207 protein-coding genes, 8 tRNA genes, 1 other RNA gene and 1 pseudogene (2 of these 217 running past the window's edge) are annotated in these 230686 nt (G+C 30.2%); 141 read left to right on the plus strand and 76 right to left on the minus strand.

The genetic code is table 11. The features are described from left to right. On the plus strand, window positions 1–536 hold the 3' portion of the coding sequence (gene trpA / locus H9I45_RS14105) for a tryptophan synthase subunit alpha (protein WP_088354487.1). It extends 232 nt beyond the left edge of the window; 536 of the gene's 768 nt are visible here — the last part of the coding sequence; the start codon falls outside the window, past its left edge; its stop codon occupies window positions 534–536. Window positions 537–588: 52 nt separating this feature from the next. On the opposite strand, the gene H9I45_RS14110 is transcribed toward trpA, so the two are convergent. From H9I45_RS14110 to H9I45_RS14135, 6 genes are all read right to left on the minus strand, one after another. Next, window positions 589–1035, minus strand: a complete 447-nt coding sequence (locus tag H9I45_RS14110) for an FKBP-type peptidyl-prolyl cis-trans isomerase (RefSeq protein ID WP_088354486.1) — start codon at window positions 1033–1035, stop codon at window positions 589–591. A 46-nt stretch (window positions 1036–1081) separates the two neighbouring features. After that, window positions 1082–2695, minus strand: a complete 1614-nt coding sequence (locus H9I45_RS14115; protein ID WP_088354485.1) for an amidohydrolase — start codon at window positions 2693–2695, stop codon at window positions 1082–1084. Continuing rightward, on the minus strand, window positions 2692–3054 hold the full coding sequence (locus tag H9I45_RS14120) for a DoxX family protein (protein WP_088354484.1): 363 nt from the start codon (window positions 3052–3054) through the stop codon (window positions 2692–2694). The genes H9I45_RS14115 and H9I45_RS14120 overlap by 4 nt, the downstream gene beginning before the upstream one ends. Window positions 3055–3059: 5 nt before the next feature. Continuing rightward, window positions 3060–4493, minus strand: coding sequence for a M20/M25/M40 family metallo-hydrolase (locus H9I45_RS14125; protein ID WP_088354483.1), 1434 nt, complete (start codon window positions 4491–4493; stop codon window positions 3060–3062). Between the two features lie 617 nt (window positions 4494–5110). Continuing rightward, the gene (locus H9I45_RS14130; RefSeq protein ID WP_088354482.1) at window positions 5111–6868 is read right to left on the minus strand and encodes a porin family protein; all 1758 of its coding nucleotides are present in this window, start codon (window positions 6866–6868) and stop codon (window positions 5111–5113) included. A gap of 2 nt (window positions 6869–6870) precedes the next feature. Beyond that, the gene (locus H9I45_RS14135) at window positions 6871–9903 is read right to left on the minus strand and encodes a tetratricopeptide repeat protein (protein ID WP_176397574.1); all 3033 of its coding nucleotides are present in this window, start codon (window positions 9901–9903) and stop codon (window positions 6871–6873) included. 162 nt (window positions 9904–10065) lie between these two features. Between H9I45_RS14135 and H9I45_RS14140 the strand changes: the two genes are divergently transcribed. Genes H9I45_RS14140 through H9I45_RS14150 form a run of 3 tightly spaced genes read left to right on the plus strand, consistent with a single transcriptional unit; the run spans window position 10066 to window position 12447 of the window. Then, on the plus strand, window positions 10066–10752 hold the full coding sequence (locus H9I45_RS14140; protein ID WP_088354480.1) for a cell division ATP-binding protein FtsE: 687 nt from the start codon (window positions 10066–10068) through the stop codon (window positions 10750–10752). Beyond that, a complete protein-coding gene (locus H9I45_RS14145; protein ID WP_088354479.1) occupies window positions 10752–11642 on the plus strand; it encodes a glycosyltransferase family 2 protein in 891 nt (296 codons plus the stop codon). Before H9I45_RS14140 ends, H9I45_RS14145 begins: the two co-directional genes overlap by 1 nt. After that, complete coding sequence (locus H9I45_RS14150; protein ID WP_088354478.1) at window positions 11629–12447, plus strand: 2OG-Fe(II) oxygenase; 819 nt, start codon at window positions 11629–11631, stop codon at window positions 12445–12447. Before H9I45_RS14145 ends, H9I45_RS14150 begins: the two co-directional genes overlap by 14 nt. On the opposite strand, the gene H9I45_RS14155 is transcribed toward H9I45_RS14150, so the two are convergent. From H9I45_RS14155 to H9I45_RS14165, 3 genes are all read right to left on the minus strand, one after another. Then, window positions 12448–13533, minus strand: a complete 1086-nt coding sequence (locus H9I45_RS14155) for a glycosyltransferase (protein WP_088354477.1) — start codon at window positions 13531–13533, stop codon at window positions 12448–12450. Between the two features lie 166 nt (window positions 13534–13699). Continuing rightward, on the minus strand, window positions 13700–14413 hold the full coding sequence (locus tag H9I45_RS14160) for a LytR/AlgR family response regulator transcription factor (RefSeq protein WP_088354476.1): 714 nt from the start codon (window positions 14411–14413) through the stop codon (window positions 13700–13702). Between the two features lie 2 nt (window positions 14414–14415). Next, on the minus strand, window positions 14416–15471 hold the full coding sequence (locus tag H9I45_RS14165) for a sensor histidine kinase (protein WP_088354475.1): 1056 nt from the start codon (window positions 15469–15471) through the stop codon (window positions 14416–14418). Between the two features lie 104 nt (window positions 15472–15575). Between H9I45_RS14165 and H9I45_RS14170 the strand changes: the two genes are divergently transcribed. The 22 genes and pseudogenes from H9I45_RS14170 (at window position 15576) to H9I45_RS14270 (ending at window position 52756) form a co-directional block, all read left to right on the plus strand. Beyond that, a complete protein-coding gene (locus H9I45_RS14170; RefSeq protein WP_088354474.1) occupies window positions 15576–17834 on the plus strand; it encodes a GH92 family glycosyl hydrolase in 2259 nt (752 codons plus the stop codon). A gap of 44 nt (window positions 17835–17878) precedes the next feature. Continuing rightward, window positions 17879–19756: a sodium:solute symporter family protein gene (locus H9I45_RS14175; RefSeq protein ID WP_088354473.1), complete on the plus strand. Its 1878-nt coding sequence runs from the start codon at window positions 17879–17881 to the stop codon at window positions 19754–19756. Between the two features lie 6 nt (window positions 19757–19762). Continuing rightward, entirely contained in the window at window positions 19763–20728 is a 966-nt protein-coding gene (locus tag H9I45_RS14180; protein ID WP_088354472.1) for a glycoside hydrolase family 130 protein, read from the plus strand. 1 nt (window position 20729) lies between these two features. Next, window positions 20730–21806, plus strand: coding sequence for a carbohydrate-binding family 9-like protein (locus tag H9I45_RS14185; RefSeq protein ID WP_317043384.1), 1077 nt, complete (start codon window positions 20730–20732; stop codon window positions 21804–21806). A gap of 6 nt (window positions 21807–21812) precedes the next feature. Continuing rightward, window positions 21813–22934 (plus strand): putative glycoside hydrolase, encoded by a 1122-nt coding sequence (locus H9I45_RS14190; protein ID WP_088354471.1) that lies wholly within the window; start codon window positions 21813–21815, stop codon window positions 22932–22934. A 2-nt stretch (window positions 22935–22936) separates the two neighbouring features. Continuing rightward, window positions 22937–25174, plus strand: coding sequence for a GH92 family glycosyl hydrolase (locus H9I45_RS14195; protein WP_088354470.1), 2238 nt, complete (start codon window positions 22937–22939; stop codon window positions 25172–25174). A gap of 22 nt (window positions 25175–25196) precedes the next feature. Next, complete coding sequence (locus tag H9I45_RS14200; RefSeq protein ID WP_088354469.1) at window positions 25197–28343, plus strand: glycoside hydrolase family 2 TIM barrel-domain containing protein; 3147 nt, start codon at window positions 25197–25199, stop codon at window positions 28341–28343. A gap of 17 nt (window positions 28344–28360) precedes the next feature. Next, entirely contained in the window at window positions 28361–30682 is a 2322-nt protein-coding gene (locus H9I45_RS14205; RefSeq protein ID WP_088354468.1) for a glycoside hydrolase family 20 protein, read from the plus strand. 229 nt (window positions 30683–30911) lie between these two features. Continuing rightward, complete coding sequence (locus H9I45_RS14210) at window positions 30912–33233, plus strand: PSD1 and planctomycete cytochrome C domain-containing protein (protein WP_088354467.1); 2322 nt, start codon at window positions 30912–30914, stop codon at window positions 33231–33233. Between the two features lie 4 nt (window positions 33234–33237). After that, window positions 33238–34695, plus strand: a complete 1458-nt coding sequence (locus tag H9I45_RS14215) for a DUF1501 domain-containing protein (RefSeq protein ID WP_088354466.1) — start codon at window positions 33238–33240, stop codon at window positions 34693–34695. Between the two features lie 3 nt (window positions 34696–34698). Beyond that, window positions 34699–35742, plus strand: a complete 1044-nt coding sequence (locus H9I45_RS14220) for an NHL repeat-containing protein (protein WP_088354465.1) — start codon at window positions 34699–34701, stop codon at window positions 35740–35742. Next, window positions 35739–36539, plus strand: coding sequence for a chitobiase/beta-hexosaminidase C-terminal domain-containing protein (locus H9I45_RS14225; protein ID WP_176397573.1), 801 nt, complete (start codon window positions 35739–35741; stop codon window positions 36537–36539). The genes H9I45_RS14220 and H9I45_RS14225 overlap by 4 nt, the downstream gene beginning before the upstream one ends. A 40-nt stretch (window positions 36540–36579) precedes the next feature. Further along, window positions 36580–38667 carry a c-type cytochrome domain-containing protein gene (locus H9I45_RS14230; protein WP_191141232.1) on the plus strand — a complete coding sequence of 696 codons (2088 nt, stop codon included), beginning with the start codon at window positions 36580–36582 and terminating at the stop codon, window positions 38665–38667. 9 nt (window positions 38668–38676) lie between these two features. Continuing rightward, window positions 38677–40002 carry an alpha-L-fucosidase gene (locus tag H9I45_RS14235; RefSeq protein ID WP_088354462.1) on the plus strand — a complete coding sequence of 442 codons (1326 nt, stop codon included), beginning with the start codon at window positions 38677–38679 and terminating at the stop codon, window positions 40000–40002. 12 nt (window positions 40003–40014) lie between these two features. Further along, window positions 40015–42339, plus strand: a complete 2325-nt coding sequence (locus H9I45_RS14240; RefSeq protein ID WP_217896862.1) for a GH92 family glycosyl hydrolase — start codon at window positions 40015–40017, stop codon at window positions 42337–42339. Between the two features lie 25 nt (window positions 42340–42364). After that, on the plus strand, window positions 42365–43867 hold the full coding sequence (locus H9I45_RS14245; protein ID WP_088354460.1) for an alpha-L-fucosidase: 1503 nt from the start codon (window positions 42365–42367) through the stop codon (window positions 43865–43867). A gap of 92 nt (window positions 43868–43959) precedes the next feature. Next, on the plus strand, window positions 43960–46164 hold the full coding sequence (locus H9I45_RS14250; RefSeq protein WP_254712597.1) for a GH92 family glycosyl hydrolase: 2205 nt from the start codon (window positions 43960–43962) through the stop codon (window positions 46162–46164). A gap of 30 nt (window positions 46165–46194) precedes the next feature. Continuing rightward, window positions 46195–47622 (plus strand): glycoside hydrolase family 125 protein, encoded by a 1428-nt coding sequence (locus H9I45_RS14255; protein ID WP_088354458.1) that lies wholly within the window; start codon window positions 46195–46197, stop codon window positions 47620–47622. Between the two features lie 683 nt (window positions 47623–48305). Further along, window positions 48306–48670 (plus strand): annotated as a pseudogene (locus H9I45_RS16355) (glycoside hydrolase family 20 zincin-like fold domain-containing protein); the annotation flags it as partial. 99 nt (window positions 48671–48769) lie between these two features. Continuing rightward, complete coding sequence (locus H9I45_RS14260) at window positions 48770–49906, plus strand: beta-N-acetylhexosaminidase (protein ID WP_254712598.1); 1137 nt, start codon at window positions 48770–48772, stop codon at window positions 49904–49906. A 64-nt stretch (window positions 49907–49970) separates the two neighbouring features. Beyond that, entirely contained in the window at window positions 49971–51728 is a 1758-nt protein-coding gene (locus H9I45_RS14265; RefSeq protein WP_088354456.1) for a DUF4091 domain-containing protein, read from the plus strand. 86 nt (window positions 51729–51814) lie between these two features. Next, window positions 51815–52756: an endonuclease/exonuclease/phosphatase family protein gene (locus H9I45_RS14270; protein WP_088354455.1), complete on the plus strand. Its 942-nt coding sequence runs from the start codon at window positions 51815–51817 to the stop codon at window positions 52754–52756. Window positions 52757–52862: 106 nt separating this feature from the next. Here the strand turns inward: H9I45_RS14270 and ssrA are convergent. Beyond that, window positions 52863–53257, minus strand: a transfer-messenger RNA (tmRNA) gene (ssrA, locus tag H9I45_RS14275). A gap of 353 nt (window positions 53258–53610) precedes the next feature. Here ssrA and H9I45_RS14280 point away from each other — a divergent pair. The 4 genes from H9I45_RS14280 to H9I45_RS14295 all read left to right on the plus strand — a co-directional run bounded on the left by H9I45_RS14280 (window position 53611) and on the right by H9I45_RS14295 (window position 56245). Next, complete coding sequence (locus H9I45_RS14280; RefSeq protein WP_088354454.1) at window positions 53611–53826, plus strand: hypervirulence associated TUDOR domain-containing protein; 216 nt, start codon at window positions 53611–53613, stop codon at window positions 53824–53826. A 58-nt stretch (window positions 53827–53884) separates the two neighbouring features. Then, a complete protein-coding gene (locus H9I45_RS14285) occupies window positions 53885–55090 on the plus strand; it encodes an NAD(P)-dependent oxidoreductase (RefSeq protein WP_088354453.1) in 1206 nt (401 codons plus the stop codon). Continuing rightward, window positions 55077–55301, plus strand: coding sequence for a DUF3820 family protein (locus tag H9I45_RS14290; protein ID WP_088354452.1), 225 nt, complete (start codon window positions 55077–55079; stop codon window positions 55299–55301). The genes H9I45_RS14285 and H9I45_RS14290 overlap by 14 nt, the downstream gene beginning before the upstream one ends. A 77-nt stretch (window positions 55302–55378) precedes the next feature. Beyond that, a complete protein-coding gene (locus tag H9I45_RS14295) occupies window positions 55379–56245 on the plus strand; it encodes a mechanosensitive ion channel family protein (RefSeq protein ID WP_088354451.1) in 867 nt (288 codons plus the stop codon). Window positions 56246–56262: 17 nt separating this feature from the next. Here H9I45_RS14295 and H9I45_RS14300 read toward each other — a convergent pair whose 3' ends face one another. After that, complete coding sequence (locus tag H9I45_RS14300; protein WP_088354547.1) at window positions 56263–56820, minus strand: hypothetical protein; 558 nt, start codon at window positions 56818–56820, stop codon at window positions 56263–56265. Window positions 56821–56888: 68 nt separating this feature from the next. On the opposite strand from H9I45_RS14300, the gene H9I45_RS14305 reads away from it, so the two are divergent. Beyond that, window positions 56889–57260 (plus strand): DUF1801 domain-containing protein, encoded by a 372-nt coding sequence (locus H9I45_RS14305; RefSeq protein WP_088354450.1) that lies wholly within the window; start codon window positions 56889–56891, stop codon window positions 57258–57260. On the opposite strand, the gene H9I45_RS14310 is transcribed toward H9I45_RS14305, so the two are convergent. Both H9I45_RS14310 and kdsA read right to left on the minus strand, forming a co-directional pair. Next, window positions 57261–58214 carry a transglutaminase domain-containing protein gene (locus tag H9I45_RS14310; RefSeq protein ID WP_088354449.1) on the minus strand — a complete coding sequence of 318 codons (954 nt, stop codon included), beginning with the start codon at window positions 58212–58214 and terminating at the stop codon, window positions 57261–57263. It abuts the gene before it with no gap. Window positions 58215–58449: 235 nt separating this feature from the next. Further along, window positions 58450–59268 (minus strand): 3-deoxy-8-phosphooctulonate synthase, encoded by an 819-nt coding sequence (gene kdsA / locus H9I45_RS14315; protein ID WP_088354448.1) that lies wholly within the window; start codon window positions 59266–59268, stop codon window positions 58450–58452. A 132-nt stretch (window positions 59269–59400) separates the two neighbouring features. Here kdsA and H9I45_RS14320 point away from each other — a divergent pair, with 132 nt between their 5' ends. The 3 genes from H9I45_RS14320 to H9I45_RS14330 are packed head-to-tail and all read left to right on the plus strand — an operon-like array spanning window position 59401 to window position 61292. After that, window positions 59401–60399, plus strand: a complete 999-nt coding sequence (locus tag H9I45_RS14320; RefSeq protein WP_088354447.1) for a M28 family peptidase — start codon at window positions 59401–59403, stop codon at window positions 60397–60399. Between the two features lie 12 nt (window positions 60400–60411). After that, entirely contained in the window at window positions 60412–60933 is a 522-nt protein-coding gene (locus tag H9I45_RS14325; RefSeq protein WP_088354446.1) for a DUF4136 domain-containing protein, read from the plus strand. A gap of 2 nt (window positions 60934–60935) precedes the next feature. Further along, on the plus strand, window positions 60936–61292 hold the full coding sequence (locus H9I45_RS14330; RefSeq protein ID WP_088354445.1) for a TfoX/Sxy family protein: 357 nt from the start codon (window positions 60936–60938) through the stop codon (window positions 61290–61292). Window positions 61293–61385: 93 nt separating this feature from the next. On the opposite strand, the gene H9I45_RS14335 is transcribed toward H9I45_RS14330, so the two are convergent. Both H9I45_RS14335 and H9I45_RS14340 read right to left on the minus strand, forming a co-directional pair. Further along, window positions 61386–61868 (minus strand): hypothetical protein, encoded by a 483-nt coding sequence (locus H9I45_RS14335; protein WP_088354444.1) that lies wholly within the window; start codon window positions 61866–61868, stop codon window positions 61386–61388. A 93-nt stretch (window positions 61869–61961) separates the two neighbouring features. Beyond that, window positions 61962–68585 carry an alpha-2-macroglobulin family protein gene (locus H9I45_RS14340; RefSeq protein WP_088354443.1) on the minus strand — a complete coding sequence of 2208 codons (6624 nt, stop codon included), beginning with the start codon at window positions 68583–68585 and terminating at the stop codon, window positions 61962–61964. Window positions 68586–68754: 169 nt separating this feature from the next. Here H9I45_RS14340 and H9I45_RS14345 point away from each other — a divergent pair, with 169 nt between their 5' ends. After that, window positions 68755–70116, plus strand: coding sequence for a UDP-N-acetylmuramate--L-alanine ligase (locus H9I45_RS14345; protein ID WP_088354442.1), 1362 nt, complete (start codon window positions 68755–68757; stop codon window positions 70114–70116). Here the strand turns inward: H9I45_RS14345 and H9I45_RS14350 are convergent. The 9 genes from H9I45_RS14350 to H9I45_RS14390 form a co-directional block, all read right to left on the minus strand. After that, window positions 70091–71203: a nucleotidyltransferase domain-containing protein gene (locus H9I45_RS14350; protein WP_088354441.1), complete on the minus strand. Its 1113-nt coding sequence runs from the start codon at window positions 71201–71203 to the stop codon at window positions 70091–70093. The two genes, H9I45_RS14345 and H9I45_RS14350, sit on opposite strands and share 26 nt — an antisense overlap. Beyond that, window positions 71193–72332 carry a phosphoenolpyruvate carboxykinase (ATP) gene (locus H9I45_RS14355; protein WP_088354440.1) on the minus strand — a complete coding sequence of 380 codons (1140 nt, stop codon included), beginning with the start codon at window positions 72330–72332 and terminating at the stop codon, window positions 71193–71195. The genes H9I45_RS14350 and H9I45_RS14355 overlap by 11 nt, the downstream gene beginning before the upstream one ends. 174 nt (window positions 72333–72506) lie before the next feature. Next, the gene (locus tag H9I45_RS14360) at window positions 72507–73037 is read right to left on the minus strand and encodes an OmpH/Skp family outer membrane protein (protein ID WP_088354439.1); all 531 of its coding nucleotides are present in this window, start codon (window positions 73035–73037) and stop codon (window positions 72507–72509) included. Between the two features lie 12 nt (window positions 73038–73049). Beyond that, entirely contained in the window at window positions 73050–73847 is a 798-nt protein-coding gene (locus tag H9I45_RS14365; RefSeq protein ID WP_088354438.1) for an OmpH/Skp family outer membrane protein, read from the minus strand. A gap of 64 nt (window positions 73848–73911) precedes the next feature. Continuing rightward, window positions 73912–76437: an outer membrane protein assembly factor BamA gene (gene bamA / locus H9I45_RS14370; protein WP_088354437.1), complete on the minus strand. Its 2526-nt coding sequence runs from the start codon at window positions 76435–76437 to the stop codon at window positions 73912–73914. Window positions 76438–76444: 7 nt separating this feature from the next. Further along, complete coding sequence (uppS, locus tag H9I45_RS14375; RefSeq protein ID WP_088354436.1) at window positions 76445–77188, minus strand: undecaprenyl pyrophosphate synthase; 744 nt, start codon at window positions 77186–77188, stop codon at window positions 76445–76447. Between the two features lie 2 nt (window positions 77189–77190). Further along, window positions 77191–77868, minus strand: coding sequence for a type IX secretion system protein PorG (gene porG / locus H9I45_RS14380; protein ID WP_176397572.1), 678 nt, complete (start codon window positions 77866–77868; stop codon window positions 77191–77193). Between the two features lie 106 nt (window positions 77869–77974). Continuing rightward, a complete protein-coding gene (locus H9I45_RS14385; protein ID WP_176397571.1) occupies window positions 77975–78874 on the minus strand; it encodes an NAD kinase in 900 nt (299 codons plus the stop codon). 58 nt (window positions 78875–78932) lie between these two features. Beyond that, complete coding sequence (locus tag H9I45_RS14390; RefSeq protein ID WP_088354434.1) at window positions 78933–79592, minus strand: CBS domain-containing protein; 660 nt, start codon at window positions 79590–79592, stop codon at window positions 78933–78935. Window positions 79593–79652: 60 nt separating this feature from the next. Here H9I45_RS14390 and H9I45_RS14395 point away from each other — a divergent pair, with 60 nt between their 5' ends. Then, window positions 79653–80366, plus strand: a complete 714-nt coding sequence (locus H9I45_RS14395; protein WP_088354433.1) for a pyridoxine 5'-phosphate synthase — start codon at window positions 79653–79655, stop codon at window positions 80364–80366. Window positions 80367–80579: 213 nt separating this feature from the next. Then, window positions 80580–81353, plus strand: a complete 774-nt coding sequence (locus H9I45_RS14400) for an alpha/beta fold hydrolase (protein WP_088354432.1) — start codon at window positions 80580–80582, stop codon at window positions 81351–81353. Between the two features lie 53 nt (window positions 81354–81406). On the opposite strand, the gene H9I45_RS14405 is transcribed toward H9I45_RS14400, so the two are convergent. The 4 genes from H9I45_RS14405 to H9I45_RS14420 form a co-directional block, all read right to left on the minus strand. Then, window positions 81407–81643, minus strand: coding sequence for a hypothetical protein (locus H9I45_RS14405; protein WP_088354431.1), 237 nt, complete (start codon window positions 81641–81643; stop codon window positions 81407–81409). Between the two features lie 9 nt (window positions 81644–81652). Further along, on the minus strand, window positions 81653–82255 hold the full coding sequence (locus tag H9I45_RS14410) for a thiamine diphosphokinase (protein ID WP_088354430.1): 603 nt from the start codon (window positions 82253–82255) through the stop codon (window positions 81653–81655). A gap of 74 nt (window positions 82256–82329) precedes the next feature. Next, window positions 82330–83376, minus strand: a complete 1047-nt coding sequence (locus tag H9I45_RS14415) for a serine hydrolase domain-containing protein (protein ID WP_088354429.1) — start codon at window positions 83374–83376, stop codon at window positions 82330–82332. 2 nt (window positions 83377–83378) lie between these two features. Continuing rightward, window positions 83379–83720, minus strand: coding sequence for a MotA/TolQ/ExbB proton channel family protein (locus tag H9I45_RS14420; protein WP_088354428.1), 342 nt, complete (start codon window positions 83718–83720; stop codon window positions 83379–83381). A 214-nt stretch (window positions 83721–83934) separates the two neighbouring features. Between H9I45_RS14420 and H9I45_RS14425 the strand changes: the two genes are divergently transcribed. The 7 genes from H9I45_RS14425 to H9I45_RS14455 all read left to right on the plus strand — a co-directional run bounded on the left by H9I45_RS14425 (window position 83935) and on the right by H9I45_RS14455 (window position 90127). Next, window positions 83935–84984, plus strand: coding sequence for a sensor histidine kinase (locus H9I45_RS14425; RefSeq protein WP_088354427.1), 1050 nt, complete (start codon window positions 83935–83937; stop codon window positions 84982–84984). A gap of 1 nt (window position 84985) precedes the next feature. Continuing rightward, window positions 84986–85702: a LytR/AlgR family response regulator transcription factor gene (locus H9I45_RS14430; protein WP_088354426.1), complete on the plus strand. Its 717-nt coding sequence runs from the start codon at window positions 84986–84988 to the stop codon at window positions 85700–85702. 33 nt (window positions 85703–85735) lie between these two features. Further along, on the plus strand, window positions 85736–86815 hold the full coding sequence (locus H9I45_RS14435) for a diphosphomevalonate decarboxylase (protein WP_088354425.1): 1080 nt from the start codon (window positions 85736–85738) through the stop codon (window positions 86813–86815). A 21-nt stretch (window positions 86816–86836) separates the two neighbouring features. Next, window positions 86837–87241: a toxin-antitoxin system YwqK family antitoxin gene (locus H9I45_RS14440; protein WP_088354424.1), complete on the plus strand. Its 405-nt coding sequence runs from the start codon at window positions 86837–86839 to the stop codon at window positions 87239–87241. A 54-nt stretch (window positions 87242–87295) separates the two neighbouring features. Continuing rightward, entirely contained in the window at window positions 87296–88222 is a 927-nt protein-coding gene (locus H9I45_RS14445; RefSeq protein WP_088354423.1) for a mevalonate kinase family protein, read from the plus strand. A gap of 11 nt (window positions 88223–88233) precedes the next feature. Then, window positions 88234–89151 (plus strand): geranylgeranylglycerol-phosphate geranylgeranyltransferase, encoded by a 918-nt coding sequence (locus tag H9I45_RS14450; protein WP_088354422.1) that lies wholly within the window; start codon window positions 88234–88236, stop codon window positions 89149–89151. A 106-nt stretch (window positions 89152–89257) separates the two neighbouring features. Beyond that, window positions 89258–90127 carry a pseudouridine synthase gene (locus H9I45_RS14455; protein ID WP_088354421.1) on the plus strand — a complete coding sequence of 290 codons (870 nt, stop codon included), beginning with the start codon at window positions 89258–89260 and terminating at the stop codon, window positions 90125–90127. Between the two features lie 55 nt (window positions 90128–90182). Here the strand turns inward: H9I45_RS14455 and hutG are convergent, their stop codons facing one another. The 4 genes from hutG to hutH are packed head-to-tail and all read right to left on the minus strand — an operon-like array spanning window position 90183 to window position 95887. Beyond that, on the minus strand, window positions 90183–91148 hold the full coding sequence (hutG, locus tag H9I45_RS14460) for a formimidoylglutamase (protein WP_088354420.1): 966 nt from the start codon (window positions 91146–91148) through the stop codon (window positions 90183–90185). 11 nt (window positions 91149–91159) lie between these two features. After that, window positions 91160–92392, minus strand: coding sequence for an imidazolonepropionase (gene hutI / locus H9I45_RS14465; RefSeq protein WP_088354419.1), 1233 nt, complete (start codon window positions 92390–92392; stop codon window positions 91160–91162). Continuing rightward, window positions 92392–94389 (minus strand): urocanate hydratase, encoded by a 1998-nt coding sequence (gene hutU, locus H9I45_RS14470; RefSeq protein ID WP_088354418.1) that lies wholly within the window; start codon window positions 94387–94389, stop codon window positions 92392–92394. Before hutU ends, hutI begins: the two co-directional genes overlap by 1 nt. A gap of 7 nt (window positions 94390–94396) precedes the next feature. Further along, window positions 94397–95887: a histidine ammonia-lyase gene (gene hutH / locus H9I45_RS14475; RefSeq protein WP_217896860.1), complete on the minus strand. Its 1491-nt coding sequence runs from the start codon at window positions 95885–95887 to the stop codon at window positions 94397–94399. Between the two features lie 81 nt (window positions 95888–95968). On the opposite strand from hutH, the gene H9I45_RS14480 reads away from it, so the two are divergent. Next, a complete protein-coding gene (locus tag H9I45_RS14480; protein ID WP_088354416.1) occupies window positions 95969–96847 on the plus strand; it encodes a LysR family transcriptional regulator in 879 nt (292 codons plus the stop codon). A gap of 52 nt (window positions 96848–96899) precedes the next feature. On the opposite strand, the gene H9I45_RS14485 is transcribed toward H9I45_RS14480, so the two are convergent. Next, window positions 96900–96972, minus strand: a tRNA-Phe gene (locus H9I45_RS14485). 100 nt (window positions 96973–97072) lie between these two features. Between H9I45_RS14485 and H9I45_RS14490 the strand changes: the two genes are divergently transcribed. From H9I45_RS14490 to H9I45_RS14515, 6 genes are all read left to right on the plus strand, one after another. After that, window positions 97073–97801 carry a type III pantothenate kinase gene (locus H9I45_RS14490; RefSeq protein ID WP_088354415.1) on the plus strand — a complete coding sequence of 243 codons (729 nt, stop codon included), beginning with the start codon at window positions 97073–97075 and terminating at the stop codon, window positions 97799–97801. Next, window positions 97798–99084, plus strand: a complete 1287-nt coding sequence (gene bamG, locus H9I45_RS14495; protein ID WP_088354414.1) for a BamG family beta-barrel-assembly machinery protein — start codon at window positions 97798–97800, stop codon at window positions 99082–99084. Before H9I45_RS14490 ends, bamG begins: the two co-directional genes overlap by 4 nt. Before the next feature lie 18 nt (window positions 99085–99102). Continuing rightward, a complete protein-coding gene (locus H9I45_RS14500; RefSeq protein WP_088354413.1) occupies window positions 99103–100422 on the plus strand; it encodes a tetratricopeptide repeat protein in 1320 nt (439 codons plus the stop codon). A gap of 4 nt (window positions 100423–100426) precedes the next feature. Then, window positions 100427–100993 (plus strand): LPS export ABC transporter periplasmic protein LptC, encoded by a 567-nt coding sequence (gene lptC, locus H9I45_RS14505; RefSeq protein ID WP_088354545.1) that lies wholly within the window; start codon window positions 100427–100429, stop codon window positions 100991–100993. Between the two features lie 224 nt (window positions 100994–101217). Next, window positions 101218–102483 carry a hemolysin family protein gene (locus H9I45_RS14510; RefSeq protein WP_088354411.1) on the plus strand — a complete coding sequence of 422 codons (1266 nt, stop codon included), beginning with the start codon at window positions 101218–101220 and terminating at the stop codon, window positions 102481–102483. A gap of 123 nt (window positions 102484–102606) precedes the next feature. Next, window positions 102607–104697: a peptidylprolyl isomerase gene (locus H9I45_RS14515; RefSeq protein ID WP_088354410.1), complete on the plus strand. Its 2091-nt coding sequence runs from the start codon at window positions 102607–102609 to the stop codon at window positions 104695–104697. 437 nt (window positions 104698–105134) lie between these two features. Here the strand turns inward: H9I45_RS14515 and rho are convergent, their stop codons facing one another. Further along, window positions 105135–106841: a transcription termination factor Rho gene (gene rho / locus H9I45_RS14520; RefSeq protein WP_088354409.1), complete on the minus strand. Its 1707-nt coding sequence runs from the start codon at window positions 106839–106841 to the stop codon at window positions 105135–105137. A gap of 203 nt (window positions 106842–107044) precedes the next feature. Here rho and H9I45_RS14525 point away from each other — a divergent pair, with 203 nt between their 5' ends. From H9I45_RS14525 to H9I45_RS14540, 4 genes are all read left to right on the plus strand, one after another. After that, window positions 107045–107476 carry a DUF4293 domain-containing protein gene (locus tag H9I45_RS14525; protein WP_088354408.1) on the plus strand — a complete coding sequence of 144 codons (432 nt, stop codon included), beginning with the start codon at window positions 107045–107047 and terminating at the stop codon, window positions 107474–107476. A gap of 291 nt (window positions 107477–107767) precedes the next feature. Beyond that, the gene (locus H9I45_RS14530; protein ID WP_088354407.1) at window positions 107768–108433 is read left to right on the plus strand and encodes a response regulator; all 666 of its coding nucleotides are present in this window, start codon (window positions 107768–107770) and stop codon (window positions 108431–108433) included. Between the two features lie 165 nt (window positions 108434–108598). Beyond that, window positions 108599–109312 carry a hypothetical protein gene (locus tag H9I45_RS14535; protein WP_088354406.1) on the plus strand — a complete coding sequence of 238 codons (714 nt, stop codon included), beginning with the start codon at window positions 108599–108601 and terminating at the stop codon, window positions 109310–109312. A gap of 29 nt (window positions 109313–109341) precedes the next feature. Beyond that, window positions 109342–111138, plus strand: coding sequence for a tetratricopeptide repeat-containing sensor histidine kinase (locus H9I45_RS14540; RefSeq protein WP_088354405.1), 1797 nt, complete (start codon window positions 109342–109344; stop codon window positions 111136–111138). Here H9I45_RS14540 and H9I45_RS14545 read toward each other — a convergent pair. Further along, the gene (locus H9I45_RS14545) at window positions 111125–111622 is read right to left on the minus strand and encodes a metallophosphoesterase family protein (protein WP_088354404.1); all 498 of its coding nucleotides are present in this window, start codon (window positions 111620–111622) and stop codon (window positions 111125–111127) included. The genes H9I45_RS14540 and H9I45_RS14545 overlap by 14 nt on opposite strands. A 162-nt stretch (window positions 111623–111784) precedes the next feature. Here H9I45_RS14545 and truA point away from each other — a divergent pair, with 162 nt between their 5' ends. Both truA and H9I45_RS14555 read left to right on the plus strand, forming a co-directional pair. After that, window positions 111785–112510, plus strand: a complete 726-nt coding sequence (gene truA, locus H9I45_RS14550) for a tRNA pseudouridine(38-40) synthase TruA (RefSeq protein ID WP_088354403.1) — start codon at window positions 111785–111787, stop codon at window positions 112508–112510. Between the two features lie 3 nt (window positions 112511–112513). Beyond that, complete coding sequence (locus H9I45_RS14555) at window positions 112514–114280, plus strand: ABC transporter ATP-binding protein (RefSeq protein ID WP_088354402.1); 1767 nt, start codon at window positions 112514–112516, stop codon at window positions 114278–114280. Between the two features lie 35 nt (window positions 114281–114315). Here the strand turns inward: H9I45_RS14555 and H9I45_RS14560 are convergent, their stop codons facing one another. From H9I45_RS14560 to htpG, 5 genes are all read right to left on the minus strand, one after another. Beyond that, a complete protein-coding gene (locus H9I45_RS14560) occupies window positions 114316–115101 on the minus strand; it encodes an SDR family NAD(P)-dependent oxidoreductase (RefSeq protein WP_088354401.1) in 786 nt (261 codons plus the stop codon). A gap of 76 nt (window positions 115102–115177) precedes the next feature. Next, a complete protein-coding gene (locus H9I45_RS14565; protein WP_088354400.1) occupies window positions 115178–115693 on the minus strand; it encodes a GNAT family N-acetyltransferase in 516 nt (171 codons plus the stop codon). A 15-nt stretch (window positions 115694–115708) separates the two neighbouring features. Then, window positions 115709–116605: a KPN_02809 family neutral zinc metallopeptidase gene (gene ypfJ, locus H9I45_RS14570; protein ID WP_088354399.1), complete on the minus strand. Its 897-nt coding sequence runs from the start codon at window positions 116603–116605 to the stop codon at window positions 115709–115711. 321 nt (window positions 116606–116926) lie between these two features. After that, on the minus strand, window positions 116927–117820 hold the full coding sequence (locus H9I45_RS14575; protein WP_088354398.1) for a hypothetical protein: 894 nt from the start codon (window positions 117818–117820) through the stop codon (window positions 116927–116929). A 151-nt stretch (window positions 117821–117971) separates the two neighbouring features. Then, window positions 117972–119876, minus strand: a complete 1905-nt coding sequence (gene htpG / locus H9I45_RS14580) for a molecular chaperone HtpG (RefSeq protein WP_088354397.1) — start codon at window positions 119874–119876, stop codon at window positions 117972–117974. A 267-nt stretch (window positions 119877–120143) separates the two neighbouring features. Here htpG and H9I45_RS14585 point away from each other — a divergent pair, with 267 nt between their 5' ends. Continuing rightward, window positions 120144–121151: a 3-oxoacyl-ACP synthase III family protein gene (locus H9I45_RS14585; RefSeq protein ID WP_088354396.1), complete on the plus strand. Its 1008-nt coding sequence runs from the start codon at window positions 120144–120146 to the stop codon at window positions 121149–121151. 59 nt (window positions 121152–121210) lie between these two features. On the opposite strand, the gene H9I45_RS14590 is transcribed toward H9I45_RS14585, so the two are convergent. Further along, complete coding sequence (locus H9I45_RS14590; RefSeq protein WP_088354395.1) at window positions 121211–122899, minus strand: S41 family peptidase; 1689 nt, start codon at window positions 122897–122899, stop codon at window positions 121211–121213. A gap of 210 nt (window positions 122900–123109) precedes the next feature. On the opposite strand from H9I45_RS14590, the gene H9I45_RS14595 reads away from it, so the two are divergent. Continuing rightward, window positions 123110–123934: a GLPGLI family protein gene (locus H9I45_RS14595; RefSeq protein ID WP_088354394.1), complete on the plus strand. Its 825-nt coding sequence runs from the start codon at window positions 123110–123112 to the stop codon at window positions 123932–123934. A gap of 271 nt (window positions 123935–124205) precedes the next feature. Here the strand turns inward: H9I45_RS14595 and H9I45_RS14600 are convergent, their stop codons facing one another. The 3 genes from H9I45_RS14600 to H9I45_RS14610 form a co-directional block, all read right to left on the minus strand. Then, entirely contained in the window at window positions 124206–125744 is a 1539-nt protein-coding gene (locus H9I45_RS14600) for a sulfatase (RefSeq protein ID WP_088354392.1), read from the minus strand. 45 nt (window positions 125745–125789) lie between these two features. Continuing rightward, window positions 125790–128201 (minus strand): TonB-dependent receptor, encoded by a 2412-nt coding sequence (locus H9I45_RS14605; protein ID WP_088354391.1) that lies wholly within the window; start codon window positions 128199–128201, stop codon window positions 125790–125792. Between the two features lie 125 nt (window positions 128202–128326). Continuing rightward, window positions 128327–130780, minus strand: a complete 2454-nt coding sequence (locus H9I45_RS14610) for a TonB-dependent receptor (protein WP_088354390.1) — start codon at window positions 130778–130780, stop codon at window positions 128327–128329. 94 nt (window positions 130781–130874) lie between these two features. Between H9I45_RS14610 and H9I45_RS14615 the strand changes: the two genes are divergently transcribed. After that, entirely contained in the window at window positions 130875–131237 is a 363-nt protein-coding gene (locus H9I45_RS14615; RefSeq protein ID WP_088354389.1) for a CoA-binding protein, read from the plus strand. 6 nt (window positions 131238–131243) lie between these two features. Here the strand turns inward: H9I45_RS14615 and H9I45_RS14620 are convergent, their stop codons facing one another. The 5 genes from H9I45_RS14620 to pyrR are packed head-to-tail and all read right to left on the minus strand — an operon-like array spanning window position 131244 to window position 134336. After that, window positions 131244–132161, minus strand: a complete 918-nt coding sequence (locus H9I45_RS14620; protein ID WP_088354388.1) for a ribonuclease Z — start codon at window positions 132159–132161, stop codon at window positions 131244–131246. After that, the gene (locus tag H9I45_RS14625) at window positions 132158–132478 is read right to left on the minus strand and encodes a T9SS type A sorting domain-containing protein (RefSeq protein WP_088354387.1); all 321 of its coding nucleotides are present in this window, start codon (window positions 132476–132478) and stop codon (window positions 132158–132160) included. Before H9I45_RS14625 ends, H9I45_RS14620 begins: the two co-directional genes overlap by 4 nt. Before the next feature lie 10 nt (window positions 132479–132488). Then, on the minus strand, window positions 132489–132821 hold the full coding sequence (locus tag H9I45_RS14630; protein WP_088354386.1) for a hypothetical protein: 333 nt from the start codon (window positions 132819–132821) through the stop codon (window positions 132489–132491). A 1-nt stretch (window position 132822) separates the two neighbouring features. Continuing rightward, window positions 132823–133752, minus strand: coding sequence for an aspartate carbamoyltransferase catalytic subunit (locus tag H9I45_RS14635; protein WP_088354385.1), 930 nt, complete (start codon window positions 133750–133752; stop codon window positions 132823–132825). 41 nt (window positions 133753–133793) lie between these two features. Then, window positions 133794–134336: a bifunctional pyr operon transcriptional regulator/uracil phosphoribosyltransferase PyrR gene (gene pyrR / locus H9I45_RS14640; protein WP_088354384.1), complete on the minus strand. Its 543-nt coding sequence runs from the start codon at window positions 134334–134336 to the stop codon at window positions 133794–133796. Between the two features lie 192 nt (window positions 134337–134528). Between pyrR and H9I45_RS14645 the strand changes: the two genes are divergently transcribed. Next, complete coding sequence (locus H9I45_RS14645; RefSeq protein ID WP_088354383.1) at window positions 134529–135899, plus strand: tetratricopeptide repeat protein; 1371 nt, start codon at window positions 134529–134531, stop codon at window positions 135897–135899. Between the two features lie 74 nt (window positions 135900–135973). Here the strand turns inward: H9I45_RS14645 and H9I45_RS14650 are convergent, their stop codons facing one another. Together H9I45_RS14650 and H9I45_RS14655 are read right to left on the minus strand one after the other, a co-directional pair. Further along, window positions 135974–136495: a superoxide dismutase family protein gene (locus H9I45_RS14650; protein ID WP_088354382.1), complete on the minus strand. Its 522-nt coding sequence runs from the start codon at window positions 136493–136495 to the stop codon at window positions 135974–135976. 15 nt (window positions 136496–136510) lie between these two features. Next, window positions 136511–137299 carry an MBL fold metallo-hydrolase gene (locus tag H9I45_RS14655; protein WP_088354381.1) on the minus strand — a complete coding sequence of 263 codons (789 nt, stop codon included), beginning with the start codon at window positions 137297–137299 and terminating at the stop codon, window positions 136511–136513. 170 nt (window positions 137300–137469) lie between these two features. On the opposite strand from H9I45_RS14655, the gene H9I45_RS14660 reads away from it, so the two are divergent. The 4 genes from H9I45_RS14660 to H9I45_RS14675 all read left to right on the plus strand — a co-directional run bounded on the left by H9I45_RS14660 (window position 137470) and on the right by H9I45_RS14675 (window position 142899). Beyond that, a complete protein-coding gene (locus H9I45_RS14660) occupies window positions 137470–138324 on the plus strand; it encodes a PPK2 family polyphosphate kinase (RefSeq protein WP_088354380.1) in 855 nt (284 codons plus the stop codon). Between the two features lie 64 nt (window positions 138325–138388). Beyond that, window positions 138389–139216, plus strand: coding sequence for a 3'-5' exonuclease (locus tag H9I45_RS14665; RefSeq protein WP_088354379.1), 828 nt, complete (start codon window positions 138389–138391; stop codon window positions 139214–139216). Between the two features lie 76 nt (window positions 139217–139292). Beyond that, the gene (locus H9I45_RS14670) at window positions 139293–139778 is read left to right on the plus strand and encodes an ABC transporter ATPase (protein ID WP_088354378.1); all 486 of its coding nucleotides are present in this window, start codon (window positions 139293–139295) and stop codon (window positions 139776–139778) included. 202 nt (window positions 139779–139980) lie between these two features. Further along, the gene (locus H9I45_RS14675) at window positions 139981–142899 is read left to right on the plus strand and encodes a serine hydrolase domain-containing protein (RefSeq protein ID WP_088354377.1); all 2919 of its coding nucleotides are present in this window, start codon (window positions 139981–139983) and stop codon (window positions 142897–142899) included. Window positions 142900–143023: 124 nt separating this feature from the next. On the opposite strand, the gene H9I45_RS14680 is transcribed toward H9I45_RS14675, so the two are convergent. The 6 genes from H9I45_RS14680 to H9I45_RS14705 form a co-directional block, all read right to left on the minus strand. Continuing rightward, entirely contained in the window at window positions 143024–144106 is a 1083-nt protein-coding gene (locus H9I45_RS14680) for a lysophospholipid acyltransferase family protein (RefSeq protein WP_088354376.1), read from the minus strand. Then, window positions 144103–145041: a bile acid:sodium symporter family protein gene (locus tag H9I45_RS14685; RefSeq protein ID WP_088354375.1), complete on the minus strand. Its 939-nt coding sequence runs from the start codon at window positions 145039–145041 to the stop codon at window positions 144103–144105. The genes H9I45_RS14680 and H9I45_RS14685 overlap by 4 nt, the downstream gene beginning before the upstream one ends. 174 nt (window positions 145042–145215) lie before the next feature. Continuing rightward, window positions 145216–145857, minus strand: coding sequence for a DUF4159 domain-containing protein (locus tag H9I45_RS14690; RefSeq protein ID WP_088354374.1), 642 nt, complete (start codon window positions 145855–145857; stop codon window positions 145216–145218). A 71-nt stretch (window positions 145858–145928) separates the two neighbouring features. Continuing rightward, window positions 145929–146636, minus strand: a complete 708-nt coding sequence (locus H9I45_RS14695) for a 16S rRNA (uracil(1498)-N(3))-methyltransferase (protein WP_088354373.1) — start codon at window positions 146634–146636, stop codon at window positions 145929–145931. A 205-nt stretch (window positions 146637–146841) separates the two neighbouring features. After that, window positions 146842–147960, minus strand: a complete 1119-nt coding sequence (locus H9I45_RS14700) for a GTP cyclohydrolase (protein WP_088354372.1) — start codon at window positions 147958–147960, stop codon at window positions 146842–146844. 13 nt (window positions 147961–147973) lie between these two features. Next, complete coding sequence (locus H9I45_RS14705) at window positions 147974–149143, minus strand: transporter (RefSeq protein ID WP_088354544.1); 1170 nt, start codon at window positions 149141–149143, stop codon at window positions 147974–147976. A gap of 177 nt (window positions 149144–149320) precedes the next feature. On the opposite strand from H9I45_RS14705, the gene H9I45_RS14710 reads away from it, so the two are divergent. Genes H9I45_RS14710 through H9I45_RS14730 form a run of 5 tightly spaced genes read left to right on the plus strand, consistent with a single transcriptional unit; the run spans window position 149321 to window position 155949 of the window. Next, complete coding sequence (locus tag H9I45_RS14710) at window positions 149321–149575, plus strand: DUF4834 family protein (protein WP_088354371.1); 255 nt, start codon at window positions 149321–149323, stop codon at window positions 149573–149575. 1 nt (window position 149576) lies between these two features. Beyond that, the gene (locus tag H9I45_RS14715) at window positions 149577–151997 is read left to right on the plus strand and encodes a YfhO family protein (RefSeq protein ID WP_088354370.1); all 2421 of its coding nucleotides are present in this window, start codon (window positions 149577–149579) and stop codon (window positions 151995–151997) included. Continuing rightward, window positions 151994–153184: a glycosyltransferase family 4 protein gene (locus H9I45_RS14720; protein ID WP_088354369.1), complete on the plus strand. Its 1191-nt coding sequence runs from the start codon at window positions 151994–151996 to the stop codon at window positions 153182–153184. The genes H9I45_RS14715 and H9I45_RS14720 overlap by 4 nt, the downstream gene beginning before the upstream one ends. Further along, window positions 153181–154446, plus strand: a complete 1266-nt coding sequence (locus tag H9I45_RS14725; RefSeq protein WP_088354368.1) for a glycosyltransferase family 4 protein — start codon at window positions 153181–153183, stop codon at window positions 154444–154446. Before H9I45_RS14720 ends, H9I45_RS14725 begins: the two co-directional genes overlap by 4 nt. Next, window positions 154447–155949 carry a lipopolysaccharide biosynthesis protein gene (locus H9I45_RS14730; protein WP_088354367.1) on the plus strand — a complete coding sequence of 501 codons (1503 nt, stop codon included), beginning with the start codon at window positions 154447–154449 and terminating at the stop codon, window positions 155947–155949. It begins immediately after the preceding gene. On the opposite strand, the gene H9I45_RS16360 is transcribed toward H9I45_RS14730, so the two are convergent. From H9I45_RS16360 to H9I45_RS14775, 10 genes are all read right to left on the minus strand, one after another. Then, window positions 155928–156236, minus strand: a complete 309-nt coding sequence (locus tag H9I45_RS16360; RefSeq protein ID WP_088354366.1) for a DUF6122 family protein — start codon at window positions 156234–156236, stop codon at window positions 155928–155930. The genes H9I45_RS14730 and H9I45_RS16360 overlap by 22 nt on opposite strands. Window positions 156237–156377: 141 nt before the next feature. Further along, on the minus strand, window positions 156378–156953 hold the full coding sequence (locus H9I45_RS14735; RefSeq protein WP_088354365.1) for a Crp/Fnr family transcriptional regulator: 576 nt from the start codon (window positions 156951–156953) through the stop codon (window positions 156378–156380). A gap of 67 nt (window positions 156954–157020) precedes the next feature. Next, the gene (locus tag H9I45_RS14740; protein ID WP_088354364.1) at window positions 157021–157617 is read right to left on the minus strand and encodes a WbqC family protein; all 597 of its coding nucleotides are present in this window, start codon (window positions 157615–157617) and stop codon (window positions 157021–157023) included. Between the two features lie 79 nt (window positions 157618–157696). After that, complete coding sequence (lepB, locus tag H9I45_RS14745) at window positions 157697–159394, minus strand: signal peptidase I (RefSeq protein ID WP_088354363.1); 1698 nt, start codon at window positions 159392–159394, stop codon at window positions 157697–157699. A 90-nt stretch (window positions 159395–159484) separates the two neighbouring features. Continuing rightward, a complete protein-coding gene (dapB, locus tag H9I45_RS14750) occupies window positions 159485–160186 on the minus strand; it encodes a 4-hydroxy-tetrahydrodipicolinate reductase (protein ID WP_088354362.1) in 702 nt (233 codons plus the stop codon). Window position 160187: 1 nt separating this feature from the next. Continuing rightward, entirely contained in the window at window positions 160188–160778 is a 591-nt protein-coding gene (locus tag H9I45_RS14755) for a DUF5683 domain-containing protein (protein WP_088354361.1), read from the minus strand. Continuing rightward, entirely contained in the window at window positions 160779–161663 is an 885-nt protein-coding gene (locus H9I45_RS14760; RefSeq protein ID WP_088354360.1) for a ParB/RepB/Spo0J family partition protein, read from the minus strand. Continuing rightward, a complete protein-coding gene (locus H9I45_RS14765; RefSeq protein WP_088354359.1) occupies window positions 161664–162428 on the minus strand; it encodes a ParA family protein in 765 nt (254 codons plus the stop codon). Window positions 162429–162621: 193 nt separating this feature from the next. Then, window positions 162622–164082: an aminoacyl-histidine dipeptidase gene (locus H9I45_RS14770; protein WP_088354358.1), complete on the minus strand. Its 1461-nt coding sequence runs from the start codon at window positions 164080–164082 to the stop codon at window positions 162622–162624. 27 nt (window positions 164083–164109) lie between these two features. Further along, entirely contained in the window at window positions 164110–164742 is a 633-nt protein-coding gene (locus tag H9I45_RS14775; RefSeq protein WP_088354357.1) for an NAD(P)H-dependent oxidoreductase, read from the minus strand. Between the two features lie 115 nt (window positions 164743–164857). On the opposite strand from H9I45_RS14775, the gene H9I45_RS14780 reads away from it, so the two are divergent. Continuing rightward, the gene (locus tag H9I45_RS14780; protein ID WP_088354356.1) at window positions 164858–166129 is read left to right on the plus strand and encodes a DUF2851 family protein; all 1272 of its coding nucleotides are present in this window, start codon (window positions 164858–164860) and stop codon (window positions 166127–166129) included. Window positions 166130–166133: 4 nt separating this feature from the next. On the opposite strand, the gene H9I45_RS14785 is transcribed toward H9I45_RS14780, so the two are convergent. From H9I45_RS14785 to uvrA, 6 genes are all read right to left on the minus strand, one after another. After that, on the minus strand, window positions 166134–168554 hold the full coding sequence (locus H9I45_RS14785) for a zinc-dependent metalloprotease (RefSeq protein WP_088354543.1): 2421 nt from the start codon (window positions 168552–168554) through the stop codon (window positions 166134–166136). 128 nt (window positions 168555–168682) lie between these two features. Further along, on the minus strand, window positions 168683–171136 hold the full coding sequence (locus H9I45_RS14790; RefSeq protein ID WP_088354355.1) for an alpha-ketoacid dehydrogenase subunit alpha/beta: 2454 nt from the start codon (window positions 171134–171136) through the stop codon (window positions 168683–168685). A gap of 199 nt (window positions 171137–171335) precedes the next feature. Beyond that, the gene (locus H9I45_RS14795) at window positions 171336–174146 is read right to left on the minus strand and encodes a gluzincin family metallopeptidase (protein ID WP_088354354.1); all 2811 of its coding nucleotides are present in this window, start codon (window positions 174144–174146) and stop codon (window positions 171336–171338) included. Next, window positions 174147–175346, minus strand: coding sequence for a T9SS type A sorting domain-containing protein (locus tag H9I45_RS14800; RefSeq protein ID WP_176397570.1), 1200 nt, complete (start codon window positions 175344–175346; stop codon window positions 174147–174149). A 79-nt stretch (window positions 175347–175425) separates the two neighbouring features. Beyond that, a complete protein-coding gene (locus tag H9I45_RS14805) occupies window positions 175426–176133 on the minus strand; it encodes an LOG family protein (RefSeq protein WP_088354352.1) in 708 nt (235 codons plus the stop codon). 41 nt (window positions 176134–176174) lie between these two features. Continuing rightward, window positions 176175–178997: an excinuclease ABC subunit UvrA gene (gene uvrA / locus H9I45_RS14810; protein ID WP_088354351.1), complete on the minus strand. Its 2823-nt coding sequence runs from the start codon at window positions 178995–178997 to the stop codon at window positions 176175–176177. 170 nt (window positions 178998–179167) lie between these two features. Here uvrA and H9I45_RS14815 point away from each other — a divergent pair, with 170 nt between their 5' ends. The 24 genes from H9I45_RS14815 to H9I45_RS14930 all read left to right on the plus strand — a co-directional run bounded on the left by H9I45_RS14815 (window position 179168) and on the right by H9I45_RS14930 (window position 200757). Continuing rightward, a complete protein-coding gene (locus tag H9I45_RS14815) occupies window positions 179168–179386 on the plus strand; it encodes a PspC domain-containing protein (protein WP_088354350.1) in 219 nt (72 codons plus the stop codon). Between the two features lie 2 nt (window positions 179387–179388). Next, entirely contained in the window at window positions 179389–180387 is a 999-nt protein-coding gene (locus H9I45_RS14820) for a potassium channel family protein (protein ID WP_088354349.1), read from the plus strand. Window position 180388: 1 nt separating this feature from the next. Next, the gene (locus H9I45_RS14825; RefSeq protein ID WP_088354348.1) at window positions 180389–181288 is read left to right on the plus strand and encodes an SDR family oxidoreductase; all 900 of its coding nucleotides are present in this window, start codon (window positions 180389–180391) and stop codon (window positions 181286–181288) included. 94 nt (window positions 181289–181382) lie between these two features. After that, window positions 181383–182984 carry an alanine/glycine:cation symporter family protein gene (locus H9I45_RS14830; protein ID WP_088354347.1) on the plus strand — a complete coding sequence of 534 codons (1602 nt, stop codon included), beginning with the start codon at window positions 181383–181385 and terminating at the stop codon, window positions 182982–182984. A gap of 9 nt (window positions 182985–182993) precedes the next feature. Then, window positions 182994–183887 (plus strand): helix-hairpin-helix domain-containing protein, encoded by an 894-nt coding sequence (locus tag H9I45_RS14835; RefSeq protein WP_088354346.1) that lies wholly within the window; start codon window positions 182994–182996, stop codon window positions 183885–183887. 20 nt (window positions 183888–183907) lie between these two features. Then, window positions 183908–185074, plus strand: coding sequence for an acyl-CoA dehydrogenase family protein (locus tag H9I45_RS14840; protein ID WP_088354345.1), 1167 nt, complete (start codon window positions 183908–183910; stop codon window positions 185072–185074). 404 nt (window positions 185075–185478) lie between these two features. Continuing rightward, window positions 185479–185676 (plus strand): 30S ribosomal protein S21, encoded by a 198-nt coding sequence (gene rpsU, locus H9I45_RS14845; RefSeq protein ID WP_036822200.1) that lies wholly within the window; start codon window positions 185479–185481, stop codon window positions 185674–185676. A 203-nt stretch (window positions 185677–185879) separates the two neighbouring features. Next, window positions 185880–186776 carry a tyrosine-type recombinase/integrase gene (locus H9I45_RS14850; protein ID WP_088354344.1) on the plus strand — a complete coding sequence of 299 codons (897 nt, stop codon included), beginning with the start codon at window positions 185880–185882 and terminating at the stop codon, window positions 186774–186776. Between the two features lie 3 nt (window positions 186777–186779). Further along, the gene (gene hpf / locus H9I45_RS14855) at window positions 186780–187088 is read left to right on the plus strand and encodes a ribosome hibernation-promoting factor, HPF/YfiA family (protein WP_088354343.1); all 309 of its coding nucleotides are present in this window, start codon (window positions 186780–186782) and stop codon (window positions 187086–187088) included. Window positions 187089–187195: 107 nt separating this feature from the next. Continuing rightward, window positions 187196–187269: transfer RNA gene (locus H9I45_RS14860), tRNA-Thr, on the plus strand. Between the two features lie 65 nt (window positions 187270–187334). Next, a tRNA-Tyr gene (locus tag H9I45_RS14865) sits at window positions 187335–187416 on the plus strand. A 13-nt stretch (window positions 187417–187429) separates the two neighbouring features. After that, a tRNA-Gly gene (locus H9I45_RS14870) sits at window positions 187430–187502 on the plus strand. A 17-nt stretch (window positions 187503–187519) separates the two neighbouring features. Next, window positions 187520–187592: transfer RNA gene (locus H9I45_RS14875), tRNA-Thr, on the plus strand. A 60-nt stretch (window positions 187593–187652) separates the two neighbouring features. Next, on the plus strand, window positions 187653–188840 hold the full coding sequence (gene tuf, locus H9I45_RS14880; RefSeq protein ID WP_088354342.1) for an elongation factor Tu: 1188 nt from the start codon (window positions 187653–187655) through the stop codon (window positions 188838–188840). A 79-nt stretch (window positions 188841–188919) separates the two neighbouring features. After that, window positions 188920–188991, plus strand: a tRNA-Trp gene (locus H9I45_RS14885). 74 nt (window positions 188992–189065) lie between these two features. Continuing rightward, on the plus strand, window positions 189066–189254 hold the full coding sequence (gene secE / locus H9I45_RS14890) for a preprotein translocase subunit SecE (RefSeq protein ID WP_088354341.1): 189 nt from the start codon (window positions 189066–189068) through the stop codon (window positions 189252–189254). Window positions 189255–189265: 11 nt separating this feature from the next. Continuing rightward, window positions 189266–189814 (plus strand): transcription termination/antitermination protein NusG, encoded by a 549-nt coding sequence (nusG, locus tag H9I45_RS14895; protein ID WP_088354340.1) that lies wholly within the window; start codon window positions 189266–189268, stop codon window positions 189812–189814. 75 nt (window positions 189815–189889) lie between these two features. Next, complete coding sequence (gene rplK / locus H9I45_RS14900) at window positions 189890–190327, plus strand: 50S ribosomal protein L11 (RefSeq protein WP_088354339.1); 438 nt, start codon at window positions 189890–189892, stop codon at window positions 190325–190327. Between the two features lie 20 nt (window positions 190328–190347). Then, the gene (gene rplA, locus H9I45_RS14905) at window positions 190348–191037 is read left to right on the plus strand and encodes a 50S ribosomal protein L1 (protein ID WP_088354338.1); all 690 of its coding nucleotides are present in this window, start codon (window positions 190348–190350) and stop codon (window positions 191035–191037) included. Between the two features lie 19 nt (window positions 191038–191056). Continuing rightward, complete coding sequence (gene rplJ / locus H9I45_RS14910) at window positions 191057–191572, plus strand: 50S ribosomal protein L10 (RefSeq protein WP_088354337.1); 516 nt, start codon at window positions 191057–191059, stop codon at window positions 191570–191572. A 47-nt stretch (window positions 191573–191619) separates the two neighbouring features. After that, the gene (gene rplL, locus H9I45_RS14915; protein WP_088354336.1) at window positions 191620–191994 is read left to right on the plus strand and encodes a 50S ribosomal protein L7/L12; all 375 of its coding nucleotides are present in this window, start codon (window positions 191620–191622) and stop codon (window positions 191992–191994) included. Between the two features lie 181 nt (window positions 191995–192175). After that, on the plus strand, window positions 192176–195937 hold the full coding sequence (gene rpoB, locus H9I45_RS14920) for a DNA-directed RNA polymerase subunit beta (protein ID WP_254712599.1): 3762 nt from the start codon (window positions 192176–192178) through the stop codon (window positions 195935–195937). Between the two features lie 78 nt (window positions 195938–196015). Then, a complete protein-coding gene (gene rpoC / locus H9I45_RS14925) occupies window positions 196016–200290 on the plus strand; it encodes a DNA-directed RNA polymerase subunit beta' (protein ID WP_088354334.1) in 4275 nt (1424 codons plus the stop codon). A gap of 155 nt (window positions 200291–200445) precedes the next feature. Further along, the gene (locus H9I45_RS14930; RefSeq protein ID WP_088354333.1) at window positions 200446–200757 is read left to right on the plus strand and encodes a DUF3467 domain-containing protein; all 312 of its coding nucleotides are present in this window, start codon (window positions 200446–200448) and stop codon (window positions 200755–200757) included. Window positions 200758–200804: 47 nt separating this feature from the next. Here H9I45_RS14930 and aroC read toward each other — a convergent pair whose 3' ends face one another. Further along, window positions 200805–201869: a chorismate synthase gene (gene aroC, locus H9I45_RS14935; protein WP_088354332.1), complete on the minus strand. Its 1065-nt coding sequence runs from the start codon at window positions 201867–201869 to the stop codon at window positions 200805–200807. A gap of 240 nt (window positions 201870–202109) precedes the next feature. Here aroC and H9I45_RS14940 point away from each other — a divergent pair. The 3 genes from H9I45_RS14940 (at window position 202110) to H9I45_RS14950 (ending at window position 203676) form a co-directional block, all read left to right on the plus strand. After that, window positions 202110–202194 (plus strand) — tRNA-Ser (locus H9I45_RS14940). Between the two features lie 57 nt (window positions 202195–202251). Next, a tRNA-Arg gene (locus H9I45_RS14945) sits at window positions 202252–202325 on the plus strand. Window positions 202326–202446: 121 nt separating this feature from the next. Then, complete coding sequence (locus tag H9I45_RS14950; protein ID WP_088354331.1) at window positions 202447–203676, plus strand: tyrosine-type recombinase/integrase; 1230 nt, start codon at window positions 202447–202449, stop codon at window positions 203674–203676. On the opposite strand, the gene H9I45_RS14955 is transcribed toward H9I45_RS14950, so the two are convergent. Together H9I45_RS14955 and H9I45_RS14960 are read right to left on the minus strand one after the other, a co-directional pair. Continuing rightward, window positions 203677–204204, minus strand: coding sequence for a hypothetical protein (locus H9I45_RS14955; RefSeq protein WP_088354330.1), 528 nt, complete (start codon window positions 204202–204204; stop codon window positions 203677–203679). It lies immediately after the preceding gene. 62 nt (window positions 204205–204266) lie between these two features. Beyond that, window positions 204267–204941, minus strand: a complete 675-nt coding sequence (locus tag H9I45_RS14960) for a S24 family peptidase (protein ID WP_088354329.1) — start codon at window positions 204939–204941, stop codon at window positions 204267–204269. A gap of 164 nt (window positions 204942–205105) precedes the next feature. Here H9I45_RS14960 and H9I45_RS14965 point away from each other — a divergent pair, with 164 nt between their 5' ends. From H9I45_RS14965 to H9I45_RS15170, 43 genes are all read left to right on the plus strand, one after another. Next, complete coding sequence (locus tag H9I45_RS14965; protein ID WP_088354328.1) at window positions 205106–205348, plus strand: hypothetical protein; 243 nt, start codon at window positions 205106–205108, stop codon at window positions 205346–205348. Then, window positions 205332–205664: a response regulator transcription factor gene (locus H9I45_RS14970; RefSeq protein WP_088354327.1), complete on the plus strand. Its 333-nt coding sequence runs from the start codon at window positions 205332–205334 to the stop codon at window positions 205662–205664. The genes H9I45_RS14965 and H9I45_RS14970 overlap by 17 nt, the downstream gene beginning before the upstream one ends. A gap of 197 nt (window positions 205665–205861) precedes the next feature. Further along, window positions 205862–206017 carry a hypothetical protein gene (locus H9I45_RS14975; RefSeq protein ID WP_176397569.1) on the plus strand — a complete coding sequence of 52 codons (156 nt, stop codon included), beginning with the start codon at window positions 205862–205864 and terminating at the stop codon, window positions 206015–206017. Next, window positions 206014–206313 (plus strand): hypothetical protein, encoded by a 300-nt coding sequence (locus H9I45_RS14980; protein WP_088354325.1) that lies wholly within the window; start codon window positions 206014–206016, stop codon window positions 206311–206313. Before H9I45_RS14975 ends, H9I45_RS14980 begins: the two co-directional genes overlap by 4 nt. Beyond that, window positions 206304–206459, plus strand: a complete 156-nt coding sequence (locus H9I45_RS14985) for a hypothetical protein (protein WP_176397568.1) — start codon at window positions 206304–206306, stop codon at window positions 206457–206459. Before H9I45_RS14980 ends, H9I45_RS14985 begins: the two co-directional genes overlap by 10 nt. A 3-nt stretch (window positions 206460–206462) precedes the next feature. After that, window positions 206463–206618 (plus strand): hypothetical protein, encoded by a 156-nt coding sequence (locus H9I45_RS14990; RefSeq protein WP_176397567.1) that lies wholly within the window; start codon window positions 206463–206465, stop codon window positions 206616–206618. Between the two features lie 2 nt (window positions 206619–206620). Further along, window positions 206621–206893, plus strand: a complete 273-nt coding sequence (locus H9I45_RS14995; protein ID WP_088354324.1) for a hypothetical protein — start codon at window positions 206621–206623, stop codon at window positions 206891–206893. Beyond that, window positions 206893–207381, plus strand: a complete 489-nt coding sequence (locus tag H9I45_RS15000) for a hypothetical protein (RefSeq protein WP_191141233.1) — start codon at window positions 206893–206895, stop codon at window positions 207379–207381. The genes H9I45_RS14995 and H9I45_RS15000 overlap by 1 nt, the downstream gene beginning before the upstream one ends. 11 nt (window positions 207382–207392) lie before the next feature. Next, window positions 207393–207809, plus strand: a complete 417-nt coding sequence (locus tag H9I45_RS15005) for a hypothetical protein (protein WP_191141234.1) — start codon at window positions 207393–207395, stop codon at window positions 207807–207809. After that, entirely contained in the window at window positions 207809–208321 is a 513-nt protein-coding gene (locus tag H9I45_RS15010; protein ID WP_088354322.1) for a hypothetical protein, read from the plus strand. The genes H9I45_RS15005 and H9I45_RS15010 overlap by 1 nt, the downstream gene beginning before the upstream one ends. 1 nt (window position 208322) lies before the next feature. Next, the gene (locus H9I45_RS15015; RefSeq protein WP_088354321.1) at window positions 208323–209138 is read left to right on the plus strand and encodes an AAA family ATPase; all 816 of its coding nucleotides are present in this window, start codon (window positions 208323–208325) and stop codon (window positions 209136–209138) included. After that, window positions 209129–209383 (plus strand): hypothetical protein, encoded by a 255-nt coding sequence (locus H9I45_RS15020; protein ID WP_088354320.1) that lies wholly within the window; start codon window positions 209129–209131, stop codon window positions 209381–209383. Before H9I45_RS15015 ends, H9I45_RS15020 begins: the two co-directional genes overlap by 10 nt. Beyond that, entirely contained in the window at window positions 209361–209693 is a 333-nt protein-coding gene (locus tag H9I45_RS15025; RefSeq protein ID WP_088354319.1) for an HNH endonuclease, read from the plus strand. Before H9I45_RS15020 ends, H9I45_RS15025 begins: the two co-directional genes overlap by 23 nt. Before the next feature lie 107 nt (window positions 209694–209800). After that, window positions 209801–210313, plus strand: a complete 513-nt coding sequence (locus H9I45_RS15030) for a P27 family phage terminase small subunit (protein WP_176397566.1) — start codon at window positions 209801–209803, stop codon at window positions 210311–210313. 1 nt (window position 210314) lies between these two features. After that, a complete protein-coding gene (locus H9I45_RS15035; protein WP_088354317.1) occupies window positions 210315–212054 on the plus strand; it encodes a terminase large subunit in 1740 nt (579 codons plus the stop codon). 167 nt (window positions 212055–212221) lie between these two features. Next, window positions 212222–212425: a hypothetical protein gene (locus H9I45_RS15040; protein ID WP_140422760.1), complete on the plus strand. Its 204-nt coding sequence runs from the start codon at window positions 212222–212224 to the stop codon at window positions 212423–212425. Window positions 212426–212561: 136 nt separating this feature from the next. Next, complete coding sequence (locus tag H9I45_RS15045) at window positions 212562–212780, plus strand: hypothetical protein (RefSeq protein ID WP_140422759.1); 219 nt, start codon at window positions 212562–212564, stop codon at window positions 212778–212780. Window positions 212781–212924: 144 nt separating this feature from the next. Beyond that, on the plus strand, window positions 212925–213395 hold the full coding sequence (locus H9I45_RS15050) for a hypothetical protein (protein WP_088354314.1): 471 nt from the start codon (window positions 212925–212927) through the stop codon (window positions 213393–213395). Between the two features lie 157 nt (window positions 213396–213552). After that, entirely contained in the window at window positions 213553–213792 is a 240-nt protein-coding gene (locus H9I45_RS15055) for a hypothetical protein (protein ID WP_088354313.1), read from the plus strand. A 229-nt stretch (window positions 213793–214021) separates the two neighbouring features. Next, the gene (locus H9I45_RS15060) at window positions 214022–214162 is read left to right on the plus strand and encodes a hypothetical protein (RefSeq protein WP_191141235.1); all 141 of its coding nucleotides are present in this window, start codon (window positions 214022–214024) and stop codon (window positions 214160–214162) included. Between the two features lie 170 nt (window positions 214163–214332). Next, window positions 214333–214581 carry a hypothetical protein gene (locus H9I45_RS15065; protein WP_088355502.1) on the plus strand — a complete coding sequence of 83 codons (249 nt, stop codon included), beginning with the start codon at window positions 214333–214335 and terminating at the stop codon, window positions 214579–214581. 61 nt (window positions 214582–214642) lie between these two features. Further along, entirely contained in the window at window positions 214643–214864 is a 222-nt protein-coding gene (locus H9I45_RS15070) for a hypothetical protein (protein ID WP_088355501.1), read from the plus strand. A gap of 66 nt (window positions 214865–214930) precedes the next feature. After that, window positions 214931–215182: a hypothetical protein gene (locus H9I45_RS15075; protein ID WP_088355500.1), complete on the plus strand. Its 252-nt coding sequence runs from the start codon at window positions 214931–214933 to the stop codon at window positions 215180–215182. A 227-nt stretch (window positions 215183–215409) separates the two neighbouring features. Beyond that, entirely contained in the window at window positions 215410–215550 is a 141-nt protein-coding gene (locus H9I45_RS15080; RefSeq protein WP_191141235.1) for a hypothetical protein, read from the plus strand. A 227-nt stretch (window positions 215551–215777) separates the two neighbouring features. Further along, window positions 215778–215918 (plus strand): hypothetical protein, encoded by a 141-nt coding sequence (locus H9I45_RS15085; protein ID WP_191141235.1) that lies wholly within the window; start codon window positions 215778–215780, stop codon window positions 215916–215918. A 61-nt stretch (window positions 215919–215979) separates the two neighbouring features. Beyond that, window positions 215980–216774: a tyrosine-type recombinase/integrase gene (locus H9I45_RS15090; protein ID WP_088354297.1), complete on the plus strand. Its 795-nt coding sequence runs from the start codon at window positions 215980–215982 to the stop codon at window positions 216772–216774. Continuing rightward, the gene (locus tag H9I45_RS15095; RefSeq protein WP_088354296.1) at window positions 216775–217023 is read left to right on the plus strand and encodes a hypothetical protein; all 249 of its coding nucleotides are present in this window, start codon (window positions 216775–216777) and stop codon (window positions 217021–217023) included. Further along, entirely contained in the window at window positions 217020–217196 is a 177-nt protein-coding gene (locus H9I45_RS15100; protein WP_176397564.1) for a hypothetical protein, read from the plus strand. Before H9I45_RS15095 ends, H9I45_RS15100 begins: the two co-directional genes overlap by 4 nt. A 174-nt stretch (window positions 217197–217370) precedes the next feature. Continuing rightward, window positions 217371–217526 (plus strand): hypothetical protein, encoded by a 156-nt coding sequence (locus tag H9I45_RS15105; RefSeq protein WP_176397563.1) that lies wholly within the window; start codon window positions 217371–217373, stop codon window positions 217524–217526. Between the two features lie 56 nt (window positions 217527–217582). After that, window positions 217583–218824, plus strand: coding sequence for a phage portal protein (locus H9I45_RS15110; protein ID WP_088354294.1), 1242 nt, complete (start codon window positions 217583–217585; stop codon window positions 218822–218824). Next, entirely contained in the window at window positions 218817–219413 is a 597-nt protein-coding gene (locus H9I45_RS15115; protein WP_088354293.1) for an HK97 family phage prohead protease, read from the plus strand. Before H9I45_RS15110 ends, H9I45_RS15115 begins: the two co-directional genes overlap by 8 nt. A 10-nt stretch (window positions 219414–219423) precedes the next feature. Continuing rightward, a complete protein-coding gene (locus H9I45_RS15120) occupies window positions 219424–220680 on the plus strand; it encodes a phage major capsid protein (RefSeq protein WP_088354292.1) in 1257 nt (418 codons plus the stop codon). Between the two features lie 78 nt (window positions 220681–220758). Next, entirely contained in the window at window positions 220759–220908 is a 150-nt protein-coding gene (locus H9I45_RS15125; RefSeq protein ID WP_176397562.1) for a hypothetical protein, read from the plus strand. Window positions 220909–220914: 6 nt separating this feature from the next. Then, window positions 220915–221487: a hypothetical protein gene (locus tag H9I45_RS15130; protein WP_088354291.1), complete on the plus strand. Its 573-nt coding sequence runs from the start codon at window positions 220915–220917 to the stop codon at window positions 221485–221487. Then, window positions 221488–221820: a phage head completion protein gene (locus tag H9I45_RS15135; protein WP_088354290.1), complete on the plus strand. Its 333-nt coding sequence runs from the start codon at window positions 221488–221490 to the stop codon at window positions 221818–221820. After that, window positions 221813–222283, plus strand: coding sequence for an HK97-gp10 family putative phage morphogenesis protein (locus H9I45_RS15140; protein WP_088354289.1), 471 nt, complete (start codon window positions 221813–221815; stop codon window positions 222281–222283). Before H9I45_RS15135 ends, H9I45_RS15140 begins: the two co-directional genes overlap by 8 nt. Continuing rightward, entirely contained in the window at window positions 222283–222648 is a 366-nt protein-coding gene (locus H9I45_RS15145) for a hypothetical protein (RefSeq protein ID WP_088354288.1), read from the plus strand. The genes H9I45_RS15140 and H9I45_RS15145 overlap by 1 nt, the downstream gene beginning before the upstream one ends. A 4-nt stretch (window positions 222649–222652) precedes the next feature. Beyond that, the gene (locus tag H9I45_RS15150; RefSeq protein WP_088354287.1) at window positions 222653–223060 is read left to right on the plus strand and encodes a phage tail tube protein; all 408 of its coding nucleotides are present in this window, start codon (window positions 222653–222655) and stop codon (window positions 223058–223060) included. Window positions 223061–223070: 10 nt separating this feature from the next. Then, window positions 223071–223427: a hypothetical protein gene (locus H9I45_RS15155; RefSeq protein ID WP_088354286.1), complete on the plus strand. Its 357-nt coding sequence runs from the start codon at window positions 223071–223073 to the stop codon at window positions 223425–223427. A gap of 360 nt (window positions 223428–223787) precedes the next feature. Then, the gene (locus tag H9I45_RS15160) at window positions 223788–226085 is read left to right on the plus strand and encodes a phage tail length tape measure family protein (protein WP_088354285.1); all 2298 of its coding nucleotides are present in this window, start codon (window positions 223788–223790) and stop codon (window positions 226083–226085) included. Further along, entirely contained in the window at window positions 226085–228553 is a 2469-nt protein-coding gene (locus H9I45_RS15165; RefSeq protein ID WP_088354284.1) for a hypothetical protein, read from the plus strand. The genes H9I45_RS15160 and H9I45_RS15165 overlap by 1 nt, the downstream gene beginning before the upstream one ends. Before the next feature lie 7 nt (window positions 228554–228560). Continuing rightward, window positions 228561–228692 (plus strand): hypothetical protein, encoded by a 132-nt coding sequence (locus H9I45_RS16445; RefSeq protein WP_254917207.1) that lies wholly within the window; start codon window positions 228561–228563, stop codon window positions 228690–228692. Between the two features lie 12 nt (window positions 228693–228704). After that, window positions 228705–230686, plus strand: the 5' portion of a protein-coding gene (locus H9I45_RS15170) for a beta strand repeat-containing protein (RefSeq protein ID WP_088354283.1). 1135 nt of this gene lie beyond the right edge of the window; 1982 of the gene's 3117 nt are visible here — the first part of the coding sequence; the start codon lies at window positions 228705–228707; its stop codon lies off the right edge, out of view.

The raw sequence follows: 230686 nt of genomic DNA on the forward strand, positions 1-230686 counted from the left end.
TTTTTGAGCAGTTATTAGCTCTAAAAAGTACAAATAAAACGCCATTAATTTTAATGGGATATTTAAACCAAATGCTAAAATTTGGTGAGGAAAAATTTTGTCAAAAAGTAGTAGATTGCGGAATTGATACATTAATTCTTCCAGATTTACCAATGATTGAATATGAAAATCATTACAAACAATTGTTTGAAAAATACGGTTTAACAAATGTGTTTTTAATAACGCCACATACTTCAGAAGAGAGAATTAGAAAGATAGATTCTTATTCTAAAGCATTTATTTATGTTGTTGCATCAGCATCTATTACTGGAGCAAAAGGAGAAATATCGAATCAGCAAATTGCGTATTTTGAAAGAATTAAAGCAATGAATTTACAAAGTAAATTGATTGTAGGTTTTGGAATTTCAGATAAATCAACCTTTAATACAGCTTGTAAATATGCAAACGGAACCATTATTGGTTCTGCATTTATAAAATATTTAGGTAAAAATGGTGTTGATAAAATTGATGGTTTTATAAAACCAATAATCTCTTAAAAAAAAAATGCGAAACTTATTAAGTTTCGCATTTTTTATGAGTTGTAGTATATTAATTTACACTAATTAATTCTATTTCAAAGACCAAAACTGCTCCTCCAGGAATTGTGCTTCGTCCATTTATTCCATAGCCTAATTGATAAGGAACAATTAAAATACCTTCTCCACCTTCACTAAAAAGTTGAATTCCCTCTGTCCAGCCAAGAATAACGCGGTTTAGGTCTGTTTTGTAACCGTCTTCATTTTTATCAAAAACTTTTCCGTCTAAAAAATAACCTTTGTAAGCAACAGTAACATTAGAACTACTGTTTTCTGGTTTTATTCCATTTCCTTCTTTGTTTATTACATAGTATAAACCAGAATTTGTTTTTTTAGCATCTAAATTATTTGCTTTTACATATTCAATAATATCTGCCTCTGTTTGTACCTCAAATGTTTCATTTTTTGAACAAGACATAAAAAGAAAAATACCTAAAAATAAAGCGATGTAAGATTTCATATTTTAAAATATTGATAAATTAGCTGCGAATATAATAGGATTATTTCTAATAAACCTTTTCGCCATTTAAAAAAGTGGCAACTACTTTGGTTTTAGGAATTTTACTTCCTTCTACTTTCATAATATCTTGGTCTAAGATTACAAAATCGGCAAATTTTCCAACTTCAATAGAACCTTTTTCCTCTTCTTCGAAATTAAAATATGCTGCCCAAAGAGTCATTCCTTTTAAGGTTTCTTCTCTTGTTAAAGCGTTTTCGATTTGAAAACCGTTTTCAGGATAATTATCTATATCTTTTCTAATAGTTGCCGCATAAAAAGTCAAAAAAGGATTTACCTGCTCTACAGGAAAATCAGTACCTAAAGCAATTTTACCATATTTATTTAACAAATCTTTAAAAGCATAAGCTCCTTTCATTCTTTCTGCCCCAATTCTGTCTTTTGCCCAATACATATCTGAAGTTGCATGTGTTGGTTGTACAGAAGGCAAAATATTATCGAAATGTGTAAAATCTTCTTCAGCAATTATTTGTGCATGTTCAATTCTCCAACGTCTGTTTTTAGTGTTTTTTAAAACATCTTTATAGGTTTTTAACATCCAAGTATTTGCAGAATCTCCAATTGCATGCGTATTCATTTGATAATCGGAAGCCGCAATTTGTTTTGCTAATTCTTTATACCTTTCTGGAGAATAAATTAAAGCACCAAAATGATTTTCTCTATCTGAATAAGGTTTTCGCATTGCTGCACCTCTAGAGCCTAATGCTCCATCTCCGTAAACTTTAAAAGAACGCACATTTAATTTGTCGGTTTTTATAATTCCTTTGTTGATAAAATAATCTATTTCTTTTTGATTATCGCCAGAAACCATCGCGTAAACACGCATTTTTAAATCATTAGACTGTTGCAAGCTGTCTATTAATTCAATTGTTTCTTTTGCAATTCCAGCATCATCTACAGTGGTTAAACCGTAAGAAAATGATATTTTTTGAGCATCTAATAATCCTTGAATTGCTTCTTTTTTTGAAGTAGATGGAAATTTGATAAAATCCATAGCTGCATCAATTAAAATACCAGTCATTTTTCCATTTTCAACAATAATTTCTCCACCAGAAACAGGAGTGTCTTTTGTAATTCCAGATAAATTAATTGCTGCTTGATTCACTAATAATGCATGCCCATCAACCCTACCAACTGCAACAGGAGTATTAGGGAATAGTTTATCTAATTTTTCTTTCGTTGGAAATTCTTTTACCTCCCAATCGTTTTGGTCCCAACCACGACCTGTAATAAAATTCGTGTTTTTTTCTTTTTGAAAATCGACTAGTTTCTGTAAAACTTCCTCGTAACTTTTTGTGCCTTCTAAAGATACTTTTTGTTGTTGTAAACCCATTCTGTAAAAATGACAATGTGCATCAATTAAACCAGGAACAATAGCTTTGTTTTCAGCATTAACAATGTTTTCTGAAGTAAAATTATCTTGAATTTCTTTTGAAGTTCCAACAGCGATAATTTTTCCGTCTTTTACTGCAAAAGCTTCAGCATTTTCAAAATTATTATTAACTGTGTAAGTGTTTGAATTGATAACAATTAAATCTGCTTCTTTCTTCGAACAAGAAACAAGAAATAAAGTTATGGATAGAATAGTAAATAGATTTTTCATGAGTTTGTATAAATTAAATAAGCGCAATACATTAATAAAAATTGAAGTGGAACTCTAAGAATAGCGATTTTTTTAGAGCCAATTGCAGGTCTAATTCTTGTAACATCCCAAATATGAATTGGTAGAAAAATAATCAACAATATAAAAATACCATAGGCAGCATACTTTGCTGTTTCAGAGAAAAAAAGTCCTGAACCCAATAAAAATTCAATAATTCCTACGATATAATTGACTAATCTTTTTGGAAGAAAATCAGGAATAAAATTTTTAAATATTCTCGGTTTTACAATGTGCATAATTCCTGCAAAGCAGAAAAAAACGCCGAAAACTATTTTTAAAATAAGAATTGGAGTTTCCAAAATTGTTACTGTTTAACTGGTGTATCGTTGTATAAATACTTATCCATTAAATAAACAATACTAGCCATGGAAGCACTTCCCAATTCCAATTCTCGTTTGTTTACTTTGTCGAAAGTATCTGTACTTGTATGATGGTAATCGAAATATCTCTGAGAATCTGGTCTGTAACCAACCAAAGTTACATTTTCGCCTTTTAAAGGTCCAATATCTGCACCACTTCCACCTTTTTCGATATCGTGTAAACCATAAGGAGCCAATAGTTTTTTCCAGCTTTTTAATAAATCTGTATTGGAATCATTTGCATCAATAGAAAAGCCTCTTGGAGTATGTCCTCCAGCATCCGATTCTAAACCTCCAATATGATTTTCTTTATTCAGTTTTGCCAATTCTGCATATTTTTTAGCACCTCTCGTACCATTTTCTTCATTCATAAAAAAGACAACTCTTATTGTGTTTTTAGGTTTAATATTGTTCTTTTTAAACAAATAAGCAACCTCTAAAGATTGTACAATTCCAGTTCCATCATCATGTGCACCATCACCTAAATCCCAAGAATCTAAATGTCCACCAACCACAAAAATATTTTCTGGAGTTTCTGTTCCTTTAATTTCTCCAACAACATTAAAAGAAGGTGCATCTGGTAAAGTTTCACAACTTTGTTTAAAGTAGAATTTCAATTCCGGATTTTTCTTTAAATCGTCACTTAAAATATTTGCAGCTCTACTACTAATTGCAGCAGTTGGTATGTGTTTTTCTTTAGGCAAATTTCCATAACTCATAGTTCCTGTGTGTGGATAATCGTCCACAGCATTGGTCATAGAACGAACAATTACACCTTTTGCACCAAATTTTCCACAGACAGTTGCTCCTTGTACTCTTTGGTCTACACAACCTCCATATGCTCTAAAAGTATTAATTAATGTATTATCGAAAGGACGATTGAAAAATACAATTTTGCCTTCCATTTTATTTCCCAAAGCTTCAGCCTCTTCTAAACTTTTAACTTCGATAACTTCTGCTAAAATTCCAGATTTTGGAGTTGCAACAGAAAAACCTAAAGCGCAAATTGGTACATTTTTTTGTGTTCCGTTTGTGGTATATGTTGCTATTTCTTTTTCTCCACGAACCCAATGTGGCACCATAACAGGTTGTAGCCAAACAGAATCTAAACCAACTTCGTTCATTAATTTTTCTCCCCAAATAACAGCTTGTGCAGCTTCAGGAGAACCAGACAATCTTCCACCAATGTTTGTTGTTAAATCACGCAACCATTCGTAAGATTTTCCGTCCATTAAAGCACTGTTAAATAGTGTTTTAATATTTGTAGAGTCTTTTTTTTCTTCGGTTGATAATTTGTTAGAATCAATAATTTTTTCTTTTTTTTGATTACAGGCAAGCATTAACAAAGAAATGGAAGTAAAGAGTAGTATTTTTTTCATTTGATAGTATCTATTTTGAAGTTATAAATCTACAAAAATGAAATTAGATATAATTAGAATGATCTTAAATTTGGCTTACTATTTTTTTAGCTACACTATAATCAACTCTACATCTTTTGGTATTCTGTTTAGATATTGATTTATTTTTATGAAGTAATTCTTCTATATCCTCTTTAGCTTCGGATTTTTATTTTTTCAAATTAAAAATTCGGAGATTTTTAAACTTTTGTTATAATTAAAATAACGAGTGTATAACTTTTTAAATTGAGTTGCTACTTCTATAAAACTTTCTTTTTGTTAGAGTGACAAATCATAAAAGTATATAAATTTTTGGAATTCCTTTTTTAAGTATTTAATTCCTTTTGAAGAATAAATTATTGTAATAATTTCTTCAGTAATAATTGAAACATCTCTTTTGTTAACAACCTGAGTTATCAGATAAATAATACAACCAACTAAAGGAATAAAAAAGATGATAAAGTACCAATAATACTCTTTTTCGTTTTTATAATAATGGTAAAGACAAAAGACTTGAAGCGCAATAATTATATAATAGTACATGAAAGTAAATATTCTAAAAAAGGTATTTTATTTTGATGTAAGGAAGACTATTTTTCTTAAAAATCGAACTTATAAGTAATACCTCCTAAAATTTGAAAACCTTGTGTGTCGAAATTTGCAAAACGTTGGTATTGAGTATTTAAAATGTTATTTGCTCTTATGAATGCAGAAAACTTATCGTTAAAGTGATAACCACCATTTAAATTTACATCTATAAAAGAATTAATGGTTTCTATACCTTTAAGACTCGATGGAAATTGTGCATTGTAAAGTGCATCTTTTCGCTCACTAACATAAAAAATGTTTGTAGTAGCGAACCATTTTTCTTCTTTGTATTTCCCTAAAAAGGAAGCTTGTAAAAAAGGCAAATTCCATTTTTCGATGGCATTTGTCATAGTGTAATTGTCTAACTGAACTTGTGTGCTAAAAGTTAGTTTTCTGGAAAAATTATATTCAATTTCTGCGAAAAAAGAAGTTGTTTCGACATCATCATAATAAATGGAAAAAGAATTACCATATTCATAACCATCTAATGTTTGTCCATTTACGGAAGCATTTGTACCATCTGACTTTGTGTTATTTCTTAAAAATAGAGGTTTATCTTCTTCTTTGATACTACTAGCTTTTAAATTGTAGCTAATATCGTTTGTTATTTTTCCTTGTAAACCTACAAATAAATTAGAGGTTTGTGCAGTTTGAGTTATAAATAACGTTGGTGAAACATATTGGTTTTCTTCTGTAAACTGCTTGTATGTGTTTGTGTGTAGGTTTCCTGAAATTCCTCCATACATACTTACGTATTCTTTTAAAATAGCCCTTTGTGCAAATACATTTGGGAATAGAAATACATTATTCGATTCGTTTTCTGTATCTATAGAACCATAAATTTTTAAACCTGCTTTTATGGCAAATCCAGCATAATTTATCTTGTATTCTGGAAATAATTTTACAGTTAATGTTGTGTAATTTATGTTGCTTGTGTTTTCGTAATTTCTTTCGAAACTTCCACTTAAATATTCTACCCCAGTTTCTACTGAAATATCGTTTAAATTGTTGCTAATGAACCTTAAAGGAAGGTTTAATTTTGCATCGAAATTTGCAAGTATTTCTTTACTCTCAAACGAATCTGTAAAGTAAGAAAAAGATACTTTTCCAAAATCTATATAAGAATCGTGAAATTTAAAATCTCCAGCTACTTTAAAATAATTATATTTTTGTTCCTCTTCAATGGTATTTAAAACAGGTGTGTCAAAAACTAAATCTGGTAAACCATACCAGTTATATTCATTTAGTTCCGCATTTAAGCTTACTTTCCAATCGAAATAACGATCTACTTGTTTGTAAAATACTGACCCATTAAAATTTGAAAAATTACTATTTAATTTAGAATTTCTTACATTTTCTTGTGAAGCAGCATATTTAGCAGATAACCCATATTCACTACTAAAACGAGTGTTTTTATATAAAAAAGCTTCCATATAAGGACTACCATAATTTCCATAACCAGCCGCTAGATAATTGTTGTAAATTCTTTCTTTTACTCCAATACTAATTCCTTTTATGGCTCCGGTTTTTGGAATAAATGTAGAAGCTACAGGTGCAGAATAAATACTGTAGTCTAATTTTTTCTTTTTACTTTTTCCTAGTAATTTAATTTTAGGATTTTTATTTATTTTTTTACCATCTGCAATTTCTGGGTTAAACTTTGTAACCACATTTACAACCTCTGTTTTAACAGTATCTTTTTTTTGTTCCTGACCATTTGTTGTCCAGAAACCAAATAAAATAAGTAATGTTAGAAAGCCTTTTTTCATTATTATTGTTTTTCTGGATTTACGGAGTTATTTGTTTTGGCTTCGTTTTCTCTAATGGTATTTAATTCTTCGTATGCTTCCTGAATAATATCGTCGAATTCTTCGAAATTTTTAATAACGTTTTCTAATACAAAAGTTGCTTGGTAAACATCTTTTAAACCGTAATAATTTTTACCCATTATTACATAACTCTTAACACCCCAATATTTATAGTTGGAATACCCAGCAATTAATTTCTGAACCATTTTATTAGATGCTTCATAATCTTTTTGTTGATTTTTAAAATATGCATTGTAGTATAGTGCCTCCGCTTTTAACTCTCCACTTGCAGTTTTTTCTATTTCGTTATAAAATTCTTCTGCAGTTCTAAAGTCTTCACTTTTAAAGGAAGATCTTGCAATTAATATACGTGCATCGTTTTCTAAATTGGTGTCTATTTTTTCTTGTTGCAGTACTTTTCTTGCATATTCTTCTGCAAAATCATAAGCTTCCGTTTCGAAATAAGCTTTCATTAAATTACTCTGTGCAAACAAAATATTTTCTGTATTATTTGCTTCTAATTCTAACCTATCTAATATTGGAAGTGCTTCACTATAATTAGCTTCTTGTAAATAAATTTGAGATAATTTACTTAAAGATTCTTCGCTAAAATCATTCCTATCTTCATTTATAACATTTTTAAAAGGAGTAATAGCACTTTGGTATTCTTTATTTTTAAAATATACATCTGCTAGATAATAATTAGCTTTTATTTTATGGATTCCTTCTGGAAATTTTCTAGTATAATCAATTAAACTTTTAATAATTTCGTTGTTGTTCTTAGAAGCTAAATATTTTTTTTCAGCAACTGCGAAAGAAGTATTATCAATATCGGAATTGCTAACATTTATAAACTTTAAGGTTCCCATCCAACTAATATAATCTTCCAGATTTCCTAAATCTATATACACATTTCGTGCATTTGCAACTGCTTCAAGTGCTTCTGGAGAATTCGAAAAACGTGCAGCAACTTCTTTGTATTTTTTTAAAGCTTGTTGGTTCATATTATCATTATAATACAACAAACCTTGCCTTAATAATGCTCGTGAAAGAAATGTACTATTTGGATATTTTTCCAACAAACGATCGTAAGCTACATGTGCATTTTTATGGTCTTTAACTTTTATGTAGGTGTTTGCAATTTGATACAATGCATCGTCTTTTAAGTTAGAGTTTTGGTAGTCGTTAATAACCTTTTTTAGCGCTGTTATTTTAGCTTCATCATTGTCTGTAAAACCATAACTCATTCCAATTTGATATTGAGCATAATCTGAGTTTGGCCCAAATTCATCCGCGACAATTTTGTAGGAATTTACAGCTTCAGTATAATTTCTAGAAGCAAAATAACCATCTCCCAAACGAATTATTGCATCGTATTTAGTATCTGTTTCTATAGAGTCTATTACTAAGAATTTTTTAAAAGCACCAATTGATTTTTCGTATTCTTTCAATTTGAAATAACCATACCCAATAGTGTAATTTGTTAGTTTAAACTCGCTATCAATAGAGGTTAATGTTTTGTTTAATATTTCTAATTTATTAATAGCATCTTGGTAGTTTTCTAGGCGATATTCTGTTTCTGCTTCCCAAAATTGTGCTCTTTCTTTAATTTCTATGGTTGAAGATTTTTTTGATTGAGAGAAAAAAGGTAACGCTTCTTTATATTTTCCTTCGTTAAATAATTGAATTCCTCTATATAAAGAAACTTCTATAATTAAAGCTGTGTTTTCGTCAGATTTTTTCTTTAAAAGAAAATCTACAGCACCTTGGTAGTTTTGTTCGTTTATAAATGAAGAAACTACTAATTTATTAATCTCTTGATAAGCTTTAGATTTGGGATATTTCTTTAAATAGTTCTGTAAAACCTGAGAAACTGGCTCGAAAGGATTACCAGCTTCGTAACTTAATTTCGCATAATTTAAAGCAGCGTCTTGCTGAATGTTTGCATCGAAACTCATTTCTGAAGCCGATTTAAAAGCATTTAAAGCTTCATTTTTTTTATCTACTTTTAGGTAACATTCTCCTAAGTGAGAATATGCATTTTGCGATACGTTATTTTTTTGGTCAATAATTTTATTGAAGTTGTTAATAGCATTTTCAAAATCGTTTTGTTTGTAATATGCATATCCAAGTTGATAATAATCTGTATTATTCCATTTTCCTTTTTTACCTCTGTAATCTTTTAAGTAAGGAATTGATTCTACATATTTTTCTAAATTGAAGTAACTTTCTCCTATAATTTTAGAGATTTCGGATTGTAAATCTCTTTTTGCATCTGGTAATAATTTCTTTCCAACTTCGATACAACGTTCAAATTTACCTGCTTTAAAACTAATATCTAATAAGTAATATGTTATTTCTGCTTTGTAAGTTGCATTATCTGCAATTTTTTTAAGAGTAGATTCTGCAATTCCATAATCTTCTAATTTGTAAGCGATATAACCATAATAATAACGAGAATCATTTCCGTATTTTGGGTCGTTTATCAATAATAAAAATCGATCTTTAGAAAGTTGTAAATTATTGGTGGTTAATAAACCATAGCCCATTTTAAAATCTAGTTCTTTTTTATCTTCTCGAGAAAGTATTTTTGTGTCTACTTTTTGATACCATTTTAATGCATAAGAAGCCTTTTTGTTAGCGAAATAGTAGTTTCCTACATTAAAAAAAGCAACATTTTTTTTATTACTATTAGGATATTCTTCTACAAATGAAAGTACTTTCTTATCTGCATCTATTTGGTTTAATTTTATGGCACACATCGCTTCGAAGTATGTAGCATCTGTTTTTAAATTAGAACCAATATTTGCCTCGTTAACAACACTGTTGAATGTCTTTTGTGCGGCTGCGTATGCTTTACTGTTGTATAGTTTTAATGCATCGTTATAGTTTTTTAAGATACTTGTATCTGCAATTGTTTGCTGTGAAAACATCACAAGAGACATTAAAAAAGCAAAAGTCGTAAGAAGATGTTTTTTGCTTATAAGATTTTTCATATACTTATTTTAGATACTCCAAATGGATAACGAACAATTTTTAAATTTGTTGGATAGGGGAAGAAAAAATATTGCAACAATTTTAGTCAAAAGTAAGAATTGTTTAGATTTCATAGTTAAAAAATCAATAGAAAATTTTAAGTTTGTAGAAACTACTTATCTATGGAAAATTCTGTTTTACAATTAGAAAATGCTGCTATTTATCAAAGAGATAATTTAGTGTTGTCTAAAGTTAATTTAACGATTAAAACTGGCGATTTTTACTATTTAATAGGAAAAACAGGAAGTGGAAAAAGTAGTTTAATGAAAACTTTATATGGAGATTTGCCACTTAGAGAAGGCTCAGGAGCAATTGTAGGATTCGATTTAAACACTTTAAAAGAAAAGCAAATTCCTTTTTTAAGGAGAAAAATCGGAATTGTTTTTCAAGATTTTAAACTTTTAAGCGATAGAAATGTTTTCGATAACTTAAAATTTGTTTTAAAAGCAACTGGTTGGAAAGACAAGAACTTAATGAAAGATAAAATTCACGAGGTTTTAGATAAAGTAGGTATGAAATCTCAATATTATAAAAAAACTTACGAACTTTCTGGAGGTGAACAACAAAGAGTGGCAATTGCAAGAGCTTTGTTAAATGATCCAGAACTTATTTTAGCAGATGAACCTACTGGAAATTTAGATCCAAAAACTTCTTTGGAAGTTATGGAGTTGTTAAATTCCATTCACAAAAGCGGAAAAACAATTTTAATGGCAACACACGATTACCAATTAATTGTTAAGTTTAAACAAAAAACCCTAAAATGCGAAGGTGGAGAATTGTTTGAGGTTGCCCAACAAGCCACAGTTTAATGCTTTCAGTTTTAATACCAACATATAATTATAACAGTTTTCCATTCGTAAAAGAGCTTCATAAGCAATTGATTGAAGAAAAAGTTGACTTTGAAATTATCTGTTTAGATGATGGTTCTAAATCAATTTTAAATATAAAAAATAAAAAAACAAATAGTTTATCGTTTGCTAATTTTGAAGAGCTTACAACAAATATTGGTAGAAGTGCTATTCGAAATTTATTAGCCAAAAAAGCAACTTATAAATGGTTATTATTTCTAGATGCAGACGGATTTCCAGTACATGATAATTTTATAAAATTATATGTAGAAAAGATTAAAGAACCAAATAATAAATTTTCTGGTTTTATTGGAGGAAGAGTTCACAAAGTAGAATCAGAAAAAAATCTTAGAATTAAATTCGGCATTGAAAGAGAAGAAGTATCTGAAGATTTAAGAAACGAGAATCCTTATAGATATTTTTTTACATCGAATATTTTATTTAAAAAAAGTGTTTTTAATGAGATTCAGTTTAACGAAAAATTAACTGGTTATGGTTATGAAGATCTTGTTTTTGGAAATGAAATGAGAGCATTAAACCATAAAGTTTTTCATATTAATAATCCTGTTTATCATTTACAAATAGAAGATAACACTGTGTTTATAAATAAAACAAAACAAGGGCTAAATAATTTATTGTTTTTAAAAAAGCAAAATTTACTGAAAGAAAACGACGTTAAATTATTATCTTATTTCAATAAAATAAATAGTTTTGGTTTCCAAAAAACCATGATAAAGCTAAAAGATTTCTTTATTAGGAAAGCAATAGAAACATCTTCTTTATTTTATTACGATTTGTTTAAGTTAAGTTACTTGTGTTATTTAAAGGAAAAACAAGATGAAACGAAATAGAGTAGAAATAGCAGATTTAATTTTCAATAATTTAAAAAGCAATCAAAAAGAATTAAAAAATCAATTCCATGCTAGTAAAAATGAAATTGGTTATTTTTATTTGGATAATCTATTGCCAAAAGAATTAGCTCTAGAAATTCATAAGAATTTCCCAGGTACAGAAGATGCTGTGCAAAGAAAAAGTCTTCGGGAATATAAGTTCACAGCTTTTCAAATGGATAAATACAATACTTTTTTAGAGGAAACCATTTTTGCTTTTCAAGATGAAAGAATAGTAAGTTTGGTTTCCGAAATATGTGGAATCGAAGAAGTGTTTCCAGACTCTAATTTGTATGCAGGAGGTTTGTCATTAATGAAAAAAGATAATTTTTTAAACCCGCATTTAGACAATTCTCACGATAAAGATAGAAATCGTTGGCGCGTTTTAAATCTTCTCTATTATGTTACCCCAAATTGGGAGTTAAAAAATGGGGGTAATTTAGAGCTATGGCCAAAAGGGTTAGAGGAAAAACAAACAATTGTAACTAGTAAATTTAATAGATTAGTGGTTATGGCTACACATCAAAAATCTTGGCATTCTGTAAATAAAGTTTTGGTAGAAGATGTTAGGTGTTGTGTTTCTAATTATTATTTTTCGGAAGAACCTTTATTAGTTTCAGATAACTTTCATGTTACTACTTTTAGAGCAAGACCCGAAGAAAAAGTAAAAGATTTTATATTACAAATAGATAATAAGTTAAGAAGTGCTGTTAGAAAATTGTTTAAAAAAGGTGTTCGAGAAAACCCACATCAATATAAAAAATAACTATTTGGCGTTTTTAAAAATGGCCAATAATTTTTCTTCTTGATTTTCCCAAATCAATGTTTTTTTTGCTTCTTTTAATTGGTTTGAATAATCTTTTTCTAAGATTCTTTTTATTTGATTAGCCAATGATTTTGGCTCTCTTTTTTCAATGATTTCGCCAATTTTATGTTCAGTTGCAATCTTTTTCATTTCTGGTAAATTAGAAACAATCACTGGGACTTCAGCTTGTATGTAATCGAAAATTTTATTGGGTAAAGCAAATCTGTAGTTAAGACCTAAATCTTCTTCTAAGCTAAAACCTAAATCAGCCAGAGGCGTTAATTTTTTAAGGTCTTCAGGGTTTTTTCTGCCCAAGAAAAATACTTTTTCATTCAATTTTAAAGTTGCAGTTTTTTCTTTTAAGTCCTCATAAATGTCCCCATTTCCAATAATTACAAGAAGATGGTTTTCTAGATATTCCATGGTTTCTATCATCAGTTCCAAACCACGACCAATGTTTAAAGCACCTTGATATAAGATAATTTTTTTCTGACTAGTTTTAAACGGAAAAACACCTTTTTCTACAATTTTTTTATTCGGAACATTTAAGATAGTTTCAAATTGAACATTGTATTTGTTTTTATAATAATTGGCAATACTATTACAAACAGTGTAGTTATTTTTAAGTTTTGGAATTGTCCAGTTTTCAATGGAAAGCCAAATTCTTTTAACTTTAGAACGGTTTGCCAATTCAGGAATTTCAGAAAAAAGTTCGTGACTATCAAAAACCAGTTTTTTAAGCTGTATTTTACTAATAATATAGTTGGGTAAAAGAGTGTCTACATCATTGCAAAGTAAAATATCTTTCTTTTTAAAAAGTAAAAAAAAGAACAAACGAATATTATATTCAGCATAAAAAAGAACCCCAGAATTAAATAATAATTTGAATCTTTTGATCGAATAATTTCTTTCAATTTTTTTAGAATTTTTAAGAAATCTTCCCACTAAATAAATATCATATCCATTTCTATGTAAAGAATTACACACTTTTTCTACTCTTTGGTCTGTAGTTAAGTCGTTTGTAACTGAAACAATTATTTTTCTCAATGATTATTTATTTATCGCAATATAAAACATAAAATTAAAAAGGTAGAATAGTACTGTGGAGTTAATAAATAAATGGAAAGCAATCTATTGTTTTAAGTTTAGAAGTAATATTGATTTTATCTGTAACAATTTAAATTTTTTAAAATCAAGGAAAAAAAAGCCAAAGTTAATTGTTGGGTGGGTTTAGTATTTTGCCTTTAACTTCGTCTAAGTAACTTCTACCAATAACATATCTCATGCCTCCAACTTCAACGCTATTGCCTTCTAAAACATCTATTTTGTCAAATGCTACAGTGTAAGATCTATGAATTCGAATAAAATTTTTAGAAGGTAACATTTCAATAAAACTATTATGTGTTTGGTGTATAATAAATCGATCTGTAGAAGTACTAATTTTTAAGTAATCCCTTAGGCTTTCTATTACCAAAATTTCATCTAAAAAAATTTTAATATTTTTCTTTTTATCTACTTTAACAAAGATAAATGGCCTTGTATTAATTTTTGTTTGAGATTGTTTATTATTATAGAAAATCTTCTGTGCCTTATTTATAGCCAACATAAAACGAGGAAATGGAATTGGTTTTATTAAATAATCGAGCACTTCCAATTCATAAGTTTCCACAGCATATTCTTTGTGGGCACTTGTAATAATAATAAGAGGTTTGTGTTCTAGGCTTTTAATAAAACTTAAACCATCTAAAAGAGGCATATTTATGTCTAAAAAAATTAGATCTACTACTTCTTTTTTTAAAAAGTTTAATGCATCAATGGCGTTACCAAATGTCGAAACAACATCTATATCGTTTATTTGCTCTAAGTAATTTTTAATCACATTAATAGCTAATGGCTCATCATCAATAATCAAACTTCTTATCCCCATTTTTATACTTTTATTTTTAAGTTTACAATAAATAAATTATTTATTGTTTCAATGGATAAATCGTAGTCTTCTTTACGATATCCAAGTTCTAATCTTTTTTTTACGTTTGTTAATCCAATACCTCCAAAATTAGGTATAATTTTATTCTTTTCATAAATTGAAACTGCAGGAGTAGGATTTGTTATTTTAAAATAAAGAAAGTTTTCTTTAATTTCAAAACTAATATCTAATTTCACTTCATAAATATTTTTGTCAATTCCATGTTTAAATGCATTTTCTACGAAAGATAACAGCAATATAGGAGCTATTTTTTTTCCCATAATATTTCCAGCCATATCCATATTTACTTCCAGTAATTCTCCATGTCTCATTCTTTCTAATTCAATATAATTTTGAATACACAGAATTTCTTTTTCTAGACTTTGTCTTTTGTTGCCTGTTTCATAAAGAATATATCGCATTAACTCCGAAAGCTTTAAAATTATTTTCGGCGTTTTTTCTGATTTTTCAATGGCTAAAGAATAAATGTTATTTAATGTGTTAAAAAAGAAGTGTGGAGACACCTGAGACCTCAAAAAAAGTAATTCTGTTTCTAATTGCACTTTTTCTAAATCTATTAATCTTTTGTGCTCCTTAATCCAATCCATTGTAATTTTAATGGCAGTTACAAAGGTTACAACGTATAATTCTCCAATCATCATATCTATGGCATAATCCATAGTAAATTGATTAATTTGTTGAGGTCCTTCTGGCCAAACATCGTTACTAATAAGGTAGTAAGTTAGGTTAAATTTAAGGAAAACCATTGCCAACAAAGCCAAAATAACAAAGAGTATATAAATGTTATATTTACGTTTGAAAACAAATTTGGGCATTAAATAATAAATATTAAGATAGGCTAAGAAAATATGTATTGGAAAACCTATAAGGTTGGTTTTAAAAGAATACATAAAATCGTTAAAATATCTACCCCATCGAAAAGTATTAAATAGGAAATAAATTAACCAAAAAATTACATGATGTCTTAGTGTTATTATAAATAGTTTTCTTGGTTCCATATTTCTACTTTTTGATGTCTGTCGACATTCTTAAGCTATTTGTCTAATATTATTCTTTATAATGCGCTACTTTTTTTAATTTACTTGACTTAAAACAGGAATAAATGATATATTTTAAAAATCCGAATATAAAGATATTTTACATTTTAGTAACCATTCTAACAGTTGTTTCATGTGATAAAACTAATTTAGAGCAAGAAACAAAATCATTAACAGAATTTGTGGATCCTTTTATAGGAACAGGTGGTCATGGACATACATATCCAGGAGCAACAGTTCCTTTTGGAATGTTGCAAGTAACTCCTGTAAATGGAATCTCTAAATGGGACTGGTGTTCAGGGTATCATTATTCAGATTCTGTGGCTGTTGGTTTTAGTCATTTGGCTTTAAGTGGAACAGGAATTGGAGATTTGGCAGATATTCTTTTTATGCCAATTAATAAAAAAGTCGATTTATCTATCAATCCAAAATCTAGAGATAGTATTGCTTATAGATCTTCTTATAGTCATGACAATGAAACAGCAAAACCTGGTTATTATCAAGTTTTTTTAGAAGACCATAATGTAAATGTAGAATTAACAACAACAAAAAGAACAGCATATCATAAATATACTTTTAAAAAGGAAGATAAACAATCTGTAGTTATTGATTTAGGATTCGCAATAAACTGGGATACACCTCTTAAAACATCTATAAATATTGAAGATGAATACACAATAAGTGGAACTCGTTTCAGTAAAGGTTGGGCAAGAAATCAAAAAGTATTTTTTGTGGCTAAATTTTCGAAGCCGATTACAAAACATCAACTATATTCGGATGGTAATTTTAGTAATAATAATTCATCAGAGGGAACAAAAACTGCAACACAATTATTTTTTGATACTAAGAATAAGGAAGAATTATTTGTAAAAGTAGCCTTATCATCTGTAAGTGTAGAAAATGCAAAAGATAATTTAAGAGAAGGAGGTTTCGATTTTAATATAATAAAAGATGAAGCAGAAGACAAATGGAGCAATGCTTTAACAAAAATTGAAGTTGAAACGCCTGTAGATTCTTTAAAAACAATTTTTTACACAGCAATGTATCATGCACAATTAGCGCCAGTTACTTACAGCGATAAAAACGGTCAATTTAGAAAAGAGAATGACGAAATTGTAACTGCAAAAAACTATACAGCATATTCTACATTATCACTTTGGGATACTTTTAGAGCAGAACATCCTTTATTAACTTTAACAGCGCCAGATAGAGTTTCCGATATTATAAATACAATGTTGGCATATTATGAAACCAAAGAAATATTACCAGTTTGGACTTTGTACGCAAACGAAACCAATACAATGACTGGTTATCATTCAATCCCAGTAATTGTAGAAGCATATATGAAAGGAATTCGTGGTTTCGATACCGAAAAAGCATTTGAAGCAATGAAAACAACAATGATGCAAGATGAAAGAGGATTGAATCATTATAAGAAATACGGATATATTCCTTATAGTTTATTGGACGAATCTGTAACAATTACTTTAGAGTACGCATATGACGATTGGTGTGTAGCTCAAATGGCAAAAGCCTTAGGGAAAGATGCTGATTACAAATTTTTCTTAGATCGTTCAAAGGCATATCAACATTTATTTGATAATAAAACTGGTTTTATGCGAGGAAGATCTGTAGATGGTAAGTCTTTCAACGAACCTTTTGATGCAAAACATTCCAACCACAGAGAGCAAACAGATTACACAGAAGGGAATGCTTGGCAACATAGTTGGTTTGTTCCTCAAGATCCAGAAGATTTTATTAAACTTCACGGAAGTAACGAAGTTTTTGCAAGTAGATTAGAGCAGTTATTTACAGAAAGCTCAGAAATTACTGGCGATAATATTTCTGCAGATATTTCTGGACTTATTGGACAATATGCGCATGGAAATGAACCAAGTCATCATATCGCTTACCTTTTTAACCATGCAAATCAACCTTGGCGAACGCAATATTGGGCACGTCATATCATGGATACGCAATATAATACAACTCCAAATGGTTTAAGTGGAAATGAAGATTGTGGTCAAATGAGTGCTTGGTATGCGTTAAGCTCTATTGGATTATATGCCATGAATCCTGCTTCTGGAAATTATGAAATTGGAAGCCCTATTTTCGAAAAAGCAACAATTAAAGTTTCTGAAGGAAAAACATTTATAATTGAAGGAGAAAACGTTTCAGATAAGAATATTTATATCCAATCTGCAACGCTTAATGGTAAAGAGTTCAATAGAACAAACATCTCTCATAAAGAGATATTAGAAGGTGGAACACTGCATTTTGTAATGGGTAGTCAGCCGAACAAAAATTGGGGGAGTTTAAAATAATTAATTCACAGCCAATAAAAACTAACCAATAACCCTAACCAACTATGGATATCATTGATGTTTCAATAATAATGCTCTATATCGTCTTAACTTTAGGCGTAGGAATTTGGATTTCTAAAAGAGCATCAAAAGGATTAGATTCTTATTTTCTCGGAGGAAAAAGTATAAAATGGTATTACTTAGGTTTAAGTAATGGTTCAGGAATGTTCGATGTTTCTGGAACAGCTTGGATGGTAGGAATTTTATTCTTGTATGGAGTTAAAAGTTTCATGTTCATGTGGATGTGGCCAATTTGGAACCAGATTTTTATAATGATTTTCTTAGCCGCTTGGATTCGACGTTCGAATATTATGACAGGTTCCGAATGGATTTTAACACGTTTTGGAGATGGTAAAGCAGGTAGAGCATCTCATTTAATTGTGGCAATTTTTGCGATTATTGCTTCCATAGGTTTTATTGCTTACTTTTTTGAAGGTGTAGGGAAGTTCATGTCAATCATTCTTCCTTGGGATTTAACTTTTATGATTGGGCAAAGCGAACTTTTAACATCCGACCAGAGTTATGCCTTAATAATTATTTTTTTAACTACCATTTATACGATAAAAGGTGGAATGTTTTCTGTAGTTGCAACCGAAGTTTTGCAATATGGAATTATGGTTTTAGCAGGGCTCTTAATTGCAGGTTATGCATTTATTACAGTTACAGATATCGAAATAAGCAACGTACTTTCAACAGAATGGAGCAACATAATGTTTGGTTGGGAAATTGAAGGTTCATGGACGGGCAAGTACGAAGCTTTTAATAATTTAATAGATACACAAGGCTATAAAATGTTTGGGGCGTTTATAGGAATGTCTCTTTTTAAAGGAATTTTCGCAAGTATTGCTGGGCCAACACCAAGTTACGATATGCAACGAATTTTATCTACAAGATCGGTAAAAGAGGCAGCATATATGTCAGGTTTTACAAATTTGGTGCTTTTTATTCCTCGTTATTTATTAATTGGAGGAATCGTTATTATTGCTTTGGTGTATATCGCTCCAGAAATGGCAGTTTCAAATACATTAAGTTTAAATGATTTAGAAATTATTCTTCCAAAAGTAATTAATAACCACGTTCCAGTTGGTATCAAAGGATTGTTATTAGCAGGACTTTTAGCAGCATTTATGTCTACTTTTTCTGCATTTGTAAATTCAGGACCAGCCTATATTGTAAACGATATTTATAAGAAGTATTTCAAGCCAACTGCACCAGATAAACATTATATAAAAGCGAGTCATATAGCTTCGTTTGCAATTGTAATTATTGGCGTAATTATGGGGTTCTTTGCAGATTCTATAAACTCACTAACCTTATGGATAACTAGCGCACTTTATGGTGGTTATGTCGCCGCAAATTTCTTAAAATGGATTTGGTGGCGTTTTAATGGTTGGGGATATTTTTGGGGAATGACAGCTGGTTTGTTTATTGCAACTCTTCAGTTTTTATTAGACCAAAATAAAGCGAATTTCGAAATTGGTACTTGGTTGTACGATTTAGCACAAATTCCTGCGATTTACATTTTTCCTATTATATTTATTGTCTCTTTATTAGGTTCTTTCTTAGGAACACTTTTTACACCAGCAACACCAATGGAAACTTTAAAAAAGTTTTATTCAAATGTACGTCCTTGGGGTTTGTGGGGTCCAGTTTATAGAGAGTTAAAAGGTGAAGACGAAACGTTTACTAAAAACGAAGACTTTGTAAGTGATATGTTAAATTGTGTCATTGGTGTTGTATGGCAATCCAGCATGATTTTACTACCAATATATTTTATGATTAGAGATTATCCTAAAACATTAATTGCATTATTGGTATTTGTAATAACATCAATTGTTTTAAAATTCACTTGGTTAGATAAAGTGAGAAAATATAAAAATTAAAAAGAAATGAGTTCAATTCCTTGGCAAGATAAACCAGAAAATTCGAATGATGTTGTTTGGCGTTATTCGGAAAATCCTATCATTAATAGATACGATATTCCATCTTCTAACAGTATTTTTAACAGTGCTGTAGTTCCTTTTAAAGATGGTTTTGCTGGTGTTTTTAGGTGTGATAACAAAGCAGTGCAAATGAATATTTTCGCTGGTTTTAGTAAAAACGGAATCGATTGGGAAATTAATCACGAACCAATTGAAATGATGGCAGGAAACACAGAAATGATCGAATCGGATTATAAATACGACCCACGTGTTGTTTTTATTGAAGACAGGTATTGGATTACTTGGTGTAATGGTTACAATGGACCCACAATTGGTATTGGTTATACATTCGATTTTAAAGAGTTTTTTCAATGTGAAAATGCTTTTTTACCTTTCAATAGAAATGGGGTTTTATTTCCACAGAAAATAAACGGAAAATACGCAATGCTAAGTCGTCCAAGTGATAATGGACACACTCCATTTGGCGATATTTATATCAGTTATAGTCCAGATATGAAATTTTGGGGAGAACATAGATGTGTTATGAAAGCAACGCCTTTCGAGGATAGTGCTTGGCAATGTACAAAAATAGGAGCAGGGCCAATTCCAATTCTTACAGATGAAGGTTGGTTAATGTTATATCATGGAGTTATAAATACGTGTAACGGATTTAGATACGCAATGGGTGCTGCAATTTTAGAAGAAAATGAACCAGATAAAGTAAAATACAGAACACAACCTTATTTATTAGGACCTGCAGAACAATACGAAATGGTGGGAGATGTACCAAATGTGGTTTTTCCTTGTGCAGCTTTACATGATACAAAAGAAGATAAATTGGCAATTTACTATGGTGCCGCAGATACAGTTGTAGCAATGGCTTTTGGTAAGTTGAGTGAAGTCGTACAATTTACAAAAGATAATAGTTTATAAGATGAAGATGTTATCAAAATTAAAATATGTAAGTATTATTTTTTGTGGTGTATCCATAATGAGTTGTGCGCAATCAAAAAAAGAAATTATTCCAGAAACATATGTCGCTCATAAAACTTCGGAAACCATAATTATAGATGGAAAAGCAAATGAGTCTGAGTGGAAAAAAGCAAAATGGACAAACAATTTTATTGATATTGAAGGGGTGAAAACACCAAAATATCAAACCAATGTAAAAATGCTTTGGGACGAAAACTACTATTATATTTTAGCAGAAATGAAAGAACCTCATATTTGGGCAGATATTACAAAACGAGATGAAGTTATTTTTTACAATAATGATTTCGAGGTTTTTATAGAGCCAGATGGAGACACACATAATTATTACGAATTAGAAATTAATGCATTAAATACTGCTTGGGATTTATTTATTTCGAAACCCTACAGAGAGTCAGATGGGGTTATTTTAAATGATTGGAATTTTACTGGCTTAAAGTCTGCAATTAGCATCAATGGAACATTAAATAATTCGGGTGATACTGATAAAAGTTGGACGTTAGAAATTGCAATTCCATTTAAAGATTTAAGAACACTTTACAAACAAGACAATGTGCCAAGAGATAAATTTTGGCGCGTTAATTTTTCGAGAGTAAATTGGGATCATGATATTAAAGATGGTAAATATTCTCGTAAAAAAGGAAAAGATGGTAAATATTTACATGAATATAATTGGGTTTGGTCGTCAACAGGAGTTATAAATATGCATTTGCCAGAAAATTGGGGATATGTTTATTTTTCAACAAAAAATGTGGAAAGCAACGATTCATTTACAATTCCGAAAGACGATAAAATCAAACGAGAATTGTATAATTTATACAGAAAACAAAAAAGCCATTTCAAAAAGAATAAGTTGTGGTTATCTATTGATAAATTATCATCAACAGAAATTAAAGTGGATGGAAAAACTATTATACCAGAATTAAAGTTCCATGAAACAGGTTGGAATTTAATGACGAAAAGTCCATTTACTCAAAAAGTACTAATTATAAAAGAAGACGGAAAATTCATTTCAAAATAAAATAATATGAAGCTATTAGGTAAACTTTCAATTTTATTATTAATGATTGCTTTTACAGCATGCAATCAAAAAGTAGAAAAAAAGCAAGATGATAAAGAACTTGTAAATAATACAAAATCAGCATTCGATTTTGGTGTTTGGATAACGTCCCAAAAAGATAAAAAAAATGCAGATTATGCTGCAGAGTTTAAAAAATACAAAGAAGGTGGTATTGACGAAATTTTAATCAATACAAATACAGACCCAAAAGAATTGGAACGTTTAGTGCCAATTGCAACGAAAGAAGGTTTAAAAGTTCATGCGTGGATTATGGCTGTAAATCGTCCTGGAGATACAGTTGCATTAAAACATCCAGAATGGTATCAAGTAAGTCGCGAAGGAAAATCTTGTTTCGATACACGACCTTATGTTGGCTATTATCAATGGTTGTGCCCAACCAGAGAAGCATCAAGAAACCATATTTTAGGTTTGGTTGAAGGTTTGGCTAAAGTAGAAGGAATTGAAAGTGTGCATTTAGATTATATACGTTTTCCAGACATTTTTTTACCAATTGGTTTATTGCCAAAATACAATTTAGTTCAAGATACAGAAATGGCAGAATACGATTTTTGTTATTGTGATGAATGTGTAAATGCTTTCGAGAAAATACATCATAAAAACCCAAGAGAAAGTAAAAATACTGCGATTGATATGGAATGGAAAAATTTCCGTTTAAACGCAATAAAAACACTGGTTGATGATGCTTATAAAATTGTACATAACAATAATAAAAAACTAACAGCTGCAGTATTTCCTTATCCAGAAATGGCAGATCATATGGTTCGTCAAAGATGGGATAAATGGAATATAGATGAGGTATATCCAATGATTTATCACGGGTTTTATAACGAAGAAATAGATTGGATAGGATATGCAACTAAACAAGGAGTTGATGATTTAAAAGGAAAAAAAGTAGGTGTTAATACAGGTGTTTATTTACCTCCTTTTACATCTAATGAAGAGTTAAAACAAGCTATTTTGCTAGCGAAAGAAAATGGAGCAAAAGGAGTAACATTTTTTGATGGTCCTCAATTAACAGACGAATATTTAAAAACAATTAGAGAAACAAAAGCGTCATTTTCTAAATAAGTATGCAAAAACAGGGCTTTTTTTTTATAATAATTTTAGTGCTTTTTTTTAATTGCACTAAAGAGAAAAACGATGCTATAAAACTAACAGGTTTTGTGAATCCGTTTATTGGTTCAGATGGTCCTGGAAATACATATCCAGGAGCAACAATGCCTTTTGGAATGGTACAGTTAAGTCCAGATATTGGTATTCCAGGTTGGGACAGAATTGCAGGATATTATTACCAAGACTCCATAATTTCTGGTTTTTCTCACATGCATTTAACAGGAACTGGAGCTGGAGATTTGTATGATATTTTGGTCATGCCCACCAATAGCAAATTTTCAAAAAGAATTAAAGAGAATAATTTTAAACCTTTTTCGAGTTTTTCTCACGATAAAGAAACTGCTTCTCCAGGATATTATGCTGTAGATTTATTAGACTATAATATCAAAGCCGAAGTCACAGCAACAAACCGAACAGGAATCCATAAATACACATTTCCAAAAGATTCGTTGTCGCAAATTCATGTCGATTTAGGCTATGCTTTAAATTGGGATAGTCCAACAGATACGCAAATAAAAGTGGTTAATAATACGACTATTAGAGGCTATAGAAAATCTACAGGTTGGGCAAAAGACCAAAGAGTTTATTTTCAAATTGAAGTTTCTAAACCTTTTAAGTCTTACGAATTGTATCAAAATGATAGTTTAGTTTCTGATGTTGCAAAAGGAAAAAACACCAAAATTATTTTAAATTATGCTACTGATAAAGGTGAAGAAATCATCTTAAAAACAGGGTTATCAACAGGAAATATCGAAGGTGCAAAATTATCATTAGAAAAAGAAGCACCTCATTTTAATTTTGAAGAATACAGAAAACAGGCAGATGAGATTTGGGAAAAACAACTTCAAAAAATTAAAATAGAATCAAAAGACAGCACCAAAAAGCATATTTTTTATACAATGTTATATCAAAGTATGTTGGCGCCAACTTTGTTAAGTGATTTAAACGGAAATTATAAAGGTGCAAACGATACCATTATGAATGCTGGTGATTTCAATAGATATGACACGTTTTCTTTATGGGACACTTACAGAGCTGCGCATCCACTTTATACAATTTTGCATCCAAATAAAGTGTCGGACATGATTAAATCGATGTTGGCACATTATAAAGAAACAGGTTTATTACCAGTTTGGTCCATGCAAGGAAATGAAACTAATATGATGATTGGTTATCACGCAGTTCCTGTAGTAGTTGATGCTTATTTTAAAGGAATTGATTTTAATACTGAATTAGCTTACGAAGCCTGCAAAGCAAGTGCAATGGATAATGCTCGTCAAATTGATACTTACAAAGAATTAGGCTTTGTTCCAATTGATGTAAAACATGAAAATTGGTCGGTTTCTAAAACGTTAGAATATGCTTACGACGATTGGTGTATTGCGAAGTTTGCTGAAAAATTAGGGAAAGAAGAAGATTATCAATATTTTTTAAAGCGTTCCGAAAACTGGCGAAATGTGTATGATGAGCAAAGTTCATTTATGCGCCCTAAATACAAGGAAGGCAATTTTATTGAAAAATTTATTCCTAAAGAATACACACCTTATTTCTGCGAAAGTAATGCTTGGCAATATGTTTGGAATGTTCCACAAAATCTGGAAGGTTTAATAAAAACCATTGGTGGAGAAGAACGTTTTGAGCAAAAGTTAGATTCTATGTTCAGCTTAAATCCTTTGCCTGAAGACAAATTACCTATTTTTAGTACAGGTATGATTGGGCAATATGCACATGGAAATGAACCAAGCCATCATGTAGGTTATTTGTATAATTACATAAATAAACCGTGGAAAGCACAAAGTATTATTAGAGAAATTTTAGAAACTCAATACAAAAATGAACCAAATGGACATTGTGGAAATGAGGATTGTGGACAAATGTCTTCTTGGTATGTTTTAAGTTCTTTAGGTTTCTACCCTGTAAATCCAGCACAAGGAATGTATAGTTTTGGTTCGCCAATTTTCGATAAAGCAACCATCAATTTAGAAAACGGAAATCAATTTACGGTGGAAGCGATTAACAATTCCACAGAAAATAAATATATCCAGTCTATTACTTTAAATGAGAAGGAAATAAATAGGAATTACATTCGTCATAGTGAGATTGCAAATGGAGGAAAACTCGTTTTTAAAATGGGAAATAAACCTGCTGTAAATAAAACTTATAACTTAGGAATATCATCAAAAATTTATCAATAGAAAGTATAAAAAAGTATTTAAAATGAATAAAAGAATTGCATTATTAGTTGTTGTTATCTGTCTTTCAATAAAAGGGTTTAGTCAAGACAAACCTTTCTGGCTAAACGAAAATAAAAATGAAGATAATAGAGAGCCTATGCATGCTTCTTATTATGTTTTCGAAAATGAAGCATTGGCGAAAAAAGGCGACTGGAAAGCATCAAAAAATTATTTAGACTTAAATGGAATCTGGAAATTCAAATGGATTGAAAATGCCACAGATTTACCAAACAATTTTGAAAAACCAACTTTTAATGATAGCAATTGGGACGATTTTAAAATTCCTGCAACCTGGGAAGTGAATGGATATGGATATCCAGTTTATGTAAATACGACTTACGAATTTGATAAAATTTTAAAGAAAAACCCACCAATTGTTCCAGCAAAAGAAAATCACGTTGGTATTTATAGAAGAGAAATTAATGTTGATGAAAACTGGAAAGGAAAAGATATTTTTCTTCATGTAGGTGCTGCAAAATCAAACTTAACAGTTTGGGTAAATGGCGAATATGTTGGTTATGGAGAAGATGGAAAATTACCACAAGAATTCAAGTTGAATCAATTTTTAAAATCAGGAAAAAACACCATTGTTTTTAAAGTGATGCGTTGGAATGATGGTTCGTATTTAGAATGTCAAGATTTTTGGAGAATGAGCGGAATTACCAGAGAAACGTTTTTATACGCTCGTAATAAAACACATGTAATAGATTTTGAAATTTTACCTAGTTTAGACGCTTCTTACAAAAACGGATCATTAAAAGTATCTACATCAATATCAAACTTAGATAAAAAAAATAAATACGCTTTAGAAGTTCAGCTAAAAGATGGCGATAAAATTATAGATAAAAAAGAACTAAATAAGAATCAGTTATCAGCAAAATCAACATTTAATTTTTCCGTAAAAAACACCAAAAATTGGAGTGCGGAAGTTCCGAATCTTTACACTGTAAACTTTATTTTGAAAGATAAAAGAGGAAAAACTGTTGAATTTATTAGTAAAAAAATAGGTTTTAGAACCTCAGAAATTAAAAACGGACAATTATTAGTAAATGGACAACCTGTTTATATAAAAGGTGTAAATCGACATGAAACAGACCCAACAACTGGGCAAACCATTTCTAAAGAGAGAATGGAGCAAGACATAAAAGTATTGAAAGAATTTAATATCAACGCAGTTAGAACATCACACTATCCAAACGATTCTTATTTTTATGAATTATGTGACAAATACGGAATTTATGTTGTAGATGAAGCCAATATAGAATCTCATGGAATGGGATATAATATTACTCAGACTTTGGGAAATAAACCAAATTGGGAATTGGCGCATTTGCAACGTGTGGAAAGAATGGTTATTCGTGATAAAAACCATCCTTCAATTATTATTTGGAGCATGGGTAATGAAGCAGGACATGGATATAATTTCTATAGATCGTATTTAAGAATTAAAGAATTAGACAGTTCAAGACCAGTTCAATACGAAAGAGCTTCTGTAGGAGGTTGGTCTGGAAAAGGATTAAAATTCGATTGGGATTCCGATCTTGTAGTGCCAATGTACAGTTCCCCAACTTCAATGATTGAGTATGCTGAAGCAAATCCAAATGGTGGTAAACCTTTAATTCAATGTGAATATTCACATGCAATGGGAAATTCCATGGGAAATTTTAAAGATTATTGGGATATTATTAGAAAATATAGAATATTACAAGGAGGTTTTATTTGGGATATGATAGACCAATCTGTGTATAAAAAACGAAAAGACGGAACTGTAATTTTTGCGTATGGTGGCGATTTTGGTCCTGAAGATGTACCAAGTGATAATAACTTTTTAAATAATGGTGTTTTTAATCCAGAAAGAGAACCAAATCCGCATGCTTTTGAAGTGCAGAATGTGTATCAAGATATTTTAACTTCTTGGGCAGATAAAAATACGGCTTCCATAAAAGTATTTAACGAATTCTTTTTTAAAGACTTAAGTAATGTATCTTTAAAATGGGAATTATTATTGGATGGTGTGGTTTCTAAAAAAGGAACTATTGAAAACTTAGAGGTAAATCCGCAAGAATCTAAAACGTATAAAATTCCAGTAAATTTATCAGGAAAACAATTCAGGGAAGCTTTGGTAAATGTTACGTATCACATAAAAAGTTCTGAACCTTTTTTACCAAATGGTTATAAAATAGCATCAGAACAATTGAGTTTAGATGGAAGTTGGAAAAACGATATTTCTGTAAAAGGAGTTAACAGAATGAGTGTTGAAAATGGCACTTCAGAAATTACTTTTAAAAGTAATAAAGCAAGTGTTACTTTCAATAAAAAGTCAGGTTTAATTTCGGGCTATATATTTAACAATCAAAATATATTAAAAGAAAATACGCAAATACACCCAAATTTTTGGAGAGCGCCTAATGACAATGACATGGGAGCAAGTTTTCAGAAGAAATTTATAGCTTGGAAAAACCCAATGAAAGAAGCAAAACTTACCAATTGGGATTATTTTACAACAGCAGATAATAAAGTGGTTGTAAAAGCGAATTATACCTTGCCAATAGTGTATTCTAAATTAGTATTAAATTACGAAATAAATAGTAATGGTGAGATTAATATAGAACAATCTATAAATATTGATGCTTCAGAAAAAGTGTCTATTTTACCAAGATTTGGAATGGAAATGGTGTTGCCTAAAAAGTTCAATTCAGTTTCTTATTATGGTAGAGGTCCTTTCGAAAATTATATCGATAGAAACTACAGTTCTAAAGTAGGGTTGTACAATCAAACTGTTTCAGAACAATATTACCCATACATTCGTCCGCAAGAAACTGGACACAAAACAGATGTTCGCTGGTGGAGTTTATCAGATGGAAAATCAACAAATATTAAAATACAATCAGATACACTTTTTGGAGCAACTGCGCTTCATTATTTAACTGAAGATTTAGATGACGGACTTGAAAAAGACCAAAGAAATGCAGCAGATATTAAAGAAAGAGATTTAACAAATTTACAGTTAGATTATAAGCAAATGGGTTTAGGAAGTATCGATAGTTGGGGAGCATGGCCAATGGAAAAATACAGGCTTTCTGAGAAAATATATACTTATAAATTCAAAATAACACCTTCAACAAAATAATTCAAAAAACAATACAAATGAAGTTTACCTATAAATACATTGTTTTAATTTTAGTAATTACAATATTTTCTTGTAAAAAAGACAGGGTTTTTACAATGGAAGATATTCAGTTAATTCCTAAACCAGCAGAATTAAATTTAGAAAAAGGAAGTTTTGAGTTCGATAAAAACACAAAATTTGTTATTAATAATGATGAGCAAATACAAGCTTCAGAAATTTTAGCAAGCAAGTTTAAAACCGTTGCAAATTGGGATTTAGAAGCCGTAAAAGAAGCGCCTTCTTCTAATTATATTCAATTTATATTAAATAACAATTTAGAAAAAGAAGCCTATAAACTAAATGTAAATAATGATGTAATTAAAATTGAAGCGAGTAATTTTTCAGGTTTTTTATATGGGGTTGAAACAATTCGTCAATTATTACCAGCAGAAATTGAAAGCGATACAACTGTTGATAATATCACTTGGGAAATTCCAAATATTACAATTACAGATGCTCCTCGTTTTAAATGGCGTGGATTAATGTTAGATGTTTCCAGACATTTTTTCGAAAAAGAATACGTTTTAAAAACAATAGATCGTTTGGCATATTTAAAAATGAACACACTCCATTTACATTTGGTAGACGACCAAGGATGGCGTATAGAAATTAAAAAGTATCCCAAATTAACAGAAGTTGGTGCTTGGAGAGTAGACCAAGAAAACAAACCTTGGGATGGTAGATATACACCGAAATTAGGCGAAAAAGCTACGTATGGCGGATTTTACACACAAGAAGATATTAAAGAAATTGTTGCATATGCGAAACGAAGAGGTATTAATGTGGTGCCAGAGATAGAAATGCCTGCACACGTTACCAGTGCAATTGCAGCGTATCCAGAGTTTTCTTGTTTAGAAAAACCAGTAACTGTTCCTTCTGGTGGATTGTGGCCAATTACAGATATTTATTGCGCAGGAAAAGATTCAACTTTTGAATTTTTACAAGATGTTTTAACGGAAGTTATGGATTTATTTCCATCAAAATATATTCATGTTGGTGGAGACGAAGCAACGAAAACCAACTGGAAAACTTGTAAAGATTGTCAAAAAAGAATGAAAACCGAAGGTTTGCATGATGTAGAGGAGTTACAAAGTTATTTTATAAAACGTATGGAACGTTTTATAAGTTCTAAAGGACGTGTATTAATTGGTTGGGACGAAATTCTAGAAGGAGGTTTAGCACCAGGAGCAACAGTTATGAGTTGGAGAGGTGTAAAAGGTGGTTTAGAAGCATCTGAACAAGGACATGATGTTGTTATGAGTCCAGGAACGCATTGTTATTTCGATCATTATCAAGGACCTATGGATACAGAACCTTTGGCTTGGGGCGGTTTTACTCCAATTAGTAAGGTTTATAAATTTGATCCTGTTGTAGAAACGATGACAGAAGAACAAGCGAAACATGTTTTAGGAGGGCAAGCCAATGTATGGGCAGAGCATATTCCAACAACTTCGCAATCGGAATATATGATTTTTCCAAGATTAACAGCATTGTCTGAAGTGCTTTGGAGTCCTAAGAAAGATAGAAGCTGGAACGAATTTACACCACGTTTAAAAGAAATGTTTAAGCGATACGATTTTCAAGGAATTAATTATGCTAAAAGTGCATATACCATTTCTACTGAAACTCAAGTGAATGATACTACAAACGTGATTTCTGTATCACTTAAAAATGAGTTTTCAGATTCAGATATTCGTTACGTGTTAAATAACGCATCATTAGATAACGAGGCTATTCCTTATAAAGAACCGATAGAATTAAAAGAAACTACTACCATAAAAACTTCTGTTTTTAAAGATGATAAACCAATAGGTAGAGTATTTGAAAAAACCTTTAATTATCATAAAGCAGTTGGTAAAAAAGTAACTTATTTATCAAAATACAGCAACAGTTATAAAGGTGCTGGTGCTAATAATATGACAAATATTATTAGAGGGTCTAAAAATTTTCATGATGGTCAATGGCAAGCTTGGATTGGTAATGATATGGAAGTTGTTATCGATTTAGAAATACCAACAGAAATTAGTAAAGTAAGCGTTGGTTCTACAGATAATCAGGGGCCAGGTATTTACTATCCAACAAAAGTAGAAGTTTTGCTTTCCAATGATGGGAAAAATTTTAAAAGAGCAGGTGTAATTAACAGAGCGTTAAAAGTAAACCCAAATATAGAACTTAAAGATTTTATTGTTAACTTTAAAAGTCAGAAAGCGACATTTGTAAAAGTGATTGCAAAGAGCGTTAAAAAAACACCAAATGGAGGTGGAGCTTGGTTATTTGTAGATGAGATTGTTGTAGAATAATTTAGTTATCTAACTGTGTAGGTTTGTTATTTGTCGAATTTATTCGATTATTTAAATAGGTTTATATATGTTGAAGTCTAAACTCGTAAAGAATTTGAAAAATTAGCGAATTCGTATCAATTTTACAAAGCGTGAATTTAACCTAAAATTAATATAACGAGTTTAACATGTTAATTAATAACCTGTAATAATGTCAAGGTCAAAAGGCTTAAAATCATTAAATTTAGCGATGTACTTTATAATACCGTTTATTTTGGTATTATTAATTAAGTACAAGCTAAGTAAAAATGATGGCGAATATTTATCTATAAATAGTCAAGCTAATAATACAACTCATGCCTCAAATTCAGTGAATAAAGACCTTAAGCTTCCGGAAACAATCGATTATATTTTTCATGTAAAACCCATTCTTTCAGATCGTTGTTATTTGTGTCATGGGCCAGATGAAGGAACTCGTGAAGCGGGTTTAAGATTAGATACAAAAGAAGGAGCTTATGCTGCAATTGGAGCAAATCTAGATAAGCATGCAATTGTTCCTGGAAATACAGAAGCAAGTAGATTGGTATTCAAAATTAATACTAAAGACCCGCAACAAATAATGCCTCCAATTCGCTCTAATCTTACCTTAACAGATTACGAAAAAGCAGTACTTTCTAAATGGATTGAACAAGGTGCTGTTTGGAAAGATCACTGGGCATTCACGCCACCTGTAAAAGCAGAAATTCCAAAAGTAGCGAATTCAGATTGGGCAAATAATAAGATAGATTTCTTCATTCTTAAAAAAATAGAAGAAAAAGGATTACAACCTTCAGAAAAAGCAACTAAAGAAAAACTCATCAGAAAAGTATATTTCGATCTTACAGGATTACCTCCAAGTATGAAAGATTTAGATAATTTTATAAATGATACTGCTGAAAATGCATTCGAAAAAGTAGTTGACAAATTATTAGCCTCAAAAGCATATGGAGAACGCATGACTTCCAGTTGGTTGGATGTTGCCAGATATGCAGATACACATGGATATCAAGACGATTTAGAACGTGTAATGTGGCCTTGGAGAGATTGGGTAATCAATGCATACAATAAAAATTTGCCCTATGATAAATTTATAAAATGGCAAATTGCAGGCGATTTATTACCAAACGCAACAATGGAGCAAATTGTAGCGACTGGTTTTAATAGAAATCACAAAATTACGCAAGAAGGTGGTGTAATTGACGAAGAATATAGAGTAGAATATGTAATGGACAGAACCAACACAACTTCTACAGCTTTGATGGGTTTAACGATGGAATGTGCAAGATGTCACGATCATAAATACGATCCTATTTCTCAAAAAGAATTTTATGGATTTTATAGTTTTTTCAATAAAGTAAACGAAAAAGGAAGAATAGAGTATGATGAAATTCCTGAACCAAACATTAAAATTACCAACAAAGAAATTGAAGAAACCTTAGCATTTATAAACAAACCAGATTCTATACCAGAATTGAATCTTATGGTAATGAAAGATGATGCTCCAAAGCGTAAAACATTCATTTTAAAAAGAGGTGAATACGATGCACCTACAGTAGAAGTAAATGCAGGAACTCCAGAAGCAGTTTTACCATTTACAGATGCTTTTCCAAAAAACAGATTAGGATTAACAGAATGGCTTTTTAATGATAATAACCCTTTAACAGCCAGAGTTGCTATCAATAGAATTTGGCAACAAATATTCGGAACAGGAATTGTTTCTACAGTAGACGATTTTGGAAACCAAGGTGCTTTGCCAACACATCCAGAATTATTAGATTGGTTAGCAGTTACTTTTAGAGAAGAAGGTTGGGATACTAAAAAAATGATTAAAATGATAGTGATGTCCAGCACTTACCAACAAAGTTCTAAAGTAACTCCAGAATTATTAGAATTAGATCCAAATAATTTATTGTTAGCACGAAGTTCTCGAAGTAAATTAACTGCAGAAATGATTAGAGATAACGCTTTAACTGTAAGTGGTTTATTAGTGGAGAAAATTGGTGGACCAAGTGTAAAACCATATCAACCAAAAGGATTGTGGGCAGAAACAACTTCAGGCCAAGGGCTTACAAAATACATTATGGATTCTGGAGAAGGCCAATACAGAAGAAGTTTATATACTTTTTGGAAACGCACAGTTCCACCACCATCTATGATAACTTTCGATGCTGCTTCAAGAGATTTATGCTCTGTAAAACGTCAAAAAACAAGCACGCCATTACAAGCTTTGGTAATGTTAAATGATCCTCAATTGATGGAAGCATCGAAACATTTATCAGAAAAAATATTGAAAAATAAAGATTGGAACGATACAGATAAAATAAAATATATTTTTAGAACGATAACATCTCGAACACCTAAAGAGGATGAGGTTGATAGTTTATTAGAATATTTAGAGTCCTCAAAAGAAGCATTTGAAACCACAAATAAGGCTACAAATGCTGAGGTAGATTCAACAAATAAAGAACATTATGCGTTTACAATATTAACAAGTTTATTATTTAATCTTGATGAAGCAATAGTTAAAGGATAATATTATGGAAGAACTAAACAAACATTTTATCAATAATAACAGAAGGCATTTTTTAAAAAAGCTTGGTTTTGGAATTGGTGGTTTAGCAACAGCTTCCTTATTAAATCCTTTTGGAACTTTTTCAGGAAAAGAGCAATTAGATTCTTTAGGTTTAAACTTGCCTCATTTTGCACCAAAAGCAAAACGTGTTATTTATCTTTTTCAAAGTGGTGGACCATCTCAGTTAGATCTTTTCGATTATAAGCCATTGCTTAATAAAATGAGAGGTCAAGATTTGCCAGATTCCGTTAGAAATGGACAACGTTTAACAGGAATGACTTCTGGGCAAGATAGTTTTCCTTTGGTGGGAAGTAATTTTAAATTCAAACAATATGGAGAATCTCGTGCTTGGGTTAGCGATTTAATGCCATACACTGCAAAAATTGTAGATGAACTTTGTTTTATCAAATCGATGCATACAGAAGCGATCAATCACGATCCAGCAATAACATTTTTTCAAACAGGTTCGCAACAAGCAGGAAGACCAAGTATGGGCTCGTGGATGAGTTACGGATTGGGAAGTTTAAATGAAAATTTACCAGCATTTACAGTTTTATTATCCAGAGGAACAGGTCGTCCTTTTTCTCAACCTTTATACTCACGTTTATGGGGAAATGGATTTTTAAGTTCGTTGCATCAAGGAGTACAATTTAGATCAGGGAAAGACCCAGTTTTGTATTTGAAAGATCCAGAAGGCATGACACGTGGTGAACGTAGAAAAATGTTAGATTATATAAGTGAATTGAACCACAAACAAGAACAAGAGTTTGGCGATCCAGAAATAAATAGTAGAATCGCGCAATATGAAATGGCATATCGCATGCAAACCTCTGTTCCATCAACTATGAATGTAGATGATGAGCCAGAACATATCATTAAAATGTATGGAGCAGATTCTAAAACACCAGGAACGTATGCTGCAAATTGTTTGTTGGCAAGACGTCTGGTAGAAAAAGACGTTCGTTTTGTGCAATTGTATCACATGGGATGGGATCAACATTTCGATTTACCTTCACAAATAGAAAAGCAAGCCAAAGATATAGATCAGGCAACTGCAGCTTTAATTTTAGATTTAAAACAAAGAGGTTTGTTAGAAGATACACTTGTAGTTTGGGGTGGCGAATTCGGACGAACAAATTACAGTCAAGGTACGCTTACAGATACCAATTATGGAAGAGATCATCATCCAAAATGCTTTACCATGTTTATGGCTGGTGGAGGTGTAAAACCAGGATTTACGTATGGAGAAACCGATGAATTTGGTTATAATATTGTAAAAGATCCAATGCACGTGCACGATTTACAAGCTACAATTATGAATCAAATGGGAATAGATCACACAAAATTTACACACAAACACCAAGGAAGACGTTTTAGATTAACAGATGTTTCTGGACACGTTATTAACGATATTTTAACCTAATTTATGAGTCGTAGAGCATTTTTAAAACAATCTTCTTGTGCTTCATTAGGCATTTTATTAGCGCCTATGTATCGCAATGCTTTTCATTTTAATAATGAAAAAGATGTAATTATTGGGCACAATTCTCATCAATATAAAGTGAACATGAATTGGGGGAATTTAGATCCTCTAAAAACACCTGTAAAAGATTGTCATGAAATTGTACAAGATTCTAAAGGACGCATTGTTTTATTAACCAATCACACGAAAAACAATATTATTATTTACGATAAATCAGGTAAACTAATTGAAACTTGGGGCACACAATATCCAGGAGGTCATGGTTTAACGTTGTGTAAAGAAAATGGAGAAGATTTTTTGTTGATTACAGATTATGAAAGACATCAAATCATAAAAACAACGATGGATGGCAAAGTCGTTTTTGAGGTCGATTATCCAGCAGATACAGGGAAGTACAACAGCAAAGAAGAATTTAAACCAACTGAAACTACGGTTTTAGAAAATGGCGATTTTTATGTGGCAGATGGTTATGGAAACCAATATATAACACATTATAATCACAAAGGAGAATTGCAAAATATCTTTGGAGGAAAAGGAACAGGCGATTCTCAATTTTTAAATGCACACGGAATTTGTTACGATAATAGAGATAAAAACAATCCTTCACTTTTAATTTCTGCAAGAGAAATGAATGTGCTAAAAAGGTTTAGTTTAGATGGTAAATATTTATCGTCCATAGAAGTTCCAGGTGCATTAATTTGCAGACCAGTAATTCATAAAAACGATATTTATTTTGCAGTTTTAAAATCGAAAAAAGCACCCAATAGCGATTCTGGTTTTTTATTGATTATGGACGAAAATAATAAAGTAGTTTCTTGTCCTGGAGCAACAGCACCAACTTATAACAACAGCAATTTAGAAGAATTATATCAAACGATACGATTGTTTCAATATCCACATGATGTGTGTATAGATGATGATGAAAATATCTATGTAGCACAATGGAATTCAGGACAAACCTATCCAATAAAACTAACAAGAGTATGAGGCTAAGAGCAATATTTTCTGTTTTAGCGTTACTACTTTTAAATTGTAAAAAGAATACTGAAATTTCCTTTTTACAAGAAAATCAGGTTCGTATTACGCAACCAAGATTAATAGCAACCAATCAATTAATAGATTCTGTAGCAATCCTTTCTGCAAATTTAAAATTAGAAGGCACTAAAATTTATTACACAGAAAATGGTGAAGATCCAACTGAAAAATCTACAGCATATACCCAGCCCATAAAAGTTTTTAAACCGGGCGTTTATAAATTTAAAGCCTATCATGCAGATTGGAAACCAAGTGAAATTGTAGAAAAAGTATTTTATAAAAGAGGACTTCCAATTGAAAAAATCGAGTGGGCTACAAAACCAAGTCAAACTTATAAAGGTGTTGGTTTATCAACCTTAAACAATAACCAAAAAGCAAGTATCGATTTTAAAGACGAACAATGGTTAGGATTTGATACCATTGCAAAAGCGAGCTTGACTTTAAAAAATGTAACGTTTGTAAAATCCTTAAATATTGGGTATTTAAAAGATCCTGGATCTTGGATTTTTCCACCTGAAAGTATTCAAGTTGAAACCTCAAAAGATGGTATTCATTTTAAAAGTAAAACGATTGAAATTCAGCCTTTGGAAAAAGTATCGTCAGTTTCTATTGAATATGTAGATGTTGAAATAAATGAGGACGTTAAATTTTTACGAGTTGGAGTGAGAAACACAGCTTCCATTCCAGATTGGCATGAAGGAAAAGGCACAAAAGGATGGCTTTTTATGGATGAATGGATTTTAAAATAATAGCATTTATTAGATGAGGTTTTTAAGTACAAAAAATATTTTGGTTTTCACATTAATACTAACGGTTGTTATCGTTAGTATTAGTGAGTCTTCAAGGTTGGTTTTGTTTTTAGGAAGATTCCATCCATTAATTTTACACTTGCCAATTGGCGCATTAATATTAACGTTATTTATTGATATTGTTGGAAGAATAAACAATAATTATCCAAAACAAACAGTACAATATGCACTTGGGTTTTCGGCCTTTTTTGCAGTTTTAGCTTGCTATTTGGGCTATTTTTTATCTTTTGAAGGTGGTTATGATAAAGATACTTTAGACACTCATTTATGGTTAGGAGTTGTTTCAGCAATTTTAATAATTGGTCTTTTTCTATTCAGTAAAGTTGAACATAAAAAAGCGTCAAGATTGTTTTTTCCTGCATTTATTATCACATTTATAGTAATAAGTTTTGCAGGACATTATGGAAGTGTATTAACGCACGGAAGCGATTTTTTGACTCAATATGCAAAAGTTCCACAGAAAGCGAAAGTTATTAAAAACATAGATAGTTTAGATATTTATAAAGATGTTGTTCATAAAATATTAGATGGAAAATGTATTCAATGTCATAATCCCACAAAAAGAAAAGGTGAATTGGCTTTAAATTCTTCAGAAAATATTTTAAAAGGAGGCGAAAACGGCGCTGTTATCGAAAAAGGAAATGCGAGTAATAGTTTAATTTATACGAGTTTGTTTTTACCAATTTCAGATAAAAAACACATGCCTCCAGAAGGGAAGCCTCAATTAACAAAAGAAGAAGTGAGGCTCGTAGAATATTGGATAAATAATCAGGCGCATTTTAATGAAAAAGTTGCCAACCTACCTAAAAATGATACTTTAAATAAAATGCTTGCAAAGTATCTTGTTTTTGAAGAAATTAAAATTGAAGAAGCTTCTATAAGTGCTATTAATGAAGCAAAAGAAGCTGGTTTTTCAGTTTTAAAATTAGTTCCAAATCAGCCAGAGCTTAGTGTGAAGTTTCAAAAAGGAGAAATCACAGACGATGGTTTAAAAACATTAAATAATCTTAACGAGCAAATTATTGAGTTAGATTTAAGTAATACTGCTTTAACGGATAATATGATTTCAGATTTAAAGGAGTTTAAAAATCTTCAGAAGTTATCTTTAAACAATACAAAAATTACAGACAAATCCTTGGCGAATTTCCACAATTCTAAAAGACTTAAAGTATTGAATTTATACAACACAGGAATCACAAATAAAGGATTAGATGCTTTTCTAAAACACGTAGTTCCAGAAGATATTTATATTTGGGAAACTGAGGTGGAAAAAGACTTTATCGCTAAATTAGAATCCGAATATAAAACAAATTTACATGCAGGTGTCGCAGACGGATTTGTGGAAATTACCAAATTAGAATCTCCAACTTTTCTTACTGATGAAAACCTTTTTGTGGATTCACTTACAGTTAAATTAGTTTCAAAAATTAAAAACGTAAAAACGTATTATACGATTGATGGTTCTGAACCAGATTCCACTTCTTTAAAATATAAGGATATAATTTTTTTGAAAAACTCTGCACATTTAAAATTAAGAGGATTCAAAAATGGGTGGTTGCCAAGTAATATCGTTGAAAAAGGATTTTTTAAGATAAAATACGAAGTTGAAAATTATAATTTAGTAAATCAGCCAGATGCCAGATATCCAGGAGGCTCGAAATTATTCGATTTAAAACAAGGAGGCGATTCTTTTAAAGATGGAAGTTGGGCAGGTTTTACAGGAGATAATATCGATGTTACTATTGATATGGAAACCATAAAGGAGATCGATAAAATTTCTGTAAATTGCTTAGAAAATACAGTCAATTGGATATTTTTCCCTAAAAAAGTAACTGTTTATTCTTCAACAAATAAAAATACTGGGTTCAAAAAAATAAGAGAATTAAAAATCAACAGAAAAGGGAAACATGGAGAGGGTACAATTATAAAATCCTACACAGTTGACATCCCAAAAACAAAAACACAATTTATAAGAGTCGTTGTAGAAAACTACAAAGCGCTTCCAAAATGGCATGAAGGTGCTGGTAAAGATGCATGGCTTTTTGTAGATGAAATTTTAATACATTAATTTATTAGCATGAAAAAAAGTATAATAGTACTATTTGTTTGTTGTTTCGTAAGCAGTTTAAGTATTGCTCAAAAAAAGGAATTAAGTAAAGAAAAACGTTTGGAATGGTTTAAAGATGCCAAGTTGGGTATTTTTATTCATTGGGGAATTTATAGCGTTAACGGAATCGACGAATCTTGGTCTTTTCATAATAATTATCTTTCGTATGAAGATTATATGAAACAGTTAGATGGTTTTACTGCAAAAAAATACGATCCAGAATTATGGGCGAAATTAATTAAAGAAAGTGGTGCAAAATATACTGTAATTACAGCAAAACATCATGATGGAGTTGCATTATGGGATTCAAAATATAGTGACTTAAATGTTGTAGATAAAACTCCAGCAAAAAAAGATGTGCTTACGCCATTTGTAAACGCAGTGCGTAAAGAAAATTTAAAATTAGGTATTTATTATTCTTTATTAGATTGGTCTAATCCAGATTATCCGAATTTCACAAGAAAAGAAAAACGTTATTTAGAAGACGCAAAAAAATGGAAAACTTTTACGAAGTTTAACTTCGGACAAATAGAAGAATTAACAAACTATAATCCAGATTTATATTGGTTTGATGGCGATTGGGAACAATCTGCAGAAAAATGGAAAGCCAAAGAAATTCGTGAGCTATTATTGGATAAAACACCAACAACAATTATCAATTCTCGATTGCAAGGTTATGGAGATTATGCAACGCCAGAGCAAGGAGTGCCAATTACAAAACCAGACAATCCTTATTGGGAATTATGTTTAACAATGAATAATTCTTGGGGGTTTCAACCCAATGATACAAATTATAAAACTTCAAATCAGTTGATTCGTATTTTGGTAGATTGTATAAGTATGGGTGGAAATTTATTGTTAGATATTGGGCCAAAACCAGATGGAACCATTCCAGAAGAACAAGTAGCTATTTTAAAAGATTTAGGAAGATGGACTAAAAAACACGAATCTGCCATTTACGGAACGAGAGCAGGAATTCCTTTTGGGCATTTTAATGGTTATACAGCCTTATCTAAAGACAGTACAATGTTATATTTATATGTTGATAATAAACCAAATGGTCCTTTATTAATTAAGGGTTTAAAAAATAAAGTAAGTAGAGCTTGGGTTGTTGGAAATGGAACTAAATTAAAAACAAAAGTTGTTGGAAAGCAATATTGGAGCCATGTTCCAGGATTGTTATATATCGATTTACCTGAGCATGTACAAGATAAAGATGTAACAGTAATTGCAGTTTTATTAGATGGAAAAGTAGATTTATATAGAGAAAAAGGTCAAGTTATTGAAAGCAACTAAATTAAATTTATGATGTATAACAAATTCTATATATTTTTTATTGTAATTATATTGGTGTCCTGCAGTCAAATACAAAAGGAAAATAAAGTCGCTTTTAATGCGATTCAAACTACTAATTTAGTGGATTTGGTAAATCCTTTAATGGGAACAGATTCCGATTTCAGTTTATCAAATGGAAATACATATCCTGCGATTGCAACTCCTTGGGCAATGAATTTTTGGACGCCACAAACTGCAAAAATGGGCGATGGTTGGGCTTATAAATATGATGATAAAACCATTAGAGGAATCAAACAAACGCATCAACCAAGTCCTTGGATTAACGATTATGCCGCGTTTTCCTTAATGGCAATTACTGGTAAATTAAAATATAAAGAAGAAGAAAGAGCTTCCTATTTTTCACATAAAGCGGAAACTGTAAAACCAAACCATTATAAAGTTTATTTAGCAGATTATGATGTAACTGCCGAAGTTTCACCAACAGAAAGAGCTGCTCATTTTAAGTTCACGTTTCCAGAAGCAGATTCTTCATACATCATGTTAGATGCTTTTTATAAAGGATCTATGGTTAAAATTCTTCCAAAAGAAAGAAAAATAATTGGGTATTGTAGAAATAATAGTGGAGGTGTACCAGATAATTTTTACAATTATTTTGTGGCTGAATTTGATAAAGATTTCGAAGTAAACCATACTTGGAAAGACGATTGGGTTTTAATGGAAAATTCAACAGATAGTGAAGGAAAACATGTTGGAGCAATTATTGGTTTTAAAACGAAGAAAGGAGAAGAAGTACATGTAAAAGTGGCTTCATCATTTATAAGTCACGAGCAAGCAGCTTTAAATTTAAAAAGAGAAATTGGCAACGATTCATTTGAAAATACCAAAGAAAAAGCAAGAACAGCTTGGGAAAAAGAATTAGGCAGAATTAAAATTGAAGATGATAATATAGATAATATAAGAACATTTTATTCTTGTTTATATCGTGTTTTACTATTTCCAAGAAAGTTTTATGAATATGATTTAGATAACAATATAGTGCATTATAGTCCATATAATGGAAAAGTTTTACCAGGTTATATGTTTACAGATAATGGATTTTGGGATACGTTTAGAGCGGTTTTTCCATTTTTCAATTTAATGTATCCAGAATTGAATAGCAACATTATGGAAGGTTTGGCAAATACCTACAAAGAATCAGGTTGGTTGCCAGAATGGGCAAGTCCAGGACATAGAGATTGTATGGTTGGTTCCAATTCTGCAACAATTATTGCAGATGCCTTTTTGAAAGGAAATATGAAAGAAAAAGATGTTGATGTACTGTTTGAAGCTGTTCTTAAAAATGCAACTGTTAATGAGGGAAGACCTGTAAATTCAGTCGGTAGAGCTGGTGTAGATTATTACAATAAATTGGGTTATGTACCTTATAATGTTGGAATTAATGAAAATGCTGCCAGAACTTTAGAATACGCTTTTGCCGATTTTACAATTGCTGAAATGGCAGAAAAAATGGGCAAAGAAACTGTTGCTAATAAATATTATAACCAATCAAATAATTATAAAAATCTTTTCGACAATTCTACCAATTTAATGCGTGGTAAAAATGAAGACGGAACTTTTCAAACACCATTCAATCCTTTAAAATGGGGAGATGCATTTACAGAAGGAAATAGTTTGCATTATACGTGGTCGGTTTTTCATGACATACAAGGTTTGATAAGTTTAATGGGCGGAAAAGAAAATTTTGAAGCCAAATTAGATGAGGTTTTTACAATGCCACCAGATTTTGATGCTTCTTATTACGGTTTTACAATCCATGAAATCCGTGAAATGCAAATTGCAAATATGGGGAATTATGCACATGGAAATCAACCAATACAGCATATGATTTATTTGTATAATTATGCAAATGCTCCATACAAAGCTCAAGAAAAAGTGCGTGATGTTTTAACCAAATTATACAGTGCAACTCCAGATGGTTATTGTGGAGACGAAGATAATGGACAAACATCTGCTTGGTATGTCTTTAGTTCTTTAGGATTTTACCCAGTAACTCCAGGTGTTAACGAATATGTTATAGGAAGTCCATTGTTTAAGAAAGCAACTCTAAAATTAGAAAATGGAAATGAATTTGAGATTTCAGCATCTAATAATTCGAAAGAAAATGTTTACATAGAATCGATGTTATTAAATGGGGCAAATTGGAATCATAATTACCTCAATTTTAAAGATATCCAGAATGGAGGAAAAATAGAGTTTGATATGAATCCCACACCAAATAAGAAACGAGGAATTAATAATGATGATGTTCCTTATTCATATAGTAATAAAAGCAACTAGGTAATAAAAAATAAATCAAGAACAGATGAAAAAAAGTAAACAAAGAGCTCTAAAATTAATTATAGCACTCGTTTTAATGCAAAATGGTTTAATGGCTCAGGCTATTTATGAAGATGAGCGATATGTTCCAGAAACAGACCCAGTTGTTTTAGAAAAATTAGATCAATGGCAAGATAAAAAGTTCGGTTTATTAATGCATTGGGGTACATATAGCCAATGGGGAATTGTAGAGTCTTGGTCTCTTTGCCCTGAAGATTATGGTTGGTGTGAGAGAAAGAAAGGAGAAAATCCTAAAAATTATTTCGAATATAAAAAAGAATATGAAGGCTTGAAAAAAACCTTCAATCCAGTAAAGTTTGATCCAGAAAAATGGGCAAAAGCGGCAAAATATGCAGGAATGAAATACATGGTTTTTACTACAAAACATCATGATGGATTTTCGATGTTCGATTCGAAATATACAGATTATAAAGTAACGGATCCAGAATGTGCTTTTAGTACAAATCCAAAAGCAAACATTGCAAAAGAAGTTTTTAGTGCTTTTAGAAACGAAGATATGTGGATTGGTGCGTATTTCTCTAAACCAGATTGGAATACCGACAGTTATTGGGATCCTTATTTTCCTCCTCATGATAGAAACGTAAACTATAATCCTGCTGTATATCCAGAAAAATGGCAAAAATTTGTTGACTTTACACACAATCAAATTTTAGAGTTGATGACTGATTATGGAAAAGTAGATATTTTATGGTTAGATGGTGGTTGGGTTGCTAAAGTGCCAAAAGATGAAATTAAAAATGCGTATGATGCTAAGTTTCTAGAAAATAAATCTGGAAACGGATTTATTAAACATCGTGTTGTAGACCAGGATATTAAAATGGACGAATTGGTGGCAAAAGCTAGAAAAAAGCAACCAGGTTTAATTGTTGTAGATAGAGCTGTTCATGGGAAAAATCAAAATTATTTAACACCAGAAAACAGAATTCCAGAAAAAACATTGCCTTACCCTTGGGAATCTTGTATTATTTCTGGTGGTGGATGGTCTTATACACCAGATGCAAAATATATGAGTGGTAGAAAAGGAATTCACACACTTGTAGATGTTGTTGCAAAAGGTGGTAATTTATTATTGAATGTGGCACCAAGTCCAGAAGGAGAATGGCAACAAGGAGCATACGATTTATTGCAAGAATTTGGAGATTGGATGGATGTAAACAGTGCTGCAATTTACGAAACAAAACCAATTGAGCCTTTCAAAGAGAACAATATTTGCATGACTCAAAACAAAAAAGAAAATGTGTTTTTGTTTTATTTAGCGGAAGAAGGAGAAGATAAAATGCCATCAGAAATTATAGTTAAATCTATCAATCCTAAAAAAGGAACTAAAATTAGCATGTTAGGTTCTAATAAAAGATTGAAATGGGTAAAACAAAACGAAGGATTCAAAATTATGATTCCAAGGTCTTTGAGAAAAAATCCAACATCAAAATATGCTTGGACATTTAAAATTGAAGAAATAAATCGATAGATTAAAAAATGAAAAAATTCTGTTTTCCAAAAGAAAATCATCTTAAAAATCAAGTAAACTACTGCTATTTTATCTTAATAGCAGTAGTTTTTATGGTGAATAAAAGTTACGCTCAGCAACCAGTAGATTACGTCAACCCGTTTATTGGAACTTCCAATTATGGCGCAACAAATCCTGGAGCCATTGCACCAAGAGGCATGGTTAGTGTGTCTCCTTTTAATGTTGCTGGTGCTCCAAATTTACCACATGAAAAAGATAGCAGATGGCTTTCGAACCCTTATGTTCACGAGAATACTTTTTTAACAGGATTTTCTCATGTGAATTTAAGTGGTGTTGGTTGTCCAGATTTAGGCATTATTTTAACGATGCCAACCACAGGAAAACTGGAAACAGATTATTTAAAATATGGATCAACATATTCAAACGAAGTTTCTAAAGCAGGTTATTACAGCAATACAATTGATAAATACAATGTAAAAGTTGAAACAACAGCTTCTACAAGAACTGGGATTTCTAAATATCATTTTCCAGCAGGCCAATCGAATATATTAATCAATTTGGGTGTGGGTTTAACTAATGAAGAAGGAGGAATGCTAAAAATTGTTTCAGATACAGAAGTTGAAGGCATTCGAAATGTAGGTTCTTTTTGTTATTATAAACCAGAAGAAGCATATCCAGTTTATTTTGTAGCGAAGTTTAGCAAACCTGCAGATGAAACTGGAGTTTGGAAAAAACCAAAAAAATACAATGGTTTGGAAGGCCAGTGGATGGGCTATAATGGAAAAACACGTTTGTATAAAAACTACAGAAGAGAAGTTCTTGGAGACAGTATTGGAAGTTATTTCACCTATAATTTCAAAAAACCGACAACTGTAGAGGTTAAAATTGGTGTGTCTTACATTAGTATTGAAAATGCCAGAGAAAACTTAGAAAAGGAAACTCAGAATTTGTCTTTCGATGAAATTAATAAAAACACAAATTCTCAATGGAACAAATTGTTATCAAAAATTGAAGTAGAAGGAGGAACCAAAGACGATAAAACTATTTTTTACACAGCTTTGTATCATACTTTAATTCACCCAAATACTTTAAACGATTACAATGGAGAATACCCAAGTATGGCAAAAAGGGAAACAAAAACCACCCAAGGCACACGATTTACGGTGTTTTCTCTTTGGGATACCTATAGAAGTTTACATTCTTTAATGTCTTTAATTTATCCGAAACAACAGTCGGATATGGTAAAAAGCATGCTAAATATTTATGACGAAAGTGGTTGGTTGCCAAAATGGGAATTAAACGCCACAGAAACCACAACTATGGTTGGAGATCCAGCAGGAATTATTTTAGCGGACACTTATTTACGCGGAATTAAAGATTTCGATATTGAAAAAGCATACGAAGCCATGCGAAAAAGTGCGATTCAATTAGAAAATAATCCTCTTCGTCCAGGAATTAAAGATTATTTAGAAAAAGGATATTTAACGACAACAACGACTAAAAGTGGTTCGGTTTCAACAACCCAAGAATATAATATTACTGATTTTGCAATTGCGCAGTTAGCCAAAGAATTAGGTAAAACAGAAGATTATAAGGAGTTTACAAAACGTTCTACATCTTACAGAGATTTATTTGATAGGGAGTTTAATTTATTAAGACCTAAAAATCATGACGGTTCTTGGTTTGCGCCATTCAACCCAAATACTGGAGCAAATTTTGAAAAGAATTTAGGATTTATTGAAGGGAATTCTTGGCAATATACTTTTATGGTTTCACACGATGTAAAAGCATTAATGAAACTTATGGGAGGTAAAAAACCATTTGTAAATCAATTAGATAAAGTTTTCGATAATAAACAATATGATATGGCGAATGAGCCAGATATCATTTATCCGTATTTATATAATTATGTCAAAGGATACGAATGGAAAACACAAGACCGAGTTTCATCATTAATTAAAGAATATTTTACGAACAAACCAGCTGGTTTGCCTGGAAATGACGATACAGGAACGATGTCTGCTTGGTTAATTTATAGTATGATGGGTATTTACCCAAGTTCGCCAGCAGAACCATTGTATGCGATTACGAGTCCTGTTTTCGATAAAGTAACCATTCATTTAGATAGCCGTTATTACAAGAATAATACGTTGGTAATTACTTCCAATGCTTCAGAAAATGAAAATAATAAGAAGCATATAAAAAGTATTTATATGAATGGAAGAAGACATAGAAGTTACTTTATTTCTCATGATAAATTAGTGAAAGGAAATACTTTAAAAATTATATTAAAATAATATGTTTTTCAATTTAAAAAGCCATAAAAGATGAAGCGTAGAAATTTTATATCCAATACTTCTTTGTTATTAGCAGGTACAACTTTGTTGCCTCAAAACATCTTCACCATTCAAAAAGAATTTATAAGTCTACGCCCAAAATTAGCAAACAGAAAATTTGTAAGTAAAGAAGTAGAAAGAGTAATTACAGAAGTAAAATCTGTGATAAAAGACAAAGAATTGGCTTGGCTTTTCGAGAACTGTTTTCCAAATACGTTAGATACAACCATAGATTTTGAATTTATAGATGGCAAGCCAGATACATTTGTAATCACAGGAGATATAGATGCCATGTGGTTGCGAGATTCTACAGCACAAGTTTGGCCCTATATGCCATTAATCAACAAAGATAAAAAGTTAAAAGAGCTAATTAAAGGTTTAATAAATAGACAAGTAAAATGTGTGTTGTTAGATTCTTATGCAAATGCTTTTTTCAAAGATAAAACCAGAATTTCTCATTGGGAATCTGACGTTACACAAATGCTTCCAGGAATTCACGAACGTAAATGGGAAATAGATTCTTTATGTTACGTGGTACGTTTGGCGAATGAATATTATCAAATTACAAAAGATGTAAGTATTTTTGATTCTGACTGGGATAAAGCAATAAAATTGATTGTAAAAACATTTAAAACCGAACAACGAAAAAATAACGAATCGGAATATGTATTTAGTAGAGAAACGACTTCTGTAATAGATTCTCCACCTTTCGATGGAACTGGAAGACCAGCAAAACCAAACGGATTAATCTGTTCTATGTTTCGTCCATCAGACGATTCTACAATGTATCCTTATTTAATACCTTCCAATATTTTTGCAGTTTTGTCTTTAAGACAATTACATAGTATTTATAGCAATGTTTTTAAGGATGAAAAGTTTGCAAATGAATGTAAAAATTTGGCAGATGAAGTAGATTCGGCTATTCAAAAATATGCAGTTACAGAACATTTAGTTTTTGGGGAAATATACGCATATGAAGTAGATGGTTTTGGAAATAAATTATTTATGGACGATGCAAATGTGCCATCATTAATGTCTTTGGCTTATTTAGGAGCGCATAAAAATACGGATGCTATTTACAAAAGAACAAGACAGTTTTTATTGAGTGATAATAATCCGTATTTCTTAAAAGGCGCTTTGGCAGAAGGACAAGCGAGCCCACATACAGGCAAAAATAAAATCTGGCCAATGGGTATTATTTTAAGAGCAATGACGAGTACAGACGATGCCGAAATAAAAAAATGCCTTAAAATGTTAAAAGCAACACATGCAGGAAAAGGATTTATGCATGAAGGTTTCGATAAAGATAATCCAGATAATTATTCTAGAGATTGGTTTGCCTGGGCAAATACTTTGTTTGGGGAACTCATTTTAAAAATTTATAACGAGAATAGGAGTTTGTTGGCTGTTAATTATTAGAAATAATGTTTTAAAAGGAAAAAAATATATAGATTTTTATAATTTTAAAAATAAATTTGAAAGAGAGCTAAGCAACTGAAAATGTGTTTAAAAAATAATGAAAAATGTATTTAAAGTGCTGTTTATTTAAACATATGTTAATTAAATATATGTTTTAATTGTAATTTAATAATAAAAATACTTTTTTTTATCAAATTTTTTTCTATATTTGAGAATTAACCCCTATATTTTAGTAAGAATTTTTGGAATAGTTCTAAATTTTTTACTGAAATAAATAACGCCCCTAACCAATGTCAAAATGCCCTACATGTAGTTCGAATTATCGAAAAAGAATCTCAAGAAACTTATTATTAAAAATTGTTCCAAAAGCGAAATTTTACAAATGTTATCATTGTAAAACGAAATTTTTAAGCGTTCCTTATTTGTTTAATGAGTTTATTGTAAAGAAAGGAAAACGAATAGAAATTCCATTAATAAATTAATTTTATAGAAAACCTTTTAATTGTAGAAAATTAAGAGGTTTTTTATTTTGTGGAGGTAGAAAATTTAGAAGTTTAATTTCCAAAACTTTTTTAAATTTAATCTAATTTTAATGACACTGTAAAAAATTTATTAAAACAATTTAATTTATTGGGATTTAATTATATAAAACATGTATTTTTAGAACAAATACTTGAAATAAAATGAATAAAAAAATAATCTTAATAATAGCATTTTTCTTTTCAATTTCAAATTACGCTCAAATAGAAATAGAAATAGTCCCAAAACCCAATAATATACAAGTAGGTAGTGGATTCTTCAAGATCAATAAAAAAACATATATTCATTCCGATGTTTCATCCACTGGTGTTGCAAAGATGTTTCAAACCTATATAAGTAAAGTAAGTAAACTCAATTTAAAAATAAAAAAAGAAGCATCAAAAAAGGGAGCTATTGTTTTTACTCTTGACGATTCACTTGGTAAAGAAGCGTACACGTTAGATATTACAAAAAAGGAATACAAATTAAGGGCGGATCTAGCACTGGTGTTTTTTATGGAGTACAATCTCTTCTACAAATAATCCCTTTAGTTAACAATGAAAAAAGACAATTAAAATTACCAATAGTATCGATTGAAGATACTCCAAGATTTAACTGGCGTGCTTATATGTTAGATGAATCGAGATATTTTCATGGAGAAGAATTTGTAAAAATGATACTAGATGAGATGGCACGTCTTAAAATGAATGTTTTTCATTGGCATTTAACAGATGATGCTGGTTGGCGTATAGAAATTAAAAAATACCCAAAATTAACTGAGATAGGATCTAAAAGAAAAGATACAGAAATTGGATCTTGGGGAAGCAATAAAACATCTGGAGAATCACATAGTGGTTTTTATACACAAGAGCAAATTAAAAACATTGTATCTTTTGCTACAGAAAGACACATTACCATTGTTCCAGAATTTGAAATGCCAGGACATTCAAGTGCGGCAATTGCTGCTTATACTTGGTTAGGAACTGCAGGTAAGGCTATTGAAGTTCCTGTTAAATTTGGGCGACATTTTGATAATTATGATGTAACAAAACCGAAAGTTGTTCAGTTTATAAAAGATGTTTTAAGTGAAATGTTTGCATTATTTCCATCAGACGTTATTCATATTGGTGGAGATGAGGTAGGTTATAAAGTTTGGGAAGAATCACCTCACGTACAAAAGTATATGAAAAAGAACGGACTTAAAACCCCAGCCGATTTACAAATTTCATTTACTAACGATATATCAAAATTTATAAAACAAAAAGGAAAAAGAATGATGGGGTGGAACGAAATAATGGGAGCCAACATTCATAAAGGTTTTGAAGAAAAACAAAACGATAAAGATGCTGAAACAGAATTAGCCAAAAACGTTATTGTTCATTTTTGGAAAGGCGATATAGATTTAGCAACAAAAGCAGCGGAAAAAGGTTATGGTATTGTTAATTCTTTACATAGTAACACCTATTTAGATTATAGTTATAAAAGTATTAATTTGGAAAAGGCTTATAATTTTAATCCGATTCCAAAAGGTTTAAATATAAAATATCACGAAAATGTTTATGGTTTAGGTTGCCAAATGTGGAGTGAATGGACTCCTAAAAATAGCGATGTCGAGTATCAAACATTTCCAAGAATAGCTGCTTATGCAGAAGTGGGTTGGACCAATTTGGAAAATAAAAATTTTACAGATTTTAAACAAAGGTTAAAAAAAATTAAGCAATATTGGGATGAGAAAAATATTAATTATGCTAAAGACATAGATTAAGAGAGGTCTAATTAAAAACAACCTAGATTCCTGGATTTTAGCACTCAAAAAATTACCTTAGTTTATGAAATACTTTTTATTATCATTAGTTTTATTATGTTTAACTAATTGCACTCAACAACAAGAAATAGTAGTTTCTACTACTTATGAAGAACCAATAGATCCATCTCCAGATAGCTTAACAAATTGGTCCACAATTTCTAAAGGTTTACAAGCATCAGTAACTTCTACCTTTAATCGTTTTGTAAAAAGTAAAATTCCAAAAAATATAAAAAAAACATCTTGGAGAGGAGAAGCATGGAAAGGCGAGCGAATTTCTGTACAATTAGTACTTTGGAGCAAAGATTCCATTACCAATGTTAAAGCAAATGTTTCAGACTTTATTTCCGATAAAGACGATAAGCTACCATCGAGTATTGCAAAATTGCGTTTTGTAAAATATGTTATTACAGATGAGTTTGCTGGTGGTTGTGGATATAGGAAGCCAGAAAATTTTGCGGCTTCATTAGCTGCAGACGCTTTGGATACTGTGAGTTCTTATGCTATTAAAGCAAAAGAAACAAGACCACTTTGGGTAACAATTGATGTTCCAGCTGATGCAAATCCAGGAACTTATAATAGTATCATTTCTTTAAATATTGAAGGACAGGAATCTCAAGACTTTAATTTAACTTTAAACATAATGTCTAAAACATTACCACCACCAACCGAGTGGAAGTTTCATTTAGATTTATGGCAGAACCCTTTTGCTGTTGCGCGTATACATAAGGTAGAACTTTGGTCGGAAGCCCATTGGAAATTATTAAAACCTTTAATGAAGAAGCTGGCAAATGCTGGTCAAAAAGTAATTACGGTATCTTTAAATAAAAGACCTTGGGGAGCACAAACATTCGATCAATTTGAATCGATGATTGAATGGAAAAAGAAATCTAATGGAACTTGGCAATACGATTATACTGTTTTTGATAATTGGGTGCAATTTATGATGGATTTAGGAGTTGAAAATCAAATAAGCTGTTTTTCTATGGTACCATGGGGTAATGAGTTTTATTATTTTGATGAAACTAAAAATGAAGAAGTGAAAATTGTAGCACCACCAGGAACCAAAAATTACGAAACTTTATGGGTTCCATTTTTAAAGGATTTTATAAAGCATTTAGAAATAAAAGGATGGAAATCTAAAACGCGAATAGCTATGGATGAACGTGGTCCTGAAGAAATGAAGGCAATGTTTAAGTTATTAGACAAGTACGCACCAGAATTAGGCGCATCATTTGCAGATAACCATAAAAGTTATAAATTATATCCAACGCAGTTAAAAGATTTATCGGTTGCATTTGGTGCTACTGTAGACGAAGAAGATTTAGCACTTAGAAAACAAAAAGGTTATATAAGTACACATTATGTTTGCTGTTCAGATGGTTTTCCAAATGTATTTACATTTTCTCCTCCAGCAGAAGGTGTATTTATAGGTTGGTATACAATAGCAGCAAATTTCGATGGATTCCTACGTTGGGCCTATAACAGTTGGGTAGAAAATCCTTTACAAGACTCACGTTTTAGAGCTTGGCCAGCTGGAGATACATATTTAGTATATCCAAACAATCGAAGTTCTATACGTTTTGAAACATTAAGAGAAGGCATTCAGGATGCAGAAAAAATAAGAATTCTTAGAAACGAATTTGCAACAAAAAAAATGGTTGTAAAACTAAATGCATTAAATAACATAGTTAGCCAATTCAATATAACAGAAAAACCGAATAATTTGGAAGGTTTAATTATTGCTGCTAAGCAAAAACTAAATAATTTGGCGAAAAAGTAACATCTGTTTTTTTAAATTTGAAAGATTCCAGTATAATTAATATATAGATTTTACAGATGAGATTAAAAAAAAATAAGTATTAAATTATGAAACATATATTATATTTTGTAGCATTATTGTTCTGTTTTTCTTCCTGTAATCAGCAAGTAAAAAAAGTATCGAATAAAGAAGAGTTATTTACGTTTAAAGTAATGGCTTGGAATATTCTACATGGGGGAAACGATATTGAAAATGGTGCAAAAAATGTTGTAAATATTATCAAAGAAATAGACCCAGATATTATTTTAATGGTAGAAACCTATGGCTCTGGTAAAATGATCGCAGCTTCCTTAGGCTATAACTTTCATTTAATTGCTCCTAATGGGACTGCTTTAGATAATAAAGGAACCAATTTATCTATTTTTTCAAAATTCCCTTTTGGAGAACGTATTGATACTGAAAATGATTTTTATTTAGGAGGAAGAGAAATAATAGTTAATGGTCAAAAAATAAATGTATTTTCCAATTGGTTTCATTATTTACCATGGGCAGATGAACCTGAAGAACTAGGAATGTCTGTAGAGGAACTTTTAGAGTGGGAAAAATCGGAAGCTAAATACAAAATGATTCAAAAAGTATTGCCCAATATTAAAAAGTATGCTTCACAAGCCGATTCTATTCCTATGATTTTTGGAGGAGATTTAAATACACCATCTCATTTAGATTGGGGAGCAGAAACTAAAGCCATTCATAACGGATTAATTGTGCCTTGGTACGCTACCAAAATATTAGAAGATATTGGGTTAATTGATACTTACAGAAAATTAAATCCTAACCCTGTTACCCATCCTGGAATTACTTGGCATACCAAAGGGATAAACGACAACCATCGTATAGATTACATTTTTTATAAAAATCATAAGTTAAAAGCTATTAAATCAGAATCATTTAAGGTATTCTTTAATGAGCCTTTTAAAATTAATAATAAAGAAATTCTTTATCCATCAGATCATGGTATTGTTGTCACTACATTTCAACTTGCCAACTAATAAATAAGACTTAAAAATAATTTTCTAAAATTTATTATTTAAACGGAACCAACTGATATGTATAAAAAACATAAAAACTCTGTAAATCAGTAATTTACAGAGTTAAAAGTGGAGACGCCGAGAATCGAACTCGGGTCCAAACAAGCAGCCAAAAAGCTTTCTACATATTTAGTTCTTATTTAATTTTCGATCTAAAGCTGATTAAGAACAATCCACTTTAAACTTATCTTCTTTAGTTTCAAAAACCCGCCAAAGCTACAGGTTTTCTATGTTTATTTTTACGATGCCCAAAAGTGAAACGCCATAAACCAAGGCTTTTCGTGGACATAAAGCTTGCACACCTTGTGTGCCGAGGCTAATCTTACTATTAATTCAGATTATGCAGCTAAAGCGTAGTTATCTTCGCCGTTTAAAAAGTTGAAATTAGGTTTAACGAGTGTTATTTCATAACTCGATATGCTTACAAATTCACTGTCCTTGCTGTCAAAACCAGTCGTCCCCTTAATGAAATAGCAAAACTTAATTTGCGTAATCGAATCAATGCTAAATTTATTTCAGCATCACATCAAACTTCATTTTATTTTTTCAAAGAACACTATTATTTAATCAAAAACAATACCAATAATTTGGGCGTTCCTTTGTTTTAAAAGCATTTAAAACTAAAGGCAGGCTTTCGCTACTCGTTTTTTGTTCCATTACCATTTCACAAAAGAACTCAAACAGGTCGCTCTATCCTTAACGCGGTCTGCAAAAGTACAAAAAGTTATAAGTTTAACAACGTTAGTTTTAAAGAATAATTAAGACAAAAAAACAGAATTAATTATTAACTTTAGACTTCAAAAAAAATAAAAAGTATGATTAAAAAAGGAACAAAAGTAACTTGGAAATGGGGTAGTGGAACAGCAGAAGGCAAAGTAGAAGAAACCTATATAAAAGAAACCACCAAAACAATTAAAGAAACAGAAGTTACCAGAAATGGAGAAGAAGGAAATAAAGCATTATACATCAAGCAAAAAGATGGCGATTATGTTTTAAAACTTGAGAGTGAAGTAAGTAGAGCAGATTCATAAAATATAGTTGCAAGAGCCTTAAAAAACGAATATCTTCGAACCAATTAAAAAAATATATATGAAGTTTGGTATTATTAAAGAACGCAAAAACCCACCAGATAGAAGAGTTGTATTTTCTCCACAGAAATTAAAAGAATTTCAAGAACAATTTCCAAAAGCAATTTTGAAAGTTGAAAGTTCAGATATTCGAGTTTTTTCAGATGATTCTTACAAAAGCGAAGGAATACAAGTATCTGAAAAAATGGATGATTGCGATGTTTTATTTGGTGTAAAAGAAGTGCCTGTAGATAATTTAATTCCGAATAAAAAATACTTTTTCTTTAGTCACACTATTAAAAAGCAACCTTATAATAGAGATTTGCTAAACGCAATTTTAGACAAGAAAATCGAATTATTCGACCACGAAACTATCGTAAAAGAAAATGGCGCACGTTTAATTGGTTTTGGACGTTATGCAGGAATTGTTGGTGCTTATAATGGTTTTAGAGCCATTGGTTTAAAAAGTGGCGCTTTTCAATTACCAAAAGCAGAAATTTTAGACAGTCAGCAAGAATTAATAGAACAACTTCAAAAAATAGAACTTTCTAACATTAAAATTCTTTTAACAGGAAATGGAAAAGTAGCTTATGGAGCCAAAGAAATGTTAGATGCTATGAATATTTTAGAAGTTACAACCGAAGAATATTTAAACAATACTTACCAAGAGCCAGTATATTGTTTAGCAGATGTTCTAGATTATAACAAACGCAAAGATGGTAAAGTTATAGATAATTCCGATTTTTATAACCATCCAGAAAAATATGAATCTAACTTTATGCGCTTTGCAAAAGTGACAGACTTTTTTATTGCTGGACATTTTTATGGAGATGGAGCACCTTATTTATTTACAAGAGAAGATGCAAAATCTGCAGATTTTAATATAAAGTTTGTTGCAGATATTTCTTGTGATATTGATGGGCCAGTAGCTTCAACCATTAGACCATCTACAATTGCAGAACCAATTTATGGTTACAATCCAAGAACAGAAACCGAAGTAAATTTTAAAGATGATAATGCTATTGTAGTTATGGCAGTAGATAATTTACCTTGTGAATTACCCAAAGATGCAAGTGAAGGTTTTGGAGAAATGTTTTTAGAAAATGTAATTCCGGCTTTTTTCAATAATGATAAAGATGGCGTTTTAGAACGTGCAAAAATGACAGAAAACGGAAAACTGACAGAACGTTTTTCTTACTTACAAGATTATGTAGATGGAAGAGAATAATCTTCAAAATAGACAATTTCTGATTGATTTATCAAAAATGAAAATGCCTTTTGGAAAATACAAAGGCAGGTTTTTAATTGATTTACCAGAACATTATATTGTTTGGTATAGAACTAAAGGTTTTCCTAAAGGAAAATTGGGTTTACAAATGCAATTGGTTTATGAGTTGCAATTGAATGGTTTGGAAGATATTATTCGAAAAATTAAATAGTTTTATTTTTGAAACAAATAAAGAGTATTTTTACTACAAGCAATCTACTATAAGATTATTATAAACTATATTTTAAAATGAATATTGACCAATTATTCGACAATCCTATTTTTGTAAACATAGCATCAGTATTTCTACTTTTTGTTGTTGTTTACATCGTTATAAAAATGGCTCAAAAAGGAGCTACAAAATTAGCAACAGACAATGCTTCTAAATATAAAATGAGAAAGTTTGTCAACTTTTTAGGCTACATCATTTTTGTTATTGGAATTATGCTAATTTTTAATGCAAAACTCTCCGGATTTGGAACAGCTTTAGGAGTTGCAGGAGCAGGAATTGCGTTTGCTTTGCAAGAAATAATTGTGAGTATTGCTGGTTACATAGCCATTTTTACAAGTAATTTTTATAAAGTTGGAGATCGTGTAAAACTAGGTGGAATTAAAGGAGACGTTATTGATATTGGTATTTTAAGAACCACGTTAATGGAAATTGGCGATTGGGTAAATGGCGATTTATACAATGGTAAAATGGTGCGAGTTGCCAACAGTTTTATATTTAAAGAACCTGTTTATAATTATTCTGGAGATTTTCCTTTTTTGTGGGATGAGATTACAATTCCAATTAAAACTGATGGCGATTATCAATATGCAAAAGAGAAATTCTACGATATTTTAAAAGAAGAAGTTGGTGATTTTTCTGAAACTTCTCAAGTTGCATGGAATAAAATGATTGGTACTTACAGCTTAGAAAACGCCAGAGTAAAACCAATGATAACGATGGTTTTTGATGAAAATTGGATAACGTTTACGTTAAGATATGTGGTAGATTATAAATCTAGAAGAGGAACAAAATCTATTTTATTTGATAAAATTCTAACTTCAATCAAAGGGTCTAATGGAAAAGTAGAGGTTGCATCTGCGGCTTACGAAGTTTTTAATAAATAAAAGAAAATTTAATAAAATCAATTGCGAACTACAACTCCGTAAGTAATATGTGCAATTCCAAGAATGGTAAGTGAAGAATACCAATAACTCGGAATTAAAAAACACAATCCACCTAAAACAAGGCATAGTGCAGGTAAAATAAGATAATTCTTGTTTTCTTTATTTCTGAATAAGAAAAGTAAAACTCCATATAAAAGTAAAAAAACAGGTGTAATAAAATCGATATACCCTTGTTCTTTTAGTAGATATAAAACTAAAAAAATAATACAAATAGATATAAAATATTTCCAGAAAGCAGTTTTTGTTTTATGATTCCACAATGCATATTGGAATCTTTTTGCCAATCTCTTCCCTCTAAAAAAGAATGCTAATGAAGAAAATAAGAATACAATAAATGCGATTCCTATAATTAAAAATTCGACTAATTGTGGCGATAACATCCCAAGAGCATTGCCTTCAATAAGAAAACCATCTAAAATATATTCAATTACATAAGCAGCTCCTAAAAGGTAAAAACCAATTAAAATACTTGTGATTCCTTTAAGAGAAAAGTTTACAGAGAAATTATCGTGCATAAGAGAATTATATTCAGAATTTTTATAACTTTCGTAAATATACAAAATGAATATTTACTTCCACGAATATGAAACCAGCAGAAGAATACATTTTAAAACAACCAGAACCTTTTAAATCGATTTTATTGCATTTGCAAATTTTAATTGAAACCAGTTTTCCAGAAGTCGATTTACAGTTTAAATGGAAAATGCCTTTTTATTATTTAGATGAAAAACCTTTTTGTTATTTGAATGTATCCAAAAAGAAAGGGTATGTAGATGTTGGTTTTTGGGCTTCTGCACATTTAACAAAATACAACGAACTTTTAATTACAGAAAATAGAAAAGTAATAAAATCTTTAAGATATTTTAGTGTGGAAGATGTAAATGAAGAAGTCTTGTTGTCTGTTTTAGAAGAAGCACATTTACTAAAAGATAAAGGGTTTTACAAAAGAAACTAATTACCTCGTCTTAAACTGAAGCGCAACTTCATTATTCAAGTACAAATATAATTCAGAATTTTTTTTGGGCTTAGGAATTGATAAAATTGTAATTCCATTTTCTATTTTTAAAACTGCTTTTTGTGCATATTTATACCCTCTAAAATTATAAATGATAGAAGAGCTTAAAGCTAAGTTCTTAAACTTTAAAACAATATTTTCAACTCTTTCAACTTTAATAATTCCATTTTTTGGAGAAAGTAGCTCAATATCCGAGTTTAAAAAATTGTGTCCATAAATAGGCTGGTTGTAAAATTCAGATAAAGACATTCTGCCAAAACGTAGAACCCATAAAGAATCATCAGGGAAATGAGTTTTAAAAATTTTATTTTTTGGAATGTTATAAAAGTAATCGTTAAATTTTCGGATCCATTTTCCATTATATTCGTAACCTGCAGCCCAAGTTGCGTCTAAAATAATCCATTTTCCATTTAGTTTTACGGCGTTCCAAGCATGGTTTGTAGCATTTGCTGGTTTCCCTATTTCATTGGGAATGTTTCTTACATATCCTTTTATAACTTCGGATTCTAGACCTAGTAAATCGCAGATTTTTTTAAAAGACTGTGCATATTCTTCGCAAACACCTTGTTTTGTTTTAAACATAGCAGCAACTAAATTGTCTTTTGCGGCTTGTAATTTTTGCTTTTTTTCTTCCTCGGAAAAATAGCTAAAACGAATACTTCTTTGTCTTGGATTGTAAAATTCTTTTAAATTATAACGAATATTTTTCGCCAACCAAAAAAAAGCAGCTCTTGCTTTTTCTTCTTTTTTTGAAAAATCTTTATCGATTTTATTTGCTAAATCTTCCACTTTAGAATAACGTGGATATTTTGTGACTTTAGCATCTACTTCTGCAAAATCTTGAGAGTTTGTAGCTATTGAAATTAATAAAAAGAAAGTAAGAAGATATTTCATAATTATAAAACGTAAACAACTTTATAGAAACAATTATTGTGCCCTTAATTTGTTTGTTTGAGGTTTCTTCAAAAAAGAAACCCTTTAGGTCTTGAAAACCTTAAGGGTCTAAATATTGTTTTTATTGGGATTGAGTAAGTGCGTTAGGGATTGAAATGGCATCCTTTTTGCTTTTTTTAGCAAAAAGATATAATGGAAAGCCCGTTAAAACGCCCAAAAATTTTTTAAAATTAATCTATAAATTATTTATTGTTTTACGAATGGCAACTAAATTGGTTAACAAGCTTTCTAAATTGTCTAAATGCAACATGTTTGCGCCATCAGATTTTGCGTTTGCAGGATCGAAATGTGTTTCGATAAATAAACCATCTACATTGTTAACAACTCCAGCTCTGGCAATGGTTTCAATCATTTCTGGTCTTCCACCTGTAACTCCAGCAGTTTGATTTGGTTGTTGTAATGAATGTGTAACATCTAAAATAGTAGGTGCGAATTCACGCATTTCTGGGATTCCACGAAAATCGACAATCATGTCTTGGTAGCCAAACATGGTTCCTCTATCTGTAATCCATGCTTTGTTTGAGCCTGCATCTTTTACTTTTTGAACGGCGTGTTTCATAGCAGCAGGACTCATAAATTGCCCTTTTTTTAAATTGACAACCTTACCTGTTTTTGCAGCAGCAACCACCAAATCTGTTTGACGTACCAAAAAGGCAGGAATCTGTAAAATATCTACATATGCTGCAGCTTTTATAGCATCTGAAACTTCGTGAATGTCTGTAACTGTTGGTACATTAAAGGTTTCCGAAACTTTTCTTAGGATTTTTAATGCTTTTTCATCTCCAATTCCTGTAAAACTATCGATTCTACTTCTGTTTGCTTTTTTAAAACTTCCTTTAAAAATATAAGGAATTTCTAGTTTATTAGTAATTGTAATTACTTTTTCTGCAATTCTTAAAGCCATTTCTTCACTTTCAATCGCACAAGGCCCAGCCAATAAAAAGAAGTTGTTAGAATTTGTGTGTTTTATGTTTGGTATAAGAGATAAGTCCATTTGTATAATTTTTGACAAAAATACACAAATTTTTAGCGTTTAAATAGTTGCTCTATTTAGTTTTTAAAATAAGTGTCCGAAGATTATTTATAATTTAAATAACTATATTTATAGTCTAAAAATAGATTTAAAATGAAAAAAATAATTGGTTGTTTTTTAATGCTAACAGTAATGTTTAGTTGTGTTATTTCAAAAAAAGGAAAAGATGGAGTTAGGGGAAAAGATGGTTTAAGTGCTAAAAGTGAGGTTTTTATAGACTCTAATTTGGTTCGAAAACATTTATACACTTTGGCTTCTGATGATATGGAAGGAAGAAAATCTGGAACTCCAGGAATAGAAAAAGCGGCTGTTTATATAGAAAATGAGTTTAAAAATTTGGGTTTATCTACTTTTGGAGAATTAGAAGATTATAGACAAACTTTTACTTTTAAAAATAGAAGAACTGGTGAAGATATTACTTCTAGTAATATTATTGGCGTTTTAGAAGGGAAGAGTAAAAAGGACGAATATGTAATTGTTTCTGCACATTACGATCATTTGGGAATGAAAAAGAGTGGAGAAGGAGACTTGATTTTTAATGGTGCAAACGACGATGCTTCTGGTGTAACTGGTGTTTTAGCATTGGCAAAATATTTTAAAAAAGTTGGTAACGAAAGAACGATAGTTTTTGCTGCTTTTACTGCAGAAGAAATGGGTTTAATTGGTTCTACACATTTTGGAAAGGGAATTGATGCCAGCAAATTTGTTGCAGGAATTAACTTAGAAATGATTGGAAAAACCCCAAGTTTCGGTCCAAATACTGCTTGGTTAACAGGTTTTGAGCGTTCTGATTTTGGAAAAATAATTCAGAAAAATTTAGTAGGAACTGGATACCAGTTATTTCCAGATCCTTATAAGAATTTTAATTTGTTTTTTAGATCCGACAATGCTTCTTTGGCACGTTTGGGAGTTCCATCTCACACTTTTTCTACAACACCAATTGATGTAGATAAAGATTATCACAAGGTTTCTGATGAAGCAGAAACCTTAAATATTACAGTAATTACACAAACGATTCAGGCAGTTGCGAAAGGAACTGAAAGTATTATTAATGGAAAAGATACGCCAACAAGAGTTGTAATTAAAAAATAGAAAAAAGTAATAATGAAGTCTATAAAATATTTCTTTTTGTTATTGTTGATGAGTTGTGGAACATCGAAGGTTGTCTACGATTATGATGATAAAACAGATTTTTCTCAATTTAAAACTTTTCATTTTTTTGAAGATGTTGGAAGTGGTTTTAATGAATTCGATGTAAAAAGAACGACTGCAATTTTAGAAAACGAATTATCGAAATCTGGTTTTGTGAAAGTGGAGAACCCAGACTTTTTCGTCAATATAACAGCAAAAGTAACTGAAGCACAAAACAGAAATACGATAGGTATTGGTATTGGAAGTGGAGGTAGAAATGGCGGATTCGGTATTTCTGGAGGCATTCCTATTGGAGGAAAAAAACTAAATGAAGAGCTTATTATTGAATTTGTAAATGCAAAAACAAACGAACTTTTTTGGGAAGGTTCTTTAATTTCAACAATTAAAGAAAAAAGAAAACCAGCAGAAAGAGAGTTGTATTTAACAGATGTAATTCAGAAAATTTTGGCAAAATATCCACCAAAAAGAAAATAATAATGGCATACAACGAATTTTTAGCAGACAGAGTTTCTCAGTTTTTGGTTGAAAAAAGTGTGCCTTTTGAAACTAAAAAAATGATGGGAGGTTTACTTTTTAAAGTAGATGATAAAATGCTTGTAGGTGTAAATAAAGACGAGATTATGGCAAGGATTAATCCAGATATTTATGAAGCTTCACTATTAAAAGAGGGCTGTAATAAAATGAATTTTACTGGTAGACCAATGAAAGGTTTCGTTTTTCTTTCTGATGAAGCCATCGATTTAGATGAAAATTTACATTACTGGTTGCAATTAGCATTGGATTTTAATCCGTTTGCAAAAGCAAGTAAGAAGAGAAAAACTACCAAAAAGTAATATAACAGAAAAACAATAGAGCATGCTCTATTGCAAAAAATAAATCCCTTTAAAAATTAATTTAAAGGGATTTAAAGTTTTTAATAGTTATTCTTAAAATTGATATCTGATACTAAAAGCAATATCATTATCGTAATCGTTAAAGTTGTTTCCAAAACCAAACTCTGGTCTTAAATCTAAAGAAAGTAAGATTGGGGCAGTTGGAAAGTTGTACTCGATTCCAACATCACCAGCAGCGAAAACAAAAGTTTCAGAAAAATTTCCATTATCACTTTTACTACTGTAGTTTCCTAAACCACCACCAACACCTGCGTACCAGTTAAAACCACCATCTATATTCCAAACCCATTGGTAAATAGCTGTAGCTTTAAAACCGTCGTAATTTTTGTTGTCTCTTAAACCTAAATCAATTTCTAATCTGTTATTATCTCCTAACGCTCTTTGGTAAGAAATTTCTCCTCCAAAACCATCATTATCTCCCAAACGCAAACCAATTGCATTTTTAGAAATATCTTGTGCGTTTGCCGAAAATGCTCCAGCTACTATAAGACCGATAATTAAAAGTGTTTTTTTCATAATTTATATTTCATTTTTGATTGAATGACAAAATTAGATGTATTATTCCATTGAAATGAACTCATTTAAAATATTAATTACTACAAATGGATTTTAATTATTCACATTTAAACGAACACCTTTAGAATGACTACTAAATTCAGGAGCATACATACTTTGTATAGTGGTTGTTCCATTGCTAAAATTACCAGCATTATTTACTCTTAAATCGTATTCGAACACATAAATTCCTTTTGGTAATCTGTCAAAAAAGAAATTGGTTGATGCATCTTTTGTGCTTTCATAATAGCCTAAATTATCTTGCCATTTGTATTTAGAAATTACATTAATTGGCTCTAAACCAGAAGCTCTCATGTCTTTCATGTGAATGAATTCCATATTTCTATCCGAACGTAATTCTATTCTTACAGTTACCAAATCACCGATTTTTAAACTAGTGTTTTTTGTGATTTCTTCTAATTTTTTACCAGAATCTGAGTTCACTTTTTTAAACAATCTCTTGTTCAATTTTAAAGGAGTTTCTGCTGAAGTAATTTTATCTAAATCTTCAAAATATTGCCAATACAAACCTCCCCAAGCAATTCCATTTCCTTTTTTGTTGATGGTAATTTCGCTCATTTCTGGAGTTATTTCTGCACCATTCCAAGAGGTTTTAAAATAGCCAGTTCCAGCTTCCACTTTTACATCTTCCATTTTCGATGGATCGATTGTTTTTTTGCCAACTTTAATGGTTGCCATTTCTGTTACAGACACCCAATCTTTTCCAGTTAATAATAAAGAATATACTGCTTCTGTAGTTGCTTTTGTTGTTTTCCAACGATTTGTTTGCTTGTTTTTTAGCAACCAGATTTTTAAATTATCAATTATTGAGACGTCATTTTCAATTTCAGAGAAAACTTCAATCATTAATGCTTGCGTTTCCACAGGCGCTTGGTAATAATAATAACCAGCTTTGTTTTCTTTCCAATACATTCCTAATTCATCAGAACTAATACTTGTCTCTTTTAAAGAAGCTACTATTTTGTTGGAAGCTGTTTTTTGATTGTCTCTAAAAAGGGATAAAGCAATTTGCCCTTTTGCATACAAATTATAGTCTTTCCAATATATTGCAGACTGATTCATATAATAGTCGTTTGCTTTTTTAGTTTCAGAATTCATAGAAATAGCGTCATAAAAACTTCTCATATACAAATACTGAATTGTAAAATAATTCAAATTATTCTTTGCTAAATAGGCGTTGTATTGTTTTTCTCCTTCTTTTTTCGTTTTTGCTTTTTGTTTGATAATCTCTGCTCTTTCCAACAATTTTTGATAATTTTCTAAAAGTTCTTTGTCTAAAAATTGAACGGCTTTTTCAATCATTTTTCTGGTGGAAGCATTAAAATTGGTAACTCCCAATTTTTGTAAATGGCCAAATCCTGAAGCAATATGTTGTGTCATATAAATATTTTCATATCTACTCCCTTTAAACCATGGAAATCCGCCAGAACTCATTTGAATATCTTGTAATTTATTAATGGCTTTTTCCTGCTCATTTTTCATTTTATTCAAATCGAATAATAATGCAATTCTTTTCTTTTGTTCAGTTTCCGATTGTGCATCTCTTAACCAAGGTGTTTCCTGAATTATTAGCGATTTCAATTCCTGATTTTTCTCCAAGTTAGACAATAAAGCATCCGAATTTTTCCAAGCATTAAAAACATCTTGAATTCTTGGATTTGAATTCGCCACAAAACTCGCTAAAGTATTTGCGTAATATCTCGAAAATGTTTGTTCTGCACATTCATGAGGATATTCCATTAAATATGGCAAAGATTGAATCGCATACCAAACAGGATTTGAAGTAAATTCTAAAGTTAATTTGTGGTTTTTTAATGTTGAAGAAGAAGAAGAAGAACTCTTTAGTTTATCTAACGTAAAAGTTTTCGTTTGGTTGGAACGAATCCACATTGGAAGCGTTTCTGTAACCAACATTCTGTTCGATAAAACAGGTAAAACATTTTGTTCTCCATCGGAAAAATCACCAGCTTTTGCCACAATTTTATATTGTACAGCTTGCACAGTTTCAGGAATTGATAAATTCCAAGAAACATTCGTATTTCCATCTTTGTCAACAGAGAAATTTTTGTTAGAATTTGTATTTTCTAATTCACTATTTATTTCTTTTCCTGTAATTACATCAGTTAAAATTAGTTTTGCAAAACCAGATAATTGATTATTTGTAAGATTTGTAACTTTTGCTGATAAAGTAATTTTATCTCCTTCTCTTAAAAAACGTGGCGCATTTGGCACAACCATCAATTCTTTTTGAGTAACTGTTTGCAATGTTTTTGTTGCCGATTTTAACCCTTTTGTATGTACCAATAATTGCAACTTCCATCTAGTTAAAGCTTCTGGCATTGTAAACGTAAAACTGACTTTACCATTCTTATCGGTTCTCAATTGAGGATAAAAGAAAGCAGTTTCATTAAAGTTTGTTCTTGCTTTTACTTGCGATAATTGATCGTCAATTCCGTTTTTAGTAGTTATTACAATAACTCCATTCGCACCTTTTGAACCATAAAGTGAAGTGGCTTCAGAGTCTTTTAAAACGTTTAGTTCTAAAATATCTGCTGGATTTAATTCCTGTGCTTTCTCCATTGTAATTTCCTTTCCATTAACAATGTATAATGGAATAGCTCCATCAGAACTATTAAACAAACCTCTTAACCTTATATTTTCGGTATTTTCATTATTTATACTCACTCCAGAAACTTTTCCATCTAACAATTCAGAATCCATAACAACACTTTCTGCTTCGACAATAGCAGAGCTAGTTACAGCTTTTCTCTTTTGCATTCCATAGCCAGTCACAACAACTTCATCTAAGTGGTTGGCATCTTCATTTAATTTTACATCTAAATCATTATAAGTTTTAATAATTTTTTCTTCACTTTTGTAACCTAAATAACTAAAAATTAAAACATCTCCTTTTTTTATTTTTAAAGAATAATTTCCATCGAAATCTGTTTCTGTGCCAAATACAGTGCCTTTTATAGAAATGGAAACGCCTGGTAAAGGCTCTCCATTTTCGTCACCAACAAAACCACTTACAGTTCCATCAAAATCTTTTCGAGTGTTATTTAGTTTTCGTTCTATTTGTCTTAAGTAAGTTCTATTTAACCAGCTGTTATTGTTCAAACTAAACCCAAACCAATTATAATTAGTGTAATTCGTACTTGGAAAACCATAATATCGCCTACTATTATTCTGAATATTAAAATTATTCGTCCCAAAACTATAATTTGCAAAACTCGTTTGATATGAATAATAAGTACGTTTTGGAGTAATTGGATTAAAAGACCAATTATGACTCTTAAATTGATCTAAAGAAGCATCGTACATAGAAGCCAAAACTTCGGATGCAATTGCGTCATTTTTATCGTCTTTAATCGTAAAACTCCAAGTTTGTTCTACTCCAGGTTGTAATTTGTCTCTAAAAATATTGGTTTCAATTTTTATATTTTCTATAATTTCTGGAATGTTAATAGGTAGGTTTCCACTTTCGAAATAATTGTAGTTTACAAAATGATATTTAATCGCAAAACCACCAAGGTCTTCTTTTTCAATAGGAATTTTTAACGTTTTTATTCTGTCGTTTAAATGAATAAAATGCGTTTTTACTATTTTATGATTCTTTTCAATTTGAACCACAATTGTAATATCTTTCGAAGCAGAACCTACTTGAAGCAAAATTTCGTCTCCGATTTTATATATTGTTTTATCGGTATTTATGATGAATAATTTATTATCAGGCACTTTTTTATCATTCGTAGAAAACAACGAAAATCGTTTTTCGTCTTTTACTGCTTGTCCGAATTTGTCTTCACTTTCTAAAACAACAATATATTTTCCAGAAACCCATTTGTCAATATTTTTTAGGCTGATTTCTTTCTCCTTTTCCGTATTAAAATTGGTGCTAAAAACAAGTTTTCCCTTTTTCCAGTTTTTCTCTTCCATTTCATTTTCTGAATAAGCTTCATTTGGGAAAAGTTTTCGAAACATATTCTCAGAGATATCTTGATAAAAAGGTACACTCCAAGGTCTTTTTCTTTGCGGGTTTTTGGGTGCTTGTAACTTATATATTTTAAGAATTCCTTTTGCAGGAGAAAATTCGCCGTTTAAATTATTTGTTTCTATTTTTAATTTATTTTCATTAGAATATTTATCAATATTTTCATCCATAGAAATGGTTGCTAATAAAGAATGGTATCCAACTTTTACAGTGCTTGTTGCACTTCGAGTCTCACCATTTACATCAGTAACATCAGCTGTAATTTCGTAAGTAAAAACGGGTAAATTTTCTTTGGAAACACTTTCGTCTGCCAAAGCTTTAAATTTTATAGAAAAATTTCCAGAAGCATCAGTAATGGTTTCTCCGTTTGTAATTTCTTGCGAAGAAGAAGTTGGTCTTGGTCTGTACCAATAATACCAACTTGGATATTGTACTTTTCTATGTACTCTGTACACCACTTTTGCATCTGTAATTGTAGCTCCAGAAAATGCTTTTGCGAATCCTTTAATAGTTACAGAATCGTTGATTTTAAAAGTTTCTGTAATGGGTTTAAAGTCGGTTTCAAATTTTGGTCTTTTGTATTCTTCAACAGAAATAGTAACAGAATTATTATAATCGAATCTGTAATATTCACTACTATCTTCTTCTAGACTTTCATCAACAGAAATGCTAAAATTGCCTGTTAATCCATTATTTGGTAAGATAAATTCGCCAGCAATAGAACCAAATTCATTCAATTTTAAATTTAATTCTTTTACCTCTTGATTATTTACGTCCTTAAGAACAATTTTCACAAATTCATTTTTGAAAATTTCAGAATTTTCTCCTTGTTTTTTTATTACAATTGCTTTAAAATAAACAGTTTGTCCTGGTCTGTAAATACTTCTATCTGTAAAAATAAACGGTTTTATAAATGTTTTTGCTTTTTGAGTGCTATTATTTCTGTTATTTTCTCGTAAATACTGGTTTCCAAAATTTGCAATATCATTTTTTGTTTTTACAGAAATTTCCACATTTTGATAATAGGTATTGCTTTTATAAGATGCAAAACCATTTTTATCCGTTATTAATTTTTTATTGATATAAGCACCTCTTTGTTTTCGTTCATTATGCAAATGAATTTCTGCATTTTTAATTGGTTCTCCATTATTACGATCTACAATTTGGTAATTATGAATGTTGTTAAACGTATTCTGAACTAAAGTTAAATCCGTAACTTGAATGGTAGTTGTTCCAAAAATAGCTTTTTCACTCAGTTCTTTTTCATCGGAAGTCACTATTAAATACAACCCGTTTTTTAATTTCGGAACAATAATTTCTGTGGTATGTTGTAAATAATCGTTTTCGTTTCTTAGGTTGTTATTCCAATTTTCTGAAGATTTTAATTTGCTGATATATTTTATTTTATCCTCACTTTTATAGGTTTTATTTAATGTAAGAATATCTTTTTTACTGATTTTATAAACGGAAAAATAAAGATTATCTATATTTTTATAATTGATTTCTAACCTTGAATTTTTATCAATAGGAATAAACTTTTCAACACGAATATTAATTGTTTTTTGCTCAATTTGAGATTTTAAAACCGTACATTTTTTCGCTCCTAAACTTTCTGGGAATTTTTTAATAACTTCATTACAAATAGCAATGGCATCTTTATTTTTGAATCTGTTTTCTTTTGATGAATTATAATTATTCGCCTGATTTTTATAAATATTCGCAATTTCAAAAGCGTACAATCCACTCGCTTCAAAATTTTTAAATTTTTCTTTTGAAGTTTTTAAGGTTGCTAATAAAATGGCTTCCTTATTATTAAAAGTGGCATTATTATTCACAAATTGAAGTCTTTGAACATCTATATCTGCCAAAGCATTTGTGTTGTTTTCAGTCAAATGAAAATAAATTAATTTTTGATAGACTTTTAACGCGTTCATTTGAAGTGATAAACTATCTTTTGAAACAATTTTTATATCGGAAAAAGTATCAAGATCACTTAAATAGGAGGGAGCATCAATTTTAAATTGATAGGCAGGTTTATTAATAGAATTTTCTGAAGTTTTATAAAATGTCATAGCATTATTTGCCAAGAAATCGAATAATGTTGGTCTAATCGTTTTGGCATCTTTCTGAATTTGAAGAATATCAGCAAACTCAGTCACTTTTATTTTTTGTAACTCTTTTTCATTTGAAAGTGAAGCTTTATAATAGGTATGAATTTCTTCGAAAAGCGTGTTTAAATCCCAAGTTCTAAAATCCGTGGAATCTACTTTAATTGCTGTTTGTGTTCGATTATAAAACTTGTATCTATTTTGAGTGTAATATTGCCAATACAAATTTGCTAAAACGTTTTGCAATACATTTTTTGTAGGAAAACTGCTTTCAGAAATATGTTCTTTAAAGTTGTTAATTACCTTTAATTGCGCGTCTTCTTCCAGCGTTAAAGCAAATTTACTTTTATAAAAAAGCGATTTTATAATTTGCGGAGAATTATTTTCTTTTGTAGCTGAATTGTAAATTTTTTCTACAATTTTTAATGCTGATTTTGGTAGGTTATCAACCTCAAATTTCTCAACTTCTGTCCAAAGTTTGTCAAAATTATTTTGAGAATTCGTGGTTAGAGAAAATAAGATCATTAATAGAAAAGTTATTGTTGTGTTTTTCATAATCAAAAGATTTTATGTAACAAAGCAAACATAAATCAGGTTTTAAAACTACCCTAAATTAGGGAACGTTACTTTTTAGTGTGTAAAACTATTTTTTAGTTGAGTTTACCTCTAAAATAATGATTTTTGTTGAAAGCTTTTGTATTTTTACTTTTTTAAATTTTGTTAGATGAACATTCATTTTATTGCGATTGGCGGAAGCGCAATGCACAATCTTGCTATAGCTTTACACCAAAAAGGATACCAAGTTTCAGGAAGTGACGATACAATTCACAATCCGTCTAAATCTCGTTTAGAAAAGTATGGTTTATTGCCAGAAGAATTTGGTTGGTTTCCAGAAAAAATAGCAACTAATTTAGATGTTATTATTTTAGGAATGCATGCTAAAAAGGACAATCCAGAATTGTTGAAAGCACAAGAATTAGGATTAAAAATCTATTCTTATCCTGAGTTTTTATATGAGCAATCCAAAAATAAAACAAGAGTTGTTATTGGTGGTTCTCATGGAAAAACAACGATTACTTCTATGATTTTACACGTGTTAAATTATCACGATAAAGAGGTAGATTATATGGTTGGTGCTCAATTAGAAGGTTTTGAAACGATGGTGCATTTAACAGAAGAAAACGATTTTATTGTTTTAGAAGGAGATGAGTATTTGAGTTCGCCAATAGATATGCGTCCTAAATTTCATTTATACAAACCGAATATTGCATTGTTAAGTGGAATTGCTTGGGATCATATTAATGTTTTTCCAACTTTTGAAAATTATGTGGAGCAGTTTAAAATCTTCACAGATTCCATGGTAAATGGAGGAAGTATGGTCTATAATGAAGAGGATATTGAAGTTAAAAACGTGGTAGAATCATCTACAAATCATATAAAAAAATACGCATATACAACTCCACAACATTTTATTGAAAACGGAATTACTTATTTAGAAACTTCAGAAGGAAATTTACCACTGGAAATTTTCGGAAAACACAATCTTCAGAATTTGGCAGGGGCAAAGTGGATTTGCCAACACATGGGAATTGATGAGGATGATTTTTATGAAGCAATTGCCAATTTTAAAGGAGCTAGCAAACGTTTAGAGAAAATAGCAGAAAATAATTCTACTGTTATTTTTAAAGATTTTGCACATTCTCCAAGCAAGGTTTCTGCGACTACAAATGCTGTTAAAAATCAATATTCTAATAGAACAGTTTTAGCTTGTTTAGAATTGCATACCTATTCTAGTTTAAATGCAGAATTTTTAGCGGAGTATAAAGGAGCTTTGGATAAAGCAGACGATGCTGTTGTTTTTTATTCGCCACACGCTGTAAAAATTAAGCAGTTAGAAGAAGTTACAAAAGAACAAATTGCTAAAGCTTTCGAACGAGAAGATTTAATTATTTATACAAATCCTCAAGAATTTAAAGAGTTTCTTTTTAATAGAGATTTAGAGAATTCTGCAGTTGTTTTAATGAGTTCTGGAAATTATGGTGGTTTAGATTTTGAGGAAGTTAAGAGTTTGGTTTCGGTTTCTTAACACCTAATTGAATTAATTTTTCTTGTTGCCAGTTTTTATCAGTAATTCTTTTTAGTAACCATTTTCTGTGCTCTTTGTTAAAAATAGATTTATAGATAATAGACATTCTACTCTTTAAGAAAAGTTCCGTTGATTTTTTTTTATGATCAGAATTTCTTTTAGATTCATTTATAAGATGTTCGTTATAAATCGCTAAATACTTTTTAGTTTCTGGAGTTTTAGTGTAGTTTAAAGAATTTACATTATTAAAAGTAGTGTAGCAAATGGATAAAAAACAATTTAAAGGATTTTGTAAAGTGTCAAATTTCTGAAATGCATCTATTGCAGTAGTCTTCTTAGAAAGTAAAAAAACATCATACGCATTTCTTAAAGCAATATTTTTATAATGAAAACCTGCATCATTAATCTGTTTTGCAATTATGGATAATGACAATTGATTTTCAAAACTCATTACAGTTATTCCATTTATATTTTGTGCAGTTTTTTTTACAAAATTGTAATTAAATTCTTTGGCATATTTTTCAAGTAATAACTCTTTATGAATTTCTACAGCAGCAATTCTATTTTCTTTTTGTAATCTTGGATAATGTTTAAATTGAGGGAAATCATAATCGCTTTTTATTACTTTAGCGTAATTATTTGCAGTTAAAACCTCAATTGCATAAAGATAATCTTCTTTTGAGAAAATAAAATCGATATCTCCCACCATTCTTTCTGCGATATCTTCATACAAACCTTCCAATAAATTTCCAGTTCCTTTTAAAAAAATAGGCGTAATGTTATGTGAAAGTAGAAGTTCGTTTATTTCCTTTGCTTGCGAAATTATTTGTTCGTTTCTTTCTCTGTTTAAATTGGTGATATGTTGCATGTATTCCACCAATTCTTCAGGTAAATACAATAGAAAATTAGCGCGTTTTAAATTGCAATACAAAGTAGGAAAAACATAATGGGCAGTGCTTATTTTTACAACTGCATCCCAAGCTATTTCTTGGGTTTTTAGTTGTTGTTCAACTTCGTGTTTATTTTTTTTTTCCAAAGAAATTGTTAAACATTTGGCTACAAAAAATAAGGTTTCTTTATAATTCATTATTAAATATTTTAGAAACTGTAGCAATCATTTTTTTGTTATCTGAGTACGTTATTTGATGACAATTTAATGCAGAAAACCAATTTAAAAAAGCTTCTGCATTTTGTTTAATGGGCGACAACCAAGAATCTGGAACAAGTTGTTGGAAAGCATCAATTTTAGATATTTTTTGATACTGTAAATCTGCTTTTTCTTCATATTTAATAAAGACCAAATCTTCACAAGTTTTATGAGCAGAAAAATTAGAATTATTTGGTTTTATATATCTTACAATTTTATTCAACCTTTTAAAATGGTATTCTGCTGATTTCTCCAATTCAGGATATATTGGGAGTAATGTTTCTACACTGTTTTTTTTAATTGATATGGAAGCAGGAAAACTATACACTTCTTTATTTTTAGCATCTAGAGGTACAAAATCGTCTGCTAAACAGGTAAAACCATTTGCTTGTAAAAGTGCTAAAGAGGTGCTTTTTCCATTACCAGAATCGCCACAAAATAAAATACTTTTATCGCCATTAGAAACTGCAGAAGCATGAAAAACACCTAGCCATTCTTTTTCTTCTTTTTGATGAATTTTCTGAATGAGTTCCATAGAAAATTTTCCTTGAAAGAAATGAATTTCTTTCTTAGACCAAGCTCCAATAAACTCTTTATCATTATAAAAGAAAACAAAGTTATTATTTATAAAAACGATAAAATTATAGTTGTAATCTAAGGTATGTTCGATTTCTAAATGCTCGAATTTTGGATGTACGAGATACAATTCGTATTCAGTGGAAAAATCAACCTTAAAAATAATGTTGTTTATTTTGTAGTACTTTGTGTATTCGAATTCTTTTGGCTTTCTAATATCTCTATAATCATTAATTAAGCTTGGGTCTACAACTGTTTTTGGTTCGTAAATTTTACTTTCTAAGTCTAAAACGAAATCAATTGCTTTTTCTAAAGGAACAGATAGTTTTTTACTTAATGCAGTAGCAATTTCATTTACAGGAATCCCTTTACTAATTCTTTTTAGAATATCTGCAGTGGTGTTTTCTAAAATTAAGTATTCGTTGCTTTTTTCAAACCAAACTATAGTTTTTCCTTCAACAGTTTTATATAAAAAATGTGGCTCTGTATTCATAAGGAATAAAGGTACTTATTTTCTAATCTTGTTCAAAATAAAAAGGTTCCGAAAAAAAGAGTCGCTTTTATTTTTTTTAATATATATAAAAGCAAAAGGCGATAATTTTAAATTATCGCCTTTTGCTTTTATAAGTTTTGCAGTATTTATATTATACCCAACAAAAACCTGTTATTATTTTGTTGCTTCCGTTTTCGGTTTATCTTTTAGTAAACCTAACTTCGCTTTTACTGCATCATAAATGTCTTCACCTTTTTTAACAATTAAAGATTTTGCATCAAAAACATATAAAATTCCTTTAGCAGCAGCAACCTCTTCAATTGCTTTTTCAGCTTTCTTTACGATAGGTTGTAATTCTTCTGCTTGCTTTTTTTGCATTTCTTGATATGCAGTTTGTTGAGCTTGCTCGTATCTAGCTCTATCTACTTGAACTTCTTCTGCTCTTTTTTTGTTAGTATCTGGAGTTTGAGTTCCTTGTTCTGCAGTATACTTTTGGTATTTTGCTTCCAATTTCTTCTTCATTCCTTCAATTTCACTTTGATAAGATTTTCCTAACTTTTCTAAAGTAACGCTTAAGGCTCTAGTTTGTGGCATATTATCAATTACTCTTTGGTAATCTACATGACCTATTTTTTGTGCATTTGCAACACCAGCTACTCCTAAAGTAAATACAGCAATTAATAGTAACGTTTTTAAATTTTTCATTCTTGTTTTAATTTAATTATTATTCTCGTCTTTTTTTTCTTGTTCTTTCTTTTGATCTTCTTTCTTTTTCTTTAGCGCTTCTTTTTTCTTACGTAATAGTTCTCTTTTTTCTTCTCTTTTTTTTAGTAACTCATTTCTACGATTTTCTAACGCTTTTTTCTTAGCTTCTTTTTCCGAAAGTTTTTTTGCAACAATTGCTTCTTTCTTCGCTATTGCCTCTTTTTGCTGAGTTGTTAGCTCATTTGGTGCATTCTTTCTTTCTTCCTTTTTTGCGTTTTTTTGATCTACTAACCTTGTTCTATCAATAGTTCCTAAAACGAGGTCGCTAATATCGTATTTTTTATTTGAATATAGCATTACTAAGTCACTAGATTTATCAAAAACAAAGTCATATTTTTTTCTAGCAGAAATACTTTGTATTGCATTGTAAACTTGATCTTGAATTGGTTTTACTAACTGCTTTCTTAATAAAAACATATCTCCTTTAGGACCAAAGTACAAAGATTCTAATCTCCTAAGCTCATCTTGTTTTAAAGCAATTTCTTCTTCTTTTTCTTCTATTAAGTCTTTAGTAAGAATTGCTTTTTCATTTGCTAAATCGCTTTTTAATACTTCTATGTGTCTCGCTTCTTTATCTAAAGTTTGTCTCCATTTTACAACTTTTTCATCTAAAGTGTTTTGTGCTTCTAAATATTCTGGAACATTTTCTAGAATGTATTCCATATCTATATAAGCAATTATTTGACTTCTCTGCGACCAAGAAATACTTACACTAAGTAAAAGAACGATTGATAAAAATATTTTTTTCATTTGTATAAAGTGTTAGAAAAAACCGTGCCAAAAAAACTTTCGACATTACAAATGTACAGTTTTCTTAGAATTGTCTTCCGATAATAAAATGTGTTTGCCAGCCAGATTTTTCAGATTGTCCTGGTAATGGATCGAATCCATGTGCAAAATCGATTCCTAATAAACCGAATGCAGGCATAAAGATTCTTACACCTAAACCAGCTGAACGTTTTACTTTAAACGGATTAAAATCTCTAAAATTGTCATAAGAATTACCTGCTTCTAAAAAACCTAATGTATAAATAGATGCAGATGGCGAATCTGTAATCGAGTATCTTAATTCTAACTGAAATTTGTTATAAATTGTACCACCTTCAATTGAAGACAGTCTGTTATTCTCATATCCTCTTAATCCAACAACTTCTCTACCATCTAATTGAAAAACGGCAATTCCATCTCCACCAACAAAATATCTTTCGAATGGAGATTGCCCTAATTCATTATTATAGAATCCTAAATATCCTAATTCTGCATTAGACATTAATACTAATTTATCTGTAAAAGAAGTGTACCATTTCCCTTTTGCATTTAATTTATAATATTCTAGCCACTTATATTTTTCTGCTGGTTCTAAACCAGAATAATCTTTATTATTTAAAAGAGAGTAAGGTAATGTTGCTTTTACTCCAAAAGAAAATTCAGAACCATATGTTGGGAAAATTAAACTTGGTCCAGCAGAATTTCTAGAAAGATTAGCGTTATAAGACAAATTATTTAATGTTCCATTACTTAATACATCTGCACCAACTCTAAAACCGTAATTATTTAATTTAAAACTTTGGTAAGAAATTGTTTGCGATAATTGGAAATAATCGTCAGGCCATTTTAAACGTTCTCCTAAACCTATAGAAGCTCCAATAATACCTAAACTTCTACTCTTATCAACATCAAAAGTTTGAGGGTTTAACTGAAACTGATTTGAGGAATAAATAGAGAAAGATAAAGATCTTGGTTTTTTACCACCTAACCATGGCTCTGTAAATGAAAAGCTATAGGTGTTAAATGTTCTACTTGATTGTAGTCTTAAAGAAAGTTTTTGACCATCTCCCATTGGTAATGGTTTATAGGCTTCTTTTTTGAAAATATTTCTGATAGAAAAATTATTAAAAGATAATCCTAGGGTTCCAATAAAAGAACCACCTCCATAACCACCTTGTAATTCAATTTGGCTACCACCTTTTTCAACAACATTAAAATTAATGTCTGTTGTTTTATTTTGATAATCTGGAACCACATCTGGAGTTACATTCTGGTCGAAGAAACCTAATTGACCAATTTCTCTAATAGATCTAATAATTTCCTTTCTACTAAATAAGCTTCCTGGTTTTACACGTAATTCTCTAAAAAGTACATGATCGTTCGTTTTATCGTTTCCGGTAACAGTAACTTTTTTAATACGAGCTTTTTCGTCTTCTCTAATTCTAATTTCTACAGTAATCGAGTCGTTTTCTACTTTTGTTTCAACAGCATTTACTTGCGAGAATAAGAAACCATTGTCTTGGTAAGTTGTAGATATATCAAAAGAAGTTGGAGTTCCATCGCCTTTTACACGTTCTTTTAAAACGGCTCCATTGTAAATATCTCCTTTGTCTATTCTTAAAACTTGATTTAATTGTTCGTCTGTATATTCTTTATTACCAACAAATAAGATTTCTGCAAAACGATATTGTCTACCTTCTTCTAAGTTAATATTTATGTTGATGGTGTTATCATCGTTCCATGTCATACTTTCACTTAGAACACGAGCATCTCTATAACCCAATCTACTATATTTATCTATAATACTTTCTAAATCTTCTTGGTAATCTTCTTCTATATATTTTGATGATTTCCAGAAACGTCCAAAGAATTTCTCCTTGGTATTCTTCATCGCTTTTCTTAAATTTCTTGCAGAAAGAGCTTTGTTTCCAGTGAAAATAATGTCTTTTATTTTAATTCTTTTTCCTTTATCAATAAAAACAGACATGTTTACTGTGTTAATATCGGAAGTATCTTTCCTAACATCTATAGAGACTTTGGTTTTTAAGAAACCTTTATCTGTATATTTTTTTGCGAAGTAGTTTTTAGTAGTTACAAGTAGGTTATCTGTAACCATTACTCCTAATTTTAATTCAGCTTCTTTAATAAGTTCTTTTGCTTTGGAACGTTTTATTCCATTTATATTTACCTGATTTAATTGTGGTAATTCTTGTACATCAAATTGAAGGTAAACTGTGTTTCCATCTACTTTGGCTAAATAAACATCTACGTCGCTAAATTGTTTACTTTCGTATAACTTTTTAATTGCACTTGTTAATTTATCTCCAGGAAGTTTAATAGGTTGCCCATATCTAAGACCAGTAAAAACCCGCACAGTTTCTTCACTAAATTTTTGAAGACCAGTAACAGAAACACCACCTAAAATGTATTCTTTGCCTTTTTCGAAACTAATATTACTGTTAGATATCGTATCTTTTTTGACTACGGATACACTATCGTTTTTAACTTGTGCAGTTGTGCTATAAGTAAAAAATAGTGCTGTAAACACTATTGTGGCAGAAAGTAATTTCATAAAAAATTTATTCTGTAATTTGTTCGCTTGTTTTTCCAAATCTTCGTTCTCTATTCTGATATTCTATGATAGCATCGTAAAAATGCTCTTGTCTAAAATCTGGCCAAAGTATATCTGTAAAATATAATTCGGCATAGGCCATTTGCCATAATAAGAAATTACTAATACGTTGTTCACCACTTGTACGTATCATTAAATCTACCTCAGGCAAATTAAACGTATATAAATGGTTATTAATAGTATTTTCGTCAATTTCTTCAATTAAAAGTTCTTTATTAACAACTTTTTTAGATATGTTTTTGATAGTATTAACAATTTCTTCTCTTGAACCATAGCTTAAAGCAAAGGTTAAGATAATTTTAGTGTTATTTCTGGTTTCAAAAATAACATCTTTTAATACTTTTTGTGCTTTTTTGGGAAGTGTTTCTATATTTCCAATGGCATTTACTTTTACTCCATTTTCTTGAAAATCTGGAAGCTCTTTTTTTAACGAGTTTATTAATAAACTCATTAAAGCATCTACTTCCATCTTTGGTCTTTTCCAATTCTCAGTAGAAAATGCATATAAAGTAATTGCATCTACACCAATTTGCGAAGCACCTTTTACGGATTCTCTTACTGCTGTTAGGGCATTTCTGTGGCCAAAAATCCTATTCATTCCTTGCCCTTTTGCCCAACGTCCATTTCCATCCATAATAATGGCAACGTGCTTTGGAACTCTTTGTAAGTTAATGCGTAGTTTTTTATCCATATTTATAAACCTTCTGTATAACAAGCGGGTCTCCCAAATGTATATATTAAAGAAAAACCAGTAAACATATACCAATCATTTCCATTTCCTCCAAAATCTAAAGACGGTATACTTGGTGTAGAATAATCTAAATCGTCTACAAAAGTGTATCTAAATTTTGCTTCAAGAGAAAAGGCTAAAGTACCATATAATTTAGACTTAAAACCAACTCCTATTGGAACTGCATAAGATGTTTTGTTTGTGAAAAAATATTCATTAGGCTGTGGTTCAGACTGAGCACTTTTATATTTAAAAGCTGCCAATTCTACTAAAATGTATGGTGTCCAAGTTTTATCTTTTGACGACATGTCAAATTCATAAAAATTATATTCCATTCCAATTGCCAATTCGTGAATCGTGTTTTTAAAATTTAATCCTCTGTTTTGTTTAAAATCTGTATCTGCATCTTCATCATCTCCTTGAATAGGTAAATAGCTATAAGTACCTCTCAAAGCAATTCTTGGGTTCCAATTGTACTTAAAAAAAGCAGCTCCAGCTGGTCTGTTAGGGTATATATAGTTTGTTCTACCAATGTCGCCTACATAATTAGAGCCTCCTAAAGAAACTCCAACCTCATACACTTGCCCCAATAAAATTGAAGAAAAGCTTACAAATGCGATAAATAATATACTGTTTTTCATTTTAAAAAATAGCGTGCAAATATAGTAAAATCAATTTGCTTTATAAAGTTAATATTCGGTCTTTTTTGAATAACAACTATTTTTAAAATTTATTGCTTTAAAACCGTTAAAGATTGGTTTCGTTTCTAGTATCTTCTCCCCATAATAATTTACTTCTTAAGGTTTGTAAAAAAGATTGATTTTTAGGAATAATACTCTGTATGGTAAATGTCGCTTTTTCGATAAAAACATTGGTGTTTTTTGGAACTGTGGTAATTCTGGAATCTAAAGAGATTAAAAACTCTTTTTCTCTAGAATCTACTTCTAATTGAATGGAAGTTTCATCTGAGATAACCATAGACCTTGCGTTTAAATTATGTGGTGCAATAGGAGTAATTACTAGATTTTTTGAATCTGGCGAAATCACTGGGCCATTACAACTTAGAGAGTAACCTGTAGAGCCAGTTGGAGTAGCTATTATTAAACCATCTGCCCAATAATTTGTTAAATACTCGTTGTTTAGATTGGTGGTAACACCAATCATAGAAGTAGTGTTTTTTCTGGCAATTGTAACTTCGTTTAAGGCAAAGTTTAATTCAGAAAACTCTTCGGTTTTTGGGTCTGTTCTTATGGATAAAAGTGTTCTTTCTTGGAGTGAATATTCTCCTTTTAGAATCAATTCTACACTTTCTTTAATTGTATTTTTGTTAATGGTTGCCAAGAATCCTAATCTACCAGTATTAATCCCTAAAAGAGGAATTCCTAAATCTCGAATATAAGTTACTGCTCTTAATATGGTTCCATCTCCTCCTAAGGTAAACATGGTTTCAAAAGAACTATTTAAATCAGAAAAGTGAGAAAAAGTAGGGTATTTTTTATCCAAAATATCTCCTTCAATTAATAAATCATAAAATTTTTTTTCAATAAAACAAACGATGTTATTTTCTTCGAGAACTTCCAGTAATATCTGAATTTCCTTTTCCGCCGAAATTGAATATGATTGTCCGTAAACTGCTACTTTCTTCAAATTTAATATTTATTTTATTTCTTGAATTCGTAAAATTTCTATTATTAAACTTCCAACACTACATTTCCAAATATTTCTGAAGATAATCTGACCTGTTTTTTAAGTCTTCCAAATAAATATCATTCTCGTGTGTAGAAACAATTTTATAATCATACCTTCTAAAAGTATGCATAATTTCATTAATATCTTCTGCAACTATTTTTAAGGTTACTTGTACAAAATCACCTTTTCTTTCAGAAATGTAAATGCCTAATAATTTACCTCCATTAGATTCTACAATCTGGCAAACTTTACTCATAGAATAATCGTTTTCAATTTTTTCTATAATTAAAGTTTCACTGTCCTCGACCATAAACGGACTAGTAGAAAAAACATCTAAAACATCACATAAATCATAGTAACCAATGTAGTCTTTTTCCTTGTTTAAAACAGGAATAATATTAGTGTCATTATCCGCAAAAATCTTCAAAAGCTCTAAAACAGTAGCTTTTTCATCTACATAAAATGAATTTAATAAATGACTATAAACAACTAACTCGTCTTTTTTATTTTCTATAGTATGGATATCGTCTTCTGCAAAAGACCCCAATAATTTACTGTTCTCAATTACAGGAAAATGTGTAATAGGAAAATTGTCAAATAGGTTTTTTGCTTCTTTTACGCTACTTTTTAAGCTCAACGCTTTTATCTCATTTAATATGTAATCTGTAATGTTCATTCGTTACGAATATAGGATAAAATGATTTAATGGTTTATCTTTGTAGCCTAATTTTAGACAATGACAAAGTTAAGCGTAAATATTAACAAAATTGCAACTTTAAGAAATTCTCGTGGTGGAAATGTACCAAATTTATTAAAAGTTGCTGCAGATATCGAAGGTTTTGGAGCGGAAGGAATAACAATTCACCCAAGACCAGATGAAAGACATATTCGATACCAAGATGCAAGAGATTTAAAAAAAATAGTAACCACAGAGTTTAATATCGAAGGAAATCCTATAAAAAGTTTTATGGATTTGGTAATGGAAACAAAACCAACACAAGTTACTTTGGTGCCAGATGCTGTAAGTGCAATTACCTCGAATGCTGGTTGGAATACTATAAAACACCAAAGTTTTTTGAAGGAAGTAATTAAAGAATTTAAACAAAATGGAATTAGAACTTCTATTTTTATTGATACTGATTTAAAACTGATTGAAGCCGCAGCAAAAACTGGAGCAGATAGAATTGAGTTATACACAGAAGAATTTGCTTCTCAATACGAATTAGGGAATAAAGACGCTGTAAAACCTTATACAGAAGCTGCGATTTTAGCTAATAAATTAGGTTTAGGTATTAATGCAGGCCATGATTTAAGTTTAGATAATATTAAGTTTTTCAAAGAAAACATACCACATTTGGCGGAAGTTTCCATTGGACATGCATTAATTGCAGAAAGCTTGTATTTAGGTTTAGAAAATGTGGTGAACATGTATTTGCACCGATTGAAATAAATTCTCAGTCGCAGTTAGAGGTTTTAGTAAAATTTCTTAACAAACTATGTTTCTTTGTGGTTAAAAATTGATAATATTTAGAAGTAGTAGCAGTAGCAGTAGCAGTAGCAGTAGCAGAAGCAGTAGCAGTAGCAGTAGCAGTAGCAGTAGCAGAAGCAGAAGCAGAAGCAGAAGCTGAAAAAAAAATGCGGTTTTACGAGAAAAATAAAAAAAATGAAAAACAATCCAATATTACATTCAACCATAAAAGGAGAAGGAAAACCATTATTAATATTACATGGTTATTTTGGAATGAGCGATAACTGGAAAACGTTAGGAAATCAGTTTTCGGAAAATTTTCAAGTGCATTTAATAGATCAAAGAAATCACGGACGAAGCTTTCATGAATACGAATTTAATTACGAAGTTTTAGTTGAAGATTTGTACGAATATATTCGACATAATAAATTAGAGAATGTCTATTTAATTGGTCATTCAATGGGTGGGAAAACAGCAATGTTATTTGCAGTTACATACCCAGATTTGGTTGATAAATTAGTAATTGTAGATATTTCGCCAAGAATGTACGAACCACATCATAATGCCATTTTAGCAGGTTTAAATTCTATTGATTTTTCTGTACAAAATTCTAGGAAATTAGTAGAAGAGAAGCTATCGGAATTGATTCCTGAATTTGGCGTGCGACAATTTTTAATCAAAAACATTTATTGGAAAGAAAAAGGACAATTGGCATATCGATTTAATTTACAATCGCTCACAGAAAATAACCCAGAAGTTGGCGAAGCGCTGCCACCTTTTACAGTTTTTGAAAAAGAAACGTTGTTTTTAAAAGGTGAAAAATCGAATTATATCACAGAAAACGAAGAGCCAATTATTGATGCTCATTTTCCTAAATCTAAAATAGTGGAATTAAAAAACGCAGGACATTGGGCACATGCAGAAAATCCAAAACAGTTTTATAGTGAGGTTTGTGCGTTTTTTGGGTAGAACATTAGTGAATTTTGTTTAAAATAAAAAACAAACCAGATTTTTCTAAAATATTACTCAGCAATTTCTCCACGATGTGGTTTTAAAGCGTCTCTGTAAATTTTCATATTACTTTCATCTACAATTATAAATGCTGAAGAAAACATTGGATTTTTTTCAATGATATCAATTTCAGAGAAAGGAAGTTTTTCTGCTTCCGCAAATTCTTTTAAATGAATGGTATGATGTTTTGCGGTTTCTTTGGCATCTTCTCCTCTAAAATCCCACAATAATTTTATTTTTCTATTCATTTTGTTGTTTTAATTATTGATAAAAATAAACAAATCGCCCGTTTTAAAAGTGATTTTTATATTACCTTTAATTGCTTTATTTCGTGTTCCAATTCTTTTACAAAAATCTAAATCTTCATTATTTAAAGGGTATTGAAGTCCTTTTGTAGTAATATTTGAGGCTTTTGGAAAAGGAAATAGCGAAACTGTTTTGTCTAAGCAATCTTTAACTTTAGTTTCTGTTTCAGCTAAAAAATAATATCCAAAATTATCAAAAAAAGTAAGCTTTAATTTTTCTTTCCATTGAAGTGCAGTGTGCAAGTTCCCTAAAAAGTGGTCTTGTTCTTTTCCACTAGCTCCAAAAACATCAATATTATAAAAACCTTTTTCAAAAAGAATTTGTAGTATTTTATCAAAATCTGTAAAATTTTGATTTGGAGTTGAGATTACTTCAACATCATTAGGAATGTCAAGAATAGAATCAAAATCTCCACTGATAAAATCGGGAGTTATGTTATTGTTTTTTAAATATTGATAAGCGCCATCTGTAGCACAAATAATATCATATTTAGACAAATTGGGTAATTTTGTTGGAGCTTCACCATTTAATAATAAAAAAACGTTCTTTCTCATCTATAATTTTACAAAAAAACAAAAATACCCATTTCAGAATTAATAAAATAGGTGTTTTTAGAAGTAAAAAAAAATTAAAACGCTGTTTCGTAAGTGTGTTTATAAGCTTCAAAAACTCGAATTAAACTTTCCTTCATAGAAACTTTAGATGCGTTAAAAGTTAAAACTATTGAAAAATTTTTCTCTGGAGCATACATCGCAATCGATCTAAAACCATCTATTCTTCCATCATGCCCATAAGTTTTTAGTCCTTCATATTCAGAGATTCCAAGTCCCATTCCAAGTTCATTTATAGGCGTTGTCATTTCCTTTAAAGCTTCTTTACTAAGTAGTTTTCCTGAAAATAAAGCGTTGTAAAAAATATTAATTTCTTTAGCTGTAGAAATAATTCCTCCAGCACCCATAGTTCCTAATAAATTGGTTTGATAGGTTATGGGAGACCATTTTCCGTTTTCAGGAAAATAATCCATCGCTTCATTTTTTGTGATGTTTAAAGTGTCTGCAAAAGCCGTTCTTTTTAAGTTTAGTTTTGTAAAAATACGTTCGTTTAATATTTCTTTAAACGGCTTTTTTTCAATTATTTCTGCGATATAGGAAAGCACAATAAAGTTAGAATTCGAGTAGGAAGTTTTTTCTCCAGGATTAAATTCGGATTCAAATTCATTTAATTTCGAAATCATTTCCAATCTACTTCTTGGCTCTGCAATCCAACTTTCAAAATTTGGGCTTTTTGTGATGTTGTAAAGTCCACTTCTGTGTTTTAAAAGCTGAGTAATTGTAATATTTTCTGAATTTTTAATGTCTGGAAAAAAATCGTTTAACTTTGTATCATAAGAAAGTTTTTTCTCGTCTACAAGATTAAGAATTACTGCAGCTGTGTAGGTTTTTGTAATGGATCCAATCCAATATTTAGTCTCGTCATTTGCTTTTTTGTTTTTTTCTAAATTCGCAAGACCAAAAGATTTATTAAAAACTTCTTTATCGTCTTTAAAAATAGAAATAGTACCCATTGCTTTGTTTTCTTTCTCAAAATCTATAAGTAATTCGTCTAAAGTTCTTGGAGTTGAACAACTAAAAAATAAGGATGAAATAAAGATAATTAATAAAGTATTTAGCTTCATAATTATTTCTTTTTTAAAATTAAACCTATAATTCCTAATCTAATTACTAAAAAAGCAAACATACCAAAAGAGGGAGCTAATAAACCTACTTTTAATCCGCTAGCTAAAACAGATTGAGAAACACCTGATGAGTCAGAAATGGCATCAAAAGCACCAATAAAACCAATCATCATTCCTAAAAAGCCCCAAACCAATGCAAATAAACCAAGAGATTTTATAAGCTCTAGGGTTTTGCCTTTTTCGTCTGGTTTAAAAAAATCTTTTACAATTAATGCAATTGAAATAATTAATACAATTAAAATCGTGTACATAAAAAGTGCACCACCTTCTTCAAATAAATTCATAATATTAGTTTTTAAGTTATTTGCATCAAAAGTAAATTAGAAATACTTTTCTAAGATTTTATATCGATAACAAGATCATTTAGCAATACAATCTACCAATTTAAAATGTTTTTCCACATAAAAGGGCTAAAATGGTCGAATATGGTATAAAATCGTAATTTTATCTCAATTTTTAATCAATTGTCAATTAAAATTAGATATTGCACAATTAAATATGAATACTAAACAGTTTATAAATAGTGTAATTTTAATAGTGCTTCACACTTTTTTTTGGGTGGGAGTGTATTTTTTCTATACTTATTTTTTAGGTTATGGAAGTAAGAATACAGCTTATGTAAATAATTTTGCACTTTATTTAATGCCGGTAACCATTATAATGAGTTATTTCTTTTTATATGTTTTAATCCCAAAGTATTTAATAGCTAAAAAACACGGACTTTTCGTTTTATACACTGTTTATACATTTATAGTTTCATTCTGTTTAATTATGCTTTCTATCTTATATGGAATTGTGTTTTCTACAGATCTAACAATTAACGATTCTAAGCCTTTAACAAAAACAATTCTATTTATAATTTTAGGAATTTACATGGTCGTTTTAGTAGTAATTGCTATTGGTTTGGTCTTAAGTAGTTACAAATCGACGTTAAAAAATGAAGATTTAAAAACGAAATTCTTAGAAACAAAACTCCAATTAAAAGAGCAAGAATTACGGTTTTTGAAGATGCAAATCCAGCCACATTTTTTGTTTAATACCTTAAATACAATTTACGGTTTGGCGATTCAGAAACACGAAAATGCACCTGAAATGATTTTAAAATTGTCTAACTTATTAGATTATATTTTATATCAAGTAGATAAGCCAAAAGTATTTTTAATGGATGAAATTGCGCATTTAGAGGATTATATTTCCTTAGAAAAAATGCGTTTTCATGATACTTTAAAAATAAATTTCATTAAAAATATTCAAGCTGAAAATGTTGATGTTTCACCAATGCTGTTAATTCCCTTTGTGGAAAATGCGTTTAAGCATGGCGTAATTGTAAACAATTTTTTTACAATTAATATCGATTTAAAAGTTACAGAAACTAAGTTGTATTTTACAATCGAAAATAATTATAATAAAGAAAAAGAAAATATTCAAGGAGGAATTGGATTAGAAAATAGTAGAAAAAGACTAGAAATGTTATATCCAGAAAAACATTCTTTAGAAATAATAGGAAAAGATAATATCTTTAAAATAATTTTAGAAATCAATTTTTAAAATGAATAATATTAATTGTCTTATTGTAGATGACGAACCTGTTGCAAGAGGGATTTTGGAATCTTATGTAGCAAAGATTCCTAATTTAAAATTGATAAAATCTTGTAAAAATGCCATGGAAGCTTTTGATGTTTTGCATCAAGAAAAAATAGATTTGGTTTTTTTAGATATTAATATGCCAGAAATTTCTGGATTGTCTTTGGCAAAATCTATTAATAAGAATTCTAAAATTATTTTTACAACTGCACACAGAGAATATGCATTGGAAGGTTTCGACTTACAAGCTATCGATTATTTATTGAAGCCAATTTCTTTCGAACGTTTTTTCCAAGCAGTAAATAAGTCTTTTGGTGTTTTTAAAAACGAGACTAAAAATCAGGAAATTATCCCAGAAACCACTAAAAATGAATTTATTTTTGTGCGTTCAGAAAGAAAAATGATTAAAATTGTTTTTGATGAAATTTTATATGTCGAAAGCCTTTCCGATTATATTAAAATTCATTTGAAAGATAAAATAATCGTAACAAGAGAAACGATTACAAATATTGAAAAGAAACTGCCAACACAACGTTTTTTAAGAATTCATCGTTCGTTTATTGTAAACATTAGTTGTATAGATTCGTACACTAATGAGTTTGTAGAAATTGGAAAAAACGCAATTTCCATCAGCAGAACTTATAAAGAAAATGTACTTACAAAGTTGACAGAAATTTCCTAGAAATAGTTTTATCTTTACAGCAAATTTTAGACTTTGAGTACAAAACAATTTATTCCAAAATCAGCTTTAAAAAATATCGAAAAAGCAATTTTTTCATGGCAAACACCAAGTAATATTGCTTTGGTAAAATATTGGGGAAAAAGCAATCCGCAATTACCAAAAAATGCTTCAATCAGTTTTACGTTAGATAATTGTCATACAATTACCACTATCGATTTTGAAAAGAAAGAAATATCTGAAAATGTAGATTTCAATCTTTTTTTCGAGGGAAAACAAAAAGACGAATTCAAGCCTAAAATTGCAGAATTTTTCAAAAGAGTAGCCGATTATTGTCCCTATATTTTTGAATATAAAATGACAATTAATTCAGAAAATTCTTTCCCTCATTCGAGTGGAATTGCATCTTCAGCAAGTGGTTTAAGTGCGATTGCAATGTGTTTAATGAGTTTAGAAAAAGAATTAAATTCAGATTTATCATTAGAATTTATCAATAAAAAAGCATCATTTTTAGCAAGATTAGGTTCAGGAAGCGCGAGTAGAAGTGTAGAAGGGCCTTTGGTTGTTTGGGGAAGTCATCCAGAAATCGAAGGAAGCTCAGATTTATTTGGGGTTAAATTCCCACACAAAGTACATTCGATTTTCGAAAACTATCAAGATGCAATTTTGTTGGTAGATAAAGGAGAAAAGCAAGTTTCAAGTACTGTTGGGCATAATTTAATGACCAATCATCCATATGCAGAAAATAGATTTGTACAAGCAAATGATAATTTAGGGAAATTATCAGAAATTCTTCAAAATGGAGATATAAAAGCATTTGTAAATTTAGTAGAAAGTGAAGCATTAACGTTGCATGCAATGATGATGACTAGTAATCCTTACTTCATTTTAATGAAACCAAATACACTGGAAATTATTAATAAAATTTGGAGTTATCGTCAAGAAAATAATAGCAATATTTGTTTCACATTAGATGCTGGAGCTAATGTACATGTTTTGTATCCGTTATCGGAAAAAGAAGCTGTTAATCAATTTATTGAGAATGAGTTGGCTAATTATTGTCAGAAAAAACAGTATATTTATGATTCCGTTGGTTTTGGAGCAAAACAGCTTTAACCAATTTTATTAAATCGGTTTATGAAAATTACGTCTATCTTATTTTTTCTATTATTCAGTTTTTTTGCAACTGATTTTGCTGCGCAAGAAAAAATTTGGTTTGATGTAAATAGTAATGTTACTACAAAAGAAAAAGCAGTTTATTATAGATTAGTTTCTTCTAATAAAAATGAAAAGCAACAAATTATAGACTATTATATTTCTGGTAAAAAAGCTAAAGAATTTTCTTTTGTTAAAGGGAAAGAAAATGGAAAATATTCTGAATTTTATAGTTCTGGAGAATTAAAAACTATTGGGAAATTTGATAACGGTCGAAGAGATGGTGTTTGGAAAACCTATTATAAAAACGGAAAAATAAAAGAAAAAGGGAAATATAATAAAGGTGAGAAAGTTGGTGTTTGGAAGATTTACTACAAAAACGACTAACTAATTTACTATTAAGTTTTTAATTCGTATTTTTGCAATACTATTTAAAGAAAAATGAAAGGACCATTATTTTATGCTAAAATTCTTCTTTTTGGAGAATATGGAATTATAAAAGATTCTAAAGGTTTAGCAATTCCATTTAACGCCTATAGAGGTGCACTAAAATCATCTAAAAACCTTACTGGAAAAGCACAAATTTCTAACGAAAACTTAAATCGTTTTTATAAACATTTGGCTTCTTTAAAATCAAATGAAGTTAGCTTTAATTTAAAGGCTTTTAAAGAAGATATTGATAATGGAATGTATTTCGATTCTTCAATTCCACAAGGTTATGGAGTTGGTAGTTCTGGTGCATTAGTTGCTTCGATTTACGATAAATACGCAGCAGATAAAATTACTGTTTTAGAAAATTTAACAAGAGACAAATTGTTAAAATTAAAACAGATATTTTCTTTAATGGAATCTTTTTTTCATGGAAAAAGCTCTGGCTTAGATCCTTTAAATAGTTATTTAAGTTTACCGATTTTAATAAATTCTAAAGAAAATATAGAACCTGCAGGAATTCCATCTCAAAAAGAAGGAAAAGGAGCCGTTTTCTTATTAGATTCAGAGCAAATTGGCGAAACAGAACCAATGGTAAACATCTTTATGAATAAGATGAAAAACGAAGGTTTTAGAAAAATGATTAGCGAAGATTTCGCAACTACTACAGATGCTTGTATTGAAGATTTCTTACAGGGAAATGTAAAATCTTTATTTGGAAATGTAAAATCATTATCTAAGTTAGTGCTTAAAAATTTCAAACCGATGATTCCTACTGCTTTTCATAAAGTTTGGGAAAATGGAATCGCAACAAACGATTACTACTTAAAACTTTGTGGTTCTGGTGGTGGAGGTTATATTTTAGGTTTTACGGAAGATTATGAAAAAGCTCAAAAAAGTTTAAAAGACTACAAATTAGAATTAGTTTATAGATTCTAAATAAAGTCTTTATGATTCCCTCAAAAGCAAAACAAATTACACTTAAATTCTTTAGTTTATTTTCGGCTGTAAGAGGTTATAATATTATAGTTCTTGTAGTTGCACAATATTTAGCTGCCATTTTTATTTTTTCTCCAACAAAATATTTAAGAGAAGTTATTTTCGATTTACACCTATTGTATTTAGTGTTGGCCTGCGTTTTTGTAATTGCTGGTGGCTATATTATCAATAATTTTTACGATGCAAAAGTCGATAAAATCAATAGGCCTCTAAAAGCAGGTTTAGATAGTTATGTAAAACAATCTACAAAACTGAGGCTTTATTTTTTATTAAATTTTATTGGTTTTGGTTTCGGAATTTTAATTTCTTGGAGGGCTGCATTGTTTTTTGCAGTTTATATTTTCGGAATTTGGTTATATTCTCATAAGTTGAAAAGATATCCATTTATTGGTGTAATTTCTGCAACTGTGTTAACAGTTTTACCATTTTTTGCGGTATTTGTTTATTATGGAAATTTTTCAAAAATAATTTTTGTGCATGCAAGTTTCTTGTTTTTGGTAATTATGGTACGCGAATTAATTAAAGATTTAGAGAACATGAAAGGAGCTTTAGCAAATAATTATGCTACTTTTCCAGTGGTTTATGGAGAAAAAAAGACAAAACAATTTTCTGTCTTATTATTAATTTTAACTGTGTTTCCAATTGCAATTTTATTAAATTATGCCTCATTAAGTTACATGCAATATTACTTTTATTTTGCTTTAATTATTTTGATTTTCGTTGGTTTCTATCTCTGGAAATCTATTTCCAAAAACCAATATAGAATGTTACATAACACCTTGAAACTACTTTTGTTTATTGGTGTTTTGTGTTTAATTTTTATTGATACTTCATTGCTTTTAGAGAAGGTGATTAATAGATTAAATTAAACAAAAAGCTAATCTTTATTCTTTGTTTTACAGACGAAGAAATCTTGATTCTCTTATAGAGTATTAATATTCAAGAAATAACTACCTTTGCAAAAATTTAATTATAATGAAATCAGATAGAAACTCGTCGAGAGGACGACAAGAAGGTAAGAAAAGTACACCTCTAAGTCGCAAAAGAAAAAAACCAACTGCAACTTCTAAGGAGTCAGGAGCTCCAAGAAAAGAATACAAAAAGATTAAGGAAGCTCCAAAAGCTGACGAATCTGCAGGAATTCGTTTAAACAAATACATTGCGAACTCAGGAATTTGCTCTAGAAGAGAAGCAGATACTTATATTGAACATGGAAGTGTAGAGGTAAATGGAAAGTTAGTAACTGAAATGGGTTACAAAGTACAAGCAAATGATATTGTAAAATTCGATGGAACTTCAATTACTCCAGAGCAAAAAAAGTACGTGCTGTTAAACAAGCCAAAGAATTATATTACAACAATGGATGATGATCGTGGAAGAAAAACGGTTATGGAGTTAATTGCAAATGCTTCAAAAGAAAGAATTTATCCAGTGGGGCGTTTAGATAGAAATACAACAGGTTTATTATTATTCACAAATGATGGAGATTTAGCTAAAAAACTAACGCATCCAAAGCATAATGTAAGAAAATTATACCATGCTTCTTTAGATAAAAAACTAGATTTAAGAGATTTAGAAAAGTTAAGAGGAGATGTTGTTATTGAGGGTAAAAAAGTATTTATCGATGCAATTTCATATGTAGATGGAGAACCAAAAAGTGAAGTTGGAATCGAAATACATTCAGGAAGAAACAGAATTGTTCGTAAAATTTTCGAACATGTTGGTTATAAGGTTAATAAATTAGACAGAGTAATTTTTGCTGAATTAACAAAGAAAAATTTACCAAGAGGAAGATGGAGAGAGTTAACGAATCAAGAAGTTAGCAACCTTCAAATGTTGAAATAATTTTTTCAACTTAAAAAATATAAGCCTTTTAGAAATCAAATTCTAAAAGGTTTTTTTATGCGTTTAAAACGATAAAATCAACCAATTTTGCAGCTAAACCTGCAGTATTATTATCTATGTCAAAATCTGGGTTTAATTCTGCAATATCACAGGAAACTACTTTTTTACTTTCGAATAAAAATTCCAAAGTTTTGTACACAAAATTTGGACTAAAACCAAGTGGAGAAGGAGCACTTACGCCAGTTGCAAATGCAGATGAAAAACCATCTAAATCAATTGTAATATATAAGTAGTCTGCTTTTTTAATAAAGGAAGTCAGTTTGTTTTTTAAACTTTCAGTAAACGTTTCACATTCTAAATTAGAAACATAGGAAACGTTATTTTTATCAGCAATTTCAAATAATTCTTTAGTGTTCGATTGTTGTTGAATTCCAATCGCAAAATAAGAAGCCTCTTTATATTCTGATAAAATTTGATTAAAAGGAGTGCCTGAATTTGGTAGCGTTTCAACAGTTCTTAAATCGAAATGCGCATCAAAATTGATAATTCCTATGTTGTTTTTTGTAGAATCTTTCAAAGCATCTTTAATTCCTGAAAAATTCGCATAGGCAATATCATGTCCACCTCCAATTGCAATTGGTAATACTTTATTTGAAATTAGTTTGCTAATGGATTTTGAAAGTGCTTTTTGGCAATCTTCTAAATGATCATCAAAACAAATTATATCTCCAAAATCAACAATATTTTTATTGTTGAAATGAATTGGAATTTTTCCTAATTTATTTCGAACACTTGCTGGACCTTTTCTTGCACCAATTCTTCCTTGATTTCTTCGAACACCTTCATCGCAAGAATAGCCAATCAATCCAATATTTATTTCTGCATCAAAATTTTCATTTTCAATATTAGAAACCGTTATATTTTGATACCAATATTGATTTTCAAGTACTGTTTTTCTACCAGTCCAATCTTTTTGATTTCCAGCAGTATAATCAACTTTTAAATGATTGAAAAAACTCATAATTACGATTTTTAAATTTCTTTTCCTTTTAAAAAGACTTTCTCAATTTTATGATTTCCAAAAGAATAGGGAATAAAATTATAAGAATTAATTTCTTTTGTCAAAATTAAATTTGCCAATTTCCCTTTTGTAATAGAACCCACTTTATTTTGAGAATTCATAGCATAAGCACCATTAATTGTCGCTGCATTTATGGCTTCTTCTGGTGTCATTTTCATTTTAACACAAGCAGTAGCAACAACAAAATTCATATTTCCAGAAGGTGAAGAACCAGGATTGTAATCTGTCGCCAATGCTAAAGGTAAACCAGCGTCAATCATTTTTCTTGCAGGCGTATAAGGAATGCTCAAAAAAAACGAACAAGCTGGCAAAGCTACTGGCATTGTTTTGGTGTTTTTCAAAACATTGATATCTTCTGTTCTCATCTCCTCTAAATGATCCACAGAAAGCGCTTGGTTTTTCACGCCAATTTGTATACCTCCAATAGCTGTAAACTGGTTGACATGAATTTTTCCAGTAAGCCCATATTTTTTTCCAGCTTCTAAAATTTGTTGGGCGTCTTCCACAGAAAAATAACTAGTTTCACAAAAAATATCTATAAAATCTGCCAAATTTTCTTTTTTAATGGTTGGTAGAATATCGTCAATTAACATTTGTAAATAACCACTTTTGTTGTTTTTATATTCGGCAGGAACAGCGTGTGCACCTAAAAAAGTAGCTTTTATTTCAATAGGATAACTCTCTTTTAATTTTTTGATGACTCTTAGCATTTTTAATTCGGCTTCTTTCGTTAAGCCATAACCCGATTTAATTTCGACAGCACCAGTTCCTAATTGAATAATTTCTTCCAAACGAACTTTACTTTGGTTGTATAATTCCTCTTCCGAAGTTAGTTGTAGTTTTTTTGCTGAATTTAAAATTCCACCACCATTATTAGCGATTTCTTCGTAGGAAAATCCGTTTATTCTATCGACAAACTCATCTTCTCTATTGCCAGCAAAAACCAAATGCGTATGAGAATCACACCAAGAAGGTAAAATCATTTTTCCTGTTGCATCAATCGTTTTTATATCATTTTTTGGGCAATCTTTCATGTTACCAAAATCTGAAATCAATCCATTTTCAACCAATAAAAAAGCGTTTTTTATGGTTGGTAAAATGCTCATTTCTTTTCCTGAGAGAAAATCGACATGTTTTTCTCTAACCTGAATTAATTCTTTGATATTTTTAAAAAGGAGCTTCATTAAAATAATTCTTTTAAAAGATTTTCTTCCACTAAGTTAGGTAAAGTAATTTTTAAATTTGGCGTTCTTTCCATTTCTCTTTTAATTGCAAAAATAGCTTCATCGTTTCTTGCCCAACTTCTTCTTGCGATTCCGTTGTTAACATCATAAAAAAGCATGTTTTTTAATTTTTCTTCTGCTTCTTTTGTGCCATCTAACAACATTCCAAAACCACCATTAATTACTTCTCCCCAGCCAACACCACCTCCATTATGGATGGAAACCCAAGTTGCGCCTCTAAAACTGTCTCCAATAACATTATGGATTGCCATATCTGCTGTGAATTTACTTCCATCATAAATATTAGAAGTTTCTCTAAAGGGAGAGTCTGTTCCACTCACATCATGATGGTCTCTTCCTAAAATTACAGCACCGATTTCGCCTTTTTCAATAGCATTATTAAAAGCTGTGGCTATTTTTACACGACCTTCTGCATCTGCATATAAAATTCTTGCTTGCGAACCCACCACCATTTTATTGTCTTTCGCATTTTTAATCCAAGTGATATTATCTTGCATTTGCAACTGAATTTCTTTAGGAGAATTCTCCATAATTTCTTGCAAAACATTGGCAGCGATTTCGTCTGTTTTGTCTAAATCTTCTGTTTTTCCAGACGCACAAACCCATCTAAAAGGCCCAAAACCATAATCGAAACACATTGGTCCTAAAATATCTTGAACGTAAGAAGGGTATTTAAAATCGATATTATTTTCTGCCATTACATTCGCACCAGCTCTGGAAGCTTCCAGTAAAAAAGCGTTTCCATAATCAAAAAAGTAGGTTCCTTTTTTAGTGTGATTATTTATAGACTTAGCATGTCTTCGTAAAGATACTTGCACTTTTTCTTTAAAAAGCTCGGGGTTTTCTCTTATTAAAACATTGGATTCCTCATAAGATAAATTTGCAGGATAATAACCTCCAGTCCAAGGAATGTGTAGAGATGTTTGGTCTGAGCCAATATGAATAAAAATATTTTCTTTGTCGAAACGTTCCCAAACATCAATAATATTTCCAATAAATGCGATGGAAACGACTTCGTTATTTTGTTGTGCTTTTAAAGTTCTTTCAACTAATACATCAATATCATCAATTAATACATCTACCCAGCCTTGTTCGTATCTTTTTGTAGCTGCTTTTGGGTTTACTTCCGCACAAATTGTAATACAACCAGCAATATTTCCTGCCTTTGGTTGTGCACCACTCATGCCACCTAAACCAGCAGTTAAGAAGATTTTTCCATTCGGATTTTCATCTTTTTTTAAGATTTTCCTGAAAGCATTCATCACAGTAATGGTAGTTCCATGTACAATTCCTTGTGGGCCAATGTACATAAAAGAACCAGCCGTCATTTGCCCATATTGAGAAACGCCCAACGCATTCATTTTCTCCCAATCATTTGGTTTCGAGTAATTTGGTATTACCATTCCGTTTGTAACTACAACTCTTGGCGCGTTTTTAGAAGATGGGAATAAACCCATTGGATGCCCAGAATACAAATGCAAGGTTTGTTCATCTGTCATTTCTGCTAAATATTGCATTACTAAAAGATATTGTGCCCAATTTTGAAAAACGGCGCCATTTCCTCCATAAGTAATCAATTCTTCTGGATGCTGTGCAACATCAGGATTCAAATTATTTTGAATCATTAGCATAATTGCTGCAGCTTGTTGGGTTTTTGCTGGATATTCAGAAATATCTCGTGCAAATATTTTATAATTTGGTTTGAATCTGTACATATAAATTCGTCCAAATTCATTTAATTCATTCGCAAATTCAATAGATAATTCTTTATGCCAATCTTTTGGGAAATAACGTAGCGCATTTTTTATTGCCAATTGTTTTTCTACTAACGATAAAATATCTTTCCTTTTTGGCGCTCTATTTGCGTCTTTTGGATAGCTTTTTTTAGATGGAAGTTTTGTTGGAATTCCTTGTAAAATTTGTTTTTTGAAAGTCATCTTAATTTTATTTTACAATTAATTTTTGAGTTTTTACTAACTGAATCATATTATTAATGTCGTCTTTTAAAAGTCTATCGTCTTCTAATTTATCCACTTTTTCTCTAATGATCGTATGATTTTTTTCAATAATTGTAGAAAATGTGTTTGGTCTTCTAAATTCTAAGGCTTGTGCAGCGTACATTAATTCAATAGCTAAAATTTTCTCTAAATTTTCTAAAATTTCATTGAATTGTCGCCCAGAAATACTTCCCATAGAAACATGGTCTTCTTGCCCTAAAGAAGTTGGAATGCTATCTGCAGAAGGAGGGAAGCATAAAGATTTATTTTCTGTAACCAATGCTGCAGTGGTGTATTGAGGAATCATAAAACCAGAATTTAAGCCACCACTTTTAGTTAATAATCTTGGCAAACCATATTTGCCTTCTAATAATAAATAACAACGCCTGTCTGCAATATTTCCTAATTCGGATGCTGCAATGGAACAATAATCTAAAGCCATTGCCAAAGGCTGACCGTGAAAGTTTCCACCAGAAATTGCTTCGGTTTCACTTAAAACAATTGGGTTGTCTGTCACAGAATTCATTTCTATTTCTGCTAATTCTTGTAAATGATAAAAAGCATTTCTACTTGCTCCATGAACTTGTGGAATACAACGCATAGAATATGGATCTTGCACACGTTCGCAGTCTTCATGAGAAGTAATGTTTTGAGAATTTTCAAACAACATTCTCATTCTTTCAGCCACTTTTAAACTGCCTTTAAAAGGGCGTATTTTATGTAATTCTTCTTTAAAGGGCGAAGCACTTCCTTTATATCCTTCTATGCTCATAGCTCCAGAAACATCTGATAAATCTAACAAATATTCCATTTTTTTAAGTCCGACTATGGTATGTGCTAAAATAAATTGCGTTCCGTTTATCAGCCCTAAACCTTCTTTTGCATGCAATTCTAAAGGTTCCATATCATGATTGCTCAAAACTTCTTTCGCAGGAACAATTTTTTTATCAATCCAAAATTCCCCTTCACCAATTAACGGTAAAAATAAATGAGAAAGTGGCGCTAAATCACCTGATGCACCTACAGAACCTTGTTTTGGAACGGTTGGCAACAAATCGTTTTCAATAAAATAAATAATGCGTTCAATCAGTTTCAATCGAACACCAGAAAAACCTTGGCACAAAGCGTGTACCTTGCAAATCATCATTATTTTAGAGATGTGTTTATTAATATTTTCGCCAACTCCAACTGCATGTGTAATTAATAAATTTGTTTGAAGTTGGTTCGTTTCCTCTGGGGAAATCTGTACATCACATAAAGGACCAAAACCAGTGTTTATACCATAAACAGCTTTATTATTTTTAGTGATGGTTTCTACTTTTTTTCTACAAGAAATTATTCTTTCTTTTGCTTCGTTATTAATAATGCCCTTTAATTTTCCATTAGAAATGGCAATTACTTTATCTGTGGTAAGGGTATCTACTCCGTATTTAAACATCATCATATTTAATTTGTGTTTTACAAAGTTATCGTTACTTTTGATAACTAATAATACTATTTATTAAGTTAATTAATAGCTATGAGTTATCAAATAGAATTAAGACACATTAAATATTTTTTAGCAGTTGCAGAAGAATTACATTTTAGAAGAGCGGCCGAAAAATTATTTATTTCGCAACCAGGCTTAAGTACACAAATAAAACATTTAGAAGAAGAATTGGGTGTCGTTTTATTTGAAAGAAATAATAGAAACGTAAGTTTAACCAATGCAGGAAAATACTTAAAGGAAGAATTATCGTTGCAATTAAAAGAGTTGTCCAATACATTTACGAACGCTAAATTATTGCATCAAGGTAAAAAAGGAGAATTAAGAATTGGGTATGTTGGTTCTGCAATGCAAGACGTTATTCCTAATTTATTGTTGAATTTCGAAAAAAATCACCCAGATATTTTATTCGATTTAAAGGAATTTGACAACCAAAAACAAATTGAAGATTTATTGTCTTTTTCAATAGATGTCGGTTTTGTTCGTTTAGAAAGAGTACCAAGAACTTTAGAAATAAAATCAATCTTAAAAGAATTTTTTTGTTTGGTTTTACCAGAAAATCATTCAATAAATAAAGAAAATTTTAAAAGTTTGGAACAATTTAAAGAAGAACAATTCATTCTTTTCGACTCTAAGTATAGTGCATCATATCACGAAAAAGTAATGCAAATTTTTGATGATTGTGGTTTTGCACCCATTATTTCTCATAATACGATTCATTCAGATTCTATTTACAAATTGGTTGAAAATAACTTTGGAATTTCTATTGTCCCAAAATCATTAGCTCAAAAAAGAGGTTATAAAATTAAATTTGTTGACTTGGATATGATTCCTCAGAAAACAACACTTTCGGTAATTTGGAATAAAAAGAATGGAAATTTAATATTGAATGATTTTTTGGAGTTGATTTAGAATGAGGAAAATAAAAGCACAAAAAAACCCGAACAAAAGTTCGGGTTTTAAGTGGTACCTCCAGGAATCGAACCAGGGACACAAGGATTTTCAGTCCTTTGCTCTACCAACTGAGCTAAGGTACCATTGCCTTAGCGGATGCAAATATAAAATGTTTTTTTACATCTACTAAAGAAAATTTAAAAAATTTCTGTTGTACTTTTGATTTTTATCTAAAATAACCAAATGAACCTAACAATCGATGTCGGAAATACAAGAGTTAAAATAGCTGTTTTTGAGCGAAATAACCTCGTGGAAACCATGTTTTTTGATAAGAAAAAAATAATTTCAGAAATTCAAAAAATTTTAAAAAAATATTTAATTTCTAATGGAATTATCTCAAATGTTGCGACAATTTCAGAAAACAAGATGGAAAAATTGCAGAAAATCGTCAATTTACAAGTTGTTTCCTCTAAGATAAAAGTCCCTTTTATTAATTTATACAAAACTCCACTTACTTTAGGAGTCGATAGAATTGCTTTAGTTTCTGGAGCAGTAAAACAATTTCCAAATAAAAACGTTTTAATTATAGATGCTGGAACCTGTATTACATTTGACTTTGTAAATGCTAAATCGGAATATTTAGGTGGTGCTATTTCTCCAGGAATTCATTTAAGATATAAAGCTTTAAACTATTTTACAGCCAATTTACCATTAATTGATGCACTTGAAATAGAAAATTTTGTTGGAAAAGACACTAAAGAAAGTATTATTTCTGGAGTTTTAAACGGAGTTGTAAAAGAGATAGATGGTGTTATTACAGACTATGATAATAAATATATGGATTTAACAGTACTTTTAACAGGTGGAGACACAAATTTCTTGTCAAAACAATTAAAAAGTAGCATATTTGCCAATCAAAATTTGCTCCTACAAGGACTAAATGAAATATTGATATTTAACGGATACAAATGATTAGAAAGATTTTAGTAGTATTTTTACTCATAACTTCTACAACTTTATTGGCACAGAAAACAAATTCTTCTCCATATTCTTTTTTTGGAATAGGTGAGGAGTTCAGCCCAAGAACTGTAGAGCAACATAGTATGGGAGGTATAGGAGTAGCTTATAACCATTACAAATATTTAAACTTTACAAACCCTGCTGCAAATGCGTATTTAAGATATACGACGTATGCTTTTGGTGGATTAAACAACGATTTAACAATAAAGAGTGGTGGAGAAAAGCAAAAATCTACATCTACAAGTTTAAGTTATATTGCTTTGGGGTTTCCTATAGGTAAAAATGCTGGTTTTTCTTTAGGGTTACAACCAATATCTTCTGTTGGATATTCTTTAGTAAATAATTCTTTCGATGTAAATGGAGATTTAAAAGCAGTAACTCTTTACGAAGGTGATGGTGGAATTAATAGAATTTATGGAAGCTTTGGGATGAAAGTTTTTAAGAATTTTTCTATCGGAATCGAAGCAGATTATAGTTTTGGTAGTATAGAAAATAGCATAACAAATCAAATAGATGAAGTAAGTTTAGCTACTAAATATAAGGAAGACAACATTATAAGAGGAGGTGCTATAACATTTGGTACTCAATATCAAAAACTACTTAAAAATAATTTATATTTGAATGCTGGTGCTACTTTTAAATTAGGAAATGATTTAAGAGTTACTGGAAACGAATACTTGTATTCTCTTACCTTAGGTTCTAATGGAGGAGACATTCCAAGAGATACATTATCAAATGGAGCAGTGAATGGGAAATATAGAATGCCATTAAAAAGTATTTTAGGAGTTGGTTTAGGTAAATTTGATAAATGGTATCTTTCATTAGAGTATGAAAACCAAGATGCAATACAGGTTTTAGGATCACTCTCAAATACAAATGCAGCCTATAGATACGAAGATTCTAATAGATTTTCTTTAGGTGGTTATTTTTTACCTAAAATAAATTCAATTTCTAGTTATTGGGATAGAGTTACATACAGAGCAGGAGTAAGGTTTGAAAAGACTGGTTTGTCTGTAGATGGTTCTGGTGCTGGTACGAATTTTACAACAATTAACGACTTTGGCATGTCTTTTGGTTTAGGTTTACCACTGAAGCAATTGTCTAATGTTAATTTAGGATTTGAATTTGGTAAAAGAGGAACTACGACTAATAATCTAATACAAGAGAATTATGTAAACTTTAGGTTGAGTTTATCCTTATCAGAAAGTTGGTTTCAGAAAAGAAAAATTGATTAATTATTTAAAACTATTAAAATGAAGAAAATTACGTTTTTATTAGCGGCTATGTTGTTCTTGAACACTGTAAAAACAAATGCTCAGGATGCGAAAATGGAATGTACAAAAAATTACAATCTATTTTTAGGTGACTTCAAATCTAAGAAATATGATGATGCATATGTAAATTGGATAAAATTAATGGACGAATGTAAAGACTTGTCTGTAAATATTTATAAGTATGGATCTATTTTAGCAGAGAAAGTTAAAAAAGATCCTGTATTAGCAAAAAGAGTTTACGAACAACGTTTACAATATTTTCCTAATAATAACCCTGCAAAAGTACATAGTGATTATGCAACTTATTTGTCAGCAAATAAATTAGCGTCAGAAGCAGAGGTTTTTGCAATTCTTGAAAAAGGATATGCAATAGATCCTACAAAAATGGGGATTAAAAATTTATACATGTATTTTCAAGGTATAACAGATAGAAATAAAGATACAAATCCTCAAAAAGTTTTTGATACTTATGATGATGTTTTGGAAAGTATGAGTAAGAAATTAGATGGTTATGCTGCTAAATTAAAAGAATTATCTGTAGATACTATTGCTAACAAAAAAATGATTGATGCTTATTCTAATAATTCTAGAGCTTTAGGTACAGTAGAGGGTGGTTTAGATAATATTATTTCTGAAATAGCAACGTGTGAGCGTTTAGTGCCATTATACGAAAGAGATTTCGAAGCAAACAAATCGAATGCTGTTTGGTTAAAAAGAGCGGTTTCTAGAATGTTTAATAAAGGGTGTCAAAAAGAGCCATTATACCAAAAATTAGTAAAAGCTTATGCAGAAGCTTCTCCTTCTCCAGAAGCATATGCTTTCTTAGCAAATGTATTGGAAGATAATGGAGACGAAGCTGGAGCAACAGCAATGAGAGAGAAATCTTTTAATTTAGAAACAGATCCATTAAAGAAGTCTAAGTATAAGTTAAAGTTTGCACAAGCAGCTAAAGATAGAGGTCAATATAGCAAAGCAAGAAGTTTGGCTAGAGAAGCGTTAAGCTTTAACCCGAATTCAGGAAGAGCTTATTTATTTATAGCGAGTCTATATGCAGCTAGTGTAAATAATTGTGGAGGTAATGAGTTTGAAAAAAGAATGGTATATGTTGCGGCTTTAAATAAAGCAAGAAGAGCTGCTGCTGTAGACCCTAGTATGTCTTCAACTGCAAGGAAGTATGCAAGAAATTATGCGGCAAACTCACCAAGTCAATCAGTAATTTTTACAGCTGGTGCAACACCTGGAGGTAAATACACTATAAAATGTTGGATTGGAGAAACTGTTACAATTCCAAAAAAATAGTTTTGTGAAAAACTATCAACAAATAATATTAAAAAGCATTACTGTACTATTTTTTACAGTAATGCTTTTTTCTTGTTCTAATTCTACTGAAGAAGTTCGTAATTTTTTAGAGGAAAAAAACCTTCCAATTGGTACAGCAAAAGATGCTTATCATATTTATAAAGATTCTGGTAGAATTACTTCAAAATTAATTACACCTTTGTTATTAGATTTCAGTAATCGTAAAGAACATCCTTACAACGAGTTCCCAGAAGGTTTAAAAATTATTAATTTCGAGAATAAAGGAAAAGATTCTGTTACTGTTTTAGGCGATTACGCATTAACATATTCAAAAACAGAAATTTCTGAAATTAAAGGAAATGTGGTGGTTATAAATCATACAGATAAATCGAGATTAGAAACAGATCAGCTTTTTTGGGATCAAAAAACGAAATATTTTGTTTCAGAAGAGCCTTTTACATTGTATCAAGATAGAGATACAATTATAGGGATTGGGTTTGAGTGTAAAGAAGATTTAACCAAACATTTAACTAAAAAAACTACAGGAAGATTAGAAACTAAAGAAGAATAAATTATGAACAGACTTTGGAAATTTTTTCAATATGGATATTTAATGGTAGCATTTATTTGCATAGTTGAAGGTATAGTTCGTTGGAATACAGAAAGAAATAGATCTTATTTGTTTTTAGGTTTTGCTATTTTTATTATTTTAGTATTCTTCTTTAAAAGACACTTTAGAAAAAAAGTAGAAAAAAGAAACAAACAAAACAACCAACAATAGTTTAACATTTCTTAATGGAAATTGAACTTATTATTATTTTTTTATCCATAATTCTTTCCGCTTTTTTTTCGGGAATGGAGATTGCATTTGTATCTGCGAATAAGTTACATATAGAATTAGAAAAGAAAAGGGAGGGTTTTATTCCTAAGATTTTAAATAGAATTACCCAAAAATCCTCAAAATTTATTACCACAATGCTGGTGGGTAATAATATTTCTTTGGTAGTTTATAGTTATTATATGGGGGCTTTTCTGGTAAGAATTCTTCCAATAGAAAGTTATAATGAATTTACAATTCTATTAATACAAACCATCATATCTACAATTGTAATTTTAATAACTGCAGAGTTTTTACCAAAAGCAATTTTTAGAATTTATGCAAACGAAGTTTTAAAAATTTTTGCAGTTCCTGCTTATGTGTTTTATATTTTATTCCATTATTTTTCAGAATTTATTACTGTAATTTCCGACTTTTTATTGCGTGTTTTCTTTAAAACAAATGCAGATGAGCAACAAACGGAATTCAGTAAAGAAGAATTAGGTAATTACATTACAGAGCAATTAGAAACCGGAAGTGAAGACGAAGAAATGGATTCCGAAATTCAAATTTTCCAGAATGCATTAGAATTTCATAACGTAAAAGCAAGAGAAGTTATGGTTCCAAGAACCGAAATTATTGCTGTAGAAATTCACGAAAAAGTATCGAATCTTAAAAGAATGTTTATAGAAACAGGTTTATCTAAAATACTAGTTTATAAAACTTCTATGGACGATGTAATTGGTTATGTTAACGCATTCGAACTTTTTAAAAAACCTAAAACCATAAAATCAATCTTACTTCCTGTAGAATTCGCTCCAGAATCTATGATGATTAATAACGTTTTAAATAATTTAATGAAAAAACGTAAAAGCGTTGCTATTGTGGTAGATGAATATGGGGGAACTTCTGGGATGATTACAGTTGAAGATATTGTAGAAGAATTGTTTGGCGAGATTGAAGACGAACACGATTCTCAAGAATTTTTAGAAGAAAGAGTAAATGAAACCACTTTTAATTTTTCTGCACGATTAGAAGTAGATTATTTAAATGAAGAATATGGTTTAAATATTCCTAAGTCAGAAGCTTATGAAACTTTAGGAGGTTTTATTATAAACCACACAGAAAACATCCCGCAAGAAAAAGATGTGGTTGATATTGAGGGTTTTGAGGTTCGTATTTTAAAAACAAGTAGTGCTAAAATAGACGAAGTATCACTTAAAATTCAATTAGAAGACGATTAAAAAAAACTTCATACAATCTTTCCTTTAAATTGCTAGCTATCTTACCACTAATATGTTTAAAATGGGTTGCAATATTAAAACCCAAATCGTATATTCGCCAACTGAAAATAAATTAAATTAAGTATGGCAATTTTATCAAAAATTAGAGAACGCTCAATGTTCTTAATAATTATTATTGGTTTAGCACTTTTTGCTTTTGTATTAGACCCTTCTACTTTAGGAGATTTTTTCAACTCTAGTAAAGTAAATGAGGTTGGAGAAGTTAATGGTGAGGCAATTTCTAGACAAGAATTTGCAACCGCTTTAGAAGCATATAAGCAACAAGCTGGTGGTAGAGTTTCTGAAATGCAAGCAGCGAAATCTGTTTGGGATAACATTGTTAGAAAAAAGATTTACAAAAACCAATTAGCAGAAGCAGGTATTACTGTAGGAGAACAAGATGTTTGGAACGAAGTAATTAATTCTCCTTCTGTAAATAATAGTCCTCAGTTTCAAAATGAAGCTGGTATGTTTGACGAAGGAAAATTCAAACAGTTTTTAGCAGACACTAAAGAAAATAATGAGCAATTATGGTCTGCCTGGTCTAATTACATGAATCAGATTAAAGATAATGCTGAAACAAATACATACAATAGACTAATTACAGCAGGTTTAGGAGCTTCTTTAAAAGAAGGAGAAAACGAGTATATGATTGAGAATACGAAAGTAAATGCTCAGTTCGTATATGTTCCTTACAGTACTGTTGCAGATAGTTTGGTTAAAATTACAAAATCTGATATTGAAGCGTATATTAAGAACAATAAAGCTCAGTTTCAAGTAGAAGCAGCTCGTGATATTTCTTATGTAAAGTTTGATATTGTTGCAACTCCAGAAGATGAGGTAGCTATAAAAGCAGATTTAGCTACTTTAATAGAAGACTTTAAAAAATCATCAGACAATAAAGATTTCTTAAATGAAAATGGTTCTGAAACTCCATTAGATTTAAATTATAAGTACAATGCAAATGTAAATCAAACTGTTGCAAATGACATTTTTGCAGGAGATAAAGGAGAAGTATTTGGGCCTTATAAAGATCAAGGGTATTTTAAAATATCTAAAATTGTTGAAGTTTCTAAAATGCCAGATTCAGTTAAAGCGAGTCATATTTTAATTCCTTTTGTTGGAGCTCAAAGAGCAACTCCAGATATTACAAGAACAGAGGAACAAGCTAACAAATTAGCAGATAGTATTCTTACAGTTGTAAAAAGAAGAAGTAGCAAATTTGCAGATTTGGCAAAAGAATTTTCTTCAGATAAATCGAATGCAGAAAAAGGTGGAGAGTTAGATTGGTTTAACTACAGTAGAATGACACCTGCTTTTAGAGATTTTTCTTTTACAAACAAGAAAGGAACAATAGATGTTGTTAAAACTCCTTTTGGTTTCCATATTGTAAAAATAGACGAGACTAAAAACGAGCAGAAAGTTTTAAAATTAGCGACATACAGTAGAAAAATTGTTGCTTCAGAAAAAACTGAAAACGATGTATTCCAAAAAGCAGAGCAATTTGCATTGGCTGTTTCTAACAATAAAGATTATGCACAAGTTGCAAAAGATAATAATTACAATTTAAGACCTGCAGTAGGTTTAAAAGTGTTAGATGAAAATGTACCAGGTATTGGAAACCAGAGACCAATTGTTTCTTGGGCATTTGGTAGAGATTTAGAAACAGGAGATTTTAAACGTTTCGATTTAGAAGGTAGCCATGTTGTTGCAATAGTAACAGGAAAAACTGAAAAAGGTTTAATGCCTGTAAGTAAAGCAACAAATAGAGTAAGGCCAATCTTATTAAATGAAAAGAAAGCAGCTTTACTTTCGGAAAAAGTAAAAGGAGCAGATTTACAAGAAATTGCTAAAGCAAACAATACAACAGTTAGAACTGCAAATGGTATAAACTTAAAGACACCAACTTTAAGTGGTGTTGGAGCAGAACCTAAGGTTGTAGGTGCAATGTATAATGCAGCAATAGATAAAGTTTATAGTAATGTTGTAGGAAGTAGAGGAGTTTATGCTTTTAAAGTTTCTCAAAGAAATTTACCAACAGCTTTACCAAATTACGATTCAAATAGAAAGAAAATTGCTGAAGCAAGAAAAGGACTTACATTTAAAATGTATGAAGCTTTAAAGGAAGCTTCAGATGTTGAAGATAATAGAGCTAATATGTATGTTTCTAACTAATAATTAGAATCAATACCTTTAGAAAATAAAAAATCCGTTCACATTGTGAACGGATTTTTTATTTTTGGTCTTTTCTATTTACTATGAACATAACTCAAAAAGGAGTTTTAACTACTTTAAAGGTTAGAGATTTCGAGTAGCTGAAGAACAGTTTTTCGGAGTTTGAATCGCTTAAAATAGTTTGTTAAATAATTAGAATATTATTTTAAATAACAATAAGTTAACAAGTTAGTTTAGCCCTGATTGAAGTGGCATCCTTTTTATACCTAAGTAGATTTAGTATTTGTTATAATTATTAAATTACTTATTTAAAAAAAAATAAGGCTGAAATATAATTCTCATAAAAAGATATAACGTAAAGCAGGAAATAGCTTCAAATAAAAAACCTTTTCGATTGCTCAAAAAGGTTTTGTTATATTTAAAAAAGTTGAAGAATATTATCCGTTCATAGAAATTAAAAACTCTTCATTATTTTTAGAGAACTTAATTCTTTCATTAATAAATTCCATTGCTTCAATTGGATTCATATCCGCCAAATATTTACGTAAAACCCACATTCTCTGTACGTTTTTCGCATCTAATAATAAATCGTCTCTTCTTGTAGAAGATTTAATTAAATCGATCGCAGGATAAATTCTACGGTTAGAAATATTTCTATCTAACTGAAGTTCCATATTACCAGTTCCTTTAAATTCTTCGAAGATAACTTCGTCCATTTTAGAACCGGTTTCTGTAAGTGCTGTTGCAATAATTGTTAAAGAACCACCATTTTCTATATTTCTAGCAGCTCCAAAGAAACGTTTTGGTTTGTGCAATGCATTTGCATCTATACCACCAGAAAGTATTTTTCCTGATGCTGGTGCAACAGTATTGTAAGCTCTTGCTAAACGTGTAATTGAGTCTAAAAGAATTACAACATCATGTCCACATTCTACCAAACGTTTTGCTTTTTCTAAAACAATATTTGCAACACGTACATGTTTATCTGCAGGTTCATCAAAAGTAGAAGCAACAACTTCTCCACGAACACTTCTTTGCATGTCTGTAACTTCTTCAGGACGCTCATCAATTAATAAAACAATTTGATAAACTTCTGGGTGGTTTGTAGCAATTGCTTTCGCGACATCCTTTAATAACATGGTTTTACCAGTTTTAGGTTGTGCTACAATCATTCCACGTTGTCCTTTTCCAATTGGAGAAAATAAATCGATAATTCTTGTAGATAAAGAGCTTCCTTTTTCTGCCAAATTGAATTTTTCTTGTGGAAATAATGGCGTTAAATGCTCAAAAGAAACACGATCTCTAACAATATTTGGATTTAAACCGTTAATTTTTGAAACTCTAATTAATGGAAAATATTTTTCACCTTCTTTTGGAGGACGAACATTTCCTTTTACAGTATCTCCAGTTTTTAAGCCAAATAATTTAATTTGAGATTGAGAAACATAAATATCATCAGGAGATGATAAATAATTATAATCAGAAGAACGCAAGAAACCATAACCATCTGGCATCATTTCTAAAACTCCTTCACTTTCTATAATTCCATCAAACTCGAAGTCTGGATCTCTGTATCTGTTTCCAGATTTGTTACCATTACTTCTATTAGAGTTGTTTTTATCTCTAGGTTGGTTGGTGTTTTTGTTTTTTTGATTCGGATTCTTCTGATTCGGGTTCTTCTGTTGTTTTGGAGGATGATTTGGAGTTTTTTTCTCTTGTGAATCATTCTTTTTTACAACATTCTCTTTTTTTACTTCAGAAGCATTTTCTTTTTTAATAGGGCTTTTAGCTCTTGGTCTAATTACCTGTTTAGGTCTTTCTTCAGTTTTTGCTTCAGAAATTTTAGGTTCAGGAGTCTTACTTTCTAAAGATTTTGTTTCTGGAGTTCTCTCTTCAGTATTGTTATTATCTGTTTGTGGTCTTTTAATAACTCTTTTTCTTTTAGGTTTTTCAGCTTTTACTGAATCGTTATTTGTTGGAGCAGCAACAGTTTTTGTAGAAGTAGGGTTTGCAGCTTGTGTATCTAGTATTTGATACACTAAATCTAATTTTTTAAGTTGACTCGTTTTTTTTAGTCCAATAGATTTTGCAATTATTTGCAAATCAGCAAGAGTTTTTGCTTTTAGTTCCGATATTTCGAACATTATGTATTTGTTAAGTTAAAATGAATCTTAATTAATTTTAATAAGATTGTATTGAATGTTTTTTTTGATTGTAGTTATTTATATAGTACTATAAATAGCTTTTGTGCGGTTTATTATAATAACAAATATATGCTTTTTTTTTTAGTTCTCAATTTTCTTTTTAAAAAAGAAAGTTCTACTTTTGTCAGACTAGATTTTACAATATGATTCAAAGAATACAAACCATATATTTATTATTAGCTTCTGCAATTTCTGGTGGACTAATATTTGTATTTGATTTGTGGGAAAACTTAAAAAGAGAAGTTTTTGCATTCGATTTATTGAGTTCGGATTCTTTTAATTTAAAAATTATTCCTATATTGTTTCTAGTTTCGGCGATCTTAACTTTTGTGGCTATTTTCTTATTTAATAATAGAAAACTTCAGTTTGTAATTGGTCGTTTAGCAATTTTGGTAAACCTTATTTTATTAGGATTATCGATTTATTTATCTCTAAATTTATCTGGAGAAACAGCTGTTTCAGAGAAAGGTATTGGGATGTTTATACCAATTTTAGCTATTTTGCTTATTGTTTTAGCAAATAAAGCGATTAAAAAGGATGAAGATCTCGTGAAATCTGTAGATAGATTACGATAAAACTAACATCTTAGTTATATTTAGTGCGAAAAAAAACCGAGAATAATTTCTCGGTTTTTTTATTTTAAAAGAAATTTTTACGCATTCTTTCAAAGATAAAATTTTAAAAATGTAAATTTAGGGTTGTAAAAAGTGTAAAAAACACCATTTTTAAGCACCTGAAAATCAGTTATTTAAAAGTTTCGTATCCCTGAGCTCAGGGATAAGCATCCCTGAGCTCAGGGATGCGAAAAATATACGGTATTCAGGGATTGTTTGATGTGTAATAGTAAGTTAAATTTGTAAGGTAAAATGAATAAAAAAATACGCGTCCATATTGCAGACGATCACAAAATATTAATTGAAGGTCTAATTGCAGTAATTAATACTGAAAAAAGCCTTTCTATTAAAGGATATTCTTTAACAGGAAAGCAAGTAGTAGATTGGTTCGATAAGAAAGGAAACTCTGCAGATGTTTTAGTTTTAGATATTACGATGCCAGAGTTGGATGGTTTTGAAGTTTTAAAACATTTTCGTGAACAAAAGATAAATCAAAAAGTAATTATTTTATCTAGTTACGACGATATTAAAATTGTAGACGAAGTATTAAAACTAGGTGCAAGCGGATATATTTCGAAAGGAAATGCAGGAGGCCATATTATTCAAGCGATAAAGAAAGTAGCAGCTGGAGAGCAATATTTTAGCGACGATATCCAAAGTTTACTTTTACAAAAGATAACTGGAGGTAAATTACCAATTGGAGATGCACCTGAAGATTTTCTTTTTGAAAAATTAACCGAAAGAGAAATAAAAGTATTACGATTAGTAACATTAGAATATAATACCAGTGAAATAGCAGATCAATTAAATGTAAGCCATCACACTGTAGAAACACATAGAAGAAAATTATTAAAAAAATTAAATGTAAAATCATCAGTAGGACTAGCAATGTATGCAGTGAAATTTAAAGTAGTATAAAAACTACCCCCATTTTTTAAGTTAAAGATAATATCTTACCCCTAAACGACTTATAAAGTAATCCCCCAATACGTACTCTAAAATGTATACGTTGTTGCCTACTTTATTATAAACGAGTTTAACCAAAAAGTAATTTAACCTTAATCTTTAATTAATCCCATTATTATGAAATCTCTAAAACTACTTACTTACGTATTAGCAACAGCATTTGTATTTACTTCATGTTCTAACAACGAAAGTTTATTACCAGAACCAGAATCTATAAGTCTTTTAAAATCATTTAAAATTAAAAGAGATGCTAAAGGTGACTATTCAGTAGACTATAATTTACCAGATAACGTAAGAACAGAAAAAATTGTAAACGACAAGAAAAATTCTAGCCAAGTTTATTTATATTCTTCAAATGAAGGAATAAGCAGAAAGGAGTCACAAAACTTAATAGTTGATGGAAATGAATTGAAAGTTGGTTTTGTAGATACTAACACAAATAACAATCCTTATATTTTAATTGAAGACGATAATATCTCTTATGCTAAAGGGAAAAATGAAGAAATGTTATCTGAATATAGTATTGCATCAAACGAAGATGGTACTTTTTCTTTAGATTTTAAAGTAAATAATAATGTTACTGTAGATTTTGTTTATAATGAGAGTAAAAATATTTACGAAATTCATTTAGAAGCAGGTAAAGCTTCAAGTAAATCTTACAGCAGAACGTTAACAAAACAAGAAAGTAAAGTGTTAAAAATTGATTTTGTAAATCATAAAGCGAATGCTAAATTTTCATCTAAAGCTGCTGGAGAAACAGCAATTAGAAGAAAACCTAGAGTTTCAGTTGGTAATGGAGAAAGTACTGAAAATACAGGTTCTGTTGGATAGTATAAATAACAGACAAAAGCACTAAATAATTGAATAAGAAAATAAAGCTAATAATTTACACGATTTGTATTTTATTTAGTTACAACCTACTAAAAGCTACCCCCAATAGTTTAGAATTTACTGAAGAAGTTTTAACACTTAAAACTTCTTCAGTATTTCTTGTTTTACAAGATTCTGTATTTCAAAAAGAATATGACAAAATATTCGATATATATAAAAAGGAAGATTATATAAATGCATTAAAACTTGCTTTAAGTCTTTATGAATCTGAAAAAGGAAACACAAATAAGCAAAACTCCATTTCTGTAGCAATATTATTAGCCGATATTTATGATAAAACAAATAATCATAATAGAGCTTTACAGTACTATCGAGAGTCTTTAAATCTATTAGAAAGAGGAAATTTTCAAGAGTTTAAAAAAAATAATTATTTAAGCGAAAATCTCGCAAAAATATATCTAAGATTAGGGAGCTCTTTTCAAAATAATGCTCAAAAAGATAGTGCAAAATATTTTTATAAAAAGTTAGAGAATTTGTCAAGTGTTAATAATGCTGTCAATAATTATAAATCGATGGCATATAGTAATTTGATAGGTATTTATGAGATAGATTCTTTATATGATACTGCAATTGAATATGCGAATAAGTCTATAGATATCAATATAAAGACTAATAATAAAATTGGGCAAGCAAAATCAACAAATAATTTAGGTAATATTTACTTAGCTTTAAATAATTTCGAAAAAGCTAAAGAAGTTTATTTAAAAGGAATTAATCTAATCAAGAATGATAATAGTCAAACATCTGTAAGACAAAAAGCAGATTTATATTACAATTTGGCCTGGGCAATGCGTAATTTAAAAGATTATAAAGCCTACGATTTTCAAGAACTTTCTTATGAAATAGAAGATGGTATAAGAGATAAGAATTATAGAAGAATGGTAGAAAAGGTCTCTATGCAATTCGATGTAAATAGAGTAAAAAGAGAAGAAGAAAGTAAGCGAGAAAAAGATTTAGTTACTTTTTGGTTGTATGGTTCAATTAGTTTCTTAATAATTTTATCACTCTTATATTGGTTAAATTTCTATAAGTTGAAACAGAAGAATTTGAGCCTAAAACTTTCCCAAACGCAACTTATACAAAATCAAAATATAGAAAAAATAAAGTCGGAATCTCAAGCAAGAATTTTAAATGCGACCATAGATGGTAAAGAAAGTGAGAGAAAAGAGATTGCAGAAACTTTACACGATAGTGTAAGTGCACTTTTGTCTTCTGCGAATTTACATTTAATGGCTACAAAATCTAATTTTAATGGAAAAGTACCTGTAGAAGTAGATAAAACACAGCAAATTATTAAAGAGGCTTCAGAAAAAATTAGAGATTTATCGCACACATTAGTTTCTTCTGTTTTACTTAAATTTGGTCTTAATTTCGCCTTAAACGATTTGGCAAGTAAATATTCTAACTCTCAATTAAATATAGAAACAGATATTAAAGATCTTCGAAGATATCATCAAAATTTTGAAATTAAAGTATATAATATCATTCAAGAATTTTTAAACAATATATTAAAACATAGTAAAGCCAAAAATGCTATGATTAAAATGCATGAGGAAAATAATAAAATTTGTTTTGAAATCTCAGATGATGGAGTTGGTTTCGATAAAAAAATAATTTCTACAAAAGACGGATTGGGTATTAATCAAATAGAAGCAAGAATTCTAATAATGAAAGGATATCTTGGTATTAATTCTAGTGCGAATAATGGAACAAAAATTAGAGTAGAATTGCCAATTTTAGAAAAAGAAACTGTTAACCACGTGTAGCTAATTCTATAATTTCTAAATTTTTTATTTCTCCCTTTTCAAGCTCGAAACGTAACATTGTTCTTACTTTATGAAACCCGTGGTTTCCTGCGGCACCAGGGTTTAAGTGTAATAAATTCAACTTTTTATCATATTGAACTTTTAAGATATGAGAATGTCCTGAAATAAAAATCTTTGGAGAATTTATTTTAATTTCCTCTCGAATTCGTTGGTTGTATCTATTAGGATAACCTCCAATATGCGTTATCCATACTGAAACATTTTCAACTGTAAATTTAGCATCTAAAGGAAATTCTGCTCTTGCTTCATTATTATCTATATTACCAAAAACAGCACGTAAAGGTTTTAATTTTTTTATAGTATCTGTAACTTCTAATTTACCAATATCTCCAGCATGCCAAACTTCATCTGCTTGTTTTACGAACTTTAAAATTTGATCGTCAATATAACTGTGTGTGTCAGATAATAATAGAATTTTTTTCATTAGAATATTTAAAAAGAAAATCTTTTTTTTATAAATTGATGGCTAAATAGAATCTCAAATTTTATTTTTTACAGTGCAAAAATACCTAAAACCACTTAGTTGTCAAATGTAAGGATTACGAAATAAATTTCGTAATTTTGGTGTCTTCTAAAAACAATTTTCTTGAGATATTTTATAGAACTTTCTTATAATGGAAAAAACTATCATGGTTGGCAAATTCAACCAGATGCAATTTCTGTACAAGAAAAATTAAATTATGCAGTAAGTACTGTTTTGCAAGAGAAAATTGAAGTTGTTGGAGCAGGCAGAACAGATACTGGAGTGCATGCATCACAAATGTTTGCACATTTAGATGTATCAAAAAAAATTGAAGGAGATATTGTACACAAACTAAATTCTATTTTACCAAGTGACATTGTGGTTTACGAGGTATCTTTGGTTGAAGATGAAAAGCATGCAAGATTCGATGCAAAAAGTAGAAGTTACGAATACCGAATTTGGCAAGGAAGAAATCCGTTTTTATTAGATTTTTCATGGCAAATTCATTCACAGAATTTAGACATTTCTTTAATGAATGAAGCTGCAGAAATTCTTTTAGAATATGAGGATTTTCAAACTTTTTCTAAAGTAAAAACAGAAGTTTATACCTTTAATTGCGATGTAACAGAAGCTTTTTGGAAGCAGGAAGATAATCTGTTAACTTTTTACATTTCAGCAAATCGATTTTTAAGAAATATGGTAAGAGCAATTGTTGGAACTTTGGTAGATGTTGGCTTAGGTAAAATTTCTGTGGCAGATTTTAGAGCAATTATAGAAAGTAAGAATAGAGGAAAAGCAGGATTGTCAGTTCCTGCAAAAGGATTATTTTTAACTCAAATAAAATATTAAATTTTGGCAGATAAAACAGGAAAAGCTTTTGATATGCAAATCTTTTTAAGATTAATGAGCTTTGCAAAAAGATACAAGCTTAATTTCTTTATAGCAACAATCTCTACCATTTTGTTGGCAGTAGTTGCTCTTCTAAATCCATATATTTTAAAGAAAACAGTAGATTTATATATTGTAGATAAAGATACGCAAGGCCTTATTAACAGCGTGTTATTAATGCTAGGTATTCTTTTAGTGGAAGTTTTGTTGCGATTTACCTTTATTTATTTTGCAAATTGGGTTGGCCAACATATTATTAGAGATATAAGAGCAAAAACTTTTCGTCATATATTACAATTTAGAATGTCTTATTTCGATACGAATTCTGTTGGGAAATTAGTAACAAGAGTCGTTTCGGATATAGAAACCATTGCTGCTTTTTTTAGTAGTGGTGTTTTTACAATTGTAAGTGATGTTTTACAAATGTTCGCAGTTGTTATTCTAATGTTTATTTTAGATTGGAGATTGGCATTAATTGCAATTGCAGTGTTACCTATTTTATTATATGCTACAAAAGTTTTTCAAGTAGCTATAAAAGCAACATTTCAAGAAGTTAGAAATCAAGTCGCTAATTTAAACGGATTTGTACAAGAGCGTGTTACAGGAATGAAAATTGTGCAGCTTTTTAATAGAGAGAATATAGAATACAAGAATTTTAAGGATATTAATAATAAACATAAAGAAGCATATATAAAGACGATTTGGTATTTCTCGATCTTTTTTCCTATTGCAGAAATTTTATCCTCTATAGGAATTGGATTAATTGTTTGGTTTGGTAGTAAACAAATTATTGGAGGCTCTGTTCCAGGTCCAGGAACTGTAATGGCTTTTGTACAAATGGCTCAAATGTTATTTAGGCCTTTAAGACAAATTGCAGATAAATTTAACCAACTTCAAATGGGAATTGTTTCTGGAGAAAGGGTTTTTAAAGTTTTAGATACAGATAGTTCAATAACCAAAAACGGAACCATAACTGCTGGCGATTTAGAAGGAAATATATCTTTTAAAGATGTGCGTTTTAGTTATATTAAAGACGAGGAAGTTTTAAAAGGAATTTCTTTTGAAGTAAAAAGCGGACAAACAATTGCAATTGTGGGTGCTACAGGAGCAGGAAAATCGACCATTATAAATTTAATAAATCGTTTTTATGAAATTGATAGTGGTGTAATTTCTGTAGATGGAACCTCTATAGACCAATATAAATTACAAAGTTTAAGAGACCAAGTTGCAGTTGTTTTACAAGACGTTTTTTTATTCTCAGATTCTATTTTAAATAATATTACTTTAAAAGATGATAGAATTACATTACAAGAAGTAGAAAAAGCCGCCAAACAAATAGGTATTCACGAATTTATTTTAACACTTCCAGGAGGTTATAATTACAATGTAAAAGAGCGTGGAGCAATGTTATCTTCAGGACAAAGGCAATTAATTGCTTTTTTAAGAGCATATGTTAGTAAGCCAAGTATTTTAATTTTAGATGAAGCTACTTCTTCTGTAGATACACATGCAGAACAAATGATACAATATGCAACAGAAACGATTACAAAAGATAGAACTTCTATTGTAATTGCACACAGATTGGCAACTATTAAGCAAGCAGATAAAATTATTGTAATGGATAAGGGTTTAATTGTTGAAGAAGGAACTCATCAAGAATTATTAGAAAAAGAAAAAGGTTATTATAAAAATCTTTATGATAAGCAGTTTAGTTTAGATGTCGCTTCTTAAAGTTTACACTTATCTATTTAAAGATCTCTTTAAAATTAACTGTTATTTGGATCCTGCATTTTCTTAACTTGTTTTAATAATACTTTCTTTGGAGTAAAAGGAATTGCTTTCATCATTACTTTTTGAGAAAATGTAACTCCAGAAATAACATCTAAATCGCCATTTAACATGGCATTGTAACCATCTTTTGCAACAGATTTTGCATCTGCAGTGTTTTTAAATAAAGAAGTTTTGTCCATTCCAGAAGTTTTACCGAAATCGGTCTCTGTAGCTCCAGGCATTAAAGTTGTTACAGTTACATTTGTATCTGCTAATTCTTCCGAAATTGCATTACTAAAAGATGTTACATAAGCTTTTGTAGCAAAATAAACAGCCTGCATTGGACCAGCCATTAAACTTGCTGTGGAAGAAACGTTTAAAATTTTCCCACTATTTCTCGATACAAAGTCAGGTAAAAAGACATGCGTTAATGCAGTTAATGCAACCACATTTAATTGAATCATGTTTATGTCTTTTTTCAATTCTCTTTCATGAAATTTTCCAATTCCTCCAAAACCTGCGTTATTTATTAGATAATCGATTTCAATTTTACTGTATTTTACAAAATTATAAATTTCTTGAGCAGCATTTTTTTCGGTTAGATCTTTTTCGATAACACTTACATGAATCCCGAATTCTTTTTCTAATTCTTCTTTTAAACGAAGCAGTTTATCTTTGCTTCTGGCTACAATAACCAAATTTCCGCCAGATTTTGCATGAATTTTTGCAAATTCTTTTCCAATTCCACTGCTTGCCCCTGTAATTAATGCTGTTTTTTTCATAATTCTTGTCTTCTACAACAAAAATAGAATATATGCGAAGCGAATATTAACTCAAACCAAATAAGGTTTAACGATATTAGAATTCTAGATACAAAACATCATTTGGTCTAGTTTCTGTTTCGGAAATAGGAAAATCGTACAATGCAATTTTTTTAAATCCAGCTTTTTTGTAGAATTCTAATGCTCTAAAGTTTTTAATCCAAACATATAACCAAATTCCTTTTTGTAGATTGGTTTTAGTTAAGTTTAAATTATGTTGAAATAATTTGTTTCCCAAACCTAAACCATAAAACTCCTCTAGTAAATACAAACGCTCCATTTTGGTAACATTTGTTTCTTTAATGTTTTTATTTTCTTGATTAAAAATTACTTTTGAAAATCCTGCTAAATTGTCATTAACAAAAATTAAATTAAATTGATTATTGGGATTCGTAATTTCTTCCAACAAATTTTTTTCGCTAAAACTATGGCTCAGGTAATTCGTCATAATTTCATTTGGAATAGCGTCTTTATGTGGAATAACAAATGCTTTTTTACCAACCAAAGCCAAAGCAGTTATGTCTTTAGAGGTTGCTTTTCTAATTGAAACCATAAATTATATTAACCTTTACAACGAAGGCGCATTAAAAGTATCTCCTTGATTAATATCTCCAGTATCGAAACCTTTTTTAAACCAACGCATTCTTTGTGCAGAAGTTCCATGTGTAAAAGAATCTGGCACAACTCTTCCTCTAGATTGTTTTTGCAAACGATCGTCTCCAATTGCAAAAGCGGCATTTAATGCTTCTTCTAAGTCTCCTTGTTCCAATATTACATTCATTTTTTGAGAATGATGTGCCCAAACACCCGCTAAAAAATCTGCTTGTAATTCTAACATTACAGAATACTTATTGTATTCAGTTTGGCTAACTTGACCTCTCATTCGTTGAACTTTTCCACTAATTCCTGTAAGATTCTGGATATGATGCCCAACTTCATGTGCGATTACATACGCTTGTGCAAAATCTCCTGGAGCATTCATTTTAACTTCCATTTCTTCAAAAAAGCTTAAATCGATATATAGTTTATTGTCTGCTGGGCAATAAAAAGGGCCTGTTGCACTAGAAGCATTTCCACAAGCAGAAGTAACAGATCTAGAAAAAAGAACTAAAATTGGTTCTCTATAATTGGGTAATATTTTGTTCCAAACATTTTCTGTGCTTTTTAAAACACGTTTGCTAAAATCTGCCAATTCATTTTCTTTTGGAGTTCCTTTATAGTTTCCAGAATTAGTAATTTGGTTATTCGAACTTCCACCTGTTAGAAGAGATAATGGATTGTTTCCAGTAAAATACATTACAGCCACCACAATTCCCACAATAATTAACCCTTTTTTGGAAGTAATTAACTTTAGTAATAAAGGAATAAGCATAGTAACTAAACCACCACCAATTCCACTGCCAGAAGAAGATTGCCCTCTTCTATCCTCTACATTAGAGCTTTTACTACTTTTTCTCCATTTCATACTATTACTTAATTAAGTTTAATGGCTAAATTTAATATTTTTTTTTAGACTGTAGATAAATTTTTTAGAGATTGCTTAAAAATTGTTATACAAATTGTTTGTTTAAAACCAATATTGGGTATAATGGTTTATGAGAAAACTAAAGTTGAGGTTTGGGAAGTTTGAGGGATTGGTTCGTTTAACGTTGTTGTATAAGCTTTGTTGCGTGTTTTAAGCAACTAATTTAGTAAATAAAACACAAACCAAGAAAGTCCGCGAGGACTTTCGCAAGTAAGTAAAAAGCCAGCAATAAAGTTTATACGGTGTTGGGTAACGTATTTTTTATTCAGGTTCTTTGTCATAAATTTCAAAAGAATATTCTTTCTCAATTTTTTCTTTTTCTCCTTTTGTTAAACTGTTAAATTCTTTATTAAAATATTCAATTGATATTTTGTTTCTTAATTTTGAAAAGACTAATTCTAATTTTTCATTAAGTTTTATGTATTTACCATATTGAGCATTTCTACTCGATTTTATACTTATTAATGATTCTTTTTTGTTTCTTAATAAATAATCTTCCAAAACCTTATTAAATTCCGTTTTTGAAGTCTTTTTTCCATTAACAGAGATAATATTTTCTTTAGACAAATAAATGTTCAAAGAGTTTTCAATTCTTTCTTTGGAATATTTAGGTGTTTCAATTTCAAATTCCGCTAATGATTTGTTCATTTCCAAAACTAACAAAACTCTCAATTTATAAAATTCAATTTCAAAATCTCGATAGTCAAAAATTTTCAAAAAAACTTCTGAAGCATTTTTTAAGTCAAATTCTTCTTTTATAGAATCCATTCTTTTTTCAAGTAAAAAAGTATTTGAATTCTTATACTTTTTTAAGGATTTAATTTTTTCTGTGCATTTTTCATTTGCGTGAACTAAACTCGAATAATTAAGTGTATTAATTGAGTCAATTAATGAAAAGTTCGTTTCAGTATCAACAAATTTTTCAGTCATTACTTTTTCAAACAATTCATAGTAACTTTTTCCAGAATTATCTTTTAAAAAGCCTTTAGAAATTAATAAATTCTCATAGATTTTATAATATCTTTTTACTTCTTTTCCATTTTCAGGCATTGCATTAAAATAGCAATCACTGTAAATTTTTTCAATTTCTCTTTCTTGAGAATTACTGACAAAAAAAGAAAAAAATATAATTATTATAGACAGTGTTTCTTTCATTCGTTATATGTTACCCAACTCTAATGATATGGAACGTTTCAATGTTTTATATCAGAAGTTAAACGAAGTTAGCTGATTTTTTTTAGAAAGTCAAATAAAAAACCTCCCAGTTTTCACAAGGAGGCTTTAATACTTAATGCAACTGTGTTGCTTATTTAATCAACTCGTAACTTCTTTTAATAAACTTCGTTAACTCTTCACCATGTAAAAGGTTTTGAGATAATTTTGCTAAATCGAAAGCTTGAGAAATTAAGTGTTTCTGTGCAGCTTCATCTTTATTATTTAAAATATCAGAAACTAAAGGACTGTTGGTGTTTACAACCAAGTTGTACATATCTGGAAAATTACCCATTCCCATCATTCCTCCACCACCAGAAGCTTGCATTTCTTTCATTCTACGCATAAATTCTGGCACAGTAATCATAAAAGGAGAAGATGCAGAATCCATTGCTTCTAATTGAACTGTATACGTTTCTTTAGGAACAGCAGCTTCAATAATTGGCTTTAATTTGTCTTTTTCTTCATCCGATAATTTAGAAATTACGTTTTCGTCTTTCTTAATTAAATTATCTACGTGATCAGAATCTACTCTTGTAAATTTCACTTTAGCATCTCCACCTTCTAATTTCTGCATTAAATGAGAAATAATTGGCGAATCTAATACTAAAACTTCATATCCTTTTGCAGTTACATCTTGTATATAACTGTGTTGTGCGTCTTTGTTAGAAGCATATAAAATAACATGATTTCCATCTTTATCAACTTGCGAATCTTTTGTTTTTTCGATTAATTCATCAAACGTAAAGTACGTATCTGCTACTGTTGGGTATAAAGCAAATTTCTTTGCTTTGTCAAAGAATTTATCTTCAGACAACATTCCGTATTCGATAATTACTTTAATATCGTTCCATTTTTTCTCGAAATCTGCTCTGTCTTTTTTGAATAAAGAAACTAATTTATCAGCAACCTTTTTAGTAATATAACCAGAGATTTTCTTTACTGCTCCATCTGCTTGTAAATAAGAACGAGAAACATTTAAAGGAATGTCTGGAGAATCGATAACACCTTTTAACATCTGTAAAAAGTCTGGTACAATTCCTTCTACATTATCCGTTACAAAAACCTGATTTTGGTACAATTGAATCTTATCTTTTTGCATATCCATAGATTGCGTTAACTTTGGGAAAAATAAAATTCCTGTTAAGTTAAACGGATAATCTACATTTAAATGAATATGAAATAAAGACTCTTCAAACTGCATTGGATACAATTCTCTGTAGAAATTTGCATAATCTTCATCTTCTAAATCCGCAGGTTTTTTATTCCAAGCAGGATCTGTATTATTGATGATTTTATCTACAGTAATTTGTTTGTGAGGTTCTGTAGTTTCTTTTCCTTCTGCGTCTTTTGTAGTTTTAGGCGTAAACTCTGGATCGTTAATTTGTTTTGTTCCAAATTTAATTGGCACTTGGTTAAAACGATTGTATTTGTTTAATAAACCTTCAATTTTACTTTCTTCTAAAAATTCTAAAGAATCTTCTGCAACATGTAAAATAATTTCTGTTCCTCTGTCTTTTTTGTCGTGTTCAACTAATGTGTATTCTGGAGAACCATCACAAGTCCAATGTGCTGCAGGTTCGTCTTTAAAAGACTTTGTAATTAAGTCTACTTTATCTGCAACCATAAAAGCAGAGTAAAAACCAAGACCAAAATGCCCAATAATTCCTGCTTCGTTGTCTTTATATTTGTCTAAAAACTCTTCAGCTCCAGAAAATGCAATTTGGTTGATGTATTTTTCAACCTCATCTGCAGTCATTCCTAAACCTTGGTCTTTAATTGTAATTGTTTTTGCATCTTTATCAATGCTTACTTCAATTTTAGCATCACCTAATTCCGTTTTTGCTTCACCAATAGAAATAAGGTGTTTTAGTTTAGAAGTTGCGTCTGTTCCGTTAGAAATAAGTTCACGTAAAAAGATTTCGTGATCAGAATACAAGAATTTTTTAATCAGCGGAAAAATATTTTCTACTGATACATTAATGTTTCCTTTTGCCATAATTATGTATTTAATTTTTATTGATATTGTTAAACTTTGTCATTTCGACTTTATGGAGAAATCTCAACATCTAAAGTGAGATTTTTCGACTTCATTTCATTTCGCTCAAAATGACAATGCAAATAACAGTAGTCAAAAAAAATACCAAAAAGAGTTTTGTGACAAGATGACAGAATAGTGTCTTTTTGTGTAGTTTTCTATCCGAAGAAAAATCACTATTTTAGCTTGAACAAACAAACAATTTAGAACTTAAAAAATATATACAGAATGTATAACTCAAAAATAACAGGTCTTGGTTATTATGTTCCAGAAAACGTTGTTACCAACAACGATTTAAAGGAATTTATGGATACTTCAGACGAATGGATTCAAGAAAGAACAGGAATTAAAGAAAGACGTTGGATAGACCCAAAAACCGGAGATACAACTGCAGTTATGGGGGCAAAAGCTGCTAGAATTGCAATTGATAGAGCTGGTTTAACAAAAGATGATATCGATTTTATTGTCTTTGCAACTTTAAGTCCAGATATGTATTTTCCTGGAGGTGGAGTACAAGTGCAAGAAATGTTAGACATGCCAACAATTGGCGCTCTAGATGTTAGAAACCAATGTTCTGGTTTTATTTATGCAATGTCTGTTGCAGACCAATTTATAAAAACAGGAATGTATAAAAATATTTTGGTTATTGGTGCAGAAAATCATTCTGGAGGTTTAGAACGATCTACAAGAGGAAGAAATGTAACCGTTATTTTTGGTGATGGAGCAGGAGCTGCAGTTTTATCGAGAACCGAAGAAAAAGGGAAAGGAATTTTATCTTCTCATTTACATTCGGAAGGGAAACATGCAAAAGAATTAGTTTTAGAAGGTCCTTCTACACAAAGATGGGTTCCAGAAATTTTAGAAGAAAACGATCCAGAAGACGTTTCTTATTACCCATATATGAATGGTCAATTTGTATTTAAACATGCAATTGGGCGTTTTTCTGAAGCAATTGTAGAAGGTTTAGAGGCCAACAATTTGCAGAAAGATGATATTGACATGTTAATTCCACATCAGGCGAATTTGAGAATTGCACAATTTATTCAGAAGAAATTTCAATTATCAGATGATCAGGTGTATAACAACATCATGAAATACGGAAACACAACTGCTGCTTCTGTAATTATTGCGTTAACTGAAGCTTGGGAAAAAGGTAAAATTAAAGACAACAATTTGGTTGTATTAGCCGCTTTTGGAAGTGGATTTACTTGGGGAAGTGTAATTATTCGATGGTAATTTTAAAAATAAATATAGATAATAACAGACTCGTGAAAGCGAGTCTTTTTTTTTTAAAGTTAATCTTGTTTTATTAGCTTAATAGCTTCTTCTATATATTTATTACTGTTGTAATTCTTAGCGCTTTCTTTTACAACATAATCTATTTTTAAACCTTCTCTTTGAACATTTTTATTATTAGGGTAAAAAGCACCATTTCCAGTAAAATCTACTTTTGTACTATCTTTTAAGATAATAGTATTTCTATTCATAACAGCACCAAATGTTTGTTCTCCAACAGTAATACAATTTGGAGCTTGTTGTATTGCCATTCCAAAATATTCAGCCATACTTCCAGTTGATCTATCTACTAATAAAACTATTTTTCCTTTATAATAATTTATATTTGATTTACCTGCAGAAAATGGATTGTTAAGAATTTTTAATTTTGTTTGGGTATCATAATTCCCATAAGAAGGGACTAAAGGTGTGAGAATTTTCATAAAAATTTTTTTCTTTCGATAAAGAAAATCGGGAACTGTAGAAACTTTTAAATTTCGAGGATAATTTCGTAAATCTATAATTATTCCTTTTGTATTTTTTAATTCTTTAAAAGCTTTCCTTAGTTCTTTTTTGTTAATTTCTTTTAAGTTGATGTATCCGATTTTATCAGAAATTTTATTCCACTTCTTTTTCTTTATGGTGTCCAAACGAGCTACTTCATATTTAAAATTATTGAATTTATAGAGATTTATGTGTGTGTTTAATTTGGTTTTATTCTTCTTTAATACACTGATTTGTAGAGAATCGGAGTCGTTAGAGAGAAGATAAAAAGTTTTTGATATTATGGATTTTAAATAATTTTCGTTTGAAGCGCTGATTCTGCTTGAAAATTTTTCTATGTAATAATTTTTCAGTTTTTTTCCATTTATTGCATAAATTAAATCTCCCAACTCTATATTTTCTTTTTCCGCCAAAGATTTATTAAATATGGTTTTGACAACTAATGTATCGTTTACAATTCTACCACCATAAAGAGAAAATTTTCTATTTTTATTATGAAACAAAGAACTTGCATTATAGTTAGAATGAGAGTCGTTAAGCTTTGCTATTAATTTATCTTTTGCCAAGTAAAAAGAAGTTTTACTTTCTTTTAAAAAATAGGGTATCAATTGAGTTAAAACCGAATTCCAAGGTGTTTCTGTAAGGTAGATGTTTACATTCCAATATCTCATTTTATTCCAAAAAGAGGCTAAAAATAATAATCTGTGAGTTTTTTTTGTAACATCAAATCCTTCTAAAGAATTATCGTTATTAAATTCTATTTGCGAAGACATTTTATTTACAGAAGCATAATAGTCTCCATAATTCGAATTGTCTTTAATTTTATTTAAGGTACTTATTAGTTCAGGAGAAAAAGTGGTTTTGTCAATCCAAGAAAAATCAGCATTTTTTGTAAATAAATTGTTGGTCTGTAAAAAATTGGCATCAACTTTATACTTGTATTTTTTTGAATCAAATTTTTGTATCCAACTTAGTAATTCTTCATTAAATTCTTTTTTTGATTTAAGAGCTTCAATTTTTTTGAATTCGTTTATAAACTCTTCATTTATATTAAAGTTTCCTCTACTTACATTTGGATGTTTATATTTTAATAGTCCCCAAATATAAATTAGATTTTTTGTTCTTTCAGTTTTTGTAAATTCAGTATTACTATAACCGGTTTTGTTTATGAATAAAATAACGATAAGTAAAATAATTTTTTTCATTTTTTTTGATATAGTTGATTAACTTTTTCAAAATTAGAAGAACTATTTAATGGACTTCATAATTTTTAGTTAAAGAAATATATTCATTAAATTTTTAAGAAAAAATTTTGATTTTTTTTAGCATTCTCTCAATTAAAGTATTGTTAAATAAATAATTAAAATAAAATTTGTTTAGTAATTCATTATATTTGTTAAACAAAACTATATCCTATGAAATTATCTAATTTAAAATTCGTTTTATTTTCATTTATTATATTAATAACATTGAATGTTAATTCTCAGAATTTCAGTGGGAAAGCAATTTATATATCTAAGTCTAAAATGGATCTTGGTAATTGGGGAGCAAAAATGTCTGAAGGACAAAAAAAGCAAGTAGCAGAAAGACTTAAAAACAGATTAGAAAAAACCTATTTTTTAAATTTTAATTCACAAGAATCTGACTTTAAAGAAGAAGAAAAAATAGACGCAGTTTCTGGTGCTACAGATTCTTGGGGAAGTTACTTTACTAGGGGAGATCAGTATAAAAATATAAAGGAAAATCAATTATTACAGAGTCAGGAATTTTATGGAAAGCGTTTTTTAATAAACGACAATTTGTACAAAATAGAATGGACGATTGGAACAGAAACGAAGCAAATTGGCCAGTTTGTATGCTATAAAGCAAAGGCTTTTGTACCATATTCTGAATTAAACTGGTATAAATTTTCTTGGAGTGATATAAGAACAAGTGTTAAAAAAGAGGGTGATGATATTGTACAAGAGGAAAATATGGTAATTGTAGAAGCTTGGTACACACCACAAATTCCTATTCCTCAAGGACCTGCAGAATTTTGGGGTTTACCTGGCTTAATTTTAGAGGTAAGTGTAGATAATACAACATTACTTTGTACAGAAGTTATTATAAATAAAAATGAAAGCATAGAAATTGAAGCTCCAGAAAAAGGAACAGAAATTACCAAAGAAAATTACACAAAAGTAATTCGCGAAAAAATGCTTGATATGAGAAATAATAGAATGGGAAGAAGGAGAGGTTAATACTTTTTTTTGTTGATATTTGTATTTTAACTTATTGAATGAAGAAAAAATACAAATTATTTTTATTCCTTTCCAACATTTTCTTATTGGTGTTTATTTTAAATGCCTTTGTAAAATTTATCTTGTTTCCAAATTCTTGGATTAACAGTGTACTTATTTTCTTTTTCTGTATTATAAATATAGCAATTGCTTTGAAAGCTTCATTTGAAGCAACCAACAACTAGTAACTTAAGAAGTAAATATAAAAGTAAGTATTCTATGTTTTTACAAATTACTCAGGAACAATCAATTCTAAAATAACACCATCTTTTTCAGGATATTTAGCGCCATTTTCCTTCATTACATTTTTTAAAATTAGCATCATTTCCTTTAATTTTCCCGGGTTTTTATCAGCTAAATTTTCAGTTTCGAAAGGATCTTGTTTTAAATTAAAAAGTTCGTATTTAGGTTCTTCATTATCAACAGGATAATGATACATAACCTTCCAGTCTGCTTTTACAAAACTTGTAAAATAATCCGAGCGATGCACTCCATGTGGAAAATGATTAAGAAACTCTTCGTCACGTTTTTGGTTTACTTTTCCAGAAAATTGTTCTTTCAAATTAAAACCATCTAAAACAACATCTTCAGAAATTTCTACATTCGCAAGTTGAGATAGTGTAGGGAAAAAGTCTAAAATTGTACCTATTTGTTTTTGAATTCCATTTTGTTCAATTGGTAATTTTCCTTGTATAGTTGTATTTTTATTAGGTGTTACCCAAGATGCAATAAATGGAACTCGCATTCCACCTTCCCAATGATTTCCTTTTTTTCCTTTTAATGGAGAAGAACTACTGTAATCGTTTTCAATTGGTAATGGAGCATCAGAACCATTATCTCCTAAAAATAATATCAACGTATTTTCTCCCAATCCTAAATCTTTTACGTGTTGTATAATGTCTCCCAAAGATTTGTCAATACCTTCTACTAAAGTAGCGTACGCTTGAGCTCTTTTAGATTTATCTGAATCTTTGTAATTATCCGAAAAACGTGGGTCTGAATGAAAAGGTGCATGTACAGCATAATGTGCCATATTTAAAAAGAAAGGTTTTCCTTCTTTTTTGGCTTGTGAAATCGCTGAATTTGCTTCTAAAGTTAATGCTTCAGTTAAAAAAATATCTTTACCATGGTATTTTTCTAAACCAGGAACTGCTCTCGATTTCTGACCAGCAATATTTCCAAAACCGTCTTTTCCATAATAACTTCCTGGATGCCCAATGGAACTTCCAGCAATATTTACATCGAACCCTAAATTTAAAGGATCTTCTCCATCGCTATTATGTGGTCCAAAATGTGCTTTTCCAACATGAATGGTTTTATAACCTGCTTTTTGTAAAACTTTTGGCAATGTTACAGATTCTTTGGTAAGTCCTTTCCAATTCCAGTCTTTGGGTCCAAATTTTGTTTTATTATTACTTTCAGAATTAATCCAATTTGTAACTCCATGTCTGGCAGAATTTTGGCCAGTTAAAATAGAGGTTCTTGATGGCGAACAAACTGAGTGTGCATAAAAATTCGTAAAACGGACTCCTTGTTTTGCCAATTTTTCCATATTAGGAGTTCTGTAATAATCATTTAATGGATATTTTTTAGGATTCCCATTTGCGTCTGTTAAAAAAGGAACAGAAGAATCCATTAATCCCATATCATCTACTAAAAAAACGATAATATTTGGAGGAGTTTCTTCTTCTTTTGGAGAAGTACATGAAGTCGCTAATAACAATAAGAATAGCGTATAAAACGTAAATTTTAGATTATTTTTAAATCTCATTACTTGTGTTTTTTTTGATTGATTAATCGAATATACAATTTATCTTTACAAAATACCACCACTACTTTCGGTTTCGTTATTTTCTCTATATTTTCTATCTCGTTCTCGGTTTTTTCCACCTCCAAAATTATATGAAAAGCCAAGATAAATAGAACTATACTCCAAGGTAAATTGTCCATTTTGTGGAAAAGGGTTTGTCGTAGAAAAATCTAATTTATAATTGTCGAAAATATCTGTTGCTCTTAAAGAAAGAGAACCTTTCCCTTTTAAAATAGAATATCTAGCAGAAGCATTTACTAAAAGATAAGGTTCAACTTTTACCAACACATTTTTATAGGTTCCTCTATAAGAACTAGAAAGTTGGAAACGCAATTTTTTACTTGCTTTAAAACTATTGCTAATTCTGGCAGTGGTTAAAACGTTTTCAACTTGAATAAAATTGTTGTTAACCAAACCTTGGTTTTCTTGAATATAACTGTTAAAACTAGGTCTTAAGGTCCACCAATTTGTCATTTTTATACTTGAAGCAAATTCAAAACCATAACTTTTAGACGAGTTATAATTTGTGTAGGAAAGTATTTGTCTGTCGGCATTTGTATTGTCGATATCGAAAATTCTTCCAATAATATCTTTTGTTTCTCTATAAAAAGTACCGAGAGTAAAATAGCCTTTTTTAAAAGAATTGGTATAATTAAACTCAAAGGAATTAGTGAATTGAGGTTTTAAATTTCTGTTCCCAACAGAGATAGATAATGGTGTATTCCACTCTTGAATTGGCGTAACTTGGTCTATTCCTGGTCTATCTACTCTTCTACTATAACCAATTTGAAATTGATGTTTGTCTGATGAAGCATAAGTAACAAAAGCAGAAGGATAGATGCTAAAAATCTCATCTGAATAAGGCTCTAAATTTGTTTGTTCTGTGTTCGAAAATAAACCATCGACTTTAAATTGCTCTAATCTTAAACCTGCTTGAAAACTAAATTTTTCATATTCTTTATTTAAATTAATATATGCAGAATATAAATCTCTATCGTATGTAAAATTGGAATTTCCTTTAGGTTTTGTTGGCGGATTTCCATTGGTTTCAACTTCTTGGTTTGTAATTATTTTATTGAATGCATTTTGGATTCTTGTTTCTAAACCCAATTCTAAAGTTCCGTTTTTAATTGGTTTTGTGTAATCTAAATTCACTAAAAAAATATCATTATTATTTTTGATAGAATTTGAATAGTTATACACTTTCGAATTCGGATTTATAATTTCGTTATTATTGTCTTCTTGCGGATTCGTGTTTTTAGAATAATTAATTTCTAACTCTAAATTTTCGCCTTCGTCATTAAAATCGATTTTATAATCTAAATTATAAGAGGTTTCTTGGATATCAAATACTGAAATGTTTCTCGCATCAAAAATTAAATTGTTATTTAATAATGTTCTTGTATCTACATGAAAATCAGTATCAGCAATACTTTTTGTAATATGAAAAGACAATGTGTTTTTTTTATTGATGTAATAATCTACTCCCGATTTTATGTAATGTGAAGTTGTATTGTCTAAAAAATTAATATCTTGATTTAAGTTTTTATCCAATCTTTCAAAATTAGAAAACGTTTCGAAATCTCCCCAATCTAAATAATAACTACCATAAAAATTAAACTTTCCAGATCTGTAATTTAAATCTAAAGAAGCAGTTGGTCTTGTGTTTATACTATGTTCTAAACCTGCAGAAAAACTACCATTAAAACCAATAGTTACATTTTTTTTAAGCACAAAGTTTATAATTCCACTCATACCTTCAGGAGAATATTTCGCAGATGGGTTCGTAATAATTTCAACACTTTTCACTGCTGAAGAAGGTAGTTGTTTCAAAAGTTGCGAAGCAGGTAAATTCGAAGGTTTTCCATTAATTAAAACGCGAACATTTTGGTTTCCTCTTAAATTGATATTTCCAGATTGATAATCTACTTGAACAGAAGGAATATTCTCTAACATTTGTAACGAATTTGTTCCTGCAGAAGCCAAATCTTTACCAACGTTAAAAACTTTCCTGTCAATTTTTTGAACCATAGAAGAGGTTTCAGAAACTACTTCTATAGCTTTTAATTGAGTGGTGTCTTCTTCTAAGAAAATAGTATTCAAATTAAAAGCACTATTTTCTTTAGAGAACTTAATTTTCTTTTTTATGGATTTGTATCCAATAAATTGAATGTCGATAAACAAAGAGTCTAAAGGAAGTTTTTTAATATTAAATTTTCCGTTTTTATCGGAAATTCCGCCAGAAACAATTTCTTGTTTAAAGTTTTTGCAAATAATATTTACATAGGGAAAAGGCTGTTTCGTTTTGTTGTCTAATATTTTACCGCTCAAAATTCCAACACCTAATTTTGTGTCATTTTTTTGTGAGAAAATAGTTAAAGAACAAAAAAGAAGCAAAAACGCGATTCGTTTCTTCATTGTAGGGTTTTTAAATTTTACATAGCATTATGAATCCTAAATGTAGGTAAAATTTTTAACAAAAAAAACCGAAGTGAAAACTTCGATTTTTTTTATTTTAATTTAAGAAATTTGTTGCTATTTAGTTAAAAACCAGCTCCACCTTCTTTAATATTATCATCACGTTGTCTTCTTTGTTTTGCTTTATTTTTTCCACTACCAAATCTGTAGTTAAAACCAATATAAGCAGTCTGACTTTCCCAATTAAATTGACCATTTTGTACAAAAGGATTTTCAGAATTAAAAGCAAATTTCATACCTCTAAAAATATCATTAACTCTAAAATTTATACTTCCTTTTCCGTCGAAAACTTGCAGACTAGCACCAGTATTTACCATCCACATGTTTTCTGTTTTCCATTGAATATCTTCTTGTGGTCCTCTGTACATTGCAAATAATTGGATGTTTACCCTTTTAGAAACTTTAAAATTATTGCTAACTCTTGCATTAAAAACTTCGTTGGTAACTTCTATTCTTTGTGCATTTGCGTTTACTAAATCTACTGTTCCAAATTGTTTTTGCGAGTAGAAATCCATACTAGAATTTACTCTCCACCAATTTGCAATTTTATAATTTAAAGAAAATTCTAATCCGTAAGCACTTGTGTCTTCAAAATTTGTCCAAGATAAAACCTGTTTTACATTCGAAGGATCATTTGGATCTTTGTAAGTTACACGTGAAATATTATCGTTAATGGCTCTATAGAAAGTCCCAAAAGTAACAGAACCATTCTTAATTTGACGTGTATAATTTGCTTCAAAAGAGTTGGTAAACTGTGGCAGAAGATCTGCATTTCCAATAGAAGTAATTAAAGGTGTACTCCATTCTCTAATTGGATTTACTTGAGAAATTCCAGGTCTATCTACTCTTCTACTATAACTTAATTGATACTGATTTTTATCAGAAGGATTAAAAGTAAAAAACGCGGAAGGATACACACTAAAAATATCTTGTTTTACATTTTCTGAAGGATTTCCATCGCGATTAAAATTTCCTTCTGCTTTAAATTGTTCGAAACGAGCACCCAATTGCATGGTTACTTTTCCAAATTGATGCCCATAATTCGCATATGCAGAATATATTTTTCTTCCATAGTCAAAATCCGAATTTCCCAAAGGTTGTATTGTAGAATTTCCTTGATTATCGAAAACAATTTCATCTTGATTGGTAATATTTATGTTCGAAGTATTGTCTTCTCTATATTCCAAACCAAATTCTAATTTCCCTTTTTCTGAAACAGGATTTGTATAATCTACGTTTAATAATGTATTGTTACTCTTGTTTGTAATATCATTAAAGAAGTTTAATACTTTAAAATCTGCGTCGTTCGAGTTTTTCGTCAAATCTTTATTTTCTGCATCTTCAGGAGCTCTAGTATTAGAATATGTTGCTTCAAATTCTAAATTATGCCCTTCTTTTTCAAACTCTCTTTTGTAATTTACATTATAAGCTCCAGTTTGGTTGTTTTGTAACTGAACGTTTGGTGCGTTCGAAATTGTTGTGCCATTTTCTGTAACTAAAGTTCTTCCATTTCCATCTCCATCAAACCAATTCTGAGTCGTGTAAAAGGAAAGTGTATTTTTCTTATCTAAGTAAATATCTGCTCCAGCTTTTATCAAATGAGATTGATTATCGTTTTGAAAAATAAAATCTTGTAATCTATTTACAGTTGGTCTATTTACAAAACCATAATTGTAATTATTTCCTCCATTATAACCATAATTTCCAAAGAAATTTACTTTCCCAGTTTTATAGTTCATGTTGGTAGAAGCATTGTAACGAACATAATGCCCAGCAGTAATTCCAGTATCAACAGAGCCATTAAAGCCCATGTTTGCGTTTTTATTTAAAATGATATTAATAATTCCACTCATTCCTTCTGGATTGTATTTTGCAGAAGGATTTGTAATTAGTTCAATACTTTTTATAGATGTAGAAGGGATTTGTTTCAACAATTGAGCAGCAGAAATATTTGTTGGTTTTCCGTCCACTAAAACACGAACATTATCATTTCCACGCAAACTAATACCTCCTGTTTGGCTATCTACGCTTACAGATTGTACATTATTTAAAAGTTCGGAAGCTGTGGTTCCTGTTGCAGTTAAATCTTTACCAACATTAATTACTTTTCTATCTACTTTCTGTACAACTTGCGAAGTTTCTGCTCTAACCACAATTTCATTTAATTGAGCACTGTCTTCAGAAAGTGATATGGTTCCTAAGTCAACTTTATTATTTTTATTAGAGATTTCTATTTTAGTTGAAAATGTTTTGTAACCAATAAATTGAACTTCCACCAAACTATTTCCTTCAGGAATGTCTTTGATGTTAAAAAGTCCGTTTTCGTTCGTAATTCCACCAGTAAGTATTTTTTTTGCAAAATCTCTCACGACAATATTTACATAAGGTAAAGGTTCATTGGAGATTTTATCCACGACTTTTCCAGAAATTGTTCCCGGTTTTAATAATTTATTTTTCGGCAATTGAGCTTGTAGAGTTATGGAAAAACAAAACAGTACAAGAAGTAGTAAATTTTTCATTTTTGGTTGATTATTAATTTGATTGATACATTATAGACGTCTCATTTATTATATTTGTTACTTTATTTAACTGTCTTTAACACTTAATTAACAAATGAAAAAGAAAACCTTAGTTTTAGGAGCTTCCCTAAATGAAAACAGATATTCGAATATTGCCATTAAAAGATTAAGAGGAAAAGAAGTTCCAGTAGTAGCAATAGGTTTACGAGTTGGAGTAGTAGCAGATGTAACAATTGCAACTGAAAAAGTAGATTTTAAAGATATTAATACAGTTACTTTATATCTAAATCCAACAAGACAAGTTGCTTATTACAATTATATAATTAGTTTAAAACCGAAAAGAGTTATTTTTAATCCAGGAACAGAAAATATGGATTTTATAAAATTATTAAAAGAAAATAATATCGAGTCAGAAATTGCTTGTACATTGGTTTTGTTGAGTACGAATCAGTATTAGGCTTTGCTACTCAGCCAAAAACACTTTCCCAGGTTCTGCTAACGAAACATTATTAAAAATTACAGAAGCTTCTTTTTGAAAAAGAGAAATGTCTTTATATCTACCAGAATAATGGCCAACAATTAGTTCGCCAACATTTGCATCTTTCGCAATTTGTGCTGCCTCAACAGAAGTAGAATGTTTGGTTTTTTTTGCTAAATCTTTTCTATCTGCTAAAAATGTAGCTTCATGATATAATAAATCTACATTTTTTATAATGGGAACAATATCTGGTTTGTAGCTTGTATCACTACAAAAAGCGTAGCTCAAAGGTTTTTTAGGGTCTAATGTTAATTCGGAATTTGGAATGACTTCACCATTTGATAAAACCACATCTTTACCAGCTTTTATGTTTAAAAAATCTGCTTTTCCAATTTCGTTGTAACCGCTAATATTTAGCATATTTAATTTTCGAGTTTTTTCTTTTTCTGTAAATAAATAGCCATTTGTGTAAACTCTGTGATGTAATGGAATAGTACGAACGATTACTTTATCGTCTTCGAAAATAAGTTCGCTTTCATTGGAAGATAATTCGTGAAAAATCATGTTAAATTTCGCATGAGATTCAGATATTTTTAGCATTTGTAAAGTTGCCTTTTTTATACCTTTTGGACCAAAAATATGCATTTCTTTTTCTCTACTTAACATACCATAAGTAGAAAGTAAACCAACCAAGCCGTAAAAATGGTCTCCATGTAAATGAGAAATAAAAATATGATCGATTTTAGAAAAACCAACTTTATATTTTCGCATTTGACGTTGTGTACCTTCTCCACAATCTATTAAAAAGTGTCGATTATTTATTTCTAAATATTGTGATGTTGGAAATGCGTTTACTCTTGGAGTTGCAGAATGACAGCCTAAAATTGTTAAGTTTAAACTCATTTAATAACAAAACGTTTAGAAATTACTTTCTTTTTGTCTTGAATACTATAAATATACATTCCTGTAGCTAAATCGTCTTTATAAAACTGGAAACTATTTTTGCCTTTTACAGTTTTATAAGTTTTCTTAAAAACTGTTTTTCCTAAAACATTTTTAACGGTAAATTTTACAGAAGAAATAGCTTTAGAATTAAACGATATTTTTGTGGAATTTGTAAATGGGTTAGGTGCAGCAGATAAAACATCTATCGATTTTTCTTGGGAAAAACCTACAAATGAAAAACTTAAAAATAAAATAAAAAGTATTTTTTTTACCATATATTTTCTTTTAAAATCCTAATTCTCTTTCGATGTTTTCCATTTCTAATATATCTTCTGCCTCAATTAGAGTTGGCACAATATTCAATTGTTCTGGAAGTTCATCAACATTTACAACTGAATTTATGATAACAAAAGATGTACCATTGTTGTTTTTTTGTTCAGCTATTTTCAAAAATAATAAAAAATCTTCAGTAGATATGTTAATTTCATCAGAAATATGTAAAACTAAATGCTCTTTTTCGAATTCTTTTTCTTTTTGTAAAAACGCGTTATAAAACTCTTTAAATGAATTTTCATCCGAAGAAATTAAAATATACTTTTCTTTTTTATCAACTTGCATACTATCTTTTAATTTGTTGCGCCAATAAATAGATAACTGCCATTCTAACAGCAACACCGTTTTCAACTTGATTCAGAATAATACTTTCACTTGAATCTGCAACATCACTTGTAATTTCTACACCTCTATTAATTGGTCCTGGGTGCATGATTACAATTTTCTTGCCAAGATTGTCTAAAATCTCTTGATTTATTCCAAAAAGTTGTGTGTATTCTCTGGTTGATGGAAAATATTTAATATCCATTCGTTCATGCTGTACACGTAAAACATTCGCAACATCACACCATTCCAAAGCCTTTTTTAAATTAGTTTCCACTTCTACTCCCAAACTCGAAATGTATTTAGGAATTAACGTTGTTGGCCCACAAACCTTTACTTCTGCTCCTTGTAATTTTAGTGCAAATATGTTCGAAAGTGCAACTCTAGAATGTAAGATATCTCCAACAATTACAATTTTCTTTCCCTTTACTGTGCCTAATTTTTCACGAATAGAATACGAATCTAATAAGGCTTGTGTTGGGTGTTCGTGCGTTCCATCACCAGCATTTATAATTTTGGCATTTACGTGTTTCGATAAGAAAACACCTGCACCCACATTTCCATGACGCATTACAACAATATCTACTTTCATCGAAAGAATATTGTTTACAGTATCTATTAAGGTTTCTCCTTTTTTAACAGAAGATTGCCCTGCAGAAAAATTAATAACATCTGCAGAAAGTCGTTTTTCGGCAAGTTCGAAACTCAATTTTGTACGTGTACTATTTTCAAAAAATAAATTGGCAATGGTAATATCTCTTAATGAAGGCACCTTTTTAATAGGTCTGTTAATCACTTCTTTAAAATGATCGGCAGTTTTAAAAATAACATCTATGTCATTAGGGTTTAAGTATTTTATTCCTAATAAATGTTCTACACTTAATTCTTGCACATCATTTTATTTAAGTTAAACAATATCATGTATTTTTTGTTCTATTCTTTCGATTCTATATAAACTGCATCTTTTTTATGCGTTTTTTTCCAAGTAACCAAAACTTTTTCTTCGTTAATTGCATCTACTTGTCTGCCTCTATAATTTGGCTGAATTGGTAAATGTCTGCTAAAGCGTCTGTCGATTAACACTAATAACTCAATACTTTCTGGTCTTCCATACGATTGAATCGCAGTTAAAGCAGCTCTAATACTTCTTCCTGAGAATAAAACATCGTCTATAATTACGACTTTTTTATCTTCTATTAAAAAGTTCATTTGCGTTTTTTCAGCCGCCAAAGGCTTGTCTTTTCTACGGAAATCGTCTCTGTAAAAAGTAATATCTAATAAACCTAACTCCAGTTCTTTGATATTGTATTCATTTTTTAACAATTCTGCCAATCTTTCGGCCAAAAAAGTTCCTCTTGGTTGTAAACCAATGAGCACAGTATTTGAGAAATCGTTATGATTTTCGATTAGCTGACATGCCAAACGATGAAGAATAATTTCAATATCTTTTGAGTTAAGTAAGGTTTTTCTGCTCATAAGAATCCCATCAATTTGGTTGATAGTTATTGAAAATCAAAATTAATGTAAATAAACGTATGTGCAAAATTTATACGTTACTAAATGCAAATAATGGGTTTTGTTAATTAAATTGTTGAAAACAATTGCTTTCAAATTAAAAGTGTTCTAAGACTTGTAGTACATTTAAGTATTCATTCAAATATCTTAATTATGTCTTTATTAAAATTTGAATCTATGTTAAAAACCAACAGCGTTTTCTTTTTCGATTTAGTCGAATTTGAAGAAATTGTTGTCCATTATTTAGATGTCGGAAAAATATCCCTTGCAAAAAAAGCGATAAAGCTTGGTTTGGAACAGCACCCTGCATCCGTAGATTTAAAATTACTAAGAGTAGAGATTCATTTGTGTGATAATGAGTTAGATGCAGCTTCGAAGTTATTAAAAAAAATTGAGCTTTTAGAACCCAATAACGATGAGGTTTTTATCCAAAAAGCAACGATTCAATCTAAAAAAGGCTTACACAAAGAAGCAATTATTCAGCTTAAAAAAGCGTTAACATTAACGGACGATAAAGCAGATATTTGGTCGTTAATGGGTATGGAATATTTGTATTTAGATGCATTTGAGAATGCACGTTTAAACTTTGCAAAGTGTATAGAAGTAGATTATGAAGATTATTCTGCACTTTATAACATTGTGTATTGTTTCGATATGGAGAAGCAACATGAAGAAGCCATAAAATATTTAGATACCTATGTAGATATTAATCCTTATTGCGAAGTTGCTTGGCACCAATTAGGAAGACAGCATTTTATTTTAGAAAACTACAAACAAGCGTTAATTTCTTTTGATTATGCAGTTTTAATTGATGAATTTTTTATTGGAGGATATTTAGAAAAAGCAAAGACTTTAGAAGAATTAGGAAACTACCAAGAAGCGATAGATAATTACTTAATTACATTAGAATTAGACGATCCTACAGCATTTGCATATCTTAGAGTTGGTGAATGTTATGAGAGGTTATTAAAATTTGAAGAGGCAATCTCTTATTATAAAAAGGCAGTTCACGAAGATCCTTTATTAGATAAAGGTTGGGTTTTGTTAACGAACTTGTATTTCGAACAGGAAAATTATCAAAAAGCAGCCTATTATATTTCTAAAGCATTAAAAATTGAAGATGAAAACCCTATTTATTGGAGACGATATTCAGAAATTAATTTAAAATTAAGCTTTTTCGAAGAAGCCGTTTCTGGGTTTCGAAATTGTTTAAATTTAGAAGATAATTCACCAGAAATTTATCTAGGTTTAGCAGATGTTTTATTATTTTTAGGAGAATTTAATGATGCTTTAAAGGTTATTTTAGAGGCTCAAAAAACGTACAAAGATTTTGCAGAATTCGAATATCGATTGGCAGGTTTATTTTTTATATTGAATAAAGAAAAATATGCTTTTAGCCATTTAATAAATGGAATGAAAATCGATTACGAATATAGTAGGGTTTTGAGTGATTTGTTTCCAACAGTTTATGAAAGCAAAAAGATTAAAAAATTATTAAAAGATTTTAAAAAAGCGACAGAATAGTATTCCTTTTTTTATAAAATAGAAAAACCTGAATTGTAAAATTCAGGTTTTTGTTTTTTATAAACTTTGTAAAGTTATTTTCTAATAATCTCTCCACAACCAATTCTAGGGCCAGCTGCTCCAGAAGGTTGAGAACTAAAATCATCTGGTCCTTCATGAATAATAATTGCATGACCAACTACATTTTTATTGGTATCTTTTCCACCAACAGACCATAAGTTCGTTTCTCTTTCAATAGTACCTTTACCATCTGCACCAACAATTAAATTACCAATATCTCCAATATGAAAAGGTTCTTCCATCCATTTTCCGTGGTTTTTATCAGTTGGATTCCAATGTCCGCCAGCAGATTTTCCATCAGGTGCAGAACAATCTCCAATTGCATGAATATGTATTGCGTGGTTTCCCTCAGATAATCCAGCTAATTCTGCTTTCATAGTTACAGTTCCATTCTTTTCTGTAAATGTTACAGTTCCAGAAACATTGCTTCCGCTTTTTGCTTCAATAGTTGCAACTGCTTTTTTCTCATCAGAATTACAAGAAGCAAATAATGTTATTGCAAATACTAAAATTCCTATTTTCTTTAAATTTTTCATAAGTTTAATTTTTAATTATTTTCTATTTGGGTACCAATTCCACTGAACAACTTCAATAGAATTATCTTTTTCGTTTACAATTTCTTTAAATTTTTCTACATCACTTAAACCTTCAGTTCCTCTGTAGTGATAAGGGAAAACTTGTTTTGGTTTAAATGCTAAAACAGCATCTGCAGCACTTTCAACTGTCATTGTATAAGGTAAGTTCATGCAAACAAAAGCTTTGTCGATATTTTTTAAATTACGCATTTCTGGGATGTCTTCTGTGTCTCCAGAAAAATAAATACGCTCGTTATTAATTGTTAAAACATATCCATTTCCCCTTCCTTTTGAGTGAAACTTTAATGCTTCTTCTCTTAAATTATACATAGGTATCGCTTCAATTTTAAAATTGTCAAAAGACTTTTCTTCACCATTATTTATAACAATTATTTCTTTTGCTTTTATGTCTTTCAACTTTTCTGCAACCGCTTTTGGTGCAATAATTTTGGTTGTTGTTAAATCTAAACCTTCCAGCGTTTTTAAGTTCATGTGATCTCCATGAATGTCGGTAATTAAAGTATAGGTTGGTTTTTTAAAATCGGCAAAGGCTTCCTTACCTCCAGTTGGATCTAAATAAATAGTTTCTTCATTAAAAGAAATGATGGCAGTCGCATGAGAAATAGGTGTTATTTCTGCAGAAGAGTTAGTTTCTTTTTCAGATACTGCTATTGAATCATTATTATTTTTAGATTCTTTCTTGTTTTTACAAGATGTTGAAACAAAAAGAATTAATAAAAAACTGGTAAAGAATATTTTTTTCATAAGTATTGCAATTTAGTAAGTTGTTCCAAAGATAAAAAACAAGAAATTGATATTGTGTTAACATAATTTTAAATCTTTATAAAAGCTTCATAAATGTTTTGTTAAAGAATGCTTTAATACACTGTTGAAAACTATATTTTTTTTATCTTTAAAAATTAATTGACTTCATAATGAATTTAGAAAAATATAAGGTTTCCAAGAAAATAAAACTACAAGATTTTGAAACAAAAGAAGTAGTTGATAATGCTGAAAAAGAACTCAAAAAATTGCGTAAAAAGCTCAGTAAAATTCAGAATAAAATGTATGCTGAAGGTAAATTCGGAGCTTTAATTTGTATTCAAGGAATGGATACTGCTGGTAAAGACAGCTTAATTCGTGAAGTTTTTAAAGATGTAAACGCACGTGGAGTAATAGTGCACAGTTTTAAGGTACCAACAGAATTAGAGTTAAAACACGATTTTTTATGGAGACATTATATTGCATTACCAGCAAAAGGAAAATTAGGAGTTTTTAATAGAACACATTACGAAAATGTGTTGGTTACAAGAGTACATCCAGAATATATTTTGGGAGAAAACATTCCAAATATAAAAAGTGTAAACGATATTAATGATGATTTTTACCACGATAGAATGGAAAGAATCAATCAGTTTGAAAACCATTTGGCAAAAAACGGAACCATTGTTTTAAAATTCTTTTTAAATTTATCTAAAGAAGAACAAAAAAATAGATTATTAAGAAGATTAAATCTACCAGAAAAAAATTGGAAATTTTCTGAGGGAGATTTAAAAGAACGCAAATTGTGGGACAAATATCAAGATTGTTACGAAGATGTTTTAAATAGAACTTCAAAAAAAAATGCACCTTGGTTTGTAGTTCCTGCAGACGATAAACCTTCTGCTCGTTTAATTTTGGCAGAAATATTAGTAGAAGAATTTAAAAAATACGATTTTAAAGAACCTGTTTTATCGAAAAAAGTAGCAGATAGAATAGACGAATTTAAAGCACAATTAAATAACGAATAAACATAAAAGTTCAAAATTTTGAATTCAAAATTCAAAGTTGAGCAAAAACCTTAAATATTAAATTTTGAATTTAAAATTAGAAAAGCCTATTGTATTCTTCGATTTAGAAACAACTGGTGTAAATATTGCCACAGATAGAATCGTAGAAATTGCAATTTTAAAGGTATTTCCAAACGGAAATAAAGAAAGTAAAACTTGGTTGGTAAATCCAGAAATAGAAATACCACAGGGAGCAACAGACGTACATGGAATAACCAATGAAAAAGTGGTAACAGAACCTACTTTTAAAGAATTAGCTCCAGAAGTAAGTAAAATGATTGAAGGTTGCGATTTGGCAGGCTTCAATTCTAATAGATTTGATATTCCTTTATTGGCAGAAGAATTAATGCGTGCAGGAATCGATTTTGATATGAAAAATAGAAAAGCGATTGATGTGCAAGTTATTTTTCATAAAAAGGAGCAAAGAACATTAAGTGCTGGTTATCAATTTTACTGTGGAAAAGAATTGGAAGGAGCTCATGGAGCAGAAGCAGATACGAATGCAACTTACGAAATTTTATTAGCTCAATTGGATAAATACGACGATATAGAAAATTCTGTAGATGCTTTAAGTGAATTTTCAACTCATGGAGTAAGAGCAGATTTTGCTGGTTTTATTTTAATGAATGATGAAAAACAAGAAATTTTCTCTTTCGGAAAATACAAAGGAAGAACAGTAGAAGAAGTTTTTAAAGAAAATCCAGGGTATAATAATTGGATTCAGAATGCAGATTTTCCTTTATACACCAAAAAGGTTTTAAAAGAAATTAAAGAAAGAATGTCTGCACCAAAAGACACAATGTCGGAAGCTGATAAATTACAAGCTTTACAGCAGAAGTTTAATTTAAGATAGATTTTAAGGTTTTTAGAAAATGGTTTTATAAAAGCCAAATTGTCTTAAAATCGAACATTTTAAAATAGCTAAGAATATGTTTACAGAATATAAAAATTTACCAAATAATTCCAGAGTTTGGATTTATCAAGCTGACAGAGAATTTACAGCAGATGAAGTTACAGTAATTTCAGAGAAAGCAGAGAATTTTATAAACCAATGGACACGTCATGGAGACGATTTAAAAGGTTCGTTTACGATAAAATACGATCAGTTTTTGGTGTTGGCAGTAGATGAAAGTTTTAATAATGTTTCTGGTTGTTCTATAGATAGTTCTGTACGTTTTGTACAAGAATTAGAAAAAGAATTAAAAGTAGATTTAATGAATAAAATGAATGTTACTTTTAAAGATAATGAACATATTAATATGGTTAGATTAGCTGATTTTCAGCAATTTGCTAAAGAGAAGAAAATAACTTCGGAAACGATTGTGTTTAATAATATGGTAGATACAAAACAAGATTTCGAAACACTTTGGGAAGTTCCTGCAAAAGAAAGCTGGCACAAACGTTTTTTGGTATAACTATTGATTTTAAATTATTAGAATTAACCTGCAAGTAAGTTGCGTTAAGGATAGAGCGGTTTGTTTGAGCTCTTTTTTAGGTGTCAGTTCGAGTAATTCTGCTTTTTTGCAGAATTGTATCGAGAACAAACCTAAAAAAAGCGAGTAGCGAAAGCCTGTTAAAACGCCCAAAAAATACATTAAAAAAAATATTTAAAAAAGAATGAAAAAAAAGTTAGCACTTATATTATTTACACTATTTGTATCGTATTCAAACGCACAAACTGTAGATCCGCTTTTAACAAAAGATGTGGAAGCACAAAGGGTTTGGGTAGATAGTCTATTAACAAATATGACGATTGATGAGAAAATTGGTCAGTTATTTATGGTGCAAGCCTATTCTAATTTAGATAAAAAACATGAAGATTTTATTACGGAAATGATTACCAAATATCATGTAGGTAATTTAATTTTTATGCAGGGAACTCCAGAAAAACAGGCGGAGTTGAATAATAAATATCAAGATTCGGCAAAAGTACCTTTGTTAATTGGTTTCGATGGAGAGTGGGGTTTAAATATGCGTTTAGATAATACGTATAAATTCCCTTGGAACATGACTTTGGGTGCCATTAGAAACGATTCTTTAATTCGAGAATTTGGAGCGCAAGTAGGTAAGCACTGCAAACGATTAGGAATTCATGTAAATTTTGCACCAGTTGTAGATGTAAATGTAAATCCTGAAAACCCAATTATTGGAAATCGTTCTTTTGGAGAAAGCAAAGAAAATGTAACCGAAAAAGCAATTGCTTTTACAAAAGGAATGCAAAGTTATGGAGTTTTGGCAAACGCCAAACATTTTCCAGGGCATGGAGATACAGCATCCGACTCTCACCACACTTTACCCGTTTTAAATTTCGATAAAGCAAGATTAGATTCCATAGAATTATATCCTTACAGAAAAATTTTCGATGCTGGTGTAGCCAGTGTAATGACTGCGCATTTGAATATTCCAAGTTTAGAGCCAAATACAAGTCTGCCAACTTCGCTATCTAACAATGTAGTTACAAAATTGTTACAACAAGAATTGGGTTTTAATGGCTTAATTATTACAGATGGTTTAAATATGAAAGGCGCTACAAATTATGCAACATCTGCAGAAGTAGATTTGGCAGCGATTCAAGCAGGAAACGATTTGTTATTAATACCACAAGATGTGCCAGCATCAATTGCGTTGTTTAAAAAAGCAATTGAGTTAAAAACACTTACAGAAGAACGCATAGATTTTTCCGTTAGAAAAATTTTAAAAGCAAAATATTGGGCGGGTTTAAACAATTACAAACCTATTAAACAGGAACACATTCACGAAGATTTAAATGCTGTTGAAGATGAGTTGTTACACAGAAAATTGATTAAAAATGCACTTACAGTTGTAAAAAACGTAAATGGGAACATTCCTATTAGAAATTTAGAAAACAAGAAAATTGCTTATGTAAAATTAGGCGATGCAGAAAACGATTCTTTCGTGAATATGCTTAAAAATTACACGAAATTAGACGTAATTTCAGATAATAATTTAGCAGGAATTACTAAAAAATTGAAGCCTTACAATTTTGTAATTATCGGTTTTCATAAATCCAACGATCATCCTTGGAAAAGTTACAAATTTACCGATAAAGAATTAGTTTGGTTGCAAGAAATTGCACGACAAAAAGTGGTTGTTTTAGATGTTTTTACGAGCCCTTATAGTTTGTTGCAATTAAAAAGTTTTACGAATATAGAAGGCCTTGTAGTTTCTTATCAAAATAGTAAATTATCGCAAGAATTATCTGCACAAATGTTATTTGGAGCTTTTGATGCAAAAGGAAAATTACCAGTATCTATTGGAGAAAACTTTAAAGAAGGCACAGGTTTAGTAACTAGTAAACTAAGTAGATTCCAATATACAATTCCAGAAGAAGTTGGTTTGTCTTCCAAAAAATTGGCAATTATAGATCAGTTTGCAGATACTATTTTAAAAGAGAAAATGGCGCCAGGTTTTCAAGTATTTGTGGCAAGAAAAGGAAAAGTTGTTTTGCAGAAAAGTTATGGATATCATACCTATGATAAAACATTTAAAGTTAAAGATTCCGATTTATACGATTTAGCTTCTCTAACAAAAATATTAGCATCTTTACCATTAATTATGAAGGCAGAAGAAGAGCATAAAATGCCATTATCTGCAAGTTTAAGAGATATTTTGCCAAGTTTTAGTAATTCTAATAAAGGTGGAGTTACTGTAAAAGAAATTTTATCTCATGTTGGTCAGTTAAAAGCGTGGATTCCTTTTTACATAGGTACCCAAGACAGTATTACAGGAAAAAATTTACCGACATTTTATGGAAATAAGAAATCGAATAAGTTTCAAATAAAAGTTGCGGAAAAATTATTTATTACTAAAAGTTATAAAGACAGTATTTATAAATATATAAAAGTAGCCGACCAAAGAGAAATGGCTGGTTATAAATACAGCGATTTGGGTTATTATTTGTTTAAAGAAGCTCTGGAAGTTAAATACCAGAAACCGCTAAATAAATTAGTAGACGAAACTTTTTACCAATCTTTAGGAGCAGATAGAACCACTTATTTACCACTAGAAAAATTTACAAGAAACGATATTGTACCCACAGAAATAGACGATTATTACAGAAACCAATTATTGCAAGGTTATGTACATGATATGGGTGCAGCAATGTTGGGTGGAGTAGCAGGTCATGCAGGTTTGTTTGCTAATTCTAACGATGTTGGTAAAATAATGCAAATGTATTTACAGAAAGGTTTTTATGGAGGTAAACGCTATTTAAAACCAGAAACTATAGACAAGTTTAATACGCGTTATTATGCAGACAAAAAAGTTCGTAGAGGTTTAGGCTTCGATAAACCACAACTAAATCCAGATATTAAAGCCACCTGTGGTTGTGTTTCCGACATTAGTTTTGGGCATTCTGGTTTTACAGGAACTTACACTTGGGCAGATCCAGAAAGCGAAATCGTATATGTGTTTTTGTCTAACAGAGTTTTTCCACATATGGACAATCGAGGTTTGATTAAGAGTAACATGCGTACAAAAATCCAGCAAGCAATTCAAGATGCGATTATAGAATAATTCAACTATTATTTTTATCCGAATCTTTTTATCAATTTTTTTTGAAGCTATTTCCTGCTTTCGTTACTCGCTTTTTATCTCTTTCCAAGAGATAAAAGAGCTCAAACAAGCCACTCAATCAAGGCTAGACTTGTTTGCTAACTTCCGCTAATTCTTTGTGCTTTTTTGCATTTGTAGGAGCTAATTTCGTATATAACAAAATTAAAAATGCAGAAACCGAGAAGTAGAAAAAACCGACTAAATTTCCATAAAAAATGCTTACAATATATCCTTGCAAGCCATAAAAAATCGTGCAGGAAGCATAGTTTAAACTGAATCGAAACGTATCTATAAACTCAATTTCATCAATTTTTTTAGAAGCTTTTTTCCAAATTAAAAAAGGAATAAAACTATTTATAATGATTATATAGAGTAATGGTTTTAAGTAATTCTTTTTAGGATTTTTTTTCTGTGGGAACAATTTATTTTCAATCATTTTATTTACAGCAACCACATTTGTAAAATCTACTTGTGCATTATTTAATTGTTGCAGAGTTTGCTCGTAATTATCATCATCAGGAATGTAAACTGTTAATTTTTTTAATTGCTCAGTAACTTTACCTTTTAAAATATTAATAGATTTTGCAGGAGTATTTGCTTCAAAAATTTCTCTAGTAGGAATTGGTTTTCCATAATTTACACAAACTTTTGCTGGAAAATCAGATATATGTTGGTAGGTAATTCCTACAGGAACTACTTTAATATCTAAATTCGGGTGTTTTTCTAAAGCACCAGAAACAATTCTTGTAAACCCCTTACTTAAAGGTCTTATAGTTCTTTTTTTATCATGACTTCCTTCAGGGAAAATCATTAAAGTTTCTCCTTTCGCCAAAATATGATAGCATTTTTCGAATATTTCTTGATTGTTAGATAGTTGCTTTATACCATCTCTAATTCTATAAATGGGCATTAAATACAAAGATTCTAAAATCTTTTTAACCATAGGATTTTTAAAAGAAGCGGCCCTTACCAAAAAATGATTTTGACGAGAATTTGTAGTCGTTACATATAAAGGATCTACCAATCCATTTGGATGGTTTACAGCAAACAAAACAGCGCCTTTTTTCGGGATGTTTTTTCTACCTAAAACAGTAATTTTTTTAGTGTAGAAAAAGAGTCCGAATTTTATATAAGACCAAACTAGCGTAAACCAAGCTTTCTGAATCATAAGTTTTGCATTTGTTTTACTGGAATCTTATTTTTAGGTTTTCTTCCCCAATAAGTGGCCAAAAGAATTCCTGAAAATACATCCCAAATTCCCCAAAAAGCAGCCAACAAAGCCATGCCACCTAAACCATCAAAAAATCCAAAAATTAATAGCAAACCTAAGCCACCATTCTGAATTCCTGTTTCCATAGAAATAGTTTTGGTGTCTCTTTTATTTAATCCGAAAGATTTTGCAGTAACAAAACCGAGTATAAAAGCAAAAATATTATGGAAAATAACCAAGAAAATTACATGATGAATATGGTTCATAAAAACATCTAAATTCTGAGAAAAAGCAATAAAAATTAATGCGATAAACACCAACATAGACAATGGTTTTAAAACTTTCTCTATTTTATCTGCCATTTCAGCATGGTAATGTTTAATTAGCATTCCAAAGAATAGCGGAATTCCTAAAATTAAAGAAACGAGTTTTAATAAATCTACCCAATTTAATTCGACAGTTTTTAAAATTTCGTTTGTAGGTTCATACATACTACCCCAAAACTGCAAATTAAAAGGTGTCATAAAAATGCAGATTAGTGTTGCAAACGCAGTTAAACTTACGGATAATGCTGCATTTCCACCAGCCATCTTACTAAAAAAATTAGAAACATTTCCTCCAGGACACGCTGCAATCATCATCATTCCTAAAGCAAAACTTGGGTGTGGTTTTATAATTAAAATTGCTAAAAAAGTAAATGCAGGCAACAGAATAAACTGAGATAAAACTCCAACAAAAAGAATTTTCGGATTTTTTAATAACCTTTTAAAATCGTCCACAGAAATTCCCAAAGCCACCCCAAACATAATTATGGCAATAGCAATGTTTAAAACCCATAAACCACTGGAATCGAAGTTTATTTTTATGGAATCTATATCAATTTGGTCTTGCATGTTTTTTTAAGTTTCAAGGTTTCACAGTTTAGATTTATCAACTGCTAAAAAAAAGCCCATTTCGAAATGGCATTTATCTTTTAATATATTATTTCTACTAATTACTCCCAACTCCCAATTTCAAGCTCCCAACTTCAACCTTCCAACTCCCAACTTCAACCTTCCAACTCCCAACTAATTTTTAAACGCGTACTCAATAATATTCGCGCCCATTTTCAAGGCTATATCTCGAACACTTTTAGGATTGTTATGTATAATTTCATCTTCCCAACCATCACTTAAATCGGTTTCGTAATCATAAAAAACAAGTAGTCTACCTTCATAGAAAATACCAAAACCTTGTGCAGGTTTTTTATCATGTTCGTGAATTTTCGGAATTCCGTTCGGAAATTTAAAAGTCTGATTATAAATAGGATGATTGCTAGGGATTTCTTGAAACTCTAATTTTGGAAATACTTTTTTTAGTTCGGCTCTAATAAATTTATCCAAACCATAATTATCGGAAATATGTAAAAAACCACCAGAAATCAAGTAATTTCTTAGGTTTTCGGCTTCATCATCAGAAAAATAAACATTTCCATGACCTGTCATAAAAACCATAGGAAAGTTAAAGATATCTTGACTCCCAACTTCTACTGTTTGCGGAATTTTAGCAATGTTAGTTTTAATGTTTGTATTGGCAAAGTCCACCAAATTAGGAATTGCAGTAGGATTCGAATACCAATCTCCACCACCATTGTATTTTAAAATGGCAACATCTTGCGCATTTATTGTAAAAAATAAAAAAGTAAAAAAGATACTTAGAATCTGCTTCATAAATTATTCTCAATAGAATTTGAAGCAAGATAATAAATTAGAATTTGAGTATTAAAAAACGATGATAAAAATTACTCGTTTATAAACGAAACAATATTTACAGCAACCAAAGCCGCAGTTTCTGTTCTTAACCTACTTTCTCCTAAAGAAATAGGAATGCATTTTTTACCCAACGCTTTTTTAATTTCTTCAGTAGAAAAATCGCCTTCAGGACCAATTAAAATTGTTGTTTTTTCTGAGGGTTTAATAACCGATTTTAATTGATTTTTCTGTTGGTCTTCACAATGTGCAATACAAAGATTACCTTCAAAATCTTGATTGATAAACTCATTAAATTTTATTGGAGCATTCAATTTTGGTAGTGTAAATTTTAAAGATTGCTTCATTGCAGACTGGATAATTTTCTCGAAACGCTCTAGCTTTACAACACGTCTTTCGGAATTGCTACAAATAATTGGTGTAATTTCATCGATACCAATTTCTGTGGCTTTTTCTAAAAACCATTCTGTTCTGTCGTTTAATTTTGTGGGTGCAATTGCAATATGTAAGTAATAAGGCCAAGGTTTTGGTTTTTCTTCGAATGAAATAATTTCGGCAAGACATTTTTTATCACTTGCAACAATAATTTTAGCATCAAAAAGAAAACCCTTTCCGTTTGTTATTTTTAAAACGTCATTTTCTTTTTTACGTAAAACACGAACAATATGTTTACTCTCAATTTTATCGAAAGTAATTTGTTGTGTCTCTGTAGAAATTTCTGAATTATAAAATAGTTGCATGCTGTTTATTCAAAGTTCTTTATTTAAAGTTCAAAGTTAGGAAAATTAGTTTCAAGGTTTCAAGGTTTCAAGGTTGAGATTTCTCTATAAAGTCGAAATGACAATTGTTGAAAAATTTTATTTTAAATTTCCATCTCCCATCTTCCATCTTCCATCTTCCATCTTCCATCTTCCATCTTCCATCTCCCAACTTCGAAGTCCCAACTTAAATACTTTTCCTATAAGTTCTTCTTCGTTTATGAGTTACAGGATCGAAATTCTCCCAAATCTTCTTAATGGCTTCATTGTCTTCTAATTCTGGTGTTCGAATGCAATTTACAATGCCTTTTTTTGCAAAAGTTTTTGTGTATTGATCGAAAATAATCGCGTGAACTCCTTTATTTTGATATTCTGGATCTACACCAATTAAATAGAAAGTAACATCTTTTGCGTTTTTTCTGGCATTTAATAAATGAAACAAACCAAAAGGAAATAATTTTCCTTTTGTTTTTTGCAAAGCTTCAGAAAAAGAAGGCATTACAATCGCAAAAGCTACTAGTTTATTATGTTCATCTACAACAAATTTAATATATTCAGGATTTATAAAACCAATATATTTCTTTTTAAAAAATGCAATCTGTGCATCAGAAATTGGAACGTAGGTAGAGAGTTTAGAATAAGCTTTGTCAAAAACTTTAAACATTTCATCTACATAAGGTAAAATATCTTTTGTTTTTGTAAAATCTAAAGCTTTTAGTTTAAATCGTCTTTTTAAAATATTTGAAATTCTATCAAAATATACGCCATCTACATTTTCGAATTTAAACTTATTTTCTAAATATTCTTTTTCTTTTACAAAACCTAAATGCTCTAAATGATCTTTGTAATAAGGGTGATTGTACCAAGTAATCATAGTTCCTAAATGATCGAAACCTTCTGTTAATACACCAGTTTTATCTAAATTATTAAACCCAATAGGCCCTTCTATATATTCTAATTTATTTTCTAAACCAATTTCTTTTACTTTTTCTAATAAAACTTTGGTTACTTCAATATCGTCAATTACATCAAACCAGCCAAAACGCATTTTTTTAATTTGTTGTTTCTCCACTTCAAACCAATTGATAATAGCTACAACTCTACCTACAATTTTACCATTTCTTAAAGCAATAAAAAATTGTGCATCTGCATTTTCGAAAACAGGATTTTTCTTTGGGTCGAAATTGTCTATTTCGTCTTTAATTATTGGTGGTACCCAATATTTATTATTCTTATAAAGTGAAAAAGGAAATGTAACAAATAGCTTCATTTCCTTTTTATTGGTTATTTTTTTTAGTGTAATCATTTAAAAACCGATTTTAATTATTACCTTTTTTCTTTTCTTGCTTTTTCATTTCCTCTTCCAACTCTTTTATTTCTCTTTCTAATTTTTCGATTTCTGTTTCTTTTTTCTTTGGTTTCGCTTGTTTTTTGCCAAATAAACGAGAGAAAAAACCACCTTCTTTGTTATTAGATTCCGATTTTCTGCTTCTTTTGGGTCTGGTTCTTATACTTTTATCTTTCTTCTTAAAAATATTAAAAAATCTGTTAAAGAAACTATTTTGCTTTTTATTATATCTTGTAATTGGTGTGTCTTTTAATGCTTGTCCATTTTCATCTAGTTCTGTATAGGAATCTTCATGATTATTAATCCTGTAAGAAACTCCTAAACCTGCGTAAAAGCCTTTTGTTCTACCTTCTAAAAGTAATCTCCCAGAAGCATTAATTTGCAAATCTCTACTATAAAGATATGCCAAACCTGTTCCTAAATTTGTGTTTGTTTGGTTTTTTTGAAATACGGTTTGATTCTCAAAAAAAGTAGACCATTGGTCGCTAAAATTTTGAGTTGCAGTAATTATGTAAGAGAATTCAGCAAAATCGCTTCCAATTTTATCATAATATACATTTGTAATTACGTTAAAATCTTTGGTTAAATTATTTTGAAGTAATACACCTACTTTTGGCGTAATTCCACCAGTTTTATAAATATCGTTTACAAAATCTGTATTCATACCTACATAAATTGCAACGGATGGTATAAGTCTTTTCGTGTCGAAAGCATGTCTTTTTCTCCAGCTTCTAACTTCTTTACTTTTATCTTCATATTCTTGTTGATACAACAAATATTTTGCTCCAATCGTCATTTTCCCAAAACCAGAAGTAAAATAATGAGATGTAAAAATATTTTTAAAAGCAACTTTATCATTTTGATACGAAAATTGGGTATTTAATTCTAATCTTTCAAGAAAAAAACTAGTTCTAAAAAGCACATCAATCCCAAAAGATTGTGGTCTAGAAAAAGTGCGTTCGATACTTGTGTTTCTATAGAATAAATTACTTTCGAATTGGTAAACACCAGTTCCTACACTATAAGGACTCTCAGAAAAACCAGGTTTGTTGGAATTTATAACATCTGTATATTGTGCATAAAACGAATGAAAACCAACCAAGAAAAATAATAAAAAAAGAGTTTTTTGGTTAGAGTTCATATAAGATGTAAAAGGTTTACAATTCGTTTTTGGCATACAACACAAACATAGAACAAAATTGCTATTTTTAAAAAGCTTTACCTACTTTTTTAGGTTTGTGAAAGTTTTATAAGTAGTTAACGTGTCAATTGTACTCAAATTGTTATTTTTGATTGATTTTTTAAATAATAATTTTAAATGGGTTTACTTAAAACACTCCTTATTATACTTGCTTTTTACTACGGATTTAAATTCTTAGCAAGACTTTTTGCACCTGTATTAATTAAGAAAGCTGCAGAAACTATGCAGAAAAAAGCAGAAGAACAGTTTCGAACTAAACAACAAAAAGAGGTTGTAAGAGAGGGAGAAACGATAATTGACAAAAAACCAATTAAGAACCAACAAAGTAAAGATTCTGTTGGCGAATATGTAGATTTTGAAGAAATAGAATAATATGAAATTGAACAAATTTTTGCCATATCTAATAGCAATCGTCATTTTTATATTGGCATCTATTATTTATTTTCATCCTGTTTTAAAAGGCGAGAAGTTAAATCAATCCGACATTACTCAGTTTCGAGGAATGGTAAAAGATATAAACGATTTTCGTGCAGAAACCAATACAGAACCTTATTGGACTGGTTCTTCCTTTAGTGGAATGCCTTCCTATTCTGTAAGTGCTTATTATCCGAATGATTTTGTAAGAAGTTTAGACAAAGTTCTTCGTTTTTTACCAAGACCAGCAGATTATACTTTCCTTTATTTTTTAAGCTTTTTTGTTTTAATGATGGCTTTAAAAGTCGATTGGCGATTGGCAATTTTAGGGTCTCTTGCTTTTGGGTTTTCTACTTATTTGATTATTATTTTTGGAGCTGGCCATAATGCAAAAGCACATGCAATCGCTTATATGCCTTTGGTTTTGGCAGGTATTATATGGGTTTTTCAAAAAAGATATGTACTTGGTTTTGTTGTTACAGGTTTAGCAATGGCGTTAGAAATTTATGCAAATCATATACAAATGACCTATTATTTAGGATTCTCGATACTAATTTTAGGGATTGTAGAACTTGTAAATGCATTAAAAGAAAAAAGGTTGTCTCCATTTATAAAACAAGCAGCTGTAATTCTTGCAGCAGTTGTTTTAGGAATTGGAGCAAATGCGCCTCGTTTAATGGCAATGAAAGAATATTCTGATGCAAGTACCAGAGGAAAATCGGAATTAACAATTGCAGTAGATGGAAGTAAAAAAGAGGCTACTAAAGGTTTAGATAAGGCATATATAACACAATATAGTTACTCTAAATTAGAAACTTTTAGTTTATTTATACCACGTTTTATGGGTGGAGGAACTGTAGAAAAATTAGGGGAGAATTCTAATTTTTATCAATTAATTGAAGCTAAAGCAGGTAAAAAAGTTGCAGACGATTATTCTGAGCAAGTGTTAACATATTGGGGAGATCAGCCGATTTTAGAGGCACCAGCATATATTGGAGCGATTATATTCTTTCTCTTTTTCCTAGGGATTTTCTTATTAAAAGGAAGATTAAAACAATGGTTGGTTGCAGCAACAATATTTTCAATAATCTTAAGTTGGGGAAGAAATTTCGATATTGTTACGAATTTCTTTATCGATTATGTACCACTTTATAATAAATTTAGAGCAGTCTCTTCCATACAAGTTATTGCAGAATTGTGTGTTCCTTTATTAGGAATCTTAGCATTAAAAGAATTTTTCTCATCAAAAGTTACATCAGAAGAAAAACTAAATGCATTAAAAAAAGCGATGTATGTTTTTGGAGGGTTAATAATTACAGGATTTATTTTGGCTCATATGTTTTCGACTTTCGAAGGTTTAAGAGATAGCAATTACGATAGTTTAGAAGGATTAAAAGATGCAATTATTGCAGATAGAAAATCGATGCTTCTAATGGATTCTTTACGTTCTTTAATTTTAGTTGGTCTCTCAACAGGAATACTTTGGATGTTTTTAAAAGGAAAATTAAAACAAAATTTTGCTATTTTAGGGTTGTTAGTTTTGGTTATTTTCGATTTAATTTCCATAGACAAGAAATATGTAAATGAAGAAGATTTTAAACAAGCAAGAAAAATTGAAAAACCATTTGTAGCTTCAGAAGCAGATAAATTAATTAACCAAGATAAAACCAATTATAGGGTAGCGAATTTTGCTACAGATCCTATGAATGATGGAACTACCTCTTATTTTCATAATTCTATTGGAGGTTATCACGCGGCAAAAATGATGCGTTACCAAGAATTATTCGATTACCAAATCGCGAAAAATAACATGGAGGTTTTAAACATGTTAAATACGAAGTATTTTATTATTCCAGATGATAAAGGAAATGTTCAAGCACAGCAAAACCAAGATGCAAATGGAAATGTTTGGTTTGTAAATTCCATTATTCCAGTAGAAACTGCAAATGCAGAAATAAAAGCGTTGGATAGTTTAAATACAAAAGAAGAAACAGTAATTCGAAATGAAGATTTTGGGAAAATTCAATTTAACAAATCTTTAGAAAGAGATTCTACAGCAGTTATAAAACTAACAAATTATAAGGTAAACGAGTTGACTTATGAATCTAAAACAACAAAAGAACAGTTTGCTGTATTTTCTGAAATTTATTACGAAAATGGTTGGAATGCATATATAGATGGTGTTTTAATGCCACATTTTAGAGTAAATTACGTGCTAAGAGGAATGGTAATTCCAGCAGGAGAACATAAAATTATATTCAAATTTGAACCGAAAGTAATCCAGCAAGGAAAAATACTTTCGCTTTCTTCTTATGGATTGTTGTTTTTAATAACCATTGGATGGTGTTTTTATGAAGAGAAAAAGAAAAAGAAATCATGAGAATTGGAATGATTTTAGATGCTCCATTTCCACCAGATCCAAGGGTTGAAAATGAAGCAGTTTCTTTAGTTAATTCCGGACACGAAGTTTTTTTATTCTGCTTAAAATATGATAATGAAAAGGATTCCGAAATTATAAACGGAATTCAAATAAGAAGATTTTCTTCCAATAAATTAGAATATAAATTGTCTGCTTTGGCATATACAATTCCAGTGTATTCTATGTTGATGAAAGCTAAAATCGATACATTCATTCAGCAAAACAAGATTGAAGCTTTGCATATTCATGATATTAGAGTTGCAGAAGCAGTATTTAAATTGAACAAAAAATACAATCTTCCAGTTGTTTTAGATTTGCATGATAATATGCCAGAGGTTATGAAATTGTATCCTCATTTGCAGAAATTCCCAGGAAAGTATATTATATCACCTAAAAAATGGAAAAAAAAGGAGGAAGAATTTATTCATAAAGCAGATAAAGTAATTTCTGTTTCTCCAGAATTTTTAGAAACTTTAAAAACTAGAATTCCTTCTTGTGAAAACAAGTTGGTTTTAGTGCCAAATACCATTAGAAAAACGTTTTTTGAAAATTATACACTTAACCATAAAATTGTAGAGAAATATAAAAACGATTTTGTATTGCTTTATTTAGGAGATACACATTTAAGAAGAGGTTTGCAGACTGCAATTAGTGCAGTAAATATTTTAAAAAACTCAATTCCGAATATTAAGCTAGTTATTGTTGGTAAAAACACAACAGACATTATTTTAATGAAGCAAGTAAAAGAGTTGGAATTGGAAAGTTTTGTCGATTTTGAAGGTTGGCAAGATGTTTCGTTATTTCAATCTTACATAATTGCTAGTGCAGTTTGTATTTCTCCTTTGCACAGAAATTTACAACACGATGTTGCATATGCAAATAAAATATTCCAATATATGAGCTTAGGGAAACCTTTGTTAGTTAGCGATGCAATTGCTCAAAAAAGACTCATTGAAAAAGCGAATACTGGTTTGGTTCATACAGAAAAAGATATCGAAGATTTTTCGAATAAAGTTTTACAATTATATAATGATAAAAAATTGAGAGAAACTTTAGGTAAAAACGGAGAAGCATTTATTAAAAATGAATTTTGCTGGGAACAAACCTCCAAAAAACTAATCGATTTATACGCAAATTTAAAAAATTGAAAGTCTTAATAATTACATATTATTGGCCTCCAGCAGGTGGTTCAGGCGTTCAACGTTGGTTAAAGTTTGTAAAATATTTACAGGATTTTGGTATTGAACCTATTGTATATACTGTTAAAGATGAAAACTATCCAAAAGAAGATAGTTCGCTAGTTAAAGAAGTTCCTAAAGGAATTACAGTTTTACAACAACCAATTTGGAATCCACAAAATGTATTATTTTGGAAGAAGAAAAACAAGGGAAATAAAGGTGTTTCGAATTTGGGTAATAATAAAATATTATCTTTTTTAAGAGGAAATATTTTTATTCCAGATCCGAAAATATTTTGGGTAAAACCTTCAGTTAAATTTCTTCAAAAGTACCTTTTAGAAAATAAAGTTGATGTGATTATTTCTACAGGACCACCTCATAGCATGCATTTAATCGCGCAGAAATTACATCAAAATAATAATATAAAATGGATTGCAGATTTTAGAGATCCTTGGACAGATTTGTATTATACAAAAGATTTTAAACAAGGTAAATTTGCTAAGAACAAAAATAAAAAGTTAGAAGAATCTGTTTTAAAAAATGCAGATTGTGTTTTAACTGTAAGTAAATCCTTAAAAAAAGAATTTGTAAAAACCGCTTTGAATGTTCAAGTAATTACAAATGGTTTTGATGATGAGGTTTTAGAAAATACTACTGTAGTTTTAGATAAAAAATTCACGATTTCTTATATTGGTCTGTTGCCAAAACAGAGTAATCCTAAATTATTGTTTAAAGTCTTGCGAAATTTATTGGAAGAAAACCAAGATTTAAAAAACGATTTGCAATTAAACTTTACTGGAGATATTGCAGATGAAGTAAAGCAAGAAATAGCAAAGAACAATTTAGTAGAATATTCGAATTTTGAAAGTTATGTTTCTCATGAGAAAGCGATTTCTCATCAGAAAAAATCTCAGGTGTTGTTATTGTTAATACCGAATGTAGCTAAAAGTGAAGGGATTTTAACCGGAAAATTATTTGAGTATTTAACAGCAAAACGACCTATCTTAGCAATGGCTAACAAAAATGGAGATTTAGCAGAAATACTAAGCGAAACAAATGCTGGAGTTGTTATAGATTATAATAATGAAGAAAAACTAAATTCAGAAATTTTAAGATTATACAACGAATATAAAAATGGAAGTTTAGCAGTAAATACGAAGAATATCGAACAATATCATCGTAAAGAATTAACAAAGAAATTAGCAGAAATCATTAAAAAAATAAACACATAAATGGGCATTGTTCTAAAACAATCTTTTAGAAATACGATTATAATTTACGCAGCTTTTTTGGTTGGAGGAATTAATACCATTGTTTTTTATCCCAGAATTTTAAAGTCAGAATTTTATGGAATGGTTACATTCTTGCTTTCTGCATCAAATCTAATAATGCCTTTAGCTGCTTTTGGAATTCAATATACAATTGTAAAATTTTATTCTTCCTACGAAACTAAAGAACAAAAAGACAGGTTTTTATCTTCTGTTCTGTTTTTACCTTTATTAATTTCTTTGCCTTTAGGTTTCTTTTGGGACAATGTTCACGACTGGATTATGAGTGAGGTAACTGAAGAAAATCAAGTTATAGTAAGTTATACGTTTGCAATTTATTTAGTAGCTATTTCTTGTGCTTATTTCGAGCTTTTTTATTCTTGGACGAAAGTACATTTGCAAACTGTTTTTGGGAATATTTTAAAAGAATTGTGGAATAGAGTAGTAGTTATGATACTGCTTTTAGCGGTTTTTTTCGGGTTTATATCAAAATCGGACTTTATTTGGTATTTAACTTTTGCTTATGTTTTAAGAGCTTTAGTAATGATGTGTTATGCTTTTTATATGTATTTGCCAAAAATCACTTTAAAATTACCAGACAACTTTGGTGAAGTAATAAGATATTCATTATACATTATTTTGGCAGGAAGTGCTGGTGCAATTTTATTGGATATCGATAAAATTATGATACCTGGAAAAGATACAATTGAGAAAGCTGCTTATTATTCTGTGGCAGTTTTTATTGGTTCTTTTATAGAGGCGCCAAGTAGAGCAATGACGCAAATTTTGCAACCATTAACCTCTAAATCTCTAAACGAATTTAATACAGTAGAAGTAGAAAATTTATACAAGAAAAGCTCCATCAATCTTTTTTTAGTAGGTGGTTTGTTCTTTATTTTGGTAAATTGTGGGGTACATGAACTTTTTAAATTGATGCCAGAAAAAGGATATCAAGGTGGAGAATTGGTGGTTTTAATGATTTCTTTGGCAAAATTATATACTATGTTTTTAGGAAGTAATGGAGCTATTATTAACAACTCTAAATTCTATAAAGTTGCTTTGCCAATTGCTTTGGGAATGTCTATAACTGTGTATTTTTTAAATAACCTATTCTATTTTAATTTAGAATTTGGTACAGATGGGTTGGCATTAGCAACACTATTAACAATTGTTTTATTTAATACAGTAAAGCTATGGTTTGTGCATAAGAAATTCGGAATTACACCTTTTACGCCAAAGTCCTTAAAGATGTTTGCGATAATTGTAGTATTATTCTGTCTCTTTTATTTTTGGAATTTCCCACTTCCTGAAATTGAAATTGCTAATTTTTCTATTTCTCCAATTATCAACATTATTCTAAAAAGTATTTTAATTACTGTTATTTATTTATATATAATTTTTAAATTAAATATCTCTAACGAATTTGATATTTTATTACAAAAATTCTACAAAAGACAATCTAAATAGTCTGCAAACATATGTAGTAGTAAGGCAAAAGCAAGTATTCTTGTTTTCTTAAAAAATGTACCTAAAAAGTAAAATGCGATGGCAATATAAGAATGTAATGGATGGAAGTTAATGCTACATCTAAACTCTTCAAAAATTGGTGTTGCTAGTAAATGGTCTAAATCTACCAACATGCTCGCTAAAAAAATTAGATAAACGAATCTCCATTTTTTTCTATAAAAGAATAACGCAATAAATAAAGGCACAAGAAAGTGCAAACTGTAATGTATTAAGATTTTTAGAGTCATTATTGTTAAAAAAAAAAGACTTATTTTTAAAATAAGTCTTTCATATTAATAGTAAGTATTAGTATTTTGGGGAATATAATGTTTATAACAAATTTAAAGTAAATTTATCTAATTAGAATTAACCTATGTTTAAAGATTAAATTATTTTGAATACATTTCTTTACGAATTCTACTTAATTGCACAGGAGTAATGTTTAAATAAGAAGCTATGTGATAAAGAGGTATTTTATTCTCGATATCTGGAATCCTTTTTTTTAGTTTAATATACCTTTGTGTGGCATTTAAAACAGAAAGATTATATACCTTAGATTCTAATTCTAAAAAAACCACTTCTAAAACTTTAACGTACAAGTTAGATATTAAAGGGTCTCTTTTCGTTAATTTTTTAAACTCCTTAAAATTGATGCAATAAATTGTACAATCAGTCAGGCAATCGTAACTGAATCTAGAAGGTTTGTCTAAAATTAAAGCACCTAATGCGCCTACAGCTCTAATTGGAGTGAAAAAGTTTCTAATGTATTCTTTTCCTTTTTCGTCTGTGTAGTAAGAACGAGCAATACCAGATTCTAATATGTAAATATATTCAGGAATTTCTCCTGCTCTAGAAAATGTATCTTTTTTCTTTAAAGTTTTTTTTGATATAAGTGATACTAAATCTTTCTTAGAGTTCGCTGGTAAAGGACCAAATGATTCTATAATCTTAAATACGGCTTTCATAAAACATGCTTATTCGTTTTTTAGGATTTTGTAAACGAATAAGAAAATGCAATCTACTGATTTTTTTTTATAAATACGATATAGAATTTGGACCCTCCATAAAAAGTAAATCTAAAATGGAGAGGTTTGGAAGAAAACCATGTTTATCGTCAAACATTTGTATATAGTTATCTACCAATTTTTTTGGCTGTTTTTTTACTTCGGCTAAATGTCTAAAGTCTTGTTGTTTAGAATCTAAAATAAAAAATTTTGTTTTAATAAAATTAATATCTAATTGAAGTGCATCTGCCACAAATAAGAAAGAATCGATATTTATATCTTGTAAAAATTTATATTTTTTTTCGAAAATAATTGCAAGATCGTCTTCGAAAAAATCAAAAAAAGGAGAAGTTCTATAGGCAATTTGTAGAGATTTAAAATGTTGGTCTTGCCATGGAAAATCATTTTCCACTAAAGTGTCTTTCGTTTTTTTTCTTCCGTCCGTAATTTTATGTTTTACAGGAATACTTAAAAGCTGCTTTCCATTGCTATTATATATGTAGCACCTGTTTCTATAGCTCTGTTTTTGAAAATTATCTTCCATTTCGAAAGTAACAGTATCCTTTTTAACAATTTCGGAAAATTGAGATATAGGAGAGAAGTAAGTGGGTATAAATATAGACATCTAAATTTAGATTGTAGTATTCAATTTCAGTTTTCAGTATTTTGGAACTGAATACTATAACTGAATACTGAAAACTATTTTAAGCTTTCTTTTTCTTTCCTTTGTAGAAACTATAACCTATATACAAAGCAATTAAACCAAAAACTATATATCTGTAAGAAACAGGTTCTCCATCTCCACCAACTGTGGTAAACATTCTATCCCATCTTATAGATTTAAATTTTGCACCAAAAGTGGGTGCATTTGCATCCCAGCTAAACCAAATCATAACAGGTTTCCCTAAAACATGATCAAAAGGAACATAACCCCAATAACGAGCATCCAGAGAATTATGTCTGTTGTCTCCCATTAACCAGTAGTAGTCTTGCTTAAAAGTATAAGAATCGGCTTTTTCTCCATTAATATAAATAGCATCTCCTACTGAAGATATATTATTATTTTCGTAATTTTTAATTATTTGCTCATAAAAAGGCAAAGATTCTGCATCAATTTTTACAGTTGCTCCTTTTTTAGGAATGTAAATTGGTCCAAAGTTATCTTGACTCCAACCTAATTTTTTTACATGAGGAAAGATAGCATTATCTGCTCCGTAATTTATCTTTTTTAAAGAGACTGTTGTAGGTAATTTTCTGAGTTCCTCAACTTCATCATCAGTTAGGTTAATGTTTATTTTATTAGCTACATTTGTCATTTTAAGACGACTTGCCAAGTTTTGAGAAACTCCTCCAGCAACTTCAGTATATAAAGAATCGGAACCAATTTTTGTTAAATTCGCTCCTTTTTCGAAAGCTTCTTGCACTCTTTTATCATTCCAATATTCATTAGAAATTTTATAAACGTTTGTTCTTTCTTTATCAATTAAAAATTTAGGAAAGTTATTTCTACTTATTGCAGATTTTGCTTCATACGTATAATAAAACTGAATTTTCGCTCTGTAAGGAAGTTCGTTTTTCTTTCCGTTAATATACACATAACCATCTTTTAATTCTAAAGAATCTCCAGCAATACCAACACAACGTTTTACGTAGTTTGTTCTTTTATCAACAGGTTTGTAGGTGTATTTCCCAGAATTATCACCCCACATTGTTTTTAAAGAATCTGCTGGCCAATTGAAACAAACAATATCGTTGTTTTTAATTTTTTGAAGTCCAGGTAATCTTGTATAAGGTAATTGTGGTCTTTTAAGGTAAGATGCAGACCCTGTAAATGGCAAAGAATCGTGTACCATTGGTGCCGCAATAACTGTAGAAGGAACTCTTGCTCCATAATGAAATTTACTTACAAACAAATAATCTCCTACCAACAAAGATTTTTCTAAAGAAGAAGTTGGTATTGTAAAAGGTTGCATAAAATAGGTGTGCACTAAAGTTGCAGCAATAATTGCAAAAGTAATAGAGCTTACCCATTCACCAAGTTCAGAGCGTGGTTTTAAACTTCTTTCTGTATTATAAGTTGCATCTGTTCCATAATTGATATAAAAAATATACAATCCAAGTGTTACAATTACTAAAAATGAATCTAGTTTTTTGTAAAAACCGAAAGTTCGAATAGTTTCAATCCAAATTACTGGAAACATTAATAAGTTAACTATAGGAATAAACAACAAGATAATCCACCATTTTGGGCGGTTGATTATGCTCATTAAAACAATTCCGTTATAAATAGGAATTGCTGCTTCCCAGGCTTTTCTACCTGCTTTTACATATAGTTTCCAAGTTCCTAAGAAGTGGATTACTTGAATTACTAAAAAAAAGATAAACCATTCAATAAATGTCATAATTCTTATTTTATTTTTAATCGAGTTATATAATCCCGAAAATAATCAGTTTTCTAATTAGAAGATTTTAATCTAGTTCTGTTACAGTTTTTAACTGATGTTTAACACATCTTTCATGTTAAAAACACCTGTTTTTCCTAAAATCCATTCAGCTGCAATAACAGCACCTAAAGCAAAGCCTTTTCTACTGTGTGCAGTGTGTTTTATTTCAATCGCATCTACTTCAGAATCGTACCAAACTGTATGTGTTCCAGGAACTTCTGGTATTCTTTTAGCAGCGATTGGAATGCTATGTTCAATGGTTTTTTTATCTAACTCCCACATTGTTTTCGAAGAATTGTCAATAATTCCTTCTGCCAAAGTAATTGCAGTTCCACTTGGAGCATCTAGTTTTTTTGTATGATGAATTTCTTCCATAGAAATATTATAATCTTCTAAATTACTCATCATTTTAGCCAATTGTTTATTTAATTCAAAAAAGATATTTACTCCCAAACTAAAATTTGAAGCATATATAAAAGCCCCTTTTTTTTCTTTACATAAAGCAACAGCATTATCGTAATTTTCTAACCAACTTGTAGTTCCAGAAATTACAGGAACATTGTTGTTTATACAGTTAGAAATATTATCGAATGCAGATGTTGGTACACTAAAGTCAATAGCTACATCTGCTAAATTAATGTCTATAACATCATTTACATCTTTTTTTATAACGATTTCATGTCCTCTAGAAATTGCAATTTGCTCAATTTCTTTCCCCATTCGTCCATAACCTAATAATGCGATTTTCATCTTAAAATTTATATTTAAAAGTTAAACCAACTTTTGGAGCATCGAACTGCATAGGATCCATAATAAAGGTTGGTTTTAAAGACAGATTATCATCTGTATTAAATTGAAGTAAATGTGCATTTACACTCGCTTCTACTATTTGAAGTATATATATTATAACACCAGAGAGTAAAGATAAATCTCTATTTTCTCTCAGTTGTTCTTGTGCTCTTTCTAAAGTTTCATCTGAAACTAATGTAGAACCATCGTCTAAAATAAACTCGTCTCTTAAACCAGCTTCTCTTAGTTTAAAAGCAGTTCTGTATCTTTTATAATCGCTATTGTTTGTTTGATAGTAGTAAATAGGAACTGCTAAAGATGCCCAAACAATGGGGGCTTTCCAGTATTTTTTATTATAAATTTGGCCTAAACCAGGAAAAATTGCAGAATAAAATGCTGCTTTTGCTGGAGCTAATGGTTTGTAAATACCTTCTTGTACAAATAATTTACCCTCAACTTTTACATTTTTTACTTCTGTAGAATCTTTTTGAGAATACAAATGCAAAGAAAAAAATGCAAGAAATAAGATATATATGTTTTTCTTTAAAAACACTTATTTTAATAAGTTTTTTATTCGATTAAAATCTTCTTCAGAATGAAAAGGAATAGATATTTTTCCTTTACCATTGTTACCAACACTAACGTCTACTTTATGGCCAAAGTATTCGCTTATCTCCTTTACACCGTTTTTAACAAAACTTGGAACTACTTTTTTCTTAGGTTTAGCAATTGTACCAGATTTTAAACTTTTTACCAAATCTTCGGTTTGTCTTACCGATAATTTTTCTCTTAAAATCTTTTCGTAAATCGCTAATTGATCTTCTGTGTTTTCTACATTAATCATGGCACGTCCATGTCCCATAGAAATAAAACCGTCTCTCATTCCCGTTTGTAAAATTGGATCTAATTTTAACAAACGTAAATAATTAGTTACTGTAGACCTTTTTTTACCAACTCTTGTACTTAATTCTTCTTGTGTTAATTGAATTTCGTCGATTAAACGTTGGTAAGAAAGTGCAACTTCTATTGGATCTAAGTTTTTTCTCTGAATGTTCTCAACTAATGCCATTTCTAGCATTTCTTGATCATTTGCAAGTCTTATGTATGCAGGAACTGTTTTGTTTCCAATTAATTTTGAAGCTCTAAAACGACGCTCTCCAGAAACTAACTGAAATTTATTTCCATCTAATTTTCTAACTGTAATTGGTTGAATAACGCCTAATTCTTTAATAGAACTAGCTAACTCTCTAAGTGCTTCTTCGTCGAAATAAGTTCTTGGCTGATATGGATTTACATCGATATAATCCAACTCAAGTTCTACGATATTTCCAACTAGTTTTTCTGCATTTTTATCTGTTGCAGCATTAATATTTGGAGATTCTTTTAAAAGAGCAGACAATCCTCTACCTAAAGCTTGTTTTTTTGTTGCTTTTGCCATTTATGAATTCTTTTTAAGAAGTTCTTGCGCTAAATTTAAGTAATTTACAGCACCTTTACTGGTTGCGTCGTAAGCAATAATACTTTCACCATAACTTGGAGCTTCACCTAAACGCGTATTTCTTCGAATAATTGTATCAAAAACCATGGCACTAAAATGCTTACGAACTTCATCTACTACTTGGTTAGATAGTCGTAAACGAGAATCGAACATTGTTAATAACAACCCTTCAATATCTAAATTAGCATTGTGTATATTTTGGACACTTTTAATCGTGTTTAGTAATTTTCCAAGACCTTCCAGAGCAAAATATTCACATTGTATAGGTATAATAACAGAATCTGCAGCAACCAAAGAATTTAATGTTATTAAACCCAAAGAAGGAGCACAGTCTATTATAATATAATCGTAATCGTTTTTTATTTCATCCAACGATTTTTTTAACATGTACTCTCTGTTTTCCTTATCTACCAATTCAATTTCAATAGCTACTAAATCGATATGTGCAGGAATAATATCTACATTTGGCGATTCTGTTTTAACCACAGCATCTTTTGCCGAAATTGTATGCTCTAAAACTTGATAGGTTCCAAATTCTACAGTTTCTACATCTATTCCTAAACCAGAAGAAGCATTTGCTTGTGGGTCTGCATCAATTAACAATACTTTTTTCTCTAAAACACCTAAAGAAGCTGCTAAATTTATACTAGTTGTTGTTTTACCAACTCCACCTTTTTGATTTGCTATTGCAATAATTTTGCCCATTAAAATAATGCTATTTTTGTAAATGTAAAATTACATTTTTTTATGACTTTTAGAAATGAAAGATGTTAACAAAAGAATAAAGTTTTAAAACACTGTAAGTTAGATACTTGCATCTTTTCATTAATTCTTTTTTCACAAATTAGAATAAAAAAAAACCGAAGATAATCTTCGGTTTAAGTCTATTGTTTTTAGATTATTTTTTAGGAATATTTTTTAGGATTTCGACTAAAAATTTCCAAAATTTTTGTGTAGATGCTATTCCTGCTCTTTCGTCTGGCGAGTGTGCTCCTCTAATAGTTGGTCCGAAAGAAACCATGTCTATTTTTGGGTAGTTCTGTCCTAAAATTCCACATTCTAAACCAGCATGACAAGCTGCAACAATTGCTTTTTCTCCATGTAATTTTTCATATAAATTATCTACCACTTTTAAAATTGCTGAATTTACATTTGGTTGCCAACCAGGATATTCACCAGAGAAATTAACCTCGAAACCAGCCAACTCGAAACTAGAACGTAGCGAATTTGCCAAATCGAATTTATTACTTTCGGATGACGATCTTGTTAAACAACCCACTTTTATACTACCCTCTTTTACAATTATTCTTGCAATGTTGTTAGAAGTTTCAACCAAACCATCGATATCTGGGCTCATTCTATATACACCATTTAAGGCAGCATAAATTGCCTTTATAAAACCTTCTTGAACTCCTAATTCTAATACTTTTTCAGGAGCATTTATTTTTGTAATTTCTACGGTTAGATTAGGTTCAATTGTAGCGAATTCTTCTTTTATCGTGTTAACAAGCAACTTTGTTTCTAATAAAAAAGCTTCTTTAGAAATTGCATCTACAGTAACAATCGCAAAACTTTCACGAGGAATTGCATTTCGCAAACTACCACCGTTAATTTCTGAAACTCTTAATCCAAAATTTGTGAATCCGTCAAATAATATGCGATTCATTATTTTGTTGGCATTTCCTAAACCTTTAATAATATCCATTCCAGAATGACCTCCATTTAAACCTTTTACAGTAATAGAAAATGCTTCTGAATTTTCTGGAGTTTTTTCTTCAGCATAATTTCTTGTAGCAGTTACATCAATTCCACCAGCACAACCCATTCCAATTTCATCATCTTCTTCTGTGTCTAAATTTAAAAGAATATCTCCTTTTAAAATACCACCTTCTAAACCCATTGCACCAGTCATTCCTGTTTCTTCGTCAATTGTAAAAAGGGCTTCTAAATTTGGGTGTTCTAAATCTGTTGAAGATAAAACTGCCATAATTGCAGCAACTCCTAATCCATTATCTGCACCTAAAGTTGTGCCATCTGCAGTTACCCAATCTCCATCTACTAACATTTTAATCCCTTGGGTATCGAAATCGAAATTTGTATCTGAGTTTTTTTGATGCACCATATCTAAATGACTCTGTAAAACCACAGTTTGTCTATCTTCCATTCCAGCAGTAGCTGGTTTTCTCATGATAACATTCCCAACCTTATCAACTAAAGTTTCCAGGTTTAATTTTTTACCAAAATCGACCATAAACTGTATTACACGTTCTTCTTTTTTTGAAGGACGAGGAACTGCATTTAAATCAGCAAAATGGTTCCAAACTATTTTAGGTTCTAAATTTCTTATTTCTGAATTCATATATATTGTCTTATTTCCTGTGTAAAGTTAAGAGATTTCAATAACTGTTTCTGTTATATTTTTCCTAACTTTTTTTAAATCTTTCATATAATCATCTTCCGCTCTAAAACCAACAGGAAGTACTAAAACCGAATGCAAATTTTGTTTCTCTAAATTTAAAATTTTGTCATAATTTTCAGGAATAAAACCTTCCATTGGACAAGAATCAATGTTTTCTAAAGCGCAAACAGTTAGTAAGTTACCTAAGGCTAAATACGCTTGATTTTTGTTCCAAGCAAGCAATTCTTCTTGTGTTTTTTTATCGATTTCTGCAGTTAAAAATTTTTTAAACGGATTTAAAATTGCATCTGGTGTGTTTCTGATTTCTTTTACCAAACTAAAATATTTTTGAACTTCTTCGGTTTTGTAAGTTTTTGGGACACAAATTACCAATAAATGCGAAGCTTCTAAAACTTGTGGTTGATTCCAAGAATGTGCTACCAATTCTTTTTGAATCTCTTTATTATTTATAACCAAAAGTTTTAAAGGTTGCAAGCCATAAGAGGTTGCAGTTAAGTTAAAAGCTTCTTTTAAAGTGTTTATTTTATCTTGTGAAAGTGTTTTTTTTGAATCGAATTTTTTAACAGCATATCGCCATTGCAAACTGTCTATAATGTTCATGTATTTTGCTATTTGTTTGCAAAAATAAACCTTTTCATAGAAGAAGAATAATGGGAAGTATTGTAAAAATTGATGTTGATATCAATATTTTTTTTAAATTGAAGAAAAATTGAATATGAATGAAGACTTTTTGCATTATGTATGGAAATACAAGTTGTTTTCGAAAGTGGATTTACGAACTTTAAACAATAAAGTTTTAACAATTATAAAGGCAGGATTGCATAATAAAAATGCAGGTCCTGACTTTTTAAATGCTCAATTAAAAATTGAGAATCAAACTTGGGCAGGTAATGTAGAGATTCATGTAAAAGCGTCTGATTGGTATTTGCATAATCATGAAACAGATGCAAATTACGATGCTGTAATTTTACATGTTGTTTGGGAAAATGATGCAACTATTTACATGAAAAACAACCAACCTTTACCCACTTTAGTTTTAAAAGATCTTGTAAATGAAAATGTTTTAAATAATTACAGAAATTTATTTTTAACACCAACAAGTTGGATTCCTTGCCAAAATTCTATTAAAATTGTTGATGGTTTTACATTAGATAATTGGAAAGAACGTTTATTTTTTGAGCGTTTGGAAAGAAAATCCGAAGAAATTAAAATTATTTTAGAGAAAGAGAATAATAATTTCGAAGCTGTTTTATTTCAGTTATTAGCTAAAAATTTTGGACTGAAAGTGAATGGAGATGCTTTTTTACGTTTGGCACAATCTATAGATTTTTCAATTATACAAAAAGTAAGTTCTAATGAAAATCAGTTTTCGGCTTTGTTATTTGGTCAAGCTGGTTTTCTAGAAGATAAAATTGAAGACGAATATCATCAGCAATTAAAAAACGAATATAAATACTTAGAGCACAAATTCAAATTGGAATTTATTCCTAAGAGTAACTTTTCATTTTTTAGAATGCGTCCTAGTAATTTTCCTACCATTAGAATTGCGCAGTTGGTTTCATTGTTTCATGAGCAACAAAGTTTATTTTCTAAGTTGATAAATTTAGAAGAGTTAAAAGATTTTTATGCGCTGTTTTCTGTTGATGTTCAATCATTTTGGAAAACGCATTATAATTTTGAATCAACATCAAAATCTTCACATAAAAAATTAACAAAATCATTTATCGATTTATTAATCATAAATACTGTAATTCCTTTGAAATTTTTATATCAAAAGAGTAGAGGAGAAGTAAATGAAGATTCTTTTATAAATATTCTAAAAAAGATAAAACCCGAAAAAAATAGTGTTATTTCTAAATTTGCTGAAATCGGAATTAATTCTAAAAATGCTTTTGAAACTCAAAGTTTATTGGAACTTAAAAATAATTATTGCGCACCCAAACGTTGTTTAGAGTGCGCAATAGGAAAAACTATTTTGAATAAATAATATTTTATTTAGGATCTAAAATGTCATTAACCATCGCCAAAGCATCTTTGTAATGGTATTTTGTAATTCTATTTACACCTCTTTTGCTGGCAACATTTAATTGATATTTTAAACTTTCTAATTCTCCACGAGCTATAGAAGAAATATCATAATTATTTGTGGATTTATTGTTCAATAAAGAACCTAAAACTGAAATAAAAGACTTTTGTAAGTTTCTTCTAAAAATGGATACATTCTTAGTGGTATTTGTTTCAGAGAAAACTCCTCTTCTTAAATCTCTAACCATATCTGAAGCTGCATAGGTATTTGCATCAATAATTTCTGCATTAATCATTCTGTTTAAAGTTCTGCTATTTAAAAGAGTTCTTAAGCTTCTGTTTTGATAACCAAGCATTCTTTCTGTATAACCAGTCTCGTTAATTTTGTTTAAAATATTTTTATCTAATAACCAATCTTGTGTTTCAAATACATTTTTTAATAACCAATTTAATGCTTCTTTTTGCTTTGCTTTAGAAACTACTTGATAAACATCTCCAGTTTGCGCTGGTTTTTTGTTGTATTCGTAAATACCACCAATATTTCCTGTAACATGACCAACATATCTACTCCAAACACTTAATAATTCGCCATATAATTCACTTAAATCGTTATAATCGTTTGTTTGATTAGAAGTCCAATTTGGTAAATTTTTAGCAACAATTTTAAGATTTTTTACACCATAAGTACTCGATTTTACTTGGTCGTTTCCAATTCCTTCAGTTTGTGCAGAAGGATCGAAACGTTGTGCACCAAATCTATAAATTGGGTCTCCAGCTTTTTCTGAAATCCATTTATCTAAAGTTCTTACTTCTTGTTCTGGGTAAGAAATATTTGGGATTTTACGATATCCCCAGTTGATAGAATAATGGTCATAAGGTCCTAATTGCCTTATAAAACGAATGTTTTTATCTCCAGGTTGTGCTACATAATTATATCTAGCATAATCCATAATTGTTGCTGCAATTCCGTTTTTCTGAGTAAAACTTCCAGAACGTAAAGAATCTGTTGGATATGCAAAACTTGCAGCCATATTATGTGGCAAACCTAAAGCATGCCCAACTTCGTGCGCAATTACCATTCGCATCATATCTCCAATTTCTTCATCTGGCGTATTTAAAGTTCTAGCAGAAGGATTTGCAGCGCCAGTTTCTAATAAATACCTGTTTCTGTAAGAACGTAAATGATTGTGATACCAAATAATATCACTCTCTAAAATTTCTCCAGATCTTGGGTCAGAAACACTTGGTCCCACTGCATTTCTTGTAGTACTTGCTACATATCTAATTGAAGAATAACGAACATCTTCCATGCTAAATTCTGGATCTTCCTCTGCAGTTGGTGGCATTTTTGCCATAATTGCATTTTTAAAACCGGCAGTTTCAAAAACTGTTTGCCAATCGTCTACACCTTGCTTTATGTATTTTCTTAACTTTTCTGGAGTAGCAGGATCTAAATAATACACAATCGGTTTAATTGGTTCTACCAATTCTCCTCTTGCATAAGCTGCAGGATCTTTTGGTTCCAATCGCCAACGTCTAATATATCTTTTGTCATCTGCCTTTAAAGCTTCTGAACTATAATCTACATTTCCTAAAGAAAAATAACCCACTCTTTTATCGTAAATACGAGGCATCATTGGGTTTTCTGGTAATAAAATCATAGATTGATTGATGCGCATTGTAATAGTATTTGTACTCCTGTTACTTGGAGGAGCATCTGAATCAAAAGAGAAATCTTGTATAACTTCAATATTTTTTGGGTAACTTTTAATTGAGTTTATAAAACTTCTAGAAGCATCTAGTCTTCTTACTTTATACCTACTTCTGTAAGAGGAAGGTAAACCAGAAATAGCTTTTACATCTGTAGAAAAGAATTTTGTAACATCTACAATTACAGCAGTAGAATCTGTATTTTGAGTTTTAATTTCAAAAGCATAAATAACGGGTTCTAAGTTGTTTGCTTTTACAGATTTATAGATTGGTAAAGAGTCGTTTGCTATGGCATTGTAAGATTTTACTTTCAGTAAAATTTTATTTTTAAATTGTTCCCAAACAACCACTTGTGTGTTTATTTTTGAACCTGCATTTACATAACCACCACCTAAACCAGAAGGTAATTCTTTAATTCTTGTAACCAAAAGCATTTCTTTTCCAAAATGAGATTTGGGAATTTCGTACATAAACTTATCTTTTGTTTCGTGTACTTTAAAAAGTCCATCATCTGTTTTGGTTTCTGAAGTAACAAAATCCGAATATTTTGGAGTTTTACTTTTTTTAGTTTTAGAAGTATCTTGATTTGATTTGTCCTTCGAATTTTTTCTTTGCGCTTCTGTAGAAAGTGAAATTGTAAAAGTGAAGATTAGAGAAAATAATAGTAGTTTTTTCATCATTTGGTTTCGTTAGTAAATAGGTTGACTAAAATACCAAAAACAATTATAATTTTTTAAAATGATGTGTTAAAAAAAGCTCAAACAAAATGTTGGAGCTTTTTTATAATATCTATTTAAAATAAGTTTTAATACAAACTCTTAAATTTATTAGGATTAGATTCATGCATAATCGCATATACTTTTTCAAAGATATCTTCTGCAGAAGGTTTAGAGAAATAATCTCCATCCGTTCCATAAGCTGGTCTGTGTGCTTTTGCAGTTAATGTTGCAGGCTTGCTATCTAAAAATTCGTAACCATTTTGTTTTTCCAAAACTTCTTGTAAAATATATGCTGAAGCTCCTCCAGGAACATCTTCATCTACAACTAACAGTTTATTTGTTTTTGCTAAACTTTTTACAATATCATGATTCAAATCAAAAGGTAATAAACTTTGTGCATCAATAATCTCAACATCAATACCCACTTGTAATAATTCTTTAGCAGTTTCTTCAACAATTCTTAAAGTAGAACCATAAGAAACAATCGTTATATCAGTACCTTTTTTTACAGTTTCTACCAAACCAATTGGTGTTTTAAATTCACCTAAATTTGTTGGTAATTCTTCTTTTAAACGATAACCATTTAAACATTCAATTACTAAAGCTGGTTCGTCTCCTTCTAATAAAGTGTTGTAAAAACCAGCGGCTTTGGTCATGTTTCTTGGCACTAAAACGTGCATTCCTCGAACATTATTTATAATTCCACCCATTGGAGAACCAGCATGCCAAATTCCTTCTAATCTGTGTCCACGAGTTCTAATAATTAAAGGTGCTTTCTGTTTACCAAAACTTCTATAATGAAGTGTTGCTAAATCGTCGCTCATAATTTGAAGCGCATATAATAAATAATCTAAATATTGTACTTCTGCAATGGGTCTTAGACCACGCATTGCAAGACCAATTCCTTGCCCAATAATGGTTGCTTCTCTAATTCCAGTATCAGAAATACGAATGTCGCCATATTTGTCTTGAAGACCTTCCAGACCTTGATTTACATCACCAATAAAACCAGCATCTTCACCAAAAATAACTACTTCTGGATGCTTTTTTAAGATGGCATCGAAATTATCTCTCATAACAATTCTAGCATCTACAATATTTTTGTTTTCTGAAAATGTTGGTTTATTTTCTTGAACATGAAGTGCGCCCAAATTACTTTCACTCATTAAAAATGAAGAATATTTGTTAGATGCGTCTTTAATACTAGATTTTATAAATTCTTTAAGTTCTGTTTTTTCTGTAAATTCTTCCTCTCTTAAATAGCGAAGTGTTTTTCTAGCAGCTATTAAAATATCTTTACGAATAGGTTCTACGTTATTTTCTAAATCGCTTTTTAATTTTGAAATAAACGCACCATTATTACTTTTAGTAGCTATTTTTTCTAATAACCTAACAGCAACAACTACTTCTGCTTTAATTTCGTTTGTGTAGGCTGCCCAAGCATTTCTTTTGGCTGTAGTTACTATTTTTTTAGCGTCTTTTTCTAATATTAGTAAATCTTCTTCAGAATCTACAAAACGTAATGTTTCTCCTGATTCTGTTTCCAATTCAAATTCTAAAATCCATTTTCGCATTTGAGTAATACAATCATGTTCTTTTTCCCACTGAAGCCTTTCTTTTCCTTTATATCTTTCATGAGAACCAGAAGTAGAATGTCCTTGAGGTTGTGTTAATTCTTTCACGTGAATTAAAACAGGGACATGTTCTTCGCGAGCAATTTTTGCAGCTTTACTGTAAGTGTCCATTAATTGAACATAATCCCAGCCATTAATTACAAAAATTTCGTAACCATTTTTTTCATTATCTCTTTGGAAACCTTTTAAAATTTCAGAAATACTTTCTTTGGTTGTTTGGTGTTTTGCATGAACAGAAATTCCATATTCATCATCCCAAACACTCATTACCATTGGTACTTGTAAAACTCCTGCAGCATTTATGGTTTCAAAAAATAAACCTTCACTAGTACTAGCGTTTCCAATAGTTCCCCAAGCAACTTCATTTCCTTGTTTCGAAAAATTAGATGTATGTTGTACGCTTTTTTCGTTTCTATATATTTTAGATGCTTGTGCCAAACCTAATAAACGTGGCATTTGCCCAGCTGTTGGAGAAATATCTGAACTAGAATTGTATTGTTCAGTTAAGTTTTTCCAGCTTCCATCTTCATTTAAACTGTGTGTTGCAAAATGACCTCCCATTTGTCTTCCTGCAGACATTGGTTCTAAATCGATATTTGTATGTGCATACAAACCAGAAAAAAACTGTTGTGCAGTTAACTCGCCAAGAGCCATCATAAAAGTTTGGTCTCTGTAATAACCAGATCTAAAATCTCCTTTTTTAAAGGCTTTAGCCATCGCTAATTGTGGCACTTCTTTACCATCACCAAAAATACCGAATTTAGCTTTTCCTGTTAAAACTTCTCTACGACCTAATAAACTACATTCTCTACTAATTTTAGCAATCCTGTAGTCGTTTAAAACTTCCGCTTTAAAATCTTCAAAAGAAAGTTCTGTCTTGTTTTTAGAAAGTGTTTTTTCGAGCATTTTTCTTAGATTTTATCTTTTGCAAAGGTAGTTTTTTTAGTTGATATTTAAAAATATAAATATTTATTAAACATTTCGTAATATTTTGTTGAATAATTACTTTTTGATTAAGAATAATGTAATAAAAAGTAAGTGTTGTTTTTTAGAGTTTAATTTTTTGTCAAATATAAAAATATTGATATTAAATTAATTTGACTTTTTAGAAGAAACCTCTTCTAAAAAAATTGTAGATAGAACCAAGATCGCCTGTAAAAGTAAATCGTATTTTTTGAGGATATGCTGCTTGGTTAATTTCCCAGCCATTATTAGAATATGTAGGAAAGTAGATTTCGAAAATATTATGAATAAAGTTTAAACGAATTCCGTTTTCGTAGCCAAAAAATAAGCGTTCGTTTCTATTTTTTAAGAAAGCAACATCATTATAAAATTCTACCCATCTCCACAAACCTATACTAGAATTTAAAGATAGCATATACTGGTTGGCAAATCTTGTGGGTAATACCGATTTAAAACCACCTTCTGTGATTATAAATTGCTGACTAAAAATACCTGAGTCTTCAGAACGACCATAATAATTAAGTTGAAATAAATAATCGTTTGCTCTGTCTAATCCAAAACTAAAATAATCTCCTTGCGAGTTATTATGAAAAAATGCCCCTGCAAAAACTCTAAAATCTAACTGAGTGTCAGTTGAGGTTAATTTACGATATCTAAAGTCTATGGCGGCTTTAGAGAAATTTTTAGAAAACTCTGTGCTAAAATTGTATCTTAATTCTTTAATTATATCTGGGTTAATGTAGTTATAGCTTAAACTAAAAATACTGTAATTATCTTGCTCCGTTTTTTCTTGTAGTGGAGATACTTCTTTATCTATATGAACTAATTTTGCTCGAATAAACTCGCTACTAGCATCTCTTAAAGATTTTCTTTTAAATTGAATATCTACAAACGGGTTTAAGGAGCTATAGGATAAATCAGGAGCGTATTGCAAGGTGTTTCCTGCAATTCCATAAGATATTTTGTAAATACTCGTTTCTTCGAAAAATTGATTATACAAAATAGAAAAAGAACCATTTATCATTTGACTTTTTAATGCATATGCAGGAGCAATTCTAAATTCTAAATTTCTTTTTATAAGTGGTTTATTATGGAATTTCATTCCTAAAATTAATCCGTCATAAAAATTATAACCTACATTAGGTTGGTAAAATAGCTGGTTATAATTTGGTGCTTTAACGTCTTTTATTAAAGTGAATTTAAAAGGTTTATTAAACAGTTTTTTCTTTGTATTGTACCAATTATCTAATGTATTGTATTCAGGATAAATATTTTCGTAGTTTAAAACCAGTTGGTCAAATTCGCCTTTTGGAACAGAAAATATTTTTGTAGAATCGATATTTGTAAGCCACTTTTTATATTTTATTTTTTTATCTTTTAATCCATAAAAAGCAATGGGAGCTGTAATGTTTCGCTTATTCTTAATTGTAACTTTTAAACTATCTTTTTCCTCCTTAACATTATCAATCGAATAATCGATTTTTTTATTGGTAAGTAAATAGTCTTCAAAAAACCAATTAATATCTTTGTTTGTGTTTTTAGATAAAACTTCTTTAAAGTCGGTTGCGCAAGTTATTTTAAGTTTATGTTCTTGATAAAAACTATAAATACTTTTATCTAAAACATCGTTTCCTAAATAACCTTTTAAATAATTAAACCCTAAACCTGCTTTATATTTACTAACAATTTTTCTATTAAAATTAGATAGTGAATCTGCTGAGGTCGCTAAAGATTGATCTAAAAATTTTCTTGCTGTAAATTGATATATAAGTGGGTATTTTTCGTTAAATTTTAATTTAGAAAAATTAAATCTTTTTAAAAACCAAGTATCAGAAGCTTTTCCTAATAATTTAATTTCTGGATAAAATTTATTTACATATTCTAACATTAAGTAATTTTGTAGACCATCTAATAACCAATATTCTTTTCTTTCATTTATTAAAAGAGTTTGTTCTAAATATCTTTTAGAAATGGCTTTAAACATTTTAATATCGTATCTAAAAATATCGGAATAAGGGCTAATAAAATCCGGCAATTGTGTTAGACCATAAACCGGGTTTTTACTTTGGGTAGCTTTATCTATATAAATTTTTTCAATTGGAAAATCTCCTAAGAAACCATTCAAAAACTGAATTTCTCGATTTAAAACGTCTTCTGTTAAATTATGATCCAATTCTTCAACCAAAACATCTGTATAAATGGTGTGAGAATCTGTAGAAAATTTTTTAAAAGTTGGTGTTTTCTGAAAACTTAAAATAACATCTTTTTTATGTTTGCCATATAAATTATATTGAAGAGAATTTGTTTTGTTAGTTTTCTGCTGTTTTAAACTGCTTTCTAAAGTAAGGTAATTTGGAGCTTTAATTTCAATATCGAAATTGGTGGTATTTTCAAATAAATCGTCTAAATTAAGGTTGCTCATTATTTGCCAACCATTTTTATAAACAGCTGGAGTTATATACCAATATCTTAGATGATATCCATTATTATTCTTTCCATAACCCGTAAATTTTGCATTTGGAATTTTTACAATATATGTGATGTGGATACGAACACTTTTTTTAGGTTTTAAAGGTGTTTCTAAATATACTTCGAGAATATCTTGTTGGTTTTCTAATTCTTTATAAATGCTATTTTTAAAATTAATAGAAATATTTTTAATTTTAGAATTCCCTAAATCTTCTTCTTTTCCGAAATATAAATCTTTCCTGAAATCTTCTATAAAGCGTATACAGAGAGGTGTATCTCTTCCTTTAAAACTATTTGCCCAGTTATGAAAAAAAATACTATTTAATTCAGTATCAGAATCGTTATAATACACAATTTCTTGCTGAATTTGTAGAATGTCTTTAGCGACATTTAAAGTAGCCTTTATTTTTATTTCATTTTGTTGAGAAAACAAGCAAGATGAAATAAGACAGCATAATAATGATATATAAAAGTTCTTTTTCAATTAAATTTTTACAAATTTTAAGGGTTTATAAGTACCTGTTTTTAAATAGTAAATTCCTTTAGAAAAGGAAGATGTATTAATTGTAATTTTATGTTGATTTCTTATATTTCTTTCAACTATAATTTGTCCTAATTGGTTGTAGATTATAATTTTTTTTAAAGATGCTATTTTATTTACATTTAATGATAAAAAATCTGAAACAATATTAGATTTTACAAAAGCAATAGGATTTTCTTTTTCTATGGAAAGTATGTTCATAGGAGTTTCTAGCTCCATAACAATTGGTAAATGATCGCTAAAAAAATACAAAGCGTTTCTAACTTCTTGCGAAAATTTTCCTGTACAAGTAGTACTACTTACAAACGAGTTATAGCAATTTCCATTATTGCCAATAGTTTCATAGGTATTTTGTTTGTAGAATAGCGTATTACTTGATTTTAAGTTTTCGGACATTATAATAAAATCGAAACGATCGTCCATTCCACCTCCAGCACCATCACTTAAACTTCCAGTTCTTGTAGATTGCGAGTGTACATTTGCAAATGTGCTATTGTTCCAAAAATAAGTAGAATCATAATCATCTTCGTAATAATCTTTTCCATCTTCAGGAAAAGCAGGACACATAACATTTATTGGATCTACTAATTTAATAGGGTTATTGGGGTCTAGTATTTTTTGAAAACCTTCTTCGTTACTTGTGTAAAAATTAAAATCTCCAGCGAATAAGATGTTGCTGTCTTTGGGTAATCTGTCTAATTCTCTAACCAATGAATTTACAGCAGACAATCTTTTTTGTCTGTTTTCGATTCCTCTAGATGCTTTTAAATGTGTTACAAAAACCTCTATTCGAATTGGGTTTGTAGTTATTGTACTTGTTCTAATTTTAAATGTATAATGGTTAATATCTCTTAAAATTGTAGGAATAATACTGTTAGATTCCAGCTCTAATTTTGCATTATTGTAATACACCATTTGCAACAAACTTTTATCTGGTGAAGTGCCGGTTCTAAAGGTTGCAGACTTAAAATTAGAATTGTGAGTAGCCACTGCATTTGCAAATAGATAGTCACTTGCAGTTTCGTTTTTTAGTTCACAAACCATAAACAAATCTGGTTGTACATCATCTAAAATAGTTTTTAAATGAATGGTTCTGTTTTCACTTTCAGGATTTGAATTGTAGTTTAATGTATTGTAAAACATTGTTTTTATATTTGTTTGCCCGAATATAAAACAAGAGCAAAAACATATAAAAAGAACTAAAATTCTTTTCAAAAACATTTTAGAAGTTTGGTTTTAATTGATATTTCGCATAGAATTTATTTAAGTGTTCAATCGCTTCGTCTGCAGTATCTACAACTCTAAATAATTTTAAATCTTCTAAGCCAATATTTTTCTCAGTAATTAAAACATCTTTAATCCAATCTAATAAACCACTCCAGAATTTTGTACCCACTAATACAATTGGAAATCGTCCAATTTTTTTAGTTTGTATTAAGGTAATTGCTTCAAAAAGTTCGTCCATTGTTCCAAAACCTCCTGGCATACAAATAAATCCTTGAGAATATTTTACAAACATAACTTTTCGAACGAAAAAGTAATCGAAATCTAAACTTTTACCTGGATCTATCCAAGGATTGTCATGCTGTTCGAAAGGTAATTCGATATTTAAACCGACTGAAGTTCCTTTTCCTCTGTTTGCACCTTTGTTACCAGCTTCCATAATTCCTGGTCCACCACCAGTAATAACTCCATAACCATTCTGCGTTAACTTAAAGGCAATCTCTTCTGCCAATTTGTAATAAGGATGCTCTGGTTTTGTTCTAGCCGAACCAAAAATAGATACACAAGGACCAATTTTACTCAGTTTTTCGTAACCTTCAACAAATTCTGCCATAATTTTAAAAATGGCCCAAGAGTCGTTTGTTTTTATTTCATTCCAAGTTTTTTGATCTAGTTTTTCGCGTATTTTTCTATCGTCGTTCGTCATAATTTATGTTTTTAATTTTTTTTATAAAAAAGAAAAGCTTGCTAAATTAACTCTTTTTTCAAAAACTTAGCAGTATAACTAGTTTTATGTTCTGCAACTTCTTCAGGAGTTCCTGTAACTAAAATTTTTCCACCTTTTTTTCCACCTTCCATACCAACATCAATAATATAATCTGCTAATTTTACAACATCTAAATTGTGTTCTATAATTAGTACAGTATTTCCTTTGTCGGCTAATTTATTTAAAACATCCATTAAAACTCGAATGTCTTCAAAATGAAGGCCAGTTGTAGGTTCATCTAAAATGTAAAAAGTATTTCCAGTATCTCTTTTAGATAGCTCTGCTGCTAATTTAATTCTTTGTGCTTCTCCTCCAGAAAGTGTGGTAGATTGTTGTCCAAGAGTTATATAGCCTAAGCCAACATCTTTAATTGTTTTTAATTTTCTATGGATTTTAGGAATCAATTCAAAGAAATCTGTAGCATCTTCAATCGTCATATTTAAAACATCGGAAATAGATTTTCCTTTATAACGAATCTCTAAAGTTTCTCTGTTAAAACGTTTTCCTTGGCAAGTTTCACATTCTACATGAACATCTGGTAAAAAATTCATTTCGATGACGCGAACTCCTCCTCCTTGACAAGTTTCACAACGTCCGCCTTTTACATTAAAAGAAAAACGACCAGGTTTATAACCACGAATAGCAGCTTCAGGAGTTTTTGCGAATAAACTTCGAATTTCGTCAAATGTTTTTGTGTATGTTGCTGGGTTAGAACGTGGAGTTCTTCCAATTGGAGATTGGTCGATATCAATAACCTTATCTACATTTTCTAAACCTTCAATTTTTTTGTAAGGCATTGGTTTTTTAACACCTCTATAAATATGAGCGTTTAAAATTGGGTATAAAGTTTCATTAATTAATGTAGATTTTCCACTTCCAGAAACTCCAGTAACACAAATCATTTTTCCTAAAGGAAACTCCACAGAAACATTTTTTAAATTATTTCCAGTTGCACCTTTTAATTTGATGGTTTTTCCATTTCCTTCTCTTCGTTTTTTAGGAACAGCAATTTCTCTTTTTCCTGTAATATAATCCGAAGTTAAAGTTCTTTGTTTTTTTAATTCTTTAAAAGTTCCAGCAGAAACAATTTCTCCTCCATGTCTTCCTGCACCTGGGCCAATATCGAATACAAAATCTGCATGTTCCATCATATCTTTGTCGTGTTCTACTACTAAAACAGAGTTTCCAATGTCACGTAATTTTATTAAGGAATCTATCAATTTTTGATTATCTCTCTGATGTAAACCAATACTTGGTTCATCCAAAATATATAAAACACCAACTAATTGCGAACCAATTTGTGTTGCTAAACGAATTCTTTGTGCTTCTCCACCAGAAAGAGATTTAGAAGTTCTGTCTAATGTTAAATAATCCAATCCAACATCTAATAAAAATTGAATACGAGTACGAATCTCTTTTAAGATTTCTGAAGCAATTATTAGTTGTTTTTCTGATAAATCTTTCTCAATATTTTTAAACCATTTTGCCAATTCAGTCACATCCATTTGTGCTAAATCACTTATGTTTTTATCAGTAATTTTAAAATGAAGTGCTTCTTTTTTTAAACGCTTTCCATTACAAGTAGAACAAGTAACTTCATCCATAAACCCTTTTGCCCAACGTTTTATTGAAGTGCTTTCTGCATTATTATATTGGCTGTCTATAAAAGCAACAATTCCTTCAAAATCTATTTTATAATTTCTTGTAACACCAACAGTTTTAGATTCTATTTCAAAAGTTTCATTTCCGCCATTTAAAATAATATCTAAAGCTTCTTTTGGAATACTTTTAATTGCGTCAGTTAATTTGAATTTATAACGTTCCGCAATATTTTGAAGTTGTTTAAAAATCCAACTATTTTTTTCTTCACCTAAAGGAACAATCCCTCCGTTTTTTATGGAAATACTATTATCTGGAATTACTTTCTCTAAATTAATTTCATTGGTAATTCCCAATCCATTACAAGAACTACAAGCACCTTTTGGGGAGTTAAAAGAAAATGTATTTGGCTCTGGATTTGGATATGCGATTCCTGTTGTTGGACACATTAATTCTCGACTAAAATAACGAGGATTGTTGTCATCAACATCAATTACCATCATAATATTATTCCCAGAATATAAGGCGGTTTTTATGGTTTCATCTAACCTTTTTTCTGACGATTTATTTATCGCCAATCGATCTATTACAACCTCAATATCGTGGTTTTTGTAACGATCTAATTTCATTCCTTTTTCGATTTCTCGAATTTCTCCATCAACTCGAACACGTAAAAAACCTTGTTTAGAAATCTGCTCGAAAAGCTCACGATAATGCCCTTTTCTCGATTTAATTAACGGAGCTAAAACAGCTATTTTTTTATCAGCAAAATCAGTAAGAATTAACTCTTTTATTTGCTCATCTGAATAACTCACCATTTTTTCGTTGGTGTTGTAAGAATAAGCGTCACCAGCTCTTGCGAATAATAATCTTAAAAAATCGTAAATTTCTGTGATGGTTCCAACTGTAGAACGTGGACTTTTATTCGTCGTTTTTTGTTCAATAGAAATTACTGGTGAAAGTCCATCAATCTTATCGACATCTGGTCTTTCTAATCCGCCTAAAAACTGTCTTGCGTATGCAGAAAAAGTTTCAATATAACGCCTTTGACCTTCAGCATAAATAGTATCAAAAGCCAAAGAAGATTTACCACTTCCACTTAAACCGGTTATTACGACTAGTTTTTCGCGTGGAATTTTAACATCAATATTTTTTAAATTATGGACTCTAGCTCCATAAACTTCTATGTATTCTTGGTCTTTCAAATGTGTGGATTTTTTCAGAAAAAAGCAAAGTTACAGAAACCAATTTTAATGCAGAAGAAAATGTAAAACGCATTCGTAAGTTTAACTTTTAATATTAAATACAAAACAAACAAAAGTCTTGCCATAAAACCATAAAATAGTATCTTGCAGTAGATTTAAAAAAAGAAACGATGGACAGTATTCGACATTATTTCGAAAGAAATGGTTTTGGAGTTTTCTCAAGATTAGCAGATAGGCTAGGAATGCGAGCCGTTAACGTGCGTTTGTTTTTTATTTATGTCACATTTTTTACAGTCGGTTTATCTTTTGGCTTGTATTTAACGATGGCCTTTTTATTAAAATTAAAAGATAAAATTTACACTAAAAGAAGCTCGGTTTTCGATTTATAATTATGCCCATTTTACAATCTAAGATTAATAAAATTGTAGTGCTTGTAGTTTCAATTCTAGCAATTGGAACGATTGGGTATATGACGCTCTCTAATTATAATTTAGTGGATGCTTTATATATGACTGTAATTACAGTAACTACAGTTGGTTTTGGAGAATTAAGGCCTTTTTCTCCTCAAGAAAAAGTTTTTACAATATTTTTAATTTTAACAAGTATAACAGTTTTTGGGTATGCAGTTTCTGCATTTTCAGAATATTTAGTAAGTGGTAAATTATTCGAACATTTTAAACACAAAAGAGTGGAAAAAGAAATAGCACGATTAAAAGGACATACCATTGTTTGTGGTTTTGGTAGAAATGGAAAGCAAGCAATTTTAAAATTAGGTAATTATAACAAAAAGTTTGTAGTTGTAGAGAAGAATAAAGAAATGATTGAAGCCATAGATACAGAAGGGATGCTAAATATCGAAGGAGATGCTACTTTAGATGAAACTTTACAAAGAGCAGGAATCGAAAAAGCATCTTTTTTAATTACTGCTTTACCATCAGATGCAGATAATTTATTTGTGGTTTTAACTGCAAGTCAATTGAATCCAAAATGTAGAGTAATTAGCAGAGCTTCTAACGAATCTTCTTACAGTAAACTTAAAATTGCAGGAGCAGATAATGTAATTATGCCAGATAAATTGGGTGGAGATCACATGGCTTCTTTGGTTACAACTCCAGATGTCATTGAATTTGTAGACAGGTTAACGATTGAAGGAGAAACTACAGCGAATTTAGAAGAAATTGCAGTAGACGATTTACCAAAAAAATATTTGAATAAAAATATTTTAGATTTAGATTTAAGGCGTCAAACAGGTTGTACAGTTATTGGTTTTAAAAATCCTGATAGAGATTATATTATAAATCCTGAAGCAGATATTCAATTGGTTGCAGGTTCACATTTAATTGTTTTAGGTAGACCAGAACAAATTATAAAATTGAGAGAATTATTTTAGAATGAAGAAAATTGTTATTACAGGTAGTAATGGATTGTTAGGTCAGTCTTTGTTAAATTTATTATTAGAAGAAAAAGACAAATACGAAGTAATTGGTTTTTCAAAAGGAGAGAATAGGAGTGGAAGAAACGATTTCGAATATATTTCTATAGATATTACAGAAGAATTAATTCTAAAGGGAAAATTACGAGAAATAAAACCTGCAGTAATTATAAACACTGCAGCAATGACGCAAGTAGATGATTGTGAAAATAACAAAGAAGCTTGCGATCTATTAAATGTAACTGTTGTTAAATGGTTAACAGAAGTTTCATCAGCAATAAATTCGCAACTTATACATATTTCTACTGATTTTATTTTTGATGGAGAAAAAGGAAACTACAAAGAAACAGATTCTCCAAACCCTTTAAGTTATTATGGATTATCTAAGTTAAAGTCTGAAGAAATTTTAACAAATTCCAATATAAATTATACAATTCTAAGGACTATTTTGGTTTATGGGAAAGTGTTTGATATGAATAGAAATAACATCGTTCTTTGGGTTAAGAAAATGTTAGAACAACAAAAGGAAATTACTATTGTTAACGACCAATTTAGATCGCCAACTTATGTGGAAAATTTAGCAATGGCGTGTAAATTGTCAATAGATAAAAAAGCAACAGGCATTTATAATATTGCTTCTAATGACTTATTAAGTGTTTATGAAATTGCACAACAAATTGCAGATAGTTTTAAGCTGGATAAGAGTTTTATAAAACCAATATCAACATCAACATTAAACCAAACAGCTCCAAGGCCAGCGAAAACAGGTTTCGATTTGTCAAAAACAAATAAAGATCTAGGTTTTTATCCAAAGTCTTTCAAAGAAGATTTAGAAAGATTTAAAGAAAAATTAACGTAAAAAACACATTTAACTCATAAAAGTTGTTGAAAGCGCAATTTTTTATGATATTGCAAGCTACTAATTAAAAATATACTAATCATACTTTAATATTATGAAGAAAAAACTTCTTTCGTTGCTATTCTTAGCAGCCCCATTTTTAACATTTGCACAAGAAAAAGGTTTAGATCAACAAATAGACGAAGCATTTGGTAATGCCACAGGTTGGTTTGTTGATATTATTTTTTATCAAATTCCATTTTCAGAAAACGTTAGTATTTATTGGGTGTTATTTCCATTAATTTTAGGAGCTTTATACTTTACATTTTATTTCAACTTTATTAATTTTAAAGGTTTTATTACTTCCATAAATATTGTTAGAGGTAAATACGATGGTTTAGAAGGTAAAGGAGAAAATAAAGCGATTGAAGTTTCGGATAATGTTTCTACAACAGAAGAGGGAGATAATCCAGATACAATTAGAGTAGAAGGTCATGATGGAGAGGTTACTCACTTTCAGGCGCTAACTGCAGCATTGTCTGCAACAGTAGGTTTAGGAAATATTGCTGGAGTTGCAATTGCAGTTTCAATTGGTGGTGCAGGTGCTACTTTTTGGATGATTGTTGCAGGTTTCTTAGGAATGGCATCTAAATTTGTAGAATGTACATTAGGTGTTAAATATAGAGATATCGAAGCAGATGGAACTGTTTATGGAGGTCCAATGTATTATTTAACAAAAGGATTAAAAAATAAAACTTTAGGTAAAATACTAGCAGCGCTATTTGCAATTTTCGTAATTGGAGGTTCTTTTGGTGGTGGAAACATGTTTCAAGTAAATCAAGCGTTTCAATTAGTTCAAAATATTACAGGAGGTGAAGAATCTTTCTTAAACGGTTATGGTTGGGCTTTTGGTTTAGTAATGGCAGTTTTAGTTGGTATTGTAATTATTGGAGGTATTAAAAAAATCGCTAAAGTAACAGATAAAATTGTGCCTTTTATGGTGGCAATTTATGTGGCTGCATCTTTATATGTAATTTTCTATAATTACGATATGATTGGAGATGCATTTATGCAAATTTTCAACGGAGCATTCAGTCCAGAAGGAATTGCAGGTGGTGCAGTTGGTGTTTTAGTACAAGGATTTAGAAGAGCGGCTTTCTCAAACGAAGCAGGTATAGGTTCTGCATCTATTGCGCATTCAGCAGTAAAAACAAAATATGCAGCAAGTGAAGGTATGGTTGCATTATTAGAGCCTTTTATAGATACAGTTGTAGTTTGTACAATGACGGCTTTAGTGTTAATTATTACAGGAAATGTAACTGCAGAAAATGCATCTTTAAATGACGCACAAGCAATTTTATTAACATCAGGAGCATTCGAATCTGCAATTTCTTGGTTTCCATATGTATTAACTGTTGCAGTTGTTTTATTCGCATTTAGTTCTATGATTTCTTGGTCTTACTATGGTTTTCAAGGTTGGGCTTATTTATTTGGAAGATCTAAAAAAATGGAGTACGCTTACAAGGTAATTTTTTGTGTATTTGTGGTAATTGGTGCAGCAGCAAGTTTAGGTTCTGTAATTGGTTTCTCAGATGCAATGGTTTTTGCAATGATGGTTCCAAACATGGTTGGTTTAGTACTTTTAGCGCCGAAAGTAAAGGCAGAATTAAAAAGATATATGGGAGCAATTAAAGCTGAAAAGGCAGAAAACGCATAAATTTATAAAATGAACATATTTAAATCCCATTTCTGGTATAACAAAAGCCAAAGAAATGGGGTTTTTCTTTTAGTATTACTAATAATTGCCTTCCAATGTATTATTGTTTTTGTTGATTTTTCTTCGGATAAAATAATAGACACAAATTCCCCAGAAGTGTTAGCTTTTCAGCACAAAATAGACAGTCTTCAAAAAGTTGAAATAGAAAACAGAAAGCCAAAAATTTACCCTTTCAACCCAAATTATATTACAGATTTTAGAGGTGAGCAGTTAGGAATGTCTTTGGATGAAATAGATAGATTGTTAGCATATAGAAAAACAAATAAATTCGTCAACTCAAAAAAAGAATTTCAGCAGATAACCAAAGTTTCAGACACTTTACTTCATAAGATTTCTCCTTATTTTAAATTTCCAGACTGGGTTGTTAAAAGAAATCAGCAAACAAATAAAAGTTATTATAAGAATAGTAATACTTCTATCAAAAGAATAAGGAAACCGATTTCAACAACTGATATCAACAAGGCAACTGCAGAAGATTTTCAATCGATAAGTGGAATTGGGCCTGCTTTTTCAGAAAGAATTATTAAGTATCGTTCTAAATTACAAGGATTTTCATTTCAAGATCAAATTTACGAAGTTTGGAATTTGGAGAAAGATGTAGCAAATAGAGTATTAGAAACATTTAAAATAATTGATAAACCAACAATTAAAACTCAAAATGTAAATACTATAACTTTCAAGCAGTTGCTTAAAAATCCCTATATAAACTACGAACTGTGTAAGAAGATTTTTAATTACAGAGACGAAGTTGCAGAACTTCAAAATATTTCCGAATTAAAAAATATCGAAGGTTTTCCGTTAGATAAATATGAGAGAATAGTCTTATATTTGGTGGCAGAATAAACAACTCAAACTAGTGCTATATGAATAGTATGTATTTTACTGAAGAACACGAAGCTTTTCGTGAAAGTTTTAAAGAATTTTTGAAAAAAGAAGTAGTGCCTCACATAGAAAAGTGGGAGAAAACTGGAACTATAGAACGTTTCATTTGGAAAAAGTTTGGAGAAATGGGGTACTTTGGTTTAAATACTCCAGAAGAATTTGGTGGAATGGGTTTAGACCTTTTTTACACAGTAATTTTTTTAGAAGAATTACAGAAAGTAAATTCTGGTGGATTTGCAGCTGCAATGTGGGCACATGAATATTTAGCAATGACACACCTAAATAAAGAAGGTGACGATTTTATAAAAAATAAATATTTAGTACCAAGTGTAGAAGGAGATATGATTGGTTGTTTGTGTATCACAGAGCCTTTTGGTGGGTCAGATGTTGCAGGAATGCGTTCAACAGCAATAAAGCAAGGAGATAAATACATTTTAAACGGTTCTAAAACATTTATTACAAACGGAATTTATTCAGACTATTTAATAGTTGCAGCAAAAACAGATCCTTCAGATAAATACAAAGGAATTAGTATTTTTGTTTTAGATAGAGATACAAAAGGAGTTTCTGCAACCAAATTAAATAAATTAGGTTGGCGCGCTTCAGATACAGGAGAAATTGCTTTCGATAATGTAGAAATTCCAGCTTCAAACTTAATGGGAGAAGAAGGTAAAGGCTTTCCTTATATTATGCAACATTTCGCTTTAGAGCGTTTAATTATGGGAATCAATGCACATGCAAGAGCAGAATATGCAGTAGAATATGCAATTGGTTACATGCAAGAACGTGTTGCTTTTGGTAAATCTTTAGATAGGTTTCAAGTTTTAAGACATAAAATTGCAGAAATGGCAAGTAGAGTAGATATGTGTAAAGAGTATAACTATTCAATTACAAAGCGTTTAAACGATGGTCAATATGTTGTAAAAGAAGCGAGTATGTCAAAGATGCTGTCAACAAAAATGGCAGACGAAGTAATTTACGACGCATTACAATTATTGGGTGGTTATGGATATATGGAAGATTATCCAATGGCACGTTTATTTAGAGATAGTAGATTAGGGCCAATTGGTGGAGGAACTTCGGAAATCTTAAAAGAGATTATCGCTAAAATGGTAATCGACAATAAAGAGTACAAGCCTGCAACATAATTTATAAATGAGGGAGTATGCTCCCTTGCTTTATTTCTAAAATATCCTGCAAGATTTTAAAATTTTGCAGGATATTGTATTTTATCATAAAAACAAATAACAGGTCCTAATCTTAAGACTGAAAACTGCGACTAAACATTGTGGCTGCCAACTGCCAACTAAAAAAAACTGTAAACTCTTTTGGGCGTTCCCTAAAGGTCGAGCTTTTCGCTACAATCTTTTGCCTTAAAAAAGGCAAAAGGATTTCCACTACAATCCCTAACGCAAATTCAGGGTGTAAAAATAATTTAGATTTTAGAATTGTCAATTCATAATTTGTAATTACATTTGCAGTCCAAAAAATAAACCAAATAGTTTAAATACTATTCAAAATATAAAGATACTATGAAGGGAGGTGCCAACTTATGTTAATTATACCTATTAAAGAAGGAGAAAACATCGATAGAGCTTTAAAGCGTTATAAGAGAAAATTCGATCGTACAAAAACGATGAAGAACTTGCGTGCTAGAAAGAACTTTACAAAACCTTCAGTAGCAAATAGAGCTCAAAGAATAAAAGCTTCTTACGTTCAAAGATTAAGAACACAAGAAGAAGTAGGTTAATTAAACTCCTTTTTGAAAAATCTAAAAGATTTTCTCAAAATTGTAAGTTCAATTAATTCCGCTTAAAAGTAGACTCTTTTATAAGAGAATTTACTTTAAAACAATAAAACTCGTAACATATTAATATGTTACGAGTTTTTTTATACCTTATTTTACTAACTTTGAGTTTAAAATAAATAAATTCAAATCCAGAAAATTAAATTTTGAACACCCCTGTAGAATCTTTCTTGGAATACCTTTCACTAGAAAAGCAATACTCTAAACACACAGTTACTGCGTATAAAACAGATTTGTTGTCTTTCAAAGATTTTTGTGAAACGGAATATGATATAGAAAACCTACTAGAGGTGCATTATCCAATTGTAAGAAGTTGGGTAGTTTATTTAATTAATTTAGGGATTTCTAATAGAAGTGTTAATAGAAAAGGAACATCCTTAAAATCATTTTATAAATACCTTCAAAAAACAGAACAGATAGATAATAATCCCTTGGCAAAATTTAGAGCTTTAAAAGTTGAGAAAAAGGTACAAGTTCCATTTTCACAAAGAGAAGTAAACGATGTAATTAATTCAATTAGTTTAAAAGAAGATTTTATTTCGGTTAGAAATAAACTAATTATAGAGTTTTTCTATTCTATGGGTTTAAGAAGAATAGAGTTAATAAATATAAAAGAATCCGATTTAAACTTATCCGAAAATACTGTAAAAATATTAGGAAAAAGAAAAAAAGAACGTTTTGCTCCAATATTAGAATCTGTTTTGGAAACTTTAAGAAAATATTTAATATTAAAAAAGCAATACACAATTTTAGAAGACGTTTTGTTTATAACTGAGAAAGGAAATAAAATTTATGAAACACTTGTTTACAGAATTATAAATTCTTACTTTAGTCAAGTCTCTTCGAAGGTGAAAAAGAGTCCTCATATACTAAGGCATTCTTTTGCAACACATCTTTTAAATGAAGGAGCAGATTTAAATTCAGTTAAGGAATTGCTAGGGCATTCATCCTTGGCTTCAACTCAAGTCTATACACACAATAGTCTTGATGCAATTAAAAAAGTGTATAACCAAGCTCACCCTAGGAGCAAACAAAAAGAATAATTTATGAAAGTATTCACACAATCAGTTAATTTCAATGCAGACAACGAGCTAATTAAGTTTGTAGAAAAGAAAGTAGAAGCTTTAGTTAAATTTCATGACAAGATAGTCGATGCAGAAGTTTTTTTAAAAGTTCAGAATACTAGTGACAAAGAAAATAAAATAACAGAAGTTAAAATTAATATTCCTGGAAGCGAATTAATAGTAAAAAGAGAAACAAAAACCTTTGAGGAAGGTGTTAATTCAGCTGTAGATAATTTAAAGAGACAATTAAAAAGATCTAAAGAAAAGCACAGAGATTCATTAATTTCATAAAAAGACAAAAAAAAGTAAAAAAATAATTATAAAAAGTTTTAGAATATAAAAAAACTTTATACATTTGCAATCCGTTAGAAATAGCGGGTTGTTTTTTTATAACAAAAGCCGATGTAGCTCAGCTGGCTAGAGCAGCTGATTTGTAATCAGCAGGTCGTGGGTTCGAGTCCCTCCATCGGCTCAAAAACTTAAAGTTTTTGAAAATTAAAAGAAAAACAGTTAAGTTCATTAAAATAGTAAATTAAAGGGGAGATACTCAAGCGGCCAACGAGGACGGACTGTAACTCCGTTGACTACGTCTTCGCAGGTTCGAATCCTGCTCTCCCCACAATTTACATAATGCGAAAGTAGCTCAGTTGGTAGAGCGTCAGCCTTCCAAGCTGAATGTCGCCGGTTCGAACCCGGTCTTTCGCTCAAATTAAATCAACAAAGCCGGTGTAGCTCAGTTGGTAGAGCGCATCCTTGGTAGGGATGAGGTCATGGGTTCAAGTCCCATCATTGGCTCATTTAATACGTATTATTAGACACTAAATATATTTAAACTAAGAATTAAAATTAATAATTATGGCAAAAGGAACTTTTGACCGTTCGAAACCACACTTAAACATTGGTACTATCGGACACGTAGATCACGGTAAAACAACTTTAACTGCGGCTATTACTAAAGTATTAGCTGATGCAGGATTCTCTGAAGCTAGATCTTTTGATCAGATTGATAATGCTCCAGAAGAAAAAGAAAGAGGTATTACAATTAATACTTCGCATGTAGAATATCAGACGGCTAATCGTCACTATGCACACGTAGACTGTCCAGGTCACGCGGATTATGTGAAGAACATGGTAACTGGTGCTGCTCAAATGGATGGAGCTATTTTAGTGGTTGCGGCTACGGATGGTCCTATGCCACAAACAAGAGAGCATATCTTATTAGGTCGTCAAGTAGGAATTCCTCGTATCGTTGTTTTCTTAAACAAAGTTGATATGGTTGATGATGAAGAGCTTTTAGAATTAGTAGACATGGAAGTTAGAGAATTATTATCTTTCTATGAGTACGATGGAGATAATGGTCCTGTTGTTTCAGGTTCTGCTTTAGGAGCTTTAAATGGTGAGCAAAAATGGGTTGATACTGTGTTAGAATTAATGGCGCAAGTTGATGAGTGGATTGAAGAGCCTTTAAGAGAAGTTGATAAAGATTTCTTAATGCCTGTTGAAGATGTATTTTCAATTACAGGTCGTGGTACAGTAGCAACTGGACGTATCGAAACTGGAATTGCAAACACTGGAGATGTTGTTGATATCATTGGTATGGGTGCAGAGAAAATGACATCTACAATTACTGGTATTGAAATGTTTCGTCAAATCTTAGATAGAGGTGAGGCAGGAGATAATGCAGGTATCTTATTAAGAGGTATAGCAAAAGAAGATATTAAAAGAGGTATGGTAATCTGTAAGCCAGGTTCTGTAACTCCTCACGCTAAATTTAAGGCAGAGGTGTATGTTCTTAAAAAAGAAGAAGGTGGTCGTCACACTCCATTCCATAACAACTATCGTCCACAGTTCTATGTAAGAACTACAGATGTTACTGGTACTATTAATTTACCTTCAGGAGTTGAAATGGTAATGCCAGGAGATAACTTAACAATTACAGTTGATTTGATTCAGCCAATCGCATTAAACGTAGGTTTACGTTTTGCAATCCGTGAGGGTGGTAGAACAGTTGGTGCAGGTCAGGTAACTGAATTATTAGACTAATATTTTTATTAGTTTATTAGTTGATAAATATAAAAGGTATTCCGTTTTTAACGGAATACCTTTATCAATGAAATAACAAACGGGCGTAGTTCAGCGGTAGAGCACTGGTCTCCAAAACCAGCTGTCGGGAGTTCGAATCTCTCCGCCCGTGCAATTAAAATACGAGAAAAGGAATTTATTTTTAGTAAAGTAAATTTCCGATTCACGACAAATAAAAAACGTAAGATGAACTTTATACAATATATCAAAGATTCTTTTGATGAATTAAATAACCACATGACGTGGATTTCTAAAGAAGAAGCTCAAAAAACAACTGTAACTGTAGCTGTATTTACAATTTTGTTTGCATTAGCAGTTGCTGGTATAGATTATGTTTTTCAAACAGGATTAGATAATTATTTCAAATTATTTTAATAAAATAAATTATGGCTGATTCAGTGATGAAATGGTATGTTGTAAGAGCCATTGGAGGACAAGAGAATAAAGTAAAAGCTTATATAGAAACAGAAATTTCTAGAGTTGGTTTGTCTGATTATGTTAGTCAGGTTATAGTTCCAACAGAAAAAGTTGTTCAAATAAGAAATGGAAAAAAAGTAAACAGAGAAAGAGTTTATTTTCCAGGATATATTATGGTTGAGGCAAATCTTTCAGGAGAGGTTCCTCACGTAATAAAAGCAATTACAGGAGTTATCGGTTTTTTAGGTGAAACTAAAGGAGGTGAACCCGTTCCTATGCGTAAATCGGAAGTGAATAGAATGTTAGGTAAAGTTGATGAACTTTCAGTTCAAGACGAAAACGTAGCAATTCCTTTTAACATAGGAGAAACAGTAAAAGTTGTAGATGGTCCTTTTAACGGATTTGATGGAACGATTGAAAAAGTGAATGAAGAAAAGCGTAAGCTTGAGGTAATGGTTAAGATATTCGGAAGAAAAACTCCATTAGAATTAAGCTACATGCAAGTAGAAAAAATATAATTGTTACACAAGTATATATAATACCGATTTGTTTTGATGCTTCCAAATTAAAACAAATCATTAAACATTTTTAAAATGGCAAAAGAAGTTAGTAAAGTAGTTAAGTTACAAGTAAGGGGAGGCGCAGCGAATCCATCGCCGCCGGTTGGACCCGCTTTAGGAGCTGCTGGTGTTAACATTATGGAGTTCTGTAAGCAGTTTAATGCGAGATCGCAAGACAAACAAGGTAAAGTTTTACCTGTTGTTATAACTGTTTATAAAGACAAATCTTTCGATTTCGTCGTAAAAACTCCTCCTGCAGCAGTTCAGTTACTAGAAGCGGCCAAAATTAAAAAAGGTTCAGGAGAACCAAACAGGAAAAAAGTAGCATCAGTTACTTGGGATCAAATTAAAGTAATTGCAGAAGACAAAATGGTAGATTTAAATGCCTTTGAAATTACTTCAGCAATGCGAATGATTGCAGGTACAGCACGTTCTATGGGATTAACAGTAAAAGGTAATGCACCAGCATAAATTTTATAAAAAGTAGTAAAATGGCAAAATTAACAAAAAAGCAAAAAGTAGCTTACGCAAAAGTAGATAGCTCTATATCTTACGATTTAGCAGCAGCTTCAGCGCTAGTCAAAGACATTACTAATGTAAAGTTTGATGCATCAGTAGATTTAGCAATACGTTTAGGAGTAGATCCACGTAAAGCTAATCAAATGGTTCGTGGTGTTGTAACATTACCTCACGGAACTGGTAAAGATGTAAAAGTTTTAGCATTAGTAACTCCAGATAAAGAAGCAGAAGCTACAGCAGCAGGTGCAGATTATGTTGGGTTAGATGAATACCTTCAAAAAATTAAAGGAGGTTGGACAGATGTAGATGTAATTATCACAATGCCTAGTGTAATGGGTAAATTAGGTCCTTTAGGAAGAGTTTTAGGTCCAAGAGGTTTAATGCCAAACCCAAAAACAGGTACAGTAACAATGGATGTTGCAAAAGCTGTTCAAGATGTAAAAGCTGGTAAGATCGACTTTAAAGTTGATAAAACTGGAATTGTACATGCAGCAATCGGGAAAGTATCGTTTGATGCTAAGAAGATTGAAGAAAATGCAAACGAGTTAATACAAACAATTATTAAATTGAAACCTACAACTGCAAAAGGAACGTATGTAAAAAGCGTTTTTATGTCTAGTACCATGAGTCCTAGTATTGCTGTTGAAGTAAAAACTGTTTAATACGTTAAAACTTATAATTATGACTAGAGAAGAGAAATCACAAGTAATACAAGATTTAACAGCAGTATTAGCAGACACTAACACGTTATATTTAGCAGATATATCTGGACTAAATGCACAGACTACCTCAAATTTACGTAGAGCGTGTTTTAAAGCAGGTGTTCAGTTATCAGTTGTTAAAAACACATTACTTGCGAAAGCAATGGAAGCATCAGACAAAGATTTTGGTGAACTTCCAACAACATTAAAAGGTAATACTTCAATGATGATTTCTGAAGCAGCTAATGCTCCAGCAAAATTAATCAAAGAATTCAGAAAGAAATCTAAAAAGCCCTTATTAAAAGGAGCTTTTGCAGAAGAATCTGTATATATTGGAGATGAACAATTAGATGCTTTAGTAGACATTAAGTCTAGAGAAGAATTAATTGGAGAAATCATTGGATTATTACAATCACCAGCTAAGAATGTTATTTCAGCATTACAATCAGGTGGTCAAACACTTTCAGGTATTATCAAAACATTATCTGAAAAATAATTACGCGCACAAATAAACTAAAATAAACAAAATTTAAAACAATTAAAATGGCAGAATTAAAAGATTTCGCAGAGCAATTAGTTAACTTAACAGTAAAAGAAGTTAATGAATTAGCTACTATTTTAAAAGACGAGTATGGTATTGAGCCAGCAGCAGCAGCAGTTGCAGTAGCAGGTCCAGCAGCAGGTGGAGATGATGCAGCAGATGAGCAAACTGAATTCGATGTAATTTTAACAGCAGCAGGTGGTTCTAAACTTGCAGTAGTAAAATTAGTTAAAGAATTAACTGGTTTAGGATTAAAAGAAGCAAAAGGTATCGTAGATAGCGCACCAGCAGCAGTAAAAGAAGGAGTATCTAAAGATGAGGCTGAAGGTCTTAAAAAATCTTTAGAAGAAGCAGGAGCTGAGGTAGAGCTTAAGTAAGCTTTTATCCCGAAGTTTCGGGCAAACAAATTTAGGTTTAGGTACTAGAAACAATGTTTTTAGACCTAAACCATTTTGTGTATATATTCGTTCTTTATTTTAATTCAGATTTTAATCAAAAAAATATTCTCTTTTGGCAACGAAAAACACTACTGAAAGAATCAACTTCGCTACTTCTCAAATGATTAAAGAATATCCAGACTTTTTGGATATTCAGGTAAAGTCTTTTCAAGACTTTTTCCAGCTTCAAACAAAGGCAGAAGAAAGAGGTGAAGAAGGTTTGTACAAAACCTTCATGGATAACTTTCCAATTACAGATACAAGAAATCAATTTGTATTAGAATTTTTAGACTACTTTGTAGACCCACCAAGATATTCAATTCAAGAATGTATTGAGAGAGGTTTAACACACAGTGTGCCCTTAAAAGCACGTCTTAAATTGTACTGTACAGATCCTGAACACGAAGATTTCGAAACAATTGTTCAAGATGTGTATTTGGGTACAATTCCTTATATGACTAATTCTGGAACCTTTGTAATAAATGGTGCAGAACGTGTTGTGGTTTCTCAACTACATAGATCTCCGGGTGTATTCTTCGGGCAATCATTCCACGCAAATGGTACAAAATTATACTCTGCAAGAGTAATTCCTTTTAAAGGATCTTGGATAGAGTTTGCTACCGATATCAATCAAGTGATGTACGCTTATATTGATAGAAAGAAAAAATTACCAGTAACTACATTATTCAGAGCCATAGGTTTTGAAAGAGACAAAGATATATTAGAAATTTTTGATCTTGCAGAAGAAGTTAAAGTTTCTAAAGCTGGATTAAAGAAAGTATTAGGAAGAAAACTTGCCGCTAGAGTTTTAAAAACTTGGCATGAAGATTTTGTAGATGAAGATACTGGAGAAGTTGTATCAATCGAAAGAAACGAAATAGTTTTCGATCGTGATACAATTTTAGAAAAAGAACATATAGATGAAATAATAGAAGCAGGTGCTAAAACGGTTTTACTTCATAAGGAAGACAACCATATGGCAGATTATGCCATTATTCATAATACTTTACAAAAAGATCCTACAAATTCTGAAAAAGAAGCTGTAGAACATATCTATAGACAATTACGTAATGCAGAACCGCCAGATGAGGAGACTGCAAGAGGTATTATAGATAAGTTGTTCTTTTCTGAACAACGTTATAATTTGGGTGAAGTTGGTCGTTTTAGAATGAACACAAAGCTTCAGTTGAATGAGCCTATGGATCAGAAAGTATTATCGAAATTAGATATTATTACAATTATAAAATATTTAATTGAGTTAATTAATTCTAAAGCAGAGGTAGATGATATCGATCACTTATCTAACAGACGTGTAAGAACTGTTGGAGAACAATTAGCAGGTCAGTTTGGTGTTGGTTTAGCTCGTATGGCTAGAACAATTCGTGAGCGTATGAATGTGCGTGATAACGAGGTGTTTACACCAATAGATTTGATTAATGCAAAAACATTATCATCTGTAATTAATTCATTCTTCGGAACGAATCAATTATCTCAGTTTATGGATCAAACGAATCCATTAGCGGAAATTACACACAAACGTCGTTTATCTGCACTTGGACCTGGAGGTTTATCTAGAGAAAGAGCAGGTTTTGAGGTTCGTGATGTTCACTATACGCATTATGGGCGTTTATGTCCTATTGAAACTCCAGAGGGACCAAATATTGGTTTAATTTCTTCACTTGCAGTATTTGCAAAAGTGAATAATTTAGGTTTTATTGAAACTCCTTATAGAAAAGTAAATGAAGGTGTTGTTGCAACTGATGAACCAATTTATTTAAGTGCTGAAGAAGAAGAAGGAATGCGTTTTGCGCAATCTAACGTTCCTGTTGATGAAAAAGGTACTTTTAAAGAAGAAAGAATAATTTCTAGAGAAGGTGGTGATTTTCCTGTTGTAACTCCGCAAGAAGTTCAATATATGGATGTTGCTCCAAATCAAATTGCATCAATATCTGCATCTTTAATTCCTTTCTTGGAACATGATGATGCCAACCGTGCATTAATGGGATCGAACATGATGCGTCAAGCAGTTCCATTATTACGTCCAGAATCTCCAATTGTTGGAACAGGATTAGAGCGTAGAGTCGCAAAAGATTCACGTATTTTAATTAATGCTGAAGGAAATGGAGTAGTTGAGTATGTAGATGCTAATAAGATTACAATTAAATACGATAGAACTGAAGAAGAAAGAATGGTTAGTTTCGATTCTGATGAAGTTTCTTATAATTTAATTAAATTTAGAAAAACCAATCAAGGTACTTCTATTAACTTAAAGCCGATTGTAGAAAGAGGTGATAGAGTTTCTGAAGGACAAGTTCTTTGTGAAGGTTATGCAACACAAAAAGGAGAATTAGCTTTAGGAAGAAATATGAAAGTAGCCTTTATGCCTTGGAAAGGGTATAACTTTGAGGATGCAATTGTAATTTCTGAAAAAGTAGTTCGTGAAGATATATTTACATCTATTCATATTGATGAGTATTCTTTAGATGTTAGAGATACAAAATTAGGAACTGAAGAGTTAACTAATGATATTCCTAACGTTTCTGAAGAAGCAACAAGCAATTTAGATGAAAATGGAATGATAAGAATTGGAGCAGAAGTAAATCCTGGTGACATTTTAATTGGTAAAATTACACCAAAGGGAGAATCTGATCCAACTCCAGAAGAAAAATTATTACGTGCTATTTTTGGTGATAAAGCGGGTGATGTAAAAGATGCATCATTAAAAGCTTCACCATCATTAAGAGGTGTAGTAATTGATAAAAAATTATTTAAAAGAGCTGTAAAAGACAAGAACAAGAGATTAAGAGATAAAGAAGCAGTTACTGCATTAGAATCTTCTTTTGTTTCTAAGTTTGAAGGCTTAAAAGATGAGTTAATTGAGAAATTATTCACTTTAATTAGTGGTAAAACTTCTCAAGGAGTGTTTAATGATTTAGGTGAAGAAGTATTACCAAAAGGTAAGAAATATACACTTAAAATGTTAAACTCTGTGGACGATTATGTACACTTAACAGGTTCTTGGACAACAGATAAAGAATTAAACGATTATGTAGGTGAATTAGTTCACAACTACAAAATTAAAGTAAATGATTTACAAGGTTCTTTACGTCGTCAAAAATTTACAATCTCTGTAGGAGATGAATTACCAGCAGGTATTTTAAAATTAGCTAAAGTTTACATCGCTAAAAAACGTAAGTTAAAAGTTGGTGATAAAATGGCGGGACGTCATGGAAATAAAGGTATTGTTGCTCGTATTGTAAGAGCAGAAGACATGCCTTTCTTAGAGGACGGAACTCCAGTAGACATCGTTTTAAATCCTTTAGGTGTACCATCTCGTATGAATATTGGTCAAATTTATGAAACTGTTCTTGGTTGGGCAGGTCAAAAATTAGATAAAAAGTATGCAACACCAATTTTTGATGGAGCATCTTTAGATCAAATTAATGCATATACAGATGAAGCAGGTGTACCAAGATTTGGACACACTTACTTATATGATGGAGGAACAGGTAAACGTTTCGATCAACCAGCAACAGTTGGTATTATTTATATGATTAAGTTAGGTCACATGATTGAAGATAAAATGCACGCGCGTTCTATTGGACCTTATTCATTAATTACACAACAACCATTAGGTGGTAAAGCACAATTTGGTGGTCAGCGTTTTGGAGAGATGGAAGTTTGGGCACTTGAGGCATATGGTGCGTCAAGTATCTTAAGAGAAATCTTAACTGTAAAATCGGATGATGTTATGGGAAGAGCTAAAACATACGAAAGTATTGTTAAAGGGGAGTCTATGCCAGAACCAGGTTTACCAGAATCATTTAACGTATTAATGCATGAACTTAAAGGTTTAGGTTTAGACGTTAGATTAGAAGAATAAATTTTTTCAGTAACCAGTTTTCAGTAGTATTATGCTACTGAAAACTGAATACTGCCAACTGAATACTTATTAAAAGACATGGCAAGAAAACAAGAGAAGTACACTGTAAAAAAGTTTAATAAAATCTCGATTGGTTTATCATCTCCAGAAGCAATATTAGAAGCTTCTAGAGGAGAGGTGTTAAAACCAGAAACTATAAATTATCGTACACACAAACCAGAAAGAGATGGTTTATTTTGTGAGCGTATCTTTGGTCCTGTAAAGGATTACGAATGTGCTTGTGGAAAATACAAAAGAATTCGTTATAAAGGAATTGTTTGTGATAGATGTGGGGTAGAAGTAACAGAAAAGAAAGTACGTAGAGATAGAGTAGGACACATTAATTTGGTGGTTCCTGTAGCTCATATTTGGTACTTTAGATCATTACCTAACAAAATGGGATACCTTTTAGGTTTGCCATCTAAAAAGTTAGATATGATAATTTACTACGAACGTTACGTAGTAATTCAACCAGGTATTGCAAAAGGACCTGAAGGGGAACCATTACAAAAAATGGACTTCTTAACAGAAGAAGAATATTTAGATATTGTTGATGAGTTGCCACAAGAAAATCAATATAAAGATGATGCAGACCCAGATAAGTTTATCGCTAAAATGGGTGCAGAATGTTTAATTGATTTATTAGCACGTATCGATTTAGATGCTTTGTCTTTTGAATTAAGACACAAAGCAAATACAGAAACGTCTAAACAACGTAAAACAGAAGCATTAAAACGTTTAAATGTTGTTGAAGCATTCAGAGACTCTCAGAAAAATAGAGAAAACAATCCTGAGTGGATGATTATGAAGGCAGTACCAGTAATTCCACCAGAATTACGTCCATTAGTGCCTTTAGATGGTGGTCGTTTCGCAACTTCAGATTTAAATGATTTATATAGAAGAGTTATTATCAGAAACAATCGTTTAAAAAGATTAGTTGAGATAAAAGCTCCTGAAGTTATTTTACGTAACGAGAAACGTATGTTACAAGAATCTGTAGATTCATTATTTGATAACACACGTAAATCATCTGCAGTAAAAACAGAATCTAACAGACCTTTAAAATCTTTATCAGATTCTTTAAAAGGTAAACAAGGACGTTTCCGTCAGAACTTATTAGGAAAACGTGTAGATTATTCAGCACGTTCTGTAATTGTTGTTGGACCAGAATTAAAATTATCAGAATGTGGTATCCCAAAAGATATGGCAGCTGAACTTTACAAGCCTTTTGTAATTAGAAAGCTAATTGAAAGAGGAATTGTAAAAACAGTAAAATCTGCTAAGAAAATTATAGATAGAAAAGAACCAGTTGTTTGGGATATTTTAGAAAATGTAATTAAAGGACATCCAGTTTTATTAAACAGGGCTCCTACTTTACACAGACTAGGTATACAAGCATTCCAACCAAAATTAATTGAAGGAAAAGCAATCCAATTGCACCCGTTAGTTTGTACGGCCTTTAATGCCGATTTTGATGGAGATCAAATGGCGGTTCATTTACCATTAGGACCAGAAGCTATTTTAGAAGCGCAAATATTAATGTTGGCTTCTCATAATATCTTAAACCCTGCAAATGGTGCACCAGTAACTGTACCTTCTCAGGATATGGTATTGGGTTTATACTATATGACAAAAGAAAGAATTTCTACTCCAGAAGTACCAATTAAAGGAGAAGGATTAACTTTCTATTCACCAGAAGAAGTAACGATTGCTTTTAACGAAGAAATGGTAGACTTAAATGCTGGTATTAAAGTAAGAACTTATGATGTTGATGAAAATGGAGAACAAGTTAGAAAAATTATAAAAACTACTGTTGGTAGAGTTTTATTTAATGAAAAAGTTCCTCCTGCTGCAGGATACATTAATGAAGTATTGACTAAGAAAAACTTACGTGGAATTATTGGTGGAATTTTAAAAGCTACTGATATTCCTACAACAGGAGAATTCTTAGATCAAATAAAAAATATGGGATATAAATTTGCCTTTCAAGGTGGTTTATCTTTCTCATTAGGGGATATTATTATTCCTGATGAAAAGCAATCTATGATTGATGAAGCTAATAAAGAAGTGGACATCATTGTAGGAAATTATAATATGGGTATGTTAACGCAAAAAGAGCGTTACAATCAGGTAATTGATGTTTGGGGATCTACCAACAATAGATTAACTGAATTATCTATGAAGAATTTACGTGAAGACCAGCAAGGTTTTAACTCGGTTTACATGATGCTAGATTCTGGAGCAAGGGGTTCTAAAGAACAGATTCGTCAGTTAACAGGTATGCGTGGATTAATGGCAAAACCTAAAAAATCTACAGCTGGAGGTGGAGAAATTATTGAGAATCCAATTCTTTCTAACTTTAAGGAAGGGTTATCTATTCTAGAATATTTTATCTCGACTCACGGTGCACGTAAAGGATTGGCAGATACAGCTTTAAAAACGGCAGATGCTGGTTACCTAACTCGTAGATTGGTAGATGTTTCTCAAGATGTTATCATTAATGAAGAAGATTGTGGTACATTAAGAGGTTTAGAAGTAGCTCCTTTAAAGAAAAATGATGAGATTGTAGAATCTTTATCTGACAGAATTGAAGGAAGAATTTCTTTAAACAATGTTTATCATCCTTTAACAGATGAGCTACTATTAGAAGCAAATCAAGCAATTACTTCTCAATTAGCAGATGCAGTTGATAAGTCTGGAATTGATAGTGTAGAAGTAAGATCTCCATTGTCATGTGAGTCTTCAAGAGGTATTTGTGCAAAATGTTACGGACAGAGTTTATCTACCCGTAATAAAGTACAAATTGGTGAAGCAGTTGGTGTAATTGCAGCACAATCTATTGGAGAGCCAGGTACACAGTTAACATTACGTACATTCCACGTTGGTGGGGTTGCAGGTAATATTTCTGAAGATAACAAGCTTGTTGCAAAGTTCGATGGTAATGTAACAATAGAAGATTTAAGAACAGTAATAGGTAAAGATAATGATGGAAACGATGTTGATATTGTTATCTCTAGAACTGCTGAAATTAAAATTGTAGATAAGAAAACAGGAATTACACAGAGTACAAATATTTTACCTTATGGTTCTATCATTTTTGATAAAGATAGAAAAACCATTAAAAAGGGAGATGCAATTGTACAATGGGATCCATTTAATGGTGTAATTGTTTCCGAATTTGGTGGAAAAGTGAAGTTTGACAATTTAGAGCAAGGTATTAACTACTCTGTAGAAATTGATGAGCAAACAGGTTTCCAAGAAAAAGTAATGATTGATTCTAAGAACAAGAAAATCATTGCATCTTTAATTATTGAAGATAAAGATGGTAATGCTTTACGTTCTTATAGTTTACCAGTAGGAGCACATTTAATGGTAAGTGATGGAGATAAAGTAGAGTCTGGTCATACTTTAGTTAAAATACCAAGAAAATCTGGTAAAGCAGGAGATATTACAGGAGGTTTACCACGTGTAACAGAATTATTTGAAGCGCGTAACCCTTCTAATCCATCTGTAGTTTCAGAGATTGATGGTGTTGTTTCTTTCGGGAAAATTAAAAGAGGTAATAGAGAAATTATTGTTGAATCTAAAACTGAAGATGTTAGAAAGTATTTAGTAAAACTTTCGAATCAGATTTTAGTTCAAGAAAATGACTTTATTAAAGCTGGTATGCCATTATCAGACGGAGCAACAACTCCTTCAGATATTTTAAGAATCAAAGGACCATCTGCAGTACAAGAATATTTAGTAAACGAAATTCAAGAAGTATATCGTTTACAAGGTGTAAAAATTAACGACAAACATTTCGAAGTTGTTGTTCGTCAAATGATGCGTAAAGTTAGAATTATCGATTCTGGAGATACATTATTCTTAGAGAATCAATTAATTCATAAAATTGACTTTATCAAAGATAACGACGCAATTTATGGAATGAAAGTAGTTGAAAGTGCTGGAGATTCTGAGAACTTAAAAGAAGGACAAATTATTTCTGCGCGTCAATTAAGAGACGAAAATTCTTTATTAAGAAGAAATGATAAGAATTTAGTTGAAGCAAGAGATGCAAAACCAGCAACTGCAGAACAAGTTTTACAAGGTATTACAAGAGCATCTTTACAAACGAAGTCGTTTATTTCTGCAGCTTCTTTCCAAGAAACTACAAAAGTATTAAATGAAGCCGCTGTAAGTGGAAAAGTAGATACTTTAGAAGGTTTGAAGGAAAATGTAATTGTAGGTAAGAAAATACCAGCAGGAACAGGAATGAGATCTTACGATAAAATAATCGTAGGTCCTAAAGATGAAATAGAACAAAGTTTCTAATTATAACGTGTAAACGTTTAAATATTTTAAAAGTTGAATTGTTTACTGTAAGTTAATTACAATATTCAATTCAACTTTTTTTATTTATCCTCGAGTGCAGTCGAGAGATTTGTAATTAAGGTTTCGACTGCGCTCGACCTGACAAATTTATTAAAATGGAAGAAAATCAAAATAAAGAAGGTCAATTAAATATTGAATTAGATCAAGAAATTGCAGAAGGAACTTATTCTAATTTGGCAATAATAAACCATTCTGTATCAGAGTTTATTGTAGATTTTATAAATATTATGCCTGGAGTACCAAAGGCAAAAGTAAAATCTAGAATAATTTTAACTCCTCAGCATGCAAAAAGACTTACTAAAGCTTTAGCAGACAATGTTCGTAAGTTTGAAGAAGCTCATGGAGAAATAAAAGATTATGAACAACCACCAATTCCAATGAATTTTGGGCCTACAGGACAAGCTTAAAGTAAAAAAAAAAAGTGAAACATACTATGTTTCACTTTTTTTATAAATTATATTTTTCTAGACTTATTTAGTAGCCAAAAGTCAGCTAGAACTAAAGCAGTCATAGCTTCAACAATTGGAACTGCTCGAGGTACTACACAAGGATCGTGTCTACCTTTTCCTGTTATCTCTGTAACTTCATAATCAGAATTTATAGTTTGTTGAGAACTCATAATTGTAGCTACTGGTTTGAATGCTACTCTAAAATAAATATCCATACCATTGCTAATTCCACCTTGAATTCCTCCAGAAAGATTAGATTGAGTAGAACCATCTTTATTAAAAACATCATTGTGTTCAGAACCTTTCATTTTTGCACCACAAAAGCCACTTCCGAATTCAAAACCTTTCACAGCATTTATAGATAGCATTGCTTTACCTAATTCCGCATGTAACTTGTTAAAAATAGGCTCTCCTAAACCAACAGGAACATTTTGAGCTACACAAGTAATTGTTCCTCCAATTGTATCACCAGCTTTTCTAATTTCTTGAATCTTAGTAATCATTTTTTCTGCGGAATTTTCGTCAGGACAACGTACAATATTATTTTCCGTTTTAGAAAAATCTAAATTTTGATAAGGCTTGTCAATAAAAATATCTCCTACAGAAGATGTAAATGCATTAATATTAATACTAGCAATTAATTGTTTTGCCAAAGCGCCTGCTACTACCCAATTGGCAGTTTCACGAGCAGAACTTCTTCCACCACCTCTATAGTCTCTAATACCATATTTTTTATCATAAGTAAAATCTGCATGAGATGGTCTATAAATATTTGTATTATGATTATAATCTTTAGATTTTTGATTTGTATTTCTAATAATAAAACCAATAGAAGTTCCTGTAGTTTTACCTTCAAAAACTCCTGATAAAAACTCTACAGTATCTGGCTCTTTTCGTTGTGTAACGATTTTAGATTGCCCTGGTTTACGCCTGTTTAATTCTTCTTGAATTGCATTAAAATTAACTTCTAAGCCAGCAGGAAACCCATCTATAACTCCGCCAATCGCAGTTCCATGAGATTCACCATATGTTGTTACTCTTAATAAGTTTCCAAAAGAATTAAATGACATTGTTTCTGTATTTATTTGTGATACAAATATACTAAAGTGATTATTAGAAAGTTTTATTTTTCTATATTTATAATGATTTCCATGTGTTTTAATACAAAAATATACCTTGATAATGAATAAGATAGAATCATTATTTAACGATATTCAAAAAAGATAAAAAATAATAGCTTTTTTCTTTTACAGAGTTAAAAAAGCTTTATATATTTGCATCCGCATTCAGGGAATACCTGATAGACTTCTGGAGAATTGGCAGAGTGGTCGAATGCGGCAGTCTTGAAAACTGTTGACTGTAACAGGTCCGGGGGTTCGAATCCCTCATTCTCCGCAAAGAAACCAAACCCTTGTATTATTCAAGGGTTTGAATTTCTTAAAAATATTACTAGGGCTCTTAGCTCAGCTGGATAGAGCACCTCCCTTCTAAGGAGGCGGTCGAAGGTTCGAATCCTTCAGGGCTCACTTAAAGCTTTACTGTAATGGTAAAGCTTTTTTGTTGTTTTAAACTTTTATTAACTTGTTTGTATTTATGTATATTTGTTATTATTTACACGTAAAAACGTGTTGAAAACGTGAAAAAATAATGAATGGTAAAATAAGATTAGATACCAGAAAGAATCAAGAGAGAAAAGAAGGGTTTCCTGTTGTGGTTTTCTTGAACCATAAAGGTAAGCAGAAAAACGTGAGTTTGGGTGTTTATTTTCATTTAAAGGATTGGGATTTAAAAAACCAAATGCCAATTAAAAACCCTAAAATGGCTTTATTTGTTAGAAAGAAACAATTATTGTTAGATGAAATTGTTTTTGATTATAAAACTACCAGAAAAGCGAATTTAGAAAGCGCAAAAAAAATATTATTAGGTGGTAGTGGTTTTACTAATATTGTTTCTTTCTATGAGTTTTACGAATCTTACTTATCTGAATTAACTGCTGCGCAAAAAAAATCTACTCACAATATTTATAAAACTGCTTTAGATCAATTAAAAAAATATAGAACTAATTTAGATTTTACAGATGTAGACTATTCTACTTTAAATGGTTTTAAAGATTGGCGTATTTCTTTGGGTAATTCTAAATCTACTGTACATACTTATTTACGTAAAATTAGAACAGTTTATAATGAAGCTGTAAGGCGTGGGGTTGCAAAAGACACAAAACCATTTGATGGAGTTTTTAAAGGAATTACTGTAAAGAGTAACAGAACTAAAAAACGAAATATTACAAAAGAATCTATAGTTAAATTAGAAAATGCAATGTTGCGTTTAGATGGTAAGGGTAATAAATTGGTTGCGCCAAAAAAATTACCAATGTATCACCAAAGGGCAATAGATTTGTGGTTGTTGTTGTTTTACTTTGGTGGGCAAGATTTAAAAGATGTATATTATCTGGAGTATAAAAACATTAATAATGGTAGGGTGTATTTTACCAGGAGTAAATTAGCTGGTTCTGGTTATCAGTTCGATTTGAAAATTGTACCAAAGGCGCAAAAAATTATTGATAAGTATAAAGTAAAAGGTAAATATCTGTTTCCTTGGCCTAAAGATTTTGATTCTTACAAATCTTTTAGAGATAATTTAAGAAGGTCTTTAGATTTTGTTCAGAAGCAGGAAAAAATAGAAGTATTGCCATTAGGTGGGCAAATTAGAATTAAAGTTGCGCGCCATACTTTTGCTACTTTGGGTAAAAATTTATTTTTAGATAGCGATTTATTACGTGAGTTAATGGGCCATGAAAGAAATGATGTAGATACTATTTACAAAGATAAATATCCAGAAATATTGCGTGATGAAGCGCATTTAAAAATTATTGAATAACTACCAATCTTCTTTATTAGAATAAATTGTAAATTTATCTGTAAAATACTTTTGATAGTAGTTTAGATTCTTAATGTTTATTTTGGTTCTTTTAATTTTGTTGTTTTTTACAACGTATTGTTCTAATCTTAAAGATTTATTATTGTTTAGTGTTCCGGAAACAAAGTTTTTTATTGTGACTCTATATTTTTTTTCTTTAAAGTCTATAGAAACGTTGTAGTGGTTTACTTGTTGAATGTAAAAGGCAGAAAACATTGCAGAACCACCATATTTTTGATGGTTAATTTTATCGTTTTCTATTGAAAAAGAAATTGTGTTTTCGGTTTCTTTTAAGTTATTAGTGTTAAAATTTATTAAACTTTTTTCTTTAAAGTTTGTTTTTAAATCTAATGTATCTTTATTTTCAAAAACCTTTTGCCACACAATATTTCCTTTATCAACTTTAAAATTATATAAAGTATCTACGTATTTTTGACTAAAACCAGATAAAGTTGTTAAGATTAATAATATAGATGCAATTCTTTTCATGTGTTTTGGTTTTATCTGTCTGTAGGCAGATATTTTGGTTTATCTGTCTATAAACAGATATTTTAAAATAAATAACTACTTGCTTGGACTTTAAAGATACTAATAATTTGGTTCTTTTTTATTTCTTGTGGTGGGAATTCTTCTTTTTTATTGTCTGTTGGTTTGCTTATTAAAGTAAAATAATCTTCTGTAGATCCTTTCGTAATTACTTTTATCATTCTGTAATTATCTTTGGTAACAATGGCGTAAATTTCGCCAAATGGTAAAAACTCCTGCCAATTGTCTAATTGTTTTATACCAATTGCATCTCCATGTTTTATAATTTTAGCCATAGATTGTCCTGAAGCGCGTATAACAAAATCGCAACCTGTAAAAAATGGGTGTAATATAATAGATGTTGGTTTAATGGCTTGGTTTTGTGTAAAATCTTCAAAACCTGCAGCGAATTCTACATCATAATAAGGCACGCCTTCTGGTAAATAATTTACAGTTTCTTCTGTTACTTTAGATTGGAATTCTTCTTTTAATTCGTATTGGTTTTTTGTGCCAACAATTGCATTTTCTAAATATTCTAGAATAATGTTTAATGTTTTTACTCTTGGTGTAATGTTGTCATCTTCTAACACATTTCTGGCAGAAGTTAGAGATATTTCTGTGTTTTTTCCAATATCGTAAGCTGTAATATTATTTTCTTCTGCTAATTTCCTTATTAAAATAACCTTTTTTTTAGATTCCATAATACTGATTTTCAACTATATAAAAAATATTTATAAAATATTATATCAATTGTTATGTTAATTGATATAATTTGATATATATTTGTAGAGTAGTGCAACTCACTTTTCAAAAGTAAAGAAAATAATAAGAGTAGAGAAGTTCACTTCTATAAAATACTATAAAAATGGTAGATGAAATTAAAGGAAATATTGAGTTAAAAAACGCTTTGCCTTATGGTACTATAAAGAAGATAACAGAAACTTTTGGTTACAAAAGCCAAGGCAATGTTAGCGAGGTAATTGCAGGAAACAAAAAAGGAAACACTCTTTTAATAGAATGTGCAGAAAAAATTGTTACAGCTTATGAAGATTGTGGTTTTGAAGAAAAAATAACTGAAATACTAAAAGGTTATGATGTTTCAAAATAAAAAGTTTACAAAGCAGGAAAAGGTAGTTGCAGAGTTAATTGCTTTTGGTTTTTCTGAAAAAGAAATTGCTGTAAAATTATTTATAGCAGAATCTACTGTGCATACACATGCTAAAAATATCAGAAAAAAAATAAATGCTAGAAGTGCTGTAGATGTTGCAAGGTTTTACATTGTAGAGAATCCTGCTAAATTTTTTGCAACTGTATTGTTTTTAATACTTCAGAACTTCATGGTTTTTACGTCAACAGATTTCGATGGTAAAATATTTAGAGCAGGAAGAAAATCACAAAAAATTAGAAAATATGAAATTATATAAGCCATTTGCAATAAAGTGTAGTAGTCTAAAGAATCGTTTTAAAAGTTTAGGATTTATGGGGATGACCGCTTTTTATAACGTGTGCAAATCTTTAGACACTACACTAAATGGTTTTGATATTATTAGGTTTTGGAAATTTAACCAGGCAGACGAAAAATTTTTAAATAAGGTAGAAATTATTTTAAATAAATTGAAGTATGAGTAATGAAGATAAAGATACTGTAGCAGAAAACTTGGTAAAAAGTTGGGTTAAGATCTTAAAGGAAGCTGGTTATTCTTACGATGAAATGATTATAATTTTTAGAACAGCGAAGTTAAAAGCAGATTGTTTAATAGCAAAAGCGCAATTATGAATGTAATTTCTGTAGACGAGTTAAAAGATAAAGATTTGGTAATAATTTCTAGAAAACAATTACACGATTTTATGATAGAGGTTAACGTAAAAACTTCTGTAGATAAGCGTGTAAAGTGGATAGACAGAAAAACTGCCAAAGCTAAATATAAAGTAACTGCGCATTGGTTAAGAATTGCAGAAAAGGATCCTTTTTCTATGTTGCAGGTAATGAACGGTAAAGGTCCTACTTCTCCTAAAAAATATAAAGAAAGTAGTATACAAGACGAACAACAAAGACAAAGCGAATGTTATTAGTAGATAATTTTAAAAATGAAGATGTTTTAAAGCAGAATTGTAAAGTTGGTAGAAGTTACCCTGTTTGTGAGTCTGGTAAACTATGTAATCCGCAATCTGAATTTGATATGATTGAATCTTGTAGAAATTGTAATAAACAACTATAAGTTATGGAAGGTAAAAAAAAGCATGTGGTTTCTTGGAAAGATAATGTAAACCCAATTACTGGTTGGCCAAGGCCTAAAAGTCACCCAAAAGCATTAACGGAGCCAAGGTATTCTATATCTAGAATAGATACAAATGGTTTTAATTCTAAACACGATTAATTATGAAAAAGAAAATCAACAAATTAAAAAAACATGTTATTTCTGCAGGTGTTCCTGTAGAAAAGCAAAAAGCAGTAAAAGTATATTTATCTATTGTTTTACTTGGTAATAAAATGCCAGAAGTAGCAGATTATTTTGGTTTAACTGAATTAAAGGTGCAATCAATTTTAACGAAAGGTGCTTTTAGGTTGGAAAATAACAAAGCTTTTAGAGTTGTTATGCATAAAATTTCTAAAGCATATATGTTTAATGAAGAACTTGAATTGGTAGCTTAATGAGTAGATCACATTCTTTTTCTGTAGAAGTTGCTGGTGCTTATAATGTGGATGTTGCTTTAATGTTGCAGCACATGTGTTTTTGGTACGAAAAAGTAGTTTCAGATGATGTAAATAAGTTTAAGGGTGAATATTGGGTTCGAATGAAATTAACGCAAATGAACCACCAATTTCCTTATTGGGGTATTTCTAAAATTAGGCATTTAGTAGATAAAATGTTAGATGAAAAATTAATTAAAAAAGGTGAATTTAATACCAAAAAAAACGACAGAACAAAATGGTATACTTTAACAAAAAAAGGTAAAAATTTATTGAAAATATCTGTTGAGAAATCACCTAAAAAAGTGACTGCCGAAATTGGCAATAACAAGACTGCCGAAATTGACAGTCTGACTGCCGAAATTGGCAACTCTAAATATAAGGAAGTAGATATAAAAGATAGATATATATTATTACTAGAGAAAATAGAAAAAATATTTCATTATTAGAAATATCTGCTATGCAAAATAGACTTAAAATTTCTACAGTAAAAAACAATATTTCAATTTTTGTAAAACACTCAATTTCTACTCAAGAAATTTATAATAACGATGGTGAATTATTTAAGCATTTTGGAAATTGGATTCGTAAACAAAATTTAAAAGATGCAGATTTAGAAACAGAATTAAATTGGTTTATAAATGTTTTTAATAAAATTTCTAATAGAGATTTTAAAATAACAGAAACTTTGCAAAAGAGTTTTTCTAAACAATTTGCAGTTGGTTATTCTGGAGCAGATTTTAGAAAGGCAATTGCTAATTTATATTCTTCATCGCCTAAAAATAAGTGGCATTTAGAACAGAACTTCAAGTTTGCAACACCAGAGTATTTGCTAAAAGAAGATAATTTGAATAAGTATTTAAACTTCAAAATATAATGCAAGACAATAAAAAGAAAATACAAGGTAATAACGATTTCTGGGATATTAAAAAAGCAGGTAACAGGTTGCTTTGGCGTTTTTCTGAAGATAAAAACGGTAAGATGCAAAACTTTACACCTAATGATGCAGATAAGTTGGCTTTAAAATCTGTTTTAAGTTTTATAAATAAGCAAACTTCAGGAATTATTGAAAGGCATAATGTTTATGCAAAGTTATATATAATGCAATTAGTAGGAGATATTAGGCGTCATGGAACAACTGTTTTTAACGATAGTGTTTTTGCAGAGTTATCTCACAAATTATCAAAACCATTGGAATTGTATTACACAACTTTCTATGAAGATTTAGCTTCTAATCAATTAAACAGATTAGCAGAAGGAACTTTTACCACAAAAGAAGGTGAAGCTATTGTTATGGATTACCAACGTTTTAAAGATACGTTTCCTTTAGATTTAGTAAAGTCTAAAATAAATGATAGAATGATAGCAACTTTACATAGAAGAAGTTAAGATGTTTAATTTAGAAGAAAAACCAAAAGAACCAATAGTTTCAGACGATTTTTTAAAAGATATTTTATCTAAAAGAATTAAGTCTACAGATACTATAAAACAAAATGAATTTATTATGAAAATTGGTAATACAAATAAATTTTCTAAAGGTGATATTTCTGGGTGGATTGGTTTGGCTAAATCTAAAAAAACATTCGCATTAACAATGTTTGTTTCTGCTTTGGTTGGTTGCCTCCGTTTGTTTGATGTGTTTAACGCAAATAAAGAATGTAAGGTTTTGTATGTAGATACAGAACAAAGTCCTGCAGATGTGCAAAGAGTTACAAAGAGAATTCAAAAGATGTCAGGTGCAGAAGATAATTTATTTATGTATGGCCTACGTCCTTATAGCGCAAAAGAAAGAGTAGAAGCAATTGTGTTACTTCTTAAGGAACATAAGGATATAGATGTTTTAATTATTGATGGTGTACGTGATTTGGTAATGAGTGTTAATAATGATGTTGAGTGTACGGAAGTAATTAATTTGTTAATGAAATGGTCTTTTGAATATGAAATTCATATAGCAACAGTGTTGCATCAAAACAAAGGAGATGGAAATGCAAGAGGTCATTTAGGAACAGAATTATATAATAAATCGCAATCAATAATTAGAATTACTAAAGATGAAAACGATAGTTCGGTAAGTACTGTAGAAGAAGTAATTGGACGTGGTAAAGGTTTTGAAAAGTTTTCTTTTAGAGTAAATGATAATGGTTTGCCAGAAGTATGTGAGTTGGCTTTAAATTCGATAAATGTAGATAAAGCGCCATGGGAATAGTTAAAGAAATTCAATTAGATATTAATAAAGCAATGAGTATTTGTATAAGAAACGGTGTAAAAGTTTATCCTGTTCCTGTTGGTAGAATGTTTGCAATAGAAGTAGATAAAGGTGCTGGGGTTTTTAAAAGATATGAAACTTTAGTTAGTTCTAAAGAAGTTGCTGCAAGTCAAAGAAAAACTTATATAGCTTGGGCTAAACAAATATTAAAACAAAAAGAAGATGCCAATAATACCAAAACCTAAAAAGAAACCTTGGCAACAAGAGAGGGTTGTGCAAGGAAGAAGATTACATGATAATAGTAAGTTCTATAACTCGCGTGCTTGGCGTAAAGTTTCTAAAGCTTATAAGTTGGCGCATCCAGTTTGTGAGTGTAAAGAATGTAAAGAAAAAGAGTTATTAAAACCTTCAAATGTTACAGATCATATCAAGGGGTTACAATTTTTATTAGATAATAAATTAGATCCATATGATTGGAAAGAACTTCAAGCAATGAGTAGTAGTTGTCATAACAAAAAGTCAGGTCGTGATGCTCATAAAAACAAAATAAAATAGGGGTATGGGGTAAAATCACTACAAGTGAAATCCGCTGTACATCGCCTATAAGTTAGAAAAATACTCACAGTAGTTTTAAAGGTAAGGGGGGTATAAATCAAATGATTATGAATAAAGATAAAATGAAAATAGTACATACAAATTCAGAAAATAAAAAAACTGAAAAAAAAGAAACAGAAGTTTCTTCTTTGTATGGTATTTTAAAAGAATTACCGAAGCCAGAACCAGGAATGAAGTTAAACGCTGCGCAAAAAAAGTGGTGGTATTGGTTTGGGTTTGAGTTTGTGAAAACAAATCATTTTTCTAAAGTTGATTTAATGCATTTACAACAGGCAGCATTTTGGATGGATGCCAGAAGTAAAGCGATTGCAGAAGTAAATAAATCTAAAGGTATTTCTGGTTTAGTGCAAAAGTTTGCTTCTGGTGCTACAAATGTAACAGGTTATGTTTCTGTAATAGAAAAAGCGGATAAACATTTAGACGGTGTTTCTGCTCATTTTGGTTTATCTATAAAAGATAGATCTAAAATAAAAGCAGTAGAAGATGGTTCTTCTTCTAACCAATTGAGTTTGTTGGATGAGATAGAAGAAATGTTAGGTTCTAAAAAATCGGCTTTATAAAATGAATATTCCAGGCAACATACAAAACTCAATTCCTTTTCAATATGCAGCAGATGTAAAATCTGGTAAAATTGTTTGTGGTTTAAGAATTAAGCAAGCAATAGATAGGTTTTATAAATTAATTAATACTGCAGAATCTAAAGGTTATTGGTTGGACCATTCTAAAGGTTTTGCAATTATTCGTTTTTTTGAAAAAATTCTAAAACATACAAAAGGAAAGTCTGCAGGTCAACCTTTTATTTTATCACCATATCAACAATTCACTTTATATAATTTATTTGCTTGGCAAACCAAAAACGAAGAAGGCCAAACAATAAGATTAATTAGGAATGTTTATCAGAAAGTAGGTAAAAAGAACGGTAAGACTGCAGAACTATCTGGAGTTGGTTTATTTGTAAAAGCGTTTGATGGAGAAGAAGGTGCAGAAGTTTATGTTGGGGCTACAAAAGAAGAACAGGCAAAACTATGTTTTCAGCAAGCGTGTGATTTTATTCAAAAATCTACAATACTTCAAAACATTGGTTTTAAGGTTTATCAAAAAGAAATAAAGTTTCTTCCAAAATCTGCTTTTATGAGGCCTTTGGGTGGAGATTCAAAAACGCAAGATGGAATTAATTCACATTTAACAATTATAGATGAATATCATGCTCATAAAGATGATTCAGTAAAAGAAAATTTAGAAAGTTCTTCAGCAAGTAGATTACAGCCAATAACCTACACAATAACAACTGCAGGAACAAATGTGCATGGAGTTTGTAAAAATTTCGAAGATAGTTGTATTAATATTTTAGAAGGAGTTGCAGAAGATGATACTTTTTTAATAATGATACATGATCTAGATGAAGATGATGATTGGCAAGATCCAAAATGTTGGGTAAAAGCAAACCCTAATTTAGGTGTAACTGTTTCAGTGGATTTTTTACAAAAAGAATATCAAAAAACAGTAAACCAGCCAAGTAAAATACCCAACTTTCAAACAAAGCATTTAAACATGTGGGTAGATGCACCAACGGTTTGGGTAGAAAGCAAGTATTGGAACAATTGTATGGTTCCAATAAAATACGAAAACTTTGCAAAATTAGGCAATTGTGGTGGGTTAGATTTAAGTTCTACTACAGATATTACAGCTTTCGCAGTTGTAAGTGAGCCAGATTCAGAAGGTTTTAGAGATGTAGATGTTTGGTGTTTTTGTCCTTTAGATACCATTGAAAAAAGGAGTAAAGAAGATAGAGTTCCTTATAGGTATTGGTCTAATTTAAAAAGAGAAAATGCAGTAGATAAAAATGATACATATTTAATTGCAACGCCTGGCAATATGGTAGATTATAATGTTGTTTTTAATAAAGTTGTTCAAATTGTTTCCGAAAGGAAAACAAAACATGTAGAATATGATAGAAAGTTTTCTGCAGGTTTAATTTCTCCGCTTCAAGAAGCAGGAGTTGAGTTATCACCTTTTACACAAACTTTAATGAATTACACAAGTCCTACAAAAGAGTTTGAACGTTTAATTATGTCAGGAAAATTAAGAGTAGGTAATAATCCTATTTTAAAATGGATGCTTTCTGGTTGTGTTCCTATTTACGATACAAATGAAAATGTAAGGTTGGATAAATCAAGGTCAACAAAAAGAATTGATGCAATGATTGCTATAATTGAAGCAATTGCAGGAACATTATCTGAAGAAAAAGAACCAGAAACATCAAAATATAATGATCCTTCAGTAGAGATCACTTTAGGTTAAAAAAAGCACCAAAGGCATCATATAAATTTAACTTTAATAATGTCGCTAGTTATACGGTTTGTTTTAACCGCTGGAGGTGCTTTTAACGACTAAGTATATGATTTGATTTTTAACGGACAAAAAAAGCACTTATGAATAAACTAAATAAATTAATAATACACTCTTTAATGAATGCGATGTACGATAGAGAAAAAGACCTACACCCTGCTGATGCTTATAAATTAGCAAGTAGATTGATGGCTAACGATGAAACAGTTAAAAATTTAATTATATACATTGTTAGCACACGTACTATTTCAAAATATTGGATGTACTCTGCTTTGTTTGGTTTAGGATATATTTTAGTAGACATTATTATGTATGTGTGCTAACGAAATGTATATGGTTAGGCGTTTTTCCGCAGGAAAAATGGCTGACAAGGAATTAAAAATGAAAGAATAATATAAACAATAACTGCCAGTTTACGCTTAATTATATACGGTGTTGGCAGTAGTTAAATTTTTAGAAATGAAAACATATTTATTAGTAAAACTAAAAGAAGAAATACGTGTTAATGGTGGTTGTTCTCCTGATGATCCTGAATTTGCTTATGTGGTAGGTGATTGTTTAAAAAGCACTGGAGAGTATTTTGTGGATAAAAAAGAAGCTCTTAAAAAAGCAAAAGAAAAAACTTTAAAGAATTTAGAAAAAGAAGCGTTTGGTGTAATTAAAATTGATATGCCTTAATTACTGCCAACGTACTTGTATATGGTGCGTTTGAGGTACGAAAATGCATTATATACGGTGTTATGCATCTGTAAAATTTTAAAAAGGGCGTGGCTTTGCAAAAGCCAAATTAACGAGAATATTAATAATTAAATAAATATAAAAATGGGAACAAGACACAGACAAGCAGTAATTACAAAAGAAGGTGATTTAAAAATTCAACAATACGGACAATGGGATGGTTATCCTGATGGACAAGGAAAGGATATTTTAAACTATTTAAGAAATGGCGATTTAGATAGGTACCAAGAAAACTTAAATAAAATACCTCTTATAAATGACGAGCAAATTGATGAAGTTAATAAAGATAGTAATTGGACTAAAAACTATCCTTATTTGAGCCGTGATTGTGGTAGTAATATACATCAAATGATTGAATACGGTGTTGTGAAATTTGTACAACATACAGATTTAGAAGAATGCCAAAAATGGTGCGAAGGTTTCTATACCATAGATTTTCAAAAAGGCGTGTTTATTACCGAATATTATGATAACACAGTTGAGTTTGATTTAAAGAAATTACCAACCGAAGAAGAGTATTTAAAAGCGTTTGTAACTGAAGATGAAGATGCTTAATGAAAAGTCTAAATATTGCCTTTATATAAGTATAAGGGCAGTTTTTAGACACGTAAGAGTGAGTGCGTTTGAGTGGTCGCCCTTTTTAAAATTTTATTGTGCATAACGTATTAGGTATGGTTAGTTGCGTGTTAAATAATAAATAAAACAAATAAAAATGGATATAGTAAAAGACTTAAATAAATTAATAGACGATTGCACTGAAAATGAAATAGATTTTAAAGATTTGTACTATGAACTGATTTCTTTGAGAGAAAAATATAGTAAGCAATTAACTATACCTGTTGTTGGTAAATCGTTTTATTGCGTTGATAATGACAAAAGCGATGGTTTGGTAGAAAGTTGCGAAAACCAATGTACAGGGTGTTATGTTTATATAAAAGGGTTTAAGCAATAATATGTTTACCAACTTATTTGTATAAGAAATGTTGCGATTAAAAAACTAATATTTAATAAATAAGAACAGATGTTTACAGCACTTACAATAGGAATAGCATATCTGATAGCAAAAAAACTTGACGATGCAGGAGATTACAAAACCCCGAAAGGGAAAGACAAGAACCGATATAAATAATCACAAACCCGAGCAATGTTTTTTATACGTTGTTCTAAAATGTTAACCAAAAATGACCGATTTAGAAAAAAAACTACTTAACCGAGTTAAAGAATTAGAAGATAAAGAAGCAATTAGCGACCAAGCAATAAATGGGTGCTTGCCTTTAGGTTTAATATTAATTGGCATAGTTGCACTGCTTATTTTTGGTTAATTTTTTAGAACGGCAAAGTATAAGATTTCGGTTGCGTTTAGGCGACTGGCTTAATTAAATGTGAGTTACTCTGATTAATGCGGAAGCCTTACAGACAATGACAAACTAAGCAACTGAATTTTATACATTGTTACCTATTGTGGCGACTTGATAAACTAAAAATTTGATAAATGACTGAATTAAATAAAAAATACGAGCCAAATGGAACTAAGGAAGAAGTTATGTTAGGGATTTTGCATAATGAAAATGGCTATTATATAAGCAATGAAGGAACTAAACAAAAACCAAACTTTCACGTATGGATTCCTGACATAACGTGTGCGGTTATAGATAGTGCTTATGTAGATATAACACTTTCGGTTGCTAGATGTAATTATTTGGCGAAAAATAAAATTAAGGCACGTTACCAGCCATTGTAGGTAACGTTCTGCGTGTAAGTTTAGTTGCGTAAATTAATAAATTACTTAAATAAAAATACAAATGATTGATATAAATAAATTGCAAGAAATTACAGAAAAATTAAATAGAAGCAAACTACTAAAAGGTGTAGCTTATGATGTTTTAAATACTTTTATAGAACAGCAAAAAGAGCAATTAAATTTACACGATGTTGATAAATGTGTTTTATGTAAAAACAAAACAGACAAGCCAACAATTAATTATTGCGACGAGTGTTTAGAAAATTACAATGGTATTGAATAAAACATTTTTACCAACGTGGTTGGTGTATGATTTGTAGCGTAGAATTAATAAAATTAATTAGTAAAAATGGACGAAATAATAGAATATTTAGAAAAAAAGATAAAAGCCTGTGATGAATTAGGTGGTATGCAATTAGAAAAATTTGCTTTTGTAGTAACCTTAAAAAAAGTGCGCAAAATAGCTATGAATTATACACCTTGTTGTATGAGCGAAGCTGAACAGTTATTTGCTTTTTTTATGTGGTTTAGAGAAAACTCTGAAAAGCACATTGGCGAAAGTATAGAAGATATGATTGATGCATATATTAAAAGCAAATAATTGCATACAACTTATTTGTATAAGAAATGTTGCGATTAAAAAACTAATATTTAATAAATAAGAACAGATGTTTACAGCACTTACAATAGGAATAGCATATCTGATAGCAAAAAAACTTGACGATGCAGGAGATTACAAAACCCCGAAAGGGAAAGACAAGAACCGATATAAATAATCACAAACCCGAGCAATGTTTTTTATACGTTGTTCTAAAATGTTAACCAAAAATGACCGATTTAGAAAAAAAACTACTTAACCGAGTTAAAGAATTAGAAGATAAAGAAGCAATTAGCGACCAAGCAATAAATGGGTGCTTGCCTTTAGGTTTAATATTAATTGGCATAGTTGCACTGCTTATTTTTGGTTAATTTTTTAGAACTTATTTGTATAAGAAATGTTGCGATTAAAAAACTAATATTTAATAAATAAGAACAGATGTTTACAGCACTTACAATAGGAATAGCATATCTGATAGCAAAAAAACTTGACGATGCAGGAGATTACAAAACCCCGAAAGGGAAAGACAAGAACCGATATAAATAATCACAAACCCGAGCAATGTTTTTTATACGTTGTTCTAAAATGTTAACCAAAAATGACCGATTTAGAAAAAAAACTACTTAACCGAGTTAAAGAATTAGAAGATAAAGAAGCAATTAGCGACCAAGCAATAAATGGGTGCTTGCCTTTAGGTTTAATATTAATTGGCATAGTTGCACTGCTTATTTTTGGTTAATTTTTTAGAACACCTATATAGAAACCACCACTACCAAACCCAACTATAAAAAGAAAAAACTATGAAATCTGTAGAAATTTACAAACAAAAATTAACAAATAAAAACTATTCAAAAAGGACAATAGAAACGTATGTATGTTATTTAGAAAAGTTTCTTCAAGAAATAAAGAAGAATCCATATCATATAACAACAAAAGAAATTGAAAACTATTTACTAAACAAAAACTACAGTTCAATATCTGTGCAAAACCAGGTAATAGGTAGTTTAAAGTTATTTGCAAAATACATTTTAGGAAAAAAAGAAGTTCACTTAAATAAAATCGAAAGACCAAAAAGAGAAAAAAAACTACCTAGAATAATAGATGCAGAATTGTTAGCAGAAAGAATTTCTATGGTTAAAAATCTAAAACACAAAGCTATATTAACATTAGGTTTAAGTTGTGGATTGCGAATAAGCGAAGTAATAAATTTAAAATGGTTAGATCTCGATAAAAAAAGAAATGTATTAAATGTAATAAACGGAAAAGGGAAAAAAGACCGAATTACATTTTTAAACAATAATTTAATTGAGTTACTTACAGAATATTGGTTAGAATATAGATCAGAAGAATATGTCTTTAACGGCCAATTTAAAAACCAATATTCTGCAACAAGTATACAAAGATTAGTAAAAAAATACATTCACCCAACAGCTTCTTTTCATTTATTAAGGCACTCTTTTGCAACCTATGCATTAGATAACGGAACAGGTATTGGAGCCTTGGCAGATATTATGGGCCACAATAGTATAAAGACTACAGAAATATATTATCACACTTCATTAAAAGCAGTTCAAAATCTAAAGCAAGTTATCTAAATGCAGCAATCACCAGAACAATTTAAACAAATAATAGAAGCAAAAGTGTTACCTATAGCGCAACAATTAGGAACTAGACAAGGTTTTTTTGAATATTGGTTTAAAATATTACCAAGATGCAAAAGTCACAAAGCAGCGTTCGATTTAACCAACCTTTTATATTTAAAAATTTTTAAAGAACAAAAATACACTTCTTTTGATTCTTTTAGGAATCAAAAGAACACGTATTTAAAAAAAATAAGAAGATGAGCGAGTTACAAGATTTACAAGACAAAAAAGATGCAATTGTTATAGATTTATTCTTAAACAATCAAAACAATACAGTTCCTAATTTGGCAAAACTTTCTGGTTTGCAAGAAATAACAGTGCATCAAATAATAAATAAATACCTAAAAAACAAAACGATCAATGCAAGATTTTAAAATAATATCGGTAATAATTTGTACATTTTTAATTGCTTTTTTAACATCTTTATTGTTAGAATTAGAAATGTTTCAAAACCCTGTAAGATATATTTTAGTAATTTTATTAATTATAATAGAATTCTATTTTGGGTATATAATTTATAAATTTGTTTCAATTACAAAATTCAAAAAATGAAAAAACCATTCTATGATAAATTTGAAAGGAATATTTTATTGGAAGATGAATCTTTTTATGCTTCTAAAATGAAACTACATATTGCTTTTAATTCTTTTGTTAAAACAATATTTAAGCCTTTTAAAAATTTTTTTAATAAAGCGAACGAATAGTTCATAATAAAAAACCAAAATACCAGCATCTTTACACCATCTAAAAAAGTGTAAAGGTGTTCGCACAAGCAATACAGCATAATAATTCTACAAGATCAGCAGTTTCTTCTGTTGGTGGTTCTGGTTTGTTTGATTGGTTTGGTGGTGGTTCTGTAACAAAAAACGGAACACCAGTAAACACATCTTCAGCAAAAACACTATCTGCATTTTATAACGGAATTACAATTTTGTGTAACGATTACGCAAAACTACCTAAATCCGTAATTATAAAAAACGGAAACACACGTATAAAAGATGCTTCACATCCTGTAAATAGATTGTTAAATAAAAGGCCAAATCCTTTTATGTCTGCATTTAATTACGATTCTATAATGATGCAATGTGCAATTCTAAAAGGAAACGCATATTCAGAAAAAATTACAAACCCAATTACAGGAAAGGTAGAAGCAAGGCAATTTATAAACGAAAACGATACACCAGTAACTGTAAAGAAGTTTAATGGTAAACTTTGGTATCATTTCGATGGTAGAGTAGTTCCTGCAAAAGATATGGAGCACATAATTGGTTTTTCAGAAAACGGAATTACAGGAATTGGTGTGGTTGCTTATGCTGCTAAATCTTTAGGAGTTGCATTAAGTAGTCAAGAGTTTGCAGAAGAATATTATGCGTCGAGAGGTGTTGGAATGGCTGTAATGACTTCTTCTAAAAGCATAAATCCAGATGCAAAAACCAGAGTAGGTAATTCTATTGAGAGTCGTTTTTCTTCTAAATCTAATTACAAGGTTGCTGTTATAGATGAAGCTGAAAGCTTCCAACATATTTCTTTAACGCCACAAGAATCTATGTTTTTGGAAACTAATAAACATGCAATTGGTGAAGTCGCACGTTGGTTAAATATTCCTTCACATAAATTAAAAGATACAGAAAATAGTAACTATTCTAATATGGAAAGCCAGAATATAGATCATATATCTAATTCTGTGTTGCCTTGGTCTATGAAATTTAGGCAAGAACAAGACGAAAAGCTATTTACTGAAGCAGAAATAAGACAAGGGTATCAAGTACACCACAATTCAAACTCACTTTTAGAAGCAGATAAAAAAACGCAGGCAGAATTTATTTCTAAAATGCTAAACAATAAAGTGTTTGTTCCTAATCAGATTAGAGAAATGTTCGATATGAATCCATTAGAAGGTGGTGATGTTGCTTTAATGCCTTTAAATATGCAAACAGAAGCAGAGTATCAACTAAAGTTGGAAAAAATGGCATTGGAGATTAAAAAATTGAAAAATGAGTAAAGAAAGAATAGTTTTAAGAAACGCATTTGTAAGAGATACAACTGCAGATCAGATAGAAAATAGACAAGTAGAATTTGTTATTTCTTCTGAAGCAGTAGATTCTTACAGAACGGTTTTTAAAATAGATGGTTGGAATTTAACAGACTACACAAGAAACCCAATTGTTTGTTATCAACATAGAGCAAATTCAGACGATCCAGATAATATTATTGGTACTTCTACGGTAAGAGTAGAAAATGGAGAATTAATTGGAACTGTAACTTTTGAAGATGCAGAAACAAATCCAAAGGCTGAAAAGATTTTTAGAAAAGTACAATCTGGTACTTTAAAAATGGCAAGTATTGGCGCAAAAATAGAAAAGGCGCGTTTTGGTAATGAAGAAAATGGCGAAGATAAAGAGGTTTTGTATTTCACAGAACAAAGGTTAATGGAATGGTCTATTGTTTCTATAGGTTCTAATCCAGATGCGCACAAAAGAAACGCACAAACTGTTGCAGAATTAAGAACAGAGTTACAGCCAGAAGATGTTACATCTTTTGATGAAAATAAAAGAAGTCTGCGAGAAGCAGAATTGTTAGTTAATAATTAAATAAGTAAGAATGAAAAGTTCAGTAGAATTAAAACAAGAACGCGCTTCTCTAAAAGACAAGCAAACAGCTTTAATTACAAAAGCGAAAACAGAAAAGAGAGAAATGTCAAATGAAGAAAATACTTCTTTTGATGATTTAATGACTCAAAGAAATGCTTTAGATGCTCAAATATTAAGAGCAGAGCAAATTGAAAAAGACGAAGCAGATGCTTCAAGAAATGCGGGAACAGTTGTTGGTGCGCCTGCAGTTAAACCAGAAAAAAAGTCAGGTAATTTTTCTTTATTAAGATCATTAAGATCATTATCTAAAGGTCAAGAATTACATCCAGATGATGCAAAAGTACATGAGCAAGCGCAAGAAGAAATGCGTGCTTCAGGTTTAGAGTTACCAGAAGGTAATGCAATTTCTATTCCAACAGGTGCTTTAAGAGCGCAAACTGTAACAGGAGATTCTGGTGCAAAAGGTGGTGCTTTGGTAGCTTCAACTCCAAAATTAGTAAGACCATTACAGCCTGTTCTTCCAATAGAAAGTTTAGGTGTTAACATTATGTCTGGTTTAGTTGGCGATGTTCCATTACCAACTTCTGGCGCATTTTCTTTTTCTTATGGATCAGAAACTGCAACAACAGCTGCAACAGATATAGGTTTTGCGGGACCAACTTTAAAGCCAAAAAGATGTTCTGGTGTTGTGGATATTTCAAAGAAATTATTAGCACAAACTTCTTTTTCTGTAGAAGATTACATTTTAGAGCAAATTAACATTGCATATGGTAATACAATTACGTTAGCAGCAATTAATGGTTCTGGTGAAGCTCCAACAGGTTTATATTCTTTAATTACAACAAATGTAAACACTACTGCAGGTGCATTAACGCATGCAACAGCTGTAGCTTTAGAAGGTTTAGTAGATGCAGCAGATGGTACAAATGTAAAACGTGCTTATTTAGCAGATCCAAAAGTAAAAAGTGGTGCAAAAACTACAAAAATAGATGCAGGTTCTGGTGTTTTCTTATCAGATGGAAACACATTAAATGGTTATCCATTTATTTCTACAACTTTAATGCCTTTATTAGATACAGATAAACACCCAATTATTTTTGGAGATTGGAACCAATTAACAGTTGGTTATTGGGATACACTTTCAATTATTGTAGATCCGTATACACAAGCAGCTTCAGGAAAAGTTAGATTAATTATAGAAGGTTTTTCTGATGTAGCAGTAACAAACGAAAAAGCGTTTGCAATTAACAAAGTGGTAACAGTATAGTTTTTTTTTAATAGTTGATTTATTTTGAATTGATAAAAGCCTGTTTAACGGCAGGCTTTTTTCTTTAAAAATTACAAAATGGCAAAAGCAAAATTAGTTAAAATAGAAATTTTAGAACCAGTTGCAGGTAAGTATTTAATGTCTGCAAACATTGGTGATGTAATAGAAATAGATGCTACACAAGCAACTGTTTTAGTGGAAAATAACGATGCAAAATTCGTAAAATAAAACTCAATGGCTTTTTATACAGACTTAAATTTCGAACCTGCAGAACCAATAGTAACATTGGCAGAGTTTAAAACGCAAATAAAAGAATTAGATGCAGAAGAAGAAACGCCAGAAGATGCTTTGTGGCAAAACTTTTTAGATGCTTCTTTAGAAGAATGCGAGTCTTATATAAATAGAGCAATTACTACCAAGAAATACAAAATTTCTGGTAAAAGTTTTAATGATGTAATTGTAAATAGTTTACATACAATTATAGAAATAGAAAAGATTGAATACAAATCACCAGATTATACGTCTGGTTCTTTAGAAACACTTTCAACAGATAGTTATTCTTTACAAAGAGTAGATACTGTAGAAAACAAATTAGAATATACAGAAGGTATTACGTTACCAACTGTAAAAGAATTTACACCAGATGCAGTGCAATTATATATAACTGTTGGTTTGGTAAAAGTATCAAAAAAAATTAAACAGGCAATTCTTTTAAAAGCGGCTGCAATGGATAAGTTTAGAGCAGATTATGTAAAAAACAAACCAACAGCTTCAGAAAGTTTATTGAATTCCTTTATAAGATATTAAGTGAAAATAGAACTCGGCAACTTTAAAAACAAAATTAAAATTTTACAGAAAATTAAAACTAAAGATAGTTTAGGTTCTCCTGTAGAAGTAGATCAGGTTTTAAAAACGTGTTGGGCACAGCAAATAGATGTTGCTGGTAGTGAAGATGAAGAGGGAAAGGTAAGAGCAATTTACGATTCGGCATTTATAATAAAATACGATATACGTTTAGCAAACGGAAAAGCTATTGGAATGCTTGTTAAAGATGAAGCAGAAAGAGAGTTTAGTATAGAGTCTATAATAGAAGTAGAGTTTAGAAAATTCCTTCGTATAAATGCAGTAAAAAGTGAATAGTAATCTTATCGAAATAGAAGGTTTTAAAGAGTTAGAAAAAAAGTTAAAATCTTTAAGTAGTGATAAGGTTAAAAGTAGAGAAGTTCTTAAAATTCTTGGTCAAGTTGCAAACCCAACTGTAAAAGCAGTAAAAGCGTTAACGCCAATTGCTAAAAAGCCACATATTCAAAAAAGAAAAGGGCAAAGTTTTGGTACAGTAATTACTCCAGGAACAGGTAAAAGATCTATTGGTAAAAAAACAATGCGTAGGGCAAAAAACCCAACATTATATGTTTCGCCAAGAAGTACAAAAAGAGCAGATGGTTGGTATTTAAGACAGTTTGTAATTCGTGGTACAAAATACCAGAAAGCAAATCCTTTTATAGATAAAGCGTACCAGCAAACACAAGGGCAAGTAACAAAAGATGCAGAAACAAAAGTTGCAAAATACATTCAAAGGCAAATAGAAAAATTAAGTAATTAATGTTAGTAGATTTTTCAGAACAAATAGTTACAGATTTAAACGCTAGAACAGAATTACTAGCTTTGTTAGATAAAGATGCAATATCTGCATTAATATCAGAAGCAGAAGATGGAGAAAGTTTTGTAAACTATTTTATAAAAAAGAATTCGAACATAACAAAAGACAATGCAACAGAATATCAGGTAATTATAGAAAGTTGGTCTAGTAATTATACAAAAAGTATAACCATTGCAGATCAAGTTGTAGAAGCATTAAAAGCTTCTTCTAATTATTACGATTATTTATCGGCAGAAAGCGAACCTGTAAGAATAGAAGCAGGAAACACATATATAGTAACAAAACAAATTTTTAATATAAAACAGTAATAAAATGGCTTTAGATTATAACGGAAACATGCGTGTTAAGGCAGGCACAAAAACAATTTTGCACGAGCAGGAATCTAGTTTTTCTATGAGTGTTGCAATGCAAGAAATTGCAACTAAAGATATTGTGGGTAAAAACTACAATCCACAAGATGTAGAATGGTCTATTTCAGGAACAGGTATTGCAGATAATTCAGATGCTTCTGCTCAAGTAGATATTAAAGCTTTAATGGATGCTTTAAAAGCAAAAGATGCTGTTGCTATAGAAATGACAGATGAAGTTGTAGGTAATTTGGCAATTTCTGGTAATGGTTATTACGAGAGTATTTCAATTAAAGCAACTAATAAAGAAAAAGTAACATTCGATTTTTCTATAAAAGGAATTGGCGAACCAGCGTTTGCTTTAAACGCTTAAAATTATAACTATGGTAATAAATATCGACAACAAAGATTATACAATAGTTTTCAATTACACATTTGTAAAATATGTAATGAAAAAAAACAATTGGACAAAGTTTTCAGAGTACGATGCTTTCTTGCAGAAGTTTGCTTTTGATGAAAACAATTTTGGTCCCGAACATTTAGAATTGTTTGGCGAATTGATTTTATTAGGTATTTCTGCAGGAACAGATAAAAGAGTTACAATTACTTTAGATGATGTGGTAGCTACTTTGTGGGGTAAAATTTCTTTACTGCAAGAAGTAGGTGCTTACTTTTTAGAATGTCAGCCAAAAGTTAAAGAAGTTGTCGATCCTGTTGCCAGGGGAAAGAAGAAGGGTTAGAGGATAAAACCTCTAACCTAACTTTCGACGATTTAGAGATTGTTGCTTTTGGTGAAATTGGTTTAAAAGTAGATTATTTCTATAGTTTAACGCCTCGTCAATTCGATAATCTTTTAACAGGTTATAGAAATAAAGAAGAAGCAAATGTAAAGTTACAGTACGGATTAAATAGAGATTTAGAATGGTGTTTTATCAGTCCTTATTTAGATGATAAAAACCCTAAACATCCTAAAACTATTTTAGAATACAAATTGTTTCCTTGGGAAAAACCTTTAGAAACAATTGCTGTTAGAAAACCAAAAACCAAAAAAGAATTACAAGAATTCTGGGAAAACATAGATAAAAAGAAGTTAGAATAAAATGGCTGGTTTAGCATCAATTAACATAAAGTTTTCTGCAGATCTAAAGCAGTTTAGTACAAAAATGCAATCTGCTACTCGTTCAATGAAAAAGATGGGTAAACAGATGCAGAGTATTGGTGCAGGTTTATCTGTTGGTGTAACAGCTCCTTTTGTTGCTTTTGGTGCAATTGCTTTAAAGAATTGGGATAAACAAGAACAGGCAATTGCGCAAGTAAATGCAGGTTTACAATCTACAGGTGGTTTAGTTGGTTATACTTCAGAAGAACTACAGAAAATGGCTTCAGAGTTACAAAACAATTCGTTGTTTGGTGATGAAGAAATTTTAGAGAATGCAACAGCGCAATTATTAACGTTTACAAATATTGCAGGCGATCAGTTTGCAAGAACGCAACAAGCAGCAATAGATTTATCTACACGTTTAGGTGGAGATTTAAAGTCTGCTTCTATTCAATTAGGTAAAGCGTTAAACGATCCTGTTGCTAACTTATCTGCATTATCTCGTTCTGGAATTCAATTTACAAAAGACCAAAAAGAAACTATTAATTCTTTAGTTTCTACCAATAGATTGGCAGATGCGCAAACTATTATTTTAGACGAATTAGCAAAACAATATGGTGGGGCAGGAGAAGCTGCAGCAAAAGCTGGTTTAGGTGGTTTTAAGCAATTGCAAAACACAATTGGCGATGTTACAGAAGAATTTGGTAGTATTATAGCAGAGGCTATTTTACCTTTTGTTGGTAAAATAAAAGAAGTGGTTGCGAGTTTTCAGGCTTTGTCGCCAGAAACAAAAAAGAATATTGTAATATTTGGTTCTTTTGCAGCGTCTTTAGGTCCTTTATTAGTTGCGCTTGGTTTTTTAATGACTACTGTAATTCCTGGTTTAATTACCGCTTTTGGTGGATTAAAAATTGCATTAATTGCTTTACAAGGTGGTTTTATAAAATTTACTGCAATTATTGCAGCGAATCCTTTTGGTGCGTTGGCTGTTGCAGTAACTGCAATAGCTAGTTATTTTCTTTTTTTTAATAATGAAACCGATAAAACCATAAAAAAACAAACCTTACTTTCTCAAATAAATGATACCGCTGCAAAGTCTATTGCTAACGAAAAAGCAAAGTTAGCAGAGTTATTATTTATTGCAAAAGATGAAAGTATAGTTAAGTCTGCAAGAATAAAAGCAGTAAAAGAGTTAAATAATTTATCACCTAAATATTTAGGTAATTTAACTTTAGAAAAAATAAATACAGATAGCGCAAGAGTTGCTATTGAGTTGTATAATAACGAGCTTTTAAAGACTGCAAAATACAAAGCCGCGCAAACTAAATTGCAGGAAATTGCGAGTAAAATAATAGATTTAGAATTAGCGAAAGAAAAGCAATCTGTTGCATTTGCAAAAGCAAAATTAGCTGAAGAAAAATTAAACGGTCTAACTGTTGCTCAAAAAAATAAATTATTAGAAATAACAAATAAAAATCAAGAGTTAGGTAATATTTTATCTAATACTGAATTAAAAACTTTAAAAGATCAAGAAGCGCAATTATTAAAAATAATTGCTGCGAACCAAACTATTTCTAAAGTTAAAAAAGAAACAACACCAGAAGTATCAAAAGGCATAAAAAAACAAACTGCAATTTCAGATGGGTTAAAGCCATTGGGTGTTTCTTTAGATTTAGCAAATCCTTTAGAACAAGAAGCCGAAAAGCTAAATACAGTATTAGGTGGTATGAAATCTGGTTTTATAGATTTCTCTTTGCAGACTTCAGAAATAATTAGCCAAACAGCGAGTAATGCTTTGGCAGGTTTTGGTTCTATGATTGCTGGTTTAGCAAACGGATCTTTAACAATGGGCGATGTTGCAGGTGGTTTAATGAAAACTATTGGAGATTTAGCAATTCAGTTAGGTAAAGCAGCAATAGAAATAGGGGTTGGTATGTTGGCAATACAAGCGGCATTTACAAATCCTTTTACTGCAATTGCAGCAGGTATTGCTTTGGTTGCAATTGGTTCTTTAATTTCTACATCTGCAAGTATAACATCTGGTGAAGGCAGTTATGCAGGTGCTTTTGCAGATGGTGGTGTAATTGGTGGTAATTCTTTTTCTGGTGATAAGTTATTTGCAAGAGTAAATAGTGGGGAAATGATTTTAAACCAAAGACAACAAGGTGTTTTAGGTGGTTTAATTGGTGGTGGTTCGCAAGAAGTAAATGTTGTTTTACAACCTTCTATAGATTTTGTGGGTGATAAGTTTAGGGTGATGCTAAATAGGGTAGATAAACGTAAAAATAGAACTACCTAATGCAGAATATTGAAAAATTTAATATTAGAATTGTAGATACTTTAGAAAATAACAGAACGTTAATTTTTGAAGATACCCAAATAGAGAGTCCGCATTTAATATATAATGGGCAAGATGATAAATTTGGTAATTTACTAACTAGCGAACTTCGTTTTAATTTGCTAGTTAAAACAAATGTAGAAGGCACTTTTTTTCATTTATTTACAGGTACAGAAACAAGGTTTAAGGTTCTTTTAGAAGATATTACAGATTCTCAAAACCCTGTTGTAAAATGGTCTGGTTTTTTGTTTCCTGAGCAATTTAATGAACCTTACACGTACAGCAATTTCTTTGTAGAATTTATTGCAACAGATGGTTTAGGTTTATTAAAGAATAAATACTTAAATCCAGATTTTTATCAAGATAAAAAAAGTGTTTTAGATGTAGTTTCTAGATGTTTATTACAAACAGGGTTAAAGTTTCCTGTTTTGTTTGCGCCTGCAATACAGAATGTTGGTTTCGAAATTAGTTATTTAGATCTATTGGTAGATACTTCTTCTTATGTTTCTGGTGGTAAAGAAAAATCTTGTTACGATGTCTTGGTTTTATTGTTAGAAAGTAATGGTTTAAGGTTATTTCAGTATAAAAAACAATGGGTAATTGTAGGTTTAAATTTAATAAATAAAGTTACAATTCCATTTAAAGAGTATAATTATAACAGTTCTTTAGAATTAGAATTTATACAAGATGTTTTAATAGATAGAAATATTATTTCTACATATTTTTTTGAAACTCCTTCTATAGAAACATTGCCTGTTTTAAATGAAATGGAAACTACTTGGGATTCTGCTTCTGGTGATAATTTATTGCCTTTAGATTCTTTTTTAAGCACGAATTTTAAAGAAGTTTTTACAAAGCCAATAATAAGATCTGGTGGTGGTTTTTTACCTAACCCTGCACCAGAAAACTTTGGAGGTTATATTGCAACTCCTGCAAATGTTAAGGTTTCGGAAATAGAAGTTGTAAATACACTTACTTTAGATTATTTTAATCAAGTAATAACGGTTGGAGATTTAGATACAAATTATGTAACATTAAAAACTCCTTTTTTTATAGATGCTAATGCAGATGTAGAAAGATATGGTACTTTTAACTTAGAATTAGAGTGCTTGTCTAGGGTTATAGATGAAACAAATAATTATTATAAAATAGAAGGTTCTTTTACAGATATTATTAATAATGGAAGTGGTAAAGGTAGGATTGTTTTTAATAACCATGGTTTAGAAACAGGAGATGAAATTATTTTTGAAGATGCAGGTGGTGTGTATAATTCTTTGCAAAAGGTTGTAAAGGTTAATAATAATACGTTTGATATTTCTCAAAACTATATTTCTAATTATTCAGGTGGTTTTAAAATAAATCCGTTTAAAGGTGTTTTCTATTTTGCGATAACTAGAAAAGAAGATTTAAATGGTAACGATTCTTCAGAAGAAATATTTATTTCTAATTTTCCAACAGATAGTAGGCCAAATGGTTATTTCGATTTCGATATTACTTTAGATAAATGGAATATAAAAGCTGTTGTAAAAATAGATAAAATTTTATTTTTAGAAAGTGGTTATTATAATATTAGGCTTTATCCTAGTGTTTATCATAGGTTTATAAACAGTAACTTCTATAAAGGAGTTGTTTTTAAGAAATTAACCTTTTTGTTAAAAGAAGAAACAGAGGTAAGTGTTGTTAGGAATAGAAATTTAAATTATAGTACGTTTAATAGTTTAGACGTTTTTCATTCTTCTTCTCAAAAAAATTTATCAAAAAAATCATTTTCATTTTCAGATAACGTTAATAATATTGTGCAAAATGCAAGTTTTAATGGTGTAAACTATGCTTCTTATTATTTAGATAAATGGAAGAGGGTAGGTGTAGATGAGTCTGTAAGCTTTTTAAAATCTTTAAACGATATTTATTTAGGTATTAACTATAGTTATAATTTAAAAATAACAGGAACTTTAATTGGTTTTTTATTGCCTTTAGATTTGTTGGATTTTAGATATAAAGGGGTAAGAAGGTACACTCCTGTTATAATTGATATGAATTTAACCGAAGGTTTAACAGATGTTACTTTGGTTGAAAGTAAGTACACAGATATTGAATCGGAAGTTACTTTGGTAGATGTAAATCCTGTTAAAAAACCTAGAATAGAAATATCTTCAAAAATTTATGGTCCTTTTGGAGATAGTTGGAATTTAACCACTTTTTATAAAATTATAGATTTTACTAATATTAATGCAACTATTGAAGTTTTTGGTTATGGAAGAAATTTTCCTTTAGGTCCTTTAGTTTGGAAATTACTTTATTCTGCAACTCTTACAAGAGATCAAGGTGTTTATAATTTTGCTAGAGATTTTAACCCTGGTAATTATACTGTGCAAGTAAAACAAGGTGGATTGGTTTCTAATTTAGAGGAAGTGGAAATTTTATATTAAACAATAAATGGAGCAAAATAATACAATTCATCAATTATCTTTTCTGGTAAAAAGTCATAAGGTAGAAAAGTTTGTAAACGAAGATAATTTTCACTTTGGAGATAATTCAGATTTCTTTGGAGATGAAAGGGTTTTTTAAATTTAAATAAGTATGAAAAAAATAGATATAACTTCTGGTGTTAATTCAGGTGATAGTGGTCCATTAGGTGGTGCAAAAATTAATGATAATTTTAAGGAAATTATCAAAGTTGTTTTTGGTAAAGATATTTGGGATGGAAATGTAACTGAAGAGTTGGTTGGTTTTTTAGCAACTTTACCAACAAATAATAAATCTTCTTTATTTTCTTCTTTAGTGGAAATTTATAGTAATTCTATTTTGTTAGATGATTCTTTAAGTTCGTCAATTTTAAAAACGTGGTCTATTGATAAGTTGAATTCTACTTTCATAAATGTAAATGAGTTAGCATCTTCAACATACACACAAACACAGGTAAATGATTTATTAGTTTCAACAAAAAATGCTACAATACAAATATTATTAGATAATCCAGACCTTGATGTAAATTCAATATCAGAAGTATTAGCATTAATGTCTAATGCAGATGCAACATTAACAAGTTCAATTGCAGAGAAATTAAGTTTTACAACATCTCAAAGTTTAACAACTACGCAAAAAAATATAGCGCTTACTAATTTAGGTGTAAATAAAAGTTTTGTAGATGGTTTAGGAATTAATGCCACTTCTTTAAATGGTTTTTTTGACACTGCTTTTGCAAAAAAGACAGAACTAAACATATTCACACAGCTACTTACTGCTAATAATGGTTTAAATGTTACAGGTGCAACTTCATTTGGAAGTAGTGTTGGAATTAATAAAATAAACAAATCAAAAATAAATATTGCACAAACAAGTAATACTACATTTACAGAATCTAACCAACATATAATGTTAGAAGACTCTGTAAATGTGCCATATTATGGAATTGGTTTAGACGTAAATAAGGGTTTGTCGTTTTTAGCAAGAAACGGTGGTAATTGGTCGAAAGCTTTAACGTTATCACAAAATAACAATGCTACTTTTATAGGTGGTATTAACGCACCTTCTATTAAATTAACTACTGGAGCAGTAGATGGTTATTATTTAAGAACAGATGCAAGTGGCAATGGATCATGGCAACCTGTTTCGGCTTCACAAGTTTATAAAGGCACATGGGATGCAAACACAAATACTCCAAATTTAGCAGACGGAACAGGTACAACAGGTTTTTATTACAGATGTACAGTTGCTGGAACAGTAGATTTAGGTGATGGAAATATAACATTTGCAGTTGGAGATGATGTTATTTATAATGGTTCAGAATGGGAGAGAATACCTGGACAAGGCTATAATTTACAAAAAGCATCCTCAACTGTTTTAGGAGGTGTTAAAGTTGGTTCTGGATTAGCAATCGATGCTTCTGGGGTATTGTCAAATGCACTAATATCTGGGACAGATTACTTAGCACCTTCTTCTTTAACTAATTATGTAGACAGAAACACTTCTCAGACAATTTCAGGAGCAAAGACATTCTCAGATAATTTAGAAGTTTCCAAAAATGTAAATGGGGATGCTTCTTTAAAGGTAACTAATTTAAATACAGGAACATCAACAAGGTCTATATTAAGAGCAGGAACAAGTACAACAGGGGTAAACTTAACTGCTTATGGAAATAATTACAATGTGATACCTAACTGGGTTTCTTCAACAGGTATAACGGTAGATTCAGGAACTTCTGGCGGGTTTTTCATATACTCGCCAAATAGTTTTCGTGTTCAGAACAATGTAGGGGTTGATGCTTTTAAAGTGAATTCTGGAAATGTTTATTTCTATGGAAATATAATAGGAAACGGAAGCGGTTTAACAAATTTAACAAAATCTCAAATTACAGATTTTCCTACAGATTTAAGCGAGTTCACAAACGACTTGGGAAACTATGGTAACTTTTTGGTATCTGCAGATTTGAATGGTTTTGCAACGGAAAGTTGGGTAAATAATCAAAATTATTTAAATTCTGGAAATTTTATCGCAGGTACAGATTATCAATTACCTTTAAGTAACGTTGCATTTAATAATGTTAATAACAACTTTAATTC

Source organism: Polaribacter haliotis (assembly GCF_014784055.1).
GTDB lineage: Bacteria > Bacteroidota > Bacteroidia > Flavobacteriales > Flavobacteriaceae > Polaribacter > Polaribacter haliotis.

Coding starts and splice junctions, on each gene's coding strand:
- H9I45_RS14415 (WP_088354429.1), bottom strand. CDS start 83,376: ATGAAGCTAAATACTTTATTAATTATCTTTATTTCATCCTTATTTTTT.
- H9I45_RS15080 (WP_191141235.1), top strand. CDS start 215,410: ATGACCGATTTAGAAAAAAAACTACTTAACCGAGTTAAAGAATTAGAA.
- H9I45_RS14335 (WP_088354444.1), bottom strand. CDS start 61,868: ATGAAAAAAACACTTTTAATTATCGGTCTTATAGTAGCTGGAGCATTT.
- H9I45_RS14200 (WP_088354469.1), top strand. CDS start 25,197: ATGAATAAAAGAATTGCATTATTAGTTGTTGTTATCTGTCTTTCAATA.
- H9I45_RS14955 (WP_088354330.1), bottom strand. CDS start 204,204: ATGAAAAGAATTGCATCTATATTATTAATCTTAACAACTTTATCTGGT.
- htpG (WP_088354397.1), bottom strand. CDS start 119,876: ATGGCAAAAGGAAACATTAATGTATCAGTAGAAAATATTTTTCCGCTG.
- H9I45_RS15165 (WP_088354284.1), top strand. CDS start 226,085: ATGCAGAATATTGAAAAATTTAATATTAGAATTGTAGATACTTTAGAA.
- H9I45_RS14560 (WP_088354401.1), bottom strand. CDS start 115,101: ATGAAAAAAACAGCATTAATTACAGGGGCAAGCAGTGGAATTGGAAAA.
- H9I45_RS14205 (WP_088354468.1), top strand. CDS start 28,361: ATGAAGTTTACCTATAAATACATTGTTTTAATTTTAGTAATTACAATA.
- H9I45_RS14125 (WP_088354483.1), bottom strand. CDS start 4,493: ATGAAAAAAATACTACTCTTTACTTCCATTTCTTTGTTAATGCTTGCC.
- H9I45_RS14840 (WP_088354345.1), top strand. CDS start 183,908: ATGAATAGTATGTATTTTACTGAAGAACACGAAGCTTTTCGTGAAAGT.
- H9I45_RS14545 (WP_088354404.1), bottom strand. CDS start 111,622: ATGAAAAAAATTCTATTATTATCTGACACACACAGTTATATTGACGAT.
- H9I45_RS14630 (WP_088354386.1), bottom strand. CDS start 132,821: ATGCAAGTTGATAAAAAAGAAAAGTATATTTTAATTTCTTCGGATGAA.
- H9I45_RS14960 (WP_088354329.1), bottom strand. CDS start 204,941: ATGGAATCTAAAAAAAAGGTTATTTTAATAAGGAAATTAGCAGAAGAA.
- H9I45_RS15105 (WP_176397563.1), top strand. CDS start 217,371: ATGAAAAAACCATTCTATGATAAATTTGAAAGGAATATTTTATTGGAA.
- H9I45_RS14515 (WP_088354410.1), top strand. CDS start 102,607: ATGGCAATTTTATCAAAAATTAGAGAACGCTCAATGTTCTTAATAATT.
- H9I45_RS14250 (WP_254712597.1), top strand. CDS start 43,960: ATGGTGAATAAAAGTTACGCTCAGCAACCAGTAGATTACGTCAACCCG.
- rpoB (WP_254712599.1), top strand. CDS start 192,176: ATGATTAAAGAATATCCAGACTTTTTGGATATTCAGGTAAAGTCTTTT.
- H9I45_RS14565 (WP_088354400.1), bottom strand. CDS start 115,693: ATGGTTTCAATTAGAAAAGCAACCTCTAAAGACATAACTGCTTTGGCT.
- H9I45_RS14420 (WP_088354428.1), bottom strand. CDS start 83,720: ATGAATTTATTTGAAGAAGGTGGTGCACTTTTTATGTACACGATTTTA.
- H9I45_RS14765 (WP_088354359.1), bottom strand. CDS start 162,428: ATGGGCAAAATTATTGCAATAGCAAATCAAAAAGGTGGAGTTGGTAAA.
- H9I45_RS14295 (WP_088354451.1), top strand. CDS start 55,379: ATGAATATTGACCAATTATTCGACAATCCTATTTTTGTAAACATAGCA.
- H9I45_RS15115 (WP_088354293.1), top strand. CDS start 218,817: ATGAGTAAAGAAAGAATAGTTTTAAGAAACGCATTTGTAAGAGATACA.
- rpsU (WP_036822200.1), top strand. CDS start 185,479: ATGTTAATTATACCTATTAAAGAAGGAGAAAACATCGATAGAGCTTTA.
- H9I45_RS14330 (WP_088354445.1), top strand. CDS start 60,936: ATGGCATACAACGAATTTTTAGCAGACAGAGTTTCTCAGTTTTTGGTT.
- H9I45_RS14620 (WP_088354388.1), bottom strand. CDS start 132,161: ATGAGTTTAAACTTAACAATTTTAGGCTGTCATTCTGCAACTCCAAGA.
- H9I45_RS14235 (WP_088354462.1), top strand. CDS start 38,677: ATGAAAAAAAGTATAATAGTACTATTTGTTTGTTGTTTCGTAAGCAGT.
- H9I45_RS14350 (WP_088354441.1), bottom strand. CDS start 71,203: ATGAATTATAAAGAAACCTTATTTTTTGTAGCCAAATGTTTAACAATT.
- H9I45_RS14575 (WP_088354398.1), bottom strand. CDS start 117,820: ATGAAAGAAACACTGTCTATAATAATTATATTTTTTTCTTTTTTTGTC.
- H9I45_RS15120 (WP_088354292.1), top strand. CDS start 219,424: ATGAAAAGTTCAGTAGAATTAAAACAAGAACGCGCTTCTCTAAAAGAC.
- H9I45_RS14160 (WP_088354476.1), bottom strand. CDS start 14,413: ATGGGGATAAGAAGTTTGATTATTGATGATGAGCCATTAGCTATTAAT.
- H9I45_RS14265 (WP_088354456.1), top strand. CDS start 49,971: ATGAAATACTTTTTATTATCATTAGTTTTATTATGTTTAACTAATTGC.
- H9I45_RS15090 (WP_088354297.1), top strand. CDS start 215,980: ATGAAATCTGTAGAAATTTACAAACAAAAATTAACAAATAAAAACTAT.
- H9I45_RS14625 (WP_088354387.1), bottom strand. CDS start 132,478: ATGGTAAAAAAAATACTTTTTATTTTATTTTTAAGTTTTTCATTTGTA.
- H9I45_RS14990 (WP_176397567.1), top strand. CDS start 206,463: ATGGAAGGTAAAAAAAAGCATGTGGTTTCTTGGAAAGATAATGTAAAC.
- H9I45_RS15050 (WP_088354314.1), top strand. CDS start 212,925: ATGGGAACAAGACACAGACAAGCAGTAATTACAAAAGAAGGTGATTTA.
- H9I45_RS14655 (WP_088354381.1), bottom strand. CDS start 137,299: ATGAAAAAAATATTCTTTACCAGTTTTTTATTAATTCTTTTTGTTTCA.
- rplL (WP_088354336.1), top strand. CDS start 191,620: ATGGCAGAATTAAAAGATTTCGCAGAGCAATTAGTTAACTTAACAGTA.
- H9I45_RS14720 (WP_088354369.1), top strand. CDS start 151,994: ATGAGAATTGGAATGATTTTAGATGCTCCATTTCCACCAGATCCAAGG.
- H9I45_RS14715 (WP_088354370.1), top strand. CDS start 149,577: ATGAAATTGAACAAATTTTTGCCATATCTAATAGCAATCGTCATTTTT.
- porG (WP_176397572.1), bottom strand. CDS start 77,868: ATGAAAAACAGTATATTATTTATCGCATTTGTAAGCTTTTCTTCAATT.
- H9I45_RS16445 (WP_254917207.1), top strand. CDS start 228,561: ATGGAGCAAAATAATACAATTCATCAATTATCTTTTCTGGTAAAAAGT.
- H9I45_RS14270 (WP_088354455.1), top strand. CDS start 51,815: ATGAAACATATATTATATTTTGTAGCATTATTGTTCTGTTTTTCTTCC.
- H9I45_RS14950 (WP_088354331.1), top strand. CDS start 202,447: ATGAATGGTAAAATAAGATTAGATACCAGAAAGAATCAAGAGAGAAAA.
- H9I45_RS14800 (WP_176397570.1), bottom strand. CDS start 175,346: ATGTTTTACAATACATTAAACTACAATTCAAATCCTGAAAGTGAAAAC.
- H9I45_RS15015 (WP_088354321.1), top strand. CDS start 208,323: ATGTTTAATTTAGAAGAAAAACCAAAAGAACCAATAGTTTCAGACGAT.
- H9I45_RS14440 (WP_088354424.1), top strand. CDS start 86,837: ATGAAAATTACGTCTATCTTATTTTTTCTATTATTCAGTTTTTTTGCA.
- H9I45_RS14680 (WP_088354376.1), bottom strand. CDS start 144,106: ATGATTCAGAAAGCTTGGTTTACGCTAGTTTGGTCTTATATAAAATTC.
- H9I45_RS14615 (WP_088354389.1), top strand. CDS start 130,875: ATGAAAAAGAAAACCTTAGTTTTAGGAGCTTCCCTAAATGAAAACAGA.
- H9I45_RS15040 (WP_140422760.1), top strand. CDS start 212,222: ATGAATGCGATGTACGATAGAGAAAAAGACCTACACCCTGCTGATGCT.
- H9I45_RS14600 (WP_088354392.1), bottom strand. CDS start 125,744: ATGAGATTTAAAAATAATCTAAAATTTACGTTTTATACGCTATTCTTA.
- H9I45_RS14790 (WP_088354355.1), bottom strand. CDS start 171,136: ATGCTCGAAAAAACACTTTCTAAAAACAAGACAGAACTTTCTTTTGAA.
- H9I45_RS15100 (WP_176397564.1), top strand. CDS start 217,020: ATGAGCGAGTTACAAGATTTACAAGACAAAAAAGATGCAATTGTTATA.
- H9I45_RS14245 (WP_088354460.1), top strand. CDS start 42,365: ATGAAAAAAAGTAAACAAAGAGCTCTAAAATTAATTATAGCACTCGTT.
- H9I45_RS14165 (WP_088354475.1), bottom strand. CDS start 15,471: ATGGAACCAAGAAAACTATTTATAATAACACTAAGACATCATGTAATT.
- H9I45_RS14340 (WP_088354443.1), bottom strand. CDS start 68,585: ATGAAAAACACAACAATAACTTTTCTATTAATGATCTTATTTTCTCTA.
- H9I45_RS14355 (WP_088354440.1), bottom strand. CDS start 72,332: ATGAATACAGAGCCACATTTTTTATATAAAACTGTTGAAGGAAAAACT.
- H9I45_RS14310 (WP_088354449.1), bottom strand. CDS start 58,214: ATGAAATATCTTCTTACTTTCTTTTTATTAATTTCAATAGCTACAAAC.
- H9I45_RS14685 (WP_088354375.1), bottom strand. CDS start 145,041: ATGCAAGACCAAATTGATATAGATTCCATAAAAATAAACTTCGATTCC.
- H9I45_RS15010 (WP_088354322.1), top strand. CDS start 207,809: ATGCAAGACAATAAAAAGAAAATACAAGGTAATAACGATTTCTGGGAT.
- H9I45_RS14675 (WP_088354377.1), top strand. CDS start 139,981: ATGAAAAAAAAGTTAGCACTTATATTATTTACACTATTTGTATCGTAT.
- H9I45_RS14365 (WP_088354438.1), bottom strand. CDS start 73,847: ATGAAAAAAATATTTTTATCAATCGTTCTTTTACTTAGTGTAAGTATT.
- H9I45_RS14225 (WP_176397573.1), top strand. CDS start 35,739: ATGAGGCTAAGAGCAATATTTTCTGTTTTAGCGTTACTACTTTTAAAT.
- H9I45_RS14980 (WP_088354325.1), top strand. CDS start 206,014: ATGAATGTAATTTCTGTAGACGAGTTAAAAGATAAAGATTTGGTAATA.
- H9I45_RS14500 (WP_088354413.1), top strand. CDS start 99,103: ATGAAGAAAATTACGTTTTTATTAGCGGCTATGTTGTTCTTGAACACT.
- H9I45_RS14410 (WP_088354430.1), bottom strand. CDS start 82,255: ATGAGAAAGAACGTTTTTTTATTATTAAATGGTGAAGCTCCAACAAAA.
- H9I45_RS15070 (WP_088355501.1), top strand. CDS start 214,643: ATGATTGATATAAATAAATTGCAAGAAATTACAGAAAAATTAAATAGA.
- hutH (WP_217896860.1), bottom strand. CDS start 95,887: ATGTTTAAATACGGAGTAGATACCCTTACCACAGATAAAGTAATTGCC.
- H9I45_RS14280 (WP_088354454.1), top strand. CDS start 53,611: ATGATTAAAAAAGGAACAAAAGTAACTTGGAAATGGGGTAGTGGAACA.
- H9I45_RS14455 (WP_088354421.1), top strand. CDS start 89,258: ATGAAATCAGATAGAAACTCGTCGAGAGGACGACAAGAAGGTAAGAAA.
- H9I45_RS14590 (WP_088354395.1), bottom strand. CDS start 122,899: ATGAAAAAAATTATTTTACTTATCGTTATTTTATTCATAAACAAAACC.
- H9I45_RS14815 (WP_088354350.1), top strand. CDS start 179,168: ATGGACAGTATTCGACATTATTTCGAAAGAAATGGTTTTGGAGTTTTC.
- H9I45_RS14300 (WP_088354547.1), bottom strand. CDS start 56,820: ATGCACGATAATTTCTCTGTAAACTTTTCTCTTAAAGGAATCACAAGT.
- H9I45_RS14325 (WP_088354446.1), top strand. CDS start 60,412: ATGAAGTCTATAAAATATTTCTTTTTGTTATTGTTGATGAGTTGTGGA.
- H9I45_RS15025 (WP_088354319.1), top strand. CDS start 209,361: ATGCCAATAATACCAAAACCTAAAAAGAAACCTTGGCAACAAGAGAGG.
- H9I45_RS14450 (WP_088354422.1), top strand. CDS start 88,234: ATGATTCCCTCAAAAGCAAAACAAATTACACTTAAATTCTTTAGTTTA.
- H9I45_RS14285 (WP_088354453.1), top strand. CDS start 53,885: ATGAAGTTTGGTATTATTAAAGAACGCAAAAACCCACCAGATAGAAGA.
- uppS (WP_088354436.1), bottom strand. CDS start 77,188: ATGGATAAAAAACTACGCATTAACTTACAAAGAGTTCCAAAGCACGTT.
- H9I45_RS14775 (WP_088354357.1), bottom strand. CDS start 164,742: ATGAACATTATAGACAGTTTGCAATGGCGATATGCTGTTAAAAAATTC.
- H9I45_RS15030 (WP_176397566.1), top strand. CDS start 209,801: ATGAATAAAGATAAAATGAAAATAGTACATACAAATTCAGAAAATAAA.
- H9I45_RS14190 (WP_088354471.1), top strand. CDS start 21,813: ATGAAGCTATTAGGTAAACTTTCAATTTTATTATTAATGATTGCTTTT.
- H9I45_RS14830 (WP_088354347.1), top strand. CDS start 181,383: ATGAAGAAAAAACTTCTTTCGTTGCTATTCTTAGCAGCCCCATTTTTA.
- H9I45_RS14185 (WP_317043384.1), top strand. CDS start 20,730: ATGAAGATGTTATCAAAATTAAAATATGTAAGTATTATTTTTTGTGGT.
- hutI (WP_088354419.1), bottom strand. CDS start 92,392: ATGAAGCTCCTTTTTAAAAATATCAAAGAATTAATTCAGGTTAGAGAA.
- H9I45_RS14220 (WP_088354465.1), top strand. CDS start 34,699: ATGAGTCGTAGAGCATTTTTAAAACAATCTTCTTGTGCTTCATTAGGC.
- H9I45_RS14400 (WP_088354432.1), top strand. CDS start 80,580: ATGAAAAACAATCCAATATTACATTCAACCATAAAAGGAGAAGGAAAA.
- rplK (WP_088354339.1), top strand. CDS start 189,890: ATGGCAAAAGAAGTTAGTAAAGTAGTTAAGTTACAAGTAAGGGGAGGC.
- kdsA (WP_088354448.1), bottom strand. CDS start 59,268: ATGGACTTATCTCTTATACCAAACATAAAACACACAAATTCTAACAAC.
- H9I45_RS14970 (WP_088354327.1), top strand. CDS start 205,332: ATGATGTTTCAAAATAAAAAGTTTACAAAGCAGGAAAAGGTAGTTGCA.
- H9I45_RS14825 (WP_088354348.1), top strand. CDS start 180,389: ATGAAGAAAATTGTTATTACAGGTAGTAATGGATTGTTAGGTCAGTCT.
- H9I45_RS15155 (WP_088354286.1), top strand. CDS start 223,071: ATGGTAATAAATATCGACAACAAAGATTATACAATAGTTTTCAATTAC.
- H9I45_RS15055 (WP_088354313.1), top strand. CDS start 213,553: ATGGATATAGTAAAAGACTTAAATAAATTAATAGACGATTGCACTGAA.
- H9I45_RS14140 (WP_088354480.1), top strand. CDS start 10,066: ATGGAAAATTCTGTTTTACAATTAGAAAATGCTGCTATTTATCAAAGA.
- rplA (WP_088354338.1), top strand. CDS start 190,348: ATGGCAAAATTAACAAAAAAGCAAAAAGTAGCTTACGCAAAAGTAGAT.
- bamA (WP_088354437.1), bottom strand. CDS start 76,437: ATGAAATTACTTTCTGCCACAATAGTGTTTACAGCACTATTTTTTACT.
- H9I45_RS14650 (WP_088354382.1), bottom strand. CDS start 136,495: ATGAAAAATTTAAAGAAAATAGGAATTTTAGTATTTGCAATAACATTA.
- H9I45_RS15005 (WP_191141234.1), top strand. CDS start 207,393: ATGCAAAATAGACTTAAAATTTCTACAGTAAAAAACAATATTTCAATT.
- H9I45_RS14115 (WP_088354485.1), bottom strand. CDS start 2,695: ATGAAAAATCTATTTACTATTCTATCCATAACTTTATTTCTTGTTTCT.
- H9I45_RS14595 (WP_088354394.1), top strand. CDS start 123,110: ATGAAATTATCTAATTTAAAATTCGTTTTATTTTCATTTATTATATTA.
- H9I45_RS15125 (WP_176397562.1), top strand. CDS start 220,759: ATGGCAAAAGCAAAATTAGTTAAAATAGAAATTTTAGAACCAGTTGCA.
- H9I45_RS14735 (WP_088354365.1), bottom strand. CDS start 156,953: ATGAAAGCCGTATTTAAGATTATAGAATCATTTGGTCCTTTACCAGCG.
- H9I45_RS14135 (WP_176397574.1), bottom strand. CDS start 9,903: ATGAAAAATCTTATAAGCAAAAAACATCTTCTTACGACTTTTGCTTTT.
- lepB (WP_088354363.1), bottom strand. CDS start 159,394: ATGACATTTATTGAATGGTTTATCTTTTTTTTAGTAATTCAAGTAATC.
- pyrR (WP_088354384.1), bottom strand. CDS start 134,336: ATGAGCAGAAAAACCTTACTTAACTCAAAAGATATTGAAATTATTCTT.
- H9I45_RS14240 (WP_217896862.1), top strand. CDS start 40,015: ATGTATAACAAATTCTATATATTTTTTATTGTAATTATATTGGTGTCC.
- H9I45_RS14700 (WP_088354372.1), bottom strand. CDS start 147,960: ATGATTACACTAAAAAAAATAACCAATAAAAAGGAAATGAAGCTATTT.
- H9I45_RS14180 (WP_088354472.1), top strand. CDS start 19,763: ATGAGTTCAATTCCTTGGCAAGATAAACCAGAAAATTCGAATGATGTT.
- H9I45_RS15020 (WP_088354320.1), top strand. CDS start 209,129: ATGGGAATAGTTAAAGAAATTCAATTAGATATTAATAAAGCAATGAGT.
- H9I45_RS14210 (WP_088354467.1), top strand. CDS start 30,912: ATGTACTTTATAATACCGTTTATTTTGGTATTATTAATTAAGTACAAG.
- H9I45_RS14835 (WP_088354346.1), top strand. CDS start 182,994: ATGAACATATTTAAATCCCATTTCTGGTATAACAAAAGCCAAAGAAAT.
- hutG (WP_088354420.1), bottom strand. CDS start 91,148: ATGAGTTTTTTCAATCATTTAAAAGTTGATTATACTGCTGGAAATCAA.
- H9I45_RS14645 (WP_088354383.1), top strand. CDS start 134,529: ATGTCTTTATTAAAATTTGAATCTATGTTAAAAACCAACAGCGTTTTC.
- H9I45_RS15145 (WP_088354288.1), top strand. CDS start 222,283: ATGTTAGTAGATTTTTCAGAACAAATAGTTACAGATTTAAACGCTAGA.
- nusG (WP_088354340.1), top strand. CDS start 189,266: ATGGCTGATTCAGTGATGAAATGGTATGTTGTAAGAGCCATTGGAGGA.
- hutU (WP_088354418.1), bottom strand. CDS start 94,389: ATGACTTTCAAAAAACAAATTTTACAAGGAATTCCAACAAAACTTCCA.
- H9I45_RS15130 (WP_088354291.1), top strand. CDS start 220,915: ATGGCTTTTTATACAGACTTAAATTTCGAACCTGCAGAACCAATAGTA.
- H9I45_RS15160 (WP_088354285.1), top strand. CDS start 223,788: ATGGCTGGTTTAGCATCAATTAACATAAAGTTTTCTGCAGATCTAAAG.
- H9I45_RS14405 (WP_088354431.1), bottom strand. CDS start 81,643: ATGAATAGAAAAATAAAATTATTGTGGGATTTTAGAGGAGAAGATGCC.
- H9I45_RS15045 (WP_140422759.1), top strand. CDS start 212,562: ATGAAAACATATTTATTAGTAAAACTAAAAGAAGAAATACGTGTTAAT.
- H9I45_RS14425 (WP_088354427.1), top strand. CDS start 83,935: ATGAATACTAAACAGTTTATAAATAGTGTAATTTTAATAGTGCTTCAC.
- H9I45_RS14255 (WP_088354458.1), top strand. CDS start 46,195: ATGAAGCGTAGAAATTTTATATCCAATACTTCTTTGTTATTAGCAGGT.
- H9I45_RS14510 (WP_088354411.1), top strand. CDS start 101,218: ATGGAAATTGAACTTATTATTATTTTTTTATCCATAATTCTTTCCGCT.
- H9I45_RS14490 (WP_088354415.1), top strand. CDS start 97,073: ATGAACCTAACAATCGATGTCGGAAATACAAGAGTTAAAATAGCTGTT.
- H9I45_RS14390 (WP_088354434.1), bottom strand. CDS start 79,592: ATGAACATTACAGATTACATATTAAATGAGATAAAAGCGTTGAGCTTA.
- H9I45_RS15085 (WP_191141235.1), top strand. CDS start 215,778: ATGACCGATTTAGAAAAAAAACTACTTAACCGAGTTAAAGAATTAGAA.
- tuf (WP_088354342.1), top strand. CDS start 187,653: ATGGCAAAAGGAACTTTTGACCGTTCGAAACCACACTTAAACATTGGT.
- H9I45_RS15060 (WP_191141235.1), top strand. CDS start 214,022: ATGACCGATTTAGAAAAAAAACTACTTAACCGAGTTAAAGAATTAGAA.
- H9I45_RS14480 (WP_088354416.1), top strand. CDS start 95,969: ATGAGTTATCAAATAGAATTAAGACACATTAAATATTTTTTAGCAGTT.
- secE (WP_088354341.1), top strand. CDS start 189,066: ATGAACTTTATACAATATATCAAAGATTCTTTTGATGAATTAAATAAC.
- H9I45_RS14605 (WP_088354391.1), bottom strand. CDS start 128,201: ATGAAGAAACGAATCGCGTTTTTGCTTCTTTTTTGTTCTTTAACTATT.
- bamG (WP_088354414.1), top strand. CDS start 97,798: ATGATTAGAAAGATTTTAGTAGTATTTTTACTCATAACTTCTACAACT.
- H9I45_RS14740 (WP_088354364.1), bottom strand. CDS start 157,617: ATGTCTATATTTATACCCACTTACTTCTCTCCTATATCTCAATTTTCC.
- H9I45_RS14525 (WP_088354408.1), top strand. CDS start 107,045: ATGATTCAAAGAATACAAACCATATATTTATTATTAGCTTCTGCAATT.
- H9I45_RS14305 (WP_088354450.1), top strand. CDS start 56,889: ATGAAACCAGCAGAAGAATACATTTTAAAACAACCAGAACCTTTTAAA.
- H9I45_RS14975 (WP_176397569.1), top strand. CDS start 205,862: ATGAGTAATGAAGATAAAGATACTGTAGCAGAAAACTTGGTAAAAAGT.
- aroC (WP_088354332.1), bottom strand. CDS start 201,869: ATGTCATTTAATTCTTTTGGAAACTTATTAAGAGTAACAACATATGGT.
- H9I45_RS14690 (WP_088354374.1), bottom strand. CDS start 145,857: ATGAAGCAGATTCTAAGTATCTTTTTTACTTTTTTATTTTTTACAATA.
- H9I45_RS14820 (WP_088354349.1), top strand. CDS start 179,389: ATGCCCATTTTACAATCTAAGATTAATAAAATTGTAGTGCTTGTAGTT.
- H9I45_RS14535 (WP_088354406.1), top strand. CDS start 108,599: ATGAAATCTCTAAAACTACTTACTTACGTATTAGCAACAGCATTTGTA.
- H9I45_RS14110 (WP_088354486.1), bottom strand. CDS start 1,035: ATGAAATCTTACATCGCTTTATTTTTAGGTATTTTTCTTTTTATGTCT.
- H9I45_RS14170 (WP_088354474.1), top strand. CDS start 15,576: ATGATATATTTTAAAAATCCGAATATAAAGATATTTTACATTTTAGTA.
- H9I45_RS15150 (WP_088354287.1), top strand. CDS start 222,653: ATGGCTTTAGATTATAACGGAAACATGCGTGTTAAGGCAGGCACAAAA.
- H9I45_RS15000 (WP_191141233.1), top strand. CDS start 206,893: ATGAGTAGATCACATTCTTTTTCTGTAGAAGTTGCTGGTGCTTATAAT.
- H9I45_RS14345 (WP_088354442.1), top strand. CDS start 68,755: ATGAACATTCATTTTATTGCGATTGGCGGAAGCGCAATGCACAATCTT.
- H9I45_RS15095 (WP_088354296.1), top strand. CDS start 216,775: ATGCAGCAATCACCAGAACAATTTAAACAAATAATAGAAGCAAAAGTG.
- H9I45_RS14985 (WP_176397568.1), top strand. CDS start 206,304: ATGTTATTAGTAGATAATTTTAAAAATGAAGATGTTTTAAAGCAGAAT.
- H9I45_RS15035 (WP_088354317.1), top strand. CDS start 210,315: ATGAATATTCCAGGCAACATACAAAACTCAATTCCTTTTCAATATGCA.
- H9I45_RS14130 (WP_088354482.1), bottom strand. CDS start 6,868: ATGAAAAAAGGCTTTCTAACATTACTTATTTTATTTGGTTTCTGGACA.
- H9I45_RS14705 (WP_088354544.1), bottom strand. CDS start 149,143: ATGAACTCTAACCAAAAAACTCTTTTTTTATTATTTTTCTTGGTTGGT.
- H9I45_RS14530 (WP_088354407.1), top strand. CDS start 107,768: ATGAATAAAAAAATACGCGTCCATATTGCAGACGATCACAAAATATTA.
- rpoC (WP_088354334.1), top strand. CDS start 196,016: ATGGCAAGAAAACAAGAGAAGTACACTGTAAAAAAGTTTAATAAAATC.
- ypfJ (WP_088354399.1), bottom strand. CDS start 116,605: ATGAAATGGAGAAAAAGTAGTAAAAGCTCTAATGTAGAGGATAGAAGA.
- H9I45_RS14780 (WP_088354356.1), top strand. CDS start 164,858: ATGAATGAAGACTTTTTGCATTATGTATGGAAATACAAGTTGTTTTCG.
- H9I45_RS16360 (WP_088354366.1), bottom strand. CDS start 156,236: ATGACTCTAAAAATCTTAATACATTACAGTTTGCACTTTCTTGTGCCT.
- H9I45_RS14215 (WP_088354466.1), top strand. CDS start 33,238: ATGGAAGAACTAAACAAACATTTTATCAATAATAACAGAAGGCATTTT.
- H9I45_RS14610 (WP_088354390.1), bottom strand. CDS start 130,780: ATGAAAAATTTACTACTTCTTGTACTGTTTTGTTTTTCCATAACTCTA.
- H9I45_RS14195 (WP_088354470.1), top strand. CDS start 22,937: ATGCAAAAACAGGGCTTTTTTTTTATAATAATTTTAGTGCTTTTTTTT.
- H9I45_RS14965 (WP_088354328.1), top strand. CDS start 205,106: ATGGTAGATGAAATTAAAGGAAATATTGAGTTAAAAAACGCTTTGCCT.
- H9I45_RS14770 (WP_088354358.1), bottom strand. CDS start 164,082: ATGAATTCAGAAATAAGAAATTTAGAACCTAAAATAGTTTGGAACCAT.
- hpf (WP_088354343.1), top strand. CDS start 186,780: ATGAAAGTATTCACACAATCAGTTAATTTCAATGCAGACAACGAGCTA.
- rho (WP_088354409.1), bottom strand. CDS start 106,841: ATGTTCGAAATATCGGAACTAAAAGCAAAAACTCTTGCTGATTTGCAA.
- H9I45_RS14585 (WP_088354396.1), top strand. CDS start 120,144: ATGTATAACTCAAAAATAACAGGTCTTGGTTATTATGTTCCAGAAAAC.
- H9I45_RS14395 (WP_088354433.1), top strand. CDS start 79,653: ATGACAAAGTTAAGCGTAAATATTAACAAAATTGCAACTTTAAGAAAT.
- H9I45_RS14785 (WP_088354543.1), bottom strand. CDS start 168,554: ATGAAAAAACTACTATTATTTTCTCTAATCTTCACTTTTACAATTTCA.
- H9I45_RS14290 (WP_088354452.1), top strand. CDS start 55,077: ATGGAAGAGAATAATCTTCAAAATAGACAATTTCTGATTGATTTATCA.
- H9I45_RS14995 (WP_088354324.1), top strand. CDS start 206,621: ATGAAAAAGAAAATCAACAAATTAAAAAAACATGTTATTTCTGCAGGT.
- dapB (WP_088354362.1), bottom strand. CDS start 160,186: ATGAAAATCGCATTATTAGGTTATGGACGAATGGGGAAAGAAATTGAG.
- H9I45_RS14150 (WP_088354478.1), top strand. CDS start 11,629: ATGAAACGAAATAGAGTAGAAATAGCAGATTTAATTTTCAATAATTTA.
- H9I45_RS14145 (WP_088354479.1), top strand. CDS start 10,752: ATGCTTTCAGTTTTAATACCAACATATAATTATAACAGTTTTCCATTC.
- H9I45_RS14175 (WP_088354473.1), top strand. CDS start 17,879: ATGGATATCATTGATGTTTCAATAATAATGCTCTATATCGTCTTAACT.
- H9I45_RS14320 (WP_088354447.1), top strand. CDS start 59,401: ATGAAAAAAATAATTGGTTGTTTTTTAATGCTAACAGTAATGTTTAGT.
- H9I45_RS14430 (WP_088354426.1), top strand. CDS start 84,986: ATGAATAATATTAATTGTCTTATTGTAGATGACGAACCTGTTGCAAGA.
- rplJ (WP_088354337.1), top strand. CDS start 191,057: ATGACTAGAGAAGAGAAATCACAAGTAATACAAGATTTAACAGCAGTA.
- H9I45_RS14360 (WP_088354439.1), bottom strand. CDS start 73,037: ATGAAAAATTTAAAAACGTTACTATTAATTGCTGTATTTACTTTAGGA.
- H9I45_RS14930 (WP_088354333.1), top strand. CDS start 200,446: ATGGAAGAAAATCAAAATAAAGAAGGTCAATTAAATATTGAATTAGAT.
- H9I45_RS14660 (WP_088354380.1), top strand. CDS start 137,470: ATGAATTTAGAAAAATATAAGGTTTCCAAGAAAATAAAACTACAAGAT.
- H9I45_RS15075 (WP_088355500.1), top strand. CDS start 214,931: ATGGACGAAATAATAGAATATTTAGAAAAAAAGATAAAAGCCTGTGAT.
- H9I45_RS14710 (WP_088354371.1), top strand. CDS start 149,321: ATGGGTTTACTTAAAACACTCCTTATTATACTTGCTTTTTACTACGGA.
- H9I45_RS14760 (WP_088354360.1), bottom strand. CDS start 161,663: ATGGCAAAAGCAACAAAAAAACAAGCTTTAGGTAGAGGATTGTCTGCT.
- H9I45_RS14670 (WP_088354378.1), top strand. CDS start 139,293: ATGTTTACAGAATATAAAAATTTACCAAATAATTCCAGAGTTTGGATT.
- H9I45_RS14730 (WP_088354367.1), top strand. CDS start 154,447: ATGGGCATTGTTCTAAAACAATCTTTTAGAAATACGATTATAATTTAC.
- H9I45_RS14260 (WP_254712598.1), top strand. CDS start 48,770: ATGTTAGATGAATCGAGATATTTTCATGGAGAAGAATTTGTAAAAATG.
- H9I45_RS14445 (WP_088354423.1), top strand. CDS start 87,296: ATGAAAGGACCATTATTTTATGCTAAAATTCTTCTTTTTGGAGAATAT.
- H9I45_RS14805 (WP_088354352.1), bottom strand. CDS start 176,133: ATGACGAACGACGATAGAAAAATACGCGAAAAACTAGATCAAAAAACT.
- H9I45_RS14695 (WP_088354373.1), bottom strand. CDS start 146,636: ATGCAACTATTTTATAATTCAGAAATTTCTACAGAGACACAACAAATT.
- H9I45_RS15065 (WP_088355502.1), top strand. CDS start 214,333: ATGACTGAATTAAATAAAAAATACGAGCCAAATGGAACTAAGGAAGAA.